Origin of the sequence: Nocardioides sp. zg-1308 (genome assembly GCF_013155375.1) — a bacterium.
In the GTDB taxonomy this organism is placed as follows: Bacteria; Actinomycetota; Actinomycetes; order Propionibacteriales; family Nocardioidaceae; genus Nocardioides; species Nocardioides renjunii.
This window is the reverse complement of record NZ_JABJQY010000001.1, coordinates 112,536-341,845: the sequence shown is the minus strand read 5'-3', so window position 1 is coordinate 341,845 and position 229,310 is coordinate 112,536. Positions and strand designations below refer to the sequence as shown.

The window sequence follows — 229,310 nt, the reverse complement described above, 5'->3', positions numbered from 1 at the left end:
ATCGCGGCGATCAACGCGCGGCTCGACCGCCTGGACGCGTCGTCGGCCTACGGCGCCTGGACCCGCGAGACGCTCGACCTGATCGACCTCAACCCGACCGTCCGGGCGCCCGACCTGGCCGCGCAGGTCGGGCGCGAGACGCCGGACTTCAAGAAGGACGTCCGCAAGCTCAAGGAGCTCGGCCTCACCGAGTCGCTGGCGATCGGCTACCTGCTCTCGCCGCGCGGCGAGGCGGTGGTCGACGCCTCGCTGCCGGAGCCCCGCCAGCGGGCCGCGCGTACGTCCGGCACGCCGCTGCCCCGCACCATCGGTGCACCGGCGACCCGCGCCCTGCGTGAGGTGGGGGTGACCACGCTCGAGCAGGTCCCCGCCTGGACGGCCGCCGACCTCGCCGCCATCCACGGCGTGGGACCCATCGCCATCGCCCGGCTCGCCGAGGCGATGGCGGAGCAGGGGCTGGGATACCGGGAGGAGTGAGCTCGGGGGGGCTGGGAGTGAGCTCGGGTGAGCTGGGGGCTGTGTTATTTGGCTCGCTTCGCTCGCGTGCTCGGCGCCCTGGAAGACGTCGTCTTCCCTCCTCGCTCGACGGCGCTGCCTCGCTGCGCTCGTCACGCTTGCTCGCTCGTCAGTCCAGACGACGTCGGGCGCCGAGCGCGTGCGCTGAGGTCGTGAGGAAAGACCTCACGCGTGGCGTGGCGAGCGTGGCGAGCCCCGAGGTCAGACCGTCTGGAGGCTCGGTGCCCGGCGCTGTCTGGACTGACGAGCGACGCGAGCGCAGCGAGCAAGCCGAGGAGGGAAGACAGCGCCCTCGAGGGCGCCGAGCACGCGCGAGCGGAGCGAGCGCAGACAAGCACCGAGCGAGCACCAAGACTCAGTGCGCCAGCAACCCGATGCCCAGCGCGCCCATGACGACGGCGATCCCGGAGTCGAGCACGCGCCAGGCCGTGGGGCGGGCGAAGAGCCCGCGGAGCAGGCGGGCGCCGTAGCCGAGGCCGAAGAACCACAGCAGGCTCGCGATGAGCGTGCCGGCGAGGAACCACCAGCGGTCGGTGCCGAAGCTGTTGGCGACGGTGCCGAGCATGAGGACCGCGTCGAGGTAGAAGTGCGGGTTGAGCCAGGTGAGCGCGAGGGTCAGCAGCACCGCGCGGCCGGGGGTGAGGGCGGTGCCCTCGCCGGCGTCGAGCGTCCCGGGGCGCCACGCGCGCATCGCGGCGTGGACGCCGAACGCGATGAGGTAGACGCCGCCCAGGATCTGCGCCACCGGCAGGACCGCGGGCCATCGCTCGAGCACGACGCCGAGTCCGGCGACCCCGGCGGTGATCGCCACGACGTCGGAGACCAGGCAGGTCAGCACGATGGGCAGCACGTGCTCGCCACGGATGCCCTGCCGGAGGAGGAAGGCGTTCTGCGCGCCGACGGCGACGATGAGTGCGAGTCCGGTGAGGAGACCGGTGAGGACGACCTGGATCATGAGGACAACGCTAGGTCCCGCGAAGGCGTCAATCCAGCGAAGGATTCTGACGAATCATTAGGATGTCTTGTTATGAGAGACATCACCCAGCTCGACCCCGTGGCCCTGCGCACACTGGCCGTCGCGGTGCGGCTCGGCACCTTCGAGGCGGCGGCCCGTGAGCTCCACGTGACGCCGTCGGCGGTGAGCCAGCGCATCAAGGCTCTCGAGACCCGCATCGGCCGGGTGCTGCTGCACCGTGTGAAGCCGCTGGAGCCGACGGAGGCCGGCCTGGTGCTGGTGCGGCTCGCCACCCAGACGGAGATCCTCGAGCGCGAGGCGGTGGCCGAGCTGGTGGAGGAGGCCGACGAGGACGGGACGACGTACACCTCCCTGCCGATCGCGGTGAACGCCGACGCGCTCTACGGCTGGTTCGTCGACGCGCTGGCCGAGGTGCAGTCGCGGCACCGGGTGGTGTTCGAGGTGATCCGCGAGGACCACACCCGGACCGCCGAGCGGCTGCGACGCGGCGAGGTGGTCGCGGCCATCACCGGGGAGCCCAAGCCAGTCCCTGGCTGCCGGGTGGTCCGCCTGGGCCGGCTGAGGTACGCCGCCGTCGCGACGCGTGAGTTCCACGCCACCCACTTCGCCGACGGCGTGGGGTCGGCCTCGCTGGCAGATGCGCCGATCGTCGCGTTCGACCGCAACGACTCGCTCCAGCACGACTACATCCGCCGGGTCACCCGCCGCCACCTCGCACCTCCGGTGACCTACCTGCCGTCCGTGCGGGAGTTCGACCGCGCCATCCGGGTCGGCATGGGGTGGGGGCTGCTGCCGGAGTCCGACGTCGCCCACGAGCTCGACCGCGGCGACATGGTGGAGCTCGTCCCGGGCCGGCGACCCGAGGTGGCCCTGTTCTGGCAGCACTGGCGGCTCGGGTCGTCGCTCGTGTCGGAGCTGACCGACGCGGTCGTGGGGGCGGCGCGCGGCTGGATGGCGTCCTGACCCGTTGTGAGCAAGATCTCGCGTTCTCCGGACAGGGCCGGGCGACGGTCCTACGCTCCCGACAGGGACCCAGGACGGATCCCCCTCACTCATCCGAACGGGAACTCCTGTGACACGACACCACGCCCCGCGGGCCGCGGCCCTCGCCGCCGGTCTGCTCATGGTCCTCACCGGCTGCGGCGGCTCGGGCACTGCGGCGACCGGCAAGCCGACGAGCACGGTCCTCCTCGGCGAGCAGGTCCAGAGCCTGGTCACGCAGGTCGACGAGATGAGCATCGTCGAGTGGCACGGCCAGCTGCTGACCAGGAACCCCGACAAGCGCGGCAAGCGCCTGCTCGACCTCGAGGCGCGCTTCGACCCCGACACCGGCGACAGCGCCATCTCGATGGAGTCCACGCTCGACGGCCAGCCGCAGCAGGTCGACTATCTCGTCGTCGCCGGACGCGCCTACTTCAACAGCGAGGGCTGGGGTCCGGTCGCCGACAAGTGCTGGGCGGAGATCACGGGTGACGCAGCGCGCACCTGGGCCCTCCCGACCGCGTTCGACCCGGGCTGGCCGCTCAAGGCCGCCCGCCCGATCGAGCTCGACGGCGAGGACGTCAAGGTGACCGTCCCGTTCAAGCAGGTGCTGGCCGGGCTGCCGCGAGGCCTGTTCGCCGCACTGCCCGCCACCGTTCCCTACGACACCGAGGCGCGCGGCGTCATCTCCCCGCACGGCCCCCTCATCGAGGTCGGCGTCGACGTGCTGAGCATGTGGAAGAAGCTGCCGAAGGACCAGCGCGCCACGGTCGACACCCGGGGCGCCGGGTGGTGGGCGATGACGATCAAGGAGTCGCAGGACGACACCGACATCGTGTCGCCGCAGTACGTCTTCGACCCGACGGTCACCTCGCCCAACGACTGCAAGCGCGGCTGAGCGCGCTCCGTCGCCAGCGGCCGCCGCGCCGGGCATGATGTGTCCATGCCCACCTATGTCGCGTTCCTGCGCGCCATCAACCTCGGCCGGACGCGGAAGTTCCCCAAGGACGCCATCAGGGCCGCGACCGAGGCGGCCGGCGGGTCCGACGTGGAGACCTACATCAACACCGGCAACGTCCGGCTGACCCACCCCGCGCGATCCGTCGCGAAGGTGCAGGCGGCGCTCGAGGCGGCGTACGCCGACGCGGCCGGGTTCGAGGTGCCGACGGTCGTCTTCACGACCACCGAGCTGGCGGCGCTCACCGCGAGGGCCGAGGAGCTGCACGTCGAGCACGACCCGGCCGGGCAGCACTACGTCACCCTCTACGCGGCGCCGCCGGGCGCGGAGGCGGTCGAGGCGGCACACGCCCTCGAGCACGAGGGCGAGACCGTGGTCGTCGACGGGCGCGCGGCCTACGTCCTGCTGGACGGCGACATCCACACGTCGAAGGTGATGGCGTCCAAGCAGCTCACCGCCCTCGGCCGCGGGACCGCCCGGACGGTGAAGGTGCTGCGCACCGTCACCGAGAAGTGGTGCGGCCAGGGCTGAGCGAGGACTGCCCGGCGTCAGGCGATCTCGATGCCGGCGCCGGCCATCTCGGCGACCGCCGCGGCCGTGGACTCCTCGGCGACCCCGGCGCACAGAGCCGTCAGCACGCGCGTCGTGAAGCCCGCCGCCGCGCTGTCGAGCGCCGTGGCGCGGACGCAGTGGTCGGTCGCGATCCCGCACACGTCCACGTGGGACACGTCGCGGGACCGGAGCCAGTCGGTGAGCGCCTCGCCCGACGCCGTACGTCCCTCGAAGCCGGAGTAGGCGGCGGCGTGCTCACCCTTGTAGAACACCTCGTCGAAGGGCTGCGGGTCGAGGTTGGGGTGGAAGCCGGCGCCGTCGGTGCCCACCTTGCAGTGGACCGGCCACGACGCGACGAAGTCGGGCTTCACCGACCAGTGCGCTCCCGGGTCGACGTGGTGGTCCTTGGTGGCGACCACGACGTCGTAGGGCGGGCCTACCGCGCCGGAGGACCAGCGGTGCAACAGCTCGCCGATATCGGCGGCCACGCGCGCACCACCCGTCACCGGGAGCGACCCGCCCTCGCAGAAGTCGTTCTGGACGTCGACCACGATCAGTGCTCGTGCCATCCCGTGAGCCTAGCCGGGAGCGGGGGCGGAGCAGCCCTCCCACCTCGCGGTGAGAGGGCTGCTCCTGACCGCGACCCTGTGGGCCTGGTCGGTGTGCCCCGGGGAGCATCCCTGTCCACGGCGTCAGCGGCGCGTGGCCGTGACGATGCGGTACTCCCAGTCACAGACCAGGCCGCCTCCCTCCCCGCGGTCGTGGGACTCGGCGAGCGCGACCAGGTCGGCGCGGAGCGCGGCGCGCCCCTCGTCGTCCAGCCGGCCCGCCGCTGCGTACGTGGGTCCGTACCAGGTGAGGAACAGGTCCGCGAACTCGGCGGCGTCGGTGAAGCGCTGCCGCACGGTTGCCGTCACCGAGCTCACGTCGGTGACGCCCTCGCCGAGCAGGCCTGCGACGACCTCCTCGGTGCCCCACCGGGTGGCGGGCTGCGCCCCCGGAGGCGGGGACACGTGCGCGCCGACGGTGCGGAGCATGCCCCCGACGAAGCCCTCGGGCGTCCAGCTGGCCAGGCCGATCCGGCCACCGGGACGCGTCACGCGGACGAGCTCGCGGCCCGCGGCGTCGTGGTCGGCGGCGAACATGACGCCGATGGCGGACAGGACGACGTCGAAGGAGGCGTCGTCGTACGGCAGGTGCTCGGCGTCGGCCTCGGCGAGCTCGACGACCAGGTCCTCCGCCTCGGCGCGCCGCCGGGCGATGTCGAGGAGCGCCGGGACGTAGTCGATGCCGACGGACTCGGCCGAGCGCCGGGCGGCGGCAAGGGCCACATGGCCCGTGCCGGTCGCCACGTCGAGCACGCGATCGGTGGGACCGACGCCCACGTGGTCGACGAGGTGCTCGGAGACCGGGACGGTCAGGGCGGCGATCTTGTTGTAGTCGCCGCTGCTCCAGACCTTCTGCTGCTTGTCGCGCAGCTCCTTCAGGTCGGGGCCGGTGCCGCTGGTGGTGCTGCTGGTGGTGCTGCTGGTGGTGCTGGTCATGCTGGTTCCTTTCGTGGTGTCGGCCGACGACTCGTGTGCGCCGGCGACGGACGTGGTGGCCGCCGAGACGTGCTCGAGCCGGAGTCCGGCCCGCCCCACCGCCTCGGTGACCAGGGCGGCCGAGTCCGCCTCGTAGAGCAGGAAGCACGTGTCGTCCTCGGGGACGAAGATCGACCGCAGGAAGCGCACCGCTCGCCCCTCTCGGGCAAGGTCGGCGCCGGCCTGCTCCGCCAGCGCGACGTGGTGCTGCGCTGCGACGTGGTCGCCCTGTGCGACGTAGAGCTCGACGAGGTACTCGGCCATGACCACCACGGTGCTCGCCCGGGAGGGGGTGTCGAAACTGGTGGGAACCCGAGGAAATGACCCGAGGGCAAACCCCAGTTGACAGTCGGGGGCACCTCCCTGAGGCGTCGCGGCGGCGGTCAGGTGGGGATGCGGTCGAGCTCCTGCAGGCGGGGCGCGAGCTCCATCCGCGAGCGGATCCCGAGCTTGGTGTAGGCGTTGCGGAGGTGGAACTCCACGGTGCTGACGGTGACCACGAGGGTGCGGGCGATCTCCTTGTTGGCCAGGCCCTGCACGGCCAGGTCGGCGACGCGGCGCTCGGTCGTGGTGAGCCGGCCCGCCGCGCTCGGACGCCGCGCGCCGACGCGCTCGAGCTCGGCGCGCGCGGCGGCCGCCCAGCCGGGCGCTCCCTGCGCCTCGAACATCGCGACCGCGCACTCCAGCGAGTCGGCGGCGGACCCCCACTTGCGCGCTCGTCGCTGCGCGCGGCCGAGCGCCAGCCAGGTGCGGGCGGCGTCGGCGGCCAGCCCGAGGCCGGCGTACGCCGTCGCTGTCGCCGCCAGGGCGTCGGCGTCTGCGTCGGACCACCGGCCGGCGAGGGCGACCGTGGCGCCGCCGCGGGCGGCCGCGAGCCGGGCCCAGGCGTGGTCCTGCGCCCGGTCCGCCTCGGTCAGGACCCGGACGACCCCGCCGGCCTCCTCGACGTTGCCGATCTCGGCCAGCGCCTCGACCAGGTCGGGGGCCGCGGGGAAGGTCCCCGGGTCGAGCACGCCCTCGCGGAGGGTGTGGTCCCACACGGTCCGCAGGTGGGTGACCGCCTGGTCGGGGTGGTGGTCGAGCAGCGCGGCGACCCCGAGCGCGCGCGTGGCCTCCAGCCAGTCCCAGCGGATCCCCAGCGTCTCGGCCTCGGTGACCGCCCGCTCGGCCCAGTCGCGGGCGCCGGCCGCGTCGCCGCGCCCGGCGAGCAGCAGGGCCCGGCACCGCTCGTACATCGGCCAGTGCAGCAGGCTGCTGTCGGTCGAGGCCGCCCACTCGTCGAGCCGCTCCTCGGCCGCGTCCCAGGCTCCCGCGCGCAGGTCGAGCTCGCAGAGGTGCAGCCGGGCCAGCGCGTAAGGCTGCGGCTCGGCGCGGTCGTCGGCGAGCAGCCGGAACGCCTCGAAGCGGGCGGCCGCCAGGCCGAGCTCGCCGCGCCAGACGTGCTGCTGCCCGGCCACGCGGAAGGGTGTGCGGGCGAGGTAGACCTGCTCGTGCATCAGTCCCTCGAAGCGATCCACCAGGTCCGCGACGGGACGTCCGCGCAGCACCGCGGTCCACGCCTGCGTGTAGAGCGCGAGCCGCTGGGCGCCGCGCGACAGCTCGCCGGCGGCGGCGACCGCCTCGGTGGCGCGCGCGTCGGCCGTCGCCACGTCGCGCACCTCGATCACCGCCTCGTTCTCCGCCAGGTGGCACAGCACCCGCAGGCGCAGCCCGGCGTCGTCCGCCGCCTCGTCGAGGGCCCGCTGCAGGAGGAGCACGATGTCGCCGTTGTCGCGGACCACGCCGCCGGTGAGGAGGATGTGTGCGCGCACCCGGTCGGCGGGCTCTGGCAGCGAGGCGGCGCGGGGCTCGAGGAGGTGCGTCAGCCGTTGCTTCTCGCCCGCCGCGTGGAGCAGCCGGGCCAGCCGCATCACCCGCGCGGTGTCCTCGACGCCGTCCGGGGTCAACCGCAGGGCGTGCGTGGCCAGGTCGACGGCAAGCCTGGTCGCACCGCGCGCGGCCGCGCGGTCGACGGCGGCGTCGAGGCGCTCGGCCAGGTCCGCGTCCGGCTCCGTGGCGGCGAGCGCCAGGTGGAGGGTGCGCCGTTGCTCATCGGCGACCACGTCCGCGAGGTCGCGGTGCAGCAGGCGGACCTCGGTGCTCGACGCGGAGCGCCGGGCGGCCTCCGCCAGGAGGGGGTGGGCCGGTCGGAGGCGCTCGCCGTCCGCCCGGACGACGCCGGCGGCGACCGCGCACTCGACGGCGTCCGGACCGGCGAGCGCGCGGGCGTGGGCCACGCGCAGGTCAGCGTCGAGGGCGAGCGCGAGGAGGACCCGGGCGGGGACGGGGTCGAGGTCGGCCACCCGGAGGCCGAGGGCGTCCTCGACGGCGTCGGGCACCGGCAGGTCCTCGCCGATCTGGTCGAGGTCGACGGTCGTCATCATCCGACCGACCTCGAGCACGAAGAGCGGGTTGCCCGTGGTGGTGTCGTAGACCCGGCGCAGCAGGTGGTGGGGCAGCCGGAGGTCCAGCCGCCGCGCGAGGATCTGCCGCGTGCCGCCCAGGCTGGTCGTGCCCACCACCAGGTGCTCGAGCCGGTCCTCGGCGAACGCCCGCTCGAGCGGCGTACGCGGTCCCGGGCGCCGGGAGAGCAGCACCGTGACGTCCTCCGTCAGCCGCCGGGAGGCGTAGGCGAGGGCGGCCTGCGACGAGGGGTCGAGCCACTGCAGGTCGTCGACCGCCACGACCAGGGGCTGCTGCACGGCGAGCGCGCGCAGGGCGGAGAGGAGGGCCAGCGCCACCACCTGGTCGGTGGGCGGCTGGTCGCCGGGCTCCGCCCGGTAGAGCGCCACCTCGAGCGCCTGGAGCTGGGGCGAGGGGATGCCGGCCAGCTCCTCGGCGCCGACCTCGTCGAGGAGGTCGATGACACCGGCGAGCGGCAGGCCGGTCTCCGACTCGCTGGCCCGCGCGCACAGCACCCGCATGCCACGCTCGCGGGCGCACGCCAGTCCGTGCTCCCACAGGCTGGTCTTGCCCACCCCCGGCTCGCCCTCGAGCACGAGGGCACGCGTGGTGGCCGGCTCGCGGTCCAGGACGGCGGCCAGCGCGCCGAGCTCCGCCTCACGCCCGACGAGACCGCCGGGGACGCTCTCGTCCGGTGCGGCGCGAGGTCGGGGCGCGCGGGGCGCAGGCTGGCCCATCCACCGATGATGGCAGCCGGGGAGCCCGAGCGGCACTGCAATTGCGCCGGACCTGGCGAGAGGTCACGGCGGGTGCGTTCAGGGACCGAGGTGCACCGTGGGGATGGCGGCCTCGCCGGCCGACATCATCGTGACCTCCCGCGGCAGCTCCGCGAGCGAGCTGCGGTGGCGCGCGCGGGCCTCCTCGAGCGTCGTCCGCCCGACGACCTCGCCGCGCTCGACGAGAGGGACGAGCAGCGGGCGGTCGTCGCCGTCGTCCTCGGGCGGCGAGCCGATGCCGACCACCTCGGCCTCGGCGACGCCCGCGGCGCTGCGGCGGCGCAGGGCGTACTTGCGGCCGCCGATCGACTGCTTGTCGGTCGACTTCTTCGCCACCGAGACCAGCTCGCCGTCGTCGCCCTCGCGGGCGACGAGCTTGTAGACGAAGCCGCAGGTGGGGTGCCCGGAGCCCGTCACCAGCTGGGTGCCCACGCCGTAGGCGTCGACGGGCGCCGACGCGAGGCTGGCGATCGCGTGCTCGTCGAGGTCGCTGGTCACCACGATGCGGGTGCCGGTCGCGCCGAGGCCGTCGAGCTGCGCACGGACCTCGCGGGCCAACTCGCCCAGGTCGCCGGAGTCGAGCCGGACCGCGCCGAGGCCGGTGCCGGCCACCTCGACCGCCAGCCGTACGGCCTCGGTGACGTCGTAGGTGTCGACGAGCAGCGTGGTGCCGACGCCGAGGCTCTGCACCTGCGCGCGGAAGGCGTCGGCCTCGGCGTCGTGGAGCAGCGTGAACGAGTGCGCCGCCGTGCCGGTCGACGGCACGCCGTGGCGCGCCCGCGCGGCGAGGTTGCTGGTGGCCTCGAACCCCGCGACGTACGCCGCCCGCGCCGCCGCGACCGCCGCCTCCTCGTGGGTGCGCCGCGAGCCCATCTCGATGCACGGGCGCTCGCCTGCGGCGACGACCATCCGCGAGGCGGCGGAGGCGATGGCCGAGTCGTGGTTGTAGATGGACAGCAGCACCGTCTCGAGCAGCACCGCCTCGGCGAAGGTGCCCTCGACCACGAGCAGGGGGGAGTAGGGGAAGTAGGCCTCGCCCTCGGCGTAGCCCCAGACGTCGCCCGAGAAGCGGTAGGAGGCCAGCCACTCGAGCATGCCGGGGTCGACGACGCCGTCCAGCGCGGCCACCGTGGCGGGGTCGAACCGGAACGCCTCGAGGGCGTCCAGCGCCCGCCCGACGCCGGCCACGACGCCGTAGCGGCGGCCCTGCGGCAGCCGCCGCGGGAACAGCTCGAACACCGCCCTCCGGTCGGCCGTGCCGGCCTGGCGAGCGGCCTGGACCATGGTCAGCTCGTAGTGGTCGGTCAGCAGCGCCGCTGACGTACGGGGGGAGCTCGTCACGACGCACACTGTGCCACCATGGGCCACGTGTCAGCCGCCAGTCCCGTAGAGGTCGAGCCGACCCTGACCCCCGACGAGATCACCTTCCTGGCCAAGCCGTGGGTGACCCTCGTCTGGGACGACCCGGTCAACCTCATGTCCTACGTCTCCTACGTCTTCCAGAAGTACTTCGGCTACGACAAGGCCAAGGCCGAGAAGCTCATGCTGGAGGTGCACAACGACGGCAGGTCGGTCGTGTCGACCGGCACCCGCGAGGAGATGGAGCGCGACGTGCAGGCCATGCACGAGTACGGCCTGTGGGCCACGATGGAGAAGGCCTCGTGAGCGGCTTCGAGCGGCACCGCCGCTCGGACCGGGTCATCGCCACCTTCACCGGCTTCGAGGCCGACCTGCTGCGCTCGCTGGCCTCGCAGATGGTGGAGCTGCTCCGCAACGAGCGGGCCGAGCCGGCAGGGCCGAGCGCGGACGCCTTCGACGCCCTGATGGTCGAGTTCTCCGGCGCCACGACGATCCCGGAGGACCCGGTCCTGGCGCGCCTGTTCCCCACCGCCTACCCCGAGGACGAGGAGGCGGCCGCGGACTTCCGCCGCTTCACCGAGGGCGGCCTCCGCGACGGCAAGGCGGCCGCGTCCGGGCTGGTCATCGACACGCTCGAGGACGCCGGGCTGCCGCCCGAGCTCGACGAGGACGGGCTCGTCATCGACGTGGAGCTCACCCCCGACGAGGCCGAGACGTGGATGCGGGCCTTCACCGACATCCGGCTCGCCCTCGCCACCCGGCTCGGCGTGGAGGCCGGCGACGAGCACTACTGGCACACGCTGCCCGACGACGACCCGCGCGCCCAGGCGCACGACATCTACGAGTGGGTGGGCTACCTCCAGGAGACCGTGGTCGAGGCCCTCATGGGCGAGCGGTGAGCGCCGGGTGAGCGCCGGGTGAGTCCCGTCCCCGACTTCGTCCTCGCGATCCGCGAGAAGATCGGCCACGACCCGCTGTGGCTGCCCGGCGTCACCGCTGTCGTCCGGCGCGGCGACGAGCTGCTGCTGGTCAAGCGCTCCGACAACGGCGCCTGGGGGCCCGTGACCGGGATCCCGGACCCGGGGGAGGAACCCGCCGTCGCCGCCGCCCGCGAGGCGATGGAGGAGGCCGGCGTCACGATCCGGGTCGACCGGCTGGCCTCGACCGCCGTCCACGGCGAGATCCTGCACGTCAACGGTGACCGGGCGACCTACCTCGACCTCACCTTCGCCTGCACCTGGCTCGACGGCGAGGCCCACGTCGCCGACGACGAGTCGACCGACGTGCGGTGGTGGCCCATCGGCAGCCTGCCGCCGATGCCGGAGGTGATGCTCGCCCGGATCGACGCGGCGCTGAGCGGGGAGCGGGAGGCCCGGTTCGTCGCGCCCGCCGGTCAGGACGAGGTCGAGCCGCCACCGGTCCTCGCACCCGACGAGCCCGTGCTCGGCGTCGACGCCTGCCCCGGCGGCTGGGTGGGGGTCGTGCTCGACGTCGACCGCCGGGCGTCGGTCTTCGTCGGACGCACGATCGCCGAGCTCGTCGCCCTCGTGCGCGAGCTGCACGCGGTGTCCGTGGTCGCCATCGACATCCCGATCGGCCTGCCGGACACCGGCGGCCGGCAGGCCGACGCCGAGGCGCGCCGGGTGCTGGTCGGCAAGTCCTCGTCACTCTTCTCCACCCCGGTGCGGGCGGCGCTCGAGGCCGCGACCTACGAGGAGGGCCGCGCGGCCAACCTCGCGGCGACCGACGGACGCACCAGCGTCAGCGCGCAGGCGTACGCCCTGCGCGAGAAGGTCCTGCAGGTGGACGCGTGGGTGCGCTCGCGGCCCGGCGTGGAGGTCGTGGAGGTGCACCCAGAGGTGAGCTTCGCGCGGATGGCCGGGGCACCGGTGCTGGCCCGCAAGAAGGACGCGGACGGCGTACGAGCCCGCCGCGAGGCGCTGGCCGCGCACGGCATCGTCGCGCCGCCGTGGTTCCGCGGCGCGGGCTTCGGGGAGGACGACCTCCTCGACGCCTGCGCGGCGGCGTGGTCGGCCGTCCGGCACTCGCTCGGCGTCTCGGAGTCGTTCCCGGCGACGCCCGAGGTCTTCTCCGACGGGATCCCGGCCGCGATCCGCGCCTGACCGGCTGACCGGTCGGGCTCAGCCGGAGTGGGTCAGCACGCCGTAGCGCTCGCGTGAGGCCAGCGCCCAGCGCGAGACCGGCACCGAGACCAGCGCGATGGCGAGCATCAGGGCGGCCAGGACCAGCCAGCCCGTCTCGCCCATCTCGACGCACAGCAGCGTGACGACCGGCGGCCCGACCACGGCGATGACGCTGAAGCCGAGGCCGGCGAAGCCCTGGTACTGGCCCTGGCGCTCGTGCGGCGCGAGCCCCATCTGCAGGCCCCACTGTCCGCCGGAGCCGATCATCTCGCCGACGACGTGGACCAGCGAGCCGATGACGAGCACGACGACGGCGAAGGTGGCGTCGCCGCGGTCGGCCAGCGCCACGATCGCGAAGCCCGCGGCGATCCACACCGCGCCCCGCACCAGCGCGCGGGCGCCCGCCTCGACGGAGTCGGCGCGGCGGGAGAGGCGCACCTGGAAGAGCGCGACGCACGCGGTGTTCACCACGAGGAGGACGGCCACCATGACGGGCGGGGCCGACGTCCGCTCGGAGATGTAGAGCGCCAGCCCGAGCTCCATGACGAAGAAGTGCAGCGAGAACAGCCCGGTCACGGCCACCACGACGACGTACGGCCAGTCGCGCAGCACGGCGAGCCGCGGCTCGCCCTCGACCCGCACGTAGGCCGGCAGGTCGGGCAGGCGCGTGGAGTTCCACGCCGCGAAGCCGGTGAAGAGCGCGTTGAGCACGAAGACGGAGACGTAGGCCCACGACTCGTCGATCACCAGCGCGGCACCGCCGAACACCGAGCCCAGGCCGATCGCGGTGTTGGTCACCGCGCGGAGGTAGGCCTTGAACAGCACGCCCCGCCCACCCGTGGCGAGCTGGGCGATGACTCCCTGCTGCACCGATCCCGCCGAGCGCTCGAACAGCGCCAGCAGGCCCAGCAGCAGGGCGAGCTGCCACGGCGTCCGCGCCAGCACGGGCAGAGCACTGGTGAGGGCGGCTCCGGTCATGCAGATGGTCAGCACCCGGCGCGGACCGCGGCTGTCGCCGAGGTGGCCGGCGGGGACCTGCACCACGATCCCGACGATCGCCGCCACCGACAGCGCGAGGGCGACCTCCGCGGCCGAGAAGCCGACCTGGCGGGTGAAGTAGAGGGCGCTGGTCGTCATCACGGCGCCGGCGCCGAAGCGGTTGGCGAAGGAGCCGAGCGCCAGGACCCGCAGGTCGCGCTCGAGGGGTATGCCGCGGCGGGTCAGTGGCGGCGGCACCTCACGCAGCGACATCGGATCCTTCCCCCGTGCACGAGCTCTCTCGACGTCAAGGCTATGTGCTGAGACGTGGAGCGTCGGCATCGGTGGGCGACCTACCCTTGGCCCGTGCTGACCATCGCCCAGGAGACGTACGACGCCATCGTGGCGCACGCCAAGCGCGACCACCCCGACGAGGCGTGCGGCGTCGTCGCGGGTCCCGAGGGCAGCGACCGGGCGGAGCGGTTCATCCCGATGGTCAACGCCGCCGGCAGCCCGACGTTCTACGAGTTCGACTCCGGCGAGCTGCTCGCGCTCTACAAGGAGATGGACGCGCGCGACGAGGAGCCGGTCGTCGTCTACCACTCCCACACCGCCACCGAGGCCTACCCGAGCCGCACCGACATCGGCCTCGCCGGCGAGCCGAACGCCCACTACGTGCTCGTCAGCACACGCGAGCACGGGAATAGTGACGGCCCGGTGGAGTTCAGGTCCTACAGAATCGTCGACGGTGTCGTGACCGAAGAGGACGTCACGATCACCCCGACACCCGAGCACCAGGAAGCGAGCACAGCCTGATGGCCATCGAGGTCCGGATCCCCACCATCCTGCGCACCTACACCGACGGCGCCAAGGCCGTCGAGGGCGCCGGCGCCAGCCTGGCCGAGCTCATCGACGACCTCGAGGGCAACCACCCGGGCATCAAGGACCGCCTCGTCGAGGACAAGTCCGGCTCCATCGACCTGCGCCGCTTCGTCAACGTCTACATCAACGACGAGGACGTCCGCTTCATCGGCGGCCTCGAGGCCGAGCTCTCCGACGGCGACCAGGTCGTCGTGCTCCCCGCCGTCGCGGGCGGCTGCTGACCCGTCCGGGTCAGCCGAGGATCCCGCGCTCGTAAGCCGTCGCCACCGCGGCGGCGCGGTCGCTGACGCCGAGCTTCTCGTAGACGTGCACGAGGTGCGTCTTGACCGTCGCCTCGCTCACGAAGAGCTCCTCGGCGATCACCCGGTTGGAGCGGCCCCGCGCCACCAGCCCGAGCACCTCGCGCTCACGGGCGCTGAGCGCGCCCGACGTGGCCGGTCGGCGCACGTGGGAGGCGAGCCGCGCCGCGACGGCCGGTGACAGCACCGTCTCGCCGGCGGCCGTCGCCCGGACGGCGTCGAAGAGGGTCCCGGCAGGGGTGTCCTTCAGCAGGTAGCCCGTGGCGCCCGCCTCGATCGCCGCGACGGTGTCGGAGTCGGTGTCGTACGTCGTCAGCACCAGCACCGCGGCACGCGAGCCGCGCTCGCGCAGGGCCCGTACGGCGTCGACGCCGCCGCCCCCGGGCATCCGCAGGTCCATGACGACGACGTCCGGGTCGGTCGCCATGACGACCTCGACGGCCTCCGGCCCGCTGGCGGCCTCGCCGACCACGTCGAAGCCGGTCACGCCGGCCAGCATGCTGCGGACGCCGTCGCGCACTACCGGGTGGTCGTCCACGACGACGATCCGCACGCTCACGCCGCCTCCCGGGCGAGGGCCGGCAGCCGCGCCGAGACGGCCGTGCCGCCACCGGGCCGGGACTCCAGGGTGAGGTCGCCGGCCAGCCGTGCCGCGCGCTGGCGCATGCCGCGCAGGCCGAAGGAGCTGGGGCGGGTCGGCGCGCCGAGGTCGAAGCCGGCCCCGTCGTCGCGCACGTCGAGCACCACCTCGTCGCCGTCGTAGGACAGCGTCACGCCCACCCGCTGCGCGCCGGCGTGCTTGGCGACGTTGGCGAGCGACTCCTGCGCGATGCGCAGCACGGTCGCCTCCACCTCGGGGTGCAGCGGCACCGGCTCTCCGGTGACCACGACGTCGGCGCGCACGGACTGGTCCGCCGACCACGCGGCGACGACACCGTCGAGCGCCTCGGGGAGGGTCGCCCCGTCGAGGTCGGCGGGGGAGAGGTCGAGCATGGAGCGCCGGGCCTCGGCGAGGGCCTCGCGGGCCAGGGCGAGCGCCCGCTCCTGCCGCTCGCCGCCGACGGAGGCCTCGAGCTGGGTGACGATGCCGGCGAGGCTCTGGGCGATCGTGTCGTGGATCTCGCGCGCGAGCCGCGCCCGCTCCTCCTGGACGCCGGTGGCGCGGGCCTGCGCGATCAGCTGCTGCTGCAGCACGTCGTTGGCCACGAGCGCCTGCTCGAGGTCGGCGTTGAGCCGCTCGAGCGCGGCGTTGCGCTCCTCGGTGCGCAGGCCCATCTTCATGAAGCCGCTCGCGAGGCCGCCGTTGACGACGACGAGCACGACGAAGAGCAGGGCCTGGCCGGCGCTCTCCGGGGGCAGCCCACCCGACTGGGCGCCGGCCTGCGTGATCGCCACGACGCCGACCCCGACGTGGACCCAGCGCCTGCTGAGCGCCTCCCAGGCGTCGATGAACCCGAAGAACCCGAAGATCGCGAAGAGCGGGTTGAGCCAGCACAGGACGAACGCGAGCGCCGTACGGCCGGCGTAGTTGAGCGGACCGGGGCTCGGCGTCACGAGCATCCAGACGGCGGTGACGGCCGCGACCGCGAGCGTCGGGGGGACGTCCGCGGCCGCGTCGCCGAGGGCCGGGGACGCGATGGCGGCGACCGCGCTGGCCATGCCCAGGAGGCCGAAGGGCAGCCACCGCAGCCAGCGCTCCTCGCTCATGGCGACATCTTGGCAGCCCGGACTGGCCATCTCACCCATGTCACTCCCACCGGAACCGGCGCACGGCCACGAGCGACAGCACGGCGGTCCAGGCGAGCATCACCGCGAGGTCGGCGAGGTCCGGTGTCCGGCCGACGAGGGAGTCGTTGAGCGCCTCCGCCGCCGCGCCGAGCGGGGTGGCGGTCACGACGTCGTGCAACCACCCGCCCATTCCCTGCACCGGCAGCCAGACGCCGGAGGTGAACATCATCGGGAAGAAGACGATGGTGCCGACGGTCTGCACCACGCGCGTGTTGGCCGACACGGCCGTGACGACCGCGCCGATCGAGAACGCGGCGGCGGTGGCCAGCACGAGGCTCACGGCGTACCCGAGGACGTCGCGGGGCAGGGGCACGTCGTAGACGAGGCGCGCACCGGCGAGCGCCAGCACGATCGAGACCAGCACCGCTCCGGCGTGCAGCCCGACCTGGGCGCCGAGCAGGGACGCCGGGTGCATCGGCGTGGTGCGCATCCGCCGCAGCACGCCGCTCTCGCGGTAGCCCGCGATCACGGGCGGCATCGCCATGATCGAGGCCATGATCATCGCCAGGATCACGCAGACCGAGGCGTAGAGGTCGATGACGCGCTGCCCGCCGAGGTCCGCCTCGGGGGTGCGGTAGTCCGGCACCAGCCCGATGATGAGCAGCAGGATCGTCGGGAAGAGCAGGATCCAGAACAGCGAGCCGAGCTCGCGGCCGAACAGCCGCGCCTCGGTGCGGACGACGGCTGCCGTGGGGGACGTACGCGCGGCGGGCGCCGTCGCGGGTGACGGGGCCGGTGTGGAGGTGCTCATGCGGGTGTCTCCTCGCGGGTGTCGGTGAGCTGGAGGTAGGCGGTGTCGAGGGTCCCGTCGACGACGCGCAGGCCGTGCGGCGTCACCTGCTGCCGGCCCAGGCGCTCGAGCACCTCGAGCGCGGCGCCGTCGCGTCCCTCCACGACGATGCGGTCGGACTCGGCGCGGACCGCGGAGACCGACGTGAGGTCGCGCAGGGACTCGAGGTCGACCGGCTCGTCGGTGGTGAACGAGGTGACGGTGGCGGCGGTCGCTCCCGCGATCAGGGCGTCGGGGGTGTCGAGGGCCCTGATCCGGCCGCCGTCGATGATGGCGATGCGGTCGCAGAGCTGCTGGGCCTCCTCCATCGAGTGCGTGACGAGCAGGATGGTGACGCCGTCGGCGCGGAGGTCGCGCACGATCTGCCACACGTCGCGCCGGGCCCGCGGGTCCAGGCCGGTGCTGAGCTCGTCGAGGATCACCACGCGTGGACGCCCGACGAGGGCCAGCGCGATGGAGAGGCGCTGCTGCTGCCCGCCGCTCAGGTCGCGGAACCTCGTGCGGAGCTGCTCCTCGAGCCCGAGCCTGCCGATCAGGTCGCGCCACGGGAGCGGGTCGTCGTACAACGCGGACCAGAGGCGCAGCGCCTCGTCCACGGTGATCTTGGGCTGCAGCCGGCAATCCTGGAGCTGCACGCCGAGGAGACGGGTGAGCTCGTCGCGGTCGGTGAGCGGGTCGAGACCGCCGACCCGCACGGTGCCGGAGTCGGGGACGCGCAGGCCCGCGAGGCACTCGACGGTCGTGGTCTTGCCGGCTCCGTTGGGACCGAGGACGCCCAGCACCTCGCCCTCGGCGACCTCGAGGGAGACGTCGTCGACGGCGACCGTGTCGCCGTAGGTCTTGCGCAGGTGGGAGATCGAGATCATGGCTCCAGCCTCGCGGGCCGCGACGTCTCGCACATCGGGCAACCAGCGCTCGCGGCCATCCACCGATCGGTGGATGTCATGCTTGGCGGCATGCGCTTCGACAGCCTGCTCGAGTCGGTCGGCGGCACCCCCCTCGTGGGGCTGCCGCGGCTCTCACCCAGCCCCGATGTCCGGCTCTGGGCCAAGCTGGAGGACCGCAACCCCACCGGCTCCATCAAGGACCGCCCGGCCCTGAAGATGATCGAGCAGGCGGAGAAGGACGGCACGCTCCGGCCCGGCTGCACCATCCTCGAGCCGACGAGCGGCAACACCGGGATCTCGCTCGCCATGGCGGCCAAGCTCAAGGGCTACCGCATCGTCTGCGTGATGCCCGAGAACACGTCCGAGGAGCGGCGTCAGCTGCTGCGCATGTGGGGCGCCGAGATCGTGTCGTCGCCCGCCGCCGGCGGCTCCAACGAGGCCGTGCGCGTCGCCAAGCAGGTCGCGAGCGAGCACCCCGACTGGGTGATGCTCTACCAGTACGGCAACGAGGCCAACGCGCTCGCGCACGAGGAGGGCACCGGCCCCGAGCTGCTCGCCGACCTCCCCGGGATCACGCACTTCGTGGCCGGCCTCGGCACCACCGGCACCCTCATGGGCGTCTCGCGCTACTTCCGGCGCGCCAAGCTCGACGTACGCATCGTGGCCGCGGAGCCGCGCTACGGCGAGCTCGTCTACGGCCTGCGCAACCTCGACGAGGGCTTCGTCCCCGAGCTCTACGACGCCTCGCTCATCGACTCCCGCTTCTCGGTCGGACCGCGCGACGCCGTGCGCCGGGTGCGCGAGCTCCTCGAGCTCGAGGGCATCTTCGCCGGCATCTCCACCGGCGCGATCCTCCACGCCGCGCTCGGCCAGGCGGCGAAGGCGATCAAGGCCGGCGAGCGCGCCGACATCGCCTTCGTGGTCTGCGACGGCGGCTGGAAGTACCTCTCCACCGGGGCCTACGAGGGCACCGTCGACGAGGCCGAGGACCGGCTCGACGGCCAGCTCTGGGCGTGAGGTCGGGGGTTGGGTCGGTGGTCGGGTAGTCGAGGTCTGTCGGTGCTTGAAACCTCTTCCTTGCCGGTCGAGTGGCAGTAGGTCTTCGGTGGTCGAGTAGCTGAGGAACGAGGCGTATCGAGACCCCCGCTCCCTCGGTGGTCGAGTAGCCGGGGTTGTTCGGTGGTCGAGTAGCCGAGCGAGGGACGAGCGAGGCGTATCGAGACCCCTCCAAAGAGTTGTGCGGAGCACCGTCCGTTGTCGGTGGTCCGCCGTAGAATCGAACACATGATCGAGACGCTGGCAGCGGCACCCGGAGCAGAGGTCGAGGACCTTTCCGCCTCGGCGCTGCTTGCACTCGCCCGCAACCGGAAGGCCGCTGAGGACCGCGCGGCAGCGGACCTATTGGAGGTGGCCGCCCGGTGGGCCGACCTGCATCCGCCGGAGTCGATCCACACCGCTGCGGTGTTCAGCGACGGCGGCCGTTACGGCCTCGAGCACGAGGAGCCCATCGCCGGTGAGGGTTGTCCGGCGGTGGCGGAGTTCTGCGTCGCCGAGCTCGGCACCGTGATTGGCATCTCGTCGACGTCGGCGAAGCGGCTCATCGGCCATGCGCTCGAGCTGCGGCACCGGCTCCCGCGGCTGTGGGCGCAGGTCCAGGCCGGGCAGGTGCCGGCTTGGCGCGCCCGGACCGTCGCGGAAGCCACCATCCACGCCACCCCGTCCCTCACGGTCGAGGCAGCGCGGTGGGTCGACACCCAGGTCGCCGCCGTCGCCGGACGCATCCGACCCGCGCAGCTCGACCGGCTGGTCGCGGAGACGATCAAGCGCCACCACCTCGACGCCCACGACCCCACGAGTGATCCGGAGGACGGCTGGCAGCACGTCGACCCGCGCCACGCGACCCTCCACTCCGAGGACGTGCACTACGCCGGCACCATGCGGTTCGAGGCCGAGCTCGACATCGCCGACGCCCTCGACCTCGACCGAGCCCTCGCCCACGGAGCCGAGACGCTCGCGGCGTTGGGATGGGTCGCACCGTTGGATTCCCGTCGCTCGCAAACGCTGGGCGACCTGGCCCGCACCCAGACCGCGCTCGACCTCCACGCCCAAGGCTCGAGCGCCGCCAGGAGCGAGGACGGTCTACCGGTTGCTCGTGAGGTGGTGCTGCACGCCCACTTCCCGGCCAGCCTCGCCAGCCTCGACGGGCCGGACACCGTGTTCGGTCCCACCGGCCGCCTCGAGGAGGGCCAGCGACTGGTCCTGCTCGAGCAGGTCAAGGACTGGTGCGCAGACTCCCGCACCAAGATCACCGTCAAGCCGGTCATCGACCTCACCACCGAGCTCACCGCACCCGGCTACGACATCCCCGACCGGATCCGCGAACAGGTCATCCTCCGCGACCGCACCTGCGTGTTCCCGTGGTGCACCCGACCCGCCCGGGGCTGCGACCTCGACCACGTCGTCCCCTACGACCACGACGCCAACCCCCAGGGCCGTCCCCAGCCGGGGGCGACCGTGTCCTCGAACCTCGCACCCGAGTGCCGCCGGCACCACCGCCTCAAGACCCACACCGGCTGGCGCAACGAGGTGACCGCGCCGGGGGTCTACGAGTGGACCAGCCCCCACGGCCACCGTTACCGACGCGACCGCACCGGCACCACCCGGATCAGTGGCGCCGATGCTGGGGCCGACCCGCCCGACCGACCATGACCCCGCCCCACACCCCGCCGACCTGACCACGGCGGGGCCACAGGCATGTCTGCCGCTGCTGAGCGCGCTCCAGGCCCCAGGTCGCTGGCAGGACCGCCATCCGCGGACGTCCCACTACCCGCCCCGGGCAATCAGGCCGATAACCACAGCCAGTGCGCCGGCGCAAGGTCGACCGGAGCGAAACTCGTCCGGCACAATCGTCGCGCCGTCAGCACATCCCGACCCGGCATCAAGCAGCCCAGACACCCACACCGCCCTCACCACCCCGCGGGCGGCTGCAGCTCGTCGAGCGGTGCGTGGGGTGACCAGAAGCCGAGGTCGTCCGGGATCTCCAGGCGGGCGGAGTTCTCCGCATCGCTGAGCTCCAGGCTCACCCGCTCCGTGCTCGTAGGGACGAACATCGTGGCGTTGTCCGGGCCCGGCACGGGTCCGGCGTGCTCCCGCTCGCTGAGGATCGTCACCTCGACCCGCACTCCGTCGCCCACGAGCCAGTGTCGTGTGCCGAGAGCGGCCGACCTCGACCCGGGGAAGTCGAAGCCCTCGATCTCCCGCTGCCGCGGCTCCCCGACTCGATCGAAGCCGGCCTCCTCCAGGGCCCGCAGCACGTCGGCGCCGCCGCCCTCGTCGACCAGGTAGTCCACGGACATCCGGGGGCACCCGAGCACGCTCGTGAAGCCGGGCGCGCACCATGCCGGGCCCAGCTCGAAGATGGTCGGATCGCCGATGCCGCCGCCGTAGTCGACCCGGTCGAAGGCCGCCCGCACCTCGGCGCGGGTCGCGACCATCGGCCAGAACGCGACGCTCAGCGCCACCGTCGCCCAGGCGAACGCGACGACTCCCGCCAGCACGCGCATCCGCCTGTGCGGCCACCACAGGCCCGTGGCGATGCACCCGCTGAGGCCCGCGACCAGGACCACGCAGAGCGGCAGCCACGTCCACGACCCCGCCACCTCCCCCTCGAGGAGGAGGAGGACCGTGACGGGCACGACGACCAGCGCGCCCACGGCGGAGGCCACGATCCGGGCCGACATGGCCACCACCTTCATGCGACCCCCTCGCCACGGTGCGGCCGCCAGTCTGGGGCACCACCGCGACCCGCCGCAGGCCAACGACGCACACCGGCGGCATGCCTCACCGCCGTCCCGGGTGCCTGGGTCCGCGGTCCCTGCGCTGACGCGGGCACCGGGACCTCGACGACGCGACGGTCCGTCGGCGACCGGAAGAGGAGTCGGCGTCCCGGACGTACGCGGGGGAGTCCCACCGGAGCGAGACCCCGGGCTCGGGTGCCCGGAGCCGCCCCGGCGCGACGGTCGATCCATGAGGCGGGAGGGTCCCGCCGATCGGGATCGGGTGATCGAGATGCACACCATTCTCCTGACGGGAACGATGCTCCTCAGCCTCGCGACGGTGGTCGTGACCCCCGCGCTCAGCGAGGTCATCGGGCGCGCGCCCGCCGCGTCGTCACAGCCCGCCGCCGCGATGGGCGGCGCGGTCGGCAGCCAGGTGGCGGCGCAGGCCGCGCCCCCGATGGCCTCCGTCATCTTCAACGACCCGACCGGCGACGAGGAGGCGCAGAACCGCATCGCCGACCACATCCGGCGGGCGGTCGACGCCACACCGCGCCACGGCGCGATCCGGATGGCGGCCTACAGCTTCGACCGGCCCGACATCGCCCACGCCCTCGCGCGGGCGTGCACCCGGCGTCAGGTGAGCGTGCAGGTGGTCCTCAACGACAACGCCGTCTCCCCGTCGTCACGTCGCCTGCGGCGACTCCTGGGCGCGGACGCCGACTCCAGCCGCGGTGCCTGCCGCACGCGCAGCGGGGACCATGAGCCGGTCCCGAGCTTCGTCAAGGTCTGCCACGCCAGCTGCCGGCTCGGCGACCGCGGCAACCAGCACATGAAGATGTACCTCTTCTCCGCCAGCGGCGACGACGAGCACGTGGTGATGCTCGGGTCGGCCAACCTCACCGGCTACTCCGCCGGGGTCCACTGGAACGACCTGGTCACCTTCACCGGCAGCCAGCAGCTGTACGACGACTACGCCCGCGTCTTCGACGAGCTGGCGGCCGACCGCACGGTCGCGACGCCGGGGGTGCAGGTGGCGCACGGGGACGTCACGACGAGCATCGCCCCGGGGCCGTCGACGACGCCGGACAGCGACGTCGTCGCCGCCCGCCTGGCCCGGGTCGGCTGCCACGCCCTTCCGGGGACTGGGCACGCCGGTCGGACAGTGGTCCGGATCGGGATGTACGGGTGGCAGGGGCACCGCGGCCTCGACCTCGCCCGGCGCGTGGCCCGGCTGAGCCAGCAAGGGTGCCGGGTCCAGGCCCTGGTGAGCGCCGCCTGCCCCGAGGTCGTGGAGACGCTGCTCCGGGCCGGTGTCCGCGTCCGCAGCGCCTCCCTCGACGTCGACGGCGACGTCGCGACCGGCTTCGAGGACTCCGGCTGGGAGCACTTCGTCCACGAGAAGTGGATGTCGGTCGACGGCACGTGGGACGGCTCGGCGACGCGAGCCGTCTGGACGGGCTCGGAGAACTGGTCCGACGTGTCCCTCCTCAACGACGAGGTGGTGGTGATGATCCCGCGGGCTCGGGTGCACGACGCCTACGTCGCCCACTTCGACGACATCTGGAGCCGGCACTCGAAGAAGACCTAGGCTCCCGTCATGTCCCGGGTCGTCCGCCTGCTCGCCGTCCTCGCCGTGCTGGCACCCGCGCTGCTCGCGGCACCCGCCGGGGCCGGCGAGGCGGACGCGCGCGAGCACCGGCGTACGAGCGCCCCGCAGGACAGGACCGGACCCGCAGCCCGCGCAGCGGAGCCCGTACGCCGCCGGGTGACGTACTCCGTCACCACGCGGGGGCGGGTCACCAGCTCGATGAAGGTCTTCCGGCGCCAGGCGCAGGAGACCTTCGACGACCGGCGCGGCTGGCGGGCGGCGGGCGTCCGGTTCCACCGGGTGCGCCGCGGCGGCGACTTCACGCTCGTGCTCGCCGCCGCCCGGGCGGTGCCGTCCTTCTCGTCCGCCTGCTCCGCCCAGTGGTCGTGCCGCGTCGGGCGGCACGTGATCGTCAACCAGCTGCGGTGGCGGACCGCGTCACCCGCGTGGAACGCGGCGGGGCGCTCGCGGCGCGACTACCGCCACATGGTCCTCAACCACGAGACCGGGCACTGGCTCGGCCGCGGCCACGCGTCGTGCCCCGCCCGCGGGCGCCGGGCGCCGGTGATGATGCAGCAGTCGCTGGGCACCGGCGGTTGCCGGCTCAACCCCTGGCCGCTCCCGAGGGAGGCCCGGGCGGTCCGGTGAGCCGCCGGTGAGCCCTCAGCGCTTGGAGGGCGCGATGGCGACGACCCCGGCCGACGGGGAGCCGACCACCACGCCGTCGGTGGCGCCGGTGATCTCCACGTGGATGAGCTCGCGCCCCTCGGTGACGTCGTCGTCCAGGACCTGCACGGGGATGTAGCGCTGCACCTGCCCGGGCGCGAAGGTGATCCTGCCGTCGGCGTCGACGAAGTCGACCCCGGCCTCGGCCCGCAGCGCGGTCAGCGCCCACGACACCTCGACCGCGGCGCTCGGGGCGCTCTGCAGCTCGACCGGCACCCACACGGTGCGCGCCCGCTCCTGGGTCGCCAGCCGGGCGTCGCCGAGGCGCACCTCGTTGCGGCTGAGCCACCGCACCCGCTTGGTCAGCCACTCGCCGAGGAAGGCGACCTCGCCGCGGCGCGTCGGGGCGTGCCGGGTCCACTCGAGGTCGGCGCCGTCGGCGTGCCACCGCTCCCAGTCGACGTCGGCGACCTCACCCAAGGACTCGCCGGCCGCCGGCAGCTGCGCGACGACCTGCTCCACGGCGGGGCGCAGCCTCGCCCAGCGGCTCTTGACCCGACGCGAGAACGACGGGTCCTGCAGCATGCGCGCGACCCAGTGCTGCCCGGTGCGGGTGTACCACGCCTCGGGCGAGCTGCTCGCCTTCCACTTCGTGCCAGCGCTGAGGTCGAAGTCCCAGACGGGCCCGAAGACGAAGCGCCTGCCGGGCACCCAGCTCATGTGCACGCTCGACTGGAAGTTGGAGTCCTGGTTGGCGAACAGCTCCTCGACGAGGTACCAGTCGATGAGCTTCTTGACGTTGACGTGGGCGGCGTAGCCGCGCTCGGGGTCGGCGAAGGACGGGCCGTAGAGGATCTTCTCGAACCGCGTCACCCCGCGCCGTACGGTGCGGCGCTGCTGCTTGGTGACCTCGTCGGGGTCCTTGAACGCGATGGACGACCCGCGCCGGGTCCGGAAGCCCGGCTCGCCGTCGCGCAGGTAGCGCTTGTTGAACTCCAGCAGGAAGCCGTCGTCGGGCAGGTCGACGCGCCCGCTGCCCTCCTCCACCTGCTCGGTCAGCATGTAGAGGCCCTGCGACTGGCCGTTGAGCACGACGTCGACGAAGCGGAACCGCGGGGTCCACGCCAGCCGGGTCTGGGCGGCGACGGCGAACGCCGCGGCGGTGCGCAGGGCGCTGCGGTCCCCGTAGCCGGCGAGCAGGACCCACTCGTCGAAGGCCTCCGTGCCGACCAGCGCGGCGTCGTCCTCCAGCTTGAGCTTGTAGGGCTTCTTGGCCCAGCTCCACGTCGAGTTCCCGCGTCCGCGGACCTCGGTGGGGTGGGTGACGCCGTCGAGCGCCACCGTGCCCGCGACGTAGTCCTCGCGGTCGATGGGCTGGCCCTGGGTGTCGATCACCAGCTGCGCGGGTGGCGCCGGCGGCCAGCCCACCTCGGCGGCCGCAGCGGGGTCGGGGAGCGCGGGCTCGGCGGCGCGCGCCGACGCGGATCCGGTCGCCGCGGTCGTCAGCGCCAGGGACGACGCGAGGGCCAGCGCAACAGCCGCGGACAAGTGCCTCAGCAGGGACATCGGGTGCCTCCTCGGTCCGCCGGGCCGTCCGGGCGGTGGTGGGTCATTCGGTCGGTGAGACGTCGAGATCGAGCGCGGAGTTGTGCTCGCTGCCGGGGACGGCGCCGAGGTCCAGCAGGTCGAGCGCGAGGTTGGCCAGGGCGCCGTTGCGCACCGGCTGGCGCTCGTCGGCGTACGTCGTGCGGCCGGCGCCGGGGTCGAGGTAGTCGGGGTTCAGCTCGTAGAGGTCCGTGCCGGCGGCCACACCCGGGCCGCTCACCAGGAACGGGACCCGGTAGTTGTGCAGCTTGCCGGCCTCGGAGTGGCCGTCGCCCAGGCCGCCGTGGTCGCTCGTGACGATGACCACCGTGCCGGCCGCGAGCTCGGGGTCGGAGGTGACGGCCCCGACGATCCCGCCGACGAGGGCGTCGACCCGCCTGACCGCCCGGAGGTAGGGCTTGGACATGAAGCCGGCGTCGTGGCCGACCGAGTCGGGCAGCGACAGGTGGACGAAGCGGAAGTCGCGCTCGGTGGTGCGCAGGTCGCGCTGCACGGACCGGGCCAGCAGGGCGTTGTCGAGCTTGATCCGGGTGGTGTCGATGCTCAGCGGCCAGCTGCGCTTCCAGAGCGAGAACTTGGTCTTGCTCGCGAACAGCGCCGTGGAGCCGCCCGCCGCGTGGACCTCGGTCCACACCGACGCCACGGGGCCCCCGGCGGCCGCCTGCACCGTGGCGGGTCGGCGCCGGTCGTCGTTCCACCGCACGCCGTGCCCGCCCGTCGAGGCCTCGACGCGTCGGCCCGTGACCATGCCGGTGTGGTTGGGCAGGGTGATCGTCAGCTCGCGCTCGGTCCGCGCGTTGAAGGTCGAGGCGCCCGAGTCACGCAGCGCGTGGAGGTGCGGGGTGCCGGCCCGGCCGAGCCTGTCGAGCGCGTCGGGGTTGAGGCCGTCGATCGAGATGGCAAGGACCGACTCGACCGCGTCGTCGGAGGCGGCTGCCGCGCGAGGTGCCTCGTCCTCGGGCAGCTGGGCGGGCGCCGGGGCGGCCGTGATCGTCAGCACTGCGCCGGCGACGAGGGCGACGAGACGGCGTACGTCGGTGGTTCTGCGCATGGCGCCACCCTAGGCGCTGCGACCGGGCGGGCGCGTCCGTCCCCGGGGGTGGCGCGTCTGGGAGACTTCCCGCGATGTCACCGACCAGCCCGTCCTCCAGGTCGCGGGCCGCGTCGGGCCTGGCCGCCGGCTCGGTGCTGTCGGGCGTGCTGGCCTACGTCTTCTTCGCGGCTAGCACCCGCGGGCTGGGCGCGGAGGCCGCCGCCCCCGTCGCGGTGCTGTGGTCGTGGTGGGGCTTCGCGGCCGCCGGGCTGACCTTCCCCGTGCAGCACTGGATCACCCGCACCGCCGCGGTGGCGGGGGAGGGTGCCGTCCGCGCCGCGCGGGGGACGCCGGCCCGACTCGTGGCCGTGGTCGTGGTGGTCACCGGGGCGGGGGCGTGGCTGCTGCGGGAGCCGTTGTTCGGCGGTGACGGGCGCTTCGCCCTGCTCGTCGCGCTCGTGACGGCCGGCGCGGCCGGCATGGGCGTGGTGCGCGGCCTGCTGGCGGCACGGCGCCGCTTCGCCGCGGTCGGCGCCCTGCTCGTGGCCGAGAACCTCGTGCGCTGCGTCGCGGCGCTCGGGCTGGTGGTGCTCGACGTGGACGACCCCGCGGCCTACGGCGCGGCACTGGTGCTGGGCTATGCCGCGTGCGCCGGGTGGGTCTCCGCGTGGCGGGTGCTGCCGGACCAGCACCCGGACGCGGCCGGCGTCGGTGACGCCGGACGCGCGAGCGCCTTCCTCGGCAGCGCGGCGGGCGCCCAGGTGGTGGCGCAGGCCGTGCTGACCGGCGGCCCGGTCCTCCTGGCGGTGCTCGGCGGGTCGCCGACCGACGTCACGGTGCTCTTCGCCGCGCTCGCGCTCTACCGAGCGCCCTACACGGTCCTGGTCGGCCAGGTCGCCCAGGCCACCGGTGCGCTGGCCCGGCTCGTCGACGCCCGGCGCCTCGACCGGCTCCGGCGGGTCGAGGTCGCCCTCCTTGCCGCCACCGTGGTGGGGGTGGTCGTGGGGGCCGCGGTGGGCGCCGGTCCGGGACCCTGGCTGGTCCGCCTCGTCTTCGGGCCGGACGTGCGCGTCGAGCAGAGCGTGTCGGCGGCGCTCGCCGTCGGGTCGGTGCTGGCGCTCGCGACCCTCCTCCAGGGAGTGGTGCTGCTCGCCCACGACCGGCCGGAGCGGACGCTGCTCGCCTGGCTGCTCGCGCTCGTGCCCGCGGCGGCGGTCCTGGTGGCCGCTCCCGGCAGTGCGACCACGACGGTCGTCGCCGCGTTCGTGGCAGCCCAGGCCACCGCGTGGGTGCTGCTGGCCGTGGCCACGCACCGGGCGCGCTCGGCGCTCAGCGACGCCTGACGGCAGCGACCAGGATCGACGATCCGAACGGCAGGTCGCGTCGCGCGAGCAGGCGCACCTCGCGCCGGCACAGTGCCCGCAGCAGCCGGTCCACGGCCGGGCTCGGGCGCGGGAGCCGGCCGGCACCCGGCGCCGGCGGTCGCAGCCGTCGTACGAGCCGCTCCGCGACGAACATCGGGAACACCAGCGCGAAGGCGTGCGTGACGCGCTCCACCTCGAGGCCCTCGCGCTCGAGCGCGGCGACGATGCGGCGTCGGGTGTAGCGGCGGTGGTGCCCGGCCCGGACGTCGTGGTCGCTCCACGCCCACTGGTAGGCCGGCACCGAGACGAGCAGCCGCCCTCCCGGGGAGAGCACGCGGGCGAGCTCGGCGACCGCCTGCGACTCGGGCTCGCAGTGCTCGACGACGTCGAAGGCGGCGACCAGGTCGAACGTCGCGTCCCGGAACGGGAGGGCCAGCGCAGAGGCGCACGCGTCGCGCCCGGCGACCAGGCCGCGGGGGTCGAGGTCGACGGCCACCCGACCCTTCTGCGGGAGCCAGTGCGCGCTGGGCCCGTCGGCGCTGCCGACGTCGAGCACCCGCGCCGGCCGGCCCACCCAGTGGCCGAGCCCGGCGCGGAGGAGGTCGTTGCGCGCGGCGTACCACCAGTAGGTCGGGTCGTCGATCGAGGACGAGCCCGCCTGCTCGACCGGGGCCACGTCGCTCATCGGCCCGACAGCACGTCGACGAGGGCCGTGACCACCTGCTCGCAGTCGTCGGCCTCGAGCTCCTGGTGGAAGGGCAGGCGGAGCAGCCGCGCGCTCACCTCGGTCGAGGTGGGGCACTCACCCGGCGCGGCGGCGAACCGGCGACCACCTTCGGAGTCGTGCAGCGGGACGTAGTGGAACGCCGTCGGCACACCCTTGGCCTTCATCGCCGCGATGACCTCGCCACGCCGCTCCGCCTCGGGCAGCAGCACGTGGAACAGGTGGTAGGCGGGCTCGCGGTCCTCCGGCACGTCGGGCAGGACCAGGCCGAGGTCGGCGGCGTGCTCGGCGAGCCCGGCCTGGTAGCGCTCGAAGACGGCGCGGCGGCGGGCCTGGATCACCTCCCGCTCCTCGAGCTGGGCGAGCAGGATGGCCGCCAACGGGTCCGCGAGGCCGAACGAGGAGCCGGTGTCGCGCCAGGAGTACTTGTCGACCTGGCCCTCCATGAACGCCTGCCGGTCCGTGCCCTTGTCGTAGTGGATCCACGACCGTGCCACGTCGCCGGGGTCGTTGAGGACCAGCGCGCCGCCCTCGCCGCAGCTGATGTTCTTGGTCTCGTGGAAGCTGAGGGTGGAGAACCGGCCGAGCGAGCCCAGCGGCTCCCCGCGCCAGCGCCCGAAGAGGCCGTGCGCGTTGTCCTCGACCAGGGCCACGTCGGGGCGGTCGGCGAGCGCCTCGCGGATCCCGGCGACGTCGCAGGCGATGCCGGCGTAGTGCACGACCACCACGGCGCGCACGGTCGGGCCGTGGACCGGGTCGGCCAGCAGCTCGGCCACGTGCCGCGGGTCGAGCCCGAGGGTGCGCGGCTCGATGTCGCAGAACAGCAGCCGGGCGCCCTGGCGGACGAAGGCGAGCGCGGTGGTGGTGAAGGTGAAGGACGGCACGATGACCGTGTCGCCGGGCTCGAGGTCCATGAGCATCGCCGACAGCTCGAGCGCGGAGGTGCAGGAGGTGGTGAGGAGCACCTCGGCCGACCCGGTCTCGGCCTTCAGCAGCTCACGGACCTGTCGCGAGTAGGTGCCGTTGGCGGACTGCTGCCCGCCCGTCAGCGACTCGCGCACGTAGTCGACCTCGCTGGGCACCCACGTCTGCACGTTGAACTCGATGTCGGCGATCTCGGTGTCCATGGCTCTCTCTCCTCAGGCGGGCGGTCGCGTCGGCGACCGCCAGGGCAGCTCGCGACCGAGCAGGTCGGCCAGCTCGGCGTCGGCCTCGGTGAAGTGGTCCCGCAGGCGCTGGTGCAGGTCGCGGTCGAGCGGCGGGGCGGTGTCGCCGTGGCTGGCGTTCTCCGGCGTCCCCCACGAGTCCGGCACGTGGTCGGGGTCGATCCCGAGCCAGGCGTACGTCTCGCGCAGCGTGGCCGGGCTCGCGACCAGGTCTTCGAGGAGCTGGATGCGCACCCGGTCGCCGTGCTCGGCGAGCCACGGTCGGAGGTGGTCGACGTAGCGGCCGCGCTCGAGGTAGGCGAACGGCGACACCGAGGCGCCGGACCCGTCCCACGGCAGCGGGCCGGCGAGGTTGGCCTCGAGGACCTCGGCGAGCGGGCGGCGCTCCATGCCCTGCTCGGTGCTGAAGGACCAGTGCGACACGGCGCGGCGGACCGGGTCGCGGAGCTGCACCAGGACCAGTGGCTCGCCCAGCAGGCGGCTGGCCGCGGCGGCCGCGTCGGGCAGCTCGAGGTAGCTGGTCGACTTCTCGCCGAGCAGCTGACCGTCCCGGGCGTGCGGGAAGTACGTCGCGCGGTACCACTGCGCGCCACGGGCCACCTGCGCCGGGTCCAGCAGCACCTTGGGCTCGGGTCGCGCCGGCTCGGCCATCGCCACGCCGGGGTGGTCGGCGAGCAGCCTGCGCAGGTACGTCGTCCCGCACCGCTGGGCGCCGGCGACGAGGAGGTGCCGGCTCACCCCGGCTGCTCGGAGGCCGGTCCGCGGACGAGCTCGGCCACGTGCGAGGTGACCGGGTCGCTCACGGCGTTGAGGGTGCGCACGACGTACTCCCCGAGGATCGAGAGCAGCGCGATCGAGAACCCGTTGAAGATGGAGAGCAGCACCATGAGGCTGGTCCAGCCGGGCACCCGGGTGTCGTTGACCACGCGGGAGATCACCAGGTAGGCGCCGAAGAGGAAGCTCAGCCCGGCGAGGACGAAGCCCAGCAGGGCGCCCAGCCGCAGCGGGAACGAGGAGTAGCTGAACAGGATGGTCATCACCAGGCGCACGATGCGGACCAGGTTGTAGTTGCTCGAGCCGACGGGCCGCGGGTCGTGGCGGACGTCGACGTTGGCCCGCTGCGAGGAGTACATCAGCGCCTGGCCGGTGATGTAGGGGTGCGCCGTGCGGGACGTGACGATCCGGGTGACGACGTCGCGCCGCAGGATCCGGAAGTTGGAGACGGTGAGGTTCGAGGGCTGGCCGAACACCCGCCGGTTGATCATCGAGATCATCTTGCTGCCGATGCGGCGGTAGCCCGCAGCCTGCTTGGTCTCGAACCGCCCGAAGACGACGTCGTAGCCCTCCATCGCGCGCTCGATGAGCAGGAGCGCCTGGTCGGGCGGGTTCTGCAGGTCGTCGTCCATGGTGATGACGTAGTCGCCCGTCGCCTCCCGCATGCCGGCGACGTTGGCGTGGTGCTGGCCGTAGTTGGTGAGCAGGTCGATCGCCACCACGCCGGGGGTCGTGCGCGCGAGCTCGGAGACGACCGCCCAGCTGCGGTCCTCGCTGCCGTCGTTGACGAGGATCAGCTCGTGGCGCAGCCCCGCGTCGCGGAACACCGCGAGCGTCCGGTCCACGGTCGTGGCGACGATCTGCTCGCTGTTGAAGACCGGGATCACCACGGAGTAGGTGAAGTCCCGCGCGTCGGCCGGGCCGGTGCCGGCGGACGGCCGGGACGGGGCGTCGGTCATGGGTGGATCGTGTCACAGGCCGTACGGCGCCCGAGGCGGGCCTGCGGCTCAGTCCTCGACCGCGTCCCGGAGCTCGGCCACGGTGTCGGCACCGAGGTCGCGGTCGACGAACCAGTACCACCCGGTGGTCGTGCCGATCTCGACGTAGTCGGCGTCCAGCACGGGCATCAGCCAGTCGTAGCGGGCCCCGCCGCCGACCGCGACGATGTCCGGGCTGCGCTCGGCGATCCAGTCGGCGTAGCCCTCCAGCCCGCCGGGCCAGGTGTCGTCGACGTACGTCTCCAGGCCCAGGCGGAACATCTGGTGCTGGCTGGGGTTGACCCGGTGCGCCAGCACCAGAGGCTGCGGTGCCTCGATCGAGACCATGGTCGCGTCGGGGAGGACGTCGAGGACCGCGTCGACCTCCGCGCGCTGCGCGGTCAGGACCGGCTCGTGGTCCTCGAACACGTAGGCGAGGCCCCCGGCGAGCAGCGCCAGGCAGGCCGCCACGGGCACCGCCGCGCCGACCCGGCCGGGCAGGGCACGTGCCACGAGGGCGAGGGCGCCGGCGAGCCCGAGGGCGGCGAAGGGGACCAGCACGAGCGCGTCGGCCCAGCCGTTGAAGGTGCGGTAGCTCCACACGAGCCCGGCCACCTCGCCGGCGGTGGCGGCCACCAGCGCGACGTCGCCGGTCCGATCCGGCAGCCGTGTGCTGCGCCGGACGAGCCGCCACGCCGACGGCACGGTCACGAGCGGCAGCAGGACCAGTCCGGCGAGGAACGGGTAGGTCGCGAACCCGAAGGCGATCCGGAAGGCCTCCCACGTCTCGTCCCACTCCTCGGTGAGGCCGGGCTGGTAGGTCGCGGTGAGGTGGATGCGGATGAAGCCGTCGAGGGCCTCCGGCAGGGCGCCGGCGAGGGCGAAGCCGGCGACGAACACGAGGGTGGTCAGCGCGCCCGCGACCGCCACCCGGAGCAGGGCGCGGAGCCGGTGGCCCGGCGTCAGCAGGGCGGCGACCGCGACGGCGGCGATGCCCGGCAGGAACGCTGGCTGCCAGGTGAGCGTGGCCAGCGCGACGCAGGTCCCCGCCCAGCCCCAGCGGCCCCGGACCATCGCGACCAGGGCGAGCGTGAGGAACAGCACCATCGTCGTCTTGTCGCGCGGGCCGCCCACGGCGTAGATGACGAAGCCCGGCATGGTGGCCACGAACGTCGCGGCAGCGGCACCGACGGCCCGGGACCGGAGGACGTCCCGACCCAGGACGTAGGTCGCCCAGACCACCAGCACGGAGACGAGGAACATGACCAGGCGGGTGGCCAGCAGGTCGTCCATCCCCACCCGGTCGCCCAGCCAGGCGCCGGCGCCCGGCACGAGGTGGGCGAGGGGGCCCGAGCGGTTCATCACGCCGACGTAGGGCGGCACCCCGTCGGCCACGCGCTGGCCGGCGTAGGCGTAGAGGGCCAGGTCCCGGGTCAGCACGGAGTCGAAGCCCCGCAGCACGAAGAGGGCGCCGGCCAGGATCGCGAGGAGCGGTCCGAGGGGGTCCAGGCGCCGCGTCACGGCCCTCACCCTAGGCAACGACCCGGCGCGGCGGTGTGACCGGGGCGACGCCCCCGACGGCGTGACCCGCGGCGGCCCGACCGCCTAGCCTGCTTCCTGTGCCGACCCCCTCGCCGCGGAAGACCGCCGACGCGCCCATCGGCATCTTCGACTCCGGCTTCGGCGGGCTCACGGTCGCCCGCTCGGTGATCGACCAGCTGCCCCACGAGTCGGTGGTCTACCTCGGTGACACGGCCCGCCAACCCTACGGCCAGAAGCCGATCGGGGAGGTCCGCGAGTATGCCCTCGAGTGCCTCGACCACCTCTACGAGCAGGGCGTCAAGGCGCTGGTCATCGCCTGCAACTCGGCCAGCGCGGCGATGCTGCGCGACGCCCGCGAGCGCTACGACGTCCCCGTGGTCGAGGTGATCCTCCCCGCCGCGCGCCGCGCCGCCGCAGCCACGCGGAACCAGCGGGTCGGGGTCATCTGCACCCGCGCGACCGCGAGCTCGATGGCGTACGACGACGCGTTCGCCGCCGCGCCCCACCTCGACCTGCACATCCGTGCCTGCCCGCGCTTCGTCGACTTCGTGGAGCAGGGGGTCACCGGCGGCGACGAGCTGCTCGCCGCCGCCCACGACTACCTCGACCCGATGGCCGCCGCGGGCGTCGACACCCTCATCCTGGGCTGCACCCACTACCCGCTCCTGACCGGCGTCATCTCCTACGTCATGGGGGACGGGGTCACCCTCGTCAGCTCGGCCGAGGAGTGCGCCAAGGACGTCTACAAGATGCTCGCCGGCACCGGGCTGATGCGCGACGGCGGCGAGCCCGACTACACGTTCTCCACCACCGGCAGCCCCGAGGACTTCGCGACCATCGGCCGTCGTTTCCTCGGCTCGGAGCTGCTCGGCGCCAGCCAGTTCGCCGGAGGCCTTCGATGAGGCTCACCGTCGTCGGCTGCTCGGGGTCCTACCCCGGGCCGGACTCGCCCGCCAGCTGCTACCTGCTCGAGGCCGAGCACACGCCGGAGGAGGGCCCGGGGGCGGGGGAGACCCGCACCTGGCGGATCCTGCTCGACCTCGGCAACGGCGCGCTCGGTGCGCTGCACCGCCACGTCGACCCGCTCACGGTCGACGCGGTGTTCCTCAGCCACCTGCACGCCGACCACTGCCTGGACCTGTGCGGCTACTACGTCATGCGCAAGTACCACCCCACCGGCCCGCAGCCGCGGATCCCGGTGTGGGGGCCGGCCGGCACCGCCGAGCGGATGGCGCGCGCCTACGACCTGCCGGTCGACCCCGGCATGACCGAGGAGTTCGACTTCCGCGAGCACGCCGACGGCGCGGGCCCCGTGACGATCGGCCCCTTCCGCGTCGAGCCGCACCGGGTGGTGCACCCGGTCGCCGCCTACGCCCTGAGCGTCACCGCCGGTGGCCGCACGCTGGTCTACTCCGGCGACACCGGCCCCTGCCCGGCCCTCGACGAGGCGGCCGCCGGGGCCCACCTCCTGCTGGCCGAGGCGTCCTTCCGGACCGCCGAGGACAACCCGCCGGACCTCCACATGACCGGCGCCGACTGCGGCCGCACGGCGTCGAAGGCCGGTGTCGAGCGGCTCGTGCTGACCCACGTCCCGCCGTGGCACGACCGCGCCGACGCCGAGGCGGAGGCCCGCACCGAGTGGACCGGCCCGCTCGACGTGGCGCGCGCCGGGGCGACGTACGACGTCTGAGCGAGCGGCCGGTCGATCAGACCAGGCCCGCGTCGTGCACGACCATCGCGACCTGCACCCGGTTGGTGCTGCCGAGCTTGGTCAGCAGCCGCGACACGTGTGACTTCACCGTCGGGATCGACAGGTAGAGCTCGGACGCGATCTGGGAGTTGCTGAGGCCGCGGCCGACGCAGACCGCCACCTCGAGCTCCCGCTCGGTGAGGGCGGTCAGCCGGTCGGAGGCGGTGGCGACCCGGTCCGACGAGGTGGTGCTGCGCAGCCGGGAGACCAGGCTGCGGGTGGCCGAGGGCGACAGCATCGCGTCGCCCGCGGCGACGGTGCGGATCGCGGCCACGATGTCGCCCGGTGGGGTGTCCTTGAGCAGGAACCCGTCGGCGCCCGAGGCGACCGCGCGCAGGACGTGGTCGTCGGCGTCGAAGGTGGTCAGCACGACGACCGAGGGCGGGGACGGCCGCCGGTGCAGGACCTGGGTGGCCTCAAGGCCGTCCATCACCGGCATCCGGATGTCCATCAGGACCACGTGCGGGGCGAGCTCGTCGACCAGCGCGAGGCCCTCCTCGCCGTTGGGTGCCTCGCCGACGACCTCGAGGTCGGACTGGCCGCCGAGCATCAGCGACAGCGCCGACCGGACCAGCGGGTCGTCGTCGACGATGAGGACCCGGATCACGCGCTCCACGGTAGCCATGCCTCCAGAACGAACCGTGACCCCTCGGTGCGCTGGTCGAGCCGGCCACCGCGCAGCTCGGCGCGCTCGCGCAGCCCGACGAGCCCGAGACCGGCGCCCGGGGCACCGGTTCCCCGGTCGCCCATCGGGTTGGCGAGCACCACCGTGATGCCGGCTCGCGGGTCGCCGGTCGAGCGGATCTCCACCTCCGAGCCGGGGGCGTGCTTGCGCACGTTGGTGATGCCCTCCTGCACGATCCGGTAGACGGTGCGGCCGGTGGCGGGCGGGACCGGGACGGTGGCGTCCACGTCGTCGGACCAGTCGACCTCGAGGCCGAGCGTGCGGGCCTCGGCGACCAGCGCCACGATGTCGTCGTACGTCGGCTGCGGGCGCGCGGTGGCCGGGCCGGGGTCGTCCTCGCGCAGCACCCCGAGCACGTCGCGCAGCTCGTGGAGCGCGTCGTTGGCCTGGGCCTGGATCTGGCCCAGCCCCTCGCGGAGCCGCTCGCGGTCGAGGTCGTCGCGGAACGCCAGTGCTCCCGCCTGCATGGACACCTGGGTGATCCGGTGGGCCAGCACGTCGTGCATCTCGCGGGCGATCCTGGCCCGCTCCGTGGAGCGTGCCTGCGCCAGCCGGAGGTCCTGCTCGGTCTCGGCGCGCTCGGCCCGGCTGCGCAGGCTCCACAGGAGCTCGCGGCGCGAGCCGATGTAGAGGCCCCAGCCCATCATCCCGGCGTTGACCGTGAGGTTGACCAGGGTGGTGACCAGGTAGTCGTTGTCCTCGATCGGCGCGAGGCTGGTCCACGTCTGCGCGGCGAGGAAGTTCACGACGCCGACCAGGACGACCTCGCGGGGCTCGCGGCGGGTGGCGACCGAGACGGCCGCGAGCGTCGCCGGCCCGGCCGCGAGGCCGGACAGCGCGCTCATCGCCGCGACCGCGAGCGCGACCTGGACGGGGGCTCGGCGGCGGAAGTGGACCAGCACGAAGGCGGCGACGCCCAGGACGACCTCGAGGAAGAACGTCGGCCGGCTGTCGCGCCACTCGGCCGCCGCGACCGTCTGCCACACCGCCACGGAGAAGACGAGGCACAGCGCGTAGCGCCACGCGTTCGCCGCCCACGTCAGCTCCGGCTGGGTCTCGGAGTCGGCGGGGCGGGTCGTCACGGCGCTCAGCGTAACGACCACTTTTCCTACTTTGGTCGCACCCGACATGGCCGGTGGGCCGATGCGCGGCGAGGCGGTCGCCGCGCAGGCTGGAGCCTCCACCGCGCGGAGGGAGCTGCGCGGCGTGGGGCCGCGCACCAGCTCGGTCCCGCTGGGGAGGGGCCTTCGAGCCGGGTCCGGTAACACACGGGGGTGACCGGACCCGGCTCTGCCACGTCATCTCCCACGTCATCTCCCGCGTCAACTCCCACGTCGGGCCGCGTCGGTGGTGGGCTCTAGGGTCGAGCCATGACTGACTCCACTCCTCGCGCCGACGGCCGGGCCGACGACGAGCTCCGCCCGATCACCATCACCCGCGGCTGGCTCGACCACGCCGCCGGGTCCGTGCTCGTCGAGTTCGGCGGCACCCGGGTGCTCTGTGCCGCCTCGGCGTCCGAGGGCGTCCCGCGCTGGCGCAAGGGCTCGGGCCTCGGCTGGGTCACCGCCGAGTACGCCATGCTCCCCGCCGCGACCAACACCCGGTCCGACCGCGAGTCGGTCAAGGGCCGCATCGGCGGCCGCACCCACGAGATCTCCCGCCTCATCGGCCGCTCGCTGCGCGCGGTCATCGACTACCAGGCCCTCGGCGAGAACACCATCGTCCTGGACTGCGACGTGCTGCAGGCCGACGGCGGCACCCGCACGGCGGCCATCACCGGGGCCTACGTCGCGCTGGCCGACGCGGTCGCCCACCTGCGGGCCAGCGGCGCGCTGGCCGGCGAGCCGCTCACCGGCTCGGTGGCGGCGGTGAGCGTCGGCATCATCGACGGGGCGCCGCGGCTCGACCTGCCCTACGTCGAGGACGTCCGCGCCGAGACCGACATGAACGTCGTGATGACCGGCGACGGCAAGTTCGTCGAGGTGCAGGGCACCGCCGAGGGCGCGGCCTTCGACCGCGCCGAGCTCGACGCCCTGCTCGGCCTGGCCGAGAAGGGCTGCGCCGACCTCACGCGCCTCCAGCAGGAGGCGCTGGCGCGATGAAGGTGTTCCTCGCCTCGGCCAACGGCAAGAAGATCCTCGAGATGCAGCGCATCCTGGCCGAGGCGGTGCCGGACGTCGAGGTCCTCGGCATCGCCGACGTCGAGGGCTACGTCGAGCCCGTCGAGGACCAGCCCACCTTCGCCGGCAACGCGCTGCTGAAGGCCCGCGCTGGGGTCGCGGCCACCGGGCTGCCGTCGGTCGCGGACGACAGCGGCCTGTGCGTCGACGCGCTCAACGCGATGCCCGGCGTGCTGTCCGCGCGCTGGTCCGGCCCGCCCAAGAGCGACGCGCGCAACAACCAGCTCCTGCTCGACCAGCTCCACGACGTCCCGGACGAGCGCCGGGGCGCGCACTTCGCCTGCGCCGTCGCGTGGGTGATGCCCGACGGGCGCGAGCGGGTGGTCGAGGGACGCATGGACGGCCGCATCATCCGCGAGCCCAGGGGGAGCGGCGGGTTCGGCTACGACGTCCTCTTCGTCGCCGTCGAGCACGACGCGGAAGGCCTCACCTCCGCCGAGCTCGACCCGGCCGAGAAGGACCGCATCTCCCACCGGGGGCGGGCGCTGCGCGAGCTGGTGACCCACGTCGCCGCGGACCTCTCAGGCGACTGAGACGTCCTCGCGGGACGACACCCGGCGCGACACCCACGTGCCCCACAGGGCGGCGAACACGAACATGACGATCGAGTAGACCGCCGCCGGCACCGAGATCTCGACCTCGTCGAGCACCTCGACGGCGACGAAGATGGCGAGGGTCGCGTTGTGCACGCCGACCTCCATCGACGAGGCGATCGCCTGCGGCCCGGTGACCCCGAACGCCTTCGGCACGACGTAGCCCACGACCAGGCTGATCGCGCAGAACAGCGCGGTGATCAGCCCGACGTCGGCGAGGTAGTCGCCGACGTTCTCGAGCTGGTCGACCAGGATGCCCAGGACCAGGATCGCCAGGATCACCGCCGAGCCGATCCGCACCGGCTTGTCCATGCGCCGCGCGAAGCCCGGGGCGCGGTTGTTGACCACCATGCCGATGCCGACGGGCAGCAGGATCAGCGCGAACACCTTGACGATCTCGACCAGCGGCATCGTGACGTCGTCCTGGCGGTCGTACCACGCGATGGCCAGGCCGGTGATCAGCGGCAGCGTGACGACGGCGACCACGGTGTTGATCGCGGTGAGCGTGATGTTGAGCGCGACGTCGCCGCGGAACAGGTGGCTGAAGAGGTTGGCCGTCGTGCCGCCGGGTGAGGCGGCGAGCAGCAGCATGCCGATGCCGAGCAGGGCCGGCAGGTCGAAGAGCACCACCAGCCCGAAGCAGATCGCCGGCAGCAGGACGATCTGGCACGCCAGCGCCACCGCGACGGCGCGGGGCGCCCGGCCGACCCGCCGGAAGTCGGCGACCGTCAGGTCGAGGCCGAGGCCGAACATGATGATCGCCAGCGCGAGGGGCAGTCCGACGGTGGTCAGCGCGGAGTCCATGCGCGGACCCTAGTGGTGAGCGGGGTCACACCGCGGGAGGTCGGGCGAAGTCCGCGACGTCCGGGTGCGCTCGGAGAGACTCGAACTCTCACTGGCCAGGACCTAAACCTGGTGCCTCTGCCAATTGGGCTACGAGCGCGCGGCCACATCCTCACACGTGTCCGAGATGCTGCCCCGCCGCCGGTCGCGGCGAGGCGACATCTCGGACACGTGTACGGCGCGGGGCCTCAGTCCAGCCCGAGGTCCCGGCGCAGCTTGGCCACGTGGCCGGTGGCCTTGACGTTGTACTGCGCGAGCTCGACCTTGCCGTCCTCGTCGACCACGAAGGTCGAGCGGAGCACACCCTGGACCTCCTTGCCGTAGAGCTTCTTGGTGCCGTGCGCGCCGTACGCGCGGTGCACCGCCAGGTCCTCGTCGGACAGCAGGGTGAGGGTCAGGGCGTCGCGCTCGCGGAACGTCGCCAGCTTGGCCGGCTTGTCCTTGGACACCCCGAGGACCTCGTAGCCGGCCCCGCGCAGCGAGTCGAGGGACTCGGTGAAGTCGCAGGCCTGCGTCGTGCAGCCGGGCGTCATGGCCGCCGGGTAGAAGTAGACGATCACCTTCTTGCCGCGCAGGTCCGCGAGGCTCACCTGCTCCTCGGTGTCGCTGGTGAGGGTGAAGTCGGGGGCGGGGTCGCCGGGGGCGAGACGGTCGGACATGGGAGCTCCTGTGCGCGTGGGTGGACCCGGGTGGTTGTTGCAAGACGATTGCAATAAGGTCGAGGCGTGCCGGCGCGGTATCGGGGGATCCGTGCCGGCCACCAGACATCCAACCAGCAGCCGACCAGCAGCCGACCAGCCAGGAGTGACGACGTGCACGTGCCCGACGGCTTCCTCGACGCCCCCACCTCGGTGGCCACCGGCGCGGTGGCGGCGGCCGCGGTGGCGGTGTCCCTGCGGGGCGCGCGCCGCGAGCTCGACGACCGTACGGCGCCCATGGCCGGCCTCGTCGCCACCTTCGTGTTCGCCGCCCAGATGATCAACTTCCCCGTGGGCGCGGGCACCAGCGGCCACCTGATGGGCGGCGCCCTCGCCGCCGTCCTGGTCGGGCCCTGGACGGCCGTGCTGTGCCTCTCGGTCGTGCTGGTGGTGCAGGCGCTGCTCATGGCCGACGGCGGCGTGACCGCGCTCGGCACCAACGTCACCCTCATCGGCGTCGTCACCGTCGCGGTCGGGTGGGCCGTCTTCGTCCTGCTGCGCCGCGTGCTGCCCGGCCGCCTCGAGCTCGTGGCGCCGGCCGCGGCCGTCGGCGCGTTCGTGAGCGTGCCGGTCGCCGCCCTCGTCTTCACGGGCCTCTTCGCCGTCGGCGGCAACGCGCCGGTCGACCTCGGCGCGGTCGCGACCGCGATGCTCGGCTGGCACACCGTCATCGGGATCGGCGAGGCCGTGATCACCGGGCTCGTCGTCGCCAGCGTGGTCGCCACCCGCCCCGACCTGGTCCACGGCGCCCGACCGCTCGTCGCCGAGCGCGAGCTCATCACCCGCACGGTGGTGCCCTCGTGAGCACCCGTCGCTTCTTCGCCGTCGCGCTGGTCGTCTGCCTGCTCGTGGCGGGTGTCGCCAGCTACTACGCCAGCTCGCACCCCGACGGCCTCGAGCACGTCGCGGAGCAGACCGGCTTCATCGACACGGCGGAGGACTCCGCCACCGCCGACAGCCCGCTCGCGGACTACCAGACCTCCGGCATCGACGACGCCCGCACCAGCGGCGGGGTCGCCGGGGTGATCGGCGTCCTGGTCATGCTGGCGCTCAGCACCGGCCTGTTCTGGGTGGTCCGGCGGCGCCAGCCCCACGACGCGGACGCCTGATGGGCGCGGGGCACGGGCACCGCCTCCACTTCCACGCCCACAGCCCGGTCCACCGCGCCCCCGCGCACCTCAAGGTCCTCGCGCTGCTGGGGTTCATGCTGCTGGTCGTCGCGACCCCGCGCGAGGCGTACGCCCTGTTCGCGCTGGAGGCGCTGGTCCTGCTCGGCGTCATCGCCGTGTCCCGGGTGCCGCTGACCTACCTCCTGCCGCGGATGGTCGTGGAGCTGCCGTTCGCGGTCTTCGCGGTGCTGATGCCGTTCATCTCCCACGGGCCGCGCACCGAGGTCCTGGGCGTGACGGTCTCCGAGCCGGGCCTCGCCGCCGGTGTCGCGCTGCTCGTCAAGGGCAGCATCGGCGTGCTGGCCTCGCTCACCCTCGCCGCCACGACCGAGCCGCAGGACCTGCTCCGCGGCCTCCAGCGGCTGCGCATGCCCGAGCTCGTCGTGCAGATCATGGGGTTCATGATCCGCTACCTCGACGTGGTCACCGCCGAGCTCGCGCGGATGATGACGGCGCTGCGCTCGCGCGGCTGCGACCCGCGCTCCCCGCGGCACTGGCCCGTGCTGGCCCGCTCGCTCGGCGCGCTGTTCATCCGCTCCTACGAGCGCGGCGAGCGCGTCCACCTCGCCATGCTCTCGCGCGGCTACGACGGCAAGCTGCCGTCGTGACCACCGCCAACCCGCCGGACGGGGGCGAGACGTCCGGCGCCGTGCTCGACGTCCGCGGGCTCGCCTTCGCCTACCCCGACGGCCACCAGGCGCTCTTCGGCGTGGACCTGCGCGTCGACCGCGGCGAGCGGGTGGCGCTCCTCGGCCCCAACGGCGCCGGCAAGACCACGCTGGTGCTGCACCTCAACGGCATCCTGACCGCCGGGAGGGGATCGGTCGCCGTCAGCGGCCTGCCCGTCGCCAAGCAGCACCTGCGCGAGATCCGCCGCCGGGTCGGCATCGTCTTCCAGGACCCCGACGACCAGCTCTTCCTCGGCACCGTGCGCCAGGACGTCGCCTTCGGCCCCGCCAACCTGGGCCTCAAGGGCGCCGCGCTGGAGCGCCGGGTGATGGACGCCCTGGAGCGGGTCGGCATGGCCGACTTCGTCGACCGGCCGCCCCACCACCTGTCCTACGGCCAGCGACGCCGCGTCGCGGTCGCCACGGTGCTGGCGATGGAGCCGGAGGTGCTGGTGCTCGACGAGCCCTCGTCCAACCTCGACCCGGCCTCGCGCCGCGAGCTGGCCGACATCCTCCGCAGCCTCGACGTGACGGTCCTGATGGTGACCCACGACCTGCCCTACGCGCTGGAGCTCTGCCCACGCAGCGTCGTGCTGAGCGAGGGGGTGGTGGTGGCCGACCGGCCGACGTTCGACGTGCTCACCGACGAGGCGCTGATGGCCGCGCACCGGCTGGAGCTGCCGTGGGGCTTCGACCCGCGGCGGATTGATAGCCTGCCCCGGTGACCCAGGACATGAGCGCGCTCGAGCGCGAGATCGAGGAGACGCGGCAGCGTCTGGCCTCGACCATCGACCAGCTCGCCCACCGCGCCCACCCCAAGACCATCGTCGGTCGCCAGGTGGCGGCGGTGAAGGCCAGCTTCGTGGACCCCGGCACGGGTGAGCCGCGCACCGACAACATCCTCAAGGCCGCGGGCGCCGTCGTCGGCGTCGTCGTCCTGCTCGTGATCGTGCGAAGGGTCGCGAGCTGAGCACCCCGACCGGCGGCATGGCGACGGGCGGCAGCGCCCCGATCAAGATGCTGCACGACCGGGTGCTGGTCGAGGTCGACCAGGAGGCCGGCGAGCGCCGCTCCAGCGGCGGCATCGTCATCCCCGCCACCGCGGCGATGGGCGCCCGGCGACTGGCCTGGTCCCGCGTGATCGCCGTCGGCCCGCACGCGCGGGCCGTCGAGGTCGGCGACCGGGTGCTGTTCGACCCCGAGGACAAGTCCGAGGTCGAGGTCCACGGCGAGGTCTACGTCGTCATGCGCGAGCGCGACGTCCACGCCGTCGCCGCCGAGCGCCTCGAGGGCGGCTCCACCGGGCTCTACCTCTGATGGACCTCTGATGGCCTACCTCGTCAAGCAGTCCCACCGCGCACCGGCCCAGACCGTCCCGGTGCCGGTCGACGAGTCGCTGCCCCGCGCCTGCGTCATCGGGGCCGGCTCCTCGGGCATCACGGCCGCCAAGCACCTCTACCTGGCCGGCATCCCGTTCGACTGCTTCGAGATGGGCCACGACATCGGCGGGACCTGGGTCCTCGACAACTCCAACGGCCAGTCGGCCTGCTACGACTCGCTCGAGATCAACACCTCGTGCCCGCGGATGGCCTACTCCGACTTCCCGATGCCGGCGGACTACCCGCCCTACGCCCGCCACGACCAAGTCGCTGCCTACTTCGACCAGTACGTCGACCACTTCGGCTTCCGCCACACGATCACCTTCGACACGACCGTCGAGGACGTCTCGCGCACCGCCGACGGCCGCTGGGACGTCCGCGTCACCGGCCCCGGCGGCACGGAGACCCGGACCTACGACGCGGTCCTCGTCGCCAACGGGCACCACTGGGACCCGCGCTGGCCCGAGCCTGCCTACCCCGGCACGTTCGACGGCGACCAGCTGCACGCGCACGACTACCGCTCGGCCGACCAGGTCGAGGGCCGCGACGTCGTGGTCGTCGGCGCCGGCAACTCCGCGATGGACATCGCCGTCGACGCCTCCGCCACGGCGCGTACGACGACGTGGTCGGTGCGGCGCAGCGAGTGGGTGCTGCGCAAGTTCTTCCTCGGCCGGCCGTCGGACCAGGTGGCCCTGCCCGGCTGGATGCCGTGGCGGGTGACCGCCGCCCGGCTGCGGCTCGGAGCGACGGTCGCCGGCAGCCTGACGAAGTACGGCCTGCCCGACCCCAGCCACAAGCCCGGCCAGTCGCACCCGGTGCAGTCGGAGAAGATCCGCGACCGGCTCGAGGCGGGCGCCGTCACCGCCAAGCCGGGCATCGAGCGCCTCGACGGCGACCGCGTGGTCTTCGTCGACGGCTCGAGCGTCCCGGCCGACCTGATCGTGTGGGCCACCGGCTACCGGGTGAGCTTCCCGTTCCTCGACCCCGACCTGGTGTCCGCCCCCGGCAACGAGCTGCCGCTGTGGAAGCGGACGGTCCACCCCGACCTCCCCGGCCTCTACTTCCTCGGCCTGCTCCAGGCCATCGGCGCCGTCATGCCGCTGGCGGAGGCGCAGTCGGCGTGGATCGCCGACACGTTGACCGGCCGCTACGTGCCGCCGTCCGACGCGGTCGTACGACGCCAGATGTCCGCGGAGCACGCGCGCGACAGGCGTCAGTTCTACGACTCGCCGCGGCACACGATGGAGGTCGACTTCGACCACTACCTGTGGGACCTCGCGCGCGAGCGCAAGGCGGGTCGCGCCCGGGCCGCCGCGTCCCGCACGTCCTCGGTCGAGCCGACCGCACCCGTCCCGGCGGCGACCGGCGGCGGGGGAGTGCGGCGTACGGTCGCGCGCCTCGCCCTGCGCGCCGTCGGCTGGAGGACGGCGGGCGAGGTGCCCGAGCGCGGCGTGCTCGTCGGCGCCCCGCACACGTCCAACTGGGACTGGGTGCTGACCCTGCTGCTCGGCTGGAGCTACGGGATCACCATCCGGCTGCTGGTCAAGAAGGAGCTCTTCGTCGGGCCGCTGGGCTGGCTGCTGCGGCGCACCGGCGCCGTCGAGCTCGACCGCAAGAATCCGTCGGCGACGATCAAGGAGCTGATCGCCGAGGCCGAGGGCGGCGCCCCGTGGCTGCTCGGACTCGCGGCCGAGGGCACGCGCTCGCGTGGCGACTACTGGAAGTCCGGCTTCTACCGGATCGCGCGCCAGACCGGCCTCCCGATCACCCTCGCCTTCCTCGACGTGCCGTCACGGACCGTGGGCTGGGGGCCGACGTTCCACCCGACCGGCGACGTGGGCGCCGACATGGACGTCGTGCGCGAGTTCTACGCGGACAAGACCGGCTTCCACCCCGAGGGGTTCACGCCTCCGCGCCTGCGCGAGGAGGAGCGAGACACCCTCCCTCCGAAGGGGTGACGCCGACTGGCTTGCTCCCAACGCTGAACGCTAGGTTCAGGGTTCAACCGAAGGGAGCATGAAATGGCATTCCTGCTGTGGATCCTTGCCGTCATCCTCGTGGTGGCCGGCATCGTCTCGCTCGTCCGGGGTCAGGTGCTCTGGGGCATCGTCCTCATCATCGTCGGCCTGCTGGTGGGCCCGGGTGGAGTCAGCCTCTTCACGAAGTAGCGCCCAGAGGATGAACAACGAAGAGCCGGTCCGCGAGGACCGGCTCTTCGCACGTCCGGGGGCGTCATGGCGGATGGTCGCCCGGGCAGCCCGTTCCCATGACGTACGCCGACGACGTCATGGCGCGTGGTCACCTGGGGAGCCCGTGCCCATGACGTCCGGGACCGGTCTCCGCGCTGTCCGTCTCGGGCCACGGCTCTCTCGGTGGGGGGATCAGCAGGCGTTCGTCTGGTTCGCGCCGTACGAGGCGTTGGCGTAGGAGAACTGCTCGTAGACGAGCTGGTCGATGAGACCCTCGCAGGAGAACGGCATCGTCTGCAGGTAGCGCTTGGCCATCTTCACGGCCTGGACGCGCCAGTTGACGCGAATGCTGTTGACGGCCGAGTTGGCGACGGCGGGGCTGAACCCCTCGTACTCAAGCTGGTCGGCCAGTCCGTCCTTCGAGAAGGGCATGGTGCGGATGTAGTTGTAAGCCATGGCGATCGCCTGCGAACGGGGCGACGCCGCGGCCGACGACGCGGCCGGCGCAGCAGAGGCCGGCGCGGTGGCGGCGACAGGTGCGAGCACCGCGATCATGGCGGTCAGGGCGATGACGAGCTTCTTCATGAGGGTCTTCTTCCGGGTGATGTGGGCGCGCCACTGAGACGTGACGTCGAGCCCCCGTGGCGCAAGTCATCCTTGACAAATGCGCGAGGCCCCAGTCTCCACACGGAGTCGTGGTCTGTCTCGAGTTCGGCCGAACGTCGGCCCCAGGTGTACGAGCTCATCGTGAGGCGCACCAGCTCGCTCTCCATGTCGTCGGCCAGCCGCTCCAGCAGATCGAGGTCTGCTGGTGCTCGCCAACGCCACCCCAGTCGCCGTTCGGGCAGCAACGCAGCGGGATGTGAATGCGATGCAACGTGCTCTCGAAGCTCCACAGCTCCACGGATCTGACCGCCGCCAGCGGGTACGTCGCTATTGTGCCCTGCGCTGACGGAACTCCGACGCGCGCTAGCCGGCAACGCCGTTCCGCCGCCTGTCGGGGACATCTGAAGCCCCACGACGCGCCTGCGTCCGCGTGCTCTCGGGAACGTCGTGCACGCGGAGGGCGCGGGTGAACCAGTCGAAGACGAGGGTGAGGTCTGGCTGTGGTGTCCAACCGTTGATGAGCGCGAGCAGGTGGAGGTAGCGCTGGGTGCGGAGATCTGCTGCGATCTCGAGCCGATGCAGGATCTCGGAGCGGTATCCGGCGGTGTCCGTGCGTTGGAAGGTCGTGGCATAGGCACCGACGAGCTCGTCGACGGTGGCGGCAGCGGCTGGTGACGTGGGGTCGATCTCCAAGGCGATGTTCGCTCGGACCCGTTCGACCACGCGCACGGTGAGGTCGTGGTGCAGGCCCGTCTGGTCGCCGTTCGCGCGTTCGGACGCCTGGAACTCGGCCATGCGCCGCACCGCGGCACGGAAGTCGGGATCGCGAACGAGCTCGGCCAGCTCGACCCACGCCTGCACCTGAGCGGGCTCGGCGTCCTCTGGAAGCTCCGGGCGCATGCTGCGCAGGAGCTCGAGCAGCTCCGGGTTGGCGTCGACGCCACCGAACGCCTCGTCGAGGAACTCGTCGATCAGTCGCTGCCGCTCGAACTCGGACATGGTGACGAGCTGGTGCATGAGGACCGCCCTCGGTGTCGTGGTCTCGGTGGTGGCCACGGCTCGGAGCACCGCTCGCCGTAGCCGGAGAGTCCGGATCTGCTCGTCCAAGAGCGAGACGTGGGTCCTGGCCACCTCGCTCAACGACGTCTGCGCTGCGAGTACGGACCGGATCGTGTCGAGCGGCAGACCCAGGTCACGCAACGTGCGCACGAGGTCCAGCCGAGCAACGGCCTCCTGGTCGTAGCGCCGGTACCCGGCATGGCTGCGCGCGCTCTCGGGCACGACCCCGGCGTCGGAGTAGAACCGGACGGTGCGGGTGGGCAGGCCGCTGCGCCGCGCAAGGTCGCCTATCGAGTACATCTGGTCGTCGGTCACACGGCGAGCCTGTTCCTTCCACCCACTGGAAGGTCAAGCCTGAGGTCGCCCCGGGTCGAAGGTTCGCATCTCTCAATGGGTGCCCCTGAGCGCCGCGGATGCTCAGGACCCTCAGGTTGCGTGCTGCTGGACGATGTTGAGCACGTTGCCGTCGGGAGCGCGGACGAAGAAGCGGGTCACGCCCCATGCCTCGGTCGTCAGGGGGTGCACGATCTCGTACCCACGCTCCTGTGCTTGGCGGTAGGCGGCCTCGACGTCGTCGACCATGACCGAGACGACGGGGTCCGCGGGCGCGGTGGCATCGCTGGTCATCACCTGGAGCGTCGCCCCGGACACCGGCGACGTGTGACGGGCCACCCAGCCGAGGTTGAACTCCTCCTCGGTCAACCCGAGGTAGTCGCTGTAGAAAGTCTTGGAGGCGGGAAGGTCCGAGACGTGGAGATCGGCGATGACCTGCGTGACGCGGATGCGTGACGGGTCGGCACTGTCAGCCGGGCCGCTCTCGCCCGGGTCCTGCTCCGGTGCGACGCCCAGGAGGTGGATCCAGCGCGGATCCTGCTGGCCCGGCCGGCGCTCGAGCTCGCGCACCAGTGGTTGCGGGCGGCTCGCCATCCGGCGCAGGCACTCCTCGACCTGGCCCCGGTCGGCGAACCCGTGCAGCCGCTCGGTGCGGGTGCGCAGCTCACCCGGCGCCTGCGGGCCGCGGAGCAGCAGGACGGTGAGCAGCGCTCGCTCGTCGGGCTCGAGGGCGAGGTGCTCGTCGAGAATCTGGTGGTACTTCAAGGTCCGGCGACCGGTGTCGGACCACACGATCCGCAGCAGCCCGCGCTCCTTGAGCGACTTCGCGGTCCGCTCGACGGTCTGCTGGTCGAGGTCGGTGACGGGCTCGCGGCTGCTCCTCTGGTTGCACGCCGCCACGAGTGCGTTCGCGGAGAGGGGATAGGTGCTGGGCACGGTCGTCTGCTTCTCCAGCAGGCTGCCGAGGATGCGCTGGTCAGTCGCATCGAGGACGGGGAGGTCTCTCACGTCACGACCATAGGCCCGCCTCGCCCAGCAGGGCGCGTCAGGCACACTTCAGGAGTGTCCGACGCGCTGCGCCACCTGCTCGCAGCGCCGCCCGACCTCCCGGTCATCGCGGGACTGGCCCCTCTTGCCGAGGCGCTCCGGGCCCGCGGAGTCGCGGTGGTCCAGGCACCGCCGGGCACCGGCAAGACGACGCTGGTCCCCCCTGCGGTCGCCGAGGTCGTCGCCGGACAGGTCATCGTCACCCAGCCCAGCCGCATCGCGGCCCGCGCTGCTGCCCGCCGTCTGGCCCACCTGCTGGGCGAACCGGTCGGTGAGACGGTCGGGTACTCCGTACGAGGAGATCGACGCACCAGTCGCCGTACGCGTGTCGAGATCGTCACCACCGGTGTGCTGCTCCGGCGGATCCAGTCCGATCCCGAGCTGCTCGGTGTCGGGGCCGTGGTGCTCGACGAGGTGCACGAGCGCCACCTGGACGCCGACCTCACCCTGGCGCTGCTCGTCGACGTCCGGGCCAACCTTCGTGAGGACCTCGCTCTCGTGGCGATGTCGGCCACCATCGAGGCTGAACGGACGGCCGCCCTGCTCGGTGACGGAGGCGCTCCGGTGATCCGCGTCCCGGGTGCCCTGCACCCGGTCGACGCGGTCTGGTGCCCGCTGCCCGCGGGGGTGCGCCGCACCGACGACCGGGGAATCACGCCGGCCTTCCACGACCACGTGGCGGCGACCGTGCGCCGTGCGCTGGTCGGGCACGAGGGAGACGTCCTGGTGTTCGTGCCGGGCGTCGCGGAGGTCGAGGCAACCGTACGTCGCCTTGCCGGCGTGGACGCGGCCGTGCACGCCCTGCACGGACGGCTGTCCGGCGCCGAGCAGGACCGTGCGCTGAGCGAGGGCCCTCGTCGGCGAGTGATCGTCTCGACCGCGGTGGCCGAGTCGTCGCTGACGGTGCCCGGCGTACGCGTCGTGGTCGATGCCGGGTTCTCGCGCGAGCCGCGCACCGATCACCGTCGCGGACTGGCCTCCCTGGTCACCGTCGCGGTGAGCCGGGCAGCGGCCGAGCAGCGGGCGGGGCGGGCCGGACGTCTTGGTCCGGGGACCGTGCTGCGGTGCTGGTCCGAGGCGGAGCACGCGCACCTGGCCGCTCACCCGGACCCCGAGATCGCCACCGCCGACCTGACGGCCTTCGCCCTGGAGGTGGCGTGCTGGGGCACCCACGACGTCCAGGACATGGCGCTGCTCGACCAGCCCCCGGCGCACGCACTGGCGGCGGCCAAGGAGGTGCTGGTGGGGCTGGGGGCGATGACCGAGGACGGGAGAGCCACCTCGCGGGGCCGGGTGATGGCTGGCGTGCCGACCGATCCCCGGCTGGCGCGCGCCCTCATCGACGGGGTCTGTCTCGTCGGGGCCGAGCGGGCCGCAGAGGTGGTCGCGATGCTGAGCGAGGACGTGCGCGCTCCCGGCGGGGACCTGGTGGCTGCGCTCCGGACACTGCGCGCTGACCAGCGGGCAGGATCGTGGCGCCGTCAGGTCGCGCGCCTGCAGGATGTCGGCGCCAGGCACGGCGCCGCCGGCGACCGCAGCGAGGCCTCGCACGCCCGAGCGCTCACCGACGACGTGGCGGTGGGTCTGGTGGTGGCCCTGGCGCATCCGGACCGGATCGCACGCAAGCGCTCGGGCGCGTCCAGCTACCTGATGGCGTCCGGGACAGGCGCGGCGCTCGACTCGCGCGCCCCGGGGCCGCTCGCCGGACTCGAGTGGCTCGCTGTCGGAGACGCGGAGCGACGGCCCGGGCAACGTGACGCCCGGATCCGCGCGGCGGCGCCCCTCACCGAGGACCTCGCGCTGGAGGCAGCGGGATCGCTGTGGGCCGAGGTGGACGAGGTGACCTGGACCAGCGGGCGAGTGCTGGCTCGACGACGGACGTTGCTGGGCGCGATCGAGCTCAGCTCGGCCCCGCTCAGCGATCCACCCGCGCAGGCCGTGAGCGACGCGATCCGGGAGGCGGTCGCGAGCGAGGGGCTCGCGCTGCTCTCTTGGACGGAGGCGGCCACGGCGCTCCGCGCCCGCCTCGACTTCCTGCACCGCGCGCTCGGTGACCCGTGGCCCGACGTGAGCGACGCAGCGCTGACCCGGGACCTCGACTCCTGGCTCGGGCTGCAGCTGGCACGGGTCCGCTCGGCGCACGACCTCCGTCGGGTCGACGTGACCGCCGCTCTCCGGGCGATGGTGCCGTGGCCGGAGGCGGGCAGGCTCGACGACCTCGCCCCGGAGCGCGTGGAGGTGCCCAGCGGGTCGGCCGTGCGGATCGACTACTCCCAGGACCAGCCGGTGCTCGCCGTGCGACTGCAGGAGGTCTTCGGCTGGACCGCAGCGCCGGTCCTGGCCGACGGCAGGGTCCCGCTCCTGCTGCACCTGCTCTCTCCCGCGCGCCGCCCGGCCGCCGTGACCGCGGACCTCGAGTCCTTCTGGGACAACGGCTACCCGGGCGTGCGTGCCGACCTGCGCGGGCGCTATCCCAAGCACGCGTGGCCCGAGGATCCCCGCAGCGCACCCGCCACCGCGCGGACGAACCGAGGTCGCCGAGGCTGAGCCGAGCCCGACGGCCTCGTACGGTGAGTGCGGTCCCTAGACTGCCGGCCGTGAGCGCGCGGGGCCCGATCTGGCGCGAGCCGGGCATGGCGCCGCTGGTCGTGATGACGTGCGCGGGATTCTCCGGGTACGCAGTGCTGCTCACGGTCGCTCCTCTGTGGGCGGTCGACGGTGGGGCGACCACCGCCGGGTCCGGGCTCGTCAACGGCGTGCTCCTGCTCTTCACGGTGCTGACCCAGCTGTTCGTCCCACGCGCCCTGCGGCGCTTCGGGTGGGGACCGGTGCTCGCCGTCGGCCTGGTCCTGCTCGGTGTCCCCGGCGTCCTGCTGTCACTCAGCAACGAGCTCGGCGTCGTCCTCGGCCTCTCGGCGGTCCGCGGGATCGGGTTCGGTGTCCTCACCGTCACCGGCAGTGCCGCACTCGCCGCTCTGGTGGATCCGAAGCGGCGCGGGGAGGCGATCGGGACCTACGGCCTCGCTGTCGCGGTGCCGAACCTGGTGCTCCTCCCCGCCGGACCGTGGATCGCCGAGAGCGTCGGCTACTGGGTGACGTTCGCCGTGAGCGCTCTGCCTCTGGCCGGCATTCCCGCCGCGCTCCGTCTCGCGTCGGCGCTCCGCCTCAGCGCGCCGGACCTGCACCCCGGCGCGTCCGCGGCGCCCGACCCGAACGACCCGGAGTCCGCTGCCTATCGCCGGTTGCTGCGGCCGATGCTGCTGTTGCTCGCGGTCACCTTGGCGGGCGGTGCCGTGATCACCTTCACGCCACAGATGGTCGACAGCCCGTCGGTCGCAGCCGGCGGCCTGCTGCTGATGGGGCTGGCTGCCGCGCTGAGCCGGTGGCGGGTCGGGGTGCTGGCGGATCGCTACGGCGCCCGACGTTTCCTCGTGCCCCTGGTTCCTCTCACCGGGGTGGGGATGGCACTCGTGTCGTGGTCGGTCGCGGACTCCGACGGCGTCCGCGTCGGCTCCTTCCTCGTCGCCATGCTCCTGGTCGGCCTGTCCTACGGAGGTCTGCAGAACCTGACGCTCGTGGTCTCCTTCACGGCCGTCTCCCGTCGGCACCACAACCTCGCGAGCGCAGTCTGGAACGTCGGCTTCGATGCGGGTACGGCGCTGGGCTCGGTGGCCGTCGGGGTGATCGCCGAGCTCACGTCCTTCGCCACCGCCTTCCTGATAGCCGGCGCGCTCGCCGTGGCGACGCTTCCGCTCGCTCTGCAGCGACCGGCCGCCACCGAGAGGGACGGCTGACCACGACACTCGTGCGGCATCCTGTGCTGATGGCGAACATCCACATCCTCGGCTACCCGAGCAGCGCGGGCGCCTACTGCGTCGGCGTCGAGCACGCCCCGGCCGCCCTCCGCGACGCGGGCCTGGTCGTCGCGCTCGAGGCCGCCGGGCACCAGGTCGACGACCTCGGGGACCTGCCCGTCCACCTCTGGAAGCCGGACCAGAGGCGGCCGCTGGCCCAGAACCTCGACGAGGAGGTCGGAGCGCTGCGCGCGCTCGCCGACGCCGCAGCACCGCTCGTCACGACCGGCCACCGCGTGCTCGTCCTCGGCGGGAGCTGCACGGTGGCACTCGGGCTGTGCGCCGCCGTGCAGGACGCCGGGATCGAGCCCCACCTCGTCTACGTCGACCGTCACCTCGATCTCAACACCCCCGACTCGACCACCGAGGGCTCGCTCAGCTGGATGGGGATGGCCCACGCCCTCGGCCTGCCGGGCGCTGCAGAGCCGCTGGTCGGACTGGCAGGGCGACAGCCCCTCCTGCAGGCGGCGCACCTGAGCTACCTCGGGGTCGACCTCGCCGACGAGACCACCCCGTGGGAGCGTGACCAGGTCGAGCGGCTCGGGATCTCCGTCACCACGCAGGCGGAGATGGTGGCGGACCCGACGACCGCCGCACTCAAGGCGAAGGGCGTGCTCCCGGACGGGCCGTTCGTGGTCCACGTCGACGTGGACGTGCTGGACTTCCTCGACGCTCCGCTGGCCGAGAACGTCAACGGCCGCAACTCCGGCCCGACCCTGGTCCAGCTGGGCGCGGCGTTGACCACGCTGTGGCTGGATCCGGACTGCCTCGGCATGTCGGTCGGCCAGCTCGTGCCTGCGCACGCCGCGTCGGACCCGACGTCCCTCGCCCGCTTCGTGGAGGCGCTCGTCCCGCCCAGCGACGGCTGACCTCGACGACCGGCTGACCGGGAGGCGGCGGGCAACAGGAAAGCCCCTGACCAGTTCGCACTGGTCAGGGGCTTGATCTGTACGCCATCAGGGACTCGAACCCCGAACCCGCTGATTAAGAGTCAGCTGCTCTGCCAATTGAGCTAATGGCGCAGGCGGTGAAGCGAGTAGAACATTACCCCGTCGTGACCGGCAGGCGAAATCGAGGTCCTCGGCGAGGACGGCGTCGTCAGAGGTCGGCGAGCACCGCCTGGGCGGCGTTGTGGCCACCCAGCCCGGAGACCGCGCCGCCGCGGCGCGCGCCCGACCCGCACAGCAGGACGGTGGGGTGCTCGGTCTGCACGCCCCACTGCTGCGCCGGGGTGTCGAGCCGGGTCCGCGACGGCGCCCACGGCCACTCGAGGTCGCCGTGAAAGATGTGCCCGCCCGGCATGGCGAGGTCCCGCTCGACGTCCTGCGGGACCTTCGCCTCGATACAGGGACGGCCGTCGGCGTCGGTGGCGATGCAGCCGGCCAGGGGCTCCGCCAGCACGGCGTCGATCGAGGCGATGGCCCGCTCGACAGCGAGGTCACGGGCGCCCGGTTCGGCGTCGAACAGCCCGGCCGGCGTGTGCAGGCCGAAGTAGGTGAGCGTGTGCGCCGAGCCGGCCAGGTCACCGAGGATGGAGGGATCGGTGAGGCTGTGGCAGTAGACCTCGCCCGGCAGCGGATCGGGCACCGAGCCGCCGGCCGCGGCGGCGTACGCCTGCTCGAGGCAGGTGTAGTCCTCGGCGAGGTGCAGCGTGCCGGCGAAGGCGACCGCGGGGTCGACGCCCGACCTGAGGGCGGGGAGGCGGTCCAGCAGGAAGTTGATCTTGAGCTGCGACCCGACCGGCTTGGACTCAGGGTCCTCGCCCTCGCCGAGCAGGATCCGCAGCACCCACGGGGCGACGCCCGAGAGGACCCGCCGGCCGGAGACGGCGTGCTCGCGCTCGCCGTCGTGCCAGGTGACCTCGGCGCCGTCCGGGCCCGGCCTGATGGCGCTGACGCCCGCGCCGGTGACGATCTCGGCGCCGGCGTCGACCGCCGCCCGGGCGAGCGCCCCGGTGACCGAGCCCATGCCGCCGATGGGCACCCGCCACTCGCCGGTCCCGTTGCCGACGAGGTGGTAGAGGAAGCAGCGGTTCTGGACCAGCGACGGGTCGTCCAGTGAGGCGAAGGTGCCGATCAGCGCGTCGGTCGCGACCACCCCGCGGACCGTGTCGTCGCGGAAGCGCTCGGTGATGGCGTGGCCGAGCGGCTGCTCGACCACGTCGCGCCAGATGCGCTCGTCGACGCGGGCGCGGAGGTCGCGCTCGGAGGGCAGCGGCTGCATCAGGGTCGGCGCCACTGCGTCGGCGAGCCCGCCGACCTCGGCGTAGAACGCCTGCCAGGCGGCGTACTCCTCGTCACCACCCGTCAGCTCGCGGAACGAGCGCCGGGTCGCGTCGCCCTCGGGGCGCTCGACGAGCAGCCCGCCGGTGCGGTCGCCGCGGCTCCAGGGCGTGTACGACGCCGTGGTGCGCGAGGCCAGGCGCACGTCGAGGTCGAGGTCGGCCATCAGCTGCTCGGGCATCAGGCTCACCAAGTAGGAGTAGCGCGAGAGTCGCGCCGGCACTCCGGCGAACGGCTCGACGGAGACGGCGGCGCCACCGGTCTCCGCCAGCCGCTCGAGGACCAGGACCGACAGCCCGGCCCGCGCGAGGTAGGCGGCGCTGACGAGGGCGTTGTGCCCGCCGCCGACCACCACGACGTCATAGCTGCTCCTGCCCGCACTCACCGACACAACCTAGACCCTGGGGCGCCCGTTTCCGCGGACCCGACCCCTCCCTACGAGGCTGCGACGCCGGCCCTCGGTCCGTAGGGTCGATCGGATGAGGGAGTACGTGAGGGAGGACGTCGAGGATGCGGAGGAGGGCCCCGGGAAGGCCTTCCGCCCGAGCAGGGAGGAGCGGCTGAGGGAGCGGATCAACGACCGGCTCGGCGACCCGATCTGGTGGAACGACCTCCTCCAGCTGGGCAAGACCGTGCTCGCCGCCGTGGCCGCATGGGTGCTGGCGGCGAGCGTGCTGGACCTGCCGCAGCCGTTCCTGGCGCCGTGGGCCGCGCTGCTCGTCGTGCACGCCACGGTCTACCGGACCCTGTCCAACGGCACCCAGCAGGTCGCGGCCACGGTCGTGGCGGTGCTCCTCGCCACCGTGGTGGGGGAGGTGCTCGGCCTCACGACGGGCGCCATCGCGCTGCTCCTCGTCGTCGCGCTGCTCCTGGGCGCCGTGCCGTGGCTCGGCGCCGAGGCGACCACAATCGCCACGACCGGGCTCGTGGTGCTCACCACCGGGTTCGACAACGACACCCTGCTCGTCTCCCGGCTGCTCGACACGGCCGTCGGCGTGGCGGTGGGGCTCCTCGTCAACGTCATGGTGTGGCCCCCGCTCGGGCGGCACGCCGCCGCCAAGGCGCTGGACCGCGTCGACGAGGGCATCGGCGAGCTGCTCGTGGAGATGGCCGACGGGCTGGGCAGCCGGTGCGGCCAGGAGGACGTCGACGGCTGGGTCGACCGCACGCGTGACATCGACGAGGAGCTCGACCACGCGTGGGCGCTGGTGCGACAGGCGCAGGAGAGCGCGCGGATGAACCCGCGCCGGTCGGCCCGGGCGATGAAGGAGCCCCGCCAGTGGCACGGGCTGCTGCGGCGCATGGAGCAGGCCGTCGCCGAGACGCGCAGCCTGGCCCGCACGCTCGGCAGCCAGCAGTCGCACCGGGAGACCTGGGGCGAGGAGTTCTCCCGGGCGTGGATCGGCATGCTGCGCGACGCCGGCCGGGCGGCCGTGGACGCCGACCCCGAGGGCATGCTCGCGGTCCGCGCCCGCCTGGTGTCGCTCAGCGACGACCTGCGTCGCACCGAGCGCTCCCCGGAGTGGGCGATCTACGGCGCGCTCATCATCAACCTGCGCAACATCGTCGACTCGATGGACGTGGTGGCCGAGGCCAACCCGATCGGCGGCCCGACCCTGCCGCTCCGCATCCCGGCGCGGCGGCGACCGGTCCGGGGTTGATGGATCGCTCGGCTGTGGGTACATCTGGAGGCGGCACGCCCGCCACGGACCCCGAGGAGGTCACCATGCCCGGCAAGCAGGAGCTGCCCTCGACCCTCGAGCGCTCGTCCGCCAAGGCGCAGCGCACCTGGATCAAGGCGCACGACGCGGCGGTGGAGGAGTACGGCGAGGGTGAGCGCGCCCACCGCACCGCCTTCTCCGCGCTCAAGCACTCCTTCGAGAAGGTCGGCGACCACTGGGAGGCCAAGGACGAGAAGGGCCCCTCCGACGCGCAGTCGGCGAAGACGGGCAAGGCGGCCCGTCAGGGTGGCGAGACCGCCGAGGGCGTCGACGCCAACGCGTCCAAGGCGCACCTCATGGACCTGGCCAAGCGGCTCGACGTCACCGGCCGGTCCCGGATGACGAAGGCCGAGCTGGTGGACGCCATCAAGAAGGCGAACCGCAGCGAGACCCGCAAGAGCCGCGGCTGAGGCACGCGCCCCAGCCCGGCGCCCCTCAGTCCGGGTCGGCACCCTCCTGGCGCGCCTGCTCGTCGAGCAGGGCACGGGCGTGGTCGCCGTCGTCCTCCTGTGCCAGCCCGCGGCGGAAGCTGTCGAGCTTCTCGCGTCCGCCGGGGAAGGGCGGGAGCAGCGGCACGTCGGGATCCACCACCGCCTCCAGCACGACCGGCCGGTCCGCGGCCAGGGCCCGGTCCCAGGCGTCGTCGACGTCCTCGGGGCGCTCGACCCGGATGCCGGTGAGGCCGAGCAGGTCGGCGTACGCCGCGTAGGGGAAGTCGGGGAGCGTCTGGCTGGCGTCGTAGCGCGGGTCGCCCTCGGTCTCGCGCTGCTCCCAGGTGACCTCGGCGAGGTCGCGGTTGTGCAGGACCAGGACGACGAACCGGGGGTCCGCCCACTCCCGCCAGCGGTGCGCGACGGTGATGAGCTCGGCGACGCCGTTCATCTGCATGGCGCCGTCGCCGGCGAGGGCGACGACCGGGCGGTCCGGGGCGTGGAGCTTGGCCGCGAGGCCGTAGGGCAGCGCCGACCCCATCGACGCCAGGGTCGAGGACAGGTGGGCCGGCACCCCGGGCGGCAGCGTGAGGTGCCGGGCGTACCAGTAGGTGATGGAGCCGACGTCGACGCTGACCTGCGCGTCGCCCGGGAGCCGGGGGGTCAGGGCCCGCACCACCCGCTCCGGGCTCAGCGGGTCGGCCGGACCCTCCGCCCGCTCCTGGGCGAGGTCGTGCCAGCTCCGCACCCGGTCGGTCACCTCGCTGCGCCAGTCGGACCCCTCGCGCTCGCGCAGGAGCGGCAGCAGCGCGGTCAGGGTCTCGGCCGCGTCACCGACGAGGCCCACCTCGACGGGGTAGCGGTTGCCGACGTGGCGGCCGTCGAGGTCGACCTGCACCCCACGGGCCTGTCCCGGGGCGGGGTAGAACTCGGTCCACGGGTCGTTGCTGCCGACGATCAGAAGGGTGTCGCAGCTGTCGAGGAGCCAGCCCGACGCGGTGGTGCCGAGGTGGCCCATCACGCCGCAGCTGGTGGGCAGGGTCTCGTCCCACCAGGGCTTGCCCAGCAGGCTCGTGGTCACACCGGCGCCGAGCCGGTCGGCGACGGCCCGCACGTGCTCGCCGGCGCCGCGGGCGCCCTGCCCGACGAGCAGGGCCACCCGCTCGCCGCCGTTGAGGACCGCGGCGGCGGCCTCGAGGTCCTCGTCGGCTGGTACGACGCGCGGCGGGCGCCACTGCGGGACGGTCGGCACCACCCCGTGCTCGTGCGGCAGCTCGTCCGGGGCGGGGGAGACCTGCACGTCGTGCGGGAGGATGACCACGCAGGGGGACCGGGTGGCCAGCGCGGTGCGGAAGGCGCGGTCCACGACCATGGCGGCCTGCTCCGGGGCGAGGACGGCCTGGACGTACTGCGCCGCCACGTCCTTGAAGAGGGCGCTGAGGTCGATCTCCTGCTGGTACTCCGCCCCGAGGGCGGTCGTCGGCTGCTGACCGACGATCGCGACGACCGGCTGGTGGTCGAGCTTGGCGTCGTAGAGCCCGTTGAGCAGGTGCACCGCGCCGGGACCCTGGGTGCTCGTCATGACGCCCACCTCACCCGTGTACTTGGCGTGGCCGACCGCCATCAGGGCGGCGTTCTCCTCGTGCCGGGCCTGCACGAACTCCGGGTCGCCGCCCGCTCGCCGCAGCGCTCCCATCAAGCCGTTGATGCCGTCGCCGGAGTAGCCGAAGGCGCGGTGCACGCCCCACGCGAGCAGGCGCTCGACCACCAGGTCGGCCACCAGGCGCTGGTCTGCCATCGAACTTCTCCTCCGCTCGGGAGGTGTCCAGTGCCCACAGCCGAGGGGGTCATGTGCGTCCCGACCGCTGCGCGTGCTCAGCGGTCGGCGTCCGAGCGCACCAGCCGTACGGCGCCGGCGACGACCGCGACCCCAGCGCCGAGCCGGGCTGCCGACGGCCGGGGACGGCTCGAGCCCCTGGCCCGGAGGCCAGGGGCTCGATCACGTCTGGGGTGAGTAACGGGACTTGAACCCGCGACATCCGCCACCACAAGGCGGCGCTCTACCAGCTGAGCTATACCCACCATGCTCTCCGCGCGAGCGCGAAGACGTCGAGAAGTGTAGGGCAATCAGTCCGCAGAACCGGAATCGGCCCCGGCGTCGGAATCGGCCCCGGTGTCGGGAGCGGCCGCCGCGGGACCGAGCCCGGTCAGCTGGCCGCCGTGCCGCGCGGCGATCTGGCGCGCCTGGGTGCTGTCGGGCCCGGGCTGCGGCACGAAGACGGCCTCGCGGTAGTAGCGCAGCTCCTCGATGCTCTCCTGGATGTCGGCCAGCGCGCGGTGGTTGCCGCGCTTGGTCGGGGCCGCGAAGTAGGCCCGGGGGTACCACCGGCGCGACAGCTCCTTGATCGAGGAGACGTCAACGATCCGGTAGTGCAGGAACGACTCGAGGGCCGGCATGTCGCGGGCGAGGAAGGCCCGGTCGGTCGCGACGGTGTTGCCGGCGAGCGGGGGGCGGCTGCCGTCGGGGCAGTGCTCCTTGATGTAGGCGAGCACCTGCTCCTCAGCGTCCGCGAGCGTCGTACCGCCGGCGAGCTCGTCGAGCAGGCCCGACTTCTCGTGCATGCTGCGCACGAACTCGACCATCTGGTCCAGCGCCTCGGCGGTGGGCTTGATGATGACGTCGAGGCCCTCGCCGAGCACGTTGAGCTCGAAGTCGGTCACGAGCGCCGCCACCTCGATCAGCGCGTCGGCCCCGAGGTCGAGGCCGGTCATCTCGCAGTCGATCCACACCAGTCTGTCGCTCACCGGACAGACCCTACCCATGACGCGCCGCCCACCCTGCGGCGCTCTCAGCCTCGACTCAGGCTCGCCTCATACGCTGTCCGGGCCTACCACCACCGAATCCTGGAGGAAAGCCTCGATGGCGCAGAAGAAGAGCTCGCAGAAGTCCGCCCAGGACAAGGCGGCAGCGCAGGCCAGGCGCGAGCAGCGCCAGGCCCGCACCGAGCGGGCCCGCGCGCAGGCCGAGGAGCGTCGCAAGGCCGCCAGGCGCAAGGAGCAGCTCACCCGCTTCGGCGTGATCGCCGGCGTCATCGTGCTGCTCGTCGGCGGCTGGTTCCTCGTCACGAACCTCGGCTCGGACGAGCCCGACACCCCGCCCGCGGGTGCGAGCGACGACTACGGGCTGGTCGTCGGCGAGGCCGACGCCCCCAAGTCGATCGTCATCTACGAGGACTTCCTCTGCCCCTTCTGCGGCCAGCTCGAGCAGACCGTCGGCGACCAGCTCGACCAGCAGGTCGAGGCCGGCGAGGTGAAGGTCGAGTACCGCCCGCTGCCGTTCCTGAGCCGGATCAGCGACTACTCGCCCCAGGCGGCCAACGCCTTCGCCGTCGTGCTCGACGCGTCCGGACCCGAGGTCGCCAAGGAGTTCCACGACCTCCTCTTCGACAACCAGCCCGAGGAGAGCGGCCCGTTCCCGGACGACGACCAGCTGGTCGAGTGGGCCGTCGAGGCCGGCGCCACCGAGGACGAGGTGCGCCCGGGCATCGAGGACATGGCGTTCGAGGGCTGGGTCGACGCGGCGGGTGACGCCGCGTCGGACGCGGACGTCGACTCCACGCCGACGGTGCTGATCGACGGCGAGCGGGTCGAGGGCCAGACCCTCGACGACATCGCGAACGCGATGGTCGGGTCGGCCGGCTGACCCGGCTGCTGGGACACTGCCGGTCGTGAGCCTCCACGACTTCATCACCGGCCTCCCGAAGGCCGAGCTGCACGTCCACCACGTCGGGTCGGCGTCGCCGCGGATCGTCTCCGAGCTCGCGGCGCGCCACCCCGAGGCGGGCGTGCCCTCCGACCTGGAGGGGCTCGAGCGGTTCTTCACCTTCCGCGACTTCGCGCACTTCATCGAGGTCTACCTCGCTGTCGTCGACCTGGTCCGCACCCCCGAGGACGTGCGGACGCTGACCTACGAGGTCGCGCGCGAGATGGCCGAGGGCCAGCAGCTGCGCTACGCCGAGCTGACCTGCACGCCGTACACGTCCGTGCTGCGCGGCATCCCCATCGACGCCTACACCGAGGCGATCGAGGACGCGCGCGTCGCGGCCGAGCGCGACTTCGGTCTGGTGCTGCGCTGGATCTACGACATCCCCGGCGAGCTCGGCATCCCGGCCGCCGACGCCACCCTCGAGTACGCCCTCGAGCACCGCACCGACGCTCTCGTGGGCTTCGGCCTCGGCGGGCCGGAGATCGGCGTACCGCGGGCGCAGTTCCGTGAGCACTTCGAGCGGGCTCGCGCAGCCGGCCTGCACTCGGTGCCGCACGCCGGCGAGACCACGGGGCCGGAGACGATCTGGGAGTCCGTACGCCTGCTCGGCGCCGAGCGCATCGGGCACGGCTGCTCGGCCGCCCAGGACCCCGAGCTGCTCGCCCACCTGGCGGGCTCGGGGATCGTGCTCGAGGTGTGCCCGACCTCCAACGTCGCCACGGGGGCGGTGGACCGGATCGAGGACCACCCGTTGCGCTCGTTCGTCGACGCGGGCGTCACCGTGACCATCAACTCCGACGACCCGCCGATGTTCGCCACCACGCTCAACCACGACTACGAGGTCGCGGCCGGGCTGCTCGACCTCGACGAGTCGGGCGTCGCGGCGCTGGCGCGCGCGGCGGTCGACGCGTCGTTCGCCCCCGCGGACGTGAAGGCCCGGATCACGGGGGAGATCGACGACCACCTGCGCCGGGAACTTTTTTCTCCCAACCCGTAACACCTGCGTGGGTGCCGCCGCTGAGGGTGGTGAGCGGCCGCGTTCCGCGGGGCCCTCACCACACCCGTTCATCGAGCTCCCGCCCTTGGACGGATCCCCCCAGGACTCGTGGTGAGGCCCTACCAACGCAGTGACAGCGGCACGATCCTCCGGGATCGTGCCGCTGCTCTGCGTGCTGTCGACCGGTGGGCCGGGTCCGGGAAAGCATTCGGCCCCGCTACCTCATACGTGGCGGGGCCTGGCCACATCCTGACGTGACCGGGCGTCCCGGTCGGGGAGGCTGGCGGGCGTGTCGGCGCACCGGGGAGCGGGCGTGGCGCCGGGGTCGCGGGTTCCGGGGAAGGTGCCCGGCGCGGCCGTCCACCACTTACGATCGGCACGACGTCTTCGGGGGAACATGAACAAGCTGGTCACGCTCGTCGCTGCCGCGTTGGTGGCCGTCGTTCCCGCGCCCGCCGGCGCGCAGTCCGTCGCCGACCCCCTCCCAGACCCCCTTGCCGACCCCCTCGCCGCGTGGCACGCCGCGTACGACTCGGCCGGGACCGCACAGGCGAACGTCGTCTGGCTGGGCTCATCGACCACCTACGGCGTCGGGGCCAGCACGCCGGACAAGCGCTACACCGACCTCGTGATCGCCGAGCTGCGCGGCGACCCGGAGCCCGTCACCCACGTCGCCGGCTCCTACCCCGCCAGGAACACCTCGCCCGGCGTGCACGGCTACGTCTCGGCGCCCGGTGGCTCCACCAGCGAGAACTACGTCGGCGACGTCAACCGGCCCTGGATCCTGTGGGAGCGCCCGTCGCTCGTCGTCCACATGGTCGGGTCCAACGACTCGGTGACCTACGAGCCGTTCGCCGTGCCCGTCGACGAGTACGAGACCAACATCGGCGAGAAGATCGACCGCCTCGACGCCTCCACCAGCCGGCCCATGAGCCACCTGCTCGTCCACACCTACCGACGCCCGGACGTCACCGCCGCGACGTGGCGGACCTACGGCGAGGCCCTGGACCGGGTCGCCGCGGCCCGGGACAACGTGGCCGTGGTCGACGTCTCCGAGGAGTACGAGTCGGCCGACCACCACGGCGCGGACCCCCGCGACCTGATCCACGACGCCGACGGTCTGCATCCCTCGGACACCGGACACGCGCTCCTGGCCCGCCGGATCGCCGACGCGGTGCTGGCCGGAACGACGCCCGAGCCGGAGCCGGAGCCGACGCCCGAGCCCGAGCCGACGCCCGAGCCGACGCCCACGCCCACGACGGAGCCCACGCCGACCCCCAGCCCGACGCCCGCCCCGACGCCCGCCCCGACGCCGGTCCCCGCACCCGGCCCGATGCCGCCGACCACACAGCCGGCGCCCGTGCTCGCCCCGGCGCCTGCCACGACGGGCACTCCCGAGCCCGTGCCGGCCGCTGTGCCGGCCGCTCCGGCCGCCCCGCGCAAGGTCAGGGCGATCCGCCACGGTCGCACCATCCGGGTCAGCTGGCGGTCGGTCGCCGGAGCCGAGCAGTACGCCGCCCGGTGCGGCCGCAGGACGGCCGTCGTCAGCACGACCGCGGCCGTCGTCCGTGGCACCGCGACCGTCTGCAAGGTCCGGGCGATGGGCCGCGGCGGCGCGTCGTCGTGGGCCAAGATCCGCGTCCGGTCCCAGGTCGTCCCGCGGGGGGCGTGACGCCCCCGACGGGATCCGAACCCGTGACCGCGGACGAGACGTGCGCTCGAGGCCGGCTCGTCAGGGCTCACGAGCCGTGGACGGCCCGACTCCTGGGAGCCGGGCCGACCCGGAGACTCACTCGGGGGACGTCGGGAAGTCAGGCACGACGACGTAGTAGCTGATCCCCTTCGGGGCGCCCTTGCCGTTGAGGAGCGTCGACGTGAGGATCCCGTCCTCACCGACGGTCGTCGTCATGACACGCGTCCCGGCCTTGTAGCAGACCGTCGCGTGGGCACCGACGTAGACGCTGGTGGTCTGGTGGTCGAGCTCCACCTTGTCCGCGCTGGTGCGGTCGTCGCAGTGCTGGGCGGTGGCAGCGCTGGGGCCGGCGGTGCCGACCAGGGCGACGGCTGCCAGGGCCAGGGCTGCGGTGGGACATGCGATGCGCTTCATGAGCTTCTTCTCCTGTCGGGGGCACCGGCCCGGTGGCGCGGTATCAGGCCGTGGCGGCGACGACTCGTCGAGGAGCGGTGCGTCCGGTTCCGGCTCGCCCACGCTAGGTCATCTGGTCTGGACCAGTCCCCGTTTTGCGCAAGGTCGTGCACAGGTCAGCATGGCGCCCCCGACAGGATTCGAACCTGTGACCCGCGGATTAGAAGGCCGCCGCTCTATCCAGCTGAGCTACGGGGGCTGGCGGCGTCAGTATCCCAGCCGCCGCGGAGGCGTCGGGAGGTGGCATCCTCGACCCGTGCGTCCGCACCTGGTCCTCGTCCACGGCTCCCGCCTCGCCAGCTCGCAGTGGCTCCCCGCAGCTCCCGCTCCTCGCGGGCAGGGCGACCGTGGGCCTGGTCGACCTGCCCGGCCACGGCCGCCTGGTCGACGAGGCGTTCACGCTCGCGCGGTGCGTCGAGGTGATCGACGAGGCGGTCGACGCAGCGCCGGCGGGTGCGCCGGTCGTCCTCGTCGGGCACTCCCTGGGCGGCTTCGTCGCCATGGCGTACGCCGCCGAGCGCGGCCCTCGACTCGACGGCCTGGTGCTCGCCGGGTGCAGCGCGACGCCCACGGGCCCGGGTGCTGCGGTCTACCGCGGCGTCGCGGCGCTCACGGAGCGGATCGGCCCGGAGCGGATGACGCGGGTCAACAACCGCGTCCTGCGCCGGCTCTATCCTGCGGAGCTCATCGAGCCGGTGATCGCCGACGGCTACTACTTCACGCCGACCCCGGCCGCGTGGCGTGCCGTCATGGACGAGTGCCACCCCGCGATGCTGCGGGGGCTGGCGTGCCCGGTGCTGGTGCTCAACGGGCAGTGGGACCAGTTCCGGCTGGGGGTCCGCAGCGTCCTGCGCGTGCTGCCGGACGCCCGGGTGGCCACGGTCCCGGCGGCCTCGCACCTGGCGAACCTCGACCAGCCGGAGGCCTTCGCCGAGGCGGTGCTGGGGTTCGCCGAGGACGTGTGACGATCCGGTCGCCGGGACAACCGGATCGTCACACGTCCTGCGTCCGACCTCAGGCCGAGACGGGCACCGGGTCGGGGTCGACGGTGGTCTCCTCGCGCCAGGCCGTGCGGGCGCGCGGGGCGTCGTACACCGCCTGGTCGATGATGCCCTCGCGCTTGGCCACGATGGTCGGCACGAGCGCCTGGCCGGCGACGTTGACGGCGGTGCGGCCCATGTCGAGGATCGGGTCGATCGCGAGCAGGAGGCCGACGCCCTCGAGCGGCAGGCCGAGCGTCGACAGGGTCAGCGTCAGCATCACGGTCGCGCCGGTGACGCCGGCCGTGGCCGCCGAGCCGATGACCGAGACGAACGCGATCAGCAGGTAGTCGGTGACCGACAGGTCGAGGCCGAAGAACTGCGCGACGAAGATCGCCGAGATCGCGGGGTAGATCGAGGCGCAGCCGTCCATCTTGGTGGTGGCGCCGAGGGGCACCGCGAAGGAGGCGTACGCCCGCGGGACGCCGAGGTTGCGCTCGGTCACGGACTCGGTGACCGGCATGGTGCCGACCGACGAGCGGGACACGAAGGCCAGCGAGATCGCGGGCCAGGCGCCGGAGAAGAACTGCTTCACCGAGAGGCCGTTCAGGCGGAGCAGGGCGGGGTAGACGCCCAGGAGGACGATCAGCAGGCCGGCGTAGATGGCGATCGTGAAGGTGCCGAGCGAGCCGAGCGCGTCCCAGCCGTAGCTGGCCACGGCGTTGCCGAGCAGGCCAATCGTGGCGATCGGGGCCAGCAGGATGATCCACCACAGCACCTTCTGCACGACGGCGAGCGCCGAGCGGACGAAGCCGAGGAACGGCTCGGCAGCCTCGCCGACCTTGAGCGTGGCGATGCCGATGGCGATCGCGACGACGAGGATCTGCAGCACGTTGAAGGACATCGACACGCTGCCGTCCTCGGCGGCGGAGCCCTCGAGGCCGAGCACGTTGGCCGGGACGAGACCCGTGAGGAAGTCCAGCCACGAGCCCGTCGTGCCGGGCGCGGTGGCCGCGTCGGAGGTCACGCTGGTGTGGTCGCCGGGCTGCAGGACCAGGCCGAGCGTGATGCCGATGGACACCGCGATCAGGGCCGTGATGGCGAACCAGGCAAGGGTCTTCCACGCCAGCCGGGCGGCACCGGTGACGTCGCGCAGGTTGGCGATGGAGGCGACGATCGCGAGGAACACCAGCGGTGGGACGACCGCGCGCAGCAGCGTGACGAACGTGCCGCCGACGGTGCTCAGGGTCTCGGTGAGCCAGTTGGGGTCGACCTCGCCGGTGGCGTCGACGCCGTCGGCGCCCATGCTGCGGGCGACCAGGCCGAGGACCACGCCGAGCACGAGTCCGATCAGGACCTGCACGCCGAACGAGGGGAGCTTGAAGCGGGTGGGCTTCGCCTGCTCCTTAACAGAAGTATTCATACTGGAAAAATAACCTTTCGCAACGGCACCGCGACGAGCGGGTGCCGGGGACGCAAGCGGATCGGGGAGGACCCGGGGAGGACCCGGGACGGACCGAGGGATCAGGCGGTGCGTCGGAGGCGACAGAGCGCGCTCTCGGTGCGGGCGAGGTCGACGGCGCGACGCTGCGTCAGAAGGTCTCCGACGCTCGTCGGTGCGGTCGTGGCGGCTCGCACGTCAGGCACAACCTGACCCCCCAGCACCGGATTCCGTGCGTCGCATCACAGCGGGTCCGCCGACCTCCAGGGTGCCGAGCACGTCCTCGGGTGCCCGTGCGGGGGCTGACGGGCGCACGACGTCCGCATGCGCGCGCGCCCAGCGGGTACGCCACCGGCATGAGCAACCACCACCCCCGGCTGGCCATCGTCACCGGCAGCGACTCGGGCATCGGCCAGGCGACGGCGACCCTGCTGGCGAGCGAGGGCTTCGACGTCGGGCTGACCTTCCACAGCGACGAGGAGGGCATCCGGAGGACCGCCGTGGAGGTCGAGCGGCGCGGGCAGCGCAGCTTCGTCGAGCCGTTCGACGCCTCCTCCCCGGACGCCGGCGCGGTCGTCGACCGGCTGGCCGGCCAGCTGGGCGGCCTCGGCGTGCTGGTCAACGTCGCCGGGACCGGCCACTCCGACCGGGTGCTCGACCTGGACCTCGACACCTGGCGCCGGGTCCTGGCCACCGACCTCGACGGACCCTTCCTCTGCTCGCAGCACGCGGCCCGACGGATGGTGCAGCAGGGCGACGGCGGCCGGATCATCAACGTCACCAGCGTGCACGAGCACCTGCCGCGACTGGGTGCCGCCGCCTACTGCTCCGCCAAGGCCGGGCTGGGCATGTTCACCAAGGTGCTGGCCCTGGAGCTCGCCGAGCACGGCATCACCGTCAACGCAGTGGCGCCGGGCGAGATCTCGACCCCGATGACCGGCCAGGACGAGTCCGAGGCCTACCACCAGGAGCGGCCGGGCAACCCGGTCGGACGCCCGGGGCACGTCGCCGAGGTGGCCTCGGTCATCGGCTTCCTCGCCTCGCCGCGGTCGGCGTACGTCACCGGGTCCTCCTACACCGTCGACGGCGGCCTCAGCCTGATGGCCGCTCACGGGCACGACACGGCCACCGGGTGGCGCGAGATCTGAGGCGCAAGACCCGGCGCGTCAGCGCTCCAGCAGCACGAGCACCTCGTAGTGGCCGGTGTGCGGGAACATGTCCAGCACCCGCGCCTCGACCGGGCGCAGCGAGGGCATGAGCGCCAGGTCGCGGACGAGCGACTCGGCGTTGCACGACGAGTAGACGACGTGGCGCGTCGCCGAGCCCTCGAGCCAGCCGGCCAGGTCGGTGCCGATGCCCCGCCGCGGCGGGTTGACGACCACGAGGTCGGGGGAGGTGCGCGAGGCCAGCGCGTACGCCGTCGCATCGGCGGCGACGAACTCGGCGGCCACGTCCAGCTCGGCCGCCGTCGCGGTGGCGGCGGCGACGGCGTCGGCCGACACCTCGACGCCGAGCACCTCACGCCCCGGCGATGCCAGGTGCAGCGCGAAGCCGCCGACACCGCAGTAGAGGTCCCACACCGTGCGCACGCCCGGCAGTCCGTCCACCCATGCGCGCGCCTGTTCGTAGAGCGCCTCGGCGACCGGGGTGTTGGTCTGGAAGAAGGAGCGCGGTCCGAGCCGCAGCGTCACTCCCGTGGCCAGCCGCATCGGCAGCGTCGCCTCCCCGGTGAGGACGACCTCCCGCTCGCCCTCGAGCACCGCCTTGTGCTCGGGCTGCACGTTGATCGTCACCACGCGCAACGCGGGCACCGCCTCCAGCAGCGCGGGCAGGCGGGAGCGGATCCGCGCCTCGAGGGCGGTCGAGCGCAGCACCAGCCGCAGCATGAGCTCGCCGTCGGGCGACTCGGTCAGCAGGACGTGCTTGAGCTCGCCGGTGCGGGTCGCGACGTCGTACGGCGTGAGGCCGGCGGCCGCGATCCACGCGGCGATGCGGTCGAGGGCCGACGTCAGGCCCGCCGAGTGCAGGCCGCAGTCACGCAGGTCGACGCCCCGGAGGTCGCGGTCCAGGATCCCGAGGGTCGGGACCTCGACGCTGCCACCGACCGCCATCTTGGCCTTGTTGCGGAAGCCCGCCTCCGGCCCCGCCACGGTCGGCAGCCAGACCGGTGCGTCGACCAGGGACCGCGCGTGCAGCTCCTTGTCGGAGAGCTGACGTGCCCGCGGCAGCTCGAGCAGCGTGCAGGAGCGGCAGCGGAACGCGTCGTAGTGGTGGCAGTCCACTAGCCGCGGAGCCGGCCCATCCACTCCTCGACGTCGGCGGACGTGCGGGGGAGCGAGGCCGACAGGTTCCGGTTGCCGTCGGCGGTCACGAGGATGTCGTCCTCGATGCGGATGCCGATGCCGCGCAGCTCCTCGGGCACCAGCAGGTCGTCCTCCTGGAAGTAGAGGCCCGGCTCGACGGTGAGCACCATGCCCTCGGCGAGGTCGCCCTTGGGGTAGATGTCGGCCGAGGAGCGGCCGCAGTCGTGGACGTCCATGCCGAGCATGTGCGAGGTGCCGTGCAGCGTCCAGCGCGCATAGACCTTCGACTCCGGGTCGAGGGCCTCCTCGGCGGACACCGGCAGCAGGCCCATGCCCTCGAGGCCGTGGGCGAGCACGTCCATCGCGGCGTGGTGCGCCGCCAGGAACGGCACGCCCGGTCGTACGGCGTCGATGCCGGCCTGCTGCGCCTGCTGCACCAGGTCGTAGAGCTCGCGCTGGAGCGGGGTGAAGGTGCCGTCGACCGGGATCGTGCGCGTGACGTCGGCGGTGTAGAGGTTGTGGCCCTCGACGCCCATGTCGAGCAGCACCAGCTTCCCGGGCTCGATGGAGCCCGTGTTGTCGATCCAGTGCAGCGTCGTGGCGTGTGATCCGCCGGCGCAGATCGAGTCGTAGCCGATGTCGTTGCCCATCGCGCGGGCGCGGCGGAAGAAGGTGCCCTCGATCCACCGCTCGCCGAACTCGAGCACGCGGTCCCAGTCGCGGACCGAGTCCTCGAAGCCCAGCGCGGTGATGTCGCACGCCTCCTGCAGCTCGCCGACCTCCCACTCGTCCTTGACCAGGCGCAGCTCGTCGGCGACGCGGGCCAGGTCCTCGTCCGTGGTCAGGTCGCGGACCTTGCGGTCGTCGTCGAAGGACGGCAGGTCCTTGACGTGGCGCACCTCGATGCCGAGCGAGTCGGAGATCTCCTGCGCCGACGGGCGGCGGCCCGCCCACAGCTCGCCGTACTGCCGGTCGCGGAAGAACTCGTCGGTGTCCCGCTCGGAGCGCGGCCGGGCGTAGAGCACCGACTGGCCGTCCTCGATCACCAGCACCGCGTCGGAGGTCTGGTTGCCGGAGAAGTAGGTGTGCGCGGTGTCCGGGCGGAACCGGTAGTCGGTGTCGTTGGAGCGCACCTTGTAGGTCCCGGCGGGCAGGACCAGCCGGTCGTCGGGGAACGCCTCGGACAACCTGGCGCGGCGCTCGGCGGCGCGCTCGGCGACGGGGTGCCGCGGGACCTCGAGGGTCCGGTCGCCCCATCCCTCGCGCATGAAGGCGGCGTAGGCCGCGGGCACGGCCGGGTCGTGCGACTCCGTCCGGGGCTGCTCGGCGCCCTCGGGGGTCGTCTCGACGGTGACGTCGACGGCGGGGTCTGCGGGGGGTGCGGTGGGCTCGCTCACCCGGTCACTGTACGACGCTCGCGCGGCGGCCCGACACACGAGGAAGCGCCGGCCGGGCCCGCGCGGGACCTGCCGTGCGACCGTCCCGACAATTGGCCGAGCCGCCGCGTTCACCCGGCGTACCGCATTGATTCACCGCCTCCCTGTGGGGTGACGCCCATGCCGTCTGCCAGGTCGCTCCTGACCTCCTTCCAGTGCCTCGCCACCCCGCTCGCCACCTCCCTCGCCCTCGCCGCGGGCGCGCTCGCCGTCACCGCGCTGCCCGCCCACGCCGCGGCCGGGCGACCGGCGCTCGTGGTGACCGAGATCAACGTCGACTCGAGCAACCGACCGGCCGCCGACGGGACGTCGGTCGACGCGTTCGAGTTCGTCGAGGTGCGCAACACCACCGACGCCGCGATCAACCTGGCCGACGCCGGCTACTCGGTCGTCTACCTCAGCGGGTCGACCCAAAGGACGCTCACGCACGACCCGGCGACGACCGTCCCCGCCAACGGCACGCTCGTGCTGTGGCCGCGCAACAGCGGGCACTCGGGCACCGCGGCCCTCACCGAGCAGGACTTCCGCACCTTCTACGCCGGCCTTGGCTGGACCGGCTCGTACGACCTCGCCGTCCTCTCCGGCCAGAACGGGCTCAACAACAGCGGCAGCACCCTGTGGATCCGGCGCACCGACGCCGGCACGACCACCGACGTGGCGCAGGTCAGCTGGACCGCCACCGACAAGGCCGTCGACAAGACGGTGGAGTACGTCGCCCCCACCGACGGCACCGCGGTCCACCGCGTGCTCGCCACGCAGCAGGCGCCCAACCCGGGCGCCGTGCGCGACGAGCAGCTGGGCGCGCCCACCCCCACCGACCCGCCCACCGACCCGCCGACCGACCCGGGCGTGCCGACCCAACCCCCGGCGCCGCCCACCGACCCCGACCTCGCGGCGCCGATCCTCCAGGTCACCGAGGTGGCCCCCGACACCGCGAACGCCAACGGCGGCGACGCCTACGAGTTCGTCGAGGTCTACAACGCCTCCGACGCCCCGGTGAGCTTCCGCGACTTCACCCTCAACTACCTCTACATCGACGCCAACGCGGTCACCACCAACCAGGCGCTGTGGCCCGCGGTGCCGCGCGACGCGGTCATCGACCCGGGCCAGACGCTGGTGCTCTGGGTCCGCAACGGCGCCAACGACGCGCTCACCGCCGCCGACTTCAACGCCGCGTTCGGCGCGGACCTGACCGCCGGCGAGGACCTCGTCGACGTACGGTCCGCGGGCATGGCCAACGGGGGCCTGCGCGGCATCCAGGTGATGACCAACACCGGCCTCGACGTGAGCACGACCTACTACTTCACCGACGCGCAGACGACGCCGACCACCGCCATCCAGTACGCCTGGAACCCCGCGCCGTCGCCGGACCACCTGTGGGTGCCGGAGCCGAGGAACGGCACGGTGCAGACGATGACCGCGCTCGCCGTGCCCACGCCGGGCTACACGCACCCGCGTCAGGTGCCCGCCGGGCTCGTGCGCACCCCGACCGCCGACACCGCGCCCACGATCGACGACCTCACCGGCGGCCCGCTGCTGCCGGAGACCGAGGACCTCACCCTCGGCTTCGACGTCCTCGACGACCACCAGGTCCGCACCGCGGAGCTGACCCTCACCACGGACGTCGGTGACCCGGTCACCCGGTCGCTGCGCTTCGAGTCGCCCGACCGCTTCGTCTACACCGTCCCGGCGGTCGACCTCTACGGCAAGCAGTGGGTGGACTACACCCTCGAGGTGTCGGACGGCACCCACACCACGACCCTCGGCCCGGTGCGCATCGACCTCACCGGGGGACCGCGGCCGCCCGTCCGGCTCAACCACGCCGACGGCGACTTCGTCCGCGGCACCAGCCCCCTCACGGCGACCACCGACGGCGACCCCACCGGCCTCACCCTGGCGGTCGACGGCCAGCAGGTCGGCGCCGCCGTGCCGTCGCTCGAGGCCTCGCCGCGCTTCGCCTTCGAGGCCACCAGCACCGACGCGTTCTTCCGCAACGGCGTGAAGATCGGCGACGAGGTGCTCACCGTCTTCGACGAGGGCTTCTACGAGCGGACCGAGACCGTGTCGGCCGCCGTGCCGCTGGAGAAGGTGGTGCGCGGCCAGCGCGTCACGCTCGGGATCTACGCGGGCACCAAGGCGTGGCCCCAGCCTGACCCCAACGAGAACAACGACGACTTCGCCGCCATCGACCCCCGCCTCGCCCTGCCCGACGGCCGGGTGCTGCGCCCCGTCACGTGTGCGAGCGCCGCCGAGGGCCAGGAGCCGACGACCCGCGCCTGCCCCGCCCCCGACGCCCGCATCGGCTTCGCCGACGCCAGCCTCGTCTACTTCCTGGCGACCTTCGAGGTCCCCGACGACGCCTTCGACTCACTGCTGCACCAGTGGGACACGACCGCCGTCGCCGACGGGCAGCACGCCGTCACCGCGACCGCCGGCGGGCAGTCGGCGACCCGCACGCTCGTCGTCGACAACACGGCGCCGCAGATCACCTCGTCGATCGAGCCGGGCGCCAAGATGCGAGGCTCGTTCGACGTCGACGCGCAGGCCACCGACGCCGGTTCCGGGGTCGAGGCACTGACCGCGACCCTCGACGGCGAGGAGGTCACCCTGCCGCACCGCACCTCCTCGGTGGACCTCGAGGCGGGTGAGCACCGGCTGGTGCTGACCGCCGTCGACGCGCTGGGCAACAGCCGCACCCGGGAGATCACCTTCACCACGCCCGAGGAGCAGCCGTCGGCATCGCTGGACACACCCGCCGACGGTGCCGAGGTGCCGTCCGGTGAGGTGGCCCTCGAGGCCACCCCGAGCGACCCCGAGGGCGACGTCCTCGACGTCGAGCTGCGGCGCGGATTCCACTTCGAGCCCGGTGACGAGGCCGTCACGGCGAGCGCCGGGACGGCGTACGACGCCGGACGGGTCCCGCGCGAGGGCGCCGTGCTGCTCACCGCCGAGGAGCTGGAGGCGGTCGCGACCGACGACGGCCTCACCGCCAGCACCACCTCCGAGAGCCTGTTCCCCTACCAGCTCTTCACCCTCGAGGTGCCCGAGGGCGCCGGCGGCGACTTCACCGCCCGGGTCCACTGGTCGGGGTCGGCCAACGCCGAGGCGCGCGTGGGACTGCACGTCCTCGACGTGACCGCCGACGCGTGGGTGGAGGTCGACGAGCACCTCACCACCGGTGGTGCCCCCACCGACTTCGACCTCGACGCGCTGGTGCCGGCGAAGGACCACGTGGAGGACAGGAGGATCACCGTCCTGGTGCAGCACTCCCAGGGCTTCACGACCCCGGGCCAGAGCACCCGCGGCAGCCAGGTGCCGCCGTACTCCGGCAAGGGCGTCACACCCCGCGACCAGTACGACTTCACCGTCGCCTGGGAGTCCGACACGCAGTACTACAACCAGAACCCGGACTTCTACCGCCACCAGCGCGCCATCCACGACTTCCTCGTGGCGCAGCGCTCGAACCTCGACCTGCAGTACCTCATGCACACCGGCGACATCGTCAACGACTGGGACCAGCCGGCCCAGTGGCAGCGCGCCGACGTCGCCTACCGCGACCTCGACGAGGCGCGGATCCCCTACGGGGTGCTCGCGGGCAACCACGACGTCGGCCACCACCGCAACGACTACGGCGCCTACGGCCGGTGGTTCGGTGAGCAGCGCTACGCCGCCAACCCCTGGTACGGCGGCTCGCACCAGGACAACCGCGGGCACTACGACCTCGTCAGCGCCGACGGCATCGACCTGATGGTCGTGTCGATGGGCTGGGGGGCGGGGGACCAGCAGATCGCCTGGATGAACCGGGTGATCGAGGAGCACCCCGAGCGCAGGGTCATCATCAACCTGCACGAGTTCATGCTCACCACCGGCGGGCTCGGCCCGATCCCGCAGCGGATCATGGACGAGGTCGTCCGGCCCAACGCCAACGTGATCGCCGTCGGGTCGGGGCACTACCACGACGCCTACACCCGCACCGACGAGATGGACGACGACGGCGACGGCGTCGCGGACCGCACGGTCTACTCGATGCTGTTCGACTACCAGGGCCTGCCCGAGGGCGGCCTGGGCTACCTGCGCCTGCTGCACTTCGACAACGCCGGCGGCAGGATCGTCGTCCGCACCTACTCGCCGTCGCTCGACGACTTCGACTCCGACGACCCGTCGCTGGAGCAGGTGCACCAGGAGTTCGAGATCCCCTACGCCGCCTCCGGCATGACGGCGCGGGTCAAGGAGCTCGCGACCGACGAGATCAGCCTGGACATCCTCACGACCGAGACCATCGCGTCGTTCGCCGGAGTCGCCAGCGGCACCGCGCTGTCGGCAGCGTGGGCCGTCGAGCCGGGCGAGCACGGCTGGTACGTCCGCACCTCCGACCCCCACGGCGCCGTCGACCACTCCGTCGTGCACACCTTCACGGCAGCCGGGGAGTCCACGACGCCGACGCCGACTCCCACCACGTCGCCCACCACGTCGCCCACGCCCACCACCACCGCGACACCCACGCCGACGCCGGGCGCCGTCGTCGCCGGGACGCCGTCGGTCGCGGGCAGGGTGCGGGTCGGCGAGACGCTGCGGGCCGAGCCCGGCACGTGGGCACCCGGGACCGTGCTGTCGTACGCCTGGCTGGCGGACGGCGACCCGATCACCGGGCAGGCGGGGCAGACCCTCGTGCTGCGGGCACGGCACCGCGGCGCACGGATCAGCGTCGCGGTCACCGGCGCGGCGCCCGGGCTGACGCCGACCACGGCGTCGGCCACGGCGCGGCGCGACGTGCGTGCGGGCCGCCTCGAGGCCGACCGGCCACGGGTCACCGGCCGGCCGGTGGTCGGAGGCGTCCTCCGTGCCGACGCGGGCGAGTGGACGCGGGGGACGAGGCTCCGCCTCACGTGGTTCGTCGACGGGCGGAGGGCGGGCGCCGGCAAGCGATTCACCCTGCGCGCGGTCCACCGCGGCGAGCGAGTGACCGTGCGCGCGACCGGAACCCGGACGGGCTATGCCACGGCGACGCGGACGAGCGCGCCGACGGCCGTCGTCCGCGGCCGCTGACGCCCGCCCACCGACACACCGCCCTAGGGGTGCGCCCCCGGTCCGCCGACCGGGGGCGCACGCCCATGCTCCGTTAGGCTGCGCCACATGCACCGAGGTCGCCGCGACAGTGTCGCATTCACCGTCGTGGTGGGCGTCCTGGTCCTGCTCGGTGGCCTCGCGATGGCGCTCGTCGTCGCCCTTTCGGGAGCGCCGGGGTCATTGGCGCTCGCAGCGCTGCTCGCTGCCATCCCGGTGGGACCACTGGTCGGCTGCTTCATGTGGCTCGACCGCTACGAGCCGGAGCCGCGCAACCTGCTCGTCGCCGGCCTGCTGTGGGGCGCCTTCGTCGCCACCGCCGCGGCCCTGGTCTTCCAGGGGATCGGCGTCGCGGGCGGCGCCAGCGAGCGCGACAGCCTCGCGGTGCTCGCGCCGCTCACGGAGGAGGCGACCAAGGGCGCCTTCCTCATCCTGCTGCTGTGGTGGCGCCGCCACGAGCTCGACGGCATCCTCGACGGCATCGTCTACGCCGGCATGGTGGGCATCGGCTTCGCCTTCACCGAGAACATCCTCTACCTCGCGGCCGCCTACGACGGCACCGACGGCCTCGGCCCGGGCGGCACCACGGCGCTCACCGGCACCTTCGTCCTGCGCGGTGTGATCAGCCCCTTCGCGCACCCGTTCTTCACGGCCTTCATCGGCATCGGGGTGGGCATCGCGATCGCCTCCCGCCGGACGTGGCTGCGGGTGCTCGCCCCCCTCGCCGGCTTCGCCGTCGCGGCCCTGCTGCACGGGACCTGGAACTCCTCGACGCTGATGGGCACCGGCCACTTCTTCGTCGTCTACGGCCTGCTGATGTTCCCGGCGTTCCTCGGCGTCGCCGCCTTCGCGGTTTACCGCCGGCGCTCCGAGCGCCCGCTCCTCACCACCGCCCTGCAGGACGCCGCCGACCGCGGGCTGCTGCCCGCCACCGACATCCCGTGGCTGGTCGACCTCCGTGCCCGCCGGCACGCGCGGCGCTGGGCCCGCGCCCAGGGCGGCCAGCAGTCCGAGCGAGGCATGCGGGCCTACCAGGCCGCGGCCATCGAGCTCGGCTACCTCCACCACCGCTACCTGCGCGGCACCGCCCCGGAGGACTTCTCCGTGCGCGGCCAGGAGCACGTCGAGGAGCTGCGCCGCATCCGCCCCTACATCTCCTTCCCCGGACAGGTGGTGCCGACCAGATGACCGAGCCCGAGGCGGAGCAGGCGGCCGCCGGCCGTCGTGTGCCGGACGCTGCCACGGCGATGGTGACCGCGCTGGTGCGGCTGCGCGGTGCGCTGCAGGAGGCCCGGCTGCCGCTCGAGCTGCCCGGTGCCGAGGCGCAGCGCGTCGCCCGTGCCGAGATGGTCGACCAGCTCGAGGACTACGTCATCCCGCGCCTGATGACCCTCGACGCGCCGCTGCTCGCGGTGGTCGGCGGCTCGACCGGCGCCGGCAAGTCGACGCTGGTGAACTCCCTCGTCGGCACGCGCGTGACCACGCCGGGCGTGCTGCGGCCGACGACCCGGTCCCCGGTGCTGGTGCACCACCCCGACGACGCGAAGTGGTTCGGCCAGGACCGGCTGCTGCCCGAGCTCGAGCGCGTCACCCGCCAGACCAACGACCCCGAGGCGCTCCAGCTCGTCGAGTCCACGGCGATGACGCCGGGCCTGGCGATCCTCGACGCGCCCGACATCGACTCGGTCGAGGAGCGCAACCGCGTCCTCGCCGCGCAGCTGCTCGCCGCCGCCGACCTCTGGCTCTTCGTGACCTCCGCGGCCCGCTACGCCGACCAGGTGCCGTGGGACTTCCTGCGCAAGGCCGCCGAGCGCTCGGCCGCCGTGGCGATCGTCCTCGACCGCACGCCTCCCGAGGCCGTCGACACCATCTCCACCCACCTCGCCCGCATGCTCGCCAGCCGCGGGCTCAAGGACTCGCCGCTCTTCACCGTCGAGGAGGGCCCGGTCTCCGACATGGGGCTGCTGCCGTCGGGGTCGGTGCTCGAGATACGCCAGTGGCTGCAGGCCCTCGCCGACGACCAGGAGGCGCGCGCGGCCGTCGTGCAGCAGACCCTCGACGGCGCCATCCGCACGCTGGGTCGTCGTACGCACACGGTGGCGGACGCGGCCACCGAGCAGGTCGACTCCGTGCGCCGGCTCCGCGAGGACGCCAACGAGGCCTACGACCGCGCGGTCAAGGGCGTCGGCGAGGCCTCCGCCGACGGGACCCTGCTCCGCGGGGAGGTGCTGGCCCGCTGGCAGGAGTTCGTCGGCACCGGCGAGCTCCTCCGCTCGCTCGAGACCCGGGTGGGCTGGATCCGCGACCGGGTCGTCAACGCCGTCAAGGGCAAGCCCCAGCAGGCCGAGCGGGTCACCGTCGCCGTGGAGTCCGGCCTGGAGACGCTGATCCTGGAGCACGCCGAGGCCGCCGCCGAGCGGGCGGAGGCGTCGTGGCGCAGCACCGCCGCCGGCCAGGTCCTGCTGCGCGACGCCGGCGAGGACCTCGGCCGCGCCTCGCGCGACTTCCGCCGGCGCGCCGAGCGCGCCGTGCGCGACTGGCAGGACGACGTGCTGGAGATGGTCCGCACCGAAGGTGCGGAGAAGCGCTCGACGGCACGGTTCCTCGCGTTCGGCGTCAACGGGCTATCGGTGGCACTCATGGTCGTCGTGTTCGCCCACACCGCCGGCGTCACGGGCGCCGAGGCGGGCATCGCGGGCGGGTCGGCGGTGCTCGGCCAGAAGCTGCTCGAGGCGGTCTTCGGCGACCAGGCCGTGCGGTCCCTGGCCGAGCGCGCCCGGGTCCGGCTCGAGGCGTCGATGAGCGACCTCCTCGACGCCGAGCGGCGCCGCTACACCGACCTGCTCGACAGCCTCGAGGTGTCCCCGGAGGCGCCCGAGCGGATGCGCGCCGCAGCCCGCAAGGTCGACGACCTGCGCTACGCCGCGACCCAGCCGGTGACCCCGCCGGAGGCCGAGCTCCCGACCGAGCCGCAGACCGGGCCGGAGGCGCGACCCGCGCTCGACCCTCCCCAGGTGTCGGACGATGGCGACACCGCCCCCTAGGGTTGAGGGTGGAAGCAGAGCCACCCGGACCGTGAGGGAGTCATGACGTCGTTGCTCGAAGGGGCCAAGAAGCTGGTCACCAGGAGCTCTGACATCGGCGCTCGCGTCGAGGGACTCGAGCGTGCCGCCACCGCGGCCCGGGGCCGTGTCGACGACGCCCTCGTCGACGAGGCGTCGACGGTCGCGTCGCGCGCCGCCAGCCGGCTCAAGCTGTCCGCCGACCACACCGTCGTCGCCCTCGCGGGCGCGACCGGCTCGGGCAAGTCCTCCACCTTCAACGCCCTCAGCGGCCTCGAGCTGGCCGCGGTCGGCGTACGCCGCCCCACGACGTCGTGGGCCACGGCCTGCGTGTGGGGCAGGGAGGGGGCCGAGGAGCTGCTCGAGTGGCTCGGCATCCCCTCGCGCCACCAGGTCACGCGCGACTCGATGCTGTCCAAGGCCGACGAGGACGTGGAGATGCGGGGCGTCGTGCTCCTCGACCTGCCCGACCACGACTCCACCGAGGTCTCGCACCACCTCGAGGTCGACCGGCTCGTGCAGCTCGCCGACATGCTCGTGTGGGTGCTCGACCCGCAGAAGTACGCCGACGCCGCCATCCACGACCGCTTCCTCAAGCCGCTGGCCGGCCACCGCGACGTGATGCTCGTGGTGCTCAACCACATCGACGTCATCCCCGAGGACCGCCGCGCGTCCATGGTGGACGACGTACGCCGCCTCCTCGAGGCCGACGGGCTGGCCGGCGTGCCGGTCGTCCCGGTGAGCGCCCGCAACGGGTGGGGCATCGACGAGCTGCGCGGCATGATCGCCAAGCGGGTCGCGGAGAAGAAGGTCACCCGCTCCCGGCTCGAGGCCGACGTCAAGACCGCGGCGCAGCGCCTGCAGGAGTCGACCGGCACCGGCAAGGTGCCCGGTCTGTCCAAGGAGCGCGTCGCCGCGCTCGACGACGCCTTCGCGGAGGCGGCCGGCGTGCCGACCGTCGTCAAGGCGGTCGCCGACTCGACCCGGTTGCGCGCCAACCGCGCCACCGGCTGGCCGGTCACGGCCTGGTTCTCCCGGCTCAAGCCCGACCCGCTCAAGAGGCTGCACCTCGACCTCGGCGCGTCCGGCAAGGAGCTCACCGGCGCCGCCCGGACGTCCGTCCCGAAGGCCACCGGGGTGCAGCGCGCCCGCGTCGACACCGAGGTGCGCGCCCTGGCCGAGCAGGTCGGCGAGGGCATGGCCCCGCCCTGGGCCACGGCCGTGCGTGCGGCGTCGGTGTCGCGGCTGCCCGACCTCGGCGACCGCCTCGACCGCGCGGTGGCGTCCACCGACCTCGGCGCCGACAAGATCCCCGTCTGGGCCGGTCTCGTGCGGATCCTGCAGTACCTCCTCATCATCTCCGCCGTCGTGGGCGCCGTGTGGCTCGCGCTGCTCGCCTTCGGCTCCTACGCCCGCCTGCCCGAGCCGCCGACGCCGGAGGTCGGCTCCTTCCCGCTGCCCACGCTGCTGCTCCTCGGTGGCGTCGGACTCGGGATCCTGCTCGCGCTCGTCAGCCGCTGGCTGGTGTCGCTGACCGCGAGGGCGCGGGCCCGCACGGCCGACAGGCGGCTGCGCGACGCCATCTCGGAGGTCTCGGCCGAGGTGGTCGTCGAGCCGATCCAGGCCGAGCTCGCCTCCTACGCCGAGGTGCGCGAGGGTCTCTCGACCGCCCTGCGCTGAGCCGTCCCCGGGCCACCCGGCGTCCACAGGTCCGGCCGCATCGTGGTCCTCCACAGGTCCGGCGACCACGCGGGTGCCGGTGTCGGCCGGGTTGCCGAGGCTGGGTGCACCGCGGCGGGACCACCGCCGCCCCACACCCGGAGGCAGCCCCATGTACGACACCCAGATCACCCTGACCGGCTGGATCGGCGGCGAGGTCACGCTCCGCGAGGTCGGCGAGCACCGGCAGGTCGCCTCGTTCCGCGTCGCCTGCACGCCGACGCGCTACCGCGACGGCGAGTGGGTCAAGGGCACCACGACCTGGCACACGGTGAAGGCGTGGAACCGGCTCGGCCGCCACGTCGTCGCCTCCCTCTCCAGCGGCGACCCGGTCGTCGTGCACGGCCGGCTCGTGGCCGACGTCTGGGAGCGCGACGGCAAGCCGCAGACGTCCTGGGAGGTGGTCGCGAGTGCCGTCGGCCACGACCTCACCCACGGCACCACGACCTTCGCCAAGCCGGTGGCTCCCGCGGTCGAGGACGAGCGTCGGGGCACGGTCCCGGCGGCCGCTCCGGTGGTGGCGTCCGACGCCGCCGAGTCGGTGCCCGACGCCGCCTGAGAGGAGCCGCCCGGCGCGATTGTCGGCGGGGGAGCGGTTCCCCGTAGGCTCGCCCGCATGGCTGAGTACGTCTTCACACTGCGCAACGTGCGCAAGGCCCACGGTGACAAGGTCGTCCTCGACAACGTCACCCTCTCCTTCCTCCACGGCGCGAAGATCGGCGTCGTCGGGCCCAACGGTGCGGGCAAGTCCACGCTCTTCAAGATCATGGCGGGGCTCGAGCACGCCAACAACGGCGACGCGATCAAGGACCCCGAGGCCACGGTCGGCATGCTCCAGCAGGAGCCGCCGCTGACGGAGGGCAAGACCGTCCTGGAGAACGTCGAGGAGGCCGTCGCCGACCTCAAGGGGAAGATGAAGCGCCTCGAGGACGCCTACATGGAGATGGGCGAGCCCGACGCCGACCAGGACGCCCTCATGCAGGAGACGGGCGACCTCCAGACCGAGCTCGACAACGCCAACGCGTGGGACCTCGACAGCCGGCTCGACCAGGCCATGGACGCGCTGCGCTGCCCGCCGCCGGACGTGCTGGTCGACAACCTGTCCGGTGGCGAGCGACGCCGCGTCGCCCTGTGCAAGCTGCTGCTCGAGCAGCCCGACCTGCTGCTCCTCGACGAGCCCACCAACCACCTCGACGCCGAGTCGGTCCAGTGGCTGGAGGGTCACCTCAAGACCTACCCCGGCGCCGTCATGGCGATCACCCACGACCGCTACTTCCTCGACAACGTCGCCGAGTGGATCGCCGAGGTCGACCGCGGCCAGATCCACGGCTACGAGGGCAACTACTCGACCTACCTCGAGACCAAGCGCGACCGGCTCAAGGTCGAGGGGCAGAAGGACGCCAAGCGCGCCAAGATGCTCGAGAAGGAGCTGGAGTGGGTCCGCTCCAACGCCAAGGCCCGCCAGACCAAGAGCAGGTCGCGTCTCGCGCGCTACGAGGAGATGGCGGCCGAGGCCGACCGGATGCGCAAGATCGACACCTCCGAGATCAACATCCCCGCGGGCCCGCGCCTCGGTGACGTCGTGCTCGAGGCCGACAAGCTCGGCAAGGGCTTCGAGGGTCGCACCCTCATGCACGACGTGTCCTTCAAGCTCCCGCGCGCGGGCATCGTCGGCGTGATCGGCCCCAACGGTGTCGGCAAGACGACGCTCTTCCGGATGATCACCGGCGAGGAGCAGCCCGACGCCGGCGACCTCAAGGTCGGCCAGACCGTCAAGATCTCCTACGTCGACCAGTCACGTGGCGGCATCGACCCGCAGAAGAACGTCTGGGAGGTCGTCTCCGACGGGCTCGACTTCATCAAGGTCGCCAACTTCGAGATGAACAGCCGCGCCTACGTCGCCTCCTTCGGCTTCAAGGGCCCGGACCAGCAGAAGAAGGCCGGCGTGCTCTCCGGTGGTGAGCGCAACCGGCTCAACCTCGCGCTGACGCTCAAGATGGGCGGCAACATGCTGCTGCTCGACGAGCCCACCAACGACCTCGACGTCGAGACCCTGTCCTCGCTCGAGGACGCGCTGCTCGACTTCCCCGGCTGCGCCGTGGTCACCTCCCACGACCGGTGGTTCCTCGACCGCGTGGCGACCCACATCCTGGCCTGGGAGGGCGACGACGAGGACCCGGCGAAGTGGTTCTGGTTCGAGGGCAACTTCGCGTCGTACGAGGAGAACAAGGTCGAGCGCCTCGGCATCGACGCGGCCCGTCCCCACCGGGTGACGCACCGCCGCCTCACCCGCGACTGACCCCGCGACGGACCGTTCACCACGGTCTGTCGCCGGATGGGCGCTTCCCTCGATCAGCTGACCGGGGGAAGCGCCCCTTCGTCTGCACACCGTGATGAACGATCACCGGCAGGGACGAGCGGCTAGCGGAGCTCGCTCTCCGGGTGCCGGTTCACGAGGTGATCGGCGACCCGGTCGAAGACCCGGCCCACGGCGGCGAAGTCGCCCTCGGGGACCAGGTCGACGAGGTTGCGCCGGACGCTCTCGACGTGGCACGGCGCGGCCCGCACGAGGAGGTCGTAGCCCGTCTCCGTCATCGTCGCGACGACGCCGCGGCCGTCCTCGGGCGTGGTGCCCCGCGTGACGTAGCCGGCGTTCTCCATGCGGGCGATCGTGTGGGTCACCCGGCTGCGCGAGTGGGCCATGGCGTCGGCCAGCTGCGCCATCCGCATCGCCCGCCCCGGCCGCTCGGAGAGCCGCACGAGCACCTCGTACTCGGTGAGCGACATGCCGAACTCCCGGCGGAGGTCGTCGTCGAGACGCTCCTCGAGCAGGGTGATGCCCATCATGAGCGCGCGCCAGGAGTGCTGCTGGTCGTCGTCGAGCCAGCGCGGTTCGCTCGTCGAGGTCATGGCCGCAGCCTAGTCGTGCGGCGCCCCGGCGCGCCTCAGGAGACGCGCTCGAGGATCATCGCCATGCCCTGGCCGCCGCCGACGCACATGGTGATCAGGCCGGTGCTCTTGTCGTGCCAGTCGAGGCTGTTGAGCATCGTGTTCTGCAGGCGGGCGCCCGTCATGCCGAACGGGTGGCCCACCGCGATGGCGCCGCCGTTGACGTTGAGCCGGTCGAGGTCGATGCCGAGGTCCTGGTAGGACGGCACGACCTGGGCGGCGAACGCCTCGTTGATCTCGACGAGGTCGATGTCGCCGATGCTCATGCCGGCGTGCTCGAGCGCGTTCCGGGTGGCCTCGACGGGGCCAAGGCCCATGATCTCGGGGGAGATGCCGGAGACGCCGGTCGACACGATGCGGGCGAGCGGGATGAGACCGAGCTCGGCGGCCTTGGTGTCCGACATGACCACCACGGCGGCGGCGCCGTCGTTGAGCGGGCAGCAGTTGCCGGCGGTGACCACGCCGTCGGGGCGGAAGACGGGGTCGAGACCGGCGATGGCGTCGTACGTCACCCCGGCGCGGGGGCCGTCGTCCGTGGTGACGACGGTGCCGTCGGGCAGCGTCACCGGGGTGATCTCGCGCTCCCAGAAGCCGTCGGCGATCGCCTTCTCGGCCAGGTTCTGCGAGCGGACGGCGAACTCGTCGATCTCCTTGCGGTCCAGGCCGCGCAGGCGGGCGACGTTCTCGGCGGTCTGGCCCATCGCGACGTAGATGTCGGGCAGCAGGCCGTCCTCGCGCGGGTCGTGCCAGTCCTGGCCGCCCTTGGCGTACTCGTCGGTGCGGGCCGAGGCCTCGACGAAGCGCGGGTTGCGGGTGCCGGGGATGTGGTCGGACGTTCCCTTGGCGAAGCGCGAGACGGTCTCGACGCCGGCGGAGACGAAGACGTCGCCCTCGCCGGCCTTGATCGCGTGGAAGGCCATCCGGGTGGTCTGCACGGACGACGAGCAGTAGCGCGTCACGGTGGCGCCGGGCACCTCGAGGCCGAGGAGGGTCGTCACCACGCGTGCCATGTTGTTGCCCGACTCGCCGCCGGGCAGGCCGCAGCCGAGCAGCAGGTCCTCGATGGTGGTCGGGTCGAGGTCGGGGATCTTGTCGAGCGCCGCCTGCACGACCAGTGCGGTCAGGTCGTCGGGACGGAAGTCCTTGAGCGAGCCCTTGTTGGCCCGGCCGATGGGGGAGCGCGCTGCGGAAACGATCACTGCCTCGGGCATGGGGAACTCCGGTTACTGGTCGGTTGCGGTGTCTCCCGGCACCTTAGTGCGCCGGTTCCCCTCAGGAGTCCGGAGGGTTGGGGCCGAGGCCGGTCAGCAGCCGCTCGACGCTCTCGGCCACGAAGGTGCGCCGGCGTCGAGACGGCAGCATCAGCGACGCGAGCAGCACGCCCTCGAGCGCGGCCACGAGCGTCTCAGCGGACGCGCCGCCCTCGTCGCCGCCCTGCTTCCCGGCTGCGTCCAGCACCTCGCGGACCATGCGCACCAGGTCGTCGCGCCACAGCGTGAAGCGCTCGGCCAGGCCCGGGTCGCGGGTGGCCGCGACCGTGAGCTCGAGGCGCGCCGCGAGGAGGTCGGGCTGGTCGAGCCAGCGGGAGAAGAGCCGGGACACCTCGGCCACCGCGCGCTCGTGGTCGCCCGGGCAGGACGCCAGCCGGCCACCGAGCGCCTCGACGTCGGCGCCGAGCCGGTCGGCGACGAACTCGCCGAGGGCGCTGACCAGGGCGTCGCGGGTCCGGAAGTACGCCGACGAGCTGCCCTCGGCGAGACCCGCCTCGCGGTCGACGGCGCGGTGGGTCAGACCCCGGATGCCCTGCTGGGACAGCACGGTCGTGGCCGCCTCGAGGATCTGGCGGCGCCGTGGCGACAGCTCCCGGCTCGCTGGGCTCACCGTGCTCCTCTCGACCGCGCGGGGTGGTGGCGCAGGACACTACCGGGCGGTCTTGCGCAGCGCTGGCGGAGGCGTATGCTTCTACATACGTAGACACTACATCTGTAGAAAGGACTGGTCATGGAGGCCGTCACTATCTATCTCGTCGTCATCGGCATCGTCTCCCTGGCGGCCGTCGCCCTCGCCGCCGCCGCGCTCACGACGACCCTCCGCGAGACGCGCAGCGACCGCCGCGCCCGCCACGAGTCGATCCCCGCCTACTACGGCCGGATGATCCACGTCAGCTGATGGGGGCGGGCCCCTGAGGGCGCCGGCTCGCTGCCCGGAGCGCCCGGCGTCGAGGTCTGCGACGATCGTCGTGTGCGCCATCTCTACCGCTGCCCGCTGAGGTGGGCCGACCTCGACCTGCTCGGCCACGTCAACAACGTGACGTACGTCGACTACCTGCAGGAGGCGCGCGTCGACATGTTCCGCACGCACGCCCCGGAGAGCCGCGCCGACGACCTCGCCGAGGGCGTGGTGGTGGTCCGGCACGAGGTCACCTACGTCTCGTCGCTGACGTTCGGCTTCGAGCCGGTCTCGATCGAGTGCTGGGTCACCGAGGTCCGCGCCGCGAGCTTCACGATGGCCTACGAGATCTTCGCCGAGGACCAGGCCGGCGAGCGCACGGTCCACCTCAGGGCGCGCACCGTGCTGACGCCATACGTCTTCGCGACCGAGCGGCCCCGCCGCCTGCACGACGAGGAGAAGGCGTCCCTGTCCCGCCTCCTCGAGCCCGACGAGCCCGTCCGCGCCCCGTCCGCGCCCGCCGTTGTCGACGTCCCCGGCGGCACCTACCCGGTGCACGTGCGGTTCAGCGACGTCGACGTCTACGGCCACGTCAACAACGTGAAGTACTTCGAGTATTTCCAGGAGGCGCGGATCCAGCTGATGGTGACGCAGGGACGCGACCTCGGGGACGGCTACCACCTCGTGGTCGCCCAGACCGACGTCGACTACCGCCGGCCGATCCTGTTCCGGCCCGAGCCCTACGACTGCCGGACGTGGGTGTCGCGCATCGGCAGCACCTCGGCGGTCTTCGAGTCGGTCGTCCGCGACGGCGACGAGGTGCTCGCGCGCGCCCGCGTGGTCGGGGTCTGCCTCGACAGCGCCACCGGTCGCCCGGCTCCCGTGCCCGACGGCTTCCGGGCGCTGGCCGCGGGCTAGACGCCGGACCCTCAGAGCACGTCGGACCTCAGAGCACGTCGGCGGGCGTCGGCGGCTGCGGGTCGGGGGAGTTCACCATGAACTGCGCGGCGTGGGTGACGTACTCCCAGAACCGGGCGTCCTGCTCGGGCGTCAGGTGCACCGCGTCGAGACCGGCCCGGAAGTGCCGCAGCCAGTGCTGCGCGGCCCTCGGGGTGACCATGAACGGACCGTGGCGCATTCGCAGCCGCGGGTGGCCGCGGGTGTCGCCGTAGGTCGTGGGCCCGCCCCAGTACTGGATGAGGAACAGCGCGAACCGGTCCTCGGCGGGTCCGAGGTCCTCCTCGGGATACATCGGCCGCAGCACCTCGTCGGTGGCCACGCCCTCGTAGAAGCGGTGGACGATCGCGCGGATCGTCTCCTCGCCGCCGATCTCGTCGTAGAAGGTGGTGGTCACGGCTCCATTGTCCCCGGCTGCGACACCCGCGGCACGCCGGGGCTACGCCTTCTCGGTGGGCTCGGCGGAGGCCGCCGACGGTGCGCTCTCCTGCCACAGGACGCGCTGGGCGACCGCCAGGTTGATCCCCTCGCTCTCGAAGCGCGCCTTGACGCGCTCGCGCATGGCACGCGCGACGCCCCACTGCTCCATGGGGGCGGTCTTGAGGGTGACCCGGACGACGATGCCGTCCACCCCGAGCGACTCCACGCCCCAGACCTCGGGCTCCTCCACGACGAGGCCGGTGAAGTCCTCGTCCACCCACAGGTCGTGGGCGACCTCCTCGAGCACGCGGCGGACCTTGACCAGGTCCTCGCTGTAGCCGACGGTCACGTCGAGCACGGTGCGCGCCCAGTTCTGGCTCATGTTGCCCACGCGCAGGATCTCGCCGTTGCGGACGTACCAGACCGTGCCGTTCACGTCGCGCAGCCGCGTGACGCGGAGGCCGACGGCCTCGACGGTCCCAGACGCCTCGCCGAGGTCGACGACGTCGCCGACGCCGTACTGGTCCTCGAAGATCATGAAGATGCCGGAGAGGAAGTCCTTGACCAGCGCCTGCGAGCCGAAGCCGAGCGCCACGCCGAGGATGCCCGCGCTGGCGATCAGCGGTGCGATGTCGTAGCCGAGCTCGGAGATGAACATGAGGGCGACGACCGTGAAGACGACGCCGGTGATGATGCTCTTCAGGAGCGAGCCGAGGGTGGCCGCGCGCTGGACGCGGCGGGTGTAGCCAGGGTCGTCGCGCAGGTTCAGCGCGGCACCCACCCGGCCGCCGGTGATGGCACGACTGAGCCGGTCGGGGAGCACGCCGACCTCGGCGCGCGCGACGATGCGGTCGATGATCCGGTGCAGCAGCCACCGGACCACCACACCGATCAGGAGCAGTCCCAGCAGCGCGCTCGGCTTGCCGACGACCCAGTCGACGGCGGTCGCGAGCCTCTCGTTGCCGGTCTCCTCGAGGACCCACGTGCACAGGTTCTCGTCGGTCGAGCAGGTGGTGAGGGGGGTGAGTGGATCGGTCTCGCTCCCGGAGACCTCGGTCACGTCCATGACAGGGGTGAGGGGGTGAGGCATGCCCGCCAGTATGGGCGATACGCTGTGGACCGTGACCACGCACGTCAGCCCGCCCGCCAGCTCCCGCTCGTCGCGCCGAGCGCTCCGGACCGCCGTCCTGGCGGCTGCGCCGGCGCTGGCCCTGCTGACGTCGCCGGTCCACGCCGACGTCCCCGAGGGGTGGGGTGGCGAGACCGAGGTCAACAGCCTCGACACCCTCAACGCCCTGGCCATCTACGTCGGGGCGCCGCTGCTGCTCTTCGTGATCATCCTGGTCGCGGTCTACCTCCCGGCGATGGTCCGCGGCGAGAAGCTGCTGCCCGACCACTCCGCCGGCGAGGGCCAGTGGATCGGCGGACCCCGCCAGGGCGTCGCCGAGCTGCCCGCACCCGACAACGAGAACTCCCGAGCGGGTGGCGCCAGTGGCAGCTGGTGACCTCCTGACCGAGGCCGACCGGCTGGCGCTGGACAAGACCATCCGCGTCGCCGAGCAGGCCTGCCGCTTCGAGTTCTCGGTCTACGTCGGTCCGGCCGAGGGTGACGACACCCGCGCCTGGGCCACCCGTCTGCACAACCGCCTCGTGGCCCCGCCCCGCAGCGTGCTGATCCTCGTGGACCCCACCCGCCGGGCCCTCGAGATCGTCACCGGCGGAGACGTACGCCGCCACCTCACCGACGCCGAGGTCGAGCTCGCGGTGCTCGCGATGTCGTCGGAGTTCTCCTCCGGCAACCTGCTCGCCGGTCTGCAGCGCGGCATCACAATGCTCGCCGAGCACGCCAGGCCGCAGAACACGCTGCACGCGTAGCCTTCTGCGCTTGCTCCGCTCGCGCGTGCTGTGCTTGATGGGCTCGCGTGCTGCGTTGTTGGCGCTCGCTCCGCTCGCGCGTGCTCGGCGCCCTGAAAGACGTCGTCTTCCCTCCTCCCTCGGCGGCGCTGCCTCGCTGCGCTCGTCACGCTTGCTCGCTCGTCAGTCCAGACGACGTCGGGCGCCGAGCGCGTGCGCTGAGGCCGTGAGGAAAGACCTCACGCGTGGCGTAGCGAGCGTGGCGAGCCCCGAGGTCAGACCGTCTGGAGGCTCGGCGCCCGGCGCTGTCTGGACTGACGAGCGACGCGAGCGCAGCGAGCAAGCCGAGGAGGGAAGACAGCGCCTTGAAGGGCGCCGAGCACGCGAGCGAAGCGAGCCAAATAGCACCGCCCCCAGCCCAAGACAACGAAGCGAAGCGAGCCAATCAACACCGCCCCCAGCCCCAGACGACCGAGCGAGGACCAAACAAACCGGCCCCCACCCCGAACGGGGTGAGGGCCGGTCGAGCCAGCGGGCCGGTCAGCCGGCGTCGTACGCCTGGGCCTCCAGCGCCCGGGCGATCTCCGCGCGCGCCTCGCCGATGTAGCGCTGCGCCTGCTTGGGCGCGTTGTTGTCGGCGAGCCACTCGTCGAGGCGGTCCAGCGTGGCCTGCGACGCGAGCGGCCGCGGGAAGCCGTACTCGAGCACGACCGAGGCCTTGTGGAAGCCCAGCACGTCGACCAGCGTCTCGGAGGCGGTGAGGAACTTCTCGAGGTAGGGCTGGAGGACGTCCTCCTGACCGAAGCGGAAGATCGAGAAGGCGATCTCGCGCGAGGTCTCGTTGGGCGTCGACGGGTCGAGGACCGCGTTCCAACCGGCCTCCTTGGCCTCCGCCGTGGGCTGCGAGGCGCGTGCCGCGGCGGCCTGCTCCTGGCCCGAGATGGTCTTGTCGACCTCGAGCTCCGCGTCGATCTCCGCGTCGCCGAAGCGGCCGGCGCGGGCGAGGGCGGTGATCAGCACCCAGCGCATGTCCTGGTCGACGGCGAGTCCCTCGACGGTGAAGGACCCGTCGAGGAGGCCGACCAGGTCGTCGAGCGCGGCGTCGCGGTGCGCGGCGCCGGCGTACGACCGGGCGAAGGTGAGCTGGTGGTCGCTGCCGGGCTCGGCGGCGAGCAGCAGCTCACGCAGGCCGGACTCCCAGGTGGCGCGCAGCTCCGCGCGGTGTGCGGGGTCGGAGTAGAAGTTGACCGCCAGCGCCGTGGACGCCGGGATCTTGGTGACGGCCCACGCGTCGGTCTCCTGGCCGATGTTGGCGAGCACCAGGTCGGTCCAGTCGCGGGTGCGCATCTCGGCGTCGCGGGTCATGTCCCACGTCGCGCCCCAGACCAGCGCCCGGGGGAGCGAGTCCTCGAAGGTCGACAGCGAGGAGATCGCCGTGGCCAGCGACCGCTCGTCGAGGCGGATCTTGGCGTAGGCGTGGTCCTCGTCGTTGAGCAGCAGCAGGTCGGGCTGCTTCACGCCGGCCAGCTCGGGCACGTCGGTGCTCGCACCCTCGACGTCGATCTCGAGGTAGTCGCGCCGGACCAGCCGGCCGTCCACGTCGTCGTAGAGGCCGATGCCCAGGCGGTGCCGGCGCAGGGTCGGCCAGTCGGGGTGCGCGGACTGCGCCACGGCGAAGGAGGCGTACGTGCCGTCCTCGGCGAGCTCGAACGACGGGGCGAGCGTGTTGACGCCCGCGGTCTGCAGCCACTCCTGGGCCCAGCCCTGGAGCTCACGCCCGGAGGCCTTCTCGAGGGTGGCGAGCAGGTCCTTGAACTCGGGGTTGGCGTACTCCCACTCCTTGAAGTAGGCGCGCAGGCCCTCGAGGAAGGGCTCGATGCCCACCCACGCGACGAGCTGCTTGAGCACCGAGGCGCCCTTGGCGTAGGTGATCATGTCGAAGTTGACCTCGACCGCGTGCAGGTCGACGTTGTCGGCCGCGATCGGGTGCGTCGAGGGCAGCTGGTCGGCGCGGTAGCCGGTCTGCTTGCGGGCGTTGGCGAAGCCGGTCCACGCGTCGGTGAACTCGGTCGCGTTGGCCTCGCACCAGTAGCAGGCCCACTCGGCGAACGACTCGTTGAGCCAGAGGTCGTCCCACCACTTCATGGTCACCAGGTCGCCGAACCACATGTGCGCCATCTCGTGGGTGATGACCGAGGCGCGGAACTCGAAGAACGACCGCGGCTGGCGGCTGCGGGGGAGGTACTCGTCGCGCAGCGTCACGCAGCCGGCGTTCTCCATGGCGCCGGCGTTGTACTCCGGCACGTAGAGCTGGTCGTACTTGCCGAACGGGTAGGCGTAGTCGAACTGCTCCTCGAAGAACGCGAAGCTCTGCTTGGTCAGCTTGACCAGCGCGGCCGTGTCCATGTGCTCCTTGAGCGACTGGCGGCAGTAGTGGCCGAGCGGGATGGTGCCGAACTTGCCCTCGTAGGTGTCGAACTCGCCGTGGTACTCGCCGGCCACGATGGCGGTGATGTAGGTCGACATCTTCTTGGTGGTCGGGAAGCGCCAGACCGCGACGCCGTCACCGGCGGCCTCGGGCTCGGGGGTCGGCGCGTTGGAGACGACCAGCCAGTGCGACGGCGCGGTGACGGTGAAGGTGAAGACCGACTTGAGGTCGGGCTGCTCGAAGGTGGTGAAGACGCGGCGGGCGTCGGGCACCTCGAACTGGCTGTAGAGGTAGACGCGGTCGTCGGCGGGGTCGACGAAGCGGTGCAGGCCCTCGCCCGTGTTGGAGTAGGCGCAGTCGGCGGTGACGACGAGCGTGTTGGTCGCCTCGAGGTCGTCGAGCGCGATGCGGCTGTCGGCGTACGCCGTCGCGGGGTCGAGGCTGCGGCCGTTGAGGACGATCTCGCGCACCGTCGGCGCAACCAGGTCGGCGAAGGTGCTCGCACCCGGCTCGCTGCAGGAGAACTCGAGGGTGGTGACGGACACGAAGGTCGACTGGTCGGGCTGGGTGGCGCTCGTGAGGTCCAGGTCGACGGTGTACGACGTGACGTCCAGCAGGGTGGCGCGGGTGGCGGCCTCGTCGCGGGTGAGGTTGGTTCCAGGCATGGGCGCATCCTGCCACCGCCGGTGTGTCCGGGCCCACACCGGTGGGGAATAGGGCGCACCCGTCGGTGCTTGGGATGGACATGGCTACCGCTGACCTCTGGTTCGACCCGCTCTGCCCGTTCGCCTGGATCACCTCGCGCTGGATCCGCGAGGTCGAGCAGGTCCGCGACATCGACGTGCAGTGGCACGTGATGTCGCTGGCCTACCTCAACAAGGACAAGGACATCCCGCAGGAGTACCGCGAGATGCTCGCCGGGACCGAGCGCCCCGTCCGCGTCGCGATCAAGATCGCGCAGGAGCACGACAACGCGAAGCTCGGTGAGTGGTACACCGCCGTGGGCACGCGGCACCACAACGACGGCGAGGAGCTGACGCGCGAGACCGTCGCCGCGTCACTCGCCGACGTGGACCTGCCGGCGGACCTCATCGAGGCCTGGGACGACGCGTCCCTCGACGACGCGGTGGCGACGTCCCATCACGAGGGCATGGACCCCGTCGGCGACGACGTCGGCACGCCCACCATCCACATCAACGGCTCGGCGTTCTTCGGGCCCGTCCTGTCGAAGATCCCGCGCGGCGAGGAGGCCGGGGAGCTGTGGGACGGCGCCGTGGCCGTGGCGAAGTTCCCCTACTTCTACGAGCTCAAGCGCTCCCGCACCGGCGAGCTCGACTTCTCCTGAGCCGCCGATCGGCCGACCTGCCGCTGAGCGGCCGGGCGGTGCGGGACCGGGGCGCGACCCGACGTCATCGGGTCGCGCCCGGTCACTAGGCTTGCGCCCATGACTCGTGTCCTGTCCGCCGTCGCCTGGCCGTACACCAACGGCCCGCGCCACATCGGCCACGTCGCCGGTTTCGGCGTGCCCTCCGACGTGTTCAGCCGCTACATGCGGATGGCCGGCCACGACGTCCTGATGGTCAGCGGCACCGACGAGCACGGCACGCCGATCCTGGTGCTCGCCGACAACGAGGGCCTGCCCGCGCGCGAGCTCGTCGACAAGTACAACCAGGTGATCGTCGACGACCTCTGCGGCTTGGGGCTCTCCTACGACCTCTTCACCCGCACCACGACGGGCAACCACTACGCCGTCGTGCAGGAGATGTTCGAGACCTGCCGCCGCAACGGCTACATGGTCGAGGAGACGACGAAGACCGCGATCAGCCCCTCGACCGGCCGCACGCTGCCCGACCGCTACATCGAGGGCACCTGCCCGATCTGCAAGTACGGCGCCGCGCGCGGCGACCAGTGCGACAACTGCGGCAACCAGCTCGACCCCACCGACCTGATCGACCCGCGGTCCAAGATCAACGGTGAGACCCCGGAGTTCCGCGACACGCAGCACTGGTTCCTCGACCTGCCCGCGCTGGCCGCGGCGCTGGGGGAGTGGCTCGACCAGCGCGAGGCCACCGGCCTCTGGCGGCCCAACGTCATCAAGTTCAGCCAGAACATCCTCAAGGAGATCCGGCCGCGCGCGATGACCCGCGACATCGACTGGGGCATCCCGGTGCCGGGCTGGGAGGACCAGCCCACCAAGCGGCTCTACGTCTGGTTCGACGCGGTGATCGGCTACCTGTCGGCCTCGATCGAGTGGGCCCGACGCACGGGCGAGCCCGACAAGTGGCGCGAGTGGTGGAACCCCGCCGCCGAGGGGGAGCAGGAGGCGGAGGCCTACTACTTCATGGGCAAGGACAACATCGTCTTCCACTCCCAGATCTGGCCGGCCGAGCTGCTCGCCTACAACGGCAAGGGCGACAAGGGTGGCGAGCCCGGTCCCTACGGCACGCTCAACCTGCCCACCGAGGTGGTCTCCAGCGAGTTCCTCACCTTCGGCGACTCGCAGTTCTCCACGAGCCGCGGCAACGTCATCTACGTCGGCGACTTCCTCGCCCGCTACGGCCCCGACGCGCTCCGCTACTACATCTGCGCCGCCGGGCCGGAGACCTCCGACGCCGCGTTCACGTGGGCCGACTTCGTCACCCGCAACAACTCCGAGCTGGTCGCCGGCTGGGGCAACCTGGTCAACCGCACCGCGACGATGATCGCGAAGAGCTTCGGCGAGATCCCCGCGCGCGGACCGCTGGAGGAGGTCGACCACCAGGTGCTCACGACCGTCCAGGACGGCTTCGACGTCGTGGGCGGGCTCGTGGAGAAGCACCGGCTCCGGGCCGCGATCGCGGAGGCGATGCGCGTCGTCGGGGAGGTCAACAAGTACCTGACGCTCACCGAGCCCTACAAGATGAAGGACGAGTCGCAGCGCGAGCGTCTCGGCACCGTCCTGCACGTCGCGGCCCAGTGCGTGAGCGACTGCAACCTGTTGCTGTCGCCCTTCCTGCCCCACGCCGCCAACAAGGTGCACGCCGTCCTCGGCGGTGAGGGCGAGCTCGTGCCGATGCCCCGCATCGAACAGGTCGACGAGCTCGAGCCCGACAACGGCGCCGGCCACACGTCGTACTCGATCATCACCGGCGAGTACTCCACGACGCCGGCGTGGGAGTCGCGCCCCGTGGTGGTGGGCACGAAGGTCGCCAAGCCGACGCCGGTGTTCACCAAGCTCGACCCGTCGGTGGTCGAGGACGAGCTGGCCCGCGTCAGCGACTGACCGGCCACACACGAGGGAGACGCATGACCGCCGAGATGTACCTGCCCCATTTCGTAGTGAAGCAGAAGCTCACCATGATGGTCAACCGCTACGAGGTGTCGGAGTCCGACGCGGCCGGCAACCCGGTCCGCGTGATGGCGCTGGCCGAGCAGAAGCGGATGGCGTTCAAGGAGCAGGTCACCTTCTTCTCCGACGCCGGCAAGTCGCGGGCGGTCTTCGGGTTCAAGGCGCGCAGGAAGCTCGACCTGAACGCCGGCTACGACATCACCGACGAGTCCGGCGCGCAGATCGGCTTCTTCCGCAAGGACTTCGGCGCCTCCCTGCTGCGCTCGACCTTCCACGTGGAGGGCCCCGGCTACGCGGGCACCGGCCAGGAGCGCAACCAGCTCGTGGGACTGCTGCGTCGCTTCACCGACCTCGACTTCATCCCGATCCACTTCGACTTCGCCGACGCCGAGGGCCGCCCGCTCTTCTCCGTCGAGCGCAAGATGTCCCTCGGCGACCGCTACCGCGTCACCGTGCCGGACCAGCGCGTCGACTTCCGCGTCGCAGCAGCGGTCGCGGTCGCGCTCGACGCCCTGATGGCGCGCTGAGCGCCGAGGCCCCGCCGTGATGTATCCCGAGGTCCGCACGGCCGTCGAGGCCGACACGGGCATGGTCGTCACCGATCCCGGCTTCGACATCCCAGCGCAGCGCGAGCAGGCCCGGGCGGCAGCCCTCGCCGAGCCCCGCGAGGACGTCGCGTCCGTCGAGGAGGTCGACGCGGACGGCGTGCGGTGCCGGCTCTACACGCCGGCCGACGCGCTGCCCGGCGTGGTCGTCCACGCCCACGGCGGCGGCTTCGTCCTCAACGACGTCGACGTGCACGACGGCGTCTGCCGCCGGCTCACCAACCGGGCGCGGCGACGGGTGCTCAGCGTCGACTACCGCCGCCCGCCCGAGGCGCCGTTCCCCGCCGCGCCCGACGACCTCGACACGGTGGTCGGCTGGCTGCGCCGCGAGGGTCCCGCCGGGCCGTACGCCGCGCACGGCGACTCGGCCGGGGCGAACCTCGCGCTGGTCGCCGCGCTCCGCAACCCGGGCTTCTTCAGCGCCCTGGCGCTCGTCTACCCGTTCCTCGACCCGCGGGCAGGCTCCGCGTCGTGGGCCGAGGGGGCCGCGTCGGGCTTCGACCCGGCCGAGGCGACCTGGTACTGGCAGCACTACGCCCGCACCGAGGCGGACCTCGACGACCCCGACCTGGCTCCGCTGCTGTCCGACCGGCTGCACACGGTGCCGCCCACGTTCGTCGCGACCGCCGAGCACGACCCCCTGCGCGACGAGGGGGAGGAGCTCGCCCGGCGCATCGCCGAGTCCGGTGTCGAGACGGTCGGCGTGCGCTGCCTGGGCCAGGTGCACGGGTTCTGGCGGCACGCGCACTTCACCGCCTCCGAGCCGCTGCTGCGGCAGGTGGCCGGCTGGCTCGACCTCCACCTGTCCTGAGGACGCGCGCCACCGTGCGCCCGGACCGCCCCGACGCTCTGGAAGACTTTCCCCATGCGCGTTCACCTGGGCTCCGACCATGCCGGCCTCGAGCTGAAGGACCACCTGACGACCTGGCTCGTCGACCACGGCCACGAGGTCGTCGACCACGGCCCGTTCGTCTACGACGCCCTCGACGACTACCCCTGCTTCTGCCTGCGGGCGGCCGAGGGGGTCGCCGCCGACCGGCAGGAGGGCCTCGACAGCCTCGGGGTCGTCATCGGCGGCTCGGGCAACGGTGAGCAGATCTCGGCCAACAAGGTGGAGGGCATCCGGTGTGCGCTGGCCTGGTCGGAGGAGACCGCCGCGCTCGCCCGCGAGCACAACGACGCCAACGTCGTGTCCGTCGGCGGCCGCATGCACTCCGTCGAGGAGATGACCCGCTTCGTCGAGGTCTTCCTCACCACCCCGTTCTCCGGGGACGAGCGCCACGTGCGCCGCATCGACCAGGTCGCGACCTACGACGCCACCAAGGAGCTCCCGCCCCTCCCCGAGTCGGCGCTGCGGGGGCCCGGCTCCTCGACGTCCGACGACCCCGCGGATGCCTGAGGGCCACACCCTCCGCAAGCTGGCCGACGACCTCGGCGCGGCGTTCGCCGGCCGCACCGTCCGGGTGACCTCCCCGCAGGGCAGGTCGGCCGCCGACGCGGAGCAGGTCGACGGGTCGCGCCTGCTGGGTGCCGAGTCGGCGGGCAAGCACCTGTTCGTCGAGCTCGAGGGCGAGCGCTTCTGGCACGTCCACCTCGGGCTGATCGGGCGGTTCGACGTCCACGCCGGCCTCCCCGGGCACGCAGCGGTCCCGGCGCCGGTGGGCCAGGTGCGGCTGCGCCTGGAGACCCTCCCGGACGGCGATCCCCGCGGGACGTCGTACGCCGACCTGCGCGGTGCGATCCTCTGCGACCTCGTCGGCCCCGAGCGGCGTGACGAGGTCATCGGGCGGCTCGGACCGGACCCGCTGCGACCCGACGCCGACCCGGCGGTCGCGTGGCGGCGCATCTCGCGGAGCCACCGCCCGATCGGCGACCTGCTCATGGACCAGAAGGTGCTCGCCGGCGTCGGCAACGTCTACCGCGCCGAGGTGTTGTTCCGCCACCGCATCCACCCCCTCCGGCCCGGCGACACGCTGCGTTCCGGACAGTGGCGCGCGATGTGGGCCGACCTCGTCGAGCTGATGGCGGAGGGCGTGCGCACCGGGCGCATCGACACCGTGCGACCCGAGCACACGCCCGAGGCGATGGGCCGGGCGCCGCGCCGCGACGACCACGGAGGGGAGGTCTACGTCTACCGCCGCACCTCGATGCCGTGCCTGGTGTGCGGCTCCACCGTGCGCACCGGCGAGCTCGTCGGACGCAACACGTTCTGGTGTCCCCGATGTCAGCCCGTCTTCCGCTCGCGAGCCGTAGCATCACCCACCAAGGACACGGCACCGTCGCGAGGAGCTCGGCCATGAGTTCTCCTCGGTGGCTCAACGAGGCACTGAACCGCGTCGTGCCGCGGGGCTACCGGTTGCTCGTGGCACTGGTCGCCTCGGCCCTTCTGATCGCCCTGGCCATCTGGCGCTTCGACGAGACGCCGCTCAACAGCCTGCTCGTGCCGCTCGTGGTGGCCAGCCTCATGCTCGGGCCGCGCCAGCTGCCCTGGTTCGTGCTGTTCGTGCTCCTCGTGCTGGCGCTCCTCGTCCCCTCGCAGGACGTCACCACGAGAGTGGCGCTCACCATCGTCATCATCTTCGGCCTCGGCTTCCTCGTGCTGGTCGCGTCGTTGCGGCGCTCGCGGCTCGGGGTGGCCGGCCTCCAGGGCGAGACGATGTTCGTCGACCTGCGCGACCGGATCCTGCGCCAGGGCGGCATCCCGGCCCTGCCCGAGCAGTGGTACGCCGCCGCCGAGCTGCGGTCCGCCGGCGGGACGCCGTTCGCGGGCGACTTCGTCGTCGCCTCGCGGGTCGGCGACCGGCTCGAGGTCGCGGTCGTCGACGTCTCCGGCAAGGGCCAGGGAGCGGGCACCCGCGCCCTCCTCCTGTCCGGTGCCATCGGCGGCCTCCTGAGCGCCCTGCCGCCCGCGGAGTTCCTGCCGGCCGCCAACACGTTCCTGCTGCGCCAGGAGTGGCAGGAGGGCTTCGCCACCGCCATCCACCTGTCGCTCGACCTCCGCACCGGCCACTACGACATCCGCAGCGCCGGTCACCCGCCGGCCGCCCTGCGGCACGCCGGCTCCGGCCGCTGGGAGGTGCTCGAGTCCGAGGGCCCGGTCCTCGGCCTCATCGACGACGCGACCTACACGGTCGTGTCGGGCGAGATGCGCCACGGCGACGCCCTGCTGCTCTACACCGACGGCATGGTCGAGACCCGCAGCCGCGACATCAGCCTCGGCATCGACCGGATGCTCGGGCAGGCCGAACGGCTCCTGCGGGGACAGTTCGAGGGCGGCGCCACGCGCCTCATCGAGTCCCTCGGCTCGCGCAACGACGACCGGGCCCTGCTCCTGGTCCACCGGCGCTGAGCACCTGCGAGCCGGTTGGGGCGACCACCTCGCGGTGTGGCACCATGACTTCCGCACCGGGGGCCGCCAGGCAGCCGGACAGCGCGCGGATGTAGCTCAATGGTAGAGCCCCAGTCTTCCAAACTGGCTACGCGGGTTCGATTCCCGTCATCCGCTCCAAGCAGGTCCAGAGACCTCCGTCCGGAGGCCGTCGGGGCCCGTTTGGCGGGGCGTAGCGTAGTGGCTAGCGCGCCTGCTTTGGGAGCAGGAGACCGCAGGTTCGAGTCCTGTCGCCCCGACCCACCGGCCCCACGCGTCGCAGCCGCCGGGCGTGATTCGGCCTGTGCCCACGCCGTCGATAGACTCAACGGGTTTGCGGTCGCCGGGCACCCCGAGCCGGCGCTGCCGCACGTCACCCAGACCATCAGCATCAGGAGACATTTGTGAAGAGCGCCGTCGAGACCTTGAGCCCGACCCGGGCCAAGCTGACCGTCGAGGTGCCCTTCGAGGAGCTCAAGCCGAGCCTCGACGCGGCGTACCAGAAGATCGCGAAGCAGATCAACGTCCCGGGCTTCCGCCGGGGCAAGGTCCCGCCGGCGGTCATCGACCGCCAGGTCGGCCGTGGGCCGGTCCTCGACGAGGCCATCAACGCCGTCGTCCCGCAGTCCTACATGGCCGCGCTCCAGGAGCACGACCTCGAGCCGCTGGCGCAGCCCGAGATCGAGGTGACCAAGTTCGAGGACAACGAGTCCCTCGAGTTCACCGCCGAGGTCGACGTCAAGCCCGACTTCGAGCTCCCCGCCTACGACGGCCTCGAGGCCAGCGTCGAGGACATCGAGATCTCCGACGCCGACGTCGAGGAGCAGGTCCAGGCGCTGCGTGAGCGCTTCGGCACCCTGGTGCCCGTCGAGCGCGCGGCCGCGGACGGCGACTTCGTCACGATCGACCTCCTCGCGGCCAAGGACGGCGAGCCCGTCGAGGGCGGCGAGGTCACCGGCATGTCCTACCAGGTCGGCCGCGGCGGCATGATCGACGGCCTCGACGAGGCGCTCGTCGGCCTCTCCGCCGGCGACGACAAGACGTTCGGGTCCGAGCTGGTCGGCGGCGACCTCGTCGGCGAGCCGGTCGAGGTCACCGTCAAGGTGAGCGCCGTGCAGGAGCAGCAGCTCCCCGAGGTCGACGACGAGTTCGCCCAGCTCGCCTCCGAGTTCGACACCGCGGAGGAGCTGACCGCCGACGTGCGCGAGCGCCTCGGCCGCGGCAAGCGGCTCGAGCAGGCCGCCGCCGCCCGCGACGCGGTGCTCGAGGCCCTGCTGGAGAAGGTCACCATCCCGCTCCCCGAGGTCATGGTCACCGACGAGCTCAACGCGCGTCGCCAGAGCGTGGAGCAGCAGCTCGGCTTCGCCGGCATCACCATGGAGAAGTACCTCGAGGACGAGGGCCAGACGCAGGAGGAGTTCGAGGCCGACCTCGAGCGCCGTGTCCGTGACGCCGTCGCCGCCCAGTTCATCCTCGACAAGATCGCCAAGCAGGAGGAGTTCGGCATCGAGCAGAACGAGCTCTCCGAGCACCTCGTGCGGCGCGCCCAGCAGTCCGGCCAGGACCCGCAGGAGTTCGCCAACCACATGTTCGAGCACAACCACATCCCCGAGCTCGTGCAGGAGATCCTGCGCGGCAAGGCGCTGGCCACGATCGTGGAGGCCGCGACCGTCAAGGACGCCTCGGGCAACGTGGTCGAGCTGAAGAACCTGCGTCCCGACGGCACCATCGGCGAGCCGGTCGACGAGACCGCTGCAGTCGACGAGGCCGAGGGGTCCGAGGACTCCGAGCAGTCCTGATCGCCCGATCCTGACCGGACGACCGGCGTCCACCCCCTCGGGGTGGGCGCCGGTCGCCGTTCCGCCCCGCTGGCTGCTGCACGTCCCGGAGCGGGGCGCTCGCTCGGCGCGGGCTCAGGCGGCCGACCCGGTGGTGGCGAGCACGTCGAGCGCGTAGCGCGCGATCGCGGCCCGCTGGCGCACCCAGTGCTCGAACGACGCGCGGAACTCGTCAGTGACCCCGCCGGCGGCCTCGAGGGCCGCCTCCTCCTGCAGCATCTCGGTCGGCAGGCTCGGCAGTCCGTTGAAGAGCATGAGGCTCACCGCGTGACCGCGGCGGACCTCCTGCAGCGGCACGTCGAGCCCCTCGTCGGCGAGCCCGGCGGCGTACGCCTCCACGCACGCGGCAGCGCGCTCGGGCAGGTCGTCGGCGTCCTGGCGGCCGATCTGGATGTCGCCCACCAGGAGCTGGGACAGGTCGAAGCCGACCGGCTGGCTGCGCCAGAACCCGAAGTCGATGAGGACGAACCCCGGCTGGCCCTCGCGGCGCAGCAGGTTGTTGGGGCAGGCGTCGCCGTGCGAGGCGAGGTGGCGGCTCGCGGCGAACTCCCGGGCCAGCGCGTCGAGGTGGTGGGCCACGTCGGTGAGGCCGGCGCGCAGCGGTCCGAAGTGCTCGGCGACGGTCGGGTGGCGCCACGTGGCCTCGTCGTGGAAGCCGGGGAGCACCGTGTGGGCCAGCCGGCCCACCACGAAGTCGTCGATGTGCCACGGCTGCGGGTCGATGCCGGCGAGGGGGGCGACGTCCGGGCTGCCGGCGAGCCGACCCAGCAGCCGTGCGGCGCGGACGCTGTCGTCGTACGTCCACGGCACGTCGTCGCACTCCACGGCCTCCATCCAGATGACCGCCGTCTCGTCGGGGTGCTCGACGACCCGCAGCCCGCGGGGCATGGTCAGGCCGTCGGGCAGCCGCGGTGCGAGGTCGGAGGCGTAGAGGAGGTGCTCGGCCCGCCAGGGGAGGGTCGTGGCTGCCCACTCCGCGATCTCGGGCGGGACGAAGGCGAAGGCGGGGGAGTGGCGCCAGTGGTGCACCCGCTTGACGAAGAGCCGGAACGCGCGTGGCCCGTCGCCCGCGTCGGCGTGGCCGAGGACCCAGGTGCGGGCGCCGGTGAGGATCGAGGGGACGTCGTAGGCGACCGTCTGCGCGGTCGAGTCGACCAGTGTCGCGACGGGGACGCCCCAGAGGTCCGCGACCATCGCGGCGAGCTCGCCGTCGCTGACGTCGTCCTCGCCCAGCACGTCACGCCGGGCCACCGTCCACCCTGGCGTGAAAGTTGCTTTCATGGTCAAAGAAGGTAAGTTGCTTTCATGACTGGTGTCAAGGGCCGCATGCCGACGGTCGAGCCGCACCTGCCGATGCTCATGGGCATGGTGTTCGGCCAGCTCCGCGAGCGCCTGGCCGAGGACCTGCCCGAGCTCCGTGCCTCGCAGCTGCGACTGCTCGAGTGGCTCCCGCCCGAGGGGCTCACCATCTCCGAGCTGGCCGAGCGGGTGGAGATGACGACGCAGGGGTGCGGGCAGTTCGTCCGCCAGCTCGCGGACCTGGGGATGGTGGAGGTGGCGGTCCCCGACCACGACGCGCGCGCCCGGCTGGTCCGCATCACCGACCGCGGCGGCGACGCGGTCGCCCGGGCCGGAGCGCTGCTGCGGGCCTGCGACGAGGCCTGGGCCGACCAGGTGGGCGCGGAGCGCTACCGGGTGTTCCGCGAGGTGCTCCGCGAGGTCGCCCTCGGCTGACGGCGCCGGTCCGGGCCGGGCGCCTGCGACCCGCCCGGGCGCCCGTGAATCCGCTGTGGGCGAACAGGGGGGGTTCTCGCGTGGAAGTGTCCGACCTTCCGGCTAGTGTCGCCAGCGTGAACCAGAACTCCAGCCCAGCCCTCTCGCCCGAGATGAACGGCGCCGGTGGGATGTATGGCCTCGACGACCACATCTACCAGCGCCTCCTCCGTGAGCGCATCGTCTTCCTCGGCTCGGAGGTGCGCGACCAGAACGCCAACGCGATCTGCGCCCAGCTCCTGCTGCTCTCCGCCGAGGACCCGGAGGCCGACATCTTCCTCCACATCAACAGCCCCGGTGGCTCCGTCGACGCCGGCATGGCGATCTACGACACGATGAACTACATCCCCAACGACGTGGCGACCGTCGGCATGGGACTGGCAGCCTCGATGGGCCAGTTCCTGCTGTGCGCCGGCACGAAGGGCAAGCGCTACGCCCTGCCCCACGCCCGCATCATGATGCACCAGCCCTCCTCGGGCATGGGCGGCTCGGCCTCGGACATCAAGATCCAGGCCCAGCAGTCGATCCACATCAAGAAGGTGCTGCTGGACCTGATCGCCGAGCACACCGGCCAGACCGTCGAGCAGGTCGTCGCCGACGCCGACCGTGACCGGTGGTTCACCGCCGACCAGGCCGTCGAGTACGGCCTCGTCGACCAGGTCATCACCAGCGCCCGCGAAGCCGCCGACGAGGGCCGCCCGGCCCGGACCAAGGACTGACATGAACTACTACATCCCGCAGTGGGAAGAGCGCACCTCCTACGGCTTCCGCCGCATCGACCCCTACGCCAAGCTGTTCGAGGAGCGGATCATCTACCTCGGCACGCCGATCAGCGACGACGTCGCCAACGCGGTGATCGCCCAGCTGATGTGCCTGGAGACGATGAACCCCGACACCGACATCAGCATCTACATCAACAGCCCCGGTGGCTCGTTCACCGCGCTGACTGCGATCTACGACACGATGCGCTTCATCAAGCCCGACGTGCAGACGGTGTGCCTGGGCCAGGCGGCCTCGGCGGCCGCGATCCTGCTCGGCGCCGGCGCCAAGGGCAAGCGGATGGCGCTGCCCAACAGCCGCATCCTCATCCACCAGCCCTACACCGAGGGCACGTTCGGCCAGACCTCCGACATCGAGATCCAGGCCAACGAGATCCTGCGCATGCGCGAGCTGCTGGAGCGGATGATCGCCGACTCGAGCGGCAAGGACATCGACCAGGTCAGCCGCGACATCGAGCGCGACAAGATCCTGACCGCCGAACAGGCCGTCGAGTACGGCCTCATCGACGCGGTCATCGAGTCCCGCAAGGGCGCCCCGGCGCTCGTCTGACCCCGGTCCGAGACCGGAATGAGGGCACCCGACATCTCGTGTCCGGCCCCCGCTGGGGGCCGGCACGGGGTACCGTCGTGGGGCCCGTTGCAAGGTGTTGAATGCCGGGGCCCCCACCCGGCGAGACTGGAGGACACAACTCGTGGCACGTATCGGTGACGGCGGCGACCTGCTCAAGTGCAACTTCTGCGGAAAGAGCCAGAAGCAGGTCAAGAAGCTCATCGCTGGCCCCAACGTCTACATCTGCGACGAGTGCATCGAGCTCTGCAACGAGATCATCGAGGAGGAGCTCGCCGAGGGCTCCGAGGTCAGCCTCGAGGAGCTGCCCAAGCCCCGTGAGATCTTCGAGTTCCTCAACTCCTACGTCATCGGCCAGGAGCACGCCAAGAAGTCCCTGGCCGTGGCGGTCTACAACCACTACAAGCGCGTCCAGGCGGGCCTGCAGCCGGTCAGCGGCAAGGCCAAGGACGACGTGGTCGAGGTGGCCAAGTCCAACATCTTGGTGATCGGGCCGACCGGCTGCGGCAAGACCTACCTCGCCCAGACGCTGGCCCGGATGCTCAACGTCCCGTTCGCGATCGCGGACGCGACGGCGCTCACCGAGGCCGGCTACGTCGGCGAGGACGTCGAGAACATCCTCCTCAAGCTCATCCAGGCCGCCGACTACGACGTCAAGAAGGCCGAGACGGGCATCATCTACATCGACGAGATCGACAAGGTGGCCCGCAAGTCGGAGAACCCCTCGATCACGCGCGACGTCTCCGGTGAGGGCGTCCAGCAGGCGCTGCTCAAGATGCTGGAGGGCACGACCGCGTCGGTGCCCCCGCAGGGTGGGCGCAAGCACCCCCACCAGGAGTTCATCCAGATCGACACCACCAACATCCTCTTCATCGTGGGTGGCGCGTTCGCCGGTCTCGAGCAGATCGTCGAGCAGCGGGTGGGCAAGAAGTCCCTCGGCTTCACCGCCGAGATGCGCAGCCAGGCCGATCGCGACAGCGACGACCTGCTGGCCCAGGTGCGTCCCGAGGACCTCACGAAGTTCGGGCTGATCCCCGAGTTCATCGGTCGGCTCCCGCTGATCGCGAGCGTGAGCAAGCTCGACCGCGAGGCACTCGTGCAGATCCTCACCGAGCCGCGCAACGCGCTGGTCAAGCAGTACCAGAAGCTCTTCGACCTCGACGGCGTCGAGCTCGAGTTCACCGACGAGGCGATCGACTCGATCGCCGAGGCGGCCCTCGAGCGCGGCACCGGCGCCCGCGGCCTGCGCGCGATCATCGAGGAGGTCCTCCTCTACGTCATGTACGACGTCCCCTCCCGCGGCGACGTCGCGAAGGTGATCGTGACCCGCGAGGTCGTCGAGGACGACGTCGCGCCCACGCTGATCCCGCGCGAGTCCGAGGGCCGGAAGAAGAAGTCCGCCTGACCCCTGGTCCCATGTGACTAGTCGCTCCTAGTCATTTCGGGCCATTCCGGGCCATCGACGCGGATCACGCGTCATGACCCGCCCACACTGGCGTCTCGCCAGCATGTGGGAAGGGGAACCCGTGGGGGTCGACCAGAAGAGGCCGCTCATCGGCTTCGCGCTCGTGGCCGTGCTGTGCGCGGTCCTGATGGCCGTCTCGGTGGGTCGTGGGTGGGGTGCGGACTTCCTGCGCCCCGGCAAGCCGATCGCCGCCGCCACGTCCGTCAGGCCTGACGCTGCCCCCGCGCCGCGGTCGACGGAGCCGTTCGAGGTCGTCATCCCCGCCGAGCTGAGCGCCCAGCCGCTCGCCCTCACCGCCGCTGCCGCGGCCGCCTCGCTCTCCGGCTCGGGCTCCGCCCGGGGCACCGAGGCCACTGGCGCCGCGATGTCCGGCCGTGCGGGGGACCAGGTGAGCACCTCCAGCACCGAGCAGCAGTCCCGTGAGCGGGCGTCGCGCGACCGCGAGGCCGAGCAGGCCGCGGAGAAGGCCGAGCGCGAGGCCGCCGAGGCGACCGAGGCGACCGAGAAGGCGGCTGACAAGGCTGCCGCGAAGGCTGAGCGGGACGCGGCGAAGGCTGCGGAGAAGGCTGAGCGAGATGCGGCGAAGGCTGCGGAGAAGGCTGAGCGTGACGCTGCCAAGGCGGCTGCGAAGGCTGAGCGGGACGCGGCCAAGGCTGCGGAAAAGGCTGAGCGGGACGCGGCGAAGGCTGCGGAGAAGGCTGAGCGGGACGCGGCGAAGGCTGAGAAGGACGCGGCGAAGGCTGCGGAGAAGGCCAGCCGCTAGTTCGTCGCCCGGGCGGTGGCCGAGCCACCGCTCGCGCGCGCGTCGTACGACACACGCCGTGGTGGCGGTGAGTGACGCAGGTTTCCGGTCGTCAGAAGTTGCCTCACTCACCGCTCGCGCGCGCGCGTCGTACGCACACGCCGGGGTGGCGGTGAGTGACGCAAGGTCTCCGGGCCTCAAAAGCTGCCTCACTCACCGCCCAGGGCGAGCAGCGGTGGGTGAGACACGTTCCGGAGCCCCGGAACCTGCCTCACTCACCGCTGCCCAGGGCGAGCTCGAGGTCACTCCTCCGTCGGCGCGAGCTCCGCGCTGACCCGCAGCTCGGTCGCAGACTCGTCGGTGACGAACTCCAGGTCGCCGACGATGGTGCCGACGGCGCGCAGGTCGTCCTCGGCCTGCCGGGCTGCGTCGACCAGCGACGACGGGCCGGTGATCACCACGCGGGAGAGCGGGGCGCGCATCTTGGCCTTGGCCTGCGACTTCGCCCCGCGGATCCCGGTGAGGGCGCCCGCGACGGCGTCGAGCACCAGCGGCTGCGCGGCAGCGGCGGAGCCGAGGTCCGCAGCGGTCGGCCACGAGGCGTGGTGGATCGACCCTTCCTGCCACCACGACCAGACCTCCTCGGTGGCGTAGGGCAGGAACGGCGCGAGCAGCCGCAGCTGCGTGTGCAGCGCGATCGCGAGCGTGGCGCGGGCCGAGTCGGTGGCCGCACCGCCCTCGGTGCGGTAGGCGCGCTCCTTGACCAGCTCGAGGTAGTCGTCGCAGAACTCCCAGAAGAACTTCTCGGTGACCTCGAGCGCGGTCGTGTAGTCGTAGGCGTCGAAAGCCTCGGTGGCCCTGCGAACCACGATCTCGAGCCGCCCGAGCAGCGCGCAGTCCACCGGTGCGCTGACGGCGCTGGGGGTCAGGTGCGTGGCCCCGACGTTGCCGAGGACGAACTTCGAGGCGTTGAGGACCTTCATCGCCAGCCGGCGGCCGACCTTCATCTGCGACTCGTCGAAGGGCGAGTCGGAGCCGGGACGGCCGATGGCGGCGCGCCAGCGGACGGCGTCGGCGCCGTACTTGTCGAGGATGTCGGTCGGGACGACGACGTTGCCCTTGGACTTCGACATCTTCTTGCGGTCGGGGTCGACGATGAAGCCGGAGATCATGGCGTGCGACCACGGCGCGGCCTGGTGCTCGAAGTCGGCGCGGACGACGCGGGCGAACAGCCAGGTGCGGATGATGTCGTGGGCCTGGGTCGCGAGGTCGTAGGGGAAGACGCGCGAGAACAGGTCGTCGTCCACCGCCCACATGCCGGCGATCTGCGGCGTGAGGGACGAGGTGGCCCACGTGTCCATCACGTCGGGGTCGCCGACGAAGCCGCCGGGCCTCCCCCGCTGGTCCTCGGTGTAGCCGTGCGGCGCCTGCGTCGACGGGTCGACCGGCAGCTGGTCCTCGCTGGGCATCAGCGGGTGGTCGTGGTCGGGCTCACCGTCGGCGTCGAGGGGGTACCAGACCGGGAACGGGACGCCGAAGAACCGCTGGCGCGAGATGAGCCAGTCGCCGTTGAGGCCGCCGACCCAGTTGTCGTAGCGGTGCTTCATGTGGGCGGGGATCCAGGTGATCTCCTCGCCGCGGACCAGCATCTCCTTGCGCAGCGCCGCGTCCTTGCCGCCGTTCTTGATGTACCACTGGCGGGTGGCGACGATCTCGAGCGGCTTGTCGCCCTTCTCGTAGAAGTTCGCCATCCGCTGGGTCGGCGTCGGCTCGCCGTCGAGGTCGCCCGACTCGCGGAGCAGGCCGACCATCGCCTCGCGGGCGCTGAACGTCGTCTTGCCCGCCAGCTCGGCGTACGCCGTCGACGCGGCGTCGGCGGCCAGCCACTCGGGGGTCTCGCGGGTGAGCCGGCCGTCGCGGCCGACCACCGTGCGGACCGGGAGGCTGAGCTCGCGCCACCACATGACGTCGGTGAGGTCGCCGAAGGTGCAGCACATCGCGATGCCGGCGCCCTTGTCGGGTTCGGCCGCCGGGTGTGCCAGGACGGGGATCTCCACGCCGAAGACCGGCGACGTGACCGTGGTGCCGAACAGGCCCTGGTAGCGCTCGTCGTCGGGGTGGGCGACCAGCGCGACGACGCTCGGGATGAGCTCGGGGCGGGTCGTCTCGATGTGCAGCGGGGTGCCGTCGGGGCGGTGGAAGGCGATGCGGTGGTAGTGGCCGGGGTAGTCGCGCGCCTCGAGCTCGGCCTGGGCGACGGCCGTCTGGAAGGTGACGTCCCAGAGCGTGGGCGCCTCGGAGAGGTAGGCCTCGCCGCGGGCGAAGTTGCGCAGGAACGCCCGCTGGCTCACGGTGCGCGAGTGGTCGCCGATGGTGGTGTAGGTCGGGTCCCACTGGACCGACAGGCCGAGCTGGCGCCACAGGGCCTCGAAGGCCTTCTCGTCCTCGACGACCAGCTGCTCGCACAGCTCGATGAAGTTGGGTCGGCTGATCGGGACCTGCTTCTTGGGGTCCGGCTTCTCCGGCGGCGTGAAGTCGGCGTCGTAGGGCAGGGCGGGGTCGCACCGGACGCCGAAGTAGTTCTGGACCCGGCGCTCGGTCGGCAGGCCGTTGTCGTCCCAGCCGATCGGGTAGAACACGGCCTTGCCCTGCATGCGCTGGTAGCGCGCGATCAGGTCGGTGTGGCTGTAGGAGTAGACGTGACCCACGTGCAGCGACCCGCTGACGGTCGGCGGCGGCGTGTCGATGGAGTAGACGTTCTCGCGCGGCTGGGTGCGGTCGAAGGCGTACGTGTCGTTCTCGGCCCACGTGCGCGACCACTTCTCCTCCAGGCCCTCCAGGGCGGGACGCTCCGGTACGACGACGGCACGCGCGTCGGTGCTCGTCGTGTCCGGGCCGGCGTCCGGCGTCTGGGTGGCAGGAGTCTCAGTCATGCCGGAAGTCTATGGACGGGCCTCCTGCCTGCGAAAACGAGTATCGACCGGCCGTCGTCCGTCGCTAGCGTCGGCGCATGGAGCTGGAGTTCTTCGACACCCCGCAGCCCTTCCTCGAGGCGGCCGGCCACGTGCTCGCCGCGGACCCCGTGCTGGGCAGCGTGATCGCCAGCGTGAGCGAGCGGACGTCGCGCGAGCTGGCCGACGGCCGCGACGAGTGGCTCGAGGTCGACGCCCCCTTCGCGCGATGGTGGGCGGTCGTGCGCGACGGATCCGGCGAGGTCGTGAGCGCGGCGATGCGGACGGCGCCGTTCAAGCCCTACCCGACGTTCTCCCTGCCGATGCCGGACGACGCCGCGCGCGCCCTCGCCGTCGCGCTGCACGGGCGTGGTGAGCTTCTCGGCGGCGCCAACGGGGCCCTGCCCGGGGCCGAGGTGCTGGCTCGCACGACCGCCGAGCTCACGGGCGGCGAGGTGGTCGTCGCCAAGGCCACCCGGCTGTGGGAGGCCACCACTGTGCACGTCCCTCCGCCACCCGAGGGTCGGCTGCGCCTCGCCACGGAGGACGACGCCGACCTGGTGCTCGCGTGGTTCGAGGCGTTCCACGTCGAGGCCGACGAGCAGGCGGGTCGCGAGCCCGACCCCACGTCGGGCGAGCACAACACGCTCGACAGCGTCCTCGTGCGGATCCGCGAGGGGGTCGAGTGGCTGTGGGAGCTGCCGGACGGCACCGTCGCCCACCTGACCGGGGCCGGACTGCCCTCCTTCGGCGTCGCGCGCGTCGGCCCGGTCTACACCCCCCGCGAGCACCGGGGGCGCGGCATCGCGTCGTACGTCGTCGGCGAGCTGACCCGCCGCGGGCTCGAGGCCGGCCACCGGATGTGCCTGTTCACCGACCGGGCCAACCCGACGTCCAACAAGATCTACGCCGCCCTGGGCTACGAGCCGGCCGTCGAGATGGCGGAGCACCTCGTCCGTCCGGGCGGTGCGCCCCGGCCTCCGCGGGTCGTGCGCGGCGAGCACGTGTCCCTAGACTCGAGGAGCCATGACTGACGCTCCCGACACGCCCCGGCTCGCCCAGACCTTCGACGAGGTCGAGGACGCCCTCCTGTCCCGCTGGCCCGAGAGCAAGCTCGAGCCGAGCCTGGACCGGATCGAGGCGTTCATCGAGCTGCTCGGGGAGCCGCAGCGCTCGTTCCGCGCCGTCCACCTGACGGGCACCAACGGCAAGACCAGCACGAGCCGGATGGTGGAGACGCTGCTGCGCGCCCTGGACCTGCGCACGGGACGGTTCACCTCCCCGCACCTGGAGCGGATGAGCGAGCGGATCACGATCGACGGCGAGCCGCTCGACGACGAGGCCTTCGTCCGCGCGTTCAACGACGTGGCCCCCTACACCCACCTCGTCGACGCCGAGCAGGACCACCCCCTCAGCTTCTTCGAGACCGTCGTCGGCATGGCCTACTCCGCCTTCGCCGACGCCCCGGTCGACGTCGCGGTGATCGAGGTCGGCATGGGCGGCAGCTGGGACGCGACCAACGTCGTCGACGCCGACGTCGCCGTCGTGCTGCCGATCGCGGTCGACCACGCCAAGTACCTCGGCGATGACCCGGCCACGATCGCGGTCGAGAAGGCCGGGATCATCAAGCCGGGCTCCGTGGCCGTGCTGGCCGAGCAGACCCCCGAGGTGGCCGCCGTGCTGCTGGCGCGGGCCACCGAGGTCGGCGCCACGGTCGCGCGCGAGGGCATCGAGTTCGGTGTCGCCGCTCGCACCCCGGCGGTCGGCGGCCAGGTGGTCTCGCTGCAGGGGCTGCGGGCGCGCTACGACGAGGTGTTCCTTCCCCTCTACGGCGCCCACCAGGCGCAGAACGCCGCGGTCGCCCTGGCGGCCGTCGAGGCCTTCGCGGGCACGGGCGTCCTCGACGACGACCTGGTCCGGGCGGCGTTCGCCGAGGTCACCTCGCCCGGCCGGCTGGAGATCATCCGGCGCAGCCCCACCATCGTGCTGGACGCCGCGCACAACCCCCACGGCGCCGAGGCGGTCGGAGAGGCGCTCGAGGACTCGTTCTCGTTCAGCCCGCTCGTCGGCGTGATGGGCGTGATGGAGGACAAGGACGCCGAGGGCCTCCTGACCGCCTTCGAGCCGCACCTCACGCACGTGGTGTGCACGCAGAACTCCACCCCGCGCTCGATGTCGGCGGCCGCCCTCGGCCGCGTCGCGAGCGAGGTCTTCGGCGAGGACCGGGTCAGCGTGGTCCCCGACCTGGCAGAGGCCATCGACCGCGCGGCCACGCTGGCCGAGGCGCACGAGGCGATCGACGTCTCCATCGGCGCCGGCGCGGTGCTGGTCACCGGCTCCGTCGTCACGGTGGGCGAGGCGCGCTCGCTGCTCAAGGGCCGCCGATGAGCACGTCGGCGCCGGACCCCGCGGGCGAGCCCGACGAGCCGGGCCAGGACCCGGCCCCGCCCCCGGCCGCCGCGGCCGAGCGCTCGCCGCGTCGGGGCATGTGCGCCGCGGTGCTGAGCCTCGAGGCCATCACGCTGGGCCTCACCACCCCGGTCATGATCACGATCGCCGACGTCCCGACCGGCACCGCCGTCAGCATCGGCCTCGGCCTCGCCGTGGTCTGCCTGCTCCTCGCCGGCATGCTGCGCGCGGAGTGGGCCTACGGCGCCGGGTACGCCGTCCAGGTCGCGGCCGTGGGCCTCGGGTTCGTCGTGCCGGCGATGTTCGTGCTCGGTGCCGTGTTCGCCGCGCTGTGGGCGACGGCCGACCTGCTGGGCCGCAAGATCGAGCGCGAGCGGGCCGCCGCGTGGGCGGCGTACCGCGCCGAGCAGGGCTGAGCACCACCCACCGGCACCGGGGCAGGACTGGGCGACGGCCCACCGCGCGTGCTGGCTAGGCTGCTCGCATGACCGACGTCCAGCGCTCCCTCGTCCTCGTCAAGCCCGACGGCGTGCGCCGCGGCCTCTCGGGCGAGATCCTCCGCCGGATCGAGGCCAAGGGCTACACGCTCGCGGCCGTCGAGCTGCGGCAGGCGACCCCCGAGATCCTCGCCGCCCACTACGCCGAGCACGAGGGCAAGCCGTTCTACGAGCCGCTCGTGGAGTTCATGCTGTCCGGCCCGGTGCTCGCCGTCGTGATCGAGGGCCAGCGCTGCATCGAGGGGTTCCGCTCGCTCGCCGGCGCCACCGACCCGACGGTCGCCGCCCCGGGCACCATCCGCGGCGACCTCGGTCGCGACTGGGGCCTCGCGGTCCAGCAGAACCTCGTGCACGGCTCGGACTCCGAGGAGTCGTCCGCCCGCGAGATCGGGATCTGGTTCTCCGACCTGGGCTGAGCCCCGCTGCCGCGGCCCCGTGGTGGCGGCAGATCGCGCCTGCGAGCCCCCGACCGTTGTGATGTGCCGCCACCACGGCCGGTGAAACTCTGGAGGTGGCGGCAGATCGCGCCTGCGAGCCCCCGACCGTTGTGATGTGCCGCCACCACGACGGGTCAACCCCCGTGGGTGGCGGCAGATCGCGCCTCCAGCCCCCGATGACGGTGATGTGCCGCCACCCCGGCCGGTGAGACTCTGGAGGTGGCGGCAGACCGCGCCTGCGAGCCCCCGATGACGGTGATGTGCCGCCACCACGACGGGGAAACTCTGGGGGTGGCGGCAGGTCGCGCCTCCGAGGGCCCGACGACGGTGATGTGCCGCCACCACGGTCGGTTGGCCCGTGGGATGTGCCGCCACCCGAGCCGGCTGCAGTCGGTCAGCGCTCGCCGCGCGTGTCCTGCCGGGAACCGGCAAGTCGCTTACCTACCCTGAGACACGGGTCGGCTGCGGTTGTCGTCCCCTCTTCCCGGCACGACCCGACCTGCAAGGGCACCAGAGGCATGGCACACAGCTTGATCGGCCGAGACATGGCCGTCGACCTCGGCACCGCCAACACGCTCGTCTACGTCCGCGGCAAGGGCGTCGTCCTCGACGAGCCGTCCGTGGTCGCCATGAACACCACGACCGGCGAGGTGCTGGCCGTCGGCCACGAGGCCAAGCGGATGATCGGGCGCACCCCCGACAACATCGCCGCCATCCGCCCGCTGAAGGACGGCGTGATCGCCGACTTCGAGGCGACCGAGCAGATGCTGCGCTACTTCATCCACCAGGTGCACCGCCGTCGCTACTTCGCCAAGCCCCGCATGGTCATCTGCGTGCCGAGCGGGATCACCGCCGTCGAGCAGCGGGCGGTCAAGGAGGCCGGCTACCAGGCCGGTGCTCGCCGGGTCTACATCGTCGAGGAGCCGATGGCCGCCGCGATCGGCGCCGGCCTGCCCGTCCACGAGGCCACCGGCAACATGGTGGTCGACGTCGGCGGCGGCACGACCGAGGTGGCCGTCATCAGCCTCGGCGGCATCGTGACCAGCCTGTCGGTGCGCACCGCGGGCGACGACCTCGACCAGGCGATCATCGCGTGGATGAAGAAGGAGTACTCCCTGATGCTGGGGGAGCGCACCGCCGAGGAAATGAAGATGACCCTCGGCTCGGCCTTCCCGCTCCCCACCGAGCCCGACGCCGAGATCCGCGGTCGCGACATGGTGTCCGGCCTCCCGCGCACCGTCGTGGTGTCCAGCTCGGAGCTGCGGCAGGCGCTCGAGGAGCCGCTGCACAACATCATCGACGCGGTCCGCACCACCCTTGACCAGACGCCGCCCGAGCTGGCCGGCGACATCATGGACCGCGGCATCGTGCTCACCGGGGGCGGCGCCATGCTGCGCGGCCTCGACGAGCGGCTGCGCCACGAGACCGGCATGCCCGTGCACGTCGCCGAGGACCCGCTGTCGTCGGTCGCCTACGGCGCCGGCAAGTGCGTGGAGGAGTTCGAGGCGCTCCAGCAGGTCCTCGTCTCGGACCCGAGGCGCTTCTGATGGGTGCGTTCGGGGGACACGACGGCCGCGAGCGGCGCTGGACCGGCCTCGACCGGCTGGAGTCGCGCAACCGCCCGCCGCGCTCGCTGCTCGTGGCGCTCGTGCTGGCGAGCATCACGCTGATCACGCTCGACGTGTCCGGCGACGGCGGCTCGCCGCTCGAGCCCGCGCGCCGGGTGGTGGGCGAGGCGTTCGGGCCGGCCGAGTCGGCCGCGGCCGCCGCCGTACGCCCCTTCACCGCGGTGCCCGACTGGTTCCGCAGCAAGGACGACCTCGCCGACCGGGTCCGCGACCTCGAGGCCCGCAACGCCGAGCTGCGGGGCAAGGTCGAGCTCGCCGGCTTCGACCGCAACCGCCTCGAGCAGTACGACGGCCTCACCGCCGCCGCGGCCGACCTGGGCTCGGCCCTGGTCCCGGCCCGCGTGGTGGCGGTCGGGTCGCGCCAGTCGCAGAGCTTCACCGTCACCATCGACGCCGGCTCCGAGGCCGGCATCGGCCCGGACATGACGGTGGTCAACAACGACGGCCTGGTCGGGCGGGTGCTGCGGGTGACCCGCGGCACGGCCACCGTCCTGCTGGTCATCGACCCCGACTCCACCGTGGGCGGCCGGGTCGGCTCGAGCATGGAGATCGGCTTCGTGACGGGCAGCGGCTCGCTCGACCACGAGTCGGGGCTCGACCTGCGCCTCGTCGACGACGCCTCGGTCCCGGCCCGCGACGACACCGTCGTCACGTGGGGGAGCACCACCGGTCCCTACGCCCCCGGCGTGCCGATCGGCACGATCACCGAGGTCTACAGCTCGCTCCGCGAGGCGTCGCAGCGGGCGGTGGTCAAGCCGTTCGTGGACTTCTCCTCCCTCGACGTCGTCGGCGTGATGGTGCCGAGCGGCTCCGACACCGACCGGGCGATCGTCGAGGCCGACGGGAGCCTGCGATGAGCCTGGGCTCTCTCCGCTGGGTCGCCGCGCTCGGCGCCGTCCTGGTCGCGCTCGTCGTGCAGGTCTCGCTGTTCCCGCACGTCGCCTGGCACGGCATCGTGCCCAACCTGTGCCTCCTCGTGGTGGTCGCCGCCGCGCTGACCGTCGAGGCCCCCTTCGCCCTCGTGCTCGGCTTCACCGCGGGCCTCGTCCTCGACCTCGCGCCGCCGGCCGACCACGTCGCCGGTCGCTGGGCCCTGGCCCTCACGGTCGCGGCCTTCCTCGCCGCCCGGGTCCGCCAGGACGTCAAGCCGACCGCGCTCGCGGTGGTGGGCACGGTGGCGGCCGCCTCCTTCGCGGCCACCTCCCTCTTCGCGCTGAGCGGCGTGCTGCTGTCCGACCCGGCTATGTCGGTGACGGGGCTGCTCGAGGTGGTGCTCATCGCGGTGGTCTGGGACGTGCTGCTCACGCCGTTCGTGCTGCCGCCACTGATGAAGCTGTTCGCCCGGCTCCACCCCCAGTGGGCGGCCTCGTGAGCACGACCGCCAGGAGCCGGCTCCGGCTGGTCGTCGTGCAGGCGCTGGTGTTCTCCCTCTTCGCGACGCTGTTCGTCCGGCTCTACTACCTGCAGGTCATCGGCGGGGAGTCCTACCAGGCGCAGGCCGCCGACCAGTCGGTGCGCGACATCGTGGTCCAGCCGCAGCGGGGCCTCATCGTCGACGACCAGGGCCGTCCGCTCGTGGCCAACCGCACCTCGTGGGTCATCTCGGTCGACCGCACCCTGCTCGGCAAGCTCGAGGAGCGCCAGCGCACCGAGCTGGTCCGCCGGGTGTCCGTCGTCGTCGACGCCGAGCCCGAGGACGTCGAGGCCCGGCTGGTCACCTGCGGCGACCCCGGCAGCGTCCGCGACGTGTGCTGGAACGGCTCGCCCTACCAGCCGGTCCCGGTCGCCACCGACGTCCCCAAGTCCGTCGCGCTGCGGGTGCTCGAGCAGCCCGAGGACTATCCCGGCGTGCTCGCCGAGCAGCAGAGCGTCCGCTCCTACCCGCGTCCCTTCGGCATCAACCTCGCCCACGTGCTCGGCTACCTCAGCCCCGTCACCGAGGACGAGTTCGACCTCGCCGCCGAGCGCGACGACCGCTCGCTCAACGGCGCCTCGGTGGTCGGCCGCGCCGGCGTCGAGAAGCAGTACGACGAGTGGCTGCGCGGGCTGCCCGGCTACCGCCGCGTCGCCGTCGACTCGATGGGTCGCGTGCTGGGCGACGACTCCGTCGTCGAGAGCACCCCCGGCGACACCCTCGTGACCTCGATCGACGCCAAGGTCCAGTCGGTGGTCGAGAGGCAGCTCGCCGAGCGCATCAAGGTGCAGCGCGCCACCGTCGACCCGGTCACCGGACGCCGCTACGAGGCCGACTCCGGCGCCGCGGTCGTCCTCGACGCCCGCACCGGCCGGGTCGTCGCGATGGCCAGCCAGCCGACGTACGACCCCGACGTGTGGACCGGCGGCATCAGCGAGTCCGAGCTCGCCCGGCTCTACTCGGAGGAGGCCGGCACGCCCCTGCTGTCGCGCGCCACCCAGGGCCAGTTCGCGCCCGGCTCGACGTGGAAGCCGTTCATGACCGCCGGCGCGCTGACCAACGGCTACTCCACGGACACCGCGCTGGCGTGCTCGTCCGGCTTCCAGGTCGGCAACCGGGTGTTCAAGAACTACGAGTCCGGGGCCTACGGCTCGATCGGCTTCGCGAAGGCGCTCGAGGTCTCCTGCAACACGTTCTTCTACCGCATCGGCTACGACTTCTGGCAGCGCTTCGGCAGCGACCCGGCCGACCTCGACGCCGAGGACCCGCTGGTGCAGGAGGCGAAGGACTTCGGCTTCGGCTCGCGCACCGGCATCGACCTGCCGGGCGAGGCGCCGGGCCGCATCGCCGACCGCCGGTGGAAGCAGGCCTACTACGAGTCGCAGAAGGACTACTACTGCGGCATCGCCGACAAGCCGCAGACCGACGGCACGAGCGACTTCGTCTACCGCTTCTCCCGCGAGTTCTGCCTCGAGGGCAACCTCTACCGTGCCGGCGACGCCGTCAACTTCTCCATCGGCCAGGGCGACACGATCGTCACCCCGCTCCAGCTGGCCCGTGCCTACGGCGCGCTCGCCAACGGCGGCACGCTGTGGGCCCCCACCGTCGCCAAGGCGCTGGTCAGCCCGGACGGCACGGTCCTGCGTCGCATCGCCCCCCGCAAGGTGGCCGAGGTCGACGTCCCGCAGAAGTACCTCGACTACATCGACGGCGCGCTGCAGAACGTCAGCAGGGTCGGCACGATGGCGTGGAAGCTCGGCGGCTTCCCCCTCGACGACGTCACCGTCCGCGCCAAGACCGGATCGGCCGAGGTCTACGGCAAGCAGTCCACCGGCTGGGTCGCCTCCTACACCAAGGACTACGTCGTGGTGATGATGATCAGCCAGGGCGGCACCGGCTCCGGCTCCACCGGTGACGGCATCCGCGCCATCTGGGAGGCCCTCTACGGCATCGAGGGCGAGACCGTACGCCCCGCGCGGGCGGCGATCCCCGGCACCGTGTCGCCGGCCAGGCTGCCGCAGTTCCTCGACGACGGGTCGATCATGCCGCCGGCCGTGGGGGAGTGAGCGCGATGTCCGTCATGTCCCCGCGCACCACCTCGCGCCCTGCTTCGCGACCTGCCTCCCGGCCTTCCTCGCGACCTGCGTCCCGCCCCGGCCAGGCGGGCGGGACCCTCCGCGTCCCCGGCCTCGACTGGGTGCTGCTGCTCGCCACGCTGGCGCTCGTCGTGATGGGCACCCTGCTGATCTGGTCGGCCACCGCGACGCGCGCCGAGCTCACCGGGGGTGACCCGGACGCCTACCTCCGCAAGCAGCTGGTCAACGTCGCGATCGGCCTGGTGCTGATGGTCGCCGTGGTCGCCACCGACCACCGGTGGGTGCGGATCCTGGCCCCGCTGGCCTACCTGGCCAGCGTCGGCGGGCTGGTGATGGTGCTCGTGGCCGGCAGCACGGTCAACGGGTCCCGCTCGTGGATCCAGCTCGGCAGCATGTCGATCCAGCCCTCGGAGCTCGCCAAGCTGGCCGTCGTCATCGGCATGGCGCTGGTGGTCGCCGAACGCACCGAGCGCCGCTGGGGCCGGGGCGTGGGCAGCCTCGAGGTGGTCGCGATGCTCGCCATCGCCGGCGTGCCCGCGGTCCTCATCCTGCTCCAGCCCGACCTCGGCACCATGCTCGTGCTGTCCGCCACCGTCTTCGGCGTCCTCGCCATCGCGGGCGCCGGGCGCCGCTGGCTCGTCGGGCTCACCCTGAGTGCCGTCGTCGGGGCGGTCGGCGCGGTGTCCGCCGGCGTGCTCAAGCCCTACCAGGTCGACCGGTTCCTGGCCTTCACCAACCCCGGCCTCGACCCCCGCGGGGCGGGCTACAACGTCGAGCAGGCGCGCATCGCCGTCGGCAACGGTGGCCTGCTCGGCCAGGGGCTGTTCGACGGCTCCCAGACCCGCTCAGGCTTCGTCCCCGAGCAGCACACCGACTTCATCTTCACCGTCGCCGGGGAGGAGCTCGGCCTGCTGGGCTCCGGCCTGATGATCCTCCTGCTGGCCGTCGTGATCTGGCGGGCGCTGACCATCTCGGCACGCGCGGGCGACCTGTTCGGGCGGGTCGCCGCCGCCGGCATCGCCTGCTGGTGGGGCTTCCAGGCCTTCCAGAACATCGGCATGTGCCTGGGCATCATGCCCGTGACCGGCGTCCCCCTGCCGTTCGTCTCCTACGGCGGCAGCTCGCTCTTCGCCGGCATGCTGGCCCTCGGCCTGCTGCAGAACATCCACCTCAGGTCGGCGGGTGCCGTGCCGTCCCGGCTGCTCGCCACGGCGCGTCCCGCTGCCCGCTGACTAGGTGGCAGCCGCGGCGGGGACGTAACCTTGATGGTCGGCCACCCCTCGCGTGGCCCCTCCGGCTGTCGCTGTCCCACCCGTCGTCCGTCCCCGTCCCGCATCGAGGTGTTCCCCACATGTCCGTCGCGTCGGTCTTCCCGCGCCTGGAGGCGAAGCTGCCGTCCGTGCAGAAGCCCATCCAGTACGTCGGCGGCGAGCTCAACTCCGTCGTCAAGGACTGGGACTGCGCCGCGAGCTCGGCGACGGGCGGACCCACGGTCCGCTGGGCGCTGATGTATCCCGACGCCTACGAGGTCGGCCTGCCCAACCAGGGCGTGCAGATCCTCTACGAGGTGCTCAACGAGCGCGACTGGATCCTCGCCGAGCGCACCTACTCGGTGTGGCCCGACATGGAGCAGGTCATGCGCACCGGCGACGAGCACGGCCCGATCCCGCAGTTCACCGTCGACGGCCACCGTCCCGTCGGTGCCTTCGACCTCTTCGGCCTGAGCTTCTCCACCGAGCTCGGCTACACCAACATGCTCAACGCGCTCGACCTCGCCGGCATCCCGCTGCACGCGGCCGACCGCGGCGAGGACGACCCCGTCGTCATCGCCGGCGGTCACGCGGCGTTCAACCCCGAGCCGATCGCCGACTTCGTCGACGCCGCGGTGCTGGGCGACGGCGAGGAGGTCGTGCTCGCGATCTCCGAGGTGGTGCGCGAGTGGAAGGCCGAGGACCGGCCGGGCGGCCGCGAGGAGCTGCTGCGACGTCTCGCCGTCACCGGCAACATCTACGTCCCGCGCTTCTACGACGTCGCCTACGCCCAGGACGGCTCCATCGAGGCCGTGGTGCCCAACCGTCCCGGGATCCCGTTCCGGGTGCGCAAGCACACGCTCATGGACCTCGACCAGTGGCCCTACCCCGCCAACCCGCTCGTGCCGCTGGCCGAGACGGTGCACGAGCGGTTCTCGGTGGAGATCTTCCGCGGCTGCACCCGCGGCTGCCGGTTCTGCCAGGCGGGCATGATCACCCGGCCGGTGCGCGAGCGGTCCATCAAGACCATCGGCGACATGGTCGAGAACGGCATCCGCAAGTCGGGCTTCGAGGAGGTCGGCCTCCTGTCGCTCTCCAGCGCCGACCACACCGAGATCGGTGAGGTCGCCAAGGGTCTCGCCGACCGCTACGAGGGCTCCAACGTCTCGCTGTCGCTGCCCAGCACCCGCGTCGACGCCTTCAACATCACCCTCGCCAACGAGTTCTCCCGCAACGGCCGCCGCTCGGGCCTGACGTTCGCCCCCGAGGGCGGCTCGGAGCGGATGCGCAAGGTGATCAACAAGATGGTCACCGAGGAGGACCTGATCCGCACCGTCGCGGCGGCGTACTCCCACGGCTGGCGGCAGGTGAAGCTCTACTTCATGGTCGGCCTCCCCACCGAGACCGACGAGGACGTCCTGCAGGTCGCCGAGCTCGCCAAGCGGGTCATCGCCAAGGGCCGCGAGGTCTCGGGCCGCAACGACATCCGCTGCACCGTCTCCATCGGCGGCTTCGTGCCCAAGCCGCACACGCCGTTCCAGTGGGCCGCGCAGCTCGACCACGTGACGACAGACGAGCGGCTCAAGAAGCTGCGCGACACCGTCCGGGACGACAAGAAGTACGGGCGGGCCATCGGGTTCCGCTACCACGACGGCAAGCCCGGCATCGTCGAGGGCCTGCTCTCGCGCGGCGACCGCCGCGTGGGTCGGGTCATCGAGGAGGTGTGGCGCGACGGCGGCCGGTTCGACGGCTGGAGCGAGCACTTCTCCTACGACCGCTGGATGCTGGCCGCCGAGCGCGCGCTCGCCGGCACCGGCGTCGACGTCGACTGGTACACCACCCGCGAGCGCGACTACGACGAGGTGCTGCCCTGGGAGCACCTCGACTCCGGCCTCGACAAGGACTGGCTGTGGGGTGACTGGGAGGACGCGCTCGCGGCTGCCGAGGGCGCCGACATCGAGATCGAGGACTGCCGCTGGACCCCGTGCTACGACTGCGGCGTGTGCCCGGAGATGGGCACCGAGATCCAGGTCGGCCCGACGGGCCAGACGCTCCTGCCGCTGTCGGTCGTCTGACGACCCGGTCACCGCGTCGCAAGCCCCGTCGCGCCCCGTCGGGAGCCGCCGGGCGTGGGATAGCCTGACGCGCGCAACAGCGGGAGCGAGCGGAGGAGACAGCGTGACCCAGGACGCGACGACGTCGGAGGGACAGGACCGGGGCGACCGGCAGGAGCTCGAGCGGCTCCGCGCTGAAGTGGCCGAGGCCCGGCACCACCTGCTGACCGTCCAGGACCACGTCGTGGGCATCGAGGCCGAGAACGGTCGCCTCCACCGCGACCTCACCCGCGTCACGATGGAGCTGCGCCAGGCACGCCGGCGCACCAAGCGGCTCACCGAGCAGCGCGACGAGCTGCGGCGTCGTCTCGACGACCTCCGTCCCCGCCTGGACCGCAACCGCGCTCGGGTCGCCGAGCTCGAGGGCGCCGGGTCGGCGCGTCCGTCGGTCGCCCGGCGGGCCGCTCGTCGGGTGCGGAGCGCCCTGAGGTGAGCCCCCGGCGCAGCGCGACCCCGCGCTTCTCCATCGTCACACCCGTCTACGACCCGCCCGTCGACGTGCTCAAGGAGTGCATCGAGTCGGTGATCGCCCAGGACTTCGAGGACTGGGAGCTGATCATGGTCGACGACTTCTCGTCGAACGCCGCGGTGCCGATCGTCATCGCCCAGTACGCCCAGCGCGACCCGCGCATCACGCTGGTCGAGCGCGACGTCAACGGCCACATCGTGGCGGCCTCCAACGACGGCGTGGCCGCCGCGGCCGGCGAGTTCATCGCCCTGCTCGACCACGACGACCTGCTGGTGCCGCACGCCCTCACGCAGGTGGTCAACGCGATCGACCGCCACGACGACGTGGACTACCTCTACACCGACGAGGACAAGGTCGGTGCCGACGGCACGACGTACGGCGCGTTCCACAAGCCCGACTGGTCCCCGGAGCGGCTGCGCGGCCAGATGTACACCTCCCACCTCTCCGTCCTCCGCACCAGCCTGGTCCGCGAGGTCGGCGGCTTCCGGGAGGGCTTCGAGGGCTCGCAGGACCACGACCTCGTGCTGCGCGTGACCGAGCGGGCCCGGCGGGTCGTCCACGTGCCGGAGGTGCTCTACCACTGGCGGGCGGTCGAGGGATCCACCGCCGTCGACATCGAGGCCAAGCCCTACGCTGAGACCGCCGGCATCCGCGCGGTGCAGGAGCATCTCGACCGCCTCGGCATCGACGCGGTCGCCGGCCCCGGCGCCGAGCCGGGACGCTACGTCGTCGACCGCCGGCTGTCGCCGGACGTGCGGGTCTCGGTCGTCATCCCCACGGCCGGCCAGTCCTCGATCGTGCGGGGGGTGCGCCGGGTGCTCGTGGTCGACGCCGTGCGCTCGCTCCTCGAGCACACCGAGCACGCGGACGTCGAGGTCGTGGTGGTCCACGACTCCCACACGCCTCCGGGCGTGCTCGACGAGCTCCGCGCCGTCGCCGGTGACCGGCTCGTCGACGTGCCCTTCGACCGGCCGTTCAACTTCAGCGAGAAGATCAACGTGGGGGTCTGCCACGCCAGCGGCGAGCGCCTGGTCTTCCTCAACGACGACGTCGAGGTGATCTCGCCGCGGTGGCTCGAGCAGCTGGTCGCCCCGCTCGACGAGGAGGACGTGGGGCTCACCGGCGCCAAGCTCTACTTCAGCGACCAGACCGTGCAGCACGCCGGCCACGCCTACTACAACGCGGGCTACCACCACCCGTTCAAGTTCTGGACCCGCGACGAGGTCGGGCCGTTCGGCGAGCTCGTGGTCAACCGCGAGGTCACCGGCGTGACGGCCGCCTGTGCCGCGATGCGCCGTGACGTGTTCTTCGAGGTCGGCGGGTTCTCCGAGGCGCTGCCGGGCAACTTCAACGACGTGGACCTCTGCTACAAGGTCGCCGCGAGCGGGCGGCGTACGGTCTTCGTCGCCACCTGCGAGCTCTACCACTACGAGTCGCGCACGCGGGAGTCCCGCGTGCACGAGTGGGAGCGGCTGGCCGTCGTGTCCCGCTGGGGGGTGCCCGACGAGGACGCGTTCACGCCCCGCGCCGTGGCGATGCCCAACCTCAGGCGCGTCCAGCAGCTGCCCGACGACCTCTTCGAGCGGTCCGGCACGAGCTCCGGCTAGCGGGTCACCGAGCGGAGACGTAGGGCGCGAGCGCCCGGTGGAACGGCTCGGTCACCGAGTCCCACGACCACCGCTCGTGGGCGGCGTGCGCGGCGGCGGCACCCAGCTCGGCGTAGCGGCCGGTGTCGCGCGCCAGGTCCACCGCCTCGGCGAGGGCCGCGTCCCACTCGTGCGCCTTGGCGAGCCGGCCGGTGGTGCCGTCGTGGATGGCGTCGTCGAGGGACGGGGTGTGCGAGGCGACCGTCCACGTGCCCACCGCCGCGGCCTCGAAGTACTTGAGGTCGGACTTGCAGATGTTGAACGGCGTGTGCTGGAGCGGGGCGATGTTGACCTCGACCTCGCCGATCGCGCGCTGCAGCGCGACGTAGTGCATGAACGGGAGGAACTCGACGCGGTCGCGGTGGCGCTCGAGCTCGGCCAGGTCGTCGAGGTAGCCGACGATGCGGACGGCGACGTCGGAGTCGCGGTCGAGGAGCCGGGCGAGGGCCCCGCTGGCGACCGAGAAGTCCCGCACGTGCGACGGGGTGCCGCTGAAGTAGCCGATCGTCACCGGGCCCGAGCGCTTCCAGCCGGACGCGAGCTTGTGCTCGAGGATGGCGCGGGAGTAGGCCTGCTGCTCGCGGTTCATCACGTTGGGCACGATCGAGACCTCGTCGTCGACGAACGCCGAGAGCTGGTCGGCCAGGGTGCCGTTGGTGGTCAGCGCGCCGCGGCACGCGCGGAGGGACGCGTTGAGCCGGCCCATGTAGGCGAACCACACGTCCCACTCGGCGTTGACGTCCTGGTCCTTGCCGAGCGACGACATGACGAGCTCGGCGAACCGGACGTCGAAGACCAGGTCGTCGCAGTCGAAGACGAGGGGCACGCCGTGCTTCTCGGCGCGCTGGATGAGCTCGCGCAGGGCCGCTCCGTAGGGGTAGCGCGCGACGACCACGAGGTCGAGCTGCGGCACCAGGCGGGTGAGCGCCCGCAGCTCGTCGTCGCAGAACCAGCCCGCGCGGACCGTGCCGCCGGGGTCGTGGTTGAGGGCGTCGACGACGTTGGAGACGCGGTAGCGGAACGTGCTGGTGTCGGGCGTGCGGTAGACGAAGGCGACGCGGCGCTCGCCGTCGAGCATGGTGCCGACCCGCTCGGCCATCGACGAGTCCCAGAGGTCCGCCACGTCGGTCGGGGCCTCGGGCAGGTCAGAGAACATGGAGACCGTCGTCCTGCCGCGGGCCGACCACGGCACCGAACCGGTCGACCACCCAGTCGACGACGGGCGCCGTCGCGGCGGCCCAGTCGCGACCGATGTGGTCGGCGGCGACGTTGGCCGCCCGCTGCTGCGGGTCACGGGCCAGCGCGACCAGCCGCTCGAGCCCGGCCAGCAGACCGTCGACGGTGGACGGGGCCACGATGATGTTGTCGGAGATGTCGGACAGGTCGGTCTTGATGCCGTGGGAGTTGGTCAGCACGGCCGCACCCACCGATGCGAGGTCGTACGGCGGGTAGGAGGGGTGGGGGGTGTCCATGAGCACCAGCGCCGCGTCCATCGTCCGCACGAAGGCCTGGTAGTCGGTCCAGCTGAGGCCCTCGACGACCTCGACCTGGACGTCGCGCGGCAGCGTGAGGTCGGGCGTCCCGCGGCCCACGAAGTGGAAGCGCCACTCGTCGGGGTCGAGCAGCCGCGACTCCACCGCGCGCGCGATGACCTGCCCGCCCCGCCAGAACAGGTTCCGGGCGTTGTGCGGGCGTGAGTAGAAGAAGAAGTTGCGCCGACCGTCGCCGGAGCCGGCGGGGGTGGTCGCCACCTCGCCGGGGAACGCCGGCTCGAGCGCGACGGCCTGCTCGCGCAGGTGGGGGAGCCCGTCCGCGACGAGGTGGCTCAGCAGGCGCGAGGTGTTGACGACGACGGCCAGGTCGGGCTCGGCCAGCGTCTCGCTGCACAGCAGGCGCTCGTCGCCGAAGGCGTAGAACATCCGCTCGTCCTCCTGCAGCAGGTAGAGGACCTGCTCGCGGGGGACGTCGCTGTCGAGCACCGAGCGGGTGGTCCACCACGACGTGGTCATGACGATGTCGCGGTCGGTGAACTGCAGGCGCTGCGTGCCGTCGGTGGACACCTGGTCGAGCTCGAGGACGCCCTCCAGCCGGATTCCGGTCGCCTCCTGCAGCAGGGAGATCACCTGCCCGTCGGGCGCGTCGGTGCGGGTGACCAGCCGCAGGCTCGCGCCGAGGCGGTTGGCGATCTCGACCCCGAGGATGATGGCGGTGCCGACGCCGCCGAAGAGGCTGTGCGGCGCCACGCTGTCGGTGACGATGGTGATGCGGTGCGACCCCCCCGCCACCTTGGTGACGGGCATCGGGGCGATCTGCGCCCAGCGGTCGGCGTAGAGCGCGTCGAAGTAGGGCTCGCGCAGCGCGCCGCGGGGGGCGATGCGCCCCTCGGTGCGGCCGTGCCGGAGGTAGTGGACGAGCGGGTTCCACGTCGTCCTCGCGACGTCCGGGTTCTGCCGGAGGTAGCCGGAGGTCGAGAACTTCTCGCTCGGGTCGAGCCCGTCGCGACGGCCGAAGCGGAGGTAGTGGCGTACGGCGTCGCGCTCGGCGGGCAGGTCGGGCTTGAAGTGGCGGTAGTAGTCCTCGTCGAAGAACCCGGACTCGCGGACCAGGCGGAGGTCGTCCTCGAGGGGGTTGAGCGCGCGCCCGGCGGGCTTGCCCACGCGGAGGTAGTGCACGAGCGGGTTCATCTGGCCCACGTCGTCGTTGCGGCGCAGGTAGGCGTTGGTGGAGAAGGCCTTCGACGGGTCGCGCCCGTCGCGGGCGCCCTGGCGCAGGTAGTGCAGGACCGGGTCGATCCCGGAGGTGCGCACGTCGGGGTTCTTGCGCAGGTAGAACTCCACGTCGAAGAGCTCCGACTCCCGCAGGAGGTCGGCGTCCGACTTCGGCTGATCGCTCACCCGGGGATGGTAGTTGACCGCGGGGGTGCCCAGGCTCAGGGGAGGCCGATGACGCGGGCCGCGGTGAACACGAGGACGACGACGGCCAGCCCGGCGGTGATCGCGACCGACGAGCGGGTGCGCAGCATGCCGGCGGTGACCAGCACCATCCCCGGCACGAGCGCCACCCCGTAGCGCGCCGGCAGGGGGAAGTACTGCGACGCCGTGACGTAGCCCATCGTCACCAGGCCGAGCGCGACCAGCACCGCAGCCGCCAGCATCGCGCGGGCGGCGACGGTCGCGCGCGGCGTGCCGGTGGAGAAGAACGCCGCGGCCGCGGTCCCAGCGATCAGCACCAGCGAGACGACGGTGGTGGTGAAGAACAGCAGGGACGGCGTCCCGACGCCCACCCACGGCTGGGAGAGCGGCTGCGCCATGATGAGCGCGCTGTCGAGCAGGCCGTTCCACGGGAACTCGGTGACGGCGAAGCGCACCGCCATGTCGGGCACGTCGTCTGGGTCGGCGTGGTTGCGCGAGTTGCTGATGACCGTCCAGGCGCCGCCCGCGACGACGGCTGCGGCACCCGCGACCGCGCCGGTCGTCCAGCGCTGGCGGGCGGGGATCGGGCGGGTCTCGTCCGGTCCGTCCGTCGCGTCCTCGTCGGACCGTCGCTCCGACGCGGCCTGCCGGTGGCGGTTGAACGCCAGGTAGAAGACCAGCGCCGCCACGGCCACGATGTTGGTGAGCTTGATGAGCGGCACGAGCACGCACACCAGGACCAGGACCGCGGTGCGCACCCGGCCGGGTCGACGCTCCCAGGCGAGGGCGGCGAGGACCACCAGGGCGCCGGCCACCAGGCCCATCGCGTCCGGGGTGACGGTGGCGCTGGGGTAGAGGATGGCCGGTGAGGCCGGGAGCAGGGCGAGCACCGCCAGCAGCGGGGCGGGCCGGATGCCGGCGCGGCGCCCGGCGAGGTAGACGAGGGCGAGCCCCAGCGCGAGCCAGATGCCGCTCGCGAGGCGGCCGGCGACGAAGAGGCTGCCCGTCGGGGTGAGCGCGCGGACGACCTCCGCGACGGCGCGGGTCGCGGTGTAGTAGATCGGCGTGTTGGTGGCGGCCGTGTTGAAGCCGTGCTCCTGGTAGATGTCCGCGTCGTACTCGTGGTCGCGGTCGCACAGCACCGGGTCGAAGCCCGGTGCGTCGACGCCGCGGCACGCCTGCTCGTACATCGCCTGCTGCTCGACCTTGTCGCCGGGCGCCAGCACGGCCGGTGCGCGGAACATGTAGTCGAGGTGCGAGAGCTCGTCGATGGGGCTGAGGCGCGTGTAGGACTCGACGTGCACGGCGACGAAGGCGAAGGACACGCCGATGATCGCCAGGAGGGCGGCGAGCGCCCAGCGGGGCCGGGTCAACATGCGTGAGGTCCCCCGCACGGTCGAGGTCAGGTGGTCGACGCGCGAGTATAGGCGCCGCGCACGCCGTCAGCCCTCCTCGGGCTCCTCCATCGCCGCGAGCATCGCCGGACCGAGGTAGGGCGCCAGCGTGCGGGAGAACGTGGCGGACAGGTGGTTGAAGTCGGCGTAGGTGATGATCCCGCCGAGGATCGCGGGACACCTGGTGTCCGTGCAGATGTGGTCGTTGAGGTCGACGCGGTGCACGAGCGGGGAGTCGCTGCCCTCGGCGGCCGTGGTGAGGGGGTCCTGACGGATCCACTCCCGCGGCGTCCCGTCGCAGACCGACGGGTCGGCGGCGTTCAACCCCAGGCAGGTCGGCGGGTCCTGCGCCTGGTCCATCGACGCCGGGGTGTCACGGACCACGAGCACCGGTACGCCCGCGTCGGTGATCGTCTCCAGCGTCGAGCGGTAGATGTTGTCCTCCGCCACCTCGTGGGCCGGGTCGTGGTCGAGCGTGGACATCACGACCAAGGAGTAGTCCTGGGTCGTGATCCGCTCGAGGCTCTCACGGTTGAGCCGCTCGCAGTCCGCCCTTAGCTGCTCCGGCGGCACCCCCGACACGGGGGCGGGATGAGGTACGGGCTCCACCGACGGCTGGCACACGCCGATGACGTACGAGTCGACCTGCCATCCCTCCTCCTTGCCGAGCACCTCGACCGGCGGGAGCAGGTGGCCGGCGTGCGAGTTGCCCAGGAGCGCGATCTTCTCGGTCGGCGCCTCGGTGTCGCCGAAGCTGCACGAGACCAGCTCGCCGAAGGGCGGCCAGTTGAGGCATCCGCCGACGGTGATGGTGGTCGGGATGTCGCCACGCGCGAACTCGGGCGTGGTGATCGGGGTGGCGTCGGGGTCGCAGTCGGCACCCGGGTCGAGGGCGGCCGCGCCGACGCACGGCGTCACCTCGACGCCCGTCGTCAGCGCGTCGACCCGCTCGCGGACCGCCTCGCTGCGGCGCTCGACCACCGCCCGGACCGCGAGCGCGGAGCCGAGCACCAGCGCCGTGCACAGCACGAGCACGACCGCGGCGCGACGACGCAGCGAGCCGCCGGTGGGCACCCGGCGCAGGGGGTTCTCCAGGTGCACCGTGCTCACCCAGGCCACCAGCACGAGGACGGGAAGGAGGGCGACCTTGACGACCTGCTGGGCACCCTCGCCGTCGGCGAGGGCGGGCGGGACGAGGAGCACGAGCGGCCAGTGCCAGAGGTACGCCGCGTAGGACACGTCGCCGACGAGCTGGACGCCGCGCGCGTGCATCGCGGGGCGCAGGGTGAAGCGCCCGGCGGGGTCGCCCGCGTGCAGCAGCGCCAGCGTCGCCACCGTGGGCAGGAGCGCGGCCCAGCCCGGGAACGGCGTGGTGCCGGTGATCAGCACGCAGCTGAGCGCGAGCCCGCCCAGGCCGGCCCAGGCGAGCGTCGCCCGCGTGCGGTCTGAGCCGCGCCGGGCTCCGCCCACGTGCAGGAGGGCCAGCAGGCCGCCGACGGCGAGCTCCCACATGCGCGCCGGGCTGGCGAAGTAGGCCGCCGGGGGGTTGCTGCCGGTGAGCAGCAGGCCGTGGGCGAAGCTCGCGAGCACGGCGGCACCCACGACGAGCACCATGGCGCGGTGCCGGCGCTCGGGCCGGGAGCGGGTGGCGAGCACGGCCAGCCCGATGACGAAGGGCCACACGAGGTAGAACTGCTCCTCGACCGACAGCGACCAGAAGTGCTGGAACGGCGACGGGGGAGCGTCCGCGCGGAGGTAGTCGGTGGCGTCGTGGATCAGCAGCCAGTTCTCGACGTAGAGCATGGAGGCGATGGCGTGCCGCACGGCGGCCGACCACTCGGCGCTCGACAGCGTGACCACGACCAGCGCCAGGGTGCCGAGGATCGCGGCAGCGGCGGCCGGGATGAGCCGGACCACCCGGCGGGACCAGAACTCCGTGAAGCCGCGGACGTCGGTGGGCGGGTGGCGCCACAGGTGGCTGGTGATGAGGTAGCCGGAGATGACGAAGAAGACGTCCACCCCGACGAAGCCGCCGGGCAGCGCGCTGGGCCAGAAGTGGTAGACGACGACCATCGTGACGGCCACGGCGCGCAGCGCCTGGATGTCACGCCGGATCTCGGTGCCGATGACGCGCTCGGTCGAGGTCGCCCTGCCGAGGGCCTGGAGGTCGGTCATGGCCGCGGCCCGCTCCGGCCGCGCAGGCCGGCTCGCAGGCCGCCGTACGCCTCGCGCAGACGCGCCAGCCGCCCCGGTGCCAGCGCGGTGACGATCGCGAGGTGACGCACCGCGCGGACGACGGCGCGCACCGCCCACACGGGGTGGCGACGGGCGTGGCGGCTCACGAGCGCCACGAGGTTGCGCCACTGGTAGTGGTAGCGGAACGTCGAGGCCACGAGCAGCGGCAGCTCGCGGTCCTCCCCGACCGTGATCGCCGTCCCGAGCCGGTGCTCGAGACGGGTGTCGGGCGCGAGGACGCACACGAGGCCGAGGTCGAGGGCGCGCAGCCAGAAGTCGGTGTCCACGCCGTCGATGAACAGCGTCTCGTCGAAGCCGCCGACCCGCTCGAGGACGTCGATCGGCACCAGCAGCCCGGACTGGATCGGCTCGCCGCCCACGCGGACGCCGTGGCGCGGCGCGCGCCGGCGGAGCGGGAGGCGGAGGATCGAGCCGACGCTGGCCGGCGCCACCATGCCGACCGGGACGCCGGCGCGGTCCGCGGCCGAGGCGGCGGCGAGCAGCGCCGCGATGTAGCCCGCCGGCACGGCGGAGTCCTGGTCGAGGGTGAGCACGTGGGTCAGGCCGGGACGCAGCGTGCGCAGCCTCTCGACCCCCGTGTTGAGGGCGGCGCCGATGCCGCGGTTGGCGTCGTGCTCGACCACCTCGGCGCCGGCCGCGCGACAGGCGTCGAGCAGCTCGCTGGTCGCGCCCGACACGGGGTGCTCGTCGACGACCACGACCACCGCGTCGACCTGGTCGACGAGGGCCTGCAGACCGGTCGCCAGCTCGGGTCCGGGGCGGAAGACGGCGATCACGGCACCCACCGCTGGAGGGGGCATTTCGCCGTGTTCCCCGGGGAGGGTGGGCCTGCGCACCGTGCGTAGAGTAGTCCACGATGTCTTCGGCACCGGTCCCCGCCACTCGGTCGCGACGAGACGCCGTCGGAGCGTCCTCGGTCGCTGCTGCCTCGCTGTGGTCGGCCGCGGTGACCTACGTCGTGATGAGCATCGCCGCCTGGGCGCTGCCGCAGGAGCGCGCCACCGTCCTGCTGACCTTCCTCGCCGTGCTCTTCGCCGTCTACGGCGTGCTGTCCGGCGTCGCGCTGGAGACCACCCGGTCGGTCGCCGCAGCCGCCCGTGACGACCACGCCGCCGGTCCCGCGCTGTGGCGGGTGGCCGCGGTCGTCTCCGCCTGCTCGACCGTCGCCGTGCTCGCCCTCGTCCCGTTCTGGCGCGGTCGCGTGCTGCACGGTGGCGACGACGTGCTCGTCGCGGCCCTCGTCGTGGCCGTCGCCGGCTACGGGTTCCACTCCGTCCTCGCCGGTGCCGCGTCCGGCCGCGCGTGGTGGCACCAGGCAGCGGCGGTGATCGCCGGCGAGGCCACCGTGCGGCTGCTCGCCACCCTCGCCGTCGTCCTCGTCTCGGCCACGGTGGCCGGCATGGGCGTGGCGAGCGCGCTCGGCGCCTTCGCGTGGCTGCTGCTGGCCGCCTCGTCGAGGCGGGTGCGCGACAGCCTGGCCCTGCACGCCGACGCCCCGGCCCGGACGCTGGCCCGGCGGATGTCGGCCGCGCTGGTGGCGCAGGGCGCGAGCGCCGTGCTCGTCGTCGGCTTCCCCATCCTGCTGGCCGCGACCACGGACCCGGCCGACTACGCCACCGCGGCCCCGCTGCTCCTGGCCATCTCGCTGACGCGCGCGCCCGTCCTGCTGCCGCTCAACGCCCTGCAGGGGGTCGCGGTGTCCCACCTCGTCCGCGCCGGGTCCCGGCTCGGACGCCTCCTCGTCCGGCTCCTGGCCACGGTGGCGGCGGTCGCCGTCGTCGGGGCCCTCGCGGCATGGGTCGTCGGGCCGTGGCTCATCCAGCTCCTCTTCGGCGACGACTACGCCGTCGACGGCGCGGTGCTCGCGCTGCTCACGCTGGCGGCCGGCGGGACGGCCGCGCTCACGCTCACCGGCGCGTGCGCGCAGGCGCTCTCCGCCCACGGCTGGTACGTCGCCGGCTGGGTGGTGGCCCTCGTCGCCTGCGTCGTGCTCCTCCAGGTGCCGGGCTCGCTCGAGGCGCGGGCCTGCCTCGCGCTCGGGCTGGCTCCACTGGCCGGGTTCGCGGTGCACGTCGTCGGCCTGGCCGGCATCCGCCGGTCCGGTCGCATCGCCGCGGTCGAGGGCGCCGATGCCTGACCACGCGCACGAGCCGGTCCCGGTGTCGGTCGCCATGGCGACCTACAACGGCTCCGCCCACGTCTCCGAGCAGCTCGCCTCGATCCTCGCCGAGCTCGGACTGCGCGACGAGGTCGTCGTCGTCGACGACGCCTCGACCGACGACACGCTCGCGGTGCTCGCGACGGTCGACGACCCTCGGGTGCGCGTCGTGCCGAGCCGCGTCAACCGCGGCTACGTCCGTGCCTTCGAGGCCGCGATCGCCGCGACCCGCGGCGACGTCGTCCTGCTCTCCGACCAGGACGACGTGTGGCTGCCGGGACGCCGGGACGCGATGGTCGAGGCGCTGCGCGACCACCAGGTCGTGGCGAGCAACCTCGCGATGCTGGGCGGGCCCGACGCGCTCGAGGGGCCGTTCGGGCAGCCGGACTGGCGCCTCGGGCCCCGTGACGACGGTCGCCGCGTCGCCAACGTCGCCGGCATCCTCGCCGGCCTCAAGCCCTACTACGGCTGCGCGATGGGGGTCCGCCGCGACGCGCTCGCGACGGTCCTGCCGTTCCCGCCGCACCTCGTCGAGTCGCACGACCTGTGGCTCGCGCTCTACGGCAACCTCGCGGGCACCATCACGCACCTCGACCGGCGTACGGTGGCGCGGCGCCTGCACGACAACAACGCGACGCCGTCGCGGCCGCGCGGACCCCGGGCCGTGCTCGCGTCCCGCGCGCGCCTGGTGCGGGCGCTCCTCACGATGGCTCGCCGGGTGCGTGGGCTGAAGGGTCAGCGGCCGGTGGCGACGGCGTGACGCGCGAGCGTCCGCACCGAGTCCCACGAGCGGCGACGCGCCGCACCCGGGAGCTGGGTGACCGCGTAGAGCCGTGACGCCAGGTGCATCCGGGCGGCGCGAGCCGCGCGCGGCCAGCCCGCCTGCGCGCAGCGCCGTGCAGCGACCTCGAAGTAGGTCCGCTCACCCGCGAACCGGCCGCCGTCTGCGACGGTCGTCGACGACGCGCTCTGCGAGTGGCGCCGGTAGGCGAAGACGACCTCGGGCAGCACCAGCATCGACGAGCCGGCCAGCGCGAGGTCCACGAGCAGGGCCAGGTCCTGGATGAGTGGCAGGTCGTCGATGAACCCCTGCCGGCGGACCGGCGCGACCCGGAAGGCGAGGGACGGCCAGTAGGTCCAGTTGCCCCGCAGCAGCGAGACGGCCAGGTCCTCGCCCGTCAGCACGCGGGGCCCGGACAGCCGGGGTGCGAACAGCCGCTGCTTGACCCGGTCGACCAGCGGGTCGGACTCGACGCCGTGCTCGTCGATCACGGTCGCACCGGGGGAGACCACGTCGACCCCGGCCGGTGCGCCCTCGGTCGCGGCGCGCACGGTGGCGACGTACGTCGGGAGCATGAGGTCGTCGCAGCCGAAGAAGACCATCCACTCGGCCGAGGCCAGCTCCAGGCAGCGGCGGTAGTTGCCGGTGATGCCGAGGTTGGTCTCGTTGCGGTGGTAGGTCACCCGGTCGTCGCCGAGCCCGGCGAAGAACTCCGCGACCGACGGGTCCGGGTAGTGGTCGTCGACCACCACGAGCCGCCAGTCCGGGTCGGTCTGCGCCTGCACGCTGGCGACGGCCTCGTAGAGGTAGCCGGGGTCTCCCCAGTAGGGGAGGAAGATCTCAATCATCCGACGGGGCCGGCCCGGGGTCGGTCTCGTCGCGGTGCGCGATGTGGTAGCGCTCGAGGGCCTCGAGCACCGCGATCCGGCGGGCGAGGCGGTGCAGCTGCTGCCGGTTGTCCTGCCCGCGCAGGTAGTCGTTGACGACGTAGAAGCCGAACGACACCGCCATCAGGTAGAGGACCAGGTCGGTGCCCCGCCCGACGCCGACGAGGTTGGCCGCCTCGGTGACGAGGTTGGGCGCGAGCACGGCCACCACGAGGACGGCCATGAGGAGGAGGAAGAGCAGCTTCTTCGACGCGGAGACGCCGTGCGCGGTGCGACTGCGGATGGCGACGTAGAAGAGGAAGAGGAACGCGCCGATGAGGAGGAACTGGACGATGATCACTGACGCGTCACCCTTCGCAGGAGCGTGTCCACCGCGATGTTGACGGCGTTGACGCTCGCCTGGCCCTTGCTGGTGGAGTAGTCGGTGTAGCGGATCGTCACCGGCATCTCGCGGTAGCGGTAGCTGTTGGCCGCGATGAGCTCGATGATCTCGCTCGCGTGCGTCATGTCGGGGGCGGTGATCTCCATCGTCTCCGCCACGTGCCGGTTGAACGCGCGCAGGCCGTTGTGGGCGTCGGTGAGGCGGATCCCCGACGTCACGTTGCTGAACTTCACCGCCGCCTTCAGGAGCACGCGCTTGCTGCGCCCGGCGCCGATGACCTCGCCGAGGAAGCGCGAGCCCAGCACGATGTCCAGGTCGCCCTCCTCGAGCAGTTTCAGCATCCGCACCGCGTCGGCGACGAGGTGCTGGCCGTCGGCGTCGAAGGTCACGAAGCGCTGGATCTGGGGGAGCGCGCGGGCGAACTCGATGCCGGTCTGCAGCGCCGCACCCTGGCCCATGTTGATCGGGTGGTCGACGAGGTAGCCGCCGGCCCGCACGATCGCGGCCGCGGACCCGTCCCGGCTGCCGTCGTTGACGCACACCACGTAGGGGGTCACGGCGCGGATCTCGGTGATGACGTCGCCGATCACCGAGGCTTCGTTGTAGACGGGCACAACGAACGCGACATCACTCACGTCGGGGGATGCTACCGGCGAGCGGCCCCGGCGCCGACTCGGCACATCCGGCGGGTTCGCGGCTTCGCCGAACGCCGCGGCGGGTGTCTAGCCTGAGCGCGTGCGTGAGCAACCCGAGCAGCAGGCCCCGCCCGTCCAGCGCCTCCGGGTGCGCTACGCCAAGCGTGGACGGCTCCGCTTCACCAGCCACCGTGACTTCAGCCGTGCCTTCGAGCGCGCGGTGTTCCGCGCTCGGGTGCCGATGGCCTACAGCTCCGGCTTCAACCCGCACCCGCGGATCTCGTACGCCGGTGCCGCGCCGACCGGCTCCGCGAGCGAGGCGGAGTACCTCGAGCTCGCGCTGTCGGAGGTCGTCGTGCCCGCCGACGTCCACGCGATGCTCGACGAGGCCCTGCCGACCGGGCTCGACGTCCTCGAGGTTGTCGAGTCGCCGGGCGGCTCCCTGTCCGACCTGCTGGAGGGCAGCCGGTGGCGGATCGACCTCGCCGCCGACCGGGTCGCCGTGACCGAGGCCGTCGGCACGTTCCTCGCCGCCGAGGAGGCCCTCGTCGAGCGGATGACCAAGAAGGGGATGCGCGAGTTCGACGCCCGCGGGGCGGTCGTCTCGCTCCTGGTCCTCGCCGACGCCGACACGCCCGAGGGACGGACGTCGCTGGACGTGGTGCTGCGCCACGGCACCCCCGCCGTACGCCCGGACGACGTGCTGCGCGGCCTCGAGGCGGTGTCCGACCTCGTCACCGGGGAGGCGCCGCTGATGACGCGCCTGGCCCAGGGCCCCCTCCTGGAGTCCGGCGGGCTCGGCGACCCGCTGGCGGCGCGGGCATAGGGGTCCTTCACCGGTGGTGTGCGATACTCGCCACGTTCGACGCCCCCGGCGCCCGTCGGGGATCCCGTCGAGCCGACGACGTTCTCGCCGGCCGCACCACGTGGTCGGCACCCCGGACGGGTGGACGTCACCGGACCGCGACGCGGCCACACGAGTCGGTGACAGCGACTCCACGGTGGCCCGGCGACCGCGGCAGGTGACGGATCGGCCGCTCGGAGACGCATCCGCGGAGGGGGTCGCCGCCACAGAAGCTTTGCGTCCCCGGGATCGCCACACGAGAGCGGTGGACGCCGTATCGGCACCGTGACGGTGCCCGAGGAGCACCACATGCTCGATGACGACCAGCCCGACCGCACCGAGACCGAGGGCACTCCCTCCTCCGCCGGTGACAGTGCCGCGGCCAGTGCCCCCGAGGCGACCGCCCCCGCTGCGCCCGTCGTGACGAGGCGCACGCGCAAGGCCCCCGCCAAGAAGGCCGCCGCCGCGGCCCAGGACGCCGGCTCCGGAGCGACCAGCCCCACCGACGTGCCCACCGACGTCCCCACCGACGTCCCGACTGACACGGCTGCCGCCGCCGAGGCCCCGGCTGCCAGGAAGACCGCCAAGCGCGCGCCCGCCAAGAAGGCGCCGGCCCGCCGGTCCACCGCCAAGAAGGCGGTCGCCGAGCCCGACGCCGCGGCGACCGACGTGCCCGAGCCGGCCGAGCTGTCGGCTGCCGTCGAGGCGGCCGAGGCCGCCGAGGTGGCGCCCGCCAAGAAGACCGCGGCCCGTCGCAGCACGGCCAAGGCGCCCGCCAAGAGGGCGGCCAAGAAGGCCGCGAGCACCACCGAGGCCGGCCCGGCCACCGCCACGGACGCCGACGCCGCCACCGACACCAGCTCCGACACCGGCTCCGACACCGGCTCCGACACCGCGGCTGACACGAGCACGAGGGCCGCCGCCGGTGCGCCCGCCGGCCCCGCCGTCCTGTTCCAGCCCCCGGTCGTCACCACGACCACCCGACGCACCCGCAAGAAGCCGCAGCCGGTCCCGGTCGAGCCCGAGCTCGAGACCGAGGACGAGGACGAGGTGGCGCTCGAGGACGCGGCCGCGGCGACGGACCAGCCCGCCGACGCCGCACCCGCGGCGGCACCCGAGACCGACGACGCCCCGACCGCGCGCAAGCGGTCGGCGAGGAAGGCGTCCGGCAGGTCCGGCGCCAAGAAGTCCGGTGGGCGCCAGGCCGCCGAGGCTCCCGCGGACGAGGCCGGTGACGAGCCCGTCTCCGAGGACGCGATGGCGCTGGGCACCCAGGGCGACGCCCTCGGCGACGTCGCGGCCGACACGATCGAGGACCAGGACGCCACGTCCGGTCCGGACGACGACGAGGGTGACGGCGAGGGTGACGGAGAGGGCGGCACCGCCCGCCGCCGCCGTCGCCGCGGTGGCCGCCGCCGGCGCAAGTCCTCCGACTCCGCCGAGGGCGAGGGGGACGACACCGAGGCGACCGAGGGCTCCGACGAGGACTCCTCCATGGACGCCTCCACGGACACCGCCGACTCCGGTGACGACGCCAACGGAGCCGACGCCGGCACGGACGGCAACGGCGAGGGCTCCTCGCGACGCCGCCGTCGCCGCCGGCGCGCGGGCGACGAGGGCGGGTCGGACGACGCCGAGCCCAACACCGTGACGCGGGTGCGCAAGACCCGGTCCGCCGAGGACCAGATCACCTCCGTCCAGGGCTCCACGCGCCTCGAGGCCAAGAAGCAGCGCCGCCGCGAGGGCCGCGAGGCCGGCCGCCGCCGGGCGCCGATCGTGAGCGAGGCCGAGTTCCTGGCCCGCCGCGAGTCGGTCGAGCGGGTCATGGTCATCCGCCAGCGCCAGGACCTGATCCAGATCGGCGTCCTGGAGGACAAGGTGCTCGTCGAGCACTACGTCGCCCGCGAGTCGCAGATTTCGCTGATCGGCAACGTCTACCTCGGCCGCGTGCAGAACGTCCTGCCGTCCATGGAGGCCGCCTTCATCGACATCGGCAAGGGCCGCAACGCGGTGCTCTACGCCGGTGAGGTCAACTGGTCCTCGCTGGGCCACAAGGAGGGCCAGCCCCGCAAGATCGAGTCGGTCCTCTCCAGCGGCCAGATGGTCCTGGTGCAGGTCACGAAGGACCCGATCGGCCACAAGGGCGCCCGCCTGACCAGCCAGATCAGCCTCGCCGGCCGCTTCCTCGTCTACGTGCCCGACGGCACCACGTCCGGGATCTCGCGCAAGCTGCCCGACACCGAGCGCAACCGCCTCAAGTCGCTGCTCAAGGAGATCGTCCCCGACACCGCCGGCGTCATCGTGCGCACCGCGGCCGAGGGTGCCAGCGAGGAGGAGCTCACCCGCGACGTCGAGCGCCTCAAGTCGCGGTGGGAGGACATCGAGAAGAAGTCCGGCCACAAGGGCTCCGGCCCGCAGCTGCTCTACGGCGAGCCCGACCTCACGCTCAAGGTGGTCCGCGACCTCTTCACCGAGGACTTCTCCAAGCTCGTCATCGAGGGTGACGACGCGTGGAACACCGTCCACGGCTACGTCGAGTCCGTGGCGCCCGACCTCGCCGAGCGGGTCGAGCGGTTCGAGCGCGGCGGCACCGGCGGCGACATCTTCGCGACCTACCGGATCGACGAGCAGATCCACAAGGGCCTCGACCGCAAGGTCTGGCTCCCCTCCGGCGGGTCGCTGGTCATCGACCGCACCGAGGCGATGACCGTGGTCGACGTCAACACCGGCAAGTTCACCGGCTCCGGCGGCAACCTCGAGGAGACCGTCACCAAGAACAACCTCGAGGCGGCCGAGGAGATCGTGCGCCAGCTCCGGCTGCGCGACATCGGCGGCATCATCGTCGTCGACTTCATCGACATGGTGCTGGAGTCCAACCGCGACCTCGTGGTCCGCCGACTGGTCGAGTGCCTGGGACGCGACCGCACCCGCCACCAGGTCGCCGAGGTCACCTCGCTCGGCCTGGTGCAGATGACGCGGAAGCGGATCGGCACCGGCCTGCTCGAGGCGTTCAGCGAGAACTGCGAGCACTGCCAGGGCCGCGGGGTGGTCATCAAGGACCAGCCCGTCGACCCGGACGCGAAGCCCGAGGACGGCGAGGGTCGTCGCGGCGGTCGTCGCCGCGGGCGGCGTGGAGCCTCCGACGAGGGCACCGGCAACGGCGGCAACGGCGAGTCCCGCGCGGCGGAGCACCACGCGCCGTCGCCGAAGGACGTCGCTGCGATGGCACGCCACGACAAGCAGGCCGAGGAGTCGGCGACCGACGAGACGCCGACCGACGAGACCCCGACCGACGAGACGCCGACCGGCACCGAGTCCGGCCAGCCGGAGGCCGCTGCGGTGGCGGAGGTCCCGACCGACGTTCCGGCCGACGCTGCGACCGAGGCCCTGGCACAGGTTCCGACGGAGGTTCCGACGGAGGCACCGGCGGAGGCGCCGGCGGCGGTCGAGCCGGCCGTCGTGGACGCTCCCGTCGCGGACGCCTCGACCGAGGCCCTCGTTGCGGACGCCCCGACCGAGGCTCCCGTCGAGGACGAGAAGCCGCGGGTGGTCACGCGTACGCGCCGTCGTTCCGCCAGCCGCCCGGCCGGGCCGCCGGTCCTGCCGGCTGCCACCGGCGGCACGTCGAGCGGCGTCGCGGGCACGCTCCCCACCTCGGGAGCGGTCGAGCCCGGCACGGTCGACGTCGAGCCCGGCACGCAGGCCGACGGCTCCACCGATGGCGCGGTCGACGGCTCCGCAGACGGCTCCGCCGACGCGCCGGTCATCGAGCACGTCCCGATCAAGAAGAAGGGCGCGCGCAAGCGCTGAGCCCGCGGGGGAGGGGCGGCCGGACGTCGTTTTGCCCGGTCGCCACCCGATCCCGTACTCTTGACCCTCGGTGTTCCGACACACCGATCCTGCGTGCCCGCCCCGCGGCCGCACCTCGCCCGTAGATCAGGCGGTGTCGTGCGCAGGCCCTGAGTTCCCACCCGAGTTTCCGCAGTTCTGATGAGGAGAGTGGCCGTGTACGCGATCGTGCGCGCTGGCAGCAAGCAGCAGAAGGTTGCCGTGGGCGACGTCATCGAGATCGACGCGATGGGCGCCCAGGGTGACACCCTCACCCTGCCCGTGGTGATGGTCGTCGACGGCGAGACGGTCACCGCGACCGGTCTCGACAAGGCGAGCGTGACCGTCGAGGTCACCGGGCGCACCAAGGGCCCGAAGATCATCATCCAGAAGTACAAGAACAAGACCGGCTACAAGAAGCGCCAGGGTCACCGCCAGAAGTACACCCAGGTCAAGGTCACCGACATCTCCCTCTGAGCTCCGCTCGAGGTCGACCACCCACCCCAGACTCCTCGAAGCAGAAGGACTGAACAATGGCTCACAAGAAGGGTGCCGCGAGCACCAAGAACGGCCGTGACTCCAACGCCCAGCGCCTCGGCGTGAAGCGCTTCGGCGGCCAGGCCGTCCTCGCCGGCGAGATCATCGTCCGCCAGCGCGGCACGCACTTCCACCCGGGCACGGGCGTGGGTCGCGGTGGCGACGACACCCTGTTCGCCCTGCAGGCCGGCGCCGTCGAGTTCGGCACCCGCCGCGGTCGCCGCGTGGTCAACATCGTCCCGGGCGAGTGACCCACCCGCTGCACTGAACGTCAACCGAAGGGCGCCCCACGATCGGGGCGCCCTTCGGCATTTGCTCCACTCACCTCTTCCGCAAAGGTTCCCCCATGGCCATCCCCTCGTTCGTCGACCACGTCACGCTGCATCTCGCAGCCGGACGAGGTGGCAACGGTGTGGCCTCGGTGCACCGTGAGAAGTTCAAGCCGCTGGGCGGTCCCGACGGCGGCAACGGCGGCCAGGGCGGGTCGATCATCCTCGAGGTCGACACGAGCGTGACGACCCTCGTCGACTACCACCACAACCCCAAGCGTCGCGCCGACAACGGCGGCCAGGGTGCCGGCGACCACAAGAACGGCGGCAACGGCAAGGACTTGGTCCTGACCGTGCCCGACGGCACCGTCGTCAAGGACCGCCAGGGCACCGTCCTCGCCGACCTTGTCGGCCACGGCACGACGCTGGTCGTCGCGCAGGGCGGTCGCGGCGGGCTCGGCAACGCGGCGCTCGCCTCCTCCAAGCGCAAGGCCCCCGGCTTCGCGCTCCTCGGCGAGCCCGGCGACGAGCTCGACGTACGCCTCGAGCTGAAGGTCGTCGCCGACATCGGCCTCGTGGGGTTCCCGAGCGCCGGCAAGTCCTCGCTCATCGCCGCCATCTCGCGGGCGCGTCCCAAGATCGCCGACTACCCCTTCACCACGCTCATCCCCAACCTCGGCGTGGTCACCGCCGGCGAGACGACCTTCACGGTCGCGGACGTGCCGGGCCTCATCGAGGGCGCCGCCGAGGGGCGCGGCCTCGGGCACGACTTCCTGCGGCACATCGAGCGCTGCGCGGCCCTGGTCCACGTCGTCGACACCGCGTCCATCGAGCCGGGCCGCAACCCGCTCGACGACCTGGAGATCATCGAGGGCGAGCTGGCCCGCTACGGCGGGCTCGAGGACCGGCCGCGGCTGGTCGCGCTCAACAAGGTCGACGTCCCCGACGGCCAGGACATCGCCGACATGGTCGTCGAGGAGCTCCGCGGCCGCGGGCTGCAGGTGTTCGAGGTCAGCGCGGCCTCCGGCGCCGGGCTGCGCGACCTCACCTTCGCCATGGCCGAGATCGTCACCGCGTCGCGGGCCGACAAGCCCGAGGTCGAGCCGCAGCGCATCGTGCTGAGGCCGCCGGCCGTCGACGGCGGCGCGGACTTCGAGGTCCTCGCGACCGACGAGGGCTGGCGGGTCCGCGGCACCAAGCCCGAGCGCTGGGTGCGCCAGACCGACTTCAGCAACGAGGAGGCCGTGGGCTTCCTCGCCGACCGGCTCAACCGGCTCGGCGTCGAGCTCAAGCTGGTCGAGATGGGCGCCCAGGAGGGCGACACGGTGCTCATCGGCCCCGATGACAACTCGGTCGTCTTCGACTTCAAGCCCAGCATCGAGGCCGGTGCCGAGATGCTCGGCCGCCGAGGCGAGGACGAGCGCCTGCGCGAGCAGCGCCCGGCCCGCGCCCGCCGCCACGACATCGACGCCGCGATGGAGACCAAGGCCGAGGAGGAGGCGCGCGCCGACGTCGCCCGCCGCCTCGACGCCGAGCGCAAGAAGGGACCGAACCGCAGCTCCGGCAGCTCCGGGGTCGGCCCGATGTCCTACGAGATCGGCAGCAAGGACGACCCCGACTGGGACGGCAGTGACGACGACTGACGGCTCCGCCGCGCGGTCCAGCCTCGTGGCCGGTGCCCGGCGCATCGTCGTGAAGGTGGGGTCGTCGTCCCTGACGACGGCCGCTGGCGGCATCGACCCGGCCCGCGTACGCCGTCTCGTCGAGGTGCTCGCGGCGGTGCGCGGCACCGGCGCCGAGGTCGTCCTGGTCTCCTCGGGAGCCATCGCCGCGGGGCTCGCGCCCCTCGGGCTCACCACCCGCCCGCGCGGGCTCGCCGCCCAGCAGGCGGCCGCGTCCGTCGGGCAGGGCCTGCTGGCCCACCGCTACCAGGAGGAGTTCGCCCGGCACGGCATCGTCACCGGCCAGGTGCTCCTCACCGTCGACGACGTGACGCGGCGGGTGCACTACCGCAACGCGCACCAGACGTTCGCCAAGCTCCTCGAGCTCGGCGTCGTCCCGATCGTCAACGAGAACGACACCGTCGCCACCTCCGAGATCCGTTTCGGCGACAACGACCGCCTGGCCGCGCTCGTGGCGCACCTGGTCCACGCCGACCTGCTCGTGCTGCTGTCCGACGTCGACGGCCTCTACGACGGGCCGCCGAGCCGCGAGGGGTCGCGGCTCGTCCCGCTCGTGCGCTCGGAGGAGGACCTGGCCGCGGTGACGATCGGGTCGGCCGGGTCCTCCGGCGTCGGCACCGGAGGCATGACGACGAAGGTCGACGCCGCGCGCATCGCGACCGGCGCGGGCATCGACGTCGTGCTCACCTCCGCCGACCAGGCGGCGGCAGCCCTGTCGGGGGTCGAGGTCGGCACGCTCTTCGCGGCCACCGGCAAGCGTCGTCCGACCCGCCTGCTGTGGCTCGCCCACGCCACGTCCGGCCAGGGCACGCTCACCCTCGACGCCGGCGCCGTGCGGGCGGTCGTGGAGCGTCGCGCCTCGCTGCTGGCGGCCGGCATCACCGCCGTCGACGGCGGGTTCGTCGCGGGCGACGCCGTGGACCTGCTCGGTCCCGACGGCGCGCTGGTCGCCCGCGGGCTCGTGAACTTCGACGCCGAGGAGCTCCCGGCGCTCCTCGGCCGCTCGACCAGCGAGCTGAAGGTCGCGCTCGGGGCGGCGTACGAGCGCGAGGTCATCCACCGCGACGACCTGGTGCTGCTCGAGCGCTGACCCCGCGTGGCACACTCGCGGACGTGGACAGCCCTGTCGACGACCAGCCGGCGGCGCACTGGCGGCCCTCGGACGAGGACGTGGCCGAGGAGGTCGCGTTCCGGCGCCTCTACGGCGAGTGGGCGGCGCTCGACCCGGCGGGACTCGCCGCGTTCATGGCGGCGTACGACGCCGAGTGGTGGGTCGTCGGGGGTTGGGCCATCGACGCGTTCACCGGTCGCTACCGGCCGCACGAGGACATCGACCTGGTGATCTGGCGGCGCGACCTCCCGCTGTTCCGCGAGATGGTGGGGGAGCGGCACCACGTCTGGAGCGTCGGCAGCGGCGCCCTCCGGCCCGTGGACGACAGGTGGCCGGAGCCGCACGCCGAGGCCGGCCAGGTCTGGCTGCGCGACCACGCGCTCGCGCCGTGGTTCCTCGACTGCATCCTCGCCGAGGACGCCGACGGCCTGTGGGTCTCGCGGCGCGACCCCGACCACGTCGCGCCCCTGGCGGAGGTGACCTGGGTGGCCGGCGACGGCATCCGCTACATGCGGCCGGAGGTGGTGCTGCACCACAAGGCCCGCCTGGACCGGCCCAAGGACCGCGCCGACCTCGAGGTGGTGTGGCCGTTGCTGGGCGCCGCCGAGCAGGACTGGCTGCGCGACGCCGTACGACGGTCGCAGGCGGACCACCCGTGGCTGCACGGGACGATGGAAGGCTGACTCGGAGTGCCGCGTAGGCTTGGCGGGCCATGACCCCCCCGCTCGTCTACCTCGACCACGCCGCGACCACGCCCATGCTGCCGGTCGCCGTCGAGGCGATGACCCGCCACCTCAGCGGGGTCGGCAACGCGAGCTCGCTGCACGCCTCGGGACGCGGCGCCCGCCGCGTCGTGGAGGAGTCGCGCGAGAGCATCGCCGGGATGGTCGGCGCCCGGCCGGGCGATGTCGTGTTCACCTCCGGCGGCACGGAGTCCGACAACCTCGCGCTCAAGGGCATCTTCTGGGCACGCCGCGCCGAGGACCCCCGCCGCACGCGGATCCTGTCGACGGCCATCGAGCACCACGCGGTCCTCGATCCGCTCCACTGGCTCGGCCAGAGCGACGGCGCCGACGTCGAGCTGCTGCCGGTGTCGGGGGAGGGCATCCTCGACCTCGACGCCCTGCGCGACTCGGTCCTGCGCGACCCCGCCTCGGTGGCGCTCATCTCGGTCATGTGGGCCAACAACGAGGTCGGCTCGCTGCAGCCCGTCGAGGAGGTCGTGGCCCTCGCGGCCGAGCACGGCATCCCCGTCCACACCGACGCGGTGCAGGCCCTCGGCCAGGTGCCCGTCGACTTCGCCGCGTCCGGCGTCGACGCGCTGACCTTCACCGGGCACAAGGTCGGCGGCCCCTACGGCGTCGGCGCGCTCGTCGTACGCCGCGACCTCGAGGTCAGTGCCCTCGTGCACGGCGGCGGGCAGGAGCGCGACATCCGCAGCGGCACCCTCGACGTCCCGGCCATCGCCGGCCTGGCCGCCGCGGTCGAGGAGTCGGTGAAGGCCCAGCACCAGCACGCCCTGCGCGTCGCCGAGCTCCGCGACGATCTCGTGCGCCGCGTGGTCGAGGTCGTCCCCGACGCCCACCTCCACGGGGCGCCGGCCGGCCCGCTGCGCCTGCCCGGCAACGCGCACCTCGGCTTCCCCGGCTGCGAGGGCGACTCGATGCTGATGCTGCTCGACGCCCGCGGGATCGAGTGCTCGACCGGCTCCGCCTGCTCCGCCGGCGTGCCGCAGCCGTCGCACGTGCTCCTCGCGATGGGCTGCGACGACGACCAGGCCCGCCACTCGCTCCGCTTCACGCTCGGCCACTCGAGCACGCCCGCCGACGTCGACGCGCTGGTCGAGGCGATCGGCCCCGTCGTCGAGCGCGCCCGCGCCGCCCGGGCGCGATGAGGATCGACCGGATGAGGATCGACCGATGAGGGTCGTCGCCGCCATGTCCGGCGGGGTGGACTCCGCCGTCGCGGCCGCCCGCGCCGTCGACGCCGGCCACGACGTCACCGGCGTCCACCTCGCGCTGAGCCGCAACCCGGCGTCGTACCGCTCCGGCGCCCGCGGCTGCTGCACGATCGAGGACAGCAACGACGCGCGCCGCGCGGCCGACGTCATCGGCATCCCGTTCTACGTCTGGGACCTCTCCGACCGCTTCCACGAGGACGTGGTCGAGGACTTCATGGACGAGTACGCCGCCGGCCGCACGCCGAACCCGTGCCTGCGCTGCAACGAGAAGATCAAGTTCGCCGCCGTGCTCGACCGGGCGCTGGCGCTGGGCTTCGACGCCGTGGCGACCGGCCACTACGCGCAGCTGCGCACCGGGGCCGACGGGCTGATCGAGATGCACCGCGCCAGCGACCACGGCAAGGACCAGTCCTACGTCCTCGGCGTGCTCGACCAGGAGCAGCTGCGGCACTCGATGTTCCCGCTGGGCGACACCGACAAGCCGGCGGTGCGCCGCGAGGCCGAGGCCCGGGGCCTGCTGGTCGCCGACAAGCCCGACTCCCACGACATCTGCTTCGTCGCCGACGGCGACAACGCCGGCTGGCTGCGCGAGAAGCTCGGCGACCGCGCTCCCAACCACGGCGGCGACATCGTGGACGTCACCACGGGCGAGACGGTGGGCAGCCACTCCGGCACCTACGGCTTCACCATCGGCCAGCGGCGCGGGCTGCGGCTCGGCACCCCCGCAGCGGACGGCAAGCCCCGGTTCGTGCTGGACATCGAGCCGGTGAGCGGCACCGTCACCGTCGGTCCCCGCGAGCGCCTGGCCGTCGACCGCATCACCGGCACCAGGCCGCGCTGGTGCGGCACGGTGCCCGACCGGGTGGACGGCACGGTGCAGCTGCGCGCCCACGGCGCGGAGCACCGCGCGACCGTCGTGGTCGACGGCGACCGCGTCGACATCGAGCTCCTCGAGCCGGCCGAGGGCATCGCCCCCGGCCAGGCTGCAGTCGTCTACGACGGCACCCGCGTGGTCGGGTCGGCCACCATCACCGCGACCCGTCCGGTCGGGGCGCCGGCGTGACCACCCGCTCCGCGCTGGCCGCCCGGGCCGGCGAGCTCCTCGGCCCGCGGCACACGACGTACGTCGCGGCGCTGGTGACGCCGGCCGGCGACGAGGTCGACGCCGTGGGCACGGACCCGCACGGCGACGTCGAGCTCGGCTCGGTCAGCAAGGGCGTCACCGGCCTGCTCTGGCGCGACGCCGTCGCCCGCGGCGAGGTGTCCGAGGACGCCGCGCTGGGGGCCCACCTCGCCGTCCCGCCGGCCCTGGCCGGGATCCGCCTCTCGGCGCTCGCGACGCACACGTCGGGGCTGCCGCGCCTGGCGCCGGGCACGCACCCGGTCCGCCGGACGTGGGAGCTGTGGCGGGAGGGCCGCAACCCCTACCGCGAGGACCTGCCCGAGCTGCTGCGCCGGCTCGACGACGTGAAGGTCCGCACGACCTCGAAGCCGGCCTACTCCAACCTCGGCTTCCAGCTGCTGGGCCACGCGGTCGCCTCCGCGGCGGGGACGTCCTACGCCGACCTGGTCGCGCAGCGCCTCGCCGCACCGCTGGGGCTGACCGACACCTACGTGGCCACCTCCGCCGACCGGCTCCGACCCGGCGCCGTGGCGCCGCGCAACAGGTCCGGGACCGAGGTCGAGGCGTGGGCCAACGAGGCGGTCGCGCCGGCCGGGGGAGTCCGCTCCTCGGCGGCCGACCTGGCGGTGCTGCTCCGGGCGCTGCTGGACCGCAGCGTGGCAGGTGCCGACGCCCTCGACCCGGTCGCGCCCTTCATGGGGCGGCTGCAGATCGGCGCCGCGTGGCTGACGGGACCGCTGCTGCGGCGCACCGTCACCTGGCACAACGGCGGCACCGGGGGCTTCCGGTCCTTCGTCGGGATCGACCGCGAGCACGGTGTGGGCGTCGCACTGGTCAGCGCGTCCAGCCGGTCCGTCGACGGAGCGGCCGCGCGCCTCCTGGCCGAGGCGGGCGACGCGTGAGCACGGCCACGGGGATCGGCTCGCTGCCGGGGACCTGGGACCACGACTACGCCGAGGCCGTCCGCCTCGTGCTCGACGAGCTCGGCGACCTGCCGCACGTGCCCGAGCTGCCCGGCCGTGGCGTCACCGCGGCGCTGACCGGCCGCGGCCTCGCGGTGGTGGACGGTCTCGCGGCCGACCTCCAGCCCGCGGGGTGGCGGCTGACCGACACCAGCGGCGTCGACCACCGGCGGGCGCGATCACTCCTCGCGCAGGACCTCGACACCCTCGAGGAGCTCGCGGACGGGGCGACCGGCGCCTTGAAGACGCAGGTCGCCGGGCCGTGGACGCTCGCCGCGACGGTGGAGAAGCCCCGCGGTGACAAGGTGCTCAGCGACCACGGTGCCCGGCGCGAGCTGGCGCAGGGCCTGGCGGAGGGCGTCGGTGCGCACCTCGCCGACCTGCGCCGCCGGGTGCGGGGCGTCGACCGCTGGATCGTGCAGGTCGACGAGCCGGCCCTGGCCGCCGTCGCCCACGCGCAGGTGCCCACCGCCAGCGGCTTCGGACGGCACCGCCGCGTCGACCCGCCGGAGCTGTCGGCCCACCTCGAGTGGGTGGTCGCCGCGATCACCGACGCCGGCGGCGAGGCGTGGGTCCACTCGTGCGCGCCGCAGACCCCGTGGGCCCTGGTGGCCGGCACCGGGGTGGCCGGGCTCTCGGCCGACCTCGACGTGCTCGGCCCGGCGGACCTCGACACCTTCGCGGAGGCGCTGGAGGCGGGGCGCACGGCGGCGCTGGGCGTCGTACCGTCCACCGACCCGGCGACCGAGCCGTCCGACGCCCCGATCACCGAGCGCGTGCAGCGGTGGCTCGACATGCTCGGGCTCGACCCGGAGGTGGTCGCGGAGCACCTCGTGGTCACCCCGACCTGCGGGCTGGCGGGCGCGAGCCCCGCCTGGGCGCGGCGAGCCGTCCGCCTGTCGGCGACGGTGGCGCGCAACCTCTGACCTCCACCCCCGGGACGGTGCGCACGGGCGGCCAGGGGTCGGTCCCGTCGAGCCAGCGGGCGACACGACCCGTGTGCAGCAGGCGTACGGCGAGCAGCGCGGCGGCCATCGTGGCCGCGACCAGCGGCAGCAGCTCGCCCGGTCGCAGCACGAGCGCGTCGAGGAAGGCGTTGCGCCACCACACGTCGCGCACCGGGACGTACATGTCGTCGGACACGGCGCCCGGCGCCACGAGCGCGACCTGGAGCACCGCGACCGGGACGAACCACCGCTTCGCGCGCAGTGAAAGGTGCGGCGAGGCGAGGGCGAGCGCGGGCGACAGGCAGACCACCAGCTCGAGGCTGGTGCGGTAGCCGTAGAAGTGGTCGCCGCCGCTGAAGCGGTTGAGCACCGCCTGGCCGAGCAGGTACGACGCCCCTGCCGCGGCGAGCCAGCGGCTCCAGTCCGGCAGCCCGGCGCGGTGCCGCCAGGCCGTCGGGCCGAGGACCAGCAGCATGGGGCACCACCACAGCAGCCCCCGGTCGGCCGAGACGAGGAAGCCGAGGTGGTTGAGCGGGTCGAGGGCGTGGCCCGCCACCCCGCTCGTGAAGTCGGAGGCCCGGTAGCCCGAGGTCGGGTCCCACGAGCCGTACATCCAGCGGGTCCAGCACGCGCTCAGCGCGAGGGCGGCAGTCGCCGCGGTCCCGACCCGCCACGCGACGCCGGAGCGGCCGCGCGACCAGGCGAGGCCGAGGCCCACGACGGCGCAGATCACCGCGGCGTGGAGCCGGCCCCACAGCAGCACGCCGCCGAAGACGCCGACGAGCCACCACCGGCCGCGGTCGGCGGCCCACGCCGTGCCGACGATCCCGAGCGTGGTGAGCGTGTGCGGCCAGACGGCGTCGGCGGCCACCGACCAGACCGGTGTGGCGAGTCCGAGCAGGCCCGCTGCGACCAGGGAGCGCCGCGTGCCCAGCCGGTCGCGGAGCAGGAGGAAGAACAGCAGCACGGCCGTCGCGGTGAGCAGCGCGGCCGTGAGGGCGCCGGGGAGCGGGCTCACCGTGGCGGGTCGCGCGACGGCGTACGCCGGCACCGATGCGGCGATGACGCCGGGAGCGCGGCCGACCGCCTCACGGCCGTCGGCGGTCTCCACGATCCAGGTCTCGCGGATGACGTTGTCGTCCAGGAGCGGGAAGTCGCCGATGTCCGGCACGGGGTCGCCGGTCATGGCGATGTGCCGCGCGGCGAAGTCGGCCGTCCACGCGTCGGGGCTCGGGTCGGGGTTCGTCGTCAGCGCGTAGAGGCCGGCCAGGGCGAGGAACAGCAGCGTGGGGACCAGCCGGCGGCGCATGTGCGCCATTGTCCGGTCGGTGGGCGGCGGGAGCGAGGGGTGTGGCCGAGCGCTCGTCCACCGTTCGCCGCCCGGCCACCTCCGCGACCGGCCGGGGTCCCGGCCCGCCCCTAGCGTCCACGACGTGAAGCTCGTCGTGCAGGTCCCGTGCCTGAACGAGGAGGAGACTCTTCCCCTCGTGCTCGCGTCGATCCCGGAGTCCGTGCCCGGCATCGACGAGATCGTCGTGGTCGTCATCGACGACGGCAGCACCGACCGCACGGTGGAGGTGGCCCGCTCGCACGGCGTCACCGAGATCGTGCGGCACCACCGCACGCAGGGGCTCGCGCGGTCGTTCACCGACGGCGTCAACCACGCGCTGGCGATCGGCGCCGACGTCGTGGTCAACACCGACGGCGACAACCAGTACCCGCAGGACCGCATCGGCGACCTGGTCCGGCCGATCCTGGACGGGCACGCCGACATCGTCGTCGCGGACCGGCAGGTCGGGCTGATCGCCCACTTCTCGCCGGTCAAGAAGGCGCTCCAGCGCTTCGGGTCGCAGGTCGTCAACGTCGCCGCCCGCACCGAGCTGCCCGACGCCGCCAGCGGGTTCCGGGCCTACTCGCGGGAGTCGCTGATGCGGCTGAACACGGTGACGCGCTTCTCCTACTGCATGGAGACGATCATCCAGGCGGGCAACAAGAATCTGGCGATCGCGAGCCTGCCGGTGCTCACCAACGCCCGGACCCGCGAGTCGCGGCTCTTCTCCTCGACGCGCCAGCACGTGTTCCGCTCCGGGGCGGCGATCGTGCGGGCCTACGTGATGTACCGCCCCTACGTGATCTTCGGGGTGATGGCCGGCGTCTTCGGCGCCCTCGGCCTGGTCCCCTACGCCCGCTACGCCGTGCTCGCCGCCGCAGGGCAGGGCGGCGGCCACGTGCAGTCGCTGCTCGTCGGGGCGGCGCTGGTCGTGATGTCGTCCCTGTGCGTGATGCTCGGCGTGATCTCCGACCTGATCCGCACCAACCGGGCGCTGATCGAGGCCAACCTCGAGCACACCAAGCGCGCGCGGTTCGACATCCTGCGGGTGCCCGCGACGGCGTCGATCGAGCCGGCGCCCTACGAGGGGACCGGCCTGCGGTGAAGCAGCTGTACGTCCGCGTCGTGCGGGTGCTCGCCGTGCCGCTGCGGGCGGTCGGCGTGCTCGACGCGCTGCAGCGCCGCGCCCCGGGCTCGCGGGTCGCCACGTGGCTGCTGTCGCTCGTCGCGATCCACGACGTCGACGGCCTCCGGCGGCTCGACGTGCCGTGGTGGACCTTCGACTCCGCCGACCGGGTGGCCGACTGGCTCCGGGCCCACCCGGGCGCGCGGGTCTTCGAGTGGGGCTCGGGCGCCTCCACCCTCTGGCTCGCCGCTCGGGCGCGGTCCGTGCACTCCGTCGAGCACCACCCCGGGTGGGCCGCCGTGCTGGCACCCCGGCTGCCGGACAACGTCGACCTGCGCGTCGTCGAGGCGGAGCGGACCTCCTCGCCGGTGGTGGCCTCCGCGAAGCCGGGGCACGCCGGGATGGACTTCGCCCGCTACGTCGCGGCGATCGACGACGTCCCCGGCGACTTCGACCTCGTCGTCATCGACGGTCGCGCCCGCGAGGCGTGCCTGGCCCGGGCGGTCGCACGGCTCGCTCCGGGCGGGATCATCGTGTTCGACAACGTCGACCGGCGGCGCTACCGCGAGGCCATCGACCGGACGCTCGAGGGGGCGGGGGAGCGGCTCTCGGTGACCATGACCCGCGGCCTGACGCCCGCCCTGCCCTACCCGACGCGCACCGCCCTCCTGCGGTCCTCCGCGCTCCGGGCCCCGTGACCCGGCACCGGGCGCTCGCGGCCGCCCGCTGGCTCTTCGTCCTGGTGACCCTCGCCCTCGCCGGCTGGGGGTTCCGTGGCCGGTGGTCCGAGATCGGTGCCGCCGTCGCCGCGACCGGCCCGCTGCGGCTGGCTGCGGCGCTCGGGTGCACGGCCGCCGGTCTCCTCCTGACCGCGCGGCTGTGGCGGCTGCTCCTCCGCGCTGTCGGTCCGGACGTCCCGGCGCGCGACGCGGCGTCGGTCTTCCTCGTCGGCCAGCTCGGCAAGTACGTCCCCGGCTCGGTGTGGAGCATCGCGGTGCAGGCCCGGCTCGGCCGGCGTCACGACCTACCTGCGCGGTCGGTCGTCGCCGCTTCCACCGTCTTCCTGCTGGTCCACACCGCGAGCGGCCTGCTGGTCGGCGGCGCGCTGGTCGTCGGCGGTGCGCTGGCGGGGTCCGCCGTCGCCGGTGGCCCCTGGCCGTGGGCCGCCGCGCTGGTGGGCGCCCTTACGCTGGCTCCGCCGCTGGTCCGGCGGCTCGCGGGCCGGATCGCCGGAGCCGGCGTGGGCGCGACCTGGGGCCGGACGGACGCGGCGCGGGCGGCCGCGCTGATGGCCCTCGTGTGGCTGGCGTACGGCGCCTCGCTCCTGCTCCTCGTGCCCGGTCCCGGGTCGCCGGGCATCGCTGGCGCCGTGGCCGCCTTCGCGCTGGCCCACGCCGCCGGGGTCCTCGTGGTCGTCGCCCCGGCGGGCGTCGGCGCGCGGGAGGCCGTCCTGGTGGCGCTGCTCGCGCCCGCCGTCGGCCTGGCCGACGCCGCGGCCGCCGCCCTGCTCGCTCGCGTGGTCCACGCCGTGGCCGACTTCGCCGTGGCCGGCGGGGCGGCCCTCGTGGCCGGCACGACGACCGGCTCCGCGGCCGCCCGGCGGCGCGGGCGCACGGGCGGGGACCGCGCCGCAGCACCGGAGCGGGCCGGTGCCGATGCGCGGTGAGCCGGTCGCCGGGGCCGTCCCACGGGCACCGGCACGGCACGCAGGCGGCGTACGGGCGGTCGCAGCGGTCGTGGCTGCGGTGCTGGCGGTCCACGTCCTGTTCGTCGTGGCCCGGGCCCTCACCGTCGGTGGCCTGGACGGCTTCGTGGTCTACGACGGTCGCGCCTACTACCGGCTCGCGCTGGACCCCCTGACCCTGCGGGTCGAGGATGCCGGCATCGCCTTCACCCGCCCGGCCTACTGGCAGGCCCGCACCGGCTATCCGCTCACGGCCTGGGCGGCCTCCCTCGGCGGCCGCCCTGCCCTTGTCCCGGCCGCGCTCGTGCTGGTCAACCTCCTCGCGATCGGCGCGACCGCCCTGGTCGCCGCGCGGCTCGCGCTCGGTGCCGGGCGCAGCGCCTGGTGGGGAGCCGTTCCCGCGTCGTGGGCCGGGTTGCTGGTCGGGCTGGGCCAGGACCTCACCGAGCCGCTGGCCGGGATGCTGCTCCTCGCGACCCTCGCCCTCGCGCGGTCGGGGCACCACCTCCTCGCCGCCGCCGCGCTGACCGCGGCGGGACTGACCCGGGAGACGACGCTGGTCGTCGCGGTCGCCGTGGTGGTGGCGGGCATCGTGCCGGGCGTCGTGCCGGGCGTCGTGCCGGGCGTCGTGCCGGGCGCGGAGCCGGTGCGTCGGCCCGGACTCCGGGGTGCGGTGCCTCCGTGGTGGGTGGGCGTCGTCCCGCTGGCGGTGTACGCCGGCTGGCGGACGTGGGTGCGTGCACGCTGGGCGGAGGTGGTGCCGGAGCCGCCGTCCGACTCCGTGCTGGGCGTCCCCGGCGTGGAGCTGGTGCGCTACCTCGGCTCGGCCCTGGCACATCCGCTCGCCGAGCTGCCCAACGTGGCGCTGCTGGTGCCGACGCTGCTCGCGATGGCGGTGGCCGCGACCGCGGTCCGGGGGGAGGGGCCCTGGCACGAGCGGCTCGCCCTGGCGGCGTACGTGCTGCTCCTGACCAGCCTCCCGGTGTGGGACCGCGGCCAGGCCTACCTGCGGTGGGGGTGCGAGCCGCTGCTGCTCGGCTGGCTGCTGCTGCTCGGCCGTCCGTCCGCCGGGCCGGCGCGGGCGCTCCCGGCGCTCGTCGCGGCGGTGTGGGTGGTCACCGCGACGCAGAGCCTGACCTACCCGTCGACCGCCGGCCCGGTGGGCGGGTGGTGGTCGTGGTGAGGCGTGCCCCGCGGCTCGTGTCCAGGCTCGTGTCCCGGCTCGCGTCCCGCCCCGACGCCGTGCCGCTGCTGGCCGCCGCCATGCTCCTCCTCCTCGGTGCGCAGGTCGCGCTGGTCTTCAAGGTGCCGAGCTGGGGCAACGACGAGCCGGCCCACATGGGCTACGTCGCCTCGCTGGCCGAGGGCCGGCTGCCGACGATCGAGACGGACATCGTGGACGACCCCGCTCGGTTCCCGGGGACGGCCGAGGAGCTCCGGGGGTGGGACGAGGAGCACGGCGACGTCTGGACGGCCAACCACCCGCCGCTGTTCCCGCTCGCGATGGTGCCGGTCTGGTGGGCGCTGTCGGACCACCAGAGCGCGATGGTCATCACGATGCGGCTGGCCAACACGCTCGGCTTCGCGTTCTGGCTCTACCTCGTCGGCGCCCTCGCCCGGGAGCTGGTGCCGCGCCGGCCCGCGGTGGCGGCACTGGCGGTGGTGGTCGCGGCCGCGCCCACGCTCGTGCTGCGCTCGGCCTTCTTCCAGAACGACGGCTGGGCCTCGGCCTCGGCCGTGCTGCTGTTCCTCGTGACCGTGCGGATGGTGCGTGACCGGGTGACCCCGCAGCGGGTCGCCGTCGCGGCCGCGGCCGGGACGGTCGCCGTGGGCATGCGGACCCAGGGGGTGCTCGTCGTCGCCCTGTGCGCGCTGACGCTGCTGGTGGTGCTGTGGCGGCGCTGGGGCCCGACCGGCCCCGGGCGTTGCCGGGCCGCGGCCGTGGCCGCGGTGGTCGGCGTGGTGCCGGCCGCGGCGTTCGGCTGGTTCTTCGTCCGCAACCTGCTGCTCTACGGCGACCTCACCGGGCAGGCGGCCCTGCTGGAGAAGTTCGAGCGCTCGCCCGTGACGAGTTGGGCGGGGATCGCCGACATTCCCGGCGTCGTCGAGCCGATCGCTGCGACGCCGATCCCCCTCGTCGTCGCGCTGGTGCTGGTGCCGGCCGCGCTGGTGGGTTCGGTGCGTCGGCACGGCGTGCGCCCGGACCCGGTGTGGATCCTGCTCGGCGTCCACGCCGCGCTCACGCTCCACAGCGTCGTGGGCTTCCTGCGCGTCGGCGGGGGCCTGCACGACCGCTACCTGATGCAGTCCATGCCGGTCCTGGCGACCGCGGTCGCCGTCGGGATGCTCGGGGTTGGCCGGTGGTGGGCCGCCGCGGCCCCCGGGACCCCGGCCGCCGAGCGGCGCGACTGGTGGGTGGCCAGTGCCTGGTCGGCGGTGCTGCTGGCGTGGCTCGCCGGGACGCTGGCATGGCTGCTGCACCACCACGTCTTCAGCCGGCAGGCGTCCTCCCCGGTGGACGGACCGGTGCCGGACGTCCTCGCGGTGCTCGGGGCGTGCGCGGGCGCGGCCGTCCTCGCGGTGCTCGTGCGCTCCGCGCGCGGGGTGACCGTGCAGCCGACTGCGTCGAGGGCCGGTCCGACGACGAGGTCGAGCGCCACCCGGACATGACCGAGGGAGGACCTCCTGGACGGAGGTCCCCCCTCGACGGTGGACGTGCGGTCGATCAGTGCGCGACGACGCCCTCGGGGCCGTCGGTCGCCAGCTCCTCGTGCTTGACGTCGAGGAAGATCCAGATCACCGCGGAGGCGGCCAGCATCAGGATGGAGCCGACCAGGAACGCGTTGGTCGAGCCCTCGGTGAAGATCTGCTGCTGCGCGACCTGCTGGAAGCGCTCGAGCTGCTCCGGCGAGAGCTGCGGGCCGCCCGCCGCCGCGGCGGCGAACTCCTTGCCCCGGTCGGTGAAGGTCTGCGTCGCGACCGTCGCCAGGACGGCGAGGCCCAGCGCTCCGCCGACCTGCTGTGCGGTGTTGAGCACGCCGGACCCGATGCCGGACTCCTCCGGACGGAGGTGGTGGACGGCCGTCAGGGTGACGGGCACGAACGTCAGGCCCATGCCGAACGCCATCAGGATGATGAACGGCATGATGTCGGAGACGTAGCTGCCGGTGAGGTCGCTGGGCGGGAACGTCGTGTCGTAGGGCAGCGTCGAGAAGCCGTAGAGCGCGCCGGCGGCGATCAGGGTGCCGACACCGGCGATGTAGCGCGGGTTGATGCGGTTGACCAGGTTGGACGCCATCCCCGCGCCGACGACGATGCCGACCGTGAAGGGGAGGAACGCGACGCCGGCCTTGAGCGGGCTGTAGCCCATGACGTTCTGGATGTACTGGCTGAGGAAGTAGAACATCGCGAACATCGCCGCCGGGGCGAGGAACATCGCCACGAAGCTCGACGCCCGCGTGCGGTTGGTGAAGATGCGGAAGGGCAGCAGCGGGTGGGCGACCCGGCTCTCGACGAAGCCGAAGACGACCAGCAGCGCAGCACCGACGGCCAGGCTGGCGATGGTCCAGGTGTCGGACCAGCCCTCCGTGCCGGCACGGGACAGGCCGTAGACGACACCGAGCAGGCCGAGGGTGCCGGTCACGGCGCCGGGCAGGTCGAGCTCACCGGGGTGCGACTCGGACTCGTTGAGGAAGCGGGGCGCCAGCAGCGCGGCGACCACGCCGATGGGCACGTTGATGAGGAAGGTGAGGCGCCAGCCGTCGATGACGACGCCGAAGATCTCCGGCGACGTGCCGGTGAGCCAGCCACCGAGGATCAGGCCGACGGCGGCACCGGCGCCCGACATGGCGGCGTAGACCGCGAAGGCCCGGTTGCGCGCCGGACCGGCGGGGAAGGTCGTGGTGATGAGCGCCAGGGCGGCCGGCGAGGCGAGCGCAGCGCCGAGGCCCTGGAGGCCGCGGGCCGCGAGCAGCAGCGGCTCGTTGGTGGCGAGGCCGCCGAGGAGCGAGGCGACGGCGAACACGACGAGGCCGATGATGAAGATGCGGCGGCGACCGTAGAGGTCGGCCAGGCGTCCGCCGAGCAGCAGCAGGCTGCCGAAGGCCAGGGCGTATCCCGTGACGATCCAGGGCAGGTTGGCGTTGCTGATCTCGAGGTCGACCTGGATGTAGGGCAGGGCGATGTTGGCGATGCTCGCGTCGAGCACGACCATCAGCTGCGCGATCGAGATCAGGACGAGGGCCCAGGTCAGGTTGAGCTCACGCTGGGGTGGTGTCACCGCCCCGGGCGGCGGGGTGGTGCTGGTGGTGTCGGTCATGGGATTCCTTCGGCAGGGTTCAGGGACGAGTGGAGCAGACGGGTACGACAGTGGGTCAGGTGACGGCCGGCCGGGCCGGGCCGTGGAGGGCGGCGGGGAGGATGACCTCGTCGAGCACGCGACCGACCAGCTCGGGGGTCACGGCCTCGCCGAGGAGGAAGGCGCGGTGCAGGACGATCCCGGCGAGCGCCGGTGCGACGATCGCGAGGTCGGCGTCGGGGTGGACCTCGCCCCGCTCGCGGGCCCGCTCGTAGATGCAGCGCGAGGCCTCCATCTTGGGGCCGATGAAGTCGCGCCGGTAGACCTCGGCGAACTCAGGGTCGCGGCCCATGGCGGTGACGACCGCGGAGAGCACCGACTGCGCCTGCGGGTCGGAGATGCCGCCGTTGCCGCAGTAGGCGGCGAGGAGGTCCCCGCGCAGGCTGCCGGTGTCGGGCACGCTCGCGGTGGCGCTGTGGTGGCACATGACGGCGGCCACGACGAGCTCGGGCTTGCCCCGCCACCGTCGGTAGAGCGTGGCCTTCGACGCCTTCGCGCGGGTGGCGACGGCGTCCATCGTGAGCAGGTCGTAGCCGACCTCGGCGAGCACCTCGAGGGTGGCTGCCAGGATCTCCTGCTCGCGCTCGCCCTCCACGCGGGGGCGGGTGCCGGTCTCGATGGGGGTCATGCGGCCTTCCTGGTCGGAGACGTGACGGTCGTCACGATGAAACGGAACGGTTTCGTTTCCTCCAACAGCACCGTAGGCAGATCCATTCCGATGGAACAACTGCGTTTCATCCGGTCCAGACCACCTGGGTGCGCCGAGCTGCCGTGTCGCCGGCGGGAGGGTGTCGGTGAGCAGCGGCAGAATGGGTCCCATGAGCGCGACCGACCAGCCCGACCTCGCCCGCGACGACGTCGCCGACGCCGCCGCTGTCACCGCGGCCCCGCCGGAGGCGCGCGAGCGTCACCGTGAGCTGAGCGAGCAGGTCGAGGACGCCCGCTGGCGCTACTACGTGCTCGACACGCCGACCCTGTCCGACGCCGACTTCGACACGCGCCTGCGCGAGCTCGAGGCGCTCGAGGACGACTACCCCGAGCTCCGCACCCCCGACTCCCCGACGCAGAAGGTCGGCGGCGCGGTGTCGACGGAGTTCACCGCCGTCGACCACCTGCAGCGGATGGAGAGCCTCGACAACGCCTTCTCCTACGACGAGCTCGAGGGGTGGTACGCCCGGTTGGCCCGCGAGGGCCTCGAGACGCCCGACCTGCTGTGCGAGCTCAAGGTCGACGGCCTCGCCATCAACCTGCTCTACGAGCGCGGCCGGCTGGTGCGCGGGCTGACCCGTGGCGACGGCCGCACCGGCGAGGACGTCACGCCCAACGTCAAGACCATCGACTCGGTGCCGCACCGGCTGACCGGCACCGACGAGTTCCCGGTGCCCGAGCTGCTCGAGGTCCGCGGCGAGGTGTTCCTGCCCGTCGAGGCGTTCGAGCGGCTCAACGTGACCATGACGGAGGCCGGTCGGCCCGCCTTCGCCAACCCCCGCAACGCCGCGGCCGGCTCCCTGCGCCAGAAGGACCCGCGGGTCACCGCGAGCCGCGACCTCGGCATGGTGTGCCACGGCATCGGCGAGCGCCGGGGCTTCGAGCCGAAGGCCCAGTCCCACGCCTACGAGGCGCTCGCGACCTGGGGCCTGCCGACCTCCGGCCAGGTGCGCGTGGTGGGCACGCTCACCGAGGTGGAGGCCTACATCGAGAACGCCGGCGAGCACCGGCACTCGATCGTCCCCTACGAGATCGACGGCGTCGTGGTGAAGGTCGACGACGTGTCCCTGCAGCGCCGGATGGGCTCGACGTCGCGGGCGCCGCGGTGGGCCATCGCGTTCAAGTACCCGCCCGAGGAGGTCAACGCCCGCCTCCTCGCCATCGAGGTGCAGGTCGGCCGCACCGGCCGGGTCTCGCCGTTCGGGCGGATGGAGCCCACCCGGGTGGCCGGCTCGACGGTGGAGAAGGCCACGCTCCACAACGCCCACGAGGTACGCCGCAAGGACGTGCGCCCCGGCGACACCGTCATCCTGCGCAAGGCCGGCGACGTCATCCCGGAGATCGTCGGTCCCGTCCTGGCGCTGCGCCCCGAGGGGCTGGCCGAGTGGGTGATGCCCACGGAGTGCCCCGCCTGCGGCACCACGCTGGCCCAGCAGAAGGAGGGCGACCGCGACCTCCGCTGCCTCAACCACGAGGCCTGTCCCGCGCAGGTGCGCGAGCGGGTCTTCCACGTCGCGGGTCGCGGCGCCTTCGACATCGAGGGCCTCGGCTACGAGGCGGCGTCCGCGCTGCTGGCCTCGGGCGCCATCACCAACGAGGGCGACGTGTTCGACCTCGACGAGGCCCGCCTGCTGACGACCCCGCTGTTCACCCGGGCGCCCAAGAAGGGCGAGGAGGGCACGCACGTGTCCCCGGACGGGTCACGGGCGCTCACCGCCAACGGTCAGAAGCTGCTCGCCATCCTCGACAAGGCGACGGGCGCAGCGCTGTGGCGCGTGCTGGTCGCGCTGTCCATCCGGCACGTCGGCCCCACGGCCGCCCGGGCGCTGGCCCAGGAGTTCGGCTCGTGGCAGGCGATCGCGGCGGCCACCGAGGAGGAGCTCGCCGCCACCGAGGGCGTCGGGCCCACCATCGCCGCGGCGGTCGTCGAGTGGCGCGAGGTGCCGTGGCACCAGGAGATCGTGGCCAAGTGGTCGGGCCACCTGCCGCTGGCCGACGAGCGCGACGAGTCCGTGCCGCGCACCCTCGAGGGGCTCACGATCGTCGCGACCGGGTCCCTCCAGGGCTACACCCGCGACTCGGTCAAGGAGGCGATCATCACCCGCGGCGGCAAGGCGGCCGGATCGGTGTCGAAGAAGACCGACTACGTCGTCGTGGGCGAGAACGCCGGGTCCAAGGCCGAGAAGGCCGAGCAGCTCGGGGTGCCGGTCCTCGACGAGGAGCAGTTCACCTGGCTGCTGGAGCAGGGGCCCGCCGGCCTGTCCTGAGCCCGGGTGGGTGGCGGCCGGGGTCCGGGTGGCGCAGGATGCGGAGTGGAGCACCTGAACGACACACCTTGGGAGTCAGCATGCGTCTCGTCCGTCCACTCGTCCCCGTCCTGGTCGCGGCCGCCGGCCTCGCCGCGCCGCTCGCGCTCGTCCCGGCGGCGGACGCCGCCGCCGAGACGTGCGCCGGCATCAGGGCCACGATCGTCGGCAACGACAAGGCGAACACCCTCACCGGCACCCCCCGCCGCGACGTGATCGACGGCCGCGGGGGCAACGACACCATCCGAGGCGTCGCGGGCAACGACGTGATCTGCGGCGGCGACGGGGCCGACTCGATCCTGGGCGGCGAGGGCAACGACCGCATCCTCGGCGAGAGCGACCTGCTCCGCGTCGACCAGTTCGGCCGGGTCGTGAAGCAGGGCGACACCGTCGCCGGCGGCCCGGGCGACGACGCCATCGACCTCGGCTACGACTCCCGACCGGCGGGCGAGGGCACCCGGGTGGTGCTCGACGGACTGTCCTACGCCAACGCGCCGGCGCCGGTCGTGGTCGACTTCCGCGCCGGCTCCACGGTGCCGATCGCCGCGGAGGGCAACGACGCCGTCACCGGCTACGACGCCGGCATCCGGATCGTCGCCACGCCGTTCGCCGACACGATCAAGGGCACCAACTCCGACGACGCGGTCCTCGCCCGTGGCGGCGACGACACCGTCTTCGGGCGGGGCGGCGACGACATGATCGCCGCCGACGCCCCTGGCACGGTGGGCAACGACCGCATCTTCGGGGAGGCCGGTGACGACGACCTCAGCGGCACCGTCGGCATCGACACCTTCATCGGCGGGAGCGGCAGCGACACGTTGTCCTCCACCTCCGAGAGCCACCAGTCCTTCCGCGGCGGGAGCGGCGTCGACACCGTCACCTTCCCGATCCCGGTCGAGTCCGGCTTCGTGGCCAAGGGCCACGGCGGCCAGGACAAGCTGAGGCTGCTGCCCAGCTCCAACCCGGCGCTCAAGCCGACGGTCCGGATCGACCAGCAGAGGAAGAGCACGATCCGCGACCTCCTCCCGTTCACGCTCGAGGGCAGGATCACCGGCTTCAGCGACGTGGTGCTGCCCGCCCGGGCGCTGTCGATCTTCAAGGGCAGCAACGAGTCGGAGGTCGTCACCGCGCACCCCGACTACCGGGTCAAGGTCTACGGCCGCGGCGGCGCCGACGTGCTGACGGGCTCCGACGAGCCCGACCGGCTCGACGGCGGCAAGGGCTTCGACATCGCCCGGGGCCGCGGCGGCAACGACACCTGCAAGGCCGCGGAGAAGCGCTCGAGCTGCTGAGCCGACGCGCTAGCGCGTCCCTTCCCCCACCGCAGCGCGGAGGTGCACGATGCCAGCATGTCGCGCACCGGCAGGCTGCTCGTGCTCACGGCGGCCTGGGCCCTGCCGGTCGCGTGGGTGCTGACCGCGCTCCTCGCCGGTCCGTCCGACGGCACCACCTTGACGTCGTCGGTGTCGCCCCCGACCCCGGCCGGGGACCGGGGCGGGTCGGTGCGGGTCGCGCAGGCGTACGGCGACACGCCCCTGCTGCCGGGCGACGAGGTGCTGGCGGTGGAGGGCCGCACGCTCTCCGAGTGGGCCGCGGGCACCTCGCCCGAGCGGACGGTCGGCGACGTGGTCCGCTACGAGGTGCGCCGATCGGGTGAGGCGCTCGACCGCATCCAGCAGGTGGAGGTGACCCTGGTCCGCTACCCGCTCGGCGCGGCGGTGGGCGCCGAGCCCGCGGTGCCGCTCCTCGCGGCACTGCTCCTGCTGGTCGGGTCCGCGGTCTACTGGAGCAGGTCGCAGGCCACGTCCGCGCGGGCGTTCCTGGTGGCGGCGGCGCTCCTCCCGGCGACGATGACGTCCGCCCCCTTCGGCACGTCCGTCATCGACCTGGCCGGCAGCCGCGGGACCTGGCCGCAGGTCGTCGGCGAGGGCCTCGCCGCGCTCGGACTGGGCGCGCTGGTGGTGGCCGTGGCCGCGCTCGTGCCGTCCGCCCGACGCGGGTGGCTGGTCCCCGTCGCCGTCCTGGTCCCTGCCACGGCCTACGCCGTGTGGCTGACGTACGCGCTGGGCCGGTCCGAGGAGCCGGTGCTGCGGGTGCAGGCGTTGTCCACGGTGGTGACCCCGGCCCTGTGGCTCGCCGTGCCCACCTTGGTGGTCGTGGCCGCCCTCGGCCACGCGGGCGCCGAGCGACGCGAGGACGTCCTCGCGACGCGCCTGGTGCTGCTCGGGCTCGCCGCCGGGGTGGGGGCGTGGGTGCTGCTGGGCGAGGTGCCGGCCTGGGTGACTGGGCGGGCGCCCCTGCCTCCCGACGTGCTGGCCGCAGCGTCGGCGGGTGTGGTGCTGGGGTGCCTGGCGGCCGCTGCGGCGCACTACCGGCTGGACGAGATCGAGCCCCGGGTGCGCCGCGGCCTCGTGCAGGCGCTGGTGCTGGTGGTGGTCAGCGGCGCGTTCGTCGTCCTGGCCCGCGCCGTGGACGCGGCCGCGGACATCTCCGTGGGCTCCATGCTGGTGGGGGGCCTGCTCGCGCTGCTCCTGCTCCCCGTCGCCGTGGCCGTCCAGCGGCTGGTGCGGCGCGTCGCCTACGGTGACCGCGAGTTCCCGCACCGGGTCGTCTCGGACCTCCGGCGCCTGGACGCGGTGACGGCCCCGGAGGACGCGCTCGGGGAGGTCCTGGAGCTGCTGGCGCGGCGCCTGCACCTGTCGTACGCGGCCGTCGAGGTGTTCGCGACGCCGTCGTCCGAGGCGATCTCCGCCTCCATCGGTGCGGCCGGCGGGACCCCGGCCACGGTCGACCTCGCGGTGGGCGGGACGACCCTCGGCCGGCTGGCGGTCGAGGTGGACGTCGGCCACGACCCGTTCGGCCCCGGCGACCGACGCCTCCTGGAGGACGTCGGCGCGCAGGTGGGCGCGCTGGTGCAGGCCGTCCGGGCCAACCGCGACCTGCAGCTGTCACGCCAGCGCCTCATCGGCGCGCGGGAGGAGGAGCGGCGACGGCTCCGCCGCGACCTGCACGACGGCCTCGGGCCGTCGTTGGCCACCATGGCGATGCGGCTGGAGTCCGCGGGCGACCTCATCCACGCCGACCCCGGCCAGGCCGCCGACCTGGTGGCGCGGCTCTCGGACCAGGCGCGCGAGGACATCAGCGAGGTACGGCGCCTCGTGGAGGGGCTCCGACCGCCCGCCCTCGACCAGCTCGGGCTGGTCTCCGCGCTGCGACACCTCGCGGCCGAGCACAGCGCGGGCGTCGGTGCCGTGGGCGTCCCGTGGACCGTGTCCGCCGACGACGACCTCGAGCCCCTGCCCGCGGCCGTGGAGGTGGCGGCGTACCGCATCGTGCTGGAGGCGGTGACCAACGTGCAGCGCCACAGCCGCGCCGACCGGTGCGAGGTGCGGCTCACCCGCGACGACGCCGCGCTGCACCTCGAGGTGGCCGACACGGGCGGGGGACTGGCTCCCGACCGCCGCGCGGGTGTAGGCCTGTCCTCGATGCGTGAGCGGGCCGAGGAGCTCGGTGGCTCGTTCGAGGTGGCGCCGCGCCCGGGCGGCGGCACCGTCGTCCGGGCGCGGCTGCCGCTCGCCGACGACTGAGGACCCGCACGAGGACGAGGAGGCGACGCGATGGACACGCACAGGGTGCTGATCGCCGACGACCACGAGGAGTTCCGGCACGGGCTGGAGGCACTGCTGGCCGCCACGCCCGCGGTGGAGGTGGTCGGCACGGCCGCCGACGGCGCCCTCGCGGTCGCGATGGCCCTCGACCTGCAGCCCGACGTCGTCCTCATGGACCTGCACATGCCCCGGCTCAACGGGATCGACGCAACCGTCCAGATCGTCCGGTCCTCGCCCCACATCGGGGTGCTGGTGCTGACGATGATGGAGGACGAGGAGTCGGTGTTCGCGGCGGTCCGCGCGGGCGCCCGCGGCTACCTCCTCAAGGGAGCCCGCCGCCAGGAGATCACCCGCGCCGTCCAGGCGGTGGGCGCGGGCGAGGTGATCTTCGGGCCGGGGATCGCGGACCGCGTGATGACCTACTTCGCCGGGGCACGGAGCCGGCCGAGCGCCGACGCCTTCCCCGAGCTCACCGAGCGCGAGCGGGTCGTGCTGGGGCTGATCGCCGAGGGCAAGGAGAACGGCGAGATCGCACGGCAGCTCGACCTGTCGGTCAAGACGGTGCGCAACCACGCGAGCAACATCTTCGCCAAGCTGCAGGTCGCCCATCGCGCCCAGGCCATCGTCAAGGCACGCGACGCCGGGATGGGCTGACCCCGCCCGGACGTGGGCCCTGCCCGCCCGGTCAGCCGGAGCCGTCGCGGCACCCGCCCTGCAGGCGGGCATCGTCGCGCGCGTCCGCGCCCACCGCCCGGGCCTGGACGGGATCGGGGTAGACGACGTCGGCGCCGAACTCGACGGCGAACTCACCCGTGATGATGCACGCCGAGGTGCGCGCGGGGTCGACCGTGGTCAGCGCCTGCACCAGGCGGTAGACCTCGGAGGGGGAGAGGTCGGTCTGCAGCCCCGACATCGCGGCCAGGGCGGCCTGCTCCATGAAGCCCTCCTCGTCCTCGGCGGCCCGCAGGCGCGCCAGCACGCCGAGCAGCAGCCGCTGGTGGTTGGCGGCGCGGTCGAAGTCGCTGGCGGGGAGCCCCTCGCGGGTCGTGACGTAGTCGAGCGCCTGCTCGGCGTCGAAGGTGTTGGGGCCGCGACGGACGTCGACGCCGCCCTCCTCGGTGGTGAAGGCGAAGGGCGACTCGACCGTCACGTCGCCGACCGCGCGCATCATGGTGCGGAACCCGTCGAACCCGGTCACGAGGACCACCTCGGGCGTGATGCCGAGCAGGTCCTCGACCTCCTGCGCCGCCCCCTCGGGGCCACCCTCCTGCAGGGCGGTGCTGATCCGCGCGCGACCGGAGGGCAGCTCGACGTAGAGGTCGCGGGGGAGCCCGATGGCCACCGCGTGGCCGGTCTTCCAGCGGACCCCGATGAGCTGGATGGCGTCGGTCCGGCCGGTCATCACGTCCTCGCCCGGGGCGGCCTCCGACCCGAGGGCGAGGACCCAGAGGACCCCCTCGCCGGCATCGACCGCCTTGGCGGTGCCGATGGTCGTCAGGCTGATCGTGGTCGGCTGCACCGACGCGGCCGGTACGACGAGGGCGACGGCCGCGAGGACCGCGAGCCGGGTGAGGAGCCGGACGAGGCGCGTCATGGCGCGGACTCCGTCTCGACGGACTGCCCGGCGCCGTCGTCGAACCTGACGTCGTAGCCGAAGATCGACCAGGTGCCACTGTCGGCGTCGAGCAGGAACCGGCCGTCGAGGACGAGCGGGCGGGTGCGGCCGTCCTCCATCGTGGCCTCGAAGGCAAAGTGGACGGTCGCCGTGCCGCCGTGGACCTCGCCGGACCGGGTGAGGAAGGAGAGCCGGGCGTCGAGCTCGGTGGCGCGCACGTCCGTGGCGTCCTGCACCTTCGTCGCCGTCAGCCGCCTGATGTCGCCGGCGGCGGAGCGGGCCGCGCCACTGGTGAACGCCTCGAACGAGCCGACGAACTCCTGACGGGGGAAGTCGCCGAGGAACGCCTTCACGACGTAGGTGGACAGCACGTCGCCGACGGCCCCCTCGAGCTCCGCGCGGGTGGCCTCGTCGAGGCGCTCGGCGCCGGCGACGGTCTGCACGCGGAGGGCGGCGGACTCGGCGCCGGGCGTCTCGCGGTCCTCCGGCACGTCGCGCGGCGAGCACCCTGCCGCCAGGCAGGCGATCGCCACGACGACGCCGACCCGCAGGGTGCGGGCCGGGCGGAGTCGGAGGTGGCCCATGGCGTTCATCATGACCGACGCGCCCGCCTGCTGCCTCAACTCGCCGGGACCGTGTTGGCGAGCGGGAGGTCGAAGTCCGCGACGTTGTCCCGCGCCGGGTGGCGCTCACCGACCGGTCCGCGCGCGAACTCCCGCACGAGCGTGCCGGTCACGGTCTGCGTGAAGCGCCGCGTGGCCGCGCCGAGCGGACGCTCGCACCGGTCGACCATGGCGCACCCCCACCGGAGGGTCCCGGCGCTGAACACGCCTGCACCTGAGGGCGCCGTGTAGTAGACCGACTGGGCGGAGGTGGCGACGCCCCGGCACGCGTACGGCGAGTGGCTCAGCACCTGCATCGGTCGCGGGAGGCGCTCGTCGGGGTAGACCCGGTCCGCCTCGCCGCCGACGAGGCCCGCCACGCGGTCGCCGCGGCGCACGCCGGTGCCGCGGAACCCCCACCACCCCGGGCTCGCCACGACGTAGTCGGTGTCGACGGGGTAGCACTCGTACTGCATGCCGACGAGGTCGTGCTCGGGCCGGGGGACCGGCGGGTCGCGGAACCGGGCGGTGGTGTCCTCGGACCCCGTCGGCCGCACCGGGTCGGCGTGCGCGTCGTGCCGGTAGCCGACCATCACCCGGGCCGGGACCGACCCGCGGGCGAGCAGGCGCACCCGCCAGTACATGGTGTTGGCGCCGAGGAAGGCGAGGTTGGTGCCGGCGGCCCGGGCATCGAGGACGACGTCGCGCATGGTGGTGGTCCAGTACTCGTCGTGGCCCATCGAGACGTACCCCCGGGCCCCCTGCAGCGCCCGGGGCGTCGTGTGCAGGTCGACGTTGGTGAAGTAGGACAGGGGCACGCCGGTCGCCTCGGCGCGGACGACGACCGGGATCGCGGCCAGGCGGTAGTCGTTGACGCTGCCCATGCCCTGGTAGGGGCGGTCGAAGCTGACCGCGTGGCTGCGGGTGTCGCCGTTCGCGCCCGTGTAGAGGCTGTAGCCGCCCCAGGTGTTGTAGGCCTGCCACGTGGTCACCGGCGCGACGAGGGCGACGGTGCCCGCCGCCGACGGCGACGTCACGACGTAGGGCACCTGCGTCTCCCAGCCGGTGTCGGTGCGGAGCCGGAAGACGTGGAGGCCGGGCACCCAGGTGGTCGTGTCGACGGTGAGGTCGCGCGTCCACGGCGCCACCACGGTGCGGGTCGAGGCCGGGGCGAAGCGGGGTGCCGGCTGGAGGCGGCCGACCCGGAAGCCCGACTCCCAGACGAACGCGCTCGTGCCGCCGGCGTACGACCCCATGCGCCACGCCGACACCTCGTAGCCGCCCTCGGTGGTCGACACCTTCAGGCCCACGAGCGTGCCCGGCACGCCGCCGGCGTGCGTGGTGTAGGCCGCCACCTCGCCGTGCTCGGCGGGCCGGCGCATCCGCCAGCCCTCCGAACCCCGTGGCTGCGGGGGAGCGGTCCGCGGCTCCTGCGCCTCGACCCGCGGGGACGCCCCGCCGGTGGCGGACGGCTGCCCCCCGCCGACCGCCACCGACCCCCGTCCGGCCTCGCAGCCCGCCAGCCCCGCCAGCCCCACCAGCAGGCAGGCGAGCACCGCTGCCGGCCCCGCTCCCGTCGTCCCTCGTGCCCTCATGGCGCAGACGATCCGTCGCGGGCCGGTCCCGGGGCGCGGGGCTGCGGTCCCGGCGACCCGGGACGCTCGTGCCGCCGGTCCCGACCGGTCGCGGTCGGGGGAGAGGCGTGGACCTAGGATTGCCGCCATGCCCGAGATCTCCCGCGACGAGGTGGCCCACCTGGCCGACCTCGCCCGCATCGACCTCTCCGACGCCGAGCTCGACCACCTCGCCCCGCAGCTGAGCGTGATCCTCGAGTCCGTCGCCTCCATCAACGGTGTCGCCGGGGACGACGTGCCGCCCACGTCGCACGCGATCCCGCTGACCAACGTCTTCCGCGAGGACGTCGTGGTGCCGGGCCTGTCCGCCGAGGAGGCCCTCGCCGGCGCGCCGGCGGTCGAGGGTCACCGCTTCTCGGTGCCCCGCATCCTCGGTGAGGAGGCCTGATGACCACGCCCGCCTCCGTCACCTCCACCGCGGCCGAGCTGTCCGCGGCCCTCGTCGACGGGTCCACCACCAGCGTCGAGCTGACCGAGCTCCACCTCGACCGCATCGCCGAGGTCGACGGCGCGGTCCACGCGTTCCTCCACGTCGACCGGGACGGCGCGCTCCTCCAGGCCGCGGAGTCCGACGCCCGCCGTGGCCGCGGCGAGGAACGCGGCCCGCTGGACGGCGTACCGATCGCGGTCAAGGACGTCCTCGCCACCCGTGGCCTGCCCACCACCTGCGGGTCCAGGATCCTCGAGGGCTGGGTCCCGCCCTACGACGCGACCGTCGTGCAGCGCCTGCGCGTCGCGGGCCTGCCCATCCTGGGCAAGACCAACATGGACGAGTTCGCGATGGGCTCCTCCACCGAGCACTCGGCCTACGGGCCCACCCGCAACCCGTGGGACCTCGACCGGATCCCCGGCGGGTCCGGCGGCGGCTCGGCCGCGGCCGTCGCGGCCTTCGAGGCGCCCCTGGCCATCGGCACCGACACCGGCGGGTCGATCCGCCAGCCCGGCGCCGTCACCGGGACCGTCGGCGTGAAGCCGACCTACGGCGGCGTGTCCCGCTACGGCCTCGTCGCCCTGGCCAACAGCCTCGACCAGGCCGGCCCGGTCACCCGCACGGTGCTCGACGCGGCGATGCTCCACGACGTCATCGGCGGGCACGACCTGCGCGACTCCACCTCGATCAAGCAGGAGTGGCCCTCCTTCACCGAGGCGGCCCGCACCGGCGCGAGCGGTGACATGACCGGCGTCAAGGTCGGCGTGGTCACCGAGCTGGCCGGGGACGGCTGGCAGCGCGGCGTGGTGGGACGCTTCGACGAGTCCGTCGAGCTGCTGGTCAAGGCCGGCGCCGAGGTCGTCGAGGTCTCCTGCCCCTCCTTCGTGCACGCGCTCGCGGCCTACTACCTGATCCTCCCGGCCGAGGCCTCGAGCAACCTGGCGAAGTTCGACGCCATGCGCTTCGGCCTGCGCGTCACCCCCGACGGCGACCCGAGCGCGGAGGACGTCATGCGCGCCACCCGCGACGCGGGCTTCGGCGACGAGGTCAAGCGCCGCATCATCCTCGGCACCTACGCGCTCTCCAGCGGCTACTACGACGCCTACTACGGCCAGGCGCAGAAGATCCGCACGCTGATCAGCCGCGACTTCGACGCGGCCTTCGCCCAGGTCGACGTGCTGGTCTCGCCCACGGCGCCGACCACGGCGTTCCGGCTCGGCGAGAAGCTCGACGACCCGATGGCGATGTACCTCAACGACCTCGCCACCATCCCCGCCAACCTCGCCGGCGTGCCCGGGATCTCGGTCCCCAACGGCCTCGCCGAGGAGGACGGCCTGCCCAGCGGCTTCCAGGTGCTCGCACCGGCGCTGGCCGACGACCGCGTCTACCGCGTCGGCGCCGCGCTCGAGGCCCTCCACCAGCAGGAGTGGGGTGGCTCCCTCCTCGACCGGGCGCCCGCCCTGGCCGCTGCTCCGACCACCGAGGTGCGCTGACGTGACCGACACCCTGATGCCCTTCGACGACGTGCTGGCGGCCTACGACCCCGCCATCGGCCTCGAGGTCCACGTCGAGCTCAACACCGCCTCGAAGATGTTCTGCGGCTGCCCGGCGACCTTCGGCGGCGAGCCCAACGCCGGGGTGTGCCCGACCTGCCTCGGCCTGCCGGGCGCGATGCCGGTCGTCAACGGCAAGGCCGTGGAGTCCGCGATCCGGATCGGGCTCGCGCTCAACTGCGAGATCGCCGAGTGGTGCCGCTTCGCGCGGAAGAACTACTTCTACCCGGACATGCCGAAGAACTTCCAGACCTCGCAGTACGACGAGCCGATCGCCTTCGACGGCTGGATGGACGTCACGGTCCCGACCGAGGGCGGTGAGGACGAGGTCGTCCGCGTCGAGATCGAGCGCGCCCACATGGAGGAGGACACCGGCAAGTCGCTGCACGTCGGCGGCGCCACCGGCCGCATCCACGGCGCCGACCACTCGCTCGTCGACTACAACCGTGCCGGCATCCCGCTCATCGAGATCGTCACCCGCCCGATCCTCGGTGCGGGGGAGCGGGCCCCGGAGGTCGCCCGGGCCTACGTCGCGCAACTGCGCGAGCTGATCGTGGCGCTCGGCGTCTCCGAGGCGCGGATGGACCAGGGCAACCTGCGCGCCGACGTCAACCTGTCGCTGTCGCCGAAGGACAGCGGCGTGCTCGGCACCCGCACCGAGACCAAGAACGTCAACTCCTTCCGCTCGGTCGAGCGGGCGGTCCGCTTCGAGATGCAGCGCCACGCCGCGATCCTCAGCGGCGGTGGCTCGATCCTGCAGGAGACCCGCCACTGGCACGAGGACACCGGGGTCACCACGAGCGGTCGCGAGAAGTCCGACGCCGAGGACTACCGCTACTTCCCCGAGCCCGACCTGGTGCCCGTCGCGCCGAGCCGCGAGTGGGTCGAGGAGCTGCGCGGCACGCTCCCGGAGAACCCGACCGCACGACGTGCGCGGCTGCAGGCCGAGTGGGGCTTCAGCGACCTCGAGATGCGCGACACCGTCGGTGCCGGCGCGCTCGGGCTGGTCGAGGAGACCATCGCCCAGGGTGCCGCTCCGCAGGCCGCCCGCAAGTGGTGGCTCGGCGAGCTCGCGCGGCGCAGCAACGAGGACGGCGTCGACCTCGTCGACCTGCCCATCACCCCCGCCGACGTCGCGCGCATCCAGGCGCTGGTCGACGAGGGCACGGTCAACGACAAGCTGGCCCGACAGGTCTTCGAGGGCGTGCTGGCCGGGGAGGGCACCCCGGACGAGGTCGTCGAGCGTCGCGGGCTGGCCGTCGTGTCCGACGACGCCGCGCTCGGCGCCGCCGTCGACGCCGCCATCGCCGCCAACCCCGCCGTCGCCGACAAGATCCGCGACGGCAAGGTGGCCGCGGCCGGGGCGCTCATCGGCGCGGTGATGAAGGAGATGCGCGGGCAGGCCGACGCCGGTCGCGTGCGGGAGCTGATCCTCGAGAAGCTCTCCTGACCCCTCCCCCCGGGAGGTGCCGCGCGGTCTAGACAACTTGTTAGGGTGCTCGCGCGTCACAGTGGTCACATCACCAACCAACGCTCGCACCACCCGGGGGACGGTTCGCGCCGTCGTACGTCGTCGCGCCTTCCCTCCGCGAGCGGGAAGGAAGTCATGCACCATCGCAACCGACCCATCCGTACGGCGGCCCTCGCCCTTTCGACCGCCGCCCTGGGGATCGGCGTCCTCGCCGCCCCGCCGGCCTCGGCGGACCCGTCGCCGGCCCTCCGTGCCGCCCAGGCGGCCGCGTCCACCGACAGCACGCCCTCGACGATCGCCGCCGAGTGGATCGCCGGGGAGCTCAGCAACGGGCTCATCACGACCCCGCAGGGCCCCGACTTCGGTCTCACCATCGACACCGGCCTGGCGCTCGCGACCGTCGCCAGCCAGGGCGGCACCGTCACGGCGATCAACAACTCGCTCGAGCCGCGCATCGGTGAGTACGTCGGTGACGGGACGAAGGAGTCCTACGCCGGGGCGCTGGGCAAGGCCGCGACCTTCGCCCGCACCGCCAAGAAGAACCCGACCAGCTACGGCGGCGTCAACCTGATCGCCCGGCTGGAGGAGCGCACGGCCAACGTGCCGGCGGACCCGGCTGCCGAGCCGCAGGCCGCCGCCTTCGCTGGCCGGATCTTCGACAAGTCGGAGTTCGGCAACTTCGCGAACGTCGTCGGGCAGTCCTACGCCGTGCGCGCGCTGACGCTGGCCGGGTCCGCCGAGGCGGGCGCGGCTCGCGACTTCCTGCTCAAGCAGCAGTGCGCCTCGGGCTACTTCCGGCTCGACTTCGCCAAGGCCGACGTGCCGAACCAGTCGTGCACGGAAGGTGCCGCGGGGAGCGAGGCCGACCCGGACGCCACCGCCCTCGCGGTGATCAACCTGGTCGAGTCCGGCGACAGGAGCGCCGCGGTCCAGGGCGCCCTGGCCAAGGCCGGCACGTGGCTGGCCGAGCGTCAACGTGGCAGCGGCGCGATCCGCAGCGCCGGCCCCGGGGCCTCGATCAACACCAACTCCACCGCCGTGGGCGGCTACGCCCTGGGCCTGCTCAAGAACCGCGACGCGGCCCTCAAGGCGGCGCTGTGGATCCGCAAGAACCAGCCGGTCGACAAGTACAAGTGCCGCACCGCGCTGACCAAGGACACGGGCGCCGTCGCCTACCGCAGGGACCGCGTCACCGCGGCCACCACCACCGGGATCCCGGCCGACGCCCGAGGCGAGTGGCGCCGCGCCACCGCCCAGGCGATCCTCGGCCTGCAGTTCGCCCCGGCCAGCAAGGACAAGCTGCGCATCGTGTCCGTGCGTCGTGAGGCCCGGGCCGGCGACAACGTGCAGTTCCAGGTCTACGGCCTGGCGCCCAGCGAGAGCGCCTGCATGCAGGTCAAGGGCGACTTCCTGCGCGTGAAGGGCAAGAAGTCGGGCGCGAAGATCGTGCGCAAGCTGCAGCTGCCCACCGGCAACCAGCGGCGCGTCGCGCTCGTCAAGACGTCCGACGACGAGGCGCGGACGTCCCTCCGGGTCCGCAACTGACCCACTGCTCCACCGCTCGATCGAGCGCACCGGCCCGGCGTCCCACGACGCCGGGCCGACGTGCGTCCCGGGGCGCGCGAGGGTTACGCTTCGCCCGCCGCACCCGTCCGGGTCGGCACCAGTCACGCCCGAGGTGGGGAAAGCCGGTCCGAAACCGGCGCTGACCCGCAACCGTGGGCACGGGCCACGTCCCGTGCAAGCCGGAACACCCGCCTCGCCGCGTCATGATCACCATCGCTGTCGAGGAATGCAGCGAGGCGAACGGCTCCGGCCTTCCCTCGTTGTCGCAGTGAGGGAAGGGAACATGAAGCTCACCTCCGGCCTGGCGGTCGTCGCCCTCGCCGCTGCGACCCTGGCCCCGAGCGCCGCCGCGGCCGCTCCGGTGCCGCCCACCCAGCTCGTCACCGACTGGATCGGCACCCAGCTCACCGACGGCGTCGCCCTCGGCAGCTTCGGCGCGGACGTCGGCCTGAGCATCGACGCGGGCCTCGCGCTCGACGCCACCGGGCGCAGCGCGGACGCCGCGCGCGTCGCGGACGCGATCGCGGGCAGGCTGGTGTCCTCACCCACCAACCCGTACGGCTATGTGCAGTCCGACGAGTACGACTCCGACCCGCCCTACGACTTCACGCAGATCGGCCACTACGTCAACGCCACCGCCAAGGCGGCCGCCTTCACCCAGCGCATCGGGCGCGACGCGGCCACCGCGTACGCCGCGGTGAACCTGGTCGACCAGCTCGAGGACCTGACCGACGACACCACCGGCGTCGTCGGCGACGACAGCTCCTTCGGCGACTACGCCAACACCATCGGCCAGGCCTTCGCCGCCGAGGCGCTGACGGTCGCCGGGTCGCCGGAGGCCTCGGACGCCACGGCAGCCCTGCTGGCGCAGCAGTGCCCCGCCGGCTACTTCCGCTTCGACCTCGACGCCGCTGCGTGCGCGGCCGACGCCACCGGCGTCGCGCCCGACACCACCGGGCTCGCCGTGCTCTCGCTGCTCGAGTCCGGCAACACCTCGCCCGAGGTGACCGCAGCGATCGCCGAGGCCACCGCGTGGCTGGAGTCGGTCCAGCGCGCGGACGGGTCGCTGGAGGGTGACTCGTCCACTCCGGGTGCCAACTCCAACAGCACCGGGCTCGCCGGCTGGGCGCTCGGCCGCGCAGGTCGGCAGGCCTCCGCCGCGAAGGCTGCCGCGTGGGTGCGGAGCCTGCAGGTCGCCGACGCCGGCGCCTGCGCAAGCCGGGCGCCCACGGGGGCCATCGCCTACAACGCGGCGGACCTGACCGCCGCACGCGTCGACGGCATCGCCGGAAACGCCACCGTGCGCGACACGTGGCGCCGCGCCTCCTTCCAGGCCGCCCCCGCGCTGCTGTGGGCGCCGGCCGCGAGCACCTCGCTCGGCGTCTCGGCCCCCGTCACCGCGGTCGAGAAGAGCACCGTCACCGTCACCGTCCGCGGCGTCGCGGCGGGCGAGCAGGCGTGCGTGAGCTTCGGCAGCGACGCCCGACGCGTCGTCGGCACGGGCTCGGACCTGGCCGTCGCGTTCACCCTGCCTGCGGGAGCGGCCGCCCACACGTTCACCGTGGCCACGCTCGGCGGCACCACCACCGCCACGACCAGCGCGACGGCCGTGCCGGCCGTGCCCCCGGCCGTGCCCCCGGCCGCGCCGATGGTGGGCGACCTCGACGTGAGCCGGACCGAGAAGGTCCGCAAGAACCGCTTCAAGGTCGACCTGACGTGCGAGAGCGCCCAGCCCTGCTTCGGCAAGCTCACGGTGAGCACGGCCGGCAAGGTGAGGCTCGGGAAGGCGAAGAAGGTCGTGACCGTCGCCAGGCGGAGCTACGCCATCGCCCCCGGAGCCGAGAAGAAGCTCGTCCTCACCCTGACCAAGCCGGCCCGCAAGCTCCTCGCCCGAGGCACCGTCAAGGTGAAGGCCGTGCAGACCGCGTCGGGGGCCCGGCGGGCGGTCACTACGTTCAGGCTCAAGGCCGCCAAGGGCTGATGCACCGATGAGCGCCTCGAGGATGCGGTCCCTCACCCGGGCACTGGCCGTGGCCGTGCTCGGTGCAGGACCGGTCCTGCTCGCCCCGACGGCGGTCCTCGCGCCCGCTGACGCGGCCACCTGCACCTCGGCCGGTGGCGTCAGCGTGGTCGTCGACTACCGCGAGCTCGGCGGGGGCACCACCACCGCGTGCGCGGCCGACGGCGGCGGCAGGACCGCTGACGCGATCTTCGCCTCCGTCGGGGTCGGCATCTCCTACGCGACCCGGCAGCCGGGCTTCGTGTGCCGCGTCAACGGAGTGCCCACCGCGGACCCGTGCGTCAACGCCTCGCCGGTCGACGCCTACTGGGGCCTGTGGTGGTCCGACGGCTCTGCCGGATCGTGGACGTACTCGTCCTCCGGCGTCGGCGGTCTGACCGTCCCCGCCGGCGGGTCGGTCGGCTGGTCCTGGAAGCAGGGCACGGGCAACGCCGTACCGCCCGGCGTGGCGCCGCCGGTGGCCCCCGCGCCCACGCCTTCCCCGTCCCCGACCGCCTCCCCGTCGTCCCCGACCCCGACGACCGGTGGCCAGGGCAACGGCGGCGGTGGCGGTGGCGGTGGCGGCAAGGGCGGCAGCAACGGTGGCGGCAACAGTGGGGGCACGGGCGGCTCGGGCGGGACCGGCGGCGGGTCGTCGCCGAGCCCGTCCCCGACCGCGACCCCGTCCGGTTCCCCGACGGCGTCGCCCTCCGAGTCGCCCTCCGGGTCGCCTGCTGAGTCGCCCTCGCAGTCGTCGCCGAGCGACCCCACCGAGTCGCCCCTGGCCTCTGAGTCTCCCAGCGACTCACGGTCCAAGAAGGCCGCCCGGGATGGCTCCCTCGACGATGAGTCTCCTGGAGACTCAAGCGCCAGTGAGGACCCCACGGCCGCCGATCCCGGCTCTGAGTCTCCGGGAGACTCAAGTCCCAGTGCTCCCACGGAGGCCGGTCGACCGGCTGCCGACGAGCCGGCCAAGGTGCCGGCCGCGGTGACGTGGGGTGTCGTCGCCCTGCTCGCGATCGCGATCGTGGTCAGTGGCGTCGTGGCGCGTCGTAGACGGGGGGTCTGACGCGCCGTGCCCGGACCGGCCGTGCCCGTGACGGGACTGCCGCGTGACCTGCACCCGATCGCCTGGTGGTCCTGGGCGATCGGGCTGGCCACTGCTGCGTCCCTGACCACCAACCCGCTGGTGCTGATCCTCGTCATGGGGTCGGCGACGGTCGTGGTGATGGCACGCCGGTCCGGGCATCCCTACGGCCGGTCGTTCCGGCTGTACGCCCTGCTCGCCGCCATGACGGTGGTCCTCCGGGTGGTGTTCCGGATCGTCTTCGGCGGCCAGGCGGTCGGCCACGTGCTGCTGGACCTGCCCGAGGTCCCGCTGCCCGACTGGGCGGCCGGGATCCGGCTGCTCGGGCCGGTCACCAGCGAGGCGCTGCTCGCCGGGCTCTACGACGGCCTCCGGCTCGCCGCGATCATCCTGTGCGTCGGAGCGGCCAACTCGCTCGCGAACCCCAAGCGGCTCCTCGCGTCGGTGCCCCCGGCGCTCTACGAGATCGGCACCGCGATGGTCGTCGCCGTGACGATCTTCCCGCAGCTCGCCGACAGCGCCCGCCGGGTCCGCGCCGCCCAGGCGCTCCGCGGCGGCACGACGACCGGTGTCGCGCGCCTGCGCCGCTTCCTCGTCCCGGTCCTCGAGGACGCGCTCGAGCGCTCCCTCGCGCTGGCCGCCGGCATGGACACCCGCGGCTACGGTCGCTCCGGTGGTGCGACGCCCCGCGAGCGCCGGCTGACCGGGTCGCTGCTGCTGGTCGCGCTGACCGGCATCTGCGTCGGGACCTACGCGTGGCTCGACCCCACCGCCCCGCGGCTCCTCGCCCTACCGCTGCTCGGCGCCGGCGTCGCGGTGGCCGTGCTGGGGATGGTCAGCGCCGGCCGCCGGGTGCAGCGGACCCGCTACCGGCCCGACCCGTGGCGCGCACCGGAGCTGCTGACCGTCGCCACCGGGGTGGTCGTGGCCGTGCTGGGCTGGTGGGTCGCCCACACGCAGGTCGCCGTCGCCTACCCGGGCGTCGACGTGGCGCCGTACCTCTCCCCGCTCGCCCTCGCCGTCGGCGTCCTGGGCGCCGTCCCGGCCGTCGCCACGCCGGTCCCGGCCAGCGCCCTGGCCCAGCTCGAGGCGACGGCATGATCGAGCTGCGCGACATCGGCCTGCGCTACGCCGAGCACCACGTCCTCCGCGGCGTCGACCTCACCCTCGACGAGGGTGAGCTGGTCCTCGTCTCCGGGCGGACCGGCGTCGGGAAGTCGACGCTCCTCGGCGTGGTGACCGGCCTCGTGCCGAGGTTCACCGGCGGCGTCCTCACCGGCGACGTCCTGCTCGACGGCCGCAGCATCGTGGACCAGCCGCCGCGGGAGCGGGCGCACCTGGTCGGCTACGTGGGCCAGGACCCGCTCTCGGGCTTCGTCGCCGACACGGTGGAGGAGGAGCTGGCCTACGGCATGGAGCAGCTCGGGACCGCTCCCGAGACGATGCGGCGCCGGGTGGAGGAGACGCTCGACCTGCTCGGCATCGCCGACCTCCGCGCCCGGGACCTCCGCACCCTCTCCGGTGGCCAGCAGCAGCGGGTCGCCATCGGCTCGGTCCTCACCACGCATCCCCGCGTCCTCGTGCTGGACGAGCCGACGTCGGCCCTCGACCCCACCGCGGCCGAGGACGTCCTCGCCACCATCACCCGGCTGGTCCACGACCTCGGCCTGACCGTGCTGCTCGCCGAGCACCGGCTCGAGCGGGTCGTGCCGTTCGCCGACCGCATCTGCCTGGTCACCGGCGACGGCTCCGTCCGCGTCGACGAGCCCCAGCAGGTGCTCCGGGACTCGCCGGTGGCGCCGCCGCTGGTCGAGCTGGGCCGCCTCGCCGGCTGGGAGCCGCTGCCGCTGACGGTGCGCGACGCCCGGCGCCACGCCCGCTCGCTGCCGGAGCTCGTCGCTCCCGATCCCACCCCTGCCGTGGCGTCCCCGGCGCTGCTCGCGGCGCGCGGCGTCACGGTCGTCCACGGCTCCCACGCCGCGGTCCGCGACCTGGACCTGACGCTCGCGGCCGGCCAGGTGACCGTGCTGATGGGTCGCAACGGGTCCGGCAAGTCCAGCCTCATCTGGGCGCTGCAGGGCACGGGTCGGCGCCGCTCGGGCACCGTCGACGTCGACGGCCGCGACCCCGCCGCCCTCGCGCCCGCCGAGCGTCGTACGCGCGTCGGGCTCGTGCCGCAGACGGCCGCCGACCTGCTCTACCTCGAGACGGTCGACGAGGAGTGCGCCGCCGCGGACACCGGCGCCGACGCCGCGCCCGGCACCGGCCGCGCCCTCCTCGACCGGCTGGCGCCCGGGATCGACCCGCGGATCCACCCGCGCGACCTCTCCGAGGGCCAGCGGCTCGCGCTCGCCCTGTCGATCGTCCTCACCACCCGCCCGCCGGTCGTGCTGCTCGACGAGCCCACGCGCGGCCTGGACTACGCCGGCAAGGGCGAGCTCGCCCGCATCGTCGCGGGCCTCGCCGAGGACGGGCACGCGGTGCTGCTCGCGACCCACGACGTGGAGTTCGCGGCCCACGTCGCCGACGAGGTCGTCGTGATGGCCGAGGGCGAGGTCGTCTCCAGCGGACCGCCGCGTCGGGTGCTCGCCGAGTCGCCGTCGTTCGCGCCGCAGGTCACCAAGGTCCTCGGCGCCCCGTGGCTCGTCGTGGAGGAAGTGGCCGCCGCGCTCGGGACGAGGGACGCCCGATGAGCATCCTCGACCGCACGACCCCGGCGACGGGTGTCGCCCTGCCGATCGGGCCGCGCACCGCCGCCGTCCTCGTCGTCGCCTCGCTCGCCGGGCTGATGATGCTCTGCTGGCCGTTCCTGCTCGTCGCCCAGCCAGGCGAGCGGGTCGAGCCGCCGTTCGTGTTCCTCGTGCTGCTCCCCGTCGTGGTGGTCGTCGTCCTCGCTGAGATGGGGGAGGGCGGGATGGACTCGCGGGTCCTCGCCGTGCTCGGCGTCCTCTCGGCCATCAACGCCGTGATGCGCGCCCTCGGCGCGGGCACGGCCGGCATCGAGCTGGTGTTCTTCCTGCTCATCCTGGGCGGGCGGGTGTTCGGCGCCGGCTTCGGCTTCGCGCTCGGCTGCACGTCGCTGTTCGCCTCCGCGCTCCTCACCGCGGGCGTCGGCCCGTGGCTGCCGTTCCAGATGATCTGCGCCGCCTGGGTCGGGATGGGCGCCGGGCTGCTCCCGCGGCGCGCCGGCGGGCGGGCCGAGATCGCGATGCTCGTGGTCTACGCCGTCGTCGCCTCCTACGCCTACGGCCTCCTGATGAACCTCAGCTCCTGGCCGTTCGCGCTGGGCATCGCCGTGCCCGGCTACGAGGGGTCGCTGGCCTACGTCGCCGGGGCGCCGGTGCTGGAGAACGCGCACCGGTTCCTCGTCTACACGCTGCTCACGTCGACCGGCGGCTGGGACACCGGTCGAGCGATCACGACCGCGGTGGCCGTCGTCGTCCTCGGTCCGGCCATCCTCACCACGCTGCGTCGCGCCGCGCGTCGCGCCGTCGTACGCCCGGGCTGACGCGCCCGGCAGCGGGTCAGGGACGGACCTGGATGATCCTGTCGTCCGCGGGCGTCGGCTCGCCGCGACCGTCCTGGTTGGAGGTGGTCACCCACAGCAGCCCGTCGGGGGCCGTGGCCACCGTGCGCAGCCGGCCGTAGTCCTCGGTGAAGAACGCCGTCGGCCGGGCCGCCTCGCCGGCCGCCGTGACCGTGATCCGCCACAGGCGCTGGCCGCGGAGCCCGGCCATCCAGAGGTGCCCGTCGGCGTACGACAGCCCGCTGGGGGACGCCTGCTCGACCGGCCAGACGAGCTGGGGGTCGATGAACTGCTTCCGACCGCCCCGCCCCTCGACCTCGGGCCAGCCGTAGTTGCCGCCCTTCTCGACGAGGTTGAGCTCGTCCCAGGTGGAGTCGCCGAACTCGGAGGCCCACAGCCGGCCCTCGTCGTCCCAGGCGAGGCCCTGCACGTTGCGGTGGCCGAGCGACCAGACGGGGGAGCCGGGGTCGGGGTTGCCGGGCGCCGGCTCGCCGTCCGGGGTGATGCGCAGGATCTTCCCGGCCAGGCTGTCGGGGTCCTGCGCGAGCGCGGGGTCGCCGGTCTCGCCGGTGGTGACGTAGAGGTGGCCGTCCGGGCCGAACGCGATGCGCCCGCCGTCGTGGATGAAGCCGGCCGGGATGCCGTCGAGGACCACGCTCGGCTCACCGAGCCGGGAGCCGTCGAGCTCGGCCCTGACGACGCGGTTGTCGGTGCCGGTCGTGACGTAGAAGAACAGCGTCCGGTCGGTGTCGAAGTCCGGGGAGACCGCGACGCCGAGCAGGCCGGCCTCGCCCTGCGGCACGGCCGAGGTGATGGCGCCGAGGCGGCTCAGCGTGCCGTCCGCGGTGACCTGCAGGACCCGCCCGGTCATCCGCTCGGTGACGACCGCGGCGCCGTCGGGCAGGAAGTCGACACCCCACGGCACCTCGAGGAGGTCGACGAGGGTGCCGACGGCCCGCGGTTCCCGGTCGCCGCCGGTGCCGGACTCGCCGCCGTCGTCCGACCCGCCGGACTGCCCATTGTTCCCGGGCTCTTCGGTCGGCGTCGGCTGGCTGGGTGCGTCGGTCGGCTGGGTCGTGCGGGGGATCGGCGCGGGCGTGTTGTCGGCACAGCCGGCGGTGGCGAGCGCGAGCGCCAGCGAGCCGAGGGCCAGTCGCGATCTCATGTCGCGATTGTGCCGGGTGTCGCCGAACGTCCTCGCTCGACGTCGTCGGCGTCCGGGCCCGCCGGCGGCTCGCCGGGCGTCGACCCGGAACGGGTGGCGCCGATGGAGGCCGCGACGACGCACGCGATCGCGACCCACTGGACCGGCGACAGGTGCTCCTGCAGCACGACGATGGCGGCGAGCGCTGCGGCGGCGGGCTCGAGGCTCATCAGGATCCCGAAGACGGCCGGCCGGAGGCTGCGCAGCGCGACCAGCTCGCAGCTGTAGGGGATGACCGAGCTCAGCAGCCCGACCAGCGCGCCGATCAGCAGGACGCGGCCGTCCCACAGGCTCGTCCCGGCGGTGAGCAGGGCGGGCAGGGTCATCGCGAGCGCCGCGACGACGCTGGCCACCGCCAGCCCGTCGAAGCCCGCCCAACGCCGCCCGGTGCTGGCGCTCAGCAGGATGTACGCCGCCCACGCCGCGCCAGCCAGCAGGGCGTACACGACTCCCAGCGGGTCGAGGCCCGTGCGCTGGAAGCCGAGCAGCGCCACCCCGGCGCCGGCCAGCAGGACCCAGACCAGGTCGCGGGCGCGGCGCGACCCCACGACGGCCAGCGTCAGTGGTCCGATGAACTCGATCGTCACCGCGATGCCGAGCGGGATGCGCGAGAAGGACTGGTAGATCGCCCAGTTCATGGTGGCCAGGCTCGCGCCGAAGCCGAGGACGACCAGCCAGTCCTGGCGGGTGCGTCCGCCCAGGCGCGGGCGGGCGACCGCGGCGAGCACGAGGGCGCTGGTGACCAGCCGCAGCCACACCATGGCCGTCGGCGAGATCTCCCCGAACAGGCCCTTGGCAATGGCGGCGCCGAGCTGGACCGACAGGATGCCGATGAGGACCAGTCCGACGGGGCCGAGGAGGTCTCGGCTCGGTCGGGAGGTCACCGGGCAAGCCTATTCAGGCCGACCGGTCGTCCTGGAGGCTGTCCAGCGCACGGTGCGCGTGGCGGGTCTCCGCGGCGAAGTAGTCCAGTCCCCAGTCGGCCACCAGCGAGGGGAAGCGCAGCGGCTCACCGGGGCGGTCCGCGCCGCGCAGGGACTCGCGGACCTCGGCGAGGTCCGCGGTCGCCTGCGCCAGCTCGGCGACGTACTCCTCGAGCATCCGGGCGGTCTGCTCCGGCTCGGTCGCGTGCCCGACGAGCAGCCGGAGCAGGACGGTGTGCTTGAGCACCGGGAAGCCGGCCGGCGTGCCGTCCATCCACGCCCTGAGCGCGGCCTGCCCGGTCTCGGTGATGGCGTACGACGTCACCTCCCGGCCGCCGTCCGTCCGGGCGGCGGCGGCGACCAGGCCGCGGTCGGTGAGGCGGCGCAGCTCGGTGTAGATCTGGCTCATCGCGGGCGAGACCCAGTAGAAGCGGAGCGTGATGTCGGCGCGCTGCTTGATCTCGTACCCCGTCAGCTCGTCGCCGAAGGTGAGGAGGCCGAGGATCGCGTAGCCGGTCGCCGGGAGGTCTTGACTCATCTCGCCCCGAGAGTAGTGTTCCTAATCGGAATAGTCACGGAACCGGCGGTCGGGAGGCTCCAGATGTCGCGCACGCTGCTCATGGTCGGGACCCGCAAGGGCATGTGGCTCGGGACGTCCGACGAGGCCCGCTCGGCGTGGGACTGGACGGGTCCGCACTTCCCCATGGAGGAGGTCTACTCCGTCATGGTGGACACCCGGTCGTCCGCGCCGCGGCTGCTCGCGGGGGCGTCCTCGAGCTGGCTGGGCCCTCAGGTCTGGCGCTCGGACGACCTGGGCGAGTCGTGGGACGAGACCCCCAACGGGGCCGCCCGCTTCCCCGAGGACACCGGCGCGACGCTGGCCCGCGTGTGGCAGCTCCAGCCGGGCTTCGAGGACGACGTGGTCTGGGCCGGCACCGAGCCGGGAGCCGTCTTCCGCTCGACCGACCGGGGTGAGACGTTCTCCCTGGTGCGCGGGCTGTGGGACCACCCCCACCGCGAGGAGTGGAACGAGGGGTTCGGCGGCCAGGCGTTCCACACGATCCTCCCGGACCCCCGCGACGCCGACCACGTGCTGGTGGCCCTCTCGACCGGAGGCGTCTACACGACCGCGGACGGCGGTGAGTCGTGGAAGCCTTCGAACTCAGGGGTCAAGGCCGAGTTCTTCCCCGGCGACCGCAACTACCCCGAGTTCGGCCAGTGCGTCCACAAGGTCGCCCGCGACGCCGCGGACCCGGACCGGCTCTACCTGCAGAACCACGGCGGCGTCTACCGCTCGGACGACGGCGGCGCGTCCTGGGTCGACATCGCCCCCGGCCTGCCGACGGAGTTCGGCTTCGCGATGGTCGCCCACCCCCACCGCGGCGACACGGCGTACACCTTCCCCATCGACAGCGCCGGCGCCCGCTGGCCCGTCGACGGCAAGGCCCGCGTCTACCGCACGACCGACGCCGGCTCGTCGTGGGAGCCGCTGGGCGACGGCGGCCTGCCGGACGGTTACTTCACCGCCGTCATGCGCGACGGGATGTGCGCCGACGACCACGAGCAGGTGGGCCTCTACTTCGGCGGCCGCAACGGGAGCGTCTGGGCCTCGCCCGACGAAGGCGCCAGCTGGCAGGAGATCCAGAAGGACCTCCCCGACGTGCTGGTCGTGCGGGCCGCGAAGCTCGACTGACCAACCGGGTCGTTGGCTGGCGCAGGCCAGCCCCGCGACGGGCCGTCCGCCGCGGCGTCCCGGATCGTCACGGCCGTTCAGGCCCGGCCCCGTGGCCGCCCCATCAGCCTTCCTAGGCCTTGAGTCTCTGAGCGACTCAAGGCGTAGGCGCGCCTCGGCCGGCACCAGCCTTGGTGGTTCCTCGGTCTTGAGTCTGTGAGCGACTCAAGGGCTAGGACGCGCCGGGTGGGGTGGTCGGGAGGGTCCGCTGCTGGCGGTGGCGGGCCGCCAAGCGTCCACAGGTGCTGGCGAACGCGCCGGTGCGGGCGTGCTGTGGAGAGCGGGACCACTGTGTCGCCGGCTCGGTTTGTGATGGCTGGACGAGACCGGCACACAGGGCGAGGAGCAGGCGATGGGCGGTACGACGACAGCAACGGCAGCGGCGGCAGTGGCGGGGGCCGGGGTGGGTGAGCCGGCTGGGTGGTGGGGTGAGGCGGAGTGGCAGTGGTACGACCTGGGGCCGTTCGAGGGCGGGATCCCGGGGATGGTGCGCCGGGTGCGGCGGATCCTGGACGTGTCGCAGCGGGGATTGGCCGGGTTGTTGGAGGTGTCGCAGTCGGTGGTGGCGCGGTGGGAGACCGGACGCACGAGTCCTCGGGCGAGCGTGCTGCACGCGATGGTGCGGATGGCGGGGCTGCGGGAGCGGTACGTCGCCGTGGACACCGGGGAGGAGGTCGAGCCGATGCGCGACGACGGTGCCCGCCAACATGGTGGGAGCCGGTTCCCGGCGCACGTCGACCTGCGGGTCAACGGGTGGTGGGCGCCGGCAGGGTTGCGTTCGAGCATGGAGCTGTGGAACTGGGTCGACCAGTCGCGGGTCAGGCGCGACCCGATGGTCCGCTGCCGGACCAGCCGGTGGCTGCGCCGGTTGGAGCGGTTGATGTGGGGCACCCCCGACGACCATCCCTCGCTGCGCCAGCTCGCGGCCGAGGCCGAGCACCGCGACGAGCGACGCGACGAGCTCCTCGAGCAACGCCGCAGGCACCCGGCAGCGTGACCCGGATGAGACACGACGCAGCAGGAGAGTGGCCCCCGACTAGCCTGACCGCATGACGCACGCAGCCAACGGTCCCGACATCAAGCCCCGGAGCCGCGACGTCACCGACGGTCTCGAGGCCACTGCTGCGCGGGGGATGCTCCGCGCGGTGGGCATGGGTGACGACGACTGGGAGAAGCCGCAGATCGGTGTGGCCTCCAGCTGGAACGAGATCACCCCCTGCAACCTCTCGCTCGACCGCCTCGCCAAGGCGGTGAAGAACGGCGTGCACGCAGCCGGTGGCTTCCCGCTCGAGTTCGGCACCATCTCGGTCTCCGACGGCATCTCGATGGGCCACGAGGGGATGCACTTCTCCCTCGTCAGCCGCGAGGTCATCGCGGACTCGGTCGAGACCGTGATGATGGCCGAGCGCCTCGACGGCTCGGTCCTCCTCGCCGGCTGCGACAAGTCGCTGCCCGGCATGCTGATGGCCGCCGCCCGGCTCGACCTGGCCAGCGTCTTCCTCTACGCCGGCACGATCATGCCCGGGCAGGTCGACGGCAAGGACGTGACGATCATCGACGCCTTCGAGGCGGTCGGCGCGTGCCTGGCGGGCAAGATCAGCCGGGAGAAGGTCGACGAGATCGAGCGCGCGATCTGTCCCGGCGAGGGCGCCTGCGGCGGGGCGTACACCGCCAACACCATGGCCAGCGTCGCCGAGGCGCTCGGCATGTCGCTGCCCGGCTCGTCCTCCCCGCCGGCCGTGGACCGTCGCCGCGACGGGTTCGCCCACAAGTCCGGCGAGGCCGTCGTCGGCATGCTGCGCCAGGGCATCACCGCCCGCCAGATCATGACCCGACCCGCCTTCGAGAACGCGATCGCGATGGCGATGGCCCTCGGCGGCTCGACCAACGCCGTCCTGCACCTGCTGGCGATCGCCCGCGAGGCGGAGGTCGACCTCACCCTCGACGACTTCACCCGCATCGGCAGGACGGTCCCGCACCTGGCCGACATGAAGCCGTTCGGCCGCTTCGTGTGGACCGACTTCGACCGCGTCGGCGGCATCCCCGTGCTGCTGCGCGCCCTGCTCGACGCCGGTCACCTGCACGGCGACGTGCTCACCTGCACCGGCAAGACGATGGCGGAGAACCTCGCCGACCTCGACCCCAAGCCGCTCGACGGCGAGATCCTGCGCCAGCTCGACCGCCCCATCCACGCCACCGGCGGTCTCACGATCCTCAAGGGCACGCTCGCCCCCGAGGGTGCCGTGGTCAAGAGCGCCGGCTTCGACGACTCCACCTTCACCGGCACCGCGCGCGTCTTCGACGGTGAGCGCAAGGCGCTCGACGCCCTCGGCGAGGGTGCGATCAAGGCCGGCGACGTCGTCGTGATCCGCTACGAGGGTCCCAAGGGCGGGCCGGGCATGCGCGAGATGCTGGCCATCACCGGCGCGATCAAGGGCGCCGGCCTCGGCAAGGACGTCCTGCTGATCACCGACGGCAGGTTCTCCGGAGGCACGACCGGGCTCTGCGTGGGCCACATCGCGCCCGAGGCCAGCGACGGCGGCCCGATCGCGTTCCTGCGCGACGGTGACCAGATCACCCTCGACGTGGCCAGCATGACCCTCGACGTGCACGTCGACGACGCCGAGCTGGCCACGCGCGCCGAGGGCTGGGAGCCGCTCCCGCCGAAGTACACCCGCGGCGTGCTGGGCAAGTACCGCAAGGTGGTGCAGTCCGCCGCCCACGGGGCCGTCTGCTACTGACGGCGGATAGGTTGCGGTCGTGACCACCGCACCTCCGCGCACCGCAGCAGCGCTCGACGCCGCCGACCCGCTCGCCCACTTCCGCGAGCGCTTCGCCGGCGCCGAGTCCGAGCTCGTCTACTTCGACGGCAACTCCCTGGGACGCCCCGTCGCCGCGACGGCCGACCGGCTGGCCGCGTTCGTCCGCGACGAGTGGGGCGGGCGGCTGATCCGGGGGTGGGACGAGCGCTGGATGGACCTGCCGACCACGCTGGGCGACGACCTCGCGCGCATCTGCCTCGGGGCGGCGCCGGGCCAGACGGCGGTCGGCGACTCCACCACGGTGTGGCTCTACAAGCTGATGCGCGCGGCGGTCGACCACGTCGCCCGCACGGAGCCCGGCCGCACCGAGATCGTCATCGACACCGACAACTTCCCCACCGACCGCTACGTCGCGGAGGGCATCGCGGCCGAGCGTGGGCTGAGCCTGCGCTGGATCGAGGTCGACACCTCCACCGGTGTCACCGCCGACCAGCTCCGTGAGGCCGTCGGGGAGCGCACCGCCCTGGTGGTCCTCAACCACGTCGCCTACCGCTCGGCCTGGCTCGCCGACGCCCCCGAGCTCACCCGGATCGCCCACGACGCCGGCGCGCTCGTGCTGTGGGACCTGTGCCACTCGGCCGGGGCGGTCCCGACGGCGCTCGACGCCTGGGACGTCGACCTGGCCGTCGGCTGCACCTACAAGTACCTCAACGGAGGCCCCGGCTCGCCCGCCTTCGGCTACGTCAACGCCCGACTGCAGGGTGCGCTGACGCAGCCGATCCAGGGGTGGATGGGTCACGCCGACCCGTTCCGGATGGGCCCGGGCTACACCCCGGCGGCCGGCATCCGCCGCTTCATCTCCGGCACGCCGCCGATCCTCGGCATGGTCGCCATGCAGGCGATGCTCGAGCTCGTCGAGGAGGCGGGCCTCGAGGCGATCCGGGCCAAGTCCGTCGCGCTGACGTCGTACGCCGTCGAGCTCGCAGACGCGATGCTGCCCGAGGTCACCCTCGCGTCCCCGCGCGACCCGGCGCAGCGCGGCGGCCACGTCACCCTGCACCACGAGCGGATGCGCGAGGTGACCGCCCGGCTGTGGGAGCAGGACGTGATCCCCGACTACCGCGACCCCGGTGGCCTGCGCATCGGCCTCTCCCCGCTGTCCACGTCGTACGACGAGGTCGAGCGCGGCGTCGCGGCCGTGGCGGAGGCGCTGCGATGACGCAGAACGCCCACAGACAGCGCATCGGCCGCCCCGTCGACTGGCGACCGGTCCCGCCGCCGCAGCGAGTCGCGCTCGAGGGCAGGGGAGTCCGCCTCGAGCCGATCGGGCCCCAGCACGTCGACGACCTCGTCTCCGCCGTCTGCGGCGAGGACGACGACCCGATCTGGACCTACCTCTTCTGGGAACGGCCCCGCGACCGCGACGGGATGGCCGCGATCGTCGAGCACGGCGCGAGCGACCCCGGCCAGGTGATGTACGCCATCGTGCCCGTGGAGACCGGCCGCGCCGCCGGCTTCTGCTCGCTGATGCGGATCGACCCGGAGATGGGGTCCGTCGAGGTCGGCGGGATCGCCTTCGGCAAGCAGCTGCAGCGCAGCCGGGCCGCGACCGAGGCGATGACGCTGCTGATGCGGCACGTGTTCGACGACCTCGGCTACCGCCGCTACGAGTGGAAGTGCGACAGCCTCAACGGGGCGTCGCGGCGCGCCGCGATCCGGCTGGGCTTCATCTGGGAGGGCCGGTTCCGCAACGCCCTCGTCTACAAGGGCCGCAACCGCGACACCGACTGGTTCTCCATCACCGACCTCGAGTGGCCGCGGGTCAGGCAGGCCCTCGACGACTGGCTCGACGACCGCAACTTCGACGCCATGGGTCGCCAGCGGGTCCGTCTCGCCGCCCGGCCCGCCCAGCCCGACCAGCCCGGCACGGAGCAGTGACATGGACCAGCGCGTCAGCTTCATCACGCTCGTCGTGGCCGACCTCGACGCCACCCGGCGCTTCTACGTCGCTGGGCTGGGCTGGGAGCCCGAGCTCGACGTGCCCGGTGAGGTGATCATGATCCGGGTCGCCGACAAGGTGGTCCTCAGCCTCTGGGTCGAGCAGGCGTTCGTCGCCGAGGTCGGCCACGCGCCGGCGCGCGGCGGCGTACCTCCCATCACGCTCGCCCACAACCTCGCCACCACGCAGGGGGTCGACACCGTCCTCGAGCAGGCGCGGGCCGCTGGTGCCACGGTGGTCGGCGAGGCGGTCCAGCGCGAGTGGGGCGGCTACACCGGCTACTTCGCCGACCCCGACGGCTTCCGCTGGGAAGTCGCCTACAACCCGGGCGAGATCGGGCAGTCTGTGCTCCCATGACCGCCACCGAGCCCGTCCAGCCCGTCGGGCCCACGAGGGACGGGGCCCGGGCCGTCCCCGGCTGGGACGACTACTTCCTCGGCATCGCGGTGGCCGTCGCCGCCCGCGCGAAGTGCACCCGCCGCCGCGTCGGCGCGGTGCTCACCATCGACCACCGCATCATCGCCACCGGCTACAACGGCGCCGCTCCCGGCGAGGACGACTGCCTCGGGGGAGCCTGTCCTCGCGGGCTGCTGGGGTACGACGACGTGCCCGGGCTCGGCGACTACGACCGGCCCGGCACGCCGGGGTTCTGCATCGCGATCCACGCCGAGGTCAACGCGCTGCTCTTCGCCACCCGGGACACCAAGGGCGCGACCGCCTACATCACCGACCCGCCGTGCCCCGGCTGCCGCAAGGCGCTCGCCGCGGCGGGCGTGGTCCGCGCGGTCTGGCCCGACGGCGAGCACGACCGCGCCGGCCTCACCGACTGGAGCCGTCCCCCGGTCGAGCAGCAGTCGCTGGTCGAGTAGCGATAAACGAGCGTATCGAGACCCTCACGTCTCGTCCTCGACCTTCTCGACCTTCCCAGCCTTCCCGGCCGCCCGCTCCGCCTCCGCGCGCCGGCGCCGCTTGACCTCGCCCCGGGCGATGAAGAACGCGATGAGGATCGGGATGGCGAACTTCCGCACGGTGTCCACCCAGCCCGGCAGGTCGGGCAGGTCGACGTCGGGCCACGGGATCGAGGGCAGGTCGGGCCACGGGATGGCCGGCAGGTCGGGCCAGGGGATGGACGGCATGTCGGGCAGCGGGATCGACGGCAGGTCGAGGTCGGGCCACGGGACCAGCGTCAGCAGCCAGACGACGAGCACGGGTACGCCGACCCCGGCCGCCGCGATCGCCGTCTGGCGTGCGGTGTGCAGGTGGGGGTGCCGTCCGATCCACTCGGCCCGCTCCGCCGCCCTGGACCCGGCCTCGGGCTCGAGGTCGGTGCCGGCCAGGCCCGTCTGCGCCTCCGTGTCCGAGGAGTGCAGCGTGACGCGACGAGCCGGACCCAGCACCCCGAACTTCAGCCGGACGGCCTGCTCCTCGCCGTCGGCCTTCAGCACCACCGTCTCGTCGGTGGTCTTCCTGGACGCCAGCTCGACGCCGTCGCGGGTCCAGGAGACCTGGCGCACGAGCCTGCCCTGCACGATCTCGACCACGTGGTCGTGCTCGTCGTGGACCAGGTGCCAGCGTTCCGGTGCGTCCCCCATGCGTGGAATACTAGAGCAAGCACTCCATCAATTGCCAGGGAAGGTTGACGCACCATGGCCCGCACCGTCGACCCCGAGCGGCACCAGGCCCGGCGCCTGCAGATCATCGACGCCGCGCTGACCTGCTTCGCGCGCTCCGGCTACGCCGGCACGTCGACGGCCGCGCTGTGCCGCGAGGCTGGCATCGGCTCGGGGACGTTCTTCCACTACTTCCCGACCAAGCAGTCGCTGCTCCTCGCGATCCTGGCCCACGGCACCATCGAGGCGCGCGAGTGGTTCGACGCGCGGATCGACGACGACGACCCGATCACCGTCATCGGGGACTGGGTCCGGCACACCGCCGACGAGATGTCGGACCCGCGGCTGGCCGGGTTCGTCCGCGCCGTCGGCGCAGTGATGGGGGACCCTGCGGTCGAGGCGGCGCTCGCGCTCGACGCACGCGCGCTCCAGGAGGGCCTCGAGCCCTGGGTCGCGCGCGCCCAGCACGCGCAGCAGGTGCGCACGGACCTGTCGGCGCGCGACCTCACGGCGTGGCTGCTGGTCGTCGTCGACGGCTTCCTCGGCCGGCTGGCGACGGACGCCGACTTCACCGCGGCGGGCCAGCGGGGCGCGCTCCTCGACGTCATTCGGCGGGTGCTGGCACCGTGAGGTCAGCGCGGGCGCACCCAGACCAGCTCGCCCGCCTCCCACATCGCCAGCGCCTCCGGCACCAGGCTGTCCACCGCGTCGCCGGCCGAGCCGGCCGAGAGCCTGGCGGCGTGCGCGGCGCCGTAGGCCTGTCCCGCCGCGTTGTTGTGCTCGTCGACGCGGGAGTCGCGGGCGCGCGACGCGCCGGTCTCCTGCGCTGCGGCGACGGAGCGCGCGACGTCCGCGCCGAAGCGTGCGGTCAGGACGGCCTGCCACAGGAAGTGCCGCATCGCGTTGCTGCGCCCGGGCACGCCCCGGCCGTGCTTGGCCGCGGCGGCGAGCGCCGCCTGCGAGACCAGCAGCACCTCCATCGCCCCGGACGGCCCCAGGCCGGCCCTGATCGCGGCGGTGTAGAGCCGCGGCACCCCCGTCGCCGAGTGGATGGCCTGCTCCAGCAGGCCGCCGAGTCCGGTTCCCATGGACCCACAGTGACAGACTCGGGGCATGACGCCACCGGCCCTGCGCTTCCCGCGTCCGCTCCGCCCCGGTGACCGCATCGGCGTCACCTCGCCGTCGGCGGGTGCCTCGGGCGCCGCCGCGACGCGGATCGCCTTCAGCGTCGACTGGCTGCGCGACCGGGGCTTCGATGTCGTGGTGGGGGAGTGCATGGACGGCACCGGGCTGACGTCCGCGCCGGCGCCGCAACGGGCGGCCGAGCTCACCCGGATGCTCGCCGATCCCGACATCGCCTGCGTCGTGCCGCCGTGGGGCGGGGAGACCGCGATCGACCTCGTCGACCTGCTGGACTGGGACGTGCTCGCCGAGGCCGAGCCGACCTGGCTGGTCGGCTTCTCCGACATCTCGACCCTGCTGGTGCCGGTCACCACCCGCCTCGGCTGGGCGACCCTGCACGGCGACAACCTCGCGGACACGCCGTACGCCGTCCCCGACGGGCTGCTGCACTGGCTCGAGCTGGCGAGCGGCCCGGGACCGTTCGAGCAGCACGACTCAGGGCTCGTGGCCGACTGGGTGCGCTTCGAGCAGGAGCCGCACGCCACCGAGTGGCCCCGCGTGGGCGCGGGTGGCTGGGACGTGGAGGGAGGTGGCGCCGTCGACGTGTCGGGTCGCCTCGTCGGGGGCTGCATCGAGACCATCTCCCACCTCGCCGGCACGCCGTACGGCGATGTGCGGGGCTGGGCCGAGCGGCTCGACGAGCCGACGATCGTCTACGTCGAGGCGTGCGAGGACCACGCGGTCGACATCTGCCGCTACCTGCACTCGCTCCGGCTCGCCGGCTGGTTCGACCGGGCTGCGGCCGTGCTGGTCGGGCGCACGAGCGCGCCGGACCACCCGCAGCTGACCCAGCGCGGGGCCGTCCTCGACGCCCTCGGGCGGCTCGACCTGCCCATCGTGTGGGACCTCGAGATCGGGCACGTCCCGCCCCACCTCCCGCTCGTCAACGGGGCGCTGGCGCGGGTGGAGGTCGACGGCGACCTGCGCCGGATCACCCAGACCCTCGGCTGAGGGTGCGGCCGGTGGGTCCGCGCCGAGAGCCGCTCTGGCGGGTGTCCGCGGCTCGTGGCAGGGTCGGGGCATGAGCGACCCGAGTCCCGACCCGCGGGCGGTGCTGAGCCACGACGACCTGCTGGCCGCAGGGCTCGACGACTGGCGCAGCGTCCTCCGCCGGCTCAAGGCCCGGTTCCGCACGGGCGACTTCGCCACCGGGCTGGCCCTCGTCGACCGGATCGGGGCCGCCGCCGAGGAGGCCGACCACCATCCCGCCGTGTCGCTGACGTATCCCGAGGTGGTCGTGACGCTGTCGAGCCACGACGTCGGCGGCATCACCAGCCGCGACGTCGACCTGGCGCGCCGGATCAGCGGGTTCGCCGCCGAGATGGGTGTCAGCGCCGACGTCTCCGGGCTCACCGGCTTCGAGGTGGGCCTCGACACGGGGGACGCGGCCGGGCTCGACGGGTTCTACGCCGCGCTCCTCGGCGCCGAGGTCCGCGACGGGGAGCCGGTGGACCCCAGCGGGCAGGTCCCCGGGCTGTGGTTCCAGGTGCCGGACGCCGAGGGCTCGGACGAGGACCCCTCGCTGCCGCCGCAGGACCACGAGCAGCGCTGGCACCTCGACGTCTGGGTGCCGCACGACGAGGCCGAGCACCGGCTGCAGGCCGTGCTGGACGCCGGCGGGAGGCTGGTCAGCGACGCGGCCGCCCCGTCGTTCTGGGTCGTCGAGGACCGCGACGGCAACCGGTCCTGCATCTGCACACCGCTCGACCGCTGAGCCCTGCTTCCGCGCCCGTCCGGCCACATGTCGAGACGCAGATTCCACATGCTGGGACGACTGTCACACTTGCTTGACGCCGGACGGCCCCGGCGACGACGGTTGTCGCATGCGCACCGAGATTCTTGTACGCACGCGACGCGTGGGCTGAGGTCACCAGACCCCACCGCACACGCGTCACCCCTCGTCGCCCACCGGGCCGAGGGGTTTTTTGTTGGGCTGACGAGGAAAGAAGAACCATGACGGAGCAGGACGGACAGGCCACCGGGTCGGTCTCCGGGGCCCAGAGCCTCGTCACCTCCCTGGAGGCGGCCGGCGTCACCGACATCTTCGGCATCCCGGGCGGCGCGATCCTCCCGGCCTACGACCCGCTGATGGACTCCACGCGGATCCGGCACGTCCTCGTACGCCACGAGCAGGGCGCCGGCCACGCCGCCCAGGGCTACGCCGCGGCCACCGGCCGCGTCGGCGTGTGCATGGCGACGTCCGGCCCCGGCGCCACCAACCTGGTCACCCCGCTGGCCGACGCGCACATGGACTCCGTGCCGATGGTCGCCGTCACCGGTCAGGTCGGCGCCTCGATGATCGGCACCGACGCCTTCCAGGAGGCCGACATCCGCGGCATCACGATGCCGATCACCAAGCACAACTTCCTCGTCACCGACCCCGCCGACATCCCGCGCACGATCGCCGAGGCCTTCCACCTCGCCTCGACGGGCCGGCCCGGCCCGGTGCTGGTCGACATCGCCAAGTCCGCCCTCCAGGCGCAGACGACGTTCGCCTGGCCGAGCGAGCTGCACCTGCCCGGCTACCGCCCGGTGACGACCCCGCACGCCAAGCAGATCAAGGAGGCCGTGCGCCTCGTCAAGGACGCGCGCCGGCCGGTGCTCTACGTCGGCGGCGGCGTGATCCGCGCCGGCGCCTCGCGCGAGCTGGCCCAGCTCGCCGCGCTGACCGGCATCCCCGTCGTCACCACCCTGATGGCGCGCGGAGCCTTCCCCGACAGCCACCCGCAGCACCTCGGCATGCCGGGCATGCACGGCACCGTGGCCGCCGTCGCGGGCCTGCAGAAGAGCGACCTCATCATCAGCCTCGGCGCCCGCTTCGACGACCGGGTCACCGGCAACCTCGACTCGTTCGCCCCGCAGGCGCAGGTCATCCACGCCGACATCGACCCGGCGGAGATCGGCAAGAACCGCCACGCCGACGTGCCCATCGTCGGCGACTGCAAGGAGGTCATCGCCCAGATGGTGGCGCTCCTGCGCGCCGAGGGCGCCGACGGCGACTACGAGGCGTGGGTCGCCTTCCTGGCCGGGATCAAGAAGCGCTACCCGCTCGGCTACGACGCCCCCGACACCGGCCTCGCCCCGCAGTACGTCATCGAGCGGCTGGGGGCGATCGCCGGGCCCGACACGATCTTCACCTCGGGGGTCGGCCAGCACCAGATGTGGGCCGCGCAGTTCATCGGCTACGAGAAGCCGCACACCTGGCTGAACTCGGGCGGCCTCGGCACGATGGGCTACTCGGTGCCCGCGGCGATGGGCGCCAAGGTCGGGATGCCCGACACCACCGTGTGGGCCATCGACGGCGACGGGTGCTTCCAGATGACCAACCAGGAGCTGGCGACCTGCGCGATCAACGACATCCCGATCAAGGTCGCGATCATCAACAACGAGTCGCTCGGCATGGTCCGGCAGTGGCAGACGCTGTTCTACAACGAGCGCTACTCCAACACCGACCTGCACTCGAAGCGGATCCCCGACTTCGTCAAGCTCGCCGAGGCCTACGGCTGCGTCGGCCTGGCCTGCGAGTCCCCCGGGGAGGTCGACGCCACGATCGAGAAGGCGATGGCCATCGACGACCGGCCGGTGGTCGTGGACTTCCGCGTCCACCGCGACGCCATGGTGTGGCCGATGGTCGCCGCCGGCACGAGCAACGACGAGATCAAGTACGCGCGCGACCTCGCCCCGCAGTTCGACGAGGTCGAGGACGACTGGGAGGTCCGAGCCTGATGAGCAAGCACACCCTGTCCGTCCTGGTGGAGAACAAGCCGGGCGTCCTCGCGCGCATCGCCGGCCTGTTCTCGCGGCGCGGCTTCAACATCGACAGCCTCGCCGTCGGGCCGACCGAGCACCCCGAGGTCTCCCGGATGACCATCGTGGTCAACGTGGAGGAGTCGCCGCTCGAGCAGGTCACCAAGCAGCTCAACAAGCTGGTCGAGGTGATCAAGATCGTCGAGCTCGACGGAGGCGGGTCGGTCAACCGCGAGCTGCTGCTGGTCAAGGTCCGCGCCGACGCCACGACCCGGGGCGCGGTGCTCGACGCCGTCCAGCTGTTCCGCGCCAAGGTGGTCGACGTCGCCCCCGACGCGGTCACCGTCCAGGCGGTCGGCAACGCCGACAAGCTCGCCGACCTGCTCCGCGTGCTCGAGCCCTTCGGCATCCGCGAGCTCGTCCAGTCCGGCATGGTCGCGATCGGCCGCGGCTCGCGCTCGATCAGCGAGCGCTCGCACCGCCCCGTCGCCGTCCCGGCGCCGCCGTCCGCCCTCGCCACCTGAGCGAGGTCTCCACCCACGATCCCGAGACGCCGCTCGTCCCACGCGGCTGCTCGACCACCGAGTGTCACCCCACCCCCGCCCCACCCACGAAGGAGAGCCCCTGTGGCTGAGATGTTCTACGACGACGACGCCGACCTGAGCCTGATCCAGGGCAAGAACGTCGCGGTGATCGGCTACGGCAGCCAGGGCCACGCCCACGCGCTGTCCCTGCGCGACTCCGGTGTCGACGTCCGGATCGGCCTGCAGCCGGGCTCGAAGAGCCGCGACAAGGCCGAGGCCGAGGGCCTGCGCGTCCTCACGCCGCGCGAGGCGGCGGAGGAGTCCGACCTCATCGTGATCCTGGCGCCCGACCAGCACCAGCGGAAGCTCTACGCCGAGGAGATCGAGCCTGCGCTCACCCCGGGCGACACCCTGGTCTTCGGCCACGGCTTCAACATCCGCTTCGGCTACATCACCCCGCCCGAGGGCGTCGACGTCTTCATGGTGGCCCCGAAGGGTCCCGGCCACCTGGTGCGCCGCGAGTACGTCGACGGCCGCGGCGTCCCCGTCCTCGTGGCCGTGGAGAAGGACGAGTCCGGCAAGGCCTGGGACGTCGCCCTGTCCTACGCCAAGGCCATCGGCGGCCTGCGGGCCGGCGGGATCAGGACGACGTTCACCGAGGAGACCGAGACCGATCTCTTCGGCGAGCAGGCCGTGCTGTGCGGCGGCGCCTCGCAGTTGGTGCAGTACGGCTTCGAGGTGCTGACCGAGGCCGGCTACCAGCCCGAGGTGGCCTACTTCGAGTGCCTGCACGAGCTCAAGCTCATCGTCGACCTGATGTACGAGGGCGGCATCGCCAAGCAGCGCTGGTCGGTGTCCGACACCGCCGAGTTCGGCGACTACGTCTCGGGACCGCGGGTGATCACCCCCGACGTGAAGAAGAACATGGAGGACGTGCTCGCCGACATCAAGAACGGCGCGTTCGCCGAGCGCTTCATCACCGACATGGACAGCGGCTCGCCGGAGTTCACCGAGTTCCGCAAGAAGGGTGAGTCCCACCCGATCGAGCAGACCGGCCGCGAGCTGCGCAAGCTCATGGCGTGGGTGAAGTCGCACGACTCCGACTACGTCGAGGGCACCGCCGCGCGCTGATCGCGCGTCGGAGCGCTGGCATGAGCACCTACACCCACGGGCACGCCGAGGCCGTCCTGCGCTCCCACCGGTGGCGCACGGCGGCCAACTCGGCGGCGTACCTCCTGCCCCACCTCCACGCCGGGCAGCGCCTGCTCGACGTCGGGTCGGGTCCCGGCACCATCACCGCGGACCTGGCCCGGCTGGTGGGGGAGGTGGTGGCGCTCGAGGTCACCGACGAGGCCGCCGACCTGACCCGCGCCGAGCTCGAGCGGCAGGGTGTCACCAACGCGACCGTGGTCGTGGGGGACGTGCACGCGCTGGAGGCGCTCCGGGGGCCCGCCGCCGGCGGCTTCGACGTCGTCCACGCGCACCAGGTGCTCCAGCACGTCGCCGACCCGGTCGCGGCGCTGCGCCAGATGCTCGCGGCGACCCGCCCGGGCGGCCTGGTCGCCGCGCGGGACAGCGACTACGGCCACTTCTCGTGGCACCCGGCGGCGCCGGGGCTCGACCGCTGGCTCGAGCTCTACGACGCCGCGGCCCGCGCCAACGGCGGCGAGCCGGACGCCGGCCGGATGCTGCTGGCCTGGGCGCACGCCGCCGGTGCCACCGACGTGGTGGCCGGGTCCTCGACCTGGTGCTACGCCGACCCGCAGGACCGCGCGTGGTGGGGCGGACTGTGGGCCGACCGCATCACCTCCACCATGCTCGCCCGCCAGCTGGTGGAGGAGGGCCGGGCGAGCGCCGAGGAGCTGGCGGGGATCGCCGACGCCTGGCGCTCGTGGGCCGCCCACCCGGACGGCTGGTTCTCGGTGCTGCACGGCGAGGTCCTGGTCCGCGCCTGATTCGCGCCTGACCCGCGCCTGATCCGCGCCCGGCCGTCTCGCCGTCGCTCGGGATTAGGTGTGCCTAACCTTGGGTGTAGTCTGCACGGCTGTGCTGGCGAACTACCTGATCGGGCTGCGCGAAGGGCTGGAAGCGGCCCTCGTCGTGAGCATCCTGGTCGCCTACCTGGTCAAGACCGACCGGCGTCACCTGCTGCCGCGGGTGTGGGCCGGCGTCGGCATCGCCGTGCTCATGAGCGTGGCGGTGACCCTCGGGCTCGGGCTCCAGAGCCGCCAGCTCACGTTCCGCACCCAGGAGCTGATCGGCGGCGTGCTGTCGATCGTCGCGGCCGCCTTCGTGACGTGGATGATCTTCTGGATGGCCGGCGCCGCCCGCAGCATCGCCGGCGACCTGCGCGGGCGCGTCGACGCGGCGGCCGACTCCCGGTGGTCGCTGGTGGTGGTCGCGTTCCTGGCCGTCGGTCGCGAGGGCCTCGAGACCGCGCTCATCCTGTGGACCGCGACCCGCACCGCGACCGGGCGGGACCTGCCCGAGGCCGCGCCCGTGACCTCCACGCCGCTGCTCGCCGCCGTCCTCGGCATCGCGACCGCGGTCGTGCTCGGCCACCTGGTCTACCGCGGGGCGGTGAGGATCAACCTGACCCGCTTCTTCACCTGGACCGGCGTGCTGCTGATCTTCGTCGCGGCCGGCGTCCTGTCCTACGGCATGCACGACCTGCAGGAGGCCGGCGTGCTGCCCGGCCTCGACGCGGTGATGTTCGACGTCAGCAACGTCCTCCCGCCCGGCTCGTTCCTCGCGACGCTGCTCAAGGGCTTCTTCAACTTCTCGCCCGCCACGACGTGGGTGGAGGGCCTGGTCTGGCTCGCCTACGTCGCGGTGGTCCTCCCGCTCTTCCTGTCCCGCATCCGCAGACGCCAGTCCTCGACCCCTCGCCCGGCCGCCGAGCCGGTCGCGTCCTGACCCTCTCGTCCTGACCCTCTCGTCCTGACCCTTCCCGAAGGAACCCCCGCATGAGCCGCCCCACCTCCCGCGCCGCCCTCCGTACGCCGGCCCGTACGTCGGCCCGCGCCGTCGTCGGTGCCACCGCGCTGGTCGCCGCGCTCGCCGCCTGCGGCACCGAGAGCACCGCGCCGACGGAGCCGTCCGGTGACGGCGCCGACCCGCGCGCCCTCACCGTCGAGTCGTCGGCCGACGCCTGCACGCTCTCGGCGACCGAGGCCCCGGCCGGCACCCTGACCTTCGACGTCACCAACGCCGGCGACCAGGTCACCGAGTTCTACCTGCTCGGCGACGACGGCCTGCGCATCGTCGCGGAGGTCGAGAACGTCGGCCCCAGCATCACCCGCGCGCTGACCGTCAACGCGCCCGCGGGGACGTACGTCACCGCCTGCAAGCCGGGCATGACGGGCGAGGGCATCCGTGGCGAGTTCACCGTGACCGAGTCCGACGAGGAGGTGACGGTCAACGCCGACGAGCAGCAGCTCGTCGACCAGGCCGAGGCCAACTACGCCTCCTACGTCGAGGACCAGTCCGCCCAGCTGCTCGAGAAGACCCGGGAGTTCGTCGACCTCTACACGGGCGGCGAGGACGACGAGGCCCGCGCGCTCTACCCCGTCGCGCGCACCCACTGGGAGCGCATCGAGACCGTCGCGGAGTCGTTCGGTGACCTCGACCCGCTCATGGACGCCCGTGAGGCGGACCTCGAGCCCGGCCAGGAGTGGAGCGGCTGGCACCTGATCGAGAAGGACCTCTGGCCCCAGCGTGCCGAGGACTACACCCCGCTGACCGACGCCGAGCGGGCGACGTACGCCGACGACCTGCTCGCCAACACCGAGGAGCTCGACTCGCGCGTGCAGGAGCTGACCTACACCGTCGACGCGATCGCCAACGGCTCGCGGGGCCTGCTCGAGGAGGTGGCCACCGGCAAGGTGACCGGCGAGGAGGAGTACTGGTCGCGGACCGACCTGTGGGACTTCCAGGCCAACGTCGACGGCGCGAAGGTCGCCTGGGAGGGCGTGCAGCCGATCGTCGAGCCGAAGGACCCCGAGCTCGCCGAGCAGCTCACCACCCGCTTCGACGAGCTCCAGGCCCTGCTCGACGAGCAGCGGGAGGGTGACGGCTTCGTCACCTACGACCAGCTGACGCCGGAGCAGGTCAAGGCGCTCTCCGACGCCGTCAACGCGCTCTCCGAGCCCCTGTCCCGCCTCACCGCGGCGGTGCTGTCCTGACCGAGCAGCCGACCTCCTCCCGGCTCAGCAGGCGCGGCCTGCTGGGCGGGGGAGTCGCGGTCGCGGGCGTCGCCGGGGCCTTCGCCGCCGGGCGCGGCTCGGCGCACGCCGGCGAGGACGACGCCGCCGCGACGGCCTCGGCCGGGCGCCCCGGGACGTACGCCTTCCGCGGCGCGCACCAGGCCGGCATCACCACACCGGCGCAGGACCGGCTGCACTTCGCGGCCTTCGACGTGGTGACCGACGACCGTGACGCGCTGGTCGCGCTGCTGGAGCAGTGGACGCTCGCGGCCGAGCAGATGACCGCCGGCGAGCCCGCGGGCACCGGCGCGGTCGGCGGCGACGTACGCCTGCCTCCCGACGACACGGGAGAGGCGCTCGACCTGCCGGCGAGCGGGCTGACGATCACGTTCGGGTTCGGGCCCTCGCTCTTCCGCGACGCCGACGGCAAGGACCGGTTCGGCCTCGCCGACCGGCAGCCGGCGGCGCTGCGCGAGCTGCCGCACTTCCCCGGAGACGTCCTCGACCCGGCCCGGTCCGGTGGCGACCTGTGCATCCAGGCGTGCGCTGACGACCCGCAGGTCGCCGTGCACGCCGTGCGCAACCTGGCGCGGATCGGCTTCGGCACCGTGTCCGTGCGGTGGTCGCAGCTCGGCTTCGGTCGCACCTCGACGACATCGACCTCCCAGTCGACGCCGCGCAACCTCTTCGGCTTCAAGGACGGCACGGCCAACGTGAAGGCCGAGGAGGCGGCGGCGCTCGAGGAGCACGTCTGGGTCGGCGTCGGCGACGACGCCGGGGCCGGCTGGCTCGCCGGCGGGTCCTACCTCGTCGCGCGGCGGGTCAACATGACCATCGAGGTGTGGGACCGCCAGCCGCTCGGCGACCAGGAGGCCTTCATCGGCCGCACCAAGGGCACCGGGGCGCCGCTGTCGGGCGGCGAGGAGATGACCGAACCCGACTTCGAGATGCCGGGCAGCAACGACCAGCCGGTCATCCCGGTGGACGCGCACGTGCGCGTGGTGCACCCCGGCCAGCACGGCGGCGCCCGGATGCTGCGGCGCGGCTACAACTTCGTCGACGGCTCCAACGCGCTGGGCGGCCTCGACGCCGGCCTGTTCTTCCTCGCCTACGTCCGCGACCCCGCCACGCACTTCGTCCCCGTGCAGCTGGCGATGTCGACGTCCGACGCGCTCGTGGAGTACCTCAAGTTCACCGGCTCCGCGCTGTTCGCCGTCCCGCCGGGAGCGGGCCCGGGGGAGCACGTCGGGCAGGCGCTCTTCACGTGAGGCGAGCGCCGTGATCCTGAGACGCTGGCGCGGGGCCGTCCGGCCGGAGGACGCCGAGGACTACCTGCGCCACCAGGACGAGACCGGCGTGCGGGAGTACCGCGGGACGCCGGGCAACCTCGGTGCCCTGGTCCTGCGCCGCGACCGCCCGGACGGCCTCGTCGAGGTGGTCGCGCTGTCGCTGTGGCGCTCGATGGAGGACGTACGCCGCTTCGCCGGCGACGAGCCGGAGGTGGCGGTGTTCTACCCCGGCGACGACGACCTCCTCGCCGAGAAGGACGCCCACGTCGACCACTTCGAGGTGACCGGCGCCGACCTCGACCCGGGCCTGCTCGAGCACCTCGGTTGAGCGCTCGGGGGACCCCTTCCTCGACCAGCGGACGATGGTGCGCGACGATTCGGTCATGAGCCACACCGCCACCACCGGCCCCGGGGTCGAGCAGACGCGCCGCCTCGGCGTCGAGACCACGGGCATCGAGATCATCGAGGAGTCCGAGCGCACCGCCCGCCCCCGCGACCTGTTCTGGCCGTGGTTCGCGGCCAACGTCTCGGTCTTCGGCATCAGCTACGGCTCGTTCGTGCTGGGCTTCGCCATCTCGTTCCGCCAGGCGCTCGTCGTGACGGTCGTCGGCGTCATCGTGTCCTTCGCGCTGTGCGGGATCATCGCGATCGCCGGCAAGCGCGGGTCGGCGCCGACGATGGTCCTCAGCCGCGCGGCCTTCGGCGTCAACGGCCAGAAGGTCCCGGGCGTCGTCTCGTGGCTGGTCTCGATCGGGTGGGAGACCTTCCTCGCGATCCTCGCCGTGCTGGCGACCGCGACGATCTTCGACCAGCTCGGCTGGGCCTCCGGCACGGGCACCAAGATCGCCGCCACGGTCGTCGTGGCGGCCCTGATCGTGAGCGCGAGCGTCGCCGGCTACCACGTCATCATGCGGATGCAGTCGGTCCTCACGTGGATCACCGGGCTCGCCACGATCGTCTACGTCCTGCTCACCCTCGACGAGATCGACTGGGCGGCGGTGCAGGAGATCCCCGACGGCAGCGCGCAGCAGATGGTCGGTGCGCTCGTCATGGTGATGACTGGCTTCGGCCTCGGCTGGATCAACATCGCGGCCGACTGGTCGCGCTACCAGCACCGCGACGCCAAGGGCTCCTCGATCGTCGCGTGGAACACCTTCGGCGGCGCGATCGCGCCGGTGCTGCTCGTGGTGTTCGGCCTGCTGCTCGCGGGCTCGTCGGGCGAGCTGTCGCTCGGCATCTCCGCCGACCCGATCGGCACCCTCGGCACGCTGCTCCCGACGTGGTTCCTCGTGCCGTTCCTCGTCGCCGCGATCCTCGCCCTCGTCAGCGGTGCCGTGCTCGGCATCTACTCCTCGGGCCTGACCCTGCTCTCGCTGGGCGTGCGGATCCCGCGGCCCGCCGCGGCCTTCGTCGACGGGGTGCTGCTGACCCTGGGCACCATCTGGGTCGTCTTCTTCGCCGAGGACTTCCTCGGCCCGTTCCAGAGCTTCCTCATCACGCTCGGCGTACCGCTCGCTGCGTGGGCCGGCATCATGATCGCCGACATCGCGCTCCGCAAGCGCGACTACGACGAGGACGCCCTCTTCGACGCCCGTGGTCGCTACGGGTCCTTCGACTGGGTGTCCGTCGGCACGATGGTCGGCGCCTCGGTCCTCGGCTGGGGCCTCGTGGTCAACAACTTCGCCGCCGACGCCGCCTGGAACAACTGGCAGGGCTTCCTCCTCGAGCCTCTGGGCCTCGGGACGTACGTCGACGACGCCGCCGGCCCCTACTGGGAGGGTCCGTGGGCCTACGCCAACCTCGGCGTCCTGCTCGCGCTGGTCCTCGGCTTCGTCGTCACCTACGTCGCGCGTCGCTCGACGGTGCGCCGCCAGGAGGCCTCAGTCCGGCTCCCTACGGGTTGAGTCGCTGAGAGACTCAAGCCGCAGGACGCGGTCCCTACGGGTTGAGTCGCTCAGAGACTCAAGCTTCAGGTCCCGGTTCCTAGGGGTTGAGTCGCTGAGAGACTCAAGGCCTAGTGACCCGGGGAACACGCAGGTCAACGGCGGTGTTGGGACCCGTGTGAAGATCGAGATCTGGTCCGACGTCGTCTGCCCCTGGTGCTACATCGGCAAGCGCCGCATCGAGAACGCGCTCGCGCAGTTCGAGCACGCCGACGACGTCGAGGTGCACTGGCGGTCCTACCAGCTCGACCCGGGTGCGCCGCTCGAGGCGACGGAGAAGTCGTCGGCGATGCTGGCCCGCAAGTACGGCCAGTCGCCCGCCGGCGTCCAGCAGATGCAGGACCGGGTCGAGGCCGTCGCGGCCGAGGAGGGGCTGGTCTACCGGCTCTCGGAGACCCTCCACCTCAACACCGTCGACGCCCACCGCGTCATCCACCTCGCGCACGATCAGGGCGGCAACGAGCTGCAGGGCCGGGTGAAGGAGGCGCTGCTGCACGCGTACTTCACCGAGGCGCGCAATGTGGCCGACCACGCCGTCCTCCGCGAGGTCGCCGTCGGCGCCGGTGTGGACGCGGCCCGGGTCGACGAGGTGCTGGCCGGCACGGAGTACACCTCCGACGTCCACGCCGACATCGAGCAGGCGCAGGCCTACGGCGCGACCGGCGTGCCGTTCTTCGTGGTCGACGAGAAGTACGGCGTCTCCGGGGCGCAGCCCACCGAGGTGTTCACCCAGGTCCTCGACCGGGCCTGGTCGGAGTCGCACCCCCGCATCGAGGTCCTCGCGACCGGCGACGAGTGCGGACCGGACGGCTGCGCGATCTGAGCTCGAGCGCCGACGGCGTCGCCTGACCTAGCGGGACTTCTCGCCGCGCGCCGCCATCTCGGCCGTGGTCTCGACGCGGACGGCACGGGTGTCCGGCCGCTTGGCCAGCACGATCCACGTGAGGATGAGCTTCTGCGCCGAGGCCGACCACGACTGCCAGTGCTCGCGAGCGCCGGGGAACCGGTCGAAGGCCGACGCCAGGTCGGCGGGGACGACCAGGTCCTCGACGTCGTCCATCAGCGTCCACATGCCCGTCTCCTTGGCCACCGCCACGGCCGCGGCCCCGGCTGGCTCCATCAGCCCGGCCTCCTCGAGCCGCGCGACGCGGCCCTTGTTGATCCGGGTCCACATGCTGCCCTTGCGGCGCGGGGCGAACCACATCATCGTGCGGTCCTCGTCCACGGGCTTCACCGTCGAGTCGACCCAGCCGTAGCGCAGCGCCTCGAGCACGGCCTCCTCGTAGGAGAACGGCCGGTCGACGGCCCTGCGCGGGCTGACCAGCCACGCCCCCGACGGCTGGGTGTGGTGCTCACGCAGCCACGCGCTCCACTCCTCGACCGTCGCCGGGGACAGCCGCTCCGCCTCGTCCATCGCGCCCATGGGCTCAGGCTAGGGGTCACCTCCCACAGCGTGGACGGGTTCGTGGGCGTGCGGACCCGCGGGTAGGGTGGATCACGCACAGCGTCGTGCAGCCCCGGACCCACCCTTGACCACGAGGACCCCGCTGTGAGCGCACCCGCCAAGCCCGTCGTACTCATCGCCGAAGAACTGAGCCCCGCCACCATCGAGGCGCTCGGACCGGACTTCGAGATCCGTCACTGCAACGGCGCCGACCGTGCCGAGCTGATCCCCGCGATCGCCGACGTCGACGCGATCCTGGTGCGGTCCGCGACCAAGGTCGACGCCGAGGCGCTCGCCGCCGCGACCCGCCTCAAGGTGATCGCCCGCGCCGGGGTCGGGCTCGACAACGTCGACGTCAAGGCGTCCACCCAGGCCGGCGTCATGGTCGTCAACGCCCCGACCTCCAACATCGTCAGCGCCGCCGAGCTGGCGGTCGCGCTGATGCTCGCCGCCGCCCGGCACATCAGCCCCGCCCACGCCGCCCTGCGCAACGGCGAGTGGAAGCGCTCGAAGTACACCGGCATCGAGCTCTACGAGAAGACCGTCGGCATCGTCGGCCTCGGTCGCATCGGCGTGCTCGTCGCGCAGCGGCTCAGCGCCTTCGGCATGAAGGTCATCGCCTACGACCCCTACGTGCAGGCCGGCCGCGCCGCGCAGATGGGCGTCCGCCTCGTCGACCTCGACACGCTGCTCGCCGAGTCCGACTTCATGAGCGTCCACCTGCCCAAGACACCCGAGACGGTGGGCCTCATCGGCGCCGAGCAGCTGGCCAGGGCGAAGACCAGCCTGGTCCTGGTCAACGCCGCCCGCGGCGGCATCGTCGACGAGGCCGCCCTCTTCGACGCCCTCAAGACCGGTCAGATCGCGGCCGCCGGCCTCGACGTCTTCGCGACCGAGCCGTGCACCGACAGCCCCCTCTTCGAGCTCGACAACGTCGTCGCGACGCCCCACCTCGGCGCCTCGACCGACGAGGCGCAGGAGAAGGCCGGCATCGCCGTCGCCCGGTCCGTGCGCCTCGCGCTGAGCGGCGAGCTCGTCCCCGACGCGGTCAACGTCCAGGGCGGCGTCATCGCCGAGGACGTCCGTCCCGGCATCCCGCTGACCGAGAAGCTCGGTCGCGTCTTCACCGCGCTGGCGGGCGAGGTCGCCCAGCAGCTCGACGTCGAGGTCCGCGGCGAGATCACCGAGTACGACGTCAAGGTCCTCGAGCTGGCCGCCCTCAAGGGCGTCTTCGCCGACATCGTCGAGGAGCAGGTCTCCTACGTCAACGCGCCCCTGCTCGCCGCCGAGCGCGGCACGGAGGTGCGCCTGGTGACCGAGTCGGAGAGCCCCGACCACCGCAACCTGATCACGCTGCGCGGGACGCTCGCGGACGGCACGCAGGTGTCGGTCAGCGGCACGCTCGTCGGCATCGCGCAGAAGGAGCGGCTCGTCGAGGTCAACGGCTTCGACGTCGACATCGAGCCCACCACCCACCTCGCCTTCGTCACCTACGAGGACCGCCCCGGCATGGTCGGCGTCGTCGGCGGCATCCTCGGCGACGCCGCGGTCAACATCGCCGGCATGCAGGTCTCGCGCCAGGACCGGGGCGGCGAGGCGCTGGTCGCGCTGAGCGTCGACTCGGCGATCACGGCCGAGACGCTCGCCCAGATCCAGACGGCCATGCAGGCCGCGTCGGTCCGCGTCGTCGACCTGTCCTGACCCGACTGCCGGCCCGACTCCCGCTCAGGCGACCATCACCCGGCCGGCCGCGCTCCTCGTCGCCGGCCGGGTGGCGTCGCCGGACACGTGCTCCCACGCCGTGGCCACGCGGCGTACGGCCTCGGTGAGGACCTCCGGCGACGCCGTCCAGGGGATGCGGACGAACCGGTCGAGGCCGCCCTCCACCGCGAACACCGGCCCGGGCGCCACCACCAGTCCGCGCCGCTCGGCCTCGACGGTCGTGGCCGTGCCGAGCGCCGCGGGCAGCTCGCACCAGAGCGCGAGCCCGCCGTCCGGGATGCGGAAGCGCCACTCCGGCAGGTGCTCACCGAGCGCCGCGACGAGGGCGTCGCGTCCGGCCAGGAGGCGCCGGCGGTGCACGGGCAGGACCTCGTCGGCCCGGTCCATCAGGTCGGCCAGCACCAGCTGTTCGAGCACGGGCGCGCCCAGGTCGAGGCCGATGCGGGCGTGGATCAGCCGGTCCATGTCGGCGAGCGGCGCACGCACCCAGCCCAGCCGCAGGCCGCCCCAGTAGGACTTGCTCGCGCTGCCGATGGTGATCGCGTCGTCGGCGTACGCCGCGAGCGGGCGCGGCATCGCCCCGGCCAGCTCCGGCTCCAGGGCGAGCGCCTGGTGCGCCTCGTCGGCCACCACGACCGTGCGGGTGCGGGCCAGCGCCGTGGCCAGCTCCTCGCGCTGGGAGTCGGACATGAGGTGACCGGTGGGGTTCTGGAAGTCGGGGATGAGGTAGGCGAGCCGGGGCGAGGTCTGGCGCAGCGTGGCGGCGAGCGCGTCGAGGTCCCAGCCGTCGGGGTCGACGGTGGCAGGCACCAGCCGGGCGCCGGCGTGCTGCACGGCCTGCGTGGCGTTGGGGTAGGTCGGCGACTCGACGACCACCCGCTCGCCGGGCGCCGTGTAGGCCTGGGCGACGACCGACGCCGCGGCGAGCGCCCCCGCGGTGACCATCACCTGCTCCGGCACGGTGGGCAGCCCCCGGGCGTCGTACGACGCCGCGATCCGCGCCTGCAGCGCCGGCACGCCGAGCGGGAAGTAGCCCGGGCCGCTGAGGTAGGCGGGCAGCTCCTCGGTGGCGCGCCGGTAGGCCTCGATCAGGCCGGGCGGTGCGGAGTGCGCCGCGCAGTTGAGGTCGATGACGTCCCGCCCGCCGTGCCCGGGCATGAGGGCGCGGTCGTGCGCGCGCCGCTGCCCGCCCGGCACGGTGGTGAAGGTGCCCGACCCGCGGCGCGCCTCGGCGTACCCGGACTCGCGCAGCACCTCGTAGGCCCGCGTGACGGTCGTCCGCGACACGTCGAGGACGCCGGTCAGGTCGCGCTCGCTCGGCAGCCGGACGTCGATGCCCACCCGGCCGTCGCCGATGAGGACGCGCAGGCTCTCGGCGAGACCGAGGTAGGCCGGCGAGCGCGGGAAGTCGCCGACGAGGGTGGCTACGCGCTGTGCGCTGATGACGCGGCTCATGCAGGCCACCATTCCACGATTGGCTATTCCGGACAAGGCCAATGTGCGTCCACACTGGAGTCGTGAGCAGCATCCCGACCAGCACCGCGTCCGTCCCCGGCAGGTCCCCGCGCGCCCTCGTCGACCTCGGCCCCGTCGCGCAGCTGCGCGCCGGCCGGCTCGCCCGCCGGCTGCCGCAGCTCTACGTCGGGCTGTTCCTCTACGGCGTCTCGCTCGCCATGATGGTCCGGGGCGCGCTCGGCCTGGCCCCGTGGGACGTGCTCCACTCCGGCTTCATCCGGCACGTGCCGATGTCGCTCGGACAGGCGGTCGTGCTCTTCAGCTTCGTCGTGCTGGTGCTGTGGATCCCGCTGCGGGAGATGCCCGGTCTCGGCACCATCAGCAACGCGCTCGTCGTGGGCGTCTCCGCCGACGTCACGCTGGCCGTCCTGGCGCAGCCGGACGCCGTGTGGGCGCGGATCTCGCTGATGGTCGGTGGTGTCGTGCTGTGCGGGGCGGCCAGCGCCCTCTACATCGGGGCCCAGCTCGGTCGCGGCCCGCGGGACGGCCTGATGACCGGCCTGGCGCGGCGCACCGGCCTCTCGCTGCGGCTGGTGCGCACGGCGCTGGAGGTCGGCGTGGTCGTGATCGGCCTGCTGCTCGGCGGCAGGCTCGGCATCGGCACGGTGGCCTACGCCCTGGCGATCGGCCCGTTGACGCAGCTGATGCTGCCGTGGTTCACCGTCGGGCTAGCGCGCGGCCCAGTGGGCGGCGACCCGGCTCCCTGACAACGCCGAGTGGTAGATCGCGACGTTGTCGATCTCGCCGTCGAACGCCGGGGTGTTGAGCCACCCGACGCTGCCCTGGCCCACCCGCCAGTAGCCGGTGTAGGCCAGCAGCGTCGAGGTGGTCCCGCTGACGACGGGGACGCCGTCGACGTGGATCGTCGTGAGGCGAGCCGCGGTGCTGGTGACGACGAGGTGGTGCCAGGTCCCGTCGTTGTAGGACCGTGAGGTGGTCACGGACGTGGAGCGCCCCGGCCAGGTGCCGAAGGTCAGCCGCCCCGAGGGCTCCATCGTCACCGAGCGGTCGGCCTGCGACCCGAGCAGCGAGTAGCCGGCGTCGCGGTCGTCCTCGAAGCCCGCGAGGTAGCTGCGCGAGGTCGAGGTGGTGCGGAACCACAGCTCGATCGAGTACGCCGCCGGCGCGGCCACCGGCTGGGGGCCGAGGACCACGCGACCGCCGGCGTGGTCCACGGCGGTGCCCGGGTTGTGGGGGAGCGCACCCGGCACACCGGGCTGGACCGAGCCGTAGTACTGCCCGGTGCGGTTGTTGCCCGACCGGTCCGAGGCGTACGCCGCGCCGCCGGGCTCGTCGAGCAGCCAGAAGCCGAACGGCTGGTCCGCGAGGACGGCGGAGACGTACGGCTGGGCCCAGGCGCCGGTGGCCCACGTCCAGCCGCTGTTTCGCGTGTGGCCGGTGAACCCCGCGTTCGCCGTCGACGTCAGCGTGCCGAGCAGGACCAGTCCCGCCACGACCACGAGAGGGACCCGCGAGCGGAGCACGCGACCCTGCCGTGACCTCGCGGGGCCGGTCCCGTGCGTCGGGCCGCCGTCCGCAGGGCCGCCGGAGCCGGGCCCGTCGTGCGGCGGTCGCCGCGCGACCCACCGCCGGACCGCTCGCAGCAGGCCCCACCTCGGCCGCTCGCCGTCGAGGCGCCGGAGGGCCAGGGCGAGCGCGGCGCTCGTCAGCAGCAGCCAGGCCGCGAGGCGCAGCCAGTCCCCGGACCGCATCCAGGTGACCGGCAGCCCGATGTAGGGGACCAGGAGCACGGCGGTGGCGCGGACGTCGCTGCGCGGCAGCGGCGTCACGTCGGTGACGTCGTTCGCGTCGCCGGCGGTGGTGTAGTCGCCGTCGTCGCGCAGCTCCACGATGCGGTGCACCATCATGTGCGGCCGCGTCGTGGCCGGGTCGTCGTAGACGAAGACCCGCCCGACACGGATCCGCTGGTCCTCGCTCCAGGGCTTGCCGACGACGACGTCGCCGACCCGCATGGACGGCTCCATCGATCCGGACCGGACGACGTACGAGCCCCACCCGAACAGGACGGGAGCCAGGGCGATGACCGCGAGGCCGACCAGGAACGCGCGGTACATCCGGGCCGCGAGCACCCCGGCGAGGCGGGCCCAGCCGTGGAGCGCGACCTGCGGCGCCTCGCCGGCGGTGCCGCCACCGGGCTGTGCACGGTCCGCGTCGAGGACGGTCGCGGAGGTCATCTGCTCACCTCCCGGCGGCGTCGTCGTGGTCCCCTCGGGGGCGGTCAGTTGCTCTGCATCTCCCACTGCATGTCGATGCCGGTGCGGGCGCCCTGCATCTGGTCGACCTGGGCCTGCGTCATGCCGGTGGTGTCGAACTTCCAGGTCAGGCGGTAGGTGCGCGACGAGACGCCGGCCGGGACGGACCAGCCGCCGAAGCCGGACTCGAACGTGTTCACCTGCGCGATGGCCGAGAGCGGGGCGTTGGTGACGTGGGGCGCGCCGACCGCGGTGAAGCCGTTGCAGTCGGCGAACGAGCCACCGGTGCCGGAGTCGATCGTGACGAGCACCTTGTTCTCCAGGCCGGCGGTCGAGGTCACCGGGTTGATGGCGTAGCCCTTGACGGTGCTCGGCACGGACGCGTCCGCCGTGACCACGATGCACTTGGTCTGCGTGTCGCCCGGCAGCATGTTGGTGACCCGGAAGCGCGCGGCGCCGTTGTCGTCATCGGTCAGCTTGACCGATCCGGTGGCCCACTCGTTGCCGGAGTTGCGGGTCTGGCCGGTGAAGGCGGCGGACGACGCCTGGTAGACCGACGCGCCGAGGGCCACGATGGCGAGGGGGGTGGCGGCGATCGCGAGGACCTGGGTCGTCTTGGTGCCGGGGGACTTCATGATGGCGGGTTCCTTCGAGGACGAGGTGGAGTGCTGCTCGGAGCACCGAGTGCCTGCACACCGTAGGAACAGGACGGCAACAAAATCCGCCGTTTGGTAAAAATCACGCCCTCGCGCCCTTGACAGCCGGGCCCGCCGACCGCTACTGGCAGGTAGCCTCGCGTCAGCCGGCGCCGTCGGAGACCAAATAGCTGATCACGCCGACGCTGATGGCCACGGAGACCAGCGTGCCGGCGGGTCCGAACACGATGGGCAGGGCCGTGAGCGCCCACACGTCGAAGCCCCGCGCCACGCTTCCGAGGACTCCCGCCGGCACCCCACCGGCCGGCGTGCTCACCAGCGGCGCGGCGTAGTCCGGCGGCTTCCCGGTGATCCACCGCGTCGTCGCGGCCAGCGCGGACGCGCCGCAGGCGAGGGCCACGGTCACCGCCTCGGCCGGGGGGTGCTCCGGCAACAGCGTCCACGTGGTCGCCACGGCGAAGAGGACCAGCGCCGTGCCCGGCACCACCAGGTGGGCCAGGAGCAGGGACCGGCGGCGGAGCGGGAGCATCCGCGCGAGGCTCCCGGTGCGTACGACGACCCGCAGCCCCGTGCACAGCGCAGGACCGCCGAGCAGCCCGACGAGCGTCGTGACCAGGACGACCGCCCGGCCGGCGCCGGCCTCGGCCGCGGCGTAGGGCACGAGCACGAGCCCGGCCAGGAGGACGACTGGCTGAGGCGTCCGGGCCGCGCGCAGGACGTCGCGGTGGACCAGCGCCCACCAGCCGAGCGGGCCGCCGGTGCGCGGGGTGACGCGCGCGCCGCGGCCCCAGCGGCGGGCCAGGAGCACGTCGTACATCAGGCCGAGGTCGATCGACGACAGCGCGCCGGACAGGGCGGGGGAGAGGTTGTCGGTCTGGCCGAGCACGCGCCGGGTGACCACGCCGACCGCCCGGCCGGCCCGCCAGACGAGCACCGCTGCGGCCGGCACCGCCAGCGCGGCGACGCCGAGCGCCGCCCAGGCCGGCACCGTCGGGAGCGCTCCTGCGCCCTGAGTCGCTGAGAGACTCAAGGCCGACCAGAGCGCCGCGAGGAGCGCCCAGGTGAGCCACCGGGCGACCCGGTCCTCACGGACCTGCGACAGCGCCGCGACCCCCACGCAGGCAAGGGCGGCCGCAGCACCGGCGAGGAGGAAGGCGGCCGTCCCGCCCGGCGAGAGCCCGCCCAGCAGGGCCGGCGCCACGAGCAGCAGGGCCGACCCCGCGAGCGTGAGGCCCGCCGTGCGCCACCACCCGGGACGCAGCAGCGCACCCCGGTCGACCGGCGTGCTGAGCAGCCACGCGTTGGCCGCGGGCGGGCTGAAGACCGGCCCGAGCAGCCGCGCGAGTCCGAGAGCGAGCAGGGCCACCGCGACGGCGGCCAGCCATGGTGCGGCCGCCCGGACCTCGCCGCACTGCGCCACGCACGCGTCGTCGGCCAGACGACGCAGCGAGAGGACCACGTTGCCGCCCATCGCCGCCACCATGACGACGCAGAACACCGCGACGTAGGCGTCGGAGACGACCTCGCCCCAGCGCAGCTCGGCGCGGCCGCGGCGCCAGTCACGGACCTCCCGCCGCAGCTCCCGCGCGGAGGGGACGTCAGTCATCGGTGGGCGGTCCCAGCCGGACGACGCGGTCGCACACGCGCTCGACCAGGGCGGGGTCGTGGCTGACCAGCAGCACCGCGCTCCCCGCCGCCTTCTCCGACAGGAGCTTGGCGCCCAGCCACTCGACGCCGTCGACGTCGAGGCGGGCCTCCGGCTCGTCGAGCACCAGCAGCCGGCGCGGGCGCACGAACGCGCTCGCCAGCGCGAGTCGCCGTCGCTGCCCCGACGACAGCGTCGAGGGCAGCTGGCCCGAGACCTCCGTCAGCCCCACCTCGTCCAGCACGCCGTTCACGACCTCCTCCGCGTCGTGCTGGGCGTGGGCCCGCGCCACCAGGTCGAGGTGCTCGACCACCGACAGGTCGGGGAAGAAGTCGATGTCGTCCATCACCACCGCGAGGTCGCGACGGACCGCGGGCTCGCGCTCGTCGACCGTGCGGCCGGCCAACACCGACGTGCCCGCATCGGCCTCGTCGGCGCCGACGATGCAGCGCAGCAGGGTGGACTTGCCGCTGCCGTTGGGTCCCACGACGCCCACGGCCTCGCCGGCGGCGACGTCGAGGTCGACCCCGGCCAGGACCGTCCGGTCACCGAAGCGGCGGGTGATCCCCCGGACCGCGAGCAGCGCGGCGCCCACGCCGTCGAGCACGGCGTCCCTCGCGTCGTCCCCCATGGCGCTCATCCAAGCAGGACGGCGCGTGCGTCAGCGACGTGTCGCGATGACCGCCGACGCGTCGGAGGCGACCATCACCTCGACCGCGGTGAAGCGTTCGTCGGTGAGCCACTGCTCGCGCAGCGTGTCCACGCGACCGTAGGCGATCGGCGGCCAGGACTCGCACGGGGAGAAGTCGTCGAGCACCACGATCCCGCCGGGCTCGACGAGGTCGATGATCGAGTCGACGCCGACCTCGGAGGGGCTGCCGGAGTCGAGGAAGAGCAGCGAGAACGGCCCGCGGTCGCGCAGGACGTTCCAGTCGGCGGCCAGCACCTCGACCTTGGCGTCGTCGTCGAAGATCCGTGCCGCTGCCCCGGCCAGCGACTCGTCGAGCTCGGCGGTGAGGATCCGCGCACCATTGCGCACGCCGCTGCGCAGCCAGGCCGTCCCCACGCCGCAGCCGGTGCCGAACTCGGCCATCGTGCCGCCGCGGGTCGCCGCCAGCGTCGCCAGCAGCCGGCCGGTCTCGTTGCGGCAGAAGGCGACGTAGCCCGCCTGCCGGCACACCTCGAAGGCGCGCTGGACCACGTCGGGGAGGTAGGGAGGAGCAGACATGAGGTGGTCGAGTGTGTCACCAAAGGGCGCGTGTCCCAGGGGGCGGGCCGACGTCTCAGGATCTGACACGTTCGGCAAAGCCGGTGCGGCGGCGCGGGGTCGCGTCCTACAGTCTGCTCACCATGCGGAGCGTCCTCGTACTCATCGATCGCCGCGGCGGGGCCTGACAGAGAGGCCACCTCGTCGCGGTGTTCGGCGTTGACGAGGTTCCGCCACCTGGCTTCTCGGTTCGACTCCCGGCTGGATCCACCCAGCCGGTCGAGCACCCGACGCGGACACGTCCGCACCCGTAGGAGCGAAGCCATGTACGACCTCTATCCCGACGCCTGGGGCCCCGCCGCGCACGACCCCGAGAACCCGCGCAGCGCCGAGAACGTCGCCTCCGCCGTCCAGATCGCGCTTGACCTGCGAGACGACGGCGGTCAGCGTCCGGACGACAACTAACCTTCGCCGCATGTCCGAGACGCAGCAGACCGGCCCCGGCTCCACCGCGCACGGGAGCCCGACCCTCGCCGTCATCCCCGGCGACGGGATCGGTCCCGAGGTGACCGCCGAGGCCCTCAAGGTCCTCGAGGTCGCCTCCCCGGTGACGTTCGCGCCGACCCGCTACGACCTCGGTGCCGAGCGCTACCTCGCGACCGGTGAGGTGCTGCCCGACTCGGTGCTCGAGGAGGTCCGCGGGCACGACGCGATCCTGCTCGGGGCGGTCGGCGGCAAGCCCAACGACCCCGACCTGCCGCCCGGCATCCTCGAGCGGGGCCTGCTCCTGCGGCTGCGCTTCGAGCTCGACCACTACGTCAACCTGCGCCCCTCGCGGCTCTACCCGGGCACGGCCTCACCCCTGGCCGACCACGTGCTGGAGCGCGGCGACATCGACTTCGTGGTCGTCCGCGAGGGCACCGAGGGCCCCTACACGGGCAACGGCGGCGCCCTGCGGGTCGGCACGCCGGCCGAGATCGCCACCGAGGTGTCGGTCAACACCGCGTACGGCGTCGAGCGGGTGGTGCGCGACGCCTTCGCGCGAGCCAGCCGGCGCCCGCGCAAGAAGGTGACCCTGGTCCACAAGACCAACGTGCTGGTCAACGCCGGCTCGCTGTGGTGGCGGGTCTTCGAGGCCGTCGCGGCGGAGCACCCCGACGTGACGACCGACTACATGCACGTCGACGCGGCGATGATCTTCCTGGCCACCGACCCCGCCCGCTTCGACGTCATCGTCACCGACAACCTCTTCGGCGACATCGTCACCGACCTCGCCGCCGCCATCACCGGCGGCATCGGCCTGGCCGCCTCCGGCAACGTCAACCCCGACCGGACGGCGCCCTCCATGTTCGAGCCGGTCCACGGCTCGGCCCCCGACATCGCCGGCCAGCAGAAGGCCGACCCCACCGCCGCGATCCTGTCCGCCGCGCTCCTGCTCGACCACCTCGGCCACCCCGAGGCGGCCGCGGCGATCGAGACCGCGGTGCTGGCCGACCTCGCCGAGCGCACGACGGGCACCACCCGTCGTACGAGCGAGGTCGGGGACGCCATCGCCGCTCGCCTCTGACGCACCTCGATAGGTTGACCCCATGCAGATCAGCACCACCGCCAACCCCACGCCGGTCGACGACGCGCGGCTCTCCGAGATCCTCGCCAACCCCGGCTTCGGCACCCACTTCACCGATCACATGCTCACGGTGGAGTGGACCCCCGACGCCGGGTGGCACGCCGCGCGCATCACCCCCTACGGGCCGCTCACCCTCGACCCCGCGACCGCGGTGCTGCACTACGCGCAGGAGACGTTCGAGGGCATGAAGGCCTACCGCCACGCCGACGGCTCGATCTGGACCTTCCGTCCCGAGCAGAACGCCGCGCGGATGGTCCGCTCGAGCGCGCGGCTCGCCTTCCCCGAGCTGCCCGTCGACGACTTCGTCGCGTGCGTGGACGCCCTGGTCGAGGCCGACCAGCGCTGGGTCCCCGACAACGCGGCCGGCCAGGGGGAGGGCGAGAAGTCGCTCTACCTGCGGCCCTTCATGTTCGCCTCCGAGACCTTCCTCGGCGTGCGCCCCGCCCAGCACGTGACGTTCATGGTCATCGCCTCGCCCGCCGGCGCCTACTTCAAGGGCGGCGTGAAGCCGGTCAACCTCTGGCTCTCCGAGACCTTCACCCGCGCCGGCCGCGGCGGCATGGGCGCGGCGAAGACCGGTGGCAACTACGCCGCCTCGCTCGCGGCGCAGCGCGAGGCGATCGAGAAGGGCTGCGACCAGGTCGTCTTCCTCGACGACCAGGAGTTCCGCTACATCGAGGAGCTCGGCGGGATGAACCTCTTCTTCGTCCACGCCGACGGACGCATCGTCACCCCGGAGACCGGCACGATCCTCGAGGGCATCACCCGCGCCTCGATCATCGAGCTGGCCGGCAAGCTCGGCCACGCCGTCGAGGAGCGCAAGGTCTCCATCGACGAGTGGCGCGACGGCGTCGCGTCCGGCGAGATCACCGAGGTGTTCGCGTGCGGCACCGCCGCCGTGGTCACCCCCGTCGGCGAGCTGCGCTCGCCCGGCAGGGTGACGCCCGCGCCGGCGAGCACCGAGCTGACGATGCGGATCCGTGAGGCCCTGGTCGGGATGCAGTTCGGCCGGGCCGAGGACACCTTCGGCTGGATGCACCGCGTCGTCTGAGCCGATGTCCGACGACGCCGCGACCACCGACCAGTCCTCCTGCCGGGGCGCGTCCGCCTTCGAGGCCCAGAGCTCGCGGTCGCTGCGCGACTTCATCGACACCGAGTCGATGTCGGCCGGGCTGCTCGTGGCGGCCGCCCTGGTCGCGCTCGTGTGGGCCAACTCGCCGTGGTCGCAGTCCTACGTCGACCTGTGGCACACCGAGCTGTCGATCCGCTTCGGCAGCGGCGGGCTGACCATGGACCTGCACCACTGGATCAACGACGGCCTCATGGTCGTGTTCTTCTTCGTGATCGGGCTCGAGGTCCGCAAGGAGTTCGCGATCGGCGAGCTCACCGACCGCAGCCGGGTCGTGGTGCCGCTCGTCGCGGGCACCACGGGCATGCTGGTGCCGGCCGCGATCTTCCTGGCCCTCAACCCGTCGGGTGCCGAGTCGGCCGGCTGGGGCGCCGTCATCGGCACCGACACCGCGTTCCTGCTCGGCGTCATGGCGCTGGTCGGCCCCGCGGTCTCCACCCAGCTGCGGATCTTCCTGCTGACGCTGACCGTCATCGACGACATCGTCGCGGTGAGCGTCATCGGCATCGTCTACTCCGACGACATCTCGGCGGGTGCGCTGCTCGTCGCCGCGGCCTGCCTGGCCGTGCTGGTCGTGCTGGACCGCTACGCCGTGTGGCAGGCGGCGCCCTACGTCCTCGTGGTGGTCGTGCTCTGGGTCGCCACCCTCGAGTCGGGCGTGCACGCCTCGATCGCCGGGATGGTGAGCGGGCTCCTGGTCCCGGCGCTCGACCCGCGCCGCTCCGACGTCGACGCGGCAGCGACGTCGTTCCGGGCCTTCCGGCAGTCCCCGATGCCGGGCGTCCAGCGGGTGGCACGCCGGTCGCTGACCCGCGCGATCTCGGTCAACGAGCGGCTGCAGGAGGCGCTGCACTCGCCGACCAGCCGCGTCGTCGTCCCTCTCTTCGCGCTGGCCAACGCCGGCGTCGACCTGCGTGACGGCGTGCTCGGCGATGCCCTCGGCTCGCGGCTGATGTGGGGCATCGTGCTCGGCCTGGTGGTCGGCAAGGCGCTCGGCATCTTCGTCGGCGCGTGGGCCAGCGTCCGGCTCGGCTGGGGCCGCCTGCCGCAGGGCGTGGGCCTCGGGCACACCCTCGCCGGTGGCGCGCTGTCGGGCATCGGCTTCACCGTCTCGCTGCTCATCATCAGCCTGGCCTTCGACTCCAGCCGGCTCCAGGACGAGGCCCGCGTGGGCGTCCTGCTGGCGGCCGGGCTGGCCAGCCTCGCCGGCTGGCTGGCGTTCCGCTTCGCCGCCCGCGTCCTCGGCCAGCGAGACGCCGCCCTGCCCACGCTGCTGAGCCGGCCCGTCGACGAGGAGCGCGACCACGTGCTGGGCCCGGTCGACGCGCCGCTGACGCTCGTGGAGTACCTCGACTACGAGTGCCCGTTCTGCGCCCGGGTCAGCGGCGTCGGCGAGGAGCTGCGGGCCCACTTCGGCGACCGGCTGCGCTACGTCACCCGCCACCTGCCGCTGCCGGTCCACCCGCACGCCGAGCTCGCCGCGCTCGCCTCGGAGGCCGCGGCCCGCCAGGACCGCTTCTGGGACATGCACGCCGTGCTCTTCGCCCACCAGGACGAGCTGGAGCTGGAGGACCTCGTCGGCTACGCGGCGCAGATCGGCCTGGACGTGGAGCGCTTCATGCGCGACCTCGATGACGACGAGCTCGCCCGGCACGTGGAGCACGACGTGGCGTCGGCCGAGGAGAGCGGCGTGCGCGGGACGCCGACGTTCTTCATCGGCGACACCCGCCACATCGGGCCCCACGACGCACGCACGCTGATCGCCGCGCTGGAGTCGGCGGCCGTCGCCCGCTGACCAGCGAGCGGTCTCGGCCGTTCGGCCGATGCGTCCCGGCCCGCCGGCCGATGCGGCGCCCACCGGGCGCGGCGAGGCTCGTCGCATGACGACGATCGCCCCCGCGCGACCAGCCCCGCCCCGACGCCGCCGCGAGTGGTGGATCCCGGCCGGCCTCCTGGCGCTCACCTTCGTGCCGGTCGTGGCCGGCGTGCTCCGCCTCGCCGACCTGGCGACCGGGGAGGCCGACGAGACCAGCCAGCGCTTCTTCGACCTGCCCCTTCCGGTGGTCGTCCACGTGCTCGGTGCCTGCACCTACTGCGTGCTGGGGGCGTTCCAGTTCATGCCGTCCTTCCGGCGCCGCCGGCCGCGGTGGCACCGCTGGAGCGGGCGCGTGCTCGTGCCGGCCGGGCTGGCCGCGGCGCTGAGCGGGCTGTGGATGGCGGTCTGGTACGACCTGCCCGCCCACGACAACGCCGCGCTGATGTGGGTCCGGCTGGTGTTCGGCTCCGTCATGGTGGCCGGCCTGGTGCTCGGTGTCGCGGCGATCCTGCGCCGCGACGTACGCACCCACCAGCGGTGGATGGCGAGGGCGTACGCCGTCGGGCAGGGCGCCGGCACGCAGGCGGTCGTCCTCGGGCCGATGGTCCTCGTCGTCGACCAGCCGGGCGGCGACCTGAAGGCGAGCGGTATGGCCGCAGCGTGGGTGATCAACCTGGTCGTGGCGGAGTGGCTCGTGCGGCGCAGCCAGGCCCGTCAGCCGAGCCGCCGCGTCTGGTAGGCCCAGAGCGCGAGCTCGACGCGGTTGCGGACCCCGAGCTTGGCCATCAGCGAGGCGAGGTGGGTCTTCACCGTGCTGAGGGAGATGTAGAGCTCCGCGGCGACCTCGTGGTTGGTCAGCCCCCGCGCCACGGCGACGAGCACCTCCTCCTCCCGGTCGGTGAGGGCGGCCGTGGGCTGCAGCGGGGCGTCCCTGCCGGCGAAGTCCCGCAGCAGCCGGGTGGTCACCGCCGGCGCGACGAGGGAGCCGCCGTCGGCGGCCGCCCGGACGGCGTGGGTGAGCAGCGCGGGGCCGCAGTCCTTGAGCAGGAACCCCTTGGCGCCGGCCCGCAGCGCGCCGTAGACGTAGTCGTCGAGGTCGAAGGTCGTCACGACCACGACGGCGATCGGGTCCGTCACCTCGGGACCGGCCAGCGCACGGGTCGCCTCGATGCCGTCGAGGCGGGGCATCCGGATGTCGAGCAGGCACACGTCCGGCCGCAGCCTGCGGGCCTGCGCGACGGCGTCCTGGCCGTCCGCGGCTGCCGCGACCACCTCGATGCCGTCCTGCGCGTCGAGGATCATCGCCAGCCCGGTGCGCACGATCTCCTGGTCGTCGGCGACGAGCACCCGGAGCGTCATGGCCGGCGCCGGTCGAGCTCGCGGTCCCGGGACGGCAGGAGCGCGACGACCTTCCAGCCGCCACCGACCGCGGGACCGGCGGACAGCCGGCCACCGACGAGCTCGGCACGCTCGGTCATGCCGAGGATGCCGAACCCCCTGTCGGCCGGCATCGCGCTGCGACCGTCGTCGGTGACGGTCAGCTCGACCAGGTCGAGCCTCCTGGCCACCTGCACCCGGACGCTCGTGACGTCCGTCGCGTGGCGGCGCGCGTTGGCGACCGACTCCTGGGCGATCCGCTGGACGGTCGCCGCGACGGTGGGGGACAGGTCGAGGTCGTCGGCGACGACCACCTCGACGGCCGGACCCGGTCCCGCAGCCGCGGCCATCGCGGTCAGGTCGTCCAGCGGCCGCCGCGCCGGGTCGTCGTCGGTCCGCAGCATCCGCACCACCGACCGGGTCTCGGCGAGGGTGCGGGTCGCCTCCTCGTCGATGCGGCGCAGGGCCTCCCTCGCCGCCGCCGGCCGCGTCTCGGCGACCGCGAGGCCCGCCTGCGCGCTGATCGCGATGGCGGTCAGGTGATGGGCGACCGTGTCGTGCAGATCGCGCGCGAGGCGCTCCCGCTCCAGGCGTCGTACGTCCTCGAGCTGGCGCGTGTGCAGCATCGCCCGCGCGCGCAGGGCGAGCCCCGTCATCGTCGCCGCGACGAGCACGGCCGCGCCGCCCAGCCGGTCGCCGGCCGCCAGGTCCTGCGCCACCAGGGACGAGCCGGCCACCAGGAGGAAGAGCGCCAGCCCCGAGACCGCGTCGGCGCCGGACGCCCAGCGCACCAGGGAGTAGGGGATGAGCAGCGCCAGCACCGCCGTGTGCAGGTCGCCGGGCGGGTCGACGTCGCCGAGGCGCTGGACCACCGACAGGACGACCATGACCGCCGCGAAGGCGAGCGCCGTCGCCGCGGGGCGCGTCCGTCGTACGAGCAGGCTGGGCAGCCAGGCGAGGAAGCCGACCAGCGAGAGCCACCGCCCCGGCAGGTCGGGCCGCAGGAGCGTCACCTCGACGACCGCCAGCACGGCCGCCACCGCGACGAGGGCGATGTCGGACCGACCGGCCGGACGCGCGCCCGGCGGGGCCGGCAGGCGCCGGACCGACCCGACCAAGGACCGCAGGACCGTGAGCACGGGTGAACCGTAGTGCCCGGCGCGCCCCACCCGGATCGGCCGGTTGACCGAGGGCCGCCGGTAACCTCGTGGCGTGACGACGTCCCCGAGTGCGCCGCCGCCCGGTCTCACCGTGGGCGGCTACGCGCTGCGCGCCCGCCTCGGCGAGGGCGGGATGGGAGTGGTGCACCTGGGCCAGAAGCCGGGCGAGCGACCGGTCGCCATCAAGGTGCTGCGCCCGCACGTCGTCGGCGACGACGAGGCGCGGCGCCGGCTGGCGCGCGAGGTGAGCTCGCTGAGCCGGGTGCGCAGCCGCCGCATCGCCGAGATCGTCGACGCCGACCCCTACGGCGAGATCCCGTTCGTCGCGACCCGCTACGTCCCGGGGCTGTCGCTCCACGACCACGTGCAGGAGGAGGGCACGCTCGCCGGTGACGACCTGCTGTGGTTCGCCGACTGCCTGGCCGAGGCGCTCGAGGCGGTGCACGCCGTCGGGGTGCTGCACCGCGACATCAAGCCGTCCAACGTCATCATGGAGGGCCGCACGCCCATCCTGATCGACTTCGGGCTGGCCCGGGTCGCCGAGGACTCCCGCATCACGATGAACGGCTGGCTGCTCGGCACCCCGGGCTACCTCGCGCCGGAGATCCTCTACGGCGACGACGCGACCGCGGCCTCCGACGTGCACGCCTGGGGCGCCACGGTCGCGTACGCCGGCACCGGCCGCGCGCCGTTCGGCCGCGGGCCGTCGGTGGCGATCATGGACCGCGTGCGCCGCGGCGAGCACGACCTCACCGGCCTGGACCCGCTGCTCCTCCCGGTCGTGGAGGAGGCGCTCGCGCCGGAGGGCCGCGACCGGCCCTCGCTCGACGAGGTCCGCGACTGGCTCGAGGAGCTCGCGCGGCCGCCGGTCGACGACGCCCGGCCCGGCACCCCCCGCGACCGTCGCGTCGAGCCCGACCCGGTGACCCTTCCCTACGTCGCCCTCGCCCACCAGGAGCGGGAGGCGCCGACCCGGATGGGCACGGCCCCGGTCGACACCACGCCCGTCGCCCACCAGACGCCCGAGGAGCCGGTGCACTGGTCCTCGGACTGGAGCGCCCCCCACGACCACGCGGGCAGCACGGCCTGGCTCCCGCCGGAGCACCTCCCGCCCTTCGTCGAACGGGCGCCGGCGGGGGAGCGGCTGCGCCGCAGCGGCACGTTCCTCGCGCTCGGTGCGGCGCTCGCCGGCGGCACCGCGCTCGCGCCCTACGTCACCCTCGCCGTGGTCCTCGTCGCCGTCTGGCTGCTGCGCAGCGGGTCGATGGCGGCGTCGTCCGCGGGCAACCGGCGCAGCCGGCGGGGCGCCAAGTGGTACGACGGCATCCAGCTGCTGCTCGCCGCGCCCTGGCACGCGGTGGCCGGCCTGGGCGGCACGGTGATCCTGTCGCTGTGGAGCCTCGGCATCGGCGCCGCGATCGCGCTGCTCTGCTTCGCCGCCTCCCTCTCGATGCTCACCTCGCTGGCCCTCGTCGGGGCGGCGTTCGCGGTCGGGCTGTGGTGGGGACCGGGCTCGGAGCGGCTGCGCTCACCGCTCCACCGCGCGGTCGACCCGCTGGCGCGCCGCGCGGTCCCGTGGCTGCTGGTCACCCTGCTGCTCGCTGCCGGTGCCTCCGGGCTGGGCGCCGCCGCGTCCGCCCAGGGCACGGCGTGGTCGCCCGACGACTCCGCGCCGCTGGCCGACATCAGCCTCCCGGGCTGGCTCTGAGCCCTGCCCGGAGCCTCAGTCTCCGGGTCCTCAGGCCGGCGAGAGCGTGCTCCGGATCGCGGCGATGTGGTCGGGCGTCGAGCCGCAGCAGCCCCCGACCAGGTCGATGCCCAGGCCGGCGAGCCGGCTCGCGTGCGCCGCGAGGTCGTCAGGCGTGGCGTCGTACTCGAAGTGGTCGCCCACGACCTGCGGCAGTCCGGCGTTGGACTGGGCGACGAGCAGCACCTCGCCGCTCCGGGCTCCGACCATCTCCGCGGCGATGAGCTCCATCTCCTCCGGGCCGCGCCCGCAGTTGGCGCCGACCGCGTCGACCCCGGCGGCGGACAGGTGCGTCACCGCGTCGGCCGGCCGGACTCCCATCATCGTGCGCACGTTGGTGTCGAAGCTCATCGTCACCACGACCGGCAGGTGCGGCGCCACCTCCTTGGCGGCAGCGACGGCGGCGTCGGCCTCGCCGAGGTCGCTGAGGGTCTCCACCAGCACGAGGTCGATCCCATCCTCGACGAGCGCCGTGAGTTGCTCGGCGAACAGCGCCTGCGCCTCCTCGCTCGTCATGGCGCCGAGGGGCGCCAGCAGCTCACCCGTCGGACCGAGGTCGCCCGCGACGAGCAGGCCCCTTTCGTCGGCGACCGAGCGCGCGATCCGCGCGGCGTTGCGGTTCACCTCGGCGAGACGGTCGCCGAGGCCGTGCATGTCGAGCCGCGGCCGGGTGCCCCCGAACGTGTTGGTGGTGAGGATGCGCGCGCCGGCATCGGCGTACGCCCCGTGGGCGGCGCGCACCGCGTCCTGGTTCTCGAGGTTCCAGAGCTCACCGGGAGCACCGTCCTCCAGGCCGCTGTCCTGCAGGAGGGTGCCCATGCCGCCGTCGAACAGCACCGGCCGGTCCGGCCCGAGCAGGGCCGCCAGGCGGTTCACCGGCCGAGCCCGTCGAGGTAGCCGCTGAGCCGGTCGGCGGGCCACTCGGACTCCAGCTCCGCAACCACCCGCTCGAGCACCTCGGCGGGCGTGCCGTCGGCCTCGGTCCACGGCGAGCGGTCCCAGCCCAGCAGGTAGTCGTCGGCGCCGGTGTCGCCCAGGCGCATGGCCGCCTCGTCGATCGCCTCCTGGAACCGCGCCGCGAGAGTGGCCTTCACCGTCTCGTCGCCCGAGCGGGCCGCGACCATGGACGGCAGCTCCCGCCACCTCGTCACCTGGTAGTCCGTCATGCTCGGAGCCTAGGTCCGCCCGGTGTGCCGGCGCGGGTCCGACCGGCAGGTGAACGCGCCGTGACCCGAACCGTCTCCACCCGTAGGGAGTCTGTGCCTGCGGCAGGCGCGGGCGTAGGTTCCGTCCACACCTTCGGAAGGGGACCCACCGATGACCTTCGACGCAACCTCCGCCGTACGCCGCCTGGGCGTGGCAGCCACGGCCCTCACCCTCGGGCTCGGCATGACCGTGCCCGCCTTCGCGGCGCCAGCGAAGGACACCACCGACTGCATCGACTACGGGGCCATCGGCGACGCCCCCGCCGGCACCATCCCGCGCGACGACCACCACCACGTCCGCAAGGACCCGCTGGCCAAGGCGCTCCGGAGCGCGGCCTCCGACAGGACCGCGACCGGCGCCCGCAGCGCCGCGGCGTTCGCGACCGTCACCGTCCCGGTCCGCTTCCACGTCATCGCCAAGGACCGCGGCCAGGCCGGCGGCGACCTCTCGGACGCGCGGATCGCGGCCCAGATCGACGTCATGAACGCCGCCTACGCGCCGCACGGGTTCTCCTTCGTCCTCGAGGACACCACCCGGTCCTACGAGCCGGAGTGGTTCAACCTCATCTCCGCCAACGGCGCCACCCCGCGCTACTACCGCGGCAGCGGCAAAGAGGTGAAGATGAAGAAGGCGCTCTACGGCGACAGCACGTCCGAGACGCTCAACATCTACACCGCCTCGCTCGGCCAGTCGCTGCTCGGCTGGGCCTACTTCCCGTCCGACTTCGACCCCGCCGCGACGGCCGGCAACCCGCTGCCGCAGTACCTCGACGGCGTCGTGCTCGACTACCGCAGCCTGCCCACCGTGCCGAACGACACGGGCGACAGCAGCGTCTTCACGACGTATGGCGAGGGCGACACCGCGACGCACGAGGTCGGCCACTGGCTGGAGCTGTACCACACCTTCCAGGGCGGCTGCTCCGAGCCGGGTGACTACGTGGCCGACACGGCAGCCGAGGCCTCGCCGGCCTTCCAGTGCCCGACCGGGCGGGACACCTGCGCGGCTCCCGGCCTGGACCCCATCACGAACTTCATGGACTACACCTACGACTCGTGCATGACCCAGTTCACCGCCGGTCAGGCCGCCCGCATGCAGACGGCCTGGACGTCCTACCGCGACCTGGGCTGACGGGCTGACCAGGAGCGGGTGTCGCCGACCCGTCGCTCAGTCGGCGACGCCCGCCGGTCCTGCGTGTTCCTCCGCCGTCTCCGGCACGCCTGCGTTTACCTCGGCCGCGCCGCGGCCGTTGTCCTGGTCGGTCATGACTACCTGCATCGGTGGGTCGGTGGGACGGATCCCGTACCCCGCCTCCGCCCGACTCACGCTGCCGGGCCGCGCCGCCGGGTCACGCTGCCGGGTGCCGGCGGCGCTACTCGAGGAGCTCGTCGCGTCGCTCGTCGCGGTGCTCGACCTCGGCGGCGAGCTGGCGCAGCGAGGGATGGTCGTCGGGGGTGCCCCACATCAACCGCTCCAGACGGCGCAGCCAGCGGCTGGTGCGGCAGCGGACCATCGGGTCCCGCCTGACCCGTGACCGGTCGACCCAGTTCCACAGCTCCATGCTTGAACGCAACCCTGCCGGCGCCCACCACCCGTTGACCCGCAGGTCGGTGTGAGCCGGGAACCGGCTCCCACCATGTCGGCGGGCACCGTCGTCGCGCATCGGCTCGACCTCCTCCCCGGTGTCCACGGCGACGTACCGCTCCCGCAGCCCCGCCATCCGCACCATCGCGTGCAGCACGCTCGTCCGAGGACTCGTACGTCCGGTCTCCCACCGCGCCACCACCGACTGCGACACCTCCAACAGCCCGGCCAGCCCCCGCTGCGACACGTCCAGGATCCGCCGCACCCGGCGCACCATCCCCGGGATCCCGCCCTCGAACGGCCCCAGGTCGTACCACTGCCACTCCGCCTCACCCCACCACCCAGCCGGAGCACCCACCCCGGCCCCCGCCACTGCCGCATCTGTCGTCGCTGCCGTCGTACCAACCATCGCCTACTCCTCGCCCTGTGTGCCGGTCCCGTCCAGCCATCACAGACCGAGCCGCCGACACAGTGGCCGTGCTCTCCACAGCACGCCCGCACCGGCCCGTTCGCCAGCACCTGTGGACGCCTGGCGGCTCCCCACCGCCAACAGCGGACCCTCCGCGCCGCCCCACCCGGCGCGTCCTAGCCCTTGAGTCGCTCACAGACTCAAGACCAAGAAACAACCGAACGGGTGCCGGCCGAGGCGCGCCTACGCCTTGAGTCGCTCAGAGACTCAAGGGCCAGGACCGCCGGGAGGGGGGGTGTCGCGAGGGGTGGCCGGGCGCGGGGCATGGCGTACGCCGGACTCTCCGTGTACGGCGGACTCGCTGCACCGGGCCTGCGGCCGGCAGAGCGGGTGGCCCGCCTCCGTGGGGCCGGACCGGCGTACGGGACGGTTCAGTCGCCGACTGCGGCGATGCCGCGGGTGACCAGCGCCGGGTCGGGGGCCATCACGACCTCGTGGACCTTGTCCTCGTAGTCGACGCGGGACAGGAAGTAGCGCATGGCGTTGATGCGGGCGCGCTTCTTGTCGTTGCTCTTGATGGTGGTCCACGGCGCGAAGTCGCTGTCCGTGCGGAGGAACATCTCCTCCTTGGCCTCGGTGTAGTCGTCCCACTTCTCCAGCGACTCGATGTCGATGGGGGAGAGCTTCCACCGGCGGACCGGGTCGACCTGCCGGACCATGAAGCGGGTGCGCTGCTCGGCCGCCGTCACGGAGAACCAGAGCTTGGTCAGCGTGATCCCGCTGTCGACGAGCATCTTCTCGAAGACCGGCGCGTGGTCCATGAACAGCGCCACCTCGTCGGGGTCGGCGAAGCCCATGACCCGCTCGACGCCGGCGCGGTTGTACCAGGAGCGGTCGAACAGGACCATCTCGCCGGCGGCCGGGAGGTGGCGTACGTAGCGCTGGAAGTACCACGACGTCTGCTCGCGCTCGCTCGGCTTGGTGAGGGCGACGACGCGGGCGTAGCGCGGGTTGAGGTGCTCCATGAAGCGCTTGATCGTCCCGCCCTTGCCGGCGGCGTCGCGTCCCTCGAAGACGAGCACGTGCCGGCCGCCGGTGCTGGCGAGGTGGTTCTGCAGCTTGAGCAGCTCGACCTGGAGCCGGTACTTGTCGATCTCGTAGCGCTCGCGGTCCATGCGCTGGTCGTAGGGGTAGTTCTCCCGCCACGTGTCGACGGCGCGGCCGTGCTTGTCGAGCAGGATCGGGTCGTCGTCGTGGTCCTCGCCGATCGTGTGGCCGTCGATGTGGAGCCGGTCGATGTACTCCCGGACGTCGCGCAGCACGAGCTCTCCCTCCGGTGGTGCGGCCTCGCTGCTGGGTGGACTTCCGAGGCCGTCCTCGCAGTATGGGCAGACGCCCCAGACCGGCAGAACAGTCCAGGGGGTGACCTGTGGCGCACGGCTCGCGGACCGCCCGTTCAGGTCCGGGGATTCGGGTACGGGGCGTCGTCCAGCCAACGAACGCAGGAGGGTCCATGACCGCCGAACAGCCAGACGTCGCCAGCGAGATCGGGACCGACCCGGCCGTCGACGTCACCGGGGACAGCACCGACAACGAGAGCTACCACGGCTACAGCGTCGACGACGAGACGCAGCCGCAGAGCACGGGCGACAGCTTGGTCGACGACGACCGCGGGCTGTCGGAGCCGCTGGACGAGGGCTACTCGCCGCCGGAGAAGTGGTCGGCCGGACAGGGCTTCGGCAACACGCCGCTCGAGGAGAGCATGGGGGAGTCCCTCGACCAGCGCCTCGAGCAGGAGCTGCCCGAGCCCGACCCGTACGAGGTCGCCGAGGAAGAGGCCGCCCGCGGTGACCTCGCGGCGCTGGTGACCGAGGAGAACCCGTCGGTCGACGAGGGCGAGGTCGGCGGGGACGTCGACGGCGCGCGCGCCGGTCGGCTCGTCGCGATCGACGAGGGCGTCCGCACCGACACGGAGAAGGACCTGGTCGCCACGGACGTCGGCATCGACGGGGCCGCCGCCGGCGCCGAGGAGGCCGCGATCCACGTGGTCGACGACCCGGAGCTCGACCCGCTGGTCGACCTCGAGGCCGACCTCAACCCGCCCGACTGACCTGTCTCGTGACGACCCGGTTCAGCCGCGAGGCTGGGCCGGGTTCGTCGGTCGCCCCGCGACGGCCTGTGGCGGCCGGTCCCACAGTCGACCGCGCCTGTGCCGCCCCGTACCCGCTGCGCCGACCTCACGCCTGCCCGTCTGCCGGGCGTTCACCCAGCGCTCACGTGCTCATCGCCGAACGGAGCGGCCGGGTTGGCCGGGGAACGCCAGCGTCACACCCATGTCCCTCCCCATCTCTCGGGCGGCCCGCTGGGTCAGCCTCGCCCTCACCGCGACGGTGCTGTCCACCGTCCACGCCGCCACCTCCACCACTGCGGCGGCCAGCCCCTCCGCCGGCACCCCCGGCGCCCCCACGACCGGCTCCGCCAAGGCCGCCCTCGACCGGGGTCACCGCCCCGACCGGGCCGTCCAGCCCACCCTCGAGGCGCGCGCCACGCTGTCCGCGGACTTCCTCGCCAGCGGCCCGCCCTCCGGTGCACTCGCCAGCCCGGCCAACGGCCGCACCGGTCCCTTCCCCGGTCAGGTGATCCCCGGGTTCTCCGCGATGATCGAGAACGGTGACGGCACCTTCTGGGCCCAGCCGGACAACGGCTTCGGGACCAAGGCCAACTCCGCCGACTTCCTCCTGCGCCTCTACAAGATCCGTCCCGACTGGGAGACCGCCGACGGCGGACCCGGCGAGATCCGCGTCGAGCGCTTCATCTCCCTGCGCGACCCCGCACGCAAGGTGACCTTCCCGATCACCAACCAGGCGACCACCGACCGGCTGCTCACCGGTGCCGACTTCGACATCGAGTCCGTGGTGCGCGGCCGCGACGGCTCGTTCTGGATTGGGGAGGAGTTCGGCCCGTTCCTGCTCCACGTCAGCGCCGACGGCCGGGTGCTCGAGGCACCCGTCCCGCTGCCCGACGGCAAGTCCCCCCAGAACCCCTTCCTCGCCGCCGGCGAGCAGCCCCGCGTCCCCGCCAGCCGCGGCTTCGAGGCCATGGGCGGCTCCGCCAACGGCCGCTACCTCTACCCGATCCTCGAGGGTGCGTTCGTCGACGACGCCGACCAGCGCCGCCGCGTCGTCTACGAGTTCGACACCCGCCGGTCCGCCTACACCGGCCGCACGTGGCGCTACCAGGTCGACGAGGCGCCCAACGTCATCGGCGACGCCTTCACCGTGCGGCGCGACAAGCTCGTCCTCATCGAGCGCGACAACCTCGACGGCCCCGCGGCCGTCACCAAGCGGCTCTACGAGATCGACCTCGGCTCGTCGGACTCCGACGGGTTCGTCGAGAAGCGGCTCGTCGTCGACCTGCTCAAGATCGCGAACCCCGCCCGGATCGGCGTCGCGTCCTCGCCCGGCGCGTACGGCGTCTCCGACCCGTTCTCGTTCCCGTTCGTGTCGGTCGAGGTCGTCGTCGAGCTCCGCGACGGCCGGCTGCTCGTCGGCAACGACAACAACTACCCCGGCGACGACGCGCGGGTGCCCGGCACCCCGGACGACACCGAGCTCGTCGTCGTCGACCTGCCGCGGCTGCGGCCGAGCGCGCCCGGCGACACGCTGGTGATCGGCCACCGCGGCTCCAGCGGCACCCGGCCCGAGCACACCCTCGCGGCTTACGAGCAGGCCATCCTGGCCTGCGCCGACTACATCGAGCCGGACCTGGTCTCCACCAGGGACGGGGTGCTCGTGGCCCGTCACGAGAACGAGATCGGCGGCACCACGGACGTCGCGTCGCGGCCCGAGTTCGCCGGCCGGAGGACCACGCGGACGATCGACGGCGTCGCGCTGACCGGGTGGTTCACCGAGGACTTCACCCTCGCCGAGCTCAAGACCCTGCGCGCCGTCGAGCGGATCCCCGGGGTGCGCCCGCAGAACACGCCGTTCAACGGCCTCTACGCCGTGCCGACCCTCGACGAGGTGCTCGACCTCGCCCGCCGCTCGCGGACCTGTGGCGGCGAGGCGGTCGGCGTCTACCCCGAGACCAAGCACCCGACCTACTTCGACGGCATCGGGCTCTCCCTCGAGGAGCCGCTGCTCGCCACGCTCGCGGCCAACGGCTACGACGGGGACGACCCGGTCTACCTGCAGAGCTTCGAGACCACCAACCTCCGCGAGCTCGACGGCGTCACCGACTTCCGGATCACCCAGCTGACCGGCTGCACCGGCGCGCCGTACGACCTGGCCGTCGCCGGCGACCCGCGCACGTACGCCGACATCGTCAGCCGGCAGGGCCTGCGCGACGTGGCGCAGTACGCCGACGGGCTGGGCGCGTGCAAGGACCAGCTCATCCCGCGCGACGCGTCGGGCCGGCTGCTGCGGCCGACGGCGGTCATCGACGACGCGCACCGGGAGGGCCTGCAGGTCCACCCCTACACGTTCCGCGTCGAGAACCAGTTCCTGCCGCTGCAGTTCCGTCGCGGCACCGACCCCGCAGCGCCCGGTGACCTGGAGGGTGAGCTCAACGCCTTCCTGCGGGCCGGGATCGACGGCTTCTTCACCGACAACCCCGCCATCGGCGCGCGGGTCGTCCGCTAGTCCGACGCCGCGGCCGGCCCACGACGTGTCGTCGTGGGCCGGTCAGCGGCGCCGTGACGCGCAGGTGATGCAGGTCCGGGTCGCGGGCAGCGCCTCGAGCCGCGCGTCGCCGATGGGTCGCCCGCAGCCCTCGCACCGGCCGTAGGTGCCGGCGTCGACGCGGCCCGTCGCGGCGTCGAGCTCGTCGAGGTGGCGTCGCACGTGCGCGATCAGCGCCCCGATCTGCGAGCGCTCGAAGGCGATCGTGTGGCCCTCCGGGTCGTGCTCGTCGTCGGCGTTGGTGTCGCGCGAGGCCGCGACGACGGCCTCGTGGTCGCCGGTCAGGCTGGCCAGGCGGTCGAGCGCGAGCCGGCGCTCCTCCGCGAGGCGACGACGTGCGGCATCCATCCCACCATGATGTCCGGTGGGTCCGACACCGACCTGGGATTCCACGCTCGGCCCGGCTAGGAGCCGAGCCGGTCCGGCTGGTCGATCAGCAGCCCCGCGACCGCTCGCGAGCTCGGCGCTCCGACCCCGCGTTCCGGTGCGCGGAGCCGCATCGCGAGGCGACCGGAGTAGACGAGCAGCAGCGCCTCGACGAGCCGGGGCGCGTCCGTCCCGACGACGGGCTCGGCGAGCCGTCGCAGGCGGGCCCGCAGCTCGTCGGTCTCCAGCCGCACGGCCGCCGCGAGGACCGGGTCGGGGTCGACGTGCCCGGCCGCGGTGCCGAGGAAGGCGCACCAGCGGGCCCCGGTCGTCCGGCCGGCGTACTCCTCGAGGGCGTCGAAGACCGCCAGCAGCCGGTCGCGGTCGGTCGAGGCCCGGGCGATCGCGGCGTCCCACACCTCGAGCCACTCCTCGTGGCGACGCTCGAGCGCCGCGGCGACGAGGGCGTCCTTGCTGGGGTAGGCCCGGTAGAGCGTCGCTGGGGACACCCCGGCGCGCTCCAGGATCGCGTCGACCGGTGCGTGGGTGGCTCCCTCGACGAACACGACCTCGTCCACGGCGTCCAGGAGCCGGGTGAGGGTGGAGCCGCGGGTGACCACGTCCGCATTGTAGGCTGATGAAATGAAACGATCGTTATCGTTCGGGGATCGGCTCGAGCTGCTGCTGGTCGTCGCGGGCACGTGCCTCATCGCCGGCACCTACGGGCTGGTGCGCCTCGCCTACGGCCTGTTCCTGCCCGACATCGCGGCGTCCGTGGCGATGAGCACGGCGGTGGCCGGGTACGTCGCCTCGGCCGCGTCGGCGGCGTACTGCCTGGGCGCCCTCGCGGCGGTCGTCGTCGACCACCGCCCGCGCACCCTGGTCGTCGCGGCCGTTGCCACCGCCTCAGGCGGCGCCCTCGCGATGGCGATGGCTGACGGGCTGGCGCTCCTCGCGCCGGCCGTCGTCGTGGCCTCGGCGGGCGCGGGCCTCGCCTCCCCGGGCCTCGTGGCGGTCGTCGCCCGCGGTGTCGCGGCGCCCCGGACGGCCGCCGCCCAGGCGACGGTCAACGCCGGCACGGGCCCCGGCCTCGTGGCCGCCGGACTCCTCGCGCTGGCGCTGCCGGACTGGCGGGCGGCCTTCGTCGCCAGTGCCGTCGTCACCGCCGCGGCCGGGGCCGGCGTGCTGCTGCTCGATCGGCGGGGCCAGGCACGGCCGGCCGAGGAGGTCGCCGACGAGCAGGCGACCGGCGGGCTGCGCTGGATGCTGGCGCTCCGGGTGCCGGCGGCCGGGGCGCTGCTCCTCGGCGCGGCGTCCGCGGCGACGTGGACCTACGGGCGTACGCAGGTCGCCGCGACCGGGGCCGGCAGCACGGAGACGGTCCTGGCCTGGATCGCCCTGGGAGTCGGGGGCACGGCCACGGTCCTGACGGCACGCCGCCTCGGGGCGCTGCCCCCGGCGCGCGCCTGGCTGCTGACGGCGCTCGTGGTCGCCGTCGCGACCGCCGGGCTCGCGCCGACGACGGCGCCGCTGCTGCTCCCGGTGCTCGCGTGCGGCGCCTTCGGGTGGGGCTTCGTCGCGGCCAGCTCGGCCCTCATCGCGTGGGCGGGCGACCTCGTCGCGGACCGGGCCGCGGCGGGCACGTCGGTGCTCTTCGTCGCCCTGGTGCTGGGGCAGGCGGCGGGTGCCGCGGCCGCGGGTGCGCTCGCCGGCCGGATCGGCCTGCCGCCCGTCTTCC

Annotated in this window: 208 protein-coding genes, 6 tRNA genes and 1 riboswitch (2 of these 215 cut by a window edge); of the genes, 136 read left to right on the top strand and 78 right to left on the bottom strand. The window is 73.1% G+C overall.

Annotated elements, in window-relative coordinates; all coding sequences use genetic code 11:
* Positions 1-477 carry the 3' portion of a hypothetical protein gene (locus HN031_RS01640; RefSeq protein ID WP_172265351.1) on the top strand. Its footprint begins 321 nt before the window's first position, so the window shows 477 of its 798 coding nt (coding positions 322-798); the start codon falls outside the window, past its left edge; its stop codon occupies positions 475-477.
* A 394-nt stretch (positions 478-871) separates the two neighbouring features.
* Here HN031_RS01640 and HN031_RS01635 read toward each other — a convergent pair whose 3' ends face one another.
* Positions 872-1,471 (bottom strand): LysE/ArgO family amino acid transporter, encoded by a 600-nt coding sequence (locus HN031_RS01635; protein ID WP_216651969.1) that lies wholly within the window; start codon positions 1,469-1,471, stop codon positions 872-874.
* A gap of 72 nt (positions 1,472-1,543) precedes the next feature.
* Here HN031_RS01635 and HN031_RS01630 point away from each other — a divergent pair, with 72 nt between their 5' ends.
* From HN031_RS01630 to HN031_RS01620, 3 genes are all read left to right on the top strand, one after another.
* Positions 1,544-2,455, top strand: coding sequence for a LysR family transcriptional regulator ArgP (locus HN031_RS01630; RefSeq protein ID WP_172265348.1), 912 nt, complete (start codon positions 1,544-1,546; stop codon positions 2,453-2,455).
* Positions 2,456-2,564: 109 nt separating this feature from the next.
* Positions 2,565-3,371, top strand: coding sequence for a hypothetical protein (locus HN031_RS01625; RefSeq protein WP_172265345.1), 807 nt, complete (start codon positions 2,565-2,567; stop codon positions 3,369-3,371).
* Positions 3,372-3,416: 45 nt separating this feature from the next.
* A complete protein-coding gene (locus tag HN031_RS01620; RefSeq protein WP_172265342.1) occupies positions 3,417-3,962 on the top strand; it encodes a DUF1697 domain-containing protein in 546 nt (181 codons plus the stop codon).
* A gap of 17 nt (positions 3,963-3,979) precedes the next feature.
* Here HN031_RS01620 and HN031_RS01615 read toward each other — a convergent pair whose 3' ends face one another.
* The 4 genes from HN031_RS01615 to HN031_RS01600 all read right to left on the bottom strand — a co-directional run bounded on the left by HN031_RS01615 (position 3,980) and on the right by HN031_RS01600 (position 10,125).
* Positions 3,980-4,552: an isochorismatase family protein gene (locus HN031_RS01615; RefSeq protein WP_172265339.1), complete on the bottom strand. Its 573-nt coding sequence runs from the start codon at positions 4,550-4,552 to the stop codon at positions 3,980-3,982.
* Positions 4,553-4,675: 123 nt separating this feature from the next.
* Positions 4,676-5,830 (bottom strand): methyltransferase domain-containing protein, encoded by a 1,155-nt coding sequence (locus HN031_RS01610; RefSeq protein WP_216651968.1) that lies wholly within the window; start codon positions 5,828-5,830, stop codon positions 4,676-4,678.
* A 119-nt stretch (positions 5,831-5,949) separates the two neighbouring features.
* Positions 5,950-8,745, bottom strand: a complete 2,796-nt coding sequence (locus HN031_RS01605) for a LuxR family transcriptional regulator (RefSeq protein ID WP_172265336.1) — start codon at positions 8,743-8,745, stop codon at positions 5,950-5,952.
* Between the two features lie 78 nt (positions 8,746-8,823).
* A complete protein-coding gene (locus tag HN031_RS01600) occupies positions 8,824-10,125 on the bottom strand; it encodes a nicotinate phosphoribosyltransferase (RefSeq protein ID WP_172265333.1) in 1,302 nt (433 codons plus the stop codon).
* Between the two features lie 18 nt (positions 10,126-10,143).
* Between HN031_RS01600 and clpS the strand changes: the two genes are divergently transcribed.
* Genes clpS through HN031_RS01585 form a run of 3 tightly spaced genes read left to right on the top strand, consistent with a single transcriptional unit; the run spans position 10,144 to position 12,266 of the window.
* Positions 10,144-10,449 (top strand): ATP-dependent Clp protease adapter ClpS, encoded by a 306-nt coding sequence (clpS, locus tag HN031_RS01595; RefSeq protein ID WP_172265330.1) that lies wholly within the window; start codon positions 10,144-10,146, stop codon positions 10,447-10,449.
* On the top strand, positions 10,446-11,042 hold the full coding sequence (locus HN031_RS01590; RefSeq protein WP_172265327.1) for a DUF2017 domain-containing protein: 597 nt from the start codon (positions 10,446-10,448) through the stop codon (positions 11,040-11,042). Before clpS ends, HN031_RS01590 begins: the two co-directional genes overlap by 4 nt.
* Before the next feature lie 18 nt (positions 11,043-11,060).
* Positions 11,061-12,266, top strand: coding sequence for a DUF429 domain-containing protein (locus HN031_RS01585; RefSeq protein ID WP_172265324.1), 1,206 nt, complete (start codon positions 11,061-11,063; stop codon positions 12,264-12,266).
* 18 nt (positions 12,267-12,284) lie between these two features.
* Here the strand turns inward: HN031_RS01585 and HN031_RS01580 are convergent, their stop codons facing one another.
* Positions 12,285-13,538 carry an MFS transporter gene (locus HN031_RS01580; protein WP_172265321.1) on the bottom strand — a complete coding sequence of 418 codons (1,254 nt, stop codon included), beginning with the start codon at positions 13,536-13,538 and terminating at the stop codon, positions 12,285-12,287.
* A 93-nt stretch (positions 13,539-13,631) separates the two neighbouring features.
* Between HN031_RS01580 and HN031_RS01575 the strand changes: the two genes are divergently transcribed.
* Together HN031_RS01575 and HN031_RS01570 are read left to right on the top strand one after the other, a co-directional pair.
* Positions 13,632-14,081, top strand: coding sequence for a M67 family metallopeptidase (locus HN031_RS01575; protein WP_172265318.1), 450 nt, complete (start codon positions 13,632-13,634; stop codon positions 14,079-14,081).
* Complete coding sequence (locus HN031_RS01570; RefSeq protein WP_172265315.1) at positions 14,081-14,368, top strand: MoaD/ThiS family protein; 288 nt, start codon at positions 14,081-14,083, stop codon at positions 14,366-14,368. Before HN031_RS01575 ends, HN031_RS01570 begins: the two co-directional genes overlap by 1 nt.
* Before the next feature lie 10 nt (positions 14,369-14,378).
* On the opposite strand, the gene HN031_RS01565 is transcribed toward HN031_RS01570, so the two are convergent.
* Genes HN031_RS01565 through HN031_RS01550 form a run of 4 tightly spaced genes read right to left on the bottom strand, consistent with a single transcriptional unit; the run spans position 14,379 to position 17,890 of the window.
* Positions 14,379-15,005, bottom strand: a complete 627-nt coding sequence (locus HN031_RS01565) for a response regulator transcription factor (RefSeq protein WP_322422855.1) — start codon at positions 15,003-15,005, stop codon at positions 14,379-14,381.
* On the bottom strand, positions 15,002-16,153 hold the full coding sequence (locus HN031_RS01560) for a sensor histidine kinase (RefSeq protein WP_216651967.1): 1,152 nt from the start codon (positions 16,151-16,153) through the stop codon (positions 15,002-15,004). The genes HN031_RS01565 and HN031_RS01560 overlap by 4 nt, the downstream gene beginning before the upstream one ends.
* A 40-nt stretch (positions 16,154-16,193) precedes the next feature.
* The gene (locus HN031_RS01555; RefSeq protein WP_172265312.1) at positions 16,194-16,985 is read right to left on the bottom strand and encodes an ABC transporter permease; all 792 of its coding nucleotides are present in this window, start codon (positions 16,983-16,985) and stop codon (positions 16,194-16,196) included.
* Positions 16,982-17,890, bottom strand: coding sequence for an ABC transporter ATP-binding protein (locus HN031_RS01550; protein ID WP_172265309.1), 909 nt, complete (start codon positions 17,888-17,890; stop codon positions 16,982-16,984). Before HN031_RS01550 ends, HN031_RS01555 begins: the two co-directional genes overlap by 4 nt.
* A 90-nt stretch (positions 17,891-17,980) precedes the next feature.
* Here HN031_RS01550 and HN031_RS01545 point away from each other — a divergent pair, with 90 nt between their 5' ends.
* Complete coding sequence (locus tag HN031_RS01545; protein ID WP_172265306.1) at positions 17,981-18,928, top strand: PLP-dependent cysteine synthase family protein; 948 nt, start codon at positions 17,981-17,983, stop codon at positions 18,926-18,928.
* A 267-nt stretch (positions 18,929-19,195) separates the two neighbouring features.
* On the top strand, positions 19,196-20,620 hold the full coding sequence (locus tag HN031_RS01540) for an HNH endonuclease signature motif containing protein (protein WP_172265303.1): 1,425 nt from the start codon (positions 19,196-19,198) through the stop codon (positions 20,618-20,620).
* 257 nt (positions 20,621-20,877) lie between these two features.
* Here the strand turns inward: HN031_RS01540 and HN031_RS01535 are convergent, their stop codons facing one another.
* Entirely contained in the window at positions 20,878-21,666 is a 789-nt protein-coding gene (locus HN031_RS01535; protein WP_172265300.1) for a hypothetical protein, read from the bottom strand.
* Positions 21,667-21,979: 313 nt separating this feature from the next.
* On the opposite strand from HN031_RS01535, the gene HN031_RS01530 reads away from it, so the two are divergent.
* Both HN031_RS01530 and HN031_RS01525 read left to right on the top strand, forming a co-directional pair.
* Entirely contained in the window at positions 21,980-23,278 is a 1,299-nt protein-coding gene (locus tag HN031_RS01530; protein WP_172265297.1) for a phosphatidylserine/phosphatidylglycerophosphate/cardiolipin synthase family protein, read from the top strand.
* 9 nt (positions 23,279-23,287) lie between these two features.
* Entirely contained in the window at positions 23,288-23,926 is a 639-nt protein-coding gene (locus tag HN031_RS01525) for a DUF3152 domain-containing protein (RefSeq protein WP_172265292.1), read from the top strand.
* A gap of 15 nt (positions 23,927-23,941) precedes the next feature.
* Here the strand turns inward: HN031_RS01525 and HN031_RS01520 are convergent, their stop codons facing one another.
* Positions 23,942-25,510, bottom strand: a complete 1,569-nt coding sequence (locus tag HN031_RS01520; RefSeq protein ID WP_172265289.1) for a CotH kinase family protein — start codon at positions 25,508-25,510, stop codon at positions 23,942-23,944.
* Positions 25,511-25,553: 43 nt separating this feature from the next.
* The gene (locus HN031_RS01515) at positions 25,554-26,600 is read right to left on the bottom strand and encodes an alkaline phosphatase family protein (RefSeq protein WP_172265286.1); all 1,047 of its coding nucleotides are present in this window, start codon (positions 26,598-26,600) and stop codon (positions 25,554-25,556) included.
* 74 nt (positions 26,601-26,674) lie between these two features.
* On the opposite strand from HN031_RS01515, the gene HN031_RS01510 reads away from it, so the two are divergent.
* On the top strand, positions 26,675-27,925 hold the full coding sequence (locus HN031_RS01510) for a hypothetical protein (RefSeq protein WP_172265283.1): 1,251 nt from the start codon (positions 26,675-26,677) through the stop codon (positions 27,923-27,925).
* On the opposite strand, the gene HN031_RS01505 is transcribed toward HN031_RS01510, so the two are convergent.
* Genes HN031_RS01505 through HN031_RS01485 form a run of 5 tightly spaced genes read right to left on the bottom strand, consistent with a single transcriptional unit; the run spans position 27,912 to position 33,108 of the window.
* Positions 27,912-28,631, bottom strand: a complete 720-nt coding sequence (locus tag HN031_RS01505; RefSeq protein ID WP_172265280.1) for a bifunctional 2-polyprenyl-6-hydroxyphenol methylase/3-demethylubiquinol 3-O-methyltransferase UbiG — start codon at positions 28,629-28,631, stop codon at positions 27,912-27,914. The genes HN031_RS01510 and HN031_RS01505 overlap by 14 nt on opposite strands.
* A complete protein-coding gene (gene rffA, locus HN031_RS01500) occupies positions 28,628-29,797 on the bottom strand; it encodes a dTDP-4-amino-4,6-dideoxygalactose transaminase (protein ID WP_172265277.1) in 1,170 nt (389 codons plus the stop codon). The genes HN031_RS01505 and rffA overlap by 4 nt, the downstream gene beginning before the upstream one ends.
* Positions 29,798-29,809: 12 nt before the next feature.
* Positions 29,810-30,574: a sulfotransferase gene (locus HN031_RS01495; protein WP_172265274.1), complete on the bottom strand. Its 765-nt coding sequence runs from the start codon at positions 30,572-30,574 to the stop codon at positions 29,810-29,812.
* Entirely contained in the window at positions 30,571-31,569 is a 999-nt protein-coding gene (locus tag HN031_RS01490) for a glycosyltransferase family 2 protein (protein WP_172265271.1), read from the bottom strand. Before HN031_RS01490 ends, HN031_RS01495 begins: the two co-directional genes overlap by 4 nt.
* A gap of 48 nt (positions 31,570-31,617) precedes the next feature.
* Entirely contained in the window at positions 31,618-33,108 is a 1,491-nt protein-coding gene (locus HN031_RS01485) for a glycosyltransferase family 39 protein (RefSeq protein ID WP_172265268.1), read from the bottom strand.
* Between the two features lie 98 nt (positions 33,109-33,206).
* Here HN031_RS01485 and murI point away from each other — a divergent pair, with 98 nt between their 5' ends.
* Positions 33,207-34,031, top strand: coding sequence for a glutamate racemase (gene murI, locus HN031_RS01480; RefSeq protein ID WP_172265265.1), 825 nt, complete (start codon positions 33,207-33,209; stop codon positions 34,029-34,031).
* Positions 34,028-34,819 (top strand): MBL fold metallo-hydrolase, encoded by a 792-nt coding sequence (locus tag HN031_RS01475; protein WP_172265262.1) that lies wholly within the window; start codon positions 34,028-34,030, stop codon positions 34,817-34,819. The genes murI and HN031_RS01475 overlap by 4 nt, the downstream gene beginning before the upstream one ends.
* 16 nt (positions 34,820-34,835) lie before the next feature.
* Here the strand turns inward: HN031_RS01475 and HN031_RS01470 are convergent, their stop codons facing one another.
* Positions 34,836-35,486: a response regulator transcription factor gene (locus tag HN031_RS01470; RefSeq protein WP_322919793.1), complete on the bottom strand. Its 651-nt coding sequence runs from the start codon at positions 35,484-35,486 to the stop codon at positions 34,836-34,838.
* Positions 35,483-36,646: a sensor histidine kinase gene (locus HN031_RS01465; protein WP_367650618.1), complete on the bottom strand. Its 1,164-nt coding sequence runs from the start codon at positions 36,644-36,646 to the stop codon at positions 35,483-35,485. The genes HN031_RS01470 and HN031_RS01465 overlap by 4 nt, the downstream gene beginning before the upstream one ends.
* Positions 36,647-36,934: 288 nt before the next feature.
* Between HN031_RS01465 and rph the strand changes: the two genes are divergently transcribed.
* Positions 36,935-37,666, top strand: coding sequence for a ribonuclease PH (rph, locus tag HN031_RS01460; RefSeq protein WP_172265256.1), 732 nt, complete (start codon positions 36,935-36,937; stop codon positions 37,664-37,666).
* A complete protein-coding gene (gene rdgB, locus HN031_RS01455; protein ID WP_172265253.1) occupies positions 37,663-38,277 on the top strand; it encodes an RdgB/HAM1 family non-canonical purine NTP pyrophosphatase in 615 nt (204 codons plus the stop codon). Before rph ends, rdgB begins: the two co-directional genes overlap by 4 nt.
* Here rdgB and HN031_RS01450 read toward each other — a convergent pair.
* The 3 genes from HN031_RS01450 to bcp all read right to left on the bottom strand — a co-directional run bounded on the left by HN031_RS01450 (position 38,266) and on the right by bcp (position 39,839).
* Positions 38,266-39,141 carry a bile acid:sodium symporter family protein gene (locus tag HN031_RS01450; protein WP_172265250.1) on the bottom strand — a complete coding sequence of 292 codons (876 nt, stop codon included), beginning with the start codon at positions 39,139-39,141 and terminating at the stop codon, positions 38,266-38,268. The genes rdgB and HN031_RS01450 overlap by 12 nt on opposite strands.
* Before the next feature lie 65 nt (positions 39,142-39,206).
* Positions 39,207-39,280: transfer RNA gene (locus HN031_RS01445), tRNA-Leu, on the bottom strand.
* Positions 39,281-39,368: 88 nt separating this feature from the next.
* Positions 39,369-39,839: a thioredoxin-dependent thiol peroxidase gene (gene bcp / locus HN031_RS01440; RefSeq protein WP_172265247.1), complete on the bottom strand. Its 471-nt coding sequence runs from the start codon at positions 39,837-39,839 to the stop codon at positions 39,369-39,371.
* Positions 39,840-39,992: 153 nt separating this feature from the next.
* Here bcp and HN031_RS01435 point away from each other — a divergent pair, with 153 nt between their 5' ends.
* From HN031_RS01435 to HN031_RS01400, 8 genes are all read left to right on the top strand, one after another.
* Positions 39,993-40,682, top strand: coding sequence for an energy-coupling factor ABC transporter permease (locus HN031_RS01435; RefSeq protein ID WP_172265244.1), 690 nt, complete (start codon positions 39,993-39,995; stop codon positions 40,680-40,682).
* Entirely contained in the window at positions 40,679-40,987 is a 309-nt protein-coding gene (locus HN031_RS01430) for a PDGLE domain-containing protein (protein ID WP_172265241.1), read from the top strand. The genes HN031_RS01435 and HN031_RS01430 overlap by 4 nt, the downstream gene beginning before the upstream one ends.
* Positions 40,987-41,655, top strand: a complete 669-nt coding sequence (gene cbiQ, locus HN031_RS01425) for a cobalt ECF transporter T component CbiQ (RefSeq protein ID WP_172265238.1) — start codon at positions 40,987-40,989, stop codon at positions 41,653-41,655. The genes HN031_RS01430 and cbiQ overlap by 1 nt, the downstream gene beginning before the upstream one ends.
* The gene (locus HN031_RS01420) at positions 41,652-42,440 is read left to right on the top strand and encodes an ABC transporter ATP-binding protein (RefSeq protein ID WP_322919789.1); all 789 of its coding nucleotides are present in this window, start codon (positions 41,652-41,654) and stop codon (positions 42,438-42,440) included. Before cbiQ ends, HN031_RS01420 begins: the two co-directional genes overlap by 4 nt.
* Positions 42,437-42,685, top strand: coding sequence for a DUF3618 domain-containing protein (locus HN031_RS01415; RefSeq protein ID WP_172265235.1), 249 nt, complete (start codon positions 42,437-42,439; stop codon positions 42,683-42,685). The genes HN031_RS01420 and HN031_RS01415 overlap by 4 nt, the downstream gene beginning before the upstream one ends.
* A 17-nt stretch (positions 42,686-42,702) precedes the next feature.
* Positions 42,703-43,032 carry a co-chaperone GroES gene (locus HN031_RS01410; RefSeq protein ID WP_172265232.1) on the top strand — a complete coding sequence of 110 codons (330 nt, stop codon included), beginning with the start codon at positions 42,703-42,705 and terminating at the stop codon, positions 43,030-43,032.
* Positions 43,033-43,042: 10 nt separating this feature from the next.
* Positions 43,043-45,052 carry an NAD(P)-binding domain-containing protein gene (locus HN031_RS21220; protein WP_253942958.1) on the top strand — a complete coding sequence of 670 codons (2,010 nt, stop codon included), beginning with the start codon at positions 43,043-43,045 and terminating at the stop codon, positions 45,050-45,052.
* A gap of 63 nt (positions 45,053-45,115) precedes the next feature.
* The gene (locus tag HN031_RS01400) at positions 45,116-45,262 is read left to right on the top strand and encodes a GPGG-motif small membrane protein (RefSeq protein ID WP_172265229.1); all 147 of its coding nucleotides are present in this window, start codon (positions 45,116-45,118) and stop codon (positions 45,260-45,262) included.
* Between the two features lie 213 nt (positions 45,263-45,475).
* Here HN031_RS01400 and HN031_RS01395 read toward each other — a convergent pair whose 3' ends face one another.
* The 3 genes from HN031_RS01395 to HN031_RS22115 all read right to left on the bottom strand — a co-directional run bounded on the left by HN031_RS01395 (position 45,476) and on the right by HN031_RS22115 (position 48,289).
* Positions 45,476-45,868: an Ltp family lipoprotein gene (locus HN031_RS01395; RefSeq protein WP_216651966.1), complete on the bottom strand. Its 393-nt coding sequence runs from the start codon at positions 45,866-45,868 to the stop codon at positions 45,476-45,478.
* Positions 45,869-46,252: 384 nt separating this feature from the next.
* The gene (locus tag HN031_RS01390) at positions 46,253-47,263 is read right to left on the bottom strand and encodes a MerR family transcriptional regulator (protein WP_172265226.1); all 1,011 of its coding nucleotides are present in this window, start codon (positions 47,261-47,263) and stop codon (positions 46,253-46,255) included.
* A gap of 111 nt (positions 47,264-47,374) precedes the next feature.
* The gene (locus HN031_RS22115) at positions 47,375-48,289 is read right to left on the bottom strand and encodes a DUF480 domain-containing protein (protein ID WP_367650617.1); all 915 of its coding nucleotides are present in this window, start codon (positions 48,287-48,289) and stop codon (positions 47,375-47,377) included.
* Between the two features lie 54 nt (positions 48,290-48,343).
* Here HN031_RS22115 and hrpB point away from each other — a divergent pair, with 54 nt between their 5' ends.
* Genes hrpB through HN031_RS01365 form a run of 3 tightly spaced genes read left to right on the top strand, consistent with a single transcriptional unit; the run spans position 48,344 to position 53,051 of the window.
* Positions 48,344-50,875 (top strand): ATP-dependent helicase HrpB, encoded by a 2,532-nt coding sequence (gene hrpB / locus HN031_RS01375; RefSeq protein WP_367650616.1) that lies wholly within the window; start codon positions 48,344-48,346, stop codon positions 50,873-50,875.
* Positions 50,876-50,925: 50 nt separating this feature from the next.
* Positions 50,926-52,122, top strand: coding sequence for an MFS transporter (locus HN031_RS01370; RefSeq protein ID WP_216651965.1), 1,197 nt, complete (start codon positions 50,926-50,928; stop codon positions 52,120-52,122).
* 29 nt (positions 52,123-52,151) lie between these two features.
* Positions 52,152-53,051 carry an arginase family protein gene (locus HN031_RS01365; RefSeq protein ID WP_172265223.1) on the top strand — a complete coding sequence of 300 codons (900 nt, stop codon included), beginning with the start codon at positions 52,152-52,154 and terminating at the stop codon, positions 53,049-53,051.
* Between the two features lie 80 nt (positions 53,052-53,131).
* Here HN031_RS01365 and HN031_RS01360 read toward each other — a convergent pair.
* Both HN031_RS01360 and HN031_RS01355 read right to left on the bottom strand, forming a co-directional pair.
* A tRNA-Lys gene (locus HN031_RS01360) sits at positions 53,132-53,204 on the bottom strand.
* A 76-nt stretch (positions 53,205-53,280) separates the two neighbouring features.
* Complete coding sequence (locus HN031_RS01355; protein ID WP_172265220.1) at positions 53,281-54,849, bottom strand: NAD(P)/FAD-dependent oxidoreductase; 1,569 nt, start codon at positions 54,847-54,849, stop codon at positions 53,281-53,283.
* Positions 54,850-54,943: 94 nt separating this feature from the next.
* Here HN031_RS01355 and HN031_RS01350 point away from each other — a divergent pair, with 94 nt between their 5' ends.
* Positions 54,944-56,125 carry an aromatic acid exporter family protein gene (locus HN031_RS01350; RefSeq protein WP_172265217.1) on the top strand — a complete coding sequence of 394 codons (1,182 nt, stop codon included), beginning with the start codon at positions 54,944-54,946 and terminating at the stop codon, positions 56,123-56,125.
* A gap of 65 nt (positions 56,126-56,190) precedes the next feature.
* Complete coding sequence (locus HN031_RS01345) at positions 56,191-56,595, top strand: ChaB family protein (RefSeq protein ID WP_172265214.1); 405 nt, start codon at positions 56,191-56,193, stop codon at positions 56,593-56,595.
* A 25-nt stretch (positions 56,596-56,620) separates the two neighbouring features.
* On the opposite strand, the gene HN031_RS01340 is transcribed toward HN031_RS01345, so the two are convergent.
* The 3 genes from HN031_RS01340 to orn all read right to left on the bottom strand — a co-directional run bounded on the left by HN031_RS01340 (position 56,621) and on the right by orn (position 59,421).
* The gene (locus HN031_RS01340; RefSeq protein WP_172265211.1) at positions 56,621-58,414 is read right to left on the bottom strand and encodes a thiamine pyrophosphate-requiring protein; all 1,794 of its coding nucleotides are present in this window, start codon (positions 58,412-58,414) and stop codon (positions 56,621-56,623) included.
* Positions 58,415-58,622: 208 nt separating this feature from the next.
* A tRNA-His gene (locus HN031_RS01335) sits at positions 58,623-58,698 on the bottom strand.
* 45 nt (positions 58,699-58,743) lie between these two features.
* Positions 58,744-59,421 (bottom strand): oligoribonuclease, encoded by a 678-nt coding sequence (gene orn, locus HN031_RS01330; protein ID WP_172265208.1) that lies wholly within the window; start codon positions 59,419-59,421, stop codon positions 58,744-58,746.
* A gap of 115 nt (positions 59,422-59,536) precedes the next feature.
* Between orn and HN031_RS01325 the strand changes: the two genes are divergently transcribed.
* From HN031_RS01325 to HN031_RS01315, 3 genes are all read left to right on the top strand, one after another.
* Positions 59,537-60,319, top strand: coding sequence for a thioredoxin domain-containing protein (locus HN031_RS01325; RefSeq protein WP_172265205.1), 783 nt, complete (start codon positions 59,537-59,539; stop codon positions 60,317-60,319).
* A 25-nt stretch (positions 60,320-60,344) separates the two neighbouring features.
* Positions 60,345-61,379 (top strand): adenosine deaminase, encoded by a 1,035-nt coding sequence (locus HN031_RS01320; protein ID WP_367650615.1) that lies wholly within the window; start codon positions 60,345-60,347, stop codon positions 61,377-61,379.
* Between the two features lie 397 nt (positions 61,380-61,776).
* Positions 61,777-63,051, top strand: a complete 1,275-nt coding sequence (locus HN031_RS01315) for an SGNH/GDSL hydrolase family protein (protein WP_172265202.1) — start codon at positions 61,777-61,779, stop codon at positions 63,049-63,051.
* Between the two features lie 117 nt (positions 63,052-63,168).
* Here HN031_RS01315 and HN031_RS01310 read toward each other — a convergent pair whose 3' ends face one another.
* Positions 63,169-63,486, bottom strand: a complete 318-nt coding sequence (locus tag HN031_RS01310; protein ID WP_172265199.1) for a hypothetical protein — start codon at positions 63,484-63,486, stop codon at positions 63,169-63,171.
* Positions 63,487-63,647: 161 nt separating this feature from the next.
* A tRNA-Arg gene (locus HN031_RS01305) sits at positions 63,648-63,724 on the bottom strand.
* Positions 63,725-63,737: 13 nt separating this feature from the next.
* On the opposite strand from HN031_RS01305, the gene HN031_RS01300 reads away from it, so the two are divergent.
* Positions 63,738-64,490 (top strand): alpha/beta fold hydrolase, encoded by a 753-nt coding sequence (locus tag HN031_RS01300; RefSeq protein ID WP_367650619.1) that lies wholly within the window; start codon positions 63,738-63,740, stop codon positions 64,488-64,490.
* Positions 64,491-64,539: 49 nt separating this feature from the next.
* Here the strand turns inward: HN031_RS01300 and HN031_RS01295 are convergent, their stop codons facing one another.
* Positions 64,540-65,928, bottom strand: coding sequence for a dicarboxylate/amino acid:cation symporter (locus HN031_RS01295; protein ID WP_172265196.1), 1,389 nt, complete (start codon positions 65,926-65,928; stop codon positions 64,540-64,542).
* Positions 65,929-66,302: 374 nt separating this feature from the next.
* Between HN031_RS01295 and HN031_RS01290 the strand changes: the two genes are divergently transcribed.
* Complete coding sequence (locus HN031_RS01290; RefSeq protein ID WP_172265193.1) at positions 66,303-67,094, top strand: SDR family oxidoreductase; 792 nt, start codon at positions 66,303-66,305, stop codon at positions 67,092-67,094.
* Positions 67,095-67,112: 18 nt separating this feature from the next.
* Here the strand turns inward: HN031_RS01290 and rlmC are convergent, their stop codons facing one another.
* Both rlmC and HN031_RS01280 read right to left on the bottom strand, forming a co-directional pair.
* Positions 67,113-68,228: a 23S rRNA (uracil(747)-C(5))-methyltransferase RlmC gene (rlmC, locus tag HN031_RS01285; RefSeq protein ID WP_172265190.1), complete on the bottom strand. Its 1,116-nt coding sequence runs from the start codon at positions 68,226-68,228 to the stop codon at positions 67,113-67,115.
* Entirely contained in the window at positions 68,228-69,646 is a 1,419-nt protein-coding gene (locus tag HN031_RS01280; RefSeq protein ID WP_367650614.1) for an aminopeptidase P family protein, read from the bottom strand. Before HN031_RS01280 ends, rlmC begins: the two co-directional genes overlap by 1 nt.
* A gap of 159 nt (positions 69,647-69,805) precedes the next feature.
* Between HN031_RS01280 and HN031_RS01275 the strand changes: the two genes are divergently transcribed.
* The 6 genes from HN031_RS01275 (at position 69,806) to ettA (ending at position 81,829) form a co-directional block, all read left to right on the top strand.
* Positions 69,806-74,731 (top strand): lamin tail domain-containing protein, encoded by a 4,926-nt coding sequence (locus tag HN031_RS01275; protein WP_172265187.1) that lies wholly within the window; start codon positions 69,806-69,808, stop codon positions 74,729-74,731.
* A gap of 87 nt (positions 74,732-74,818) precedes the next feature.
* Positions 74,819-75,937, top strand: coding sequence for a PrsW family intramembrane metalloprotease (locus HN031_RS01270; protein ID WP_172265184.1), 1,119 nt, complete (start codon positions 74,819-74,821; stop codon positions 75,935-75,937).
* A complete protein-coding gene (locus HN031_RS01265) occupies positions 75,934-77,793 on the top strand; it encodes a dynamin family protein (protein ID WP_253942957.1) in 1,860 nt (619 codons plus the stop codon). The genes HN031_RS01270 and HN031_RS01265 overlap by 4 nt, the downstream gene beginning before the upstream one ends.
* A gap of 42 nt (positions 77,794-77,835) precedes the next feature.
* On the top strand, positions 77,836-79,491 hold the full coding sequence (locus HN031_RS01260; RefSeq protein ID WP_172265181.1) for a YfjP family GTPase: 1,656 nt from the start codon (positions 77,836-77,838) through the stop codon (positions 79,489-79,491).
* 151 nt (positions 79,492-79,642) lie between these two features.
* Entirely contained in the window at positions 79,643-80,089 is a 447-nt protein-coding gene (locus HN031_RS01255) for a single-stranded DNA-binding protein (protein ID WP_172265178.1), read from the top strand.
* A 57-nt stretch (positions 80,090-80,146) separates the two neighbouring features.
* Positions 80,147-81,829 carry an energy-dependent translational throttle protein EttA gene (gene ettA / locus HN031_RS01250; protein ID WP_172265175.1) on the top strand — a complete coding sequence of 561 codons (1,683 nt, stop codon included), beginning with the start codon at positions 80,147-80,149 and terminating at the stop codon, positions 81,827-81,829.
* 122 nt (positions 81,830-81,951) lie between these two features.
* Here the strand turns inward: ettA and HN031_RS01245 are convergent, their stop codons facing one another.
* From HN031_RS01245 to HN031_RS01235, 3 genes are all read right to left on the bottom strand, one after another.
* The gene (locus HN031_RS01245; RefSeq protein WP_172265172.1) at positions 81,952-82,440 is read right to left on the bottom strand and encodes a MarR family winged helix-turn-helix transcriptional regulator; all 489 of its coding nucleotides are present in this window, start codon (positions 82,438-82,440) and stop codon (positions 81,952-81,954) included.
* 35 nt (positions 82,441-82,475) lie between these two features.
* Positions 82,476-83,690: an acetyl-CoA C-acetyltransferase gene (locus HN031_RS01240; RefSeq protein ID WP_172265169.1), complete on the bottom strand. Its 1,215-nt coding sequence runs from the start codon at positions 83,688-83,690 to the stop codon at positions 82,476-82,478.
* A 61-nt stretch (positions 83,691-83,751) separates the two neighbouring features.
* Positions 83,752-84,360, bottom strand: a complete 609-nt coding sequence (locus tag HN031_RS01235) for a TetR family transcriptional regulator (RefSeq protein WP_216651962.1) — start codon at positions 84,358-84,360, stop codon at positions 83,752-83,754.
* Between the two features lie 120 nt (positions 84,361-84,480).
* Between HN031_RS01235 and HN031_RS01230 the strand changes: the two genes are divergently transcribed.
* Positions 84,481-84,648, top strand: a complete 168-nt coding sequence (locus HN031_RS01230; RefSeq protein WP_172265166.1) for a hypothetical protein — start codon at positions 84,481-84,483, stop codon at positions 84,646-84,648.
* A 72-nt stretch (positions 84,649-84,720) separates the two neighbouring features.
* The gene (locus tag HN031_RS01225) at positions 84,721-85,566 is read left to right on the top strand and encodes a thioesterase family protein (protein ID WP_172265163.1); all 846 of its coding nucleotides are present in this window, start codon (positions 84,721-84,723) and stop codon (positions 85,564-85,566) included.
* Between the two features lie 28 nt (positions 85,567-85,594).
* On the opposite strand, the gene HN031_RS01220 is transcribed toward HN031_RS01225, so the two are convergent.
* Positions 85,595-86,002 (bottom strand): globin, encoded by a 408-nt coding sequence (locus HN031_RS01220; RefSeq protein ID WP_172265161.1) that lies wholly within the window; start codon positions 86,000-86,002, stop codon positions 85,595-85,597.
* Between the two features lie 42 nt (positions 86,003-86,044).
* Positions 86,045-87,115, bottom strand: a complete 1,071-nt coding sequence (locus tag HN031_RS01215; RefSeq protein WP_253942956.1) for a mechanosensitive ion channel family protein — start codon at positions 87,113-87,115, stop codon at positions 86,045-86,047.
* Positions 87,116-87,146: 31 nt separating this feature from the next.
* On the opposite strand from HN031_RS01215, the gene HN031_RS01210 reads away from it, so the two are divergent.
* On the top strand, positions 87,147-87,530 hold the full coding sequence (locus HN031_RS01210) for a hypothetical protein (RefSeq protein ID WP_172265159.1): 384 nt from the start codon (positions 87,147-87,149) through the stop codon (positions 87,528-87,530).
* Positions 87,517-87,900, top strand: a complete 384-nt coding sequence (locus HN031_RS01205; RefSeq protein WP_172265157.1) for a DUF5130 family protein — start codon at positions 87,517-87,519, stop codon at positions 87,898-87,900. Before HN031_RS01210 ends, HN031_RS01205 begins: the two co-directional genes overlap by 14 nt.
* A 519-nt stretch (positions 87,901-88,419) precedes the next feature.
* Here HN031_RS01205 and pepN read toward each other — a convergent pair.
* The gene (pepN, locus tag HN031_RS01200) at positions 88,420-90,972 is read right to left on the bottom strand and encodes an aminopeptidase N (protein WP_172265154.1); all 2,553 of its coding nucleotides are present in this window, start codon (positions 90,970-90,972) and stop codon (positions 88,420-88,422) included.
* Between the two features lie 80 nt (positions 90,973-91,052).
* Here pepN and HN031_RS01195 point away from each other — a divergent pair, with 80 nt between their 5' ends.
* The 10 genes from HN031_RS01195 to tig all read left to right on the top strand — a co-directional run bounded on the left by HN031_RS01195 (position 91,053) and on the right by tig (position 99,406).
* Positions 91,053-91,652 carry a DsbA family protein gene (locus HN031_RS01195; protein ID WP_172265152.1) on the top strand — a complete coding sequence of 200 codons (600 nt, stop codon included), beginning with the start codon at positions 91,053-91,055 and terminating at the stop codon, positions 91,650-91,652.
* Between the two features lie 99 nt (positions 91,653-91,751).
* On the top strand, positions 91,752-93,569 hold the full coding sequence (metG, locus tag HN031_RS01190; RefSeq protein WP_172265150.1) for a methionine--tRNA ligase: 1,818 nt from the start codon (positions 91,752-91,754) through the stop codon (positions 93,567-93,569).
* A gap of 56 nt (positions 93,570-93,625) precedes the next feature.
* A complete protein-coding gene (locus HN031_RS01185) occupies positions 93,626-94,162 on the top strand; it encodes a hypothetical protein (protein ID WP_367650613.1) in 537 nt (178 codons plus the stop codon).
* Between the two features lie 19 nt (positions 94,163-94,181).
* The gene (locus tag HN031_RS01180) at positions 94,182-95,051 is read left to right on the top strand and encodes an alpha/beta hydrolase fold domain-containing protein (RefSeq protein WP_172265445.1); all 870 of its coding nucleotides are present in this window, start codon (positions 94,182-94,184) and stop codon (positions 95,049-95,051) included.
* Between the two features lie 54 nt (positions 95,052-95,105).
* Entirely contained in the window at positions 95,106-95,639 is a 534-nt protein-coding gene (locus tag HN031_RS01175) for a ribose-5-phosphate isomerase (RefSeq protein ID WP_172265146.1), read from the top strand.
* Positions 95,632-96,540, top strand: a complete 909-nt coding sequence (locus HN031_RS01170) for an Fpg/Nei family DNA glycosylase (RefSeq protein WP_172265143.1) — start codon at positions 95,632-95,634, stop codon at positions 96,538-96,540. Before HN031_RS01175 ends, HN031_RS01170 begins: the two co-directional genes overlap by 8 nt.
* The gene (locus HN031_RS01165; RefSeq protein WP_172265140.1) at positions 96,537-97,589 is read left to right on the top strand and encodes a PP2C family protein-serine/threonine phosphatase; all 1,053 of its coding nucleotides are present in this window, start codon (positions 96,537-96,539) and stop codon (positions 97,587-97,589) included. The genes HN031_RS01170 and HN031_RS01165 overlap by 4 nt, the downstream gene beginning before the upstream one ends.
* A gap of 85 nt (positions 97,590-97,674) precedes the next feature.
* A tRNA-Gly gene (locus HN031_RS01160) sits at positions 97,675-97,748 on the top strand.
* Positions 97,749-97,794: 46 nt separating this feature from the next.
* Positions 97,795-97,867: transfer RNA gene (locus HN031_RS01155), tRNA-Pro, on the top strand.
* A gap of 144 nt (positions 97,868-98,011) precedes the next feature.
* Complete coding sequence (gene tig / locus HN031_RS01150; protein WP_172265137.1) at positions 98,012-99,406, top strand: trigger factor; 1,395 nt, start codon at positions 98,012-98,014, stop codon at positions 99,404-99,406.
* A 114-nt stretch (positions 99,407-99,520) separates the two neighbouring features.
* On the opposite strand, the gene HN031_RS01145 is transcribed toward tig, so the two are convergent.
* Positions 99,521-100,696: a phosphotransferase gene (locus tag HN031_RS01145; RefSeq protein WP_172265134.1), complete on the bottom strand. Its 1,176-nt coding sequence runs from the start codon at positions 100,694-100,696 to the stop codon at positions 99,521-99,523.
* A 54-nt stretch (positions 100,697-100,750) separates the two neighbouring features.
* Here HN031_RS01145 and HN031_RS01140 point away from each other — a divergent pair, with 54 nt between their 5' ends.
* From HN031_RS01140 to HN031_RS01120, 5 genes are all read left to right on the top strand, one after another.
* Positions 100,751-101,179 carry a MarR family winged helix-turn-helix transcriptional regulator gene (locus HN031_RS01140; protein WP_172265131.1) on the top strand — a complete coding sequence of 143 codons (429 nt, stop codon included), beginning with the start codon at positions 100,751-100,753 and terminating at the stop codon, positions 101,177-101,179.
* Positions 101,180-101,349: 170 nt separating this feature from the next.
* Positions 101,350-101,937, top strand: a complete 588-nt coding sequence (locus HN031_RS01135) for an ATP-dependent Clp protease proteolytic subunit (RefSeq protein ID WP_301539391.1) — start codon at positions 101,350-101,352, stop codon at positions 101,935-101,937.
* A gap of 1 nt (position 101,938) precedes the next feature.
* Positions 101,939-102,547, top strand: a complete 609-nt coding sequence (locus tag HN031_RS01130; protein WP_172265128.1) for an ATP-dependent Clp protease proteolytic subunit — start codon at positions 101,939-101,941, stop codon at positions 102,545-102,547.
* Positions 102,548-102,689: 142 nt separating this feature from the next.
* Entirely contained in the window at positions 102,690-103,970 is a 1,281-nt protein-coding gene (clpX, locus tag HN031_RS01125; protein WP_172265125.1) for an ATP-dependent Clp protease ATP-binding subunit ClpX, read from the top strand.
* A gap of 121 nt (positions 103,971-104,091) precedes the next feature.
* The gene (locus HN031_RS01120; protein ID WP_172265122.1) at positions 104,092-104,793 is read left to right on the top strand and encodes a hypothetical protein; all 702 of its coding nucleotides are present in this window, start codon (positions 104,092-104,094) and stop codon (positions 104,791-104,793) included.
* A 281-nt stretch (positions 104,794-105,074) separates the two neighbouring features.
* Here the strand turns inward: HN031_RS01120 and valS are convergent, their stop codons facing one another.
* Positions 105,075-107,705 (bottom strand): valine--tRNA ligase, encoded by a 2,631-nt coding sequence (valS, locus tag HN031_RS01115; protein WP_172265119.1) that lies wholly within the window; start codon positions 107,703-107,705, stop codon positions 105,075-105,077.
* A gap of 77 nt (positions 107,706-107,782) precedes the next feature.
* Between valS and HN031_RS01110 the strand changes: the two genes are divergently transcribed.
* The 12 genes from HN031_RS01110 to HN031_RS22110 all read left to right on the top strand — a co-directional run bounded on the left by HN031_RS01110 (position 107,783) and on the right by HN031_RS22110 (position 121,644).
* The gene (locus HN031_RS01110; protein WP_172265116.1) at positions 107,783-108,757 is read left to right on the top strand and encodes a GNAT family N-acetyltransferase; all 975 of its coding nucleotides are present in this window, start codon (positions 107,783-107,785) and stop codon (positions 108,755-108,757) included.
* The gene (locus HN031_RS01105; protein WP_172265113.1) at positions 108,750-110,111 is read left to right on the top strand and encodes a folylpolyglutamate synthase/dihydrofolate synthase family protein; all 1,362 of its coding nucleotides are present in this window, start codon (positions 108,750-108,752) and stop codon (positions 110,109-110,111) included. Before HN031_RS01110 ends, HN031_RS01105 begins: the two co-directional genes overlap by 8 nt.
* Positions 110,108-110,548, top strand: coding sequence for a DUF4233 domain-containing protein (locus tag HN031_RS01100; protein ID WP_253942955.1), 441 nt, complete (start codon positions 110,108-110,110; stop codon positions 110,546-110,548). The genes HN031_RS01105 and HN031_RS01100 overlap by 4 nt, the downstream gene beginning before the upstream one ends.
* 68 nt (positions 110,549-110,616) lie before the next feature.
* On the top strand, positions 110,617-111,045 hold the full coding sequence (gene ndk, locus HN031_RS01095; protein WP_172265110.1) for a nucleoside-diphosphate kinase: 429 nt from the start codon (positions 110,617-110,619) through the stop codon (positions 111,043-111,045).
* 539 nt (positions 111,046-111,584) lie between these two features.
* On the top strand, positions 111,585-112,613 hold the full coding sequence (locus tag HN031_RS01090; protein ID WP_172265107.1) for a rod shape-determining protein: 1,029 nt from the start codon (positions 111,585-111,587) through the stop codon (positions 112,611-112,613).
* Complete coding sequence (gene mreC / locus HN031_RS01085; RefSeq protein WP_172265104.1) at positions 112,613-113,551, top strand: rod shape-determining protein MreC; 939 nt, start codon at positions 112,613-112,615, stop codon at positions 113,549-113,551. The genes HN031_RS01090 and mreC overlap by 1 nt, the downstream gene beginning before the upstream one ends.
* The gene (gene mreD / locus HN031_RS01080) at positions 113,548-114,066 is read left to right on the top strand and encodes a rod shape-determining protein MreD (RefSeq protein ID WP_253942954.1); all 519 of its coding nucleotides are present in this window, start codon (positions 113,548-113,550) and stop codon (positions 114,064-114,066) included. Before mreC ends, mreD begins: the two co-directional genes overlap by 4 nt.
* On the top strand, positions 114,063-116,174 hold the full coding sequence (mrdA, locus tag HN031_RS01075) for a penicillin-binding protein 2 (RefSeq protein ID WP_172265101.1): 2,112 nt from the start codon (positions 114,063-114,065) through the stop codon (positions 116,172-116,174). The genes mreD and mrdA overlap by 4 nt, the downstream gene beginning before the upstream one ends.
* Before the next feature lie 131 nt (positions 116,175-116,305).
* Positions 116,306-117,436, top strand: coding sequence for a rod shape-determining protein RodA (gene rodA, locus HN031_RS01070; RefSeq protein ID WP_367650612.1), 1,131 nt, complete (start codon positions 116,306-116,308; stop codon positions 117,434-117,436).
* Between the two features lie 119 nt (positions 117,437-117,555).
* Complete coding sequence (locus tag HN031_RS01065; protein WP_172265098.1) at positions 117,556-119,529, top strand: TIGR03960 family B12-binding radical SAM protein; 1,974 nt, start codon at positions 117,556-117,558, stop codon at positions 119,527-119,529.
* 103 nt (positions 119,530-119,632) lie between these two features.
* On the top strand, positions 119,633-120,001 hold the full coding sequence (locus HN031_RS01060; protein ID WP_172265095.1) for a hypothetical protein: 369 nt from the start codon (positions 119,633-119,635) through the stop codon (positions 119,999-120,001).
* The gene (locus HN031_RS22110; protein WP_172265092.1) at positions 119,998-121,644 is read left to right on the top strand and encodes a glycosyltransferase; all 1,647 of its coding nucleotides are present in this window, start codon (positions 119,998-120,000) and stop codon (positions 121,642-121,644) included. Before HN031_RS01060 ends, HN031_RS22110 begins: the two co-directional genes overlap by 4 nt.
* Positions 121,645-121,648: 4 nt before the next feature.
* Here HN031_RS22110 and HN031_RS01050 read toward each other — a convergent pair whose 3' ends face one another.
* The 5 genes from HN031_RS01050 to HN031_RS01030 form a co-directional block, all read right to left on the bottom strand.
* Positions 121,649-122,839, bottom strand: coding sequence for a glycosyltransferase (locus HN031_RS01050; RefSeq protein WP_172265089.1), 1,191 nt, complete (start codon positions 122,837-122,839; stop codon positions 121,649-121,651).
* Positions 122,829-124,577, bottom strand: coding sequence for a hypothetical protein (locus HN031_RS01045; protein ID WP_172265086.1), 1,749 nt, complete (start codon positions 124,575-124,577; stop codon positions 122,829-122,831). Before HN031_RS01045 ends, HN031_RS01050 begins: the two co-directional genes overlap by 11 nt.
* Positions 124,578-124,612: 35 nt before the next feature.
* Complete coding sequence (locus HN031_RS01040) at positions 124,613-125,971, bottom strand: glycosyltransferase family 39 protein (protein WP_172265083.1); 1,359 nt, start codon at positions 125,969-125,971, stop codon at positions 124,613-124,615.
* Positions 125,972-126,037: 66 nt separating this feature from the next.
* Positions 126,038-128,164, bottom strand: coding sequence for an acyltransferase family protein (locus tag HN031_RS01035; RefSeq protein ID WP_172265080.1), 2,127 nt, complete (start codon positions 128,162-128,164; stop codon positions 126,038-126,040).
* Positions 128,161-129,030, bottom strand: a complete 870-nt coding sequence (locus tag HN031_RS01030) for a glycosyltransferase family 2 protein (protein WP_172265077.1) — start codon at positions 129,028-129,030, stop codon at positions 128,161-128,163. Before HN031_RS01030 ends, HN031_RS01035 begins: the two co-directional genes overlap by 4 nt.
* Positions 129,031-129,101: 71 nt before the next feature.
* On the opposite strand from HN031_RS01030, the gene HN031_RS01025 reads away from it, so the two are divergent.
* Both HN031_RS01025 and HN031_RS01020 read left to right on the top strand, forming a co-directional pair.
* Complete coding sequence (locus tag HN031_RS01025) at positions 129,102-130,382, top strand: hypothetical protein (RefSeq protein ID WP_172265074.1); 1,281 nt, start codon at positions 129,102-129,104, stop codon at positions 130,380-130,382.
* Positions 130,375-131,163, top strand: a complete 789-nt coding sequence (locus tag HN031_RS01020) for a glycosyltransferase (RefSeq protein WP_253942952.1) — start codon at positions 130,375-130,377, stop codon at positions 131,161-131,163. Before HN031_RS01025 ends, HN031_RS01020 begins: the two co-directional genes overlap by 8 nt.
* Here HN031_RS01020 and HN031_RS01015 read toward each other — a convergent pair.
* The 3 genes from HN031_RS01015 to HN031_RS01005 are packed head-to-tail and all read right to left on the bottom strand — an operon-like array spanning position 131,139 to position 133,088.
* Entirely contained in the window at positions 131,139-132,032 is an 894-nt protein-coding gene (locus HN031_RS01015) for a glycosyltransferase (RefSeq protein WP_172265071.1), read from the bottom strand. The genes HN031_RS01020 and HN031_RS01015 overlap by 25 nt on opposite strands.
* Positions 132,025-132,411, bottom strand: coding sequence for a DUF2304 domain-containing protein (locus HN031_RS01010; RefSeq protein WP_172265068.1), 387 nt, complete (start codon positions 132,409-132,411; stop codon positions 132,025-132,027). The genes HN031_RS01015 and HN031_RS01010 overlap by 8 nt, the downstream gene beginning before the upstream one ends.
* On the bottom strand, positions 132,408-133,088 hold the full coding sequence (locus HN031_RS01005; RefSeq protein WP_172265065.1) for a glycosyltransferase family 2 protein: 681 nt from the start codon (positions 133,086-133,088) through the stop codon (positions 132,408-132,410). The genes HN031_RS01010 and HN031_RS01005 overlap by 4 nt, the downstream gene beginning before the upstream one ends.
* A 100-nt stretch (positions 133,089-133,188) precedes the next feature.
* Between HN031_RS01005 and HN031_RS01000 the strand changes: the two genes are divergently transcribed.
* The 11 genes from HN031_RS01000 (at position 133,189) to HN031_RS00950 (ending at position 146,330) form a co-directional block, all read left to right on the top strand.
* The gene (locus tag HN031_RS01000) at positions 133,189-133,914 is read left to right on the top strand and encodes a TIGR03936 family radical SAM-associated protein (protein ID WP_172265062.1); all 726 of its coding nucleotides are present in this window, start codon (positions 133,189-133,191) and stop codon (positions 133,912-133,914) included.
* Between the two features lie 327 nt (positions 133,915-134,241).
* A complete protein-coding gene (locus HN031_RS00995) occupies positions 134,242-137,742 on the top strand; it encodes an Rne/Rng family ribonuclease (protein ID WP_172265059.1) in 3,501 nt (1,166 codons plus the stop codon).
* A 195-nt stretch (positions 137,743-137,937) separates the two neighbouring features.
* Positions 137,938-138,237 (top strand): 50S ribosomal protein L21, encoded by a 300-nt coding sequence (gene rplU / locus HN031_RS00990; protein ID WP_172265056.1) that lies wholly within the window; start codon positions 137,938-137,940, stop codon positions 138,235-138,237.
* A gap of 56 nt (positions 138,238-138,293) precedes the next feature.
* Complete coding sequence (gene rpmA / locus HN031_RS00985) at positions 138,294-138,548, top strand: 50S ribosomal protein L27 (RefSeq protein WP_172265053.1); 255 nt, start codon at positions 138,294-138,296, stop codon at positions 138,546-138,548.
* 95 nt (positions 138,549-138,643) lie between these two features.
* Entirely contained in the window at positions 138,644-140,209 is a 1,566-nt protein-coding gene (gene obgE, locus HN031_RS00980; RefSeq protein ID WP_172265050.1) for a GTPase ObgE, read from the top strand.
* Positions 140,196-141,338 (top strand): glutamate 5-kinase, encoded by a 1,143-nt coding sequence (gene proB, locus HN031_RS00975; protein ID WP_172265047.1) that lies wholly within the window; start codon positions 140,196-140,198, stop codon positions 141,336-141,338. The genes obgE and proB overlap by 14 nt, the downstream gene beginning before the upstream one ends.
* Positions 141,339-141,361: 23 nt before the next feature.
* Entirely contained in the window at positions 141,362-142,042 is a 681-nt protein-coding gene (locus tag HN031_RS00970; RefSeq protein WP_172265044.1) for a hypothetical protein, read from the top strand.
* A gap of 29 nt (positions 142,043-142,071) precedes the next feature.
* Positions 142,072-143,253 (top strand): cysteine desulfurase family protein, encoded by a 1,182-nt coding sequence (locus tag HN031_RS00965; protein ID WP_172265041.1) that lies wholly within the window; start codon positions 142,072-142,074, stop codon positions 143,251-143,253.
* A 25-nt stretch (positions 143,254-143,278) separates the two neighbouring features.
* Entirely contained in the window at positions 143,279-144,382 is a 1,104-nt protein-coding gene (gene mnmA / locus HN031_RS00960) for a tRNA 2-thiouridine(34) synthase MnmA (RefSeq protein WP_172265038.1), read from the top strand.
* Positions 144,379-145,344: a serine hydrolase domain-containing protein gene (locus HN031_RS00955; protein WP_172265035.1), complete on the top strand. Its 966-nt coding sequence runs from the start codon at positions 144,379-144,381 to the stop codon at positions 145,342-145,344. The genes mnmA and HN031_RS00955 overlap by 4 nt, the downstream gene beginning before the upstream one ends.
* Entirely contained in the window at positions 145,341-146,330 is a 990-nt protein-coding gene (locus HN031_RS00950; RefSeq protein WP_172265032.1) for a methionine synthase, read from the top strand. The genes HN031_RS00955 and HN031_RS00950 overlap by 4 nt, the downstream gene beginning before the upstream one ends.
* Here HN031_RS00950 and HN031_RS00945 read toward each other — a convergent pair.
* Positions 146,242-147,660, bottom strand: coding sequence for a hypothetical protein (locus HN031_RS00945; protein ID WP_172265029.1), 1,419 nt, complete (start codon positions 147,658-147,660; stop codon positions 146,242-146,244). The two genes, HN031_RS00950 and HN031_RS00945, sit on opposite strands and share 89 nt — an antisense overlap.
* 124 nt (positions 147,661-147,784) lie before the next feature.
* On the opposite strand from HN031_RS00945, the gene HN031_RS00940 reads away from it, so the two are divergent.
* From HN031_RS00940 to HN031_RS00920, 5 genes are all read left to right on the top strand, one after another.
* Positions 147,785-148,786: a glycosyltransferase family 2 protein gene (locus HN031_RS00940; RefSeq protein WP_172265026.1), complete on the top strand. Its 1,002-nt coding sequence runs from the start codon at positions 147,785-147,787 to the stop codon at positions 148,784-148,786.
* The gene (locus HN031_RS00935) at positions 148,783-149,505 is read left to right on the top strand and encodes a class I SAM-dependent methyltransferase (protein ID WP_172265023.1); all 723 of its coding nucleotides are present in this window, start codon (positions 148,783-148,785) and stop codon (positions 149,503-149,505) included. The genes HN031_RS00940 and HN031_RS00935 overlap by 4 nt, the downstream gene beginning before the upstream one ends.
* A complete protein-coding gene (locus tag HN031_RS00930) occupies positions 149,502-150,473 on the top strand; it encodes a lysylphosphatidylglycerol synthase domain-containing protein (RefSeq protein ID WP_172265020.1) in 972 nt (323 codons plus the stop codon). Before HN031_RS00935 ends, HN031_RS00930 begins: the two co-directional genes overlap by 4 nt.
* A 70-nt stretch (positions 150,474-150,543) precedes the next feature.
* The gene (locus HN031_RS00925; RefSeq protein WP_172265017.1) at positions 150,544-151,674 is read left to right on the top strand and encodes a hypothetical protein; all 1,131 of its coding nucleotides are present in this window, start codon (positions 150,544-150,546) and stop codon (positions 151,672-151,674) included.
* A gap of 17 nt (positions 151,675-151,691) precedes the next feature.
* A complete protein-coding gene (locus HN031_RS00920; RefSeq protein WP_172265014.1) occupies positions 151,692-153,161 on the top strand; it encodes a hypothetical protein in 1,470 nt (489 codons plus the stop codon).
* A gap of 55 nt (positions 153,162-153,216) precedes the next feature.
* Here HN031_RS00920 and HN031_RS00915 read toward each other — a convergent pair whose 3' ends face one another.
* Both HN031_RS00915 and HN031_RS00910 read right to left on the bottom strand, forming a co-directional pair.
* Complete coding sequence (locus HN031_RS00915; protein WP_172265011.1) at positions 153,217-154,809, bottom strand: MFS transporter; 1,593 nt, start codon at positions 154,807-154,809, stop codon at positions 153,217-153,219.
* Between the two features lie 55 nt (positions 154,810-154,864).
* A complete protein-coding gene (locus HN031_RS00910; RefSeq protein WP_172265008.1) occupies positions 154,865-155,476 on the bottom strand; it encodes a TetR/AcrR family transcriptional regulator in 612 nt (203 codons plus the stop codon).
* Between the two features lie 190 nt (positions 155,477-155,666).
* On the opposite strand from HN031_RS00910, the gene ligA reads away from it, so the two are divergent.
* From ligA to HN031_RS00890, 4 genes are all read left to right on the top strand, one after another.
* The gene (ligA, locus tag HN031_RS00905; protein ID WP_172265005.1) at positions 155,667-157,823 is read left to right on the top strand and encodes an NAD-dependent DNA ligase LigA; all 2,157 of its coding nucleotides are present in this window, start codon (positions 155,667-155,669) and stop codon (positions 157,821-157,823) included.
* 80 nt (positions 157,824-157,903) lie between these two features.
* Positions 157,904-159,154: a calcium-binding protein gene (locus HN031_RS00900; RefSeq protein ID WP_172265002.1), complete on the top strand. Its 1,251-nt coding sequence runs from the start codon at positions 157,904-157,906 to the stop codon at positions 159,152-159,154.
* 57 nt (positions 159,155-159,211) lie between these two features.
* Positions 159,212-161,449, top strand: a complete 2,238-nt coding sequence (locus tag HN031_RS00895) for a sensor histidine kinase (protein ID WP_172264999.1) — start codon at positions 159,212-159,214, stop codon at positions 161,447-161,449.
* 30 nt (positions 161,450-161,479) lie between these two features.
* Complete coding sequence (locus tag HN031_RS00890; RefSeq protein ID WP_172264996.1) at positions 161,480-162,124, top strand: response regulator transcription factor; 645 nt, start codon at positions 161,480-161,482, stop codon at positions 162,122-162,124.
* A gap of 31 nt (positions 162,125-162,155) precedes the next feature.
* On the opposite strand, the gene HN031_RS00885 is transcribed toward HN031_RS00890, so the two are convergent.
* The 3 genes from HN031_RS00885 to HN031_RS00875 are packed head-to-tail and all read right to left on the bottom strand — an operon-like array spanning position 162,156 to position 165,282.
* On the bottom strand, positions 162,156-163,064 hold the full coding sequence (locus tag HN031_RS00885; protein WP_172264993.1) for an LCP family protein: 909 nt from the start codon (positions 163,062-163,064) through the stop codon (positions 162,156-162,158).
* Positions 163,061-163,669 (bottom strand): hypothetical protein, encoded by a 609-nt coding sequence (locus HN031_RS00880; protein ID WP_172264990.1) that lies wholly within the window; start codon positions 163,667-163,669, stop codon positions 163,061-163,063. Before HN031_RS00880 ends, HN031_RS00885 begins: the two co-directional genes overlap by 4 nt.
* 35 nt (positions 163,670-163,704) lie before the next feature.
* Positions 163,705-165,282, bottom strand: a complete 1,578-nt coding sequence (locus tag HN031_RS00875; protein WP_172264987.1) for a N,N-dimethylformamidase beta subunit family domain-containing protein — start codon at positions 165,280-165,282, stop codon at positions 163,705-163,707.
* 127 nt (positions 165,283-165,409) lie between these two features.
* Here HN031_RS00875 and gatC point away from each other — a divergent pair, with 127 nt between their 5' ends.
* From gatC to HN031_RS00830, 9 genes are all read left to right on the top strand, one after another.
* A complete protein-coding gene (gene gatC, locus HN031_RS00870; RefSeq protein ID WP_172264984.1) occupies positions 165,410-165,709 on the top strand; it encodes an Asp-tRNA(Asn)/Glu-tRNA(Gln) amidotransferase subunit GatC in 300 nt (99 codons plus the stop codon).
* Positions 165,709-167,244 (top strand): Asp-tRNA(Asn)/Glu-tRNA(Gln) amidotransferase subunit GatA, encoded by a 1,536-nt coding sequence (gatA, locus tag HN031_RS00865; RefSeq protein ID WP_172264981.1) that lies wholly within the window; start codon positions 165,709-165,711, stop codon positions 167,242-167,244. The genes gatC and gatA overlap by 1 nt, the downstream gene beginning before the upstream one ends.
* Positions 167,245-167,260: 16 nt before the next feature.
* Complete coding sequence (gene gatB / locus HN031_RS00860; RefSeq protein ID WP_172265426.1) at positions 167,261-168,754, top strand: Asp-tRNA(Asn)/Glu-tRNA(Gln) amidotransferase subunit GatB; 1,494 nt, start codon at positions 167,261-167,263, stop codon at positions 168,752-168,754.
* A gap of 156 nt (positions 168,755-168,910) precedes the next feature.
* Complete coding sequence (locus tag HN031_RS00855) at positions 168,911-170,320, top strand: prenyltransferase/squalene oxidase repeat-containing protein (protein WP_172264978.1); 1,410 nt, start codon at positions 168,911-168,913, stop codon at positions 170,318-170,320.
* 114 nt (positions 170,321-170,434) lie between these two features.
* Positions 170,435-170,552: riboswitch (cobalamin riboswitch) on the top strand.
* Positions 170,553-170,624: 72 nt separating this feature from the next.
* Positions 170,625-172,322, top strand: a complete 1,698-nt coding sequence (locus HN031_RS00850) for a hypothetical protein (protein WP_172264975.1) — start codon at positions 170,625-170,627, stop codon at positions 172,320-172,322.
* 7 nt (positions 172,323-172,329) lie between these two features.
* Positions 172,330-173,409, top strand: a complete 1,080-nt coding sequence (locus HN031_RS00845; RefSeq protein WP_172264972.1) for a hypothetical protein — start codon at positions 172,330-172,332, stop codon at positions 173,407-173,409.
* Between the two features lie 21 nt (positions 173,410-173,430).
* Positions 173,431-174,528 carry a CbiQ family ECF transporter T component gene (locus HN031_RS00840; RefSeq protein ID WP_172264969.1) on the top strand — a complete coding sequence of 366 codons (1,098 nt, stop codon included), beginning with the start codon at positions 173,431-173,433 and terminating at the stop codon, positions 174,526-174,528.
* Entirely contained in the window at positions 174,525-176,120 is a 1,596-nt protein-coding gene (locus tag HN031_RS00835; RefSeq protein ID WP_172264966.1) for an ABC transporter ATP-binding protein, read from the top strand. The genes HN031_RS00840 and HN031_RS00835 overlap by 4 nt, the downstream gene beginning before the upstream one ends.
* A complete protein-coding gene (locus HN031_RS00830; RefSeq protein WP_172264963.1) occupies positions 176,117-176,935 on the top strand; it encodes an ECF transporter S component in 819 nt (272 codons plus the stop codon). The genes HN031_RS00835 and HN031_RS00830 overlap by 4 nt, the downstream gene beginning before the upstream one ends.
* Positions 176,936-176,951: 16 nt before the next feature.
* On the opposite strand, the gene HN031_RS00825 is transcribed toward HN031_RS00830, so the two are convergent.
* The 3 genes from HN031_RS00825 to HN031_RS00815 are packed head-to-tail and all read right to left on the bottom strand — an operon-like array spanning position 176,952 to position 179,618.
* Positions 176,952-178,118, bottom strand: a complete 1,167-nt coding sequence (locus tag HN031_RS00825) for a sorbosone dehydrogenase family protein (RefSeq protein ID WP_172264959.1) — start codon at positions 178,116-178,118, stop codon at positions 176,952-176,954.
* Positions 178,115-179,041, bottom strand: a complete 927-nt coding sequence (locus HN031_RS00820) for an EamA family transporter (RefSeq protein WP_172264956.1) — start codon at positions 179,039-179,041, stop codon at positions 178,115-178,117. The genes HN031_RS00825 and HN031_RS00820 overlap by 4 nt, the downstream gene beginning before the upstream one ends.
* 13 nt (positions 179,042-179,054) lie before the next feature.
* Entirely contained in the window at positions 179,055-179,618 is a 564-nt protein-coding gene (locus HN031_RS00815; RefSeq protein WP_172264953.1) for a PadR family transcriptional regulator, read from the bottom strand.
* 63 nt (positions 179,619-179,681) lie between these two features.
* Here HN031_RS00815 and HN031_RS00810 point away from each other — a divergent pair, with 63 nt between their 5' ends.
* The 7 genes from HN031_RS00810 to HN031_RS00780 all read left to right on the top strand — a co-directional run bounded on the left by HN031_RS00810 (position 179,682) and on the right by HN031_RS00780 (position 186,442).
* Complete coding sequence (locus tag HN031_RS00810; RefSeq protein WP_172264950.1) at positions 179,682-180,773, top strand: exo-alpha-sialidase; 1,092 nt, start codon at positions 179,682-179,684, stop codon at positions 180,771-180,773.
* Between the two features lie 442 nt (positions 180,774-181,215).
* Positions 181,216-181,809, top strand: coding sequence for a helix-turn-helix transcriptional regulator (locus tag HN031_RS00805; protein WP_172264947.1), 594 nt, complete (start codon positions 181,216-181,218; stop codon positions 181,807-181,809).
* A 52-nt stretch (positions 181,810-181,861) separates the two neighbouring features.
* Positions 181,862-183,553, top strand: coding sequence for a dihydroxy-acid dehydratase (gene ilvD, locus HN031_RS00800; protein ID WP_172264944.1), 1,692 nt, complete (start codon positions 181,862-181,864; stop codon positions 183,551-183,553).
* A 19-nt stretch (positions 183,554-183,572) separates the two neighbouring features.
* Positions 183,573-184,793: a kynureninase gene (gene kynU, locus HN031_RS00795; RefSeq protein WP_172264941.1), complete on the top strand. Its 1,221-nt coding sequence runs from the start codon at positions 183,573-183,575 to the stop codon at positions 184,791-184,793.
* Positions 184,790-185,512 carry a GNAT family N-acetyltransferase gene (locus HN031_RS00790; RefSeq protein ID WP_172264938.1) on the top strand — a complete coding sequence of 241 codons (723 nt, stop codon included), beginning with the start codon at positions 184,790-184,792 and terminating at the stop codon, positions 185,510-185,512. The genes kynU and HN031_RS00790 overlap by 4 nt, the downstream gene beginning before the upstream one ends.
* Before the next feature lies 1 nt (position 185,513).
* Positions 185,514-185,930 carry a VOC family protein gene (locus tag HN031_RS00785; RefSeq protein ID WP_172264935.1) on the top strand — a complete coding sequence of 139 codons (417 nt, stop codon included), beginning with the start codon at positions 185,514-185,516 and terminating at the stop codon, positions 185,928-185,930.
* Positions 185,927-186,442, top strand: coding sequence for a deaminase (locus HN031_RS00780; RefSeq protein WP_172264932.1), 516 nt, complete (start codon positions 185,927-185,929; stop codon positions 186,440-186,442). The genes HN031_RS00785 and HN031_RS00780 overlap by 4 nt, the downstream gene beginning before the upstream one ends.
* Before the next feature lie 24 nt (positions 186,443-186,466).
* On the opposite strand, the gene HN031_RS00775 is transcribed toward HN031_RS00780, so the two are convergent.
* Positions 186,467-187,165: a hypothetical protein gene (locus tag HN031_RS00775; protein WP_172264929.1), complete on the bottom strand. Its 699-nt coding sequence runs from the start codon at positions 187,163-187,165 to the stop codon at positions 186,467-186,469.
* 54 nt (positions 187,166-187,219) lie between these two features.
* On the opposite strand from HN031_RS00775, the gene HN031_RS00770 reads away from it, so the two are divergent.
* Positions 187,220-187,813, top strand: a complete 594-nt coding sequence (locus tag HN031_RS00770; protein WP_172264926.1) for a TetR/AcrR family transcriptional regulator — start codon at positions 187,220-187,222, stop codon at positions 187,811-187,813.
* A 2-nt stretch (positions 187,814-187,815) separates the two neighbouring features.
* On the opposite strand, the gene HN031_RS00765 is transcribed toward HN031_RS00770, so the two are convergent.
* The gene (locus HN031_RS00765; RefSeq protein ID WP_172264923.1) at positions 187,816-188,271 is read right to left on the bottom strand and encodes a hypothetical protein; all 456 of its coding nucleotides are present in this window, start codon (positions 188,269-188,271) and stop codon (positions 187,816-187,818) included.
* A 25-nt stretch (positions 188,272-188,296) separates the two neighbouring features.
* Between HN031_RS00765 and HN031_RS00760 the strand changes: the two genes are divergently transcribed.
* The 12 genes from HN031_RS00760 to HN031_RS00705 all read left to right on the top strand — a co-directional run bounded on the left by HN031_RS00760 (position 188,297) and on the right by HN031_RS00705 (position 200,896).
* Positions 188,297-189,316, top strand: a complete 1,020-nt coding sequence (locus tag HN031_RS00760) for a S66 peptidase family protein (RefSeq protein ID WP_172264920.1) — start codon at positions 188,297-188,299, stop codon at positions 189,314-189,316.
* A 70-nt stretch (positions 189,317-189,386) separates the two neighbouring features.
* Positions 189,387-190,079 carry a 4a-hydroxytetrahydrobiopterin dehydratase gene (locus tag HN031_RS00755; protein ID WP_172264917.1) on the top strand — a complete coding sequence of 231 codons (693 nt, stop codon included), beginning with the start codon at positions 189,387-189,389 and terminating at the stop codon, positions 190,077-190,079.
* Positions 190,080-190,318: 239 nt separating this feature from the next.
* Positions 190,319-192,091, top strand: coding sequence for an acetolactate synthase large subunit (locus HN031_RS00750; RefSeq protein ID WP_172264914.1), 1,773 nt, complete (start codon positions 190,319-190,321; stop codon positions 192,089-192,091).
* Entirely contained in the window at positions 192,091-192,636 is a 546-nt protein-coding gene (gene ilvN, locus HN031_RS00745; protein WP_172264911.1) for an acetolactate synthase small subunit, read from the top strand. Before HN031_RS00750 ends, ilvN begins: the two co-directional genes overlap by 1 nt.
* A gap of 102 nt (positions 192,637-192,738) precedes the next feature.
* Positions 192,739-193,767: a ketol-acid reductoisomerase gene (ilvC, locus tag HN031_RS00740; RefSeq protein ID WP_367650611.1), complete on the top strand. Its 1,029-nt coding sequence runs from the start codon at positions 192,739-192,741 to the stop codon at positions 193,765-193,767.
* 20 nt (positions 193,768-193,787) lie between these two features.
* The gene (locus HN031_RS00735; RefSeq protein ID WP_172264907.1) at positions 193,788-194,591 is read left to right on the top strand and encodes a methyltransferase domain-containing protein; all 804 of its coding nucleotides are present in this window, start codon (positions 193,788-193,790) and stop codon (positions 194,589-194,591) included.
* Positions 194,592-194,682: 91 nt separating this feature from the next.
* Positions 194,683-195,552: an iron uptake transporter permease EfeU gene (efeU, locus tag HN031_RS00730; protein WP_172264904.1), complete on the top strand. Its 870-nt coding sequence runs from the start codon at positions 194,683-194,685 to the stop codon at positions 195,550-195,552.
* Positions 195,553-195,602: 50 nt separating this feature from the next.
* Positions 195,603-196,820: an iron uptake system protein EfeO gene (gene efeO, locus HN031_RS00725; RefSeq protein WP_172264901.1), complete on the top strand. Its 1,218-nt coding sequence runs from the start codon at positions 195,603-195,605 to the stop codon at positions 196,818-196,820.
* Positions 196,817-198,109 (top strand): iron uptake transporter deferrochelatase/peroxidase subunit, encoded by a 1,293-nt coding sequence (gene efeB / locus HN031_RS00720; protein ID WP_172265420.1) that lies wholly within the window; start codon positions 196,817-196,819, stop codon positions 198,107-198,109. The genes efeO and efeB overlap by 4 nt, the downstream gene beginning before the upstream one ends.
* Positions 198,110-198,119: 10 nt before the next feature.
* Complete coding sequence (locus tag HN031_RS00715) at positions 198,120-198,458, top strand: hypothetical protein (RefSeq protein WP_172264898.1); 339 nt, start codon at positions 198,120-198,122, stop codon at positions 198,456-198,458.
* Between the two features lie 55 nt (positions 198,459-198,513).
* Positions 198,514-200,034 carry a cytosine permease gene (locus HN031_RS00710; protein WP_172264895.1) on the top strand — a complete coding sequence of 507 codons (1,521 nt, stop codon included), beginning with the start codon at positions 198,514-198,516 and terminating at the stop codon, positions 200,032-200,034.
* Between the two features lie 157 nt (positions 200,035-200,191).
* Positions 200,192-200,896 (top strand): DsbA family oxidoreductase, encoded by a 705-nt coding sequence (locus HN031_RS00705; protein WP_172264892.1) that lies wholly within the window; start codon positions 200,192-200,194, stop codon positions 200,894-200,896.
* Positions 200,897-200,923: 27 nt separating this feature from the next.
* Here HN031_RS00705 and HN031_RS00700 read toward each other — a convergent pair whose 3' ends face one another.
* A complete protein-coding gene (locus HN031_RS00700) occupies positions 200,924-201,496 on the bottom strand; it encodes a YdeI family protein (protein ID WP_172264889.1) in 573 nt (190 codons plus the stop codon).
* Between the two features lie 126 nt (positions 201,497-201,622).
* On the opposite strand from HN031_RS00700, the gene serA reads away from it, so the two are divergent.
* On the top strand, positions 201,623-203,218 hold the full coding sequence (gene serA, locus HN031_RS00695; RefSeq protein ID WP_172264886.1) for a phosphoglycerate dehydrogenase: 1,596 nt from the start codon (positions 201,623-201,625) through the stop codon (positions 203,216-203,218).
* 24 nt (positions 203,219-203,242) lie between these two features.
* On the opposite strand, the gene HN031_RS00690 is transcribed toward serA, so the two are convergent.
* Positions 203,243-204,694: a PLP-dependent aminotransferase family protein gene (locus HN031_RS00690; protein WP_172264883.1), complete on the bottom strand. Its 1,452-nt coding sequence runs from the start codon at positions 204,692-204,694 to the stop codon at positions 203,243-203,245.
* Between the two features lie 62 nt (positions 204,695-204,756).
* Here HN031_RS00690 and HN031_RS00685 point away from each other — a divergent pair, with 62 nt between their 5' ends.
* Positions 204,757-205,461 carry a YitT family protein gene (locus tag HN031_RS00685; RefSeq protein WP_367650610.1) on the top strand — a complete coding sequence of 235 codons (705 nt, stop codon included), beginning with the start codon at positions 204,757-204,759 and terminating at the stop codon, positions 205,459-205,461.
* On the opposite strand, the gene HN031_RS00680 is transcribed toward HN031_RS00685, so the two are convergent.
* The 5 genes from HN031_RS00680 to HN031_RS00660 all read right to left on the bottom strand — a co-directional run bounded on the left by HN031_RS00680 (position 205,423) and on the right by HN031_RS00660 (position 210,496).
* Positions 205,423-206,949 (bottom strand): signal peptidase I, encoded by a 1,527-nt coding sequence (locus HN031_RS00680; protein ID WP_172264880.1) that lies wholly within the window; start codon positions 206,947-206,949, stop codon positions 205,423-205,425. The two genes, HN031_RS00685 and HN031_RS00680, sit on opposite strands and share 39 nt — an antisense overlap.
* Before the next feature lie 44 nt (positions 206,950-206,993).
* The gene (locus HN031_RS00675) at positions 206,994-207,602 is read right to left on the bottom strand and encodes a hypothetical protein (protein ID WP_172264877.1); all 609 of its coding nucleotides are present in this window, start codon (positions 207,600-207,602) and stop codon (positions 206,994-206,996) included.
* A gap of 163 nt (positions 207,603-207,765) precedes the next feature.
* A complete protein-coding gene (locus tag HN031_RS00670; protein ID WP_172264874.1) occupies positions 207,766-209,229 on the bottom strand; it encodes a DUF6297 family protein in 1,464 nt (487 codons plus the stop codon).
* Entirely contained in the window at positions 209,222-209,899 is a 678-nt protein-coding gene (locus HN031_RS00665) for an ABC transporter ATP-binding protein (protein ID WP_172264871.1), read from the bottom strand. The genes HN031_RS00670 and HN031_RS00665 overlap by 8 nt, the downstream gene beginning before the upstream one ends.
* A 30-nt stretch (positions 209,900-209,929) precedes the next feature.
* Positions 209,930-210,496 (bottom strand): O-methyltransferase, encoded by a 567-nt coding sequence (locus HN031_RS00660; protein ID WP_172264868.1) that lies wholly within the window; start codon positions 210,494-210,496, stop codon positions 209,930-209,932.
* A 303-nt stretch (positions 210,497-210,799) separates the two neighbouring features.
* Here HN031_RS00660 and HN031_RS00655 point away from each other — a divergent pair, with 303 nt between their 5' ends.
* The 5 genes from HN031_RS00655 (at position 210,800) to HN031_RS00635 (ending at position 215,786) form a co-directional block, all read left to right on the top strand.
* On the top strand, positions 210,800-210,940 hold the full coding sequence (locus HN031_RS00655; RefSeq protein ID WP_172264865.1) for a hypothetical protein: 141 nt from the start codon (positions 210,800-210,802) through the stop codon (positions 210,938-210,940).
* A gap of 10 nt (positions 210,941-210,950) precedes the next feature.
* On the top strand, positions 210,951-212,042 hold the full coding sequence (locus HN031_RS00650; RefSeq protein ID WP_172264862.1) for a 3-isopropylmalate dehydrogenase: 1,092 nt from the start codon (positions 210,951-210,953) through the stop codon (positions 212,040-212,042).
* 22 nt (positions 212,043-212,064) lie between these two features.
* The gene (locus HN031_RS00645) at positions 212,065-213,153 is read left to right on the top strand and encodes a branched-chain amino acid aminotransferase (protein ID WP_172264859.1); all 1,089 of its coding nucleotides are present in this window, start codon (positions 212,065-212,067) and stop codon (positions 213,151-213,153) included.
* Positions 213,154-213,157: 4 nt separating this feature from the next.
* Positions 213,158-215,026 (top strand): Na+/H+ antiporter NhaA, encoded by a 1,869-nt coding sequence (nhaA, locus tag HN031_RS00640; RefSeq protein WP_172264856.1) that lies wholly within the window; start codon positions 213,158-213,160, stop codon positions 215,024-215,026.
* A gap of 85 nt (positions 215,027-215,111) precedes the next feature.
* On the top strand, positions 215,112-215,786 hold the full coding sequence (locus tag HN031_RS00635) for a DUF2306 domain-containing protein (protein ID WP_172264853.1): 675 nt from the start codon (positions 215,112-215,114) through the stop codon (positions 215,784-215,786).
* Here the strand turns inward: HN031_RS00635 and HN031_RS00630 are convergent.
* Positions 215,762-216,406: a response regulator transcription factor gene (locus HN031_RS00630; RefSeq protein ID WP_172264850.1), complete on the bottom strand. Its 645-nt coding sequence runs from the start codon at positions 216,404-216,406 to the stop codon at positions 215,762-215,764. The two genes, HN031_RS00635 and HN031_RS00630, sit on opposite strands and share 25 nt — an antisense overlap.
* Positions 216,403-217,563, bottom strand: coding sequence for a histidine kinase (locus HN031_RS22105; protein WP_172264847.1), 1,161 nt, complete (start codon positions 217,561-217,563; stop codon positions 216,403-216,405). Before HN031_RS22105 ends, HN031_RS00630 begins: the two co-directional genes overlap by 4 nt.
* Before the next feature lie 73 nt (positions 217,564-217,636).
* On the opposite strand from HN031_RS22105, the gene HN031_RS00620 reads away from it, so the two are divergent.
* Positions 217,637-219,292 (top strand): serine/threonine-protein kinase, encoded by a 1,656-nt coding sequence (locus tag HN031_RS00620; protein WP_172264844.1) that lies wholly within the window; start codon positions 217,637-217,639, stop codon positions 219,290-219,292.
* A 30-nt stretch (positions 219,293-219,322) separates the two neighbouring features.
* On the opposite strand, the gene HN031_RS00615 is transcribed toward HN031_RS00620, so the two are convergent.
* Entirely contained in the window at positions 219,323-220,207 is an 885-nt protein-coding gene (locus tag HN031_RS00615) for a homocysteine S-methyltransferase family protein (protein ID WP_216651957.1), read from the bottom strand.
* The gene (locus tag HN031_RS00610; protein WP_172264841.1) at positions 220,204-220,497 is read right to left on the bottom strand and encodes a virulence factor; all 294 of its coding nucleotides are present in this window, start codon (positions 220,495-220,497) and stop codon (positions 220,204-220,206) included. Before HN031_RS00610 ends, HN031_RS00615 begins: the two co-directional genes overlap by 4 nt.
* Positions 220,498-220,648: 151 nt before the next feature.
* Between HN031_RS00610 and HN031_RS00605 the strand changes: the two genes are divergently transcribed.
* The gene (locus HN031_RS00605; protein ID WP_172264838.1) at positions 220,649-221,665 is read left to right on the top strand and encodes a zinc metalloprotease; all 1,017 of its coding nucleotides are present in this window, start codon (positions 220,649-220,651) and stop codon (positions 221,663-221,665) included.
* A 241-nt stretch (positions 221,666-221,906) separates the two neighbouring features.
* Here HN031_RS00605 and HN031_RS00600 read toward each other — a convergent pair whose 3' ends face one another.
* Together HN031_RS00600 and ppk2 are read right to left on the bottom strand one after the other, a co-directional pair.
* Positions 221,907-222,476: a helix-turn-helix transcriptional regulator gene (locus tag HN031_RS00600; RefSeq protein ID WP_172264835.1), complete on the bottom strand. Its 570-nt coding sequence runs from the start codon at positions 222,474-222,476 to the stop codon at positions 221,907-221,909.
* Positions 222,477-222,958: 482 nt separating this feature from the next.
* A complete protein-coding gene (ppk2, locus tag HN031_RS00595) occupies positions 222,959-223,849 on the bottom strand; it encodes a polyphosphate kinase 2 (protein WP_172264832.1) in 891 nt (296 codons plus the stop codon).
* A 191-nt stretch (positions 223,850-224,040) separates the two neighbouring features.
* Between ppk2 and HN031_RS00590 the strand changes: the two genes are divergently transcribed.
* Positions 224,041-224,637 (top strand): DUF5709 domain-containing protein, encoded by a 597-nt coding sequence (locus HN031_RS00590; protein ID WP_253942951.1) that lies wholly within the window; start codon positions 224,041-224,043, stop codon positions 224,635-224,637.
* Positions 224,638-224,860: 223 nt separating this feature from the next.
* The gene (locus tag HN031_RS00585; protein WP_172264829.1) at positions 224,861-227,167 is read left to right on the top strand and encodes an esterase-like activity of phytase family protein; all 2,307 of its coding nucleotides are present in this window, start codon (positions 224,861-224,863) and stop codon (positions 227,165-227,167) included.
* A gap of 42 nt (positions 227,168-227,209) precedes the next feature.
* Here HN031_RS00585 and HN031_RS00580 read toward each other — a convergent pair whose 3' ends face one another.
* Together HN031_RS00580 and HN031_RS00575 are read right to left on the bottom strand one after the other, a co-directional pair.
* Positions 227,210-227,554, bottom strand: a complete 345-nt coding sequence (locus tag HN031_RS00580; RefSeq protein ID WP_172264826.1) for a TraR/DksA C4-type zinc finger protein — start codon at positions 227,552-227,554, stop codon at positions 227,210-227,212.
* Positions 227,555-227,610: 56 nt separating this feature from the next.
* Positions 227,611-228,192, bottom strand: a complete 582-nt coding sequence (locus tag HN031_RS00575; protein WP_216651956.1) for a TetR/AcrR family transcriptional regulator — start codon at positions 228,190-228,192, stop codon at positions 227,611-227,613.
* 22 nt (positions 228,193-228,214) lie between these two features.
* On the opposite strand from HN031_RS00575, the gene HN031_RS00570 reads away from it, so the two are divergent.
* Positions 228,215-229,310, top strand: partial view of an MFS transporter gene (locus HN031_RS00570; RefSeq protein ID WP_172264820.1) — the 5' portion only. Its footprint extends 101 nt past the window's final position; 1,096 of the gene's 1,197 nt are visible here — the first part of the coding sequence; the start codon lies at positions 228,215-228,217; its stop codon lies off the right edge, out of view.

Coding starts and splice junctions, on each gene's coding strand:
- HN031_RS01635 (WP_216651969.1), bottom strand. CDS start 1,471: ATGATCCAGGTCGTCCTCACCGGTCTCCTCACCGGACTCGCACTCATC.
- HN031_RS01630 (WP_172265348.1), top strand. CDS start 1,544: ATGAGAGACATCACCCAGCTCGACCCCGTGGCCCTGCGCACACTGGCC.
- HN031_RS01620 (WP_172265342.1), top strand. CDS start 3,417: ATGCCCACCTATGTCGCGTTCCTGCGCGCCATCAACCTCGGCCGGACG.
- HN031_RS01615 (WP_172265339.1), bottom strand. CDS start 4,552: ATGGCACGAGCACTGATCGTGGTCGACGTCCAGAACGACTTCTGCGAG.
- HN031_RS01610 (WP_216651968.1), bottom strand. CDS start 5,830: ATGGCCGAGTACCTCGTCGAGCTCTACGTCGCACAGGGCGACCACGTC.
- HN031_RS01605 (WP_172265336.1), bottom strand. CDS start 8,745: ATGGGCCAGCCTGCGCCCCGCGCGCCCCGACCTCGCGCCGCACCGGAC.
- clpS (WP_172265330.1), top strand. CDS start 10,144: ATGGGCCACGTGTCAGCCGCCAGTCCCGTAGAGGTCGAGCCGACCCTG.
- HN031_RS01580 (WP_172265321.1), bottom strand. CDS start 13,538: ATGTCGCTGCGTGAGGTGCCGCCGCCACTGACCCGCCGCGGCATACCC.
- HN031_RS01570 (WP_172265315.1), top strand. CDS start 14,081: ATGGCCATCGAGGTCCGGATCCCCACCATCCTGCGCACCTACACCGAC.
- HN031_RS01560 (WP_216651967.1), bottom strand. CDS start 16,153: ATGAGCGAGGAGCGCTGGCTGCGGTGGCTGCCCTTCGGCCTCCTGGGC.
- HN031_RS01555 (WP_172265312.1), bottom strand. CDS start 16,985: ATGAGCACCTCCACACCGGCCCCGTCACCCGCGACGGCGCCCGCCGCG.
- HN031_RS01550 (WP_172265309.1), bottom strand. CDS start 17,890: ATGATCTCGATCTCCCACCTGCGCAAGACCTACGGCGACACGGTCGCC.
- HN031_RS01545 (WP_172265306.1), top strand. CDS start 17,981: ATGCGCTTCGACAGCCTGCTCGAGTCGGTCGGCGGCACCCCCCTCGTG.
- HN031_RS01540 (WP_172265303.1), top strand. CDS start 19,196: ATGATCGAGACGCTGGCAGCGGCACCCGGAGCAGAGGTCGAGGACCTT.
- HN031_RS01535 (WP_172265300.1), bottom strand. CDS start 21,666: ATGAAGGTGGTGGCCATGTCGGCCCGGATCGTGGCCTCCGCCGTGGGC.
- HN031_RS01530 (WP_172265297.1), top strand. CDS start 21,980: ATGCACACCATTCTCCTGACGGGAACGATGCTCCTCAGCCTCGCGACG.
- HN031_RS01525 (WP_172265292.1), top strand. CDS start 23,288: ATGTCCCGGGTCGTCCGCCTGCTCGCCGTCCTCGCCGTGCTGGCACCC.
- HN031_RS01520 (WP_172265289.1), bottom strand. CDS start 25,510: ATGTCCCTGCTGAGGCACTTGTCCGCGGCTGTTGCGCTGGCCCTCGCG.
- HN031_RS01515 (WP_172265286.1), bottom strand. CDS start 26,600: ATGCGCAGAACCACCGACGTACGCCGTCTCGTCGCCCTCGTCGCCGGC.
- HN031_RS01510 (WP_172265283.1), top strand. CDS start 26,675: ATGTCACCGACCAGCCCGTCCTCCAGGTCGCGGGCCGCGTCGGGCCTG.
- HN031_RS01505 (WP_172265280.1), bottom strand. CDS start 28,631: ATGAGCGACGTGGCCCCGGTCGAGCAGGCGGGCTCGTCCTCGATCGAC.
- rffA (WP_172265277.1), bottom strand. CDS start 29,797: ATGGACACCGAGATCGCCGACATCGAGTTCAACGTGCAGACGTGGGTG.
- HN031_RS01490 (WP_172265271.1), bottom strand. CDS start 31,569: ATGACCGACGCCCCGTCCCGGCCGTCCGCCGGCACCGGCCCGGCCGAC.
- HN031_RS01475 (WP_172265262.1), top strand. CDS start 34,028: ATGAGGCTCACCGTCGTCGGCTGCTCGGGGTCCTACCCCGGGCCGGAC.
- rph (WP_172265256.1), top strand. CDS start 36,935: ATGACTGACTCCACTCCTCGCGCCGACGGCCGGGCCGACGACGAGCTC.
- rdgB (WP_172265253.1), top strand. CDS start 37,663: ATGAAGGTGTTCCTCGCCTCGGCCAACGGCAAGAAGATCCTCGAGATG.
- HN031_RS01450 (WP_172265250.1), bottom strand. CDS start 39,141: ATGGACTCCGCGCTGACCACCGTCGGACTGCCCCTCGCGCTGGCGATC.
- bcp (WP_172265247.1), bottom strand. CDS start 39,839: ATGTCCGACCGTCTCGCCCCCGGCGACCCCGCCCCCGACTTCACCCTC.
- cbiQ (WP_172265238.1), top strand. CDS start 40,987: ATGGGCGCGGGGCACGGGCACCGCCTCCACTTCCACGCCCACAGCCCG.
- HN031_RS01410 (WP_172265232.1), top strand. CDS start 42,703: ATGGCGACGGGCGGCAGCGCCCCGATCAAGATGCTGCACGACCGGGTG.
- HN031_RS21220 (WP_253942958.1), top strand. CDS start 43,043: ATGGCCTACCTCGTCAAGCAGTCCCACCGCGCACCGGCCCAGACCGTC.
- HN031_RS01400 (WP_172265229.1), top strand. CDS start 45,116: ATGGCATTCCTGCTGTGGATCCTTGCCGTCATCCTCGTGGTGGCCGGC.
- HN031_RS01395 (WP_216651966.1), bottom strand. CDS start 45,868: ATGAAGAAGCTCGTCATCGCCCTGACCGCCATGATCGCGGTGCTCGCA.
- HN031_RS01365 (WP_172265223.1), top strand. CDS start 52,152: ATGGCGAACATCCACATCCTCGGCTACCCGAGCAGCGCGGGCGCCTAC.
- HN031_RS01350 (WP_172265217.1), top strand. CDS start 54,944: ATGAGGGAGTACGTGAGGGAGGACGTCGAGGATGCGGAGGAGGGCCCC.
- HN031_RS01345 (WP_172265214.1), top strand. CDS start 56,191: ATGCCCGGCAAGCAGGAGCTGCCCTCGACCCTCGAGCGCTCGTCCGCC.
- HN031_RS01340 (WP_172265211.1), bottom strand. CDS start 58,414: ATGGCAGACCAGCGCCTGGTGGCCGACCTGGTGGTCGAGCGCCTGCTC.
- HN031_RS01325 (WP_172265205.1), top strand. CDS start 59,537: ATGGCGCAGAAGAAGAGCTCGCAGAAGTCCGCCCAGGACAAGGCGGCA.
- HN031_RS01315 (WP_172265202.1), top strand. CDS start 61,777: ATGAACAAGCTGGTCACGCTCGTCGCTGCCGCGTTGGTGGCCGTCGTT.
- HN031_RS01310 (WP_172265199.1), bottom strand. CDS start 63,486: ATGAAGCGCATCGCATGTCCCACCGCAGCCCTGGCCCTGGCAGCCGTC.
- HN031_RS01295 (WP_172265196.1), bottom strand. CDS start 65,928: ATGAATACTTCTGTTAAGGAGCAGGCGAAGCCCACCCGCTTCAAGCTC.
- HN031_RS01290 (WP_172265193.1), top strand. CDS start 66,303: ATGAGCAACCACCACCCCCGGCTGGCCATCGTCACCGGCAGCGACTCG.
- HN031_RS01275 (WP_172265187.1), top strand. CDS start 69,806: ATGCCGTCTGCCAGGTCGCTCCTGACCTCCTTCCAGTGCCTCGCCACC.
- HN031_RS01270 (WP_172265184.1), top strand. CDS start 74,819: ATGCACCGAGGTCGCCGCGACAGTGTCGCATTCACCGTCGTGGTGGGC.
- HN031_RS01265 (WP_253942957.1), top strand. CDS start 75,934: ATGACCGAGCCCGAGGCGGAGCAGGCGGCCGCCGGCCGTCGTGTGCCG.
- HN031_RS01260 (WP_172265181.1), top strand. CDS start 77,836: ATGACGTCGTTGCTCGAAGGGGCCAAGAAGCTGGTCACCAGGAGCTCT.
- HN031_RS01255 (WP_172265178.1), top strand. CDS start 79,643: ATGTACGACACCCAGATCACCCTGACCGGCTGGATCGGCGGCGAGGTC.
- ettA (WP_172265175.1), top strand. CDS start 80,147: ATGGCTGAGTACGTCTTCACACTGCGCAACGTGCGCAAGGCCCACGGT.
- HN031_RS01245 (WP_172265172.1), bottom strand. CDS start 82,440: ATGACCTCGACGAGCGAACCGCGCTGGCTCGACGACGACCAGCAGCAC.
- HN031_RS01240 (WP_172265169.1), bottom strand. CDS start 83,690: ATGCCCGAGGCAGTGATCGTTTCCGCAGCGCGCTCCCCCATCGGCCGG.
- HN031_RS01230 (WP_172265166.1), top strand. CDS start 84,481: ATGGAGGCCGTCACTATCTATCTCGTCGTCATCGGCATCGTCTCCCTG.
- HN031_RS01215 (WP_253942956.1), bottom strand. CDS start 87,115: ATGCCTCACCCCCTCACCCCTGTCATGGACGTGACCGAGGTCTCCGGG.
- pepN (WP_172265154.1), bottom strand. CDS start 90,972: ATGCCTGGAACCAACCTCACCCGCGACGAGGCCGCCACCCGCGCCACC.
- HN031_RS01195 (WP_172265152.1), top strand. CDS start 91,053: ATGGCTACCGCTGACCTCTGGTTCGACCCGCTCTGCCCGTTCGCCTGG.
- metG (WP_172265150.1), top strand. CDS start 91,752: ATGACTCGTGTCCTGTCCGCCGTCGCCTGGCCGTACACCAACGGCCCG.
- HN031_RS01180 (WP_172265445.1), top strand. CDS start 94,182: ATGTATCCCGAGGTCCGCACGGCCGTCGAGGCCGACACGGGCATGGTC.
- HN031_RS01175 (WP_172265146.1), top strand. CDS start 95,106: ATGCGCGTTCACCTGGGCTCCGACCATGCCGGCCTCGAGCTGAAGGAC.
- HN031_RS01170 (WP_172265143.1), top strand. CDS start 95,632: ATGCCTGAGGGCCACACCCTCCGCAAGCTGGCCGACGACCTCGGCGCG.
- HN031_RS01165 (WP_172265140.1), top strand. CDS start 96,537: ATGAGTTCTCCTCGGTGGCTCAACGAGGCACTGAACCGCGTCGTGCCG.
- HN031_RS01140 (WP_172265131.1), top strand. CDS start 100,751: ATGACTGGTGTCAAGGGCCGCATGCCGACGGTCGAGCCGCACCTGCCG.
- HN031_RS01135 (WP_301539391.1), top strand. CDS start 101,350: ATGTATGGCCTCGACGACCACATCTACCAGCGCCTCCTCCGTGAGCGC.
- HN031_RS01130 (WP_172265128.1), top strand. CDS start 101,939: ATGAACTACTACATCCCGCAGTGGGAAGAGCGCACCTCCTACGGCTTC.
- valS (WP_172265119.1), bottom strand. CDS start 107,705: ATGACTGAGACTCCTGCCACCCAGACGCCGGACGCCGGCCCGGACACG.
- HN031_RS01110 (WP_172265116.1), top strand. CDS start 107,783: ATGGAGCTGGAGTTCTTCGACACCCCGCAGCCCTTCCTCGAGGCGGCC.
- HN031_RS01105 (WP_172265113.1), top strand. CDS start 108,750: ATGACTGACGCTCCCGACACGCCCCGGCTCGCCCAGACCTTCGACGAG.
- HN031_RS01100 (WP_253942955.1), top strand. CDS start 110,108: ATGAGCACGTCGGCGCCGGACCCCGCGGGCGAGCCCGACGAGCCGGGC.
- ndk (WP_172265110.1), top strand. CDS start 110,617: ATGACCGACGTCCAGCGCTCCCTCGTCCTCGTCAAGCCCGACGGCGTG.
- HN031_RS01090 (WP_172265107.1), top strand. CDS start 111,585: ATGGCACACAGCTTGATCGGCCGAGACATGGCCGTCGACCTCGGCACC.
- mreC (WP_172265104.1), top strand. CDS start 112,613: ATGGGTGCGTTCGGGGGACACGACGGCCGCGAGCGGCGCTGGACCGGC.
- mreD (WP_253942954.1), top strand. CDS start 113,548: ATGAGCCTGGGCTCTCTCCGCTGGGTCGCCGCGCTCGGCGCCGTCCTG.
- HN031_RS01065 (WP_172265098.1), top strand. CDS start 117,556: ATGTCCGTCGCGTCGGTCTTCCCGCGCCTGGAGGCGAAGCTGCCGTCC.
- HN031_RS01050 (WP_172265089.1), bottom strand. CDS start 122,839: ATGTTCTCTGACCTGCCCGAGGCCCCGACCGACGTGGCGGACCTCTGG.
- HN031_RS01040 (WP_172265083.1), bottom strand. CDS start 125,971: ATGTTGACCCGGCCCCGCTGGGCGCTCGCCGCCCTCCTGGCGATCATC.
- HN031_RS01035 (WP_172265080.1), bottom strand. CDS start 128,164: ATGACCGACCTCCAGGCCCTCGGCAGGGCGACCTCGACCGAGCGCGTC.
- HN031_RS01025 (WP_172265074.1), top strand. CDS start 129,102: ATGTCTTCGGCACCGGTCCCCGCCACTCGGTCGCGACGAGACGCCGTC.
- HN031_RS01020 (WP_253942952.1), top strand. CDS start 130,375: ATGCCTGACCACGCGCACGAGCCGGTCCCGGTGTCGGTCGCCATGGCG.
- HN031_RS01015 (WP_172265071.1), bottom strand. CDS start 132,032: ATGATTGAGATCTTCCTCCCCTACTGGGGAGACCCCGGCTACCTCTAC.
- HN031_RS00995 (WP_172265059.1), top strand. CDS start 134,242: ATGCTCGATGACGACCAGCCCGACCGCACCGAGACCGAGGGCACTCCC.
- rpmA (WP_172265053.1), top strand. CDS start 138,294: ATGGCTCACAAGAAGGGTGCCGCGAGCACCAAGAACGGCCGTGACTCC.
- obgE (WP_172265050.1), top strand. CDS start 138,644: ATGGCCATCCCCTCGTTCGTCGACCACGTCACGCTGCATCTCGCAGCC.
- HN031_RS00965 (WP_172265041.1), top strand. CDS start 142,072: ATGACCCCCCCGCTCGTCTACCTCGACCACGCCGCGACCACGCCCATG.
- mnmA (WP_172265038.1), top strand. CDS start 143,279: ATGAGGGTCGTCGCCGCCATGTCCGGCGGGGTGGACTCCGCCGTCGCG.
- HN031_RS00945 (WP_172265029.1), bottom strand. CDS start 147,660: ATGCGCCGCCGGCTGGTCCCCACGCTGCTGTTCCTCGCCCTGGCCGGC.
- HN031_RS00915 (WP_172265011.1), bottom strand. CDS start 154,809: ATGACCGACACCACCAGCACCACCCCGCCGCCCGGGGCGGTGACACCA.
- HN031_RS00910 (WP_172265008.1), bottom strand. CDS start 155,476: ATGACCCCCATCGAGACCGGCACCCGCCCCCGCGTGGAGGGCGAGCGC.
- ligA (WP_172265005.1), top strand. CDS start 155,667: ATGAGCGCGACCGACCAGCCCGACCTCGCCCGCGACGACGTCGCCGAC.
- HN031_RS00900 (WP_172265002.1), top strand. CDS start 157,904: ATGCGTCTCGTCCGTCCACTCGTCCCCGTCCTGGTCGCGGCCGCCGGC.
- HN031_RS00895 (WP_172264999.1), top strand. CDS start 159,212: ATGTCGCGCACCGGCAGGCTGCTCGTGCTCACGGCGGCCTGGGCCCTG.
- HN031_RS00890 (WP_172264996.1), top strand. CDS start 161,480: ATGGACACGCACAGGGTGCTGATCGCCGACGACCACGAGGAGTTCCGG.
- HN031_RS00885 (WP_172264993.1), bottom strand. CDS start 163,064: ATGACGCGCCTCGTCCGGCTCCTCACCCGGCTCGCGGTCCTCGCGGCC.
- HN031_RS00880 (WP_172264990.1), bottom strand. CDS start 163,669: ATGGGCCACCTCCGACTCCGCCCGGCCCGCACCCTGCGGGTCGGCGTC.
- HN031_RS00875 (WP_172264987.1), bottom strand. CDS start 165,282: ATGAGGGCACGAGGGACGACGGGAGCGGGGCCGGCAGCGGTGCTCGCC.
- gatC (WP_172264984.1), top strand. CDS start 165,410: ATGCCCGAGATCTCCCGCGACGAGGTGGCCCACCTGGCCGACCTCGCC.
- gatA (WP_172264981.1), top strand. CDS start 165,709: ATGACCACGCCCGCCTCCGTCACCTCCACCGCGGCCGAGCTGTCCGCG.
- gatB (WP_172265426.1), top strand. CDS start 167,261: ATGCCCTTCGACGACGTGCTGGCGGCCTACGACCCCGCCATCGGCCTC.
- HN031_RS00855 (WP_172264978.1), top strand. CDS start 168,911: ATGCACCATCGCAACCGACCCATCCGTACGGCGGCCCTCGCCCTTTCG.
- HN031_RS00850 (WP_172264975.1), top strand. CDS start 170,625: ATGAAGCTCACCTCCGGCCTGGCGGTCGTCGCCCTCGCCGCTGCGACC.
- HN031_RS00845 (WP_172264972.1), top strand. CDS start 172,330: ATGAGCGCCTCGAGGATGCGGTCCCTCACCCGGGCACTGGCCGTGGCC.
- HN031_RS00835 (WP_172264966.1), top strand. CDS start 174,525: ATGATCGAGCTGCGCGACATCGGCCTGCGCTACGCCGAGCACCACGTC.
- HN031_RS00830 (WP_172264963.1), top strand. CDS start 176,117: ATGAGCATCCTCGACCGCACGACCCCGGCGACGGGTGTCGCCCTGCCG.
- HN031_RS00825 (WP_172264959.1), bottom strand. CDS start 178,118: ATGAGATCGCGACTGGCCCTCGGCTCGCTGGCGCTCGCGCTCGCCACC.
- HN031_RS00815 (WP_172264953.1), bottom strand. CDS start 179,618: ATGAGTCAAGACCTCCCGGCGACCGGCTACGCGATCCTCGGCCTCCTC.
- HN031_RS00810 (WP_172264950.1), top strand. CDS start 179,682: ATGTCGCGCACGCTGCTCATGGTCGGGACCCGCAAGGGCATGTGGCTC.
- ilvD (WP_172264944.1), top strand. CDS start 181,862: ATGACGCACGCAGCCAACGGTCCCGACATCAAGCCCCGGAGCCGCGAC.
- HN031_RS00790 (WP_172264938.1), top strand. CDS start 184,790: ATGACGCAGAACGCCCACAGACAGCGCATCGGCCGCCCCGTCGACTGG.
- HN031_RS00785 (WP_172264935.1), top strand. CDS start 185,514: ATGGACCAGCGCGTCAGCTTCATCACGCTCGTCGTGGCCGACCTCGAC.
- HN031_RS00780 (WP_172264932.1), top strand. CDS start 185,927: ATGACCGCCACCGAGCCCGTCCAGCCCGTCGGGCCCACGAGGGACGGG.
- HN031_RS00775 (WP_172264929.1), bottom strand. CDS start 187,165: ATGGGGGACGCACCGGAACGCTGGCACCTGGTCCACGACGAGCACGAC.
- HN031_RS00770 (WP_172264926.1), top strand. CDS start 187,220: ATGGCCCGCACCGTCGACCCCGAGCGGCACCAGGCCCGGCGCCTGCAG.
- HN031_RS00765 (WP_172264923.1), bottom strand. CDS start 188,271: ATGGGAACCGGACTCGGCGGCCTGCTGGAGCAGGCCATCCACTCGGCG.
- HN031_RS00760 (WP_172264920.1), top strand. CDS start 188,297: ATGACGCCACCGGCCCTGCGCTTCCCGCGTCCGCTCCGCCCCGGTGAC.
- HN031_RS00755 (WP_172264917.1), top strand. CDS start 189,387: ATGAGCGACCCGAGTCCCGACCCGCGGGCGGTGCTGAGCCACGACGAC.
- HN031_RS00750 (WP_172264914.1), top strand. CDS start 190,319: ATGACGGAGCAGGACGGACAGGCCACCGGGTCGGTCTCCGGGGCCCAG.
- ilvN (WP_172264911.1), top strand. CDS start 192,091: ATGAGCAAGCACACCCTGTCCGTCCTGGTGGAGAACAAGCCGGGCGTC.
- HN031_RS00735 (WP_172264907.1), top strand. CDS start 193,788: ATGAGCACCTACACCCACGGGCACGCCGAGGCCGTCCTGCGCTCCCAC.
- efeO (WP_172264901.1), top strand. CDS start 195,603: ATGAGCCGCCCCACCTCCCGCGCCGCCCTCCGTACGCCGGCCCGTACG.
- HN031_RS00710 (WP_172264895.1), top strand. CDS start 198,514: ATGAGCCACACCGCCACCACCGGCCCCGGGGTCGAGCAGACGCGCCGC.
- HN031_RS00700 (WP_172264889.1), bottom strand. CDS start 201,496: ATGGGCGCGATGGACGAGGCGGAGCGGCTGTCCCCGGCGACGGTCGAG.
- HN031_RS00690 (WP_172264883.1), bottom strand. CDS start 204,694: ATGAGCCGCGTCATCAGCGCACAGCGCGTAGCCACCCTCGTCGGCGAC.
- HN031_RS00680 (WP_172264880.1), bottom strand. CDS start 206,949: ATGACCTCCGCGACCGTCCTCGACGCGGACCGTGCACAGCCCGGTGGC.
- HN031_RS00675 (WP_172264877.1), bottom strand. CDS start 207,602: ATGAAGTCCCCCGGCACCAAGACGACCCAGGTCCTCGCGATCGCCGCC.
- HN031_RS00670 (WP_172264874.1), bottom strand. CDS start 209,229: ATGACTGACGTCCCCTCCGCGCGGGAGCTGCGGCGGGAGGTCCGTGAC.
- HN031_RS00665 (WP_172264871.1), bottom strand. CDS start 209,899: ATGGGGGACGACGCGAGGGACGCCGTGCTCGACGGCGTGGGCGCCGCG.
- HN031_RS00660 (WP_172264868.1), bottom strand. CDS start 210,496: ATGTCTGCTCCTCCCTACCTCCCCGACGTGGTCCAGCGCGCCTTCGAG.
- HN031_RS00655 (WP_172264865.1), top strand. CDS start 210,800: ATGTACGACCTCTATCCCGACGCCTGGGGCCCCGCCGCGCACGACCCC.
- HN031_RS00650 (WP_172264862.1), top strand. CDS start 210,951: ATGTCCGAGACGCAGCAGACCGGCCCCGGCTCCACCGCGCACGGGAGC.
- HN031_RS00645 (WP_172264859.1), top strand. CDS start 212,065: ATGCAGATCAGCACCACCGCCAACCCCACGCCGGTCGACGACGCGCGG.
- nhaA (WP_172264856.1), top strand. CDS start 213,158: ATGTCCGACGACGCCGCGACCACCGACCAGTCCTCCTGCCGGGGCGCG.
- HN031_RS00635 (WP_172264853.1), top strand. CDS start 215,112: ATGACGACGATCGCCCCCGCGCGACCAGCCCCGCCCCGACGCCGCCGC.
- HN031_RS00630 (WP_172264850.1), bottom strand. CDS start 216,406: ATGACGCTCCGGGTGCTCGTCGCCGACGACCAGGAGATCGTGCGCACC.
- HN031_RS00610 (WP_172264841.1), bottom strand. CDS start 220,497: ATGACGGACTACCAGGTGACGAGGTGGCGGGAGCTGCCGTCCATGGTC.
- HN031_RS00605 (WP_172264838.1), top strand. CDS start 220,649: ATGACCTTCGACGCAACCTCCGCCGTACGCCGCCTGGGCGTGGCAGCC.
- HN031_RS00590 (WP_253942951.1), top strand. CDS start 224,041: ATGACCGCCGAACAGCCAGACGTCGCCAGCGAGATCGGGACCGACCCG.
- HN031_RS00585 (WP_172264829.1), top strand. CDS start 224,861: ATGTCCCTCCCCATCTCTCGGGCGGCCCGCTGGGTCAGCCTCGCCCTC.
- HN031_RS00580 (WP_172264826.1), bottom strand. CDS start 227,554: ATGGATGCCGCACGTCGTCGCCTCGCGGAGGAGCGCCGGCTCGCGCTC.